The organism is Methylomarinum vadi (assembly GCF_000733935.1).
Classification (GTDB): Bacteria; Pseudomonadota; Gammaproteobacteria; order Methylococcales; family Methylomonadaceae; genus Methylomarinum; species Methylomarinum vadi.
The window spans coordinates 57,236-287,921 of sequence record NZ_JPON01000001.1 but is presented as its reverse complement, the minus strand read 5'-3'; the positions used below and the strand labels follow the sequence as shown (position 1 = coordinate 287,921).

The following is a 230,686-nucleotide window of genomic DNA, read 5'->3' as shown; positions in this document are numbered from 1 at the left end:
GAATGACACTAAATTTTAATGACTTCAACTCAACCCAAGTAGATTAGCCTTTTTTGCTGGCATGGCTTATTTTGCATTGATCTCGACCTGGAACATCCCGGCTCCGATCGAAAGCTGCTGGTTCTGTTTGCTTGATAAGGAAAGTTGGCCACAATGGTGGCCCTATGTCGATAAGGTGGAACAATTGTGCCAGGGCACGGCCGATGGAATCGGGAATGTTTGTCGCTACCATTGGCGCACCTGCCTGCCTTACCGGCTGACCGTCGATATCACGATCACAGAGCTAAATCCATTTCAGACTATTCGCTATACCGCAGACGGCGATCTGCGGGGAGATGGTGCCTGTCATCTGCACCAGCATGCTCAGTTTACCGCGCTGCAGTTCGATTGGAACGTACATACCATTAAACCGTGGATGAATGGAATTGCAGCCATTGCCGCTCCCATTTTCATCTGGAACCACCAACATGTCATGAAGATCGGCGAACAAAGTTTCATTCAGAGATTATATTCGAAGCCATAACATGAAATAATAGGCCGTTTTCTGTTTTCACAAAAAAACAATGGCGCAATACATTTATTCCATGAACAGGGTCGGAAAGATCGTTCCACCCAAAAAACACATCTTGAAAGATATTTCTCTGTCGTTTTTCCCTGGCGCCAAAATCGGCGTATTGGGACTGAATGGCGCGGGTAAATCGACTTTGTTACGCATCATGGCCGGCATCGATAAGGAGATTGAGGGCGAAGCGATACCGCAGAAAGGTATCAACATCGGCTATTTACCCCAAGAACCGCAACTTGACCCCAATAAAGACGTGCGCGGCAACCTCGAGGAAGCGGTGGCCGAGATCAAAGAGGCCCTCGCCAAATTGGATGCGGTCTATGCCGCTTATGCCGAGCCCGATGCCGATTTCGACCAACTGGCCGCGGAACAGGCGCGCCTGGAAGACATCATAAACGCCTGCGACGGCCATAATCTGGAGCGCACCCTGGAAATCGCCGCCGACGCCTTGCGTCTGCCCGACTGGGAAGCCGATGTCACCAAGTTGTCCGGCGGGGAAAGACGGCGCGTCGCTTTATGTCGCCTCTTATTGTCCAGACCCGACATGTTGCTGCTTGACGAGCCGACCAACCACCTGGATGCCGAATCGGTGGCCTGGCTGGAAAGATTTCTGCATGAATATCCCGGAACAGTGGTCGCGGTCACGCACGACCGTTATTTTCTCGATAATGTCGCCGGCTGGATTTTGGAACTAGACCGGGGAATGGGAATTCCGTGGGAAGGCAACTATTCTTCTTGGCTGGAACAAAAGGAAAAACGCCTCGAATTGGAAGAAAAACAAGAAGCGTCCCGAGTCAAGGCGATGAAGGCCGAGTTGGAATGGGTCCGTTCCAACCCCAAAGGGCGCCATGCCAAAAGTAAGGCGCGACTATCGCGTTTCGATGAATTATCGTCACAAGAATTCCAGAAGCGTAACGAAACCCAGGAAATTTACATCCCACCCGGCCCACGCTTAGGCGATGTTGTGATCGAGGCCGACGGTATAAGCAAGGGCTTTGGCGATCGATTATTGATCGAAGATTTAAGCTTTAAATTGCCTCCCGGCGGCATCGTCGGCATCATCGGTCCGAACGGCGCCGGTAAAACAACGCTATTCCGTATGATGGCGGGTATCGAACAACCGGATTCGGGGGCGATTACGCAAGGCCAAACCGTTCAATTGGCTTATGTCGATCAATTGCGCGACGACCTCGACGCGAACAAAACGGTCTGGGAGGAAATTTCCGACGGCCTCGACGTGATCACGGTCGGTAGATACGAAACCCCGTCTCGCGCGTATGTCGGCCGTTTCAATTTCAAGGGTTCCGACCAGCAAAAACGTATCGGCGACCTGTCCGGCGGCGAACGCAACCGGGTACATTTAGCGAAGCTATTACGTAGCGGCGGCAACGTGCTCCTGTTGGATGAACCGACCAACGACCTCGACGTAGAAACATTACGGGCTTTGGAAGAAGCCTTGTTGGCTTTCCCGGGGTGCGCCGTCGTGATCTCGCATGACCGTTGGTTTCTTGACCGTATCGCCACCCATATTCTCGCATTCGAGGGAGACAGCAAGGTGGTCTGGTTCGAAGGCAATTATGCCGATTATGAAGAAGATCGTCATCGCCGCCTAGGCACCGATGCCGATAACCCCCACCGAATCAAATACAAAAAAATAGGCTAAACCGCTTTTCAAGCTGTATTTACTAAAGACGACAGGGATGTCGTAACCTTCTTGACAAAAGTCATTATTTATCGGAACCTTGTCTATGACTGTTCAGGTAATAGTTCGATGAATCAAACTCCTTGTCTGCGAAACATGATGTGATTACGAAATACAAGCAAACCCCAGGGCATAGCTATGAACCGAAATCGCTTATGTTTTAATTGCCACTGGTTTAATAGCCTAAGACCCAATTCATGCCGGCATCAATATGGAGGTCTATTCGCGCTTCTGTTTTGGCTTTTGCAGATAAGCACTTTAAGTGCCGCCACTTTCAATGCCGAGGAGTTTGTTAATTTCGAAGATAGCCCCTTAGAGTCGGGGTTAAACAACGAATTGATGGAAAAAGAGGACGAGTCCTCTAATTCGTTCGGGCCCGACAAATCAGTTACCCTTTCCTCCTCCCAGTCTTTGGAAAAAGAAAAAAAAATCACGACCGTCGTTCGTACTAATACAGCGAGCTTTTCTCAAGCAATCCCACCACCTCTTCCGCAAACGACCGACATAATCAAGCTAGGTTATCAAAAACTAAGCCCCCTTATAGATTCGGATTCCCTGGACGACACCGTCTTCATTATTAAAGAGTACAATACCAAATTAAACGAATTCAATCAGTCCACTAATCAAAAACTGGCACCCGCTATCGAGGAAATATCCTTGCTGCAGGGATTGCTTCCCGCATCCGAACAAGCCAATTATTTCGCCAGCCCCCAATCAGCTGCTTTTATCGGCCAGGGCCACAATGAAACATTGAACAATCCAGCGCTAGCGGCCTTAAATGCCGATGTAGCCATAGAAAAACCGACCGGCTTCATAGGATTTCTTGTGGCGTTGCCCCATTATCTGCTCAATTATAAAAATATCCTCATCCTATTCAGTAGTTTTTTTCTGCTTTCGGCATTAATGAAAATTTTGCACTTCGTGCTCAATAGAATTTATTGACCGGCGCAGAGTGGATGAACCAATTGAACTTGTTCACGTGTCAGTCCTTCCCCCGGAGGAGAAAATTCCGCATACCCCGCCAATTCGGTAGCGGATAATTTACCGACGATCTTCGGCAAAACCGTTAACCGCAATCCCTGTTCAACCAAATAAATTATGTATGTTTGGCGCAGCGCGCTCTCCAACGAATCCACGCCTTCCAGGCCGGAATCGGTCAACACACAATAAAGCATGGCTCTTACGTCATCGATGAACAATTGCGTTTGCTGGCGCCAAATGGTCTCGGAATTTTGAGTCGGTATTAAAATATCCAGCACATGATGTCCGATGGGAATAACTCTGGGAGATTCACTATCGACCGAAATCTCCGCCTGATTGAAATCGATGCGATCGACACCCAAACCAATTATCTCATCGATCGCCAAACCGCTTAGCAACAACAAAATCAACAATTCACTATCACGCTCGGCATTTCTTAAGAGCTGTGTTATCTGATCATCCGATAATTTTTGATAGCGAGGCATGCGTGACAATATCCCTTGGCTTTGTTCTTCGATGACTTTTTCCTGCTGTCGATTTTCCAGGTGTTCAGGTCGGTTGACATTACCGAACCAAGCCTGCACTGGAAAAATAAACTGCTGATGCTCGGCGTTGTCTTTGTTCAAAAACTCAGTCAGCCACACCGAAAAAAAAGCAAATAGCAATGCCGCGGCCAACGAGACCAAGGCCCCCAAATCGTAATCAGGGCTCACCACTTGCCGATTGACACTGGCCCTTTCCACGACATCGACCTGGGGATATTTTTCGTATTGCTTACTTTCAATTTTGACCAACCGGTCTCTTGTCTCTCTCTGTATTTCCTCCAAGGCCGTTAAATCATCGATTAATTTCTGGTGTTTGGCGAACAAAGTCGTGAAATCGGCGGCTTTTTGTTTGTGTTCATCAAGCTGCTGTTTTATATCGCTGACAACCTGCTTAGCGGCATAATAATCCTGACTTGCCTGCGTCCAAACGATATTTTTTCCTTCCTGTTTCTTTCTTTGGATTTCCGCTTCGAGCTTTTTGATTTGTTCGGGAATATATTTTAGCGAGGGCTGCAGGGCGAGATATTCACGGGTGTAACGTTTGTCGAATTCGGCCAGCTTTTCCTTCAATTCCTGATAGCGCCGCTCTAGACTACTTAACGAACGCTGTTCCTGCTCGGGAACCACGGCCTGCCCGTTGGCAATCGCCAGATTCACGGCATCGAGCCTTGCCTTTGCCTTGACCACGGCTTCATTGGCATCATTCAAGGCACGATTGAGCCCTTGCAATTTGGCCAAGACTTCATTTTCTTCTCGCGTTGTCGAGCTGATATCGTGTTCCTTTCTGAACTGATCCAACTCCAGTTGCGCTTGCTCTACCTTACGATCCAATTCACTCAATTCATTCTCGACAATCGTCACGGTATTTTGCGTGGAACTCTCCACGCTAGCCTCGCGCGCCGCCAAGTAAACGTCTATCCAGGTGTTGATGACCAAGGGTAATAATTCCGGGTCAGGGCCCTGCGCCTGCATGGTCAATAAATTCGTCTGATCGACCGGCTTGACGGTTAACATGGCGCGTATATCGGAAACGGTCAAATTGGACAGTTGGGGAATTTTCCCATGTTCCTTCAAACGCTCCAGCGTTTCGGTTAGCAGTTCGAAGCTCAACAATTTCTGTCTTTGAATCGCGACATTCTGGAAATCGACATCACTACTGACCTGGTCTATTGCCGTCGCAGCCGACGTCAACAACGTCGCGGTACTTTGATAAACCGGAGGTCTGGCATAATTGATAATCAACCCGATAAGCAGAGTCAAAACAAACGTCGGCACGAAGATTTTCAATCGCGTTGTCGACCAAAAACCGGACGATTCTCGCTCCTCCGGTTCGGCTTGATATCGATCCTGCTGAGATAAATATTCAATCTGTGGCCGCTGCTGTTTCATAATTTCAATCTACGAGCGATTCGTGCGCTATAAGCTATGTGAAAACAAGCTATCATATTGCGTTATTACTATCCTGGCTATAATTACCCGTAAATCTAAAGAAATTTCCGCAGCATCAAAAACACTTGTTTGAAATAAGGCCGGGTGGAATTTCCGATTCAAATCTCAAACTTTTTTTATTGACAGCAATAGTATCAATGCGTTCACGCCTTTTGATCTTAGTATTCTTTTACTCGCTCGCCGCAACAACCTGCTATGCGACAACGCATCACTCGACTAATCTTGATGCCGATGCTAACAAACGCCCACGACTCTCACTGGATAAAACATCCGCCATTCTGCCAACGACAGTAGCGATACCAAGCGGCTGCTTTCAAATGGGCAGTCCCGAATACGAACCGCATCGAAATCAAAATGAAAGCCGCCATAGAGTTTGCGTCAAACGCTTTTACATGGCGACACATGAAGTTACTGTGGCGGAATTCATGGCCTTCGTCAAGGACACGAATTATTTTACCGATGCGGAAATTGATTATCGGGCCAGAGGCTGCTGGTCTTTCGATGACCGGCAAAAGCCCTTGTGGGGTTGGCGGTCATGGGCCGATTGGCGACAACCGGTCAAACGAAAACCCCAAAATAACGAGCCGGTAACCTGCGTCAGTTTTCATGACGTCAACCAATACATCGACTGGTTAAATCGCCGCAGCGGCCGGCATTACCGGCTCCCTACCGAGGCGGAATGGGAATATGCGGCCCGGGCAGGATCGACCCATGCGTATTATTGGGGCAATAATCCGGACCTGTCCTGCCGCTATGCCAATGCGGCCGACCTCGGCAGCTTTAACGGCATCCAATGGCCGGTAACCCACCGTTGCCATGACGATTTTTTCTTTGCCGCGCCGGTGAAAAATTACTTACCCAATCACTTCGGACTCTATGACATGTTGGGCAATGTGTGGGAATGGACCTGTTCGCGTTATCAGAAAGACTATCAAGGACAAGAGCAACACTGTGTTCCGCTTGAACATAGCACCGATGTCTTCATCGCCGTGAGAGGGGGAGGTTGGAACGCCGATCCGCCGCGTCTGCGCGCGTCGTATCGGAACTGGGAAAGGCCCTGGACGCGCTTGGCGACCTGGGGCTTTCGCTTAGTACTGGATAACGGATTTCAGCGCTAATCAGTCGAAGGGGTTTTCCAGTACGATCGTTTCGTTGCGATCGGGACCGGTGGACAATATGGAAACTTTGACGCCGACCAGTTCTTCCAAGCGGGCGATATAAGCTTTTGCATTGTCCGGCAAGGCATCGAAATCGGTAATGCCTTTGGTGCATTCGCCCCACCCCGGCATTTCCTCGATCACGGCTTCGCAAGCGGCATATTGATCGGCTCCCAACGGGGCGGTTTTCGTGGTGGTGCCGTTAATTCTATAGGCGGTACACACGCCGATTTTATCCAGGCCGTCCAGAACATCCAGCTTGGTCAGACAGATTCCACTCAGGCTGTTCATTTGCGCCGATTTACGCATCGATACCGCATCAAACCAACCCGTGCGTCTCTTGCGCCCGGTCGTAGCACCAAATTCATGCCCCTTATTGCCTAAATGTGCCCCGTATTCGTCATGTAACTCGGTCGGAAAAGGCCCGTTGCCCACCCGGGTCGAATACGCCTTGGTGATTCCCAGAACGTAATCGATATCGAGCGGGCCTACCCCGGTTCCGGTCGCGGCGCCGCCGGCCGTGGTATTGGAAGAGGTCACATAAGGATAAGTCCCATGGTCGATATCCAGCAAGGCCCCTTGCGCCCCTTCGAATAGGATATTCTGACCCTGACGCTGCTGCAATTGCAACTCTTCGGCCACATCGGCCAACATCGGTTTGACCTGCTCTCCCAATTTCAAGGCATCATCGAGCATAGATTGGAAATCGACCGGCTCGGCATGAAAATAATGGGTCAGCATGAAATTATGGTAATCAATCAATTCTTGCAGACGTTCGGTAAATTCAGCGGTATTCAACAAATCTCCCGCGCGCAGCCCTCGACGCGCCACTTTATCTTCATAGGCCGGGCCGATACCGCGACCGGTGGTGCCAATGGCCTTGCTACCGCGGGCTTTTTCCCGAGCCTGGTCGATCGCGATATGGACAGGCAGTATAAGAGCGCACGCCTCGCTGATTTTCAAACGATTCCTGACCGGAATGCCGGATTTTTCGAGTAATTCGATTTCTTCCAGCAACGCCTCGAGGGAGAGTACTACGCCATTCCCGATCAGACATTTCACTTCTTCCCGTAAAACACCCGAGGGAATCAGGTGTAATATAGTGGTCTTACCATTAATGACCAATGTATGGCCGGCGTTGTGCCCCCCCTGAAACCTGACAACCGCACCGGCTTGATCCGTCAACAGATCGACCAGCTTACCTTTTCCTTCGTCACCCCATTGAGTACCGATGACTACGACATTTTTTCCCATAATTATTCCAACTTTAGACCAAGGGCTTAACAACCCAACTTTGATTTTGCTTTTCCAACATAGCGGTACAACCCAAGTCTGAAGCTGAACCTGCTTGACCCGGCAATTGCTGAATCACGATCTTGCCCTGCGCGCGCAAATCCCTGATCTTCTCCGACAGATCTGCCTCTTCCATATAGGGCGCAAAAACAATCTCCCTCGTCGACGTTTCATTCGTTTCCATCGACAATGCCGCCAATGTTTTTAAATCGGCGCTAAAACCGGTCGCCGCACGAGCCCTGCCAAAAAACCGACCAATATTATCATATCGGCCGCCCCTGGCAATTTCTTTGCCCACCCCGGGAATGAAGGCGGCGAAGACAATACCGGTATGGTAGTGATATCCGCGCAACTCGGACAAATCGAAATGCACCGGTAATTCCGGGAATTGCACCGCCAATTGTTCGGCGATCTTCCGTAAATCCTGCAATGCTTGGCTAATGGCGACATCACTATTCTTGAACAGGTCGGCGGCCTTGTCGAACACTTCCCGCCCTCCATTCAATTTTGCCATCGCCATGAAAAGCTGCTTCACATCTCCATTTAAGTCATATTCGGCCAGCAACTCATTGAGCTCAGGAATGGCTTTGCGTTGCAGCACATCGAACAACGCCCCTTCCTGTTCCTTGTTCAAGCCGGCTTGCCTGGACAATCCCCGGAAGATACCGACATGGCCAAGGTCCAGATGGACATTCTGTATGCCGGACATAGCCAACATTTCCAGCATCAACCGAATGACCTCCAGATCGCTTTCCAGGCCCTGGTGACCGTATAGTTCCGCGCCGATCTGCATAGGGCTGCGTGATTTTTCCAAATTATCGCTCAAGGTATGCAAAATGGTGCCGGCATAGCACAGGCGGGTCGGCCAATCATGTTGCAACTGATGTACGGCGATTCTGGCCACCTGCGGCGTCATATCGGCCCGCACGCCCAACAGTTTGCCGCTGACTTGGTCGGTCAGCTTAAAGGTTTGCAATTCCAGGTCATGACCGGAACCGGTCAACAACGAATCCAAAAAATCCACCATCGGCGGAATGACCAGTTCGTACCCCCAACAGGTAAACACATCCAGCAGTTTTCTACGCAGCTGCTCTAAATATCTGGCATTTTCCGGTAATACTTCCTCGATTCCCTCGGGTAATAGCCAGGAGTCTTTTTTTTGCATTTTTGTATGTCTCTCTCGTGCAAAACGCCCCATAAAATGGAGCGTTTCGATCACTACGTCAAGAATGGCGGAGCCATTCCACAAGATTATTTTTGATTTTTGAAATATTTGAAGAAATCCGAATCCGGTTCAAGCACCAGCATGTCACTGGACTTTTTAAACGTCTGCTTGTAAGCATTCATGCTGCGATAAAAAGCAAAAAACTCGGCATCTTCTCCATAAGCCTTGGCGTAGATTTCGGCTGCCTTGGCATCGCCCTCACCACGCATGATTTCGGCATCCCGATAGGCATTACCCAGAATGATTTCGCGCTGCTTATCGGCATCCGCCCTTATACGTTCGGCCGCCTCGGCCCCTTGCGAACGGAACTCACGCGCCACTCTTTCCCTTTCCGCTTCCATCCGGCGAAAAACCGAGGAACTGACATCTTGCGGCAAATCAATGCGTTTAACCTGCACATCGATGATATCGATACCATAATTTTTTGCCACAGGCGAGACATTGGCGATCAGCGTTTCGCTGATTATTTGCCGGTCGGTCGATACCAATTGTTTGATCTCGCGCTTACCAAATTCACTACGGCTGGCGTCCTTGACGATTTGATCGAGACGAATATTCGCCTGATTAATATCGCCTGCCACCGACGTGTAAAAAGTTTTCACGTCGCCGATGCGCCATTTGACGAAAGTATCCACGATCACGTTTTTCTTTTCCGCGGTCAGGAAACGCTCGGGCTTGGAATCCATCGTCAAAATACGCGCATCAAATTTTTTGACGTTATTGATAAACGGAATCTTGGTATGCAGTCCGGGCTTGAAATCCGTTTCGACAATCTCACCCAAGCGAAACTTGATCGCACGTTCGGTTTCTTTCACGGTAAATAACGACATGGACAACAGAATGATCAGTAACCCCGCCGTCACTAAGATTTTATTAATCCCCATGTTAGCGCCCCCTCACATCACGACCTCGAGACGAGGTTCTCAGGTTATTGTTAACAATGCGCGTCTGTTGTGGCGTTAATGTAACCGGCGCTTGAGCTTCGGCCGCCTCGCTTGTTCCTGTCTGTTGCTTGGTCATTTTATCCAAAGGTAAATAAAACAAATTATTGCCGCCTTTCACATCGACCATGACAGTCGCCGTATTAGTAAGAACCTCTTCCATCGATTCTAAATAGAGACGTTCCCTAGTCACTTTGGGAGCTCTTTTGTATTCCTTCAGCAATTGACTAAAGCGGCTTGCCTCACCACTCGCCTGCGCAATCAGTCTTTCCTTGTAGGCCTCGGCTTCCTGGGTCAGTCTCGAAGCCGCACCGCGCGCTTTGGGAACCACATCATTGGAATAAGCTTCGGCTTCATTGATCAGCCTTTGCTTGTCTTCTCTTGCCTTGATCGCGTCTTCGAATGCACCCTGAACCTGTTCGGGTGGCTGGGCATCCTGCAGGTTAACGCTAGTGATTAGCACGCCTGCTTTATAAGAATCCATAACCGTCTGAATTTCTTGCTTAATCTGGGATACCACCTCGCTACGCCCTTCGGTCAAGACAAAGTCCATATTGTTGTTTCCCACAACGCCACGCTCGACGCTTTCCGTTACCTGTTTCAGGGTTGCAGCCGGATTCAACACATTGAAAGCATAATCCTTGGCATCTTTGACTTGATACTGAACGGCAAGACGCACATCGACAATGTTTTCATCCTTAGTCAACATCAAGGCTTCGCGGGGTACGGAACCCATCCCCTGACGCCCACCGGAACGATAGCCGACTTCGATGAATCGTTGCTGTTCAACGTTAATGATTTGAACTTGCTCGATTGGTACGGGAATGTGCCAGTTCAAACCTGCCTGGGTAGTATCGGTGTATGCGCCAAAACGGGTCACGACGCCACGAGTTCCCTCATCGACGATGTAAAATCCGCTCAACCCCCATAACACCAAGGCGCCGACGAGCAAAAAGCCAAAGCTCTTCAGCGAAGAGCCGCCACCGGATCCGCCTCCCGTTCCGCCACCAAATATACCGCCTAATTTTTCTTGTAAAGAACGAATCGCTTCATCAAGATCCGGCGGACCATTCTTGTCGTTACGACCGCTCCAGGGATCTTTATTATCGCCACCGGGCTCATTCCAGGACATATTAAATGCTCCAATTGGATTTTTTACTGAATTTCAAAATTTGCTCTCCTTATCGTTTCGATTTTATTACCCATCCTGGTAACAAAACGGGCAACTGCCCAAAAAGCTTATTTTATCGCAAATCAGTGCTCCACATTTCATTTCACCAAGAAATTTTCCATAAAATCAGTTAATTTCTTCGATTCGGACGTTTTTTAATAACCCTAAATGCTTTTTATCGATTTCCACAGCCAATTCCCAACCGCCGTGCTCGTTAGCTTTTTCGCTAAGAATACGGGCATATCCGAATAGTTTGGCTCTAATTGCCGCTTGTTCCGGCAATAGAAAGCATTTTCTTCTCACTCGACTGCTGGCAAAAATTTTACTCAGCGCCTGATCCAACAGCTCACTACCGGCCCCGGTATGCGCCGACATCCAAACTCTGACCGGCTTACCTTGTTCATCATAATCGACATGTGGCTCGACATTCTCAAGCAAATCGATTTTATTAAAGATTTGTAGCTGATGTATCTCACCCGCACCGATATCTTGCAATACTTGATTGACGTGAAAAATCGTTTCGTCACGGTCCTCGGCATTGGCATCGATCACATGCAGCAGCAGATCGGCTTCGCTTGCCTCTTGTAAGGTCGACTTAAAGGCCGCCACCAATTCATGCGGCAAATGACGAATAAAACCTACCGTATCGGCCAACACCAATTCCGCCCCATTGCCGACGGTGTAGTGGCGCAAGGTCGGATCCAGTGTTGCAAACAATTGATTAGCCGCATAAATATCCGCCTTCGTCAACGCATTGAACAGAGTCGACTTGCCGGCATTAGTGTAACCGACAAGCGATACCGACGGAACTTCCGCCTTTTTACGTTTACTGCGTCCCTGATGCCTTTGTTTTTCCACCCTTTCCAAACGGCGTTGTATCTGCTTAATGCGCATCCCCAATAATCGCCGGTCGGTTTCCAATTGGGTTTCACCCGGACCGCGCAGGCCAATACCGCCCTTTTGTCTTTCCAAGTGGGTCCAGCCTCTAACCAAACGGGTGGATAAATGTTTTAACTGGGCTAATTCAACCTGCAATTTCCCTTCGAAGGTTTTTGCGCGTTGGGCAAAAATATCCAAAATCAGCCCATTCCTGTCAACCACTCTGGTTCCCAGCGCATTTTCCAGATTTCTTTCCTGACTGGGCGTTAGCGGATGGTTCACCAGTACGATATCGGCGTCATGGGTTTCAATTTCCGCCTTTAGCTCATCCACTTTTCCAGAACCGATAAAAAACTTGGGATCGGGGCGATAACGGCGGCCGGTTAATATATGAACAGGTTCTGCGCCAGCGGATTTGGCAAGCTCTTGCAGTTCTAAGAGATCTTCCTGTCCTGCGTGTAAATTCAAATGAACGAGAATAGCCCGTTCACCGGCATCAGGACGCTCAAACAAGCAAAGACTCCTTGCGATAACTTTTATTAATCTTCAACGCTGTCGCTTTCCCTTCCCATCTTGAACGGTTTCCCCGGCACAATGGTTGATATAGCATGCTTATAAACCATCTGGTTGACAGTATTTTTCAACATAATGACATACTGATCGAACGAATCGATCCGTCCCTGCAATTTGATGCCGTTGACCAGGAATATAGAAACAGGCGTATGCTCTTTTCTAAGGGTATTTAAAAAATTATCCTGCAGATTTTGACTTTTTGACATCCAATTTCTCCTTATTATTTTCAGCCTGTGGATACATTAACAGAGTATAAATAAATTCGACAATTTTTCTAACTCAAAACTGATTGTTGGGACAATTCATTCTTTTTCAAGTTCACAACCACAATTTTTATACTCGGATCCATTGCAAGGCCTTGGCCAACAAGTCAGGATCACCGCTCACCAGTTTTTTAGCATCTTGCTCCCTACGCAACCAGGTAAATTGCCTTTTTGCCAACTGCCGGGTCGCCACTATCGCTTTTTCAGTCATCGCCGCAAAATCCAACTCGCCGCACAAATAGGACCAAACTTGCCGATACCCCACGGCGCGAACAGACGGCATCGACTCGTTCAAATCACCGCGCCGAAACAAGATTTCGACTTCTTCGACCAAGCCCTGCCGCAACATCGCGAGAAAACGCTCGGCGATCATTTCATGCAGAATTTTGCGATCTTCAGGCGCGATAATCAGCTTAATCGGACGATAAGGAATCGACCGCCCGGCCTGAGCAAAAAAACTGCTGATTGGTTTACCACTGATTGCAAAAACTTCAAGTGCGCGTTGAATTCTTTGCGGATCATTGGGATGAATCCGAGCCGCCGCTTCGGGATCGACCTGCCGCAAACGCCGGTGCATCGCTTCCTTGCCTATATTGGCCAGTTGCAAATCCAATTGTTTGCGAATTTCAGGATCCGCCGGCGGCAATTCGGCCAAACCATGCAATAACGCATTGAAATAAAGCATCGTACCCCCCGCCAACAGTGGAATTTTACCACGCCTGGTAATATCGACCATCAATTCCAGCGCGCTGGCGCGAAACTGGCCGGTAGAAAAGGTTTCGGCGGGATCGAGAATATCGATTAGGTGATGCACAATGCCGCCGCGCTCTGCCAGGCTCGGTTTGGCAGTACCGATATCCATACCCCGGTAAACCAAAGCAGAATCGACACTGATTATTTCCGCATTGAAGTGCTGTGCGAGCTGCACAGCCAAGGCCGTTTTGCCCGAAGCGGTCGGCCCCATTAAAAAAATGGCTGGAGGTAAATCGGGGCTATTCATATTATTGCCCGCGCATGAAAAATTTATCCAAATCGGCATGGCTTAATTCCACCCACGTCGGACGGCCATGATTGCATTGGCCAATGCGCTCGGTTTGCTCCATTTCCCGCAACAACGCATTCATCTCGTCGATCGTCAATTTTCTGCGCGCCCTGACTGAACCGTGGCAAGCCATGGTGGCGAGAATTTCGTTGGACTTTTCCAGCACCCTGCGGCTCATACCATTAGCAATGAGGTCGGCCAGAATATCGCGGATCAGTCCATCCATATCCGCTTTAGCCAAAATCGCCGGGGTTGAACGCAATATCAGAGTTTCGGGGCCGGAACGGCTTAATTCGAAACCGAGAGACAGAAAAAAATTGCCTTCTCGTTCGGCCAAATCGGCTTCCGCCATACTCACGGGTATTTTCAATGGCAGCAGCAATGGCTGGGCCGGCACATTCCCCTGATGATATTGCTTTTTTAATCGTTCGTAGGTCACCCGTTCATGAGCGGCATGGGCATCGACTAAAATGACGCCGTTACGCGTTTCGGACAGGATATATATATTATGGACATGGGCGACCGCAAACCCCAAGGGCGGAATCGGCCGCTCTTCGTTTTCAGCTACTGCCCGTTGTTCCTTCTCTTTAATTTCATCTTGCGGATACAACGAGGCATAGGCCTTGATTTCTTCCTCGACCGTCATTGGCAGAGAGGATTGCCGGGGTGCTGTTGGAGCGCTGCCGGCATAATGGAAAGATGGTTTCCGCTCCTCCTGCTCGAGTGCTTCGAATGCTGCTACCTTCGACACTGAGGCTTGAGACTGCGGTCGCTGCTCCGCTAAGGAACGATGCAAGGCGCTGAACAGAAAATCATGCACCAGGCGCCCCTCGCGGAAACGTACTTCGAGTTTAGCGGGATGAGCATTCACGTCGACCAGTTTTGGATCGAGGGTCAGATACAGTACGAAAACCGGGTGCCTGCCGTGATACATAACGTCCTGATAAGCCTGTTTGACGGCATGAGCAACCAACCTATCCTTGATCAAGCGTCCATTGACATAGAAAAATTGCATATCCTGTTGGCTGCGGGAAAAAGTTGGCCTGCCAACCCAGCCCGCCAATTGCAATCCTGAGGATGCGTAATCGATTCTGACGGCATTTTCAATAAATGCGGAACCGCATATTCCGGCAATACGTTTTTCTTTCTCCGCTTCGGTCACAGCCGGCTTACAGTTCAATATCTCGCGCTGATTATGGGTCAGAAGGAAACCGATATCGAAGCGGCTCAGCGCCATTTTTTTGATTAAATTTTCGATATGGGAAAATTCCGTTTTTTCACTTTTCAGAAATTTACGCCGTGCCGGCGTGTTGTAGAACAAATCGCGCACTTCAACGGTTGTGCCGTAAGGATGAGGATCGGGCTGCGGATCAAAATCCTTTTCCGTCCCGTCGGCTGCGACTTTCCAGGCGCATTCCGCCTGCTCGGTTCTGGAAATCAAATTCAAGCGGGCAACCGAGCTAATGCTGGGCAACGCTTCGCCGCGAAAGCCCATGCTGCCTACCTGCTCCAAATCCTTAAGACTGGCGATCTTACTGGTGGCATGGCGGGACAATGCCAACGGCAAATCATCCTTGAAAATACCGCACCCATCGTCACGAACGCGAATCAAACGACAGCCGCCCTGCTCGATATCGATGTGGATTTGCTTGGCGCCGGCATCAAAACAGTTCTCCACCAACTCCTTGACCACCGAAGCCGGTCTTTCGACCACTTCGCCCGCCGCGATCTGATTGATTAATTGAGTGGGTAAAGCGTGTATTCGCATGGAACAGCCCGACAAAAAGGCTGTATTTTACTGGACAGTCCGATATGTGAAAACAGGTATGGCGATTATATCGCTAAAACCTCGCCTATTCGGTAAACCAGGCTTGCCAGATCAGCCGCTATCCGCCGGTATCATCAAGACTTGACCGACCCGAATTGTATTGTCGGCCAGGGAATTAGCGGCCTTGATAGCCCGCATACTGACGCCATACTGTTGCGCGATTCCCGACAACGTATCGCCGCGGCTGATCACATGCCTCGCTTGTCTAGTCGAATTTAACGCCATCAATGTATCCGGCGGCGCATACTCTCTGAAGTATTCTAGAATTCCATGAAAAATGGCTCTGGCCATTTTGTATTGATGGGCGCCACTACGAAGTTTGCGCTCCTCATGAGGATTGGAAATAAATGCCGTTTCCACCAGGATGGAAGGAATATCGGGTGATTTAAGCACCATGAAGCCGGCTTTTTGCACCGTATTCTTGTGTAAAGCACCGATATGCTTGAAATTACCCAGCACCTTGGCGGCGACTTTGCGGCTAGCTTCCTTCGTTGCCGTTTGCGACAAATCCAGCAACACTGACGCTAACATTTCATCTTTATCATCCAGGCTAACGCCGCCGGCCAGTTCCAGATCGGCGGAGTTTTCGTGATATGCCAACCAACGTGCCGCCTCGCTGGAAGCCCCACGCCTGGACAGCGTGAACACCGAAGCACCTTTAACCCGCGAACTTTTAAAAGCATCGGCGTGAATCGAAACAAACAGATCGGCCCTCGCTTCGCGGGCGATATCCATGCGCTTACGCAATTTTAGGTAATAATCGCCTTTGCGCACCATCACGGCCTTCATGCCCGGCTGTTTATTGATCATCGCCGCCAGTTTTTGCGCTATCGCAAAAACGACCTTCTTCTCCTGCGTTCCCCTGGGGCCATGCGCACCGGGATCTTCCCCGCCATGACCTGCATCGACAGCCACGATGATGTCTCGACCTTTATTTTCAACCGTTTTAACGGCCGCGCTTTTTTGAGTCGTCGAACTTGCCTTGGCCGCGCCCTGCTTCGGAAATAAATCCACCACGAGACGATTGCCATACTGATGGCTCGGGCGTAACGTAAAACTTTTTGTTGCAACGTCTGTTTTTAAATCGAGAACGACCCTCAAATCCTTGCCATGCCGAACCGCGCTGCGCACCTTGGAAAAGAGCGGATGATTGCCGGGGGGTTGCCGAAACGGCCGGTTCAAGGAAGCATTATTGATGTCAATGACCAAGCGGGCAGGATTGTCCAGCGGAAAAATACTGTGCGAGGGCACCTTGGAAACATCGAATACCAAGCGCGTATGGTCTGGTGCCGTCCAAAAACGTAATGAATCGACCTTTATCTGCTCCGCACCGACAGTCACCGACATAGCCAGTAACAAAGACAGAACAAAAATTTTCCGAAATCGGGGCATAGCGCTATAACCAGAACAATATTTTTGTTTAAATTATAGCAGTATGTCTTTGTTTTTCCAGTTTAGAATTATCTTTTTTTGCAACCGTTCGGGCAACACCTTGATAATTATCTCCCTACCGGCATTTGTTGCCCGTAAATCCAGATCAATTTCTGCGCACGGCAAGAAACCCTCCCCCATTTCCGGCCATTCGATAAAACACAGGGCCTGTTGCGCCAGGTAATCCTGAATCCCGATCCACTCCAATTCTTCAGGATCCCGCAAACGGTACAAATCGAAATGAAAAATTTGCCTACTCCCCAGCCGGTATTCCTCAACTAAAGTATAGGTTGGGCTTTTAACCGCCCCTTGATGGCCGGCCGCACGCAACACACCCCGAACCAGCGTGGTCTTACCCGCCCCTAAATCGCCATGTAGAAAGATCAGACACTTTTCCGGCAATGCGTGCCAGAGTTCCGCGCCCATTAATTCCGTTTCCTCGGCCGTCTGCAAATAAAGTCTCATCAATTCAACAATGTTCTGATAAAGGGCAATAAATCGCTGGCCAACAAGCCACGCTCGCCGTCGATCGCCGCCAAGTCGGCCGCCTCGCCATGGATATGCACGGCCAAACGCGTTGCCGTAGATAAATCCAACTGCTGCCCGAGTAAACCGCCGATTATCCCGGAAAGCACATCCCCCATTCCTCCGGAGGCCATGCCCGGATTACCGGTAGTGGACACATAAATATCCTGTTCGTCCTTAACCAAGCTACCCGCTCCTTTCAGCAAGGCAACACCGCCATACCGCTGCTGTAATTGACTCACAGCGGTGAACCGATCGGACGCAACCTGCCCGGTGCTCGATTGCAACAAACGTGCAGCCTCGCCGGGATGGGGGGTAATGACCCAGTTGTCTTTATGTTGGGGAATCTTTGCCAATAGATTTAACGCATCGGCATCCACCACACAGCAATGCCCGGAATCACTGACTTTGGCAAACATGGACTGCCCCCATTGCTGCTGCCCCAAACCGGGACCAATGACGACGACATCGGCTCGCGCCAATAACGCATTCAGCTGATCGCCGCTCTCGACCCCGTGGCTCATGATTTCCGGGCGGCCACTATTGATGAACGAACTGTGGGCGGCGCGGGTCGCCACACTGACCAAGCCGGCGCCGCTTCTCAGAGCCGCTTCCGCGGCCAACCTAATGGCCCCGCTAAAACCATAATCCCCCCCGACCAACAAAACGCGACCGTTATGCCCTTTATGCGCGCAACGATGGCGGCGCGGCAGCTTTGTTTTAAGCAATAACCGTGCGCTGGGATTGAACATCGCGGAGACTTCGTCCGGTACGGCCAAATCGGCAAACACCACGTCACCGCAATATTCGGCTGCTTCTCCAGTAAAAAGCCCTTGCTTCAAACCGATAAACGTCACGGTGCAAAGCGCTTTTACCGCATCATTGACGACTTGCCCGCTATCGGCGTGCAATCCCGAGGGAATATCCACGGCAATAACTGGATGGTTTGAATCGTTGATCATCTCGATTGCTGCGGCAAACTCCCCCGCCACCGGCCGTGCCGGGTCCAGCCCTGTGCCTAACAACGCATCGACAATCACACAAGGCTCCGACAAAACCTTCGATTGAAATGGCATTATCCGGCCTCCCGCCTGACGGAATTCATGGCAAGCGGTCAAGGCGTCGCCTCGCAGACGCTCGGGATCCACCAGAGAAATCACGGAAACTCGATAACCGGCCGCCAAAGCCAACTTGGCGACCACATAACCATCTCCGCCATTATTGCCCCCTCCGCAAAAAACCAGCAGGCTATGAAGTGAAGGCCAACGCAATCGAATTTGTTCGAATACGGCGGAACCCGCCTTACTCATCAATTGAAACCCCGGGATGCCTAGTTCCTCGATGGCAATACGGTCCATCTCCCGAACCTGTAACGCGGTATAGAGTTTATCGGGAAAATTGGGCATAGATTGAACGGGTTGGGAAATTTACGACGCGAAAAAAGGAGTTAAATTTACCATGAATTGGCTGATTCATGGGCTCATTTAATAAAAAAAGGCAGACTCATGATGAATCTGCCTAAAGAATATCTTTCAAAGAGGAGTATGTCAGAATTGCCAGTTAAGGACTCAATGACACACGCAAATTGTAGTTAATCCGTATATTTGCATCTTGACCTATGTCAATTAATGACCACTTTCCGCGAACAACCCGCTATATCCTGCAATTCTTTCAGTAATACCGTTACTTTTTCCAGTTCTATGGCCGTATCGGATTTAACCATCACCAGCAGTTTCCGGTATCTATCGATCTCCACTTCATAAGCGGCAAACCAGTTTTTAAGTTTTTCGTTGATATTGCCATCGGAAAGCTGCAACACGGACAAAGATAAAGCACACGACACCCCATTGAACTCTTCCCGACTGGTGCGCCGTGCCAATGCTTGCCAAACCGTTTTTTCCGGCAGCTTATTGATTTGTTCCCGCAACCATAAAAGCTCCAGCGATTCCATCAAGGCGAAAAAGACCTGCGCGCACTCCTGCAATGAATGATTGCTGTTTTTGCTCAACCAAATAACATCCAAACACAAATACATCATATCCATCGTCGCGATATTAAGCGCCAATCCCGCTGGAACACCTTGTTGTATTAAGCGGTCGACGCTTTCGTCGATTCGCCTATTCGAGGATTCCGGAATCACTTCCACCAAGAAGCTCTTCAGTTGCGCGATACCATTCAAATATGACACGGCATCCTGTTCGTTCTTCAACAGATCATCGCTACTGAGAAACCAATGCATTGCTCTCTCCACCAGTTTCCGCAAATAGTCGTACAGCAACTCGACCACATCGCCGGCCAGATGAATATGCAAATGTTCGATTTCCGACCATAGTTGATCCACGGTAAAAATACGGCACACTCGCTTATACGTCGTAACGGTAGCGCTAATGGTGTAACCGGTTTCATCCATGACCCGAAATGGAAAAACGATTCCCATGCGGTTAACCAGCGCATTGACCAAACAATTGGCAACGATTTCATGGGCCAGATAATGTTTTTGAATTTGTTGAAGATATTTTTGCCGTAATATTTTCGGAAAATACCCCTCCAATTCCTGCTTGACCAAGACCGGATCCAATTGCGCCAATTCCGTTAACAACAGTTGTTTTAAAAATTGTTTGCTATAGGCCATTATCACACTGATTTCCGGCCGGTACAACCCTTTGCCCCGGCTTTGCCGCTCCTGCAATACATCGTTGACCGGAATCGCTTCGAGATTGCGGATCAAATGACCGTTATTTTCTAAAATCTCAATCAACCATTGCATGCTCTGCAAATCATTCGCCGAAGTCCGTTCAATCATACTGATTGCCCGATTCTGCATTGCATTATTGACTAAGACTAATTCGGCCACCGCATCGGTCATGCTTTCGAGTAATTGATTGCGTTGCTTGACCGTCAAATCTCCCTGGGCAACCAAACTATCGAGAAAAATCTTGATATTGACTTCATGATCGGAACAATCCACACCGGCGGAATTGTCGATCGAATCGGTATTGATGATACCGCCCTTGCGCGCGTATTCGATGCGTCCAGCCTGGGTAAAACCGAGATTACCGCCTTCGGCAACGGCCCGACAGCGTAACTCCTTGCCGTTGACCCTGACCGCGTCGTTGGCCCGGTCGCCGACAGAAAGATTACTCTCTCGTTCCGCCTTGACATAGGTGCCGATTCCACCATTCCATAACAAATCGACAGGCGCGCACAATAAACATTTTATTAATTCATTGGGCGCGATATGATCGTGTCTGATATTCAACGTTTCTTTGATCCGGGGACTCAATTGAATGGCTTTCAACTGCCGGGAAAACACACCGCCGCCCTTTGAAATCAATGTATTATCGTAATCAGACCAGGCCGAACCGGCTATCGCGAATAATCTTTTTCGTTCCTGATAACTGACTTCGGGGTCGGGGTCGGGGTCGAGAAAAATATGTTCATGATCGAACGAAGCGATTAATTTTATCTTGTTTGACAACAACATCCCATTGCCGAACACATCGCCCATCATGCCGCCAATGCCGACGACCGTGAACGGTTGTTTCAAATAATTGATTCCTAATCGATTGAAATGATGCTTGACCGACTCCCAAGCGCCGCGCGCGGTAATGCCCATCCTCTTGTGGTCGTAACCGTAGGAGCCGCCCGAGGCAAAGGCATCCCCCAGCCAAAAGCCATAAGCCAACGACAAGTCGTTGGCATAATCGGAAAATTTGGCCGTCCCTTTGTCCGCGGCGACCACCAGATAAGTATCGTCGCCATCATAACAATTGACTTTCTCGGGCTTGACCACCTGGCCTTTTTGCAGATTGTCGGTTAAATCAAGCAAACCCTTGATTAAAATTCGATAACACTGGACTACTTCTTGCTGACGTTCACCGGCAGTCAATAACTTGTTGAGATTTTTGACGATGAAACCGCCCTTGGCGCCGGTTGGAACGATTACGGCGTTTTTGGTCATTTGCGCCTTCATCAAGCCCAACACTTCGGTACGGAAATCTTCGCGCCGGTCCGACCAGCGCAGTCCGCCCCGGGCCACGGGACCACCTCGAAGATGAATACCCTCGATCCTCGGGGAATAAACGAAAATCTCGAAATAGGGTATCGGCTTAGGGATGTCGCTGATCGACTTGGAATCCAATTTAATGGCGAAATAGGGAACACCCCGCTCATCTTTCGGTTCCCGGAAATAATTCGTTCGTACCGCGGCCTGAATCAAATTAAGAAAACGGCGCAAAATACGGTCTTCGTCGAGCGAACTGACCTTGTCGATCGCCTGTTCTATCGCCGTAATCAAGTCGGAGTGGTTATTTTCGCCTGGCTGCAATGACGGGTCGAAACGTTGATCGAATAAATGCACCAGCAGCCTTACCACTTCCGGATTATTGGCCAATGTGGTTTCGACATAAGCTTGGCTGAAGGCAATGCCTATCTGGCGTAAATATAAATAAAAAGCACGGAAAATATTGACCTGGCGCCAATCGATACCAGCCTTGATAATCAGTTGGTTGAAACCGTCATTTTCGATGTTGCCAAACCAGCATTGCTCGAACGCTTCCTGAAAGCGTGGTTTCAGATTTTCCAAATTAAAACTGCCGGTTTCGTCTTCCATCAGCAAACCGAAATCATGCATCCATAATTCGTCGGCACATCCTTTGCGGCTGATCGCATAAGGCCTTTCGTCGCTGACCTTGACCCCCATATTTTCCAACATCGGCAGACTGCGCGACAACGAAGCCTGCCCCTTGCTGAACAATTTGAATCGCAGGGTTTTGTTTCTCGCCGCGGTCAAAGGACTATACAACAACGATTCCGCCGAGACGCCGTTTGCCAACAAATATTCGAATCGTTCGATATCCAGCACCGCCGTGCGACTCGAGTTATCTTCCCGATAAGCCGCGCTGAAACTGTCTTGATAATGGCTGAACAAGGCATTCGCTTTGGCTTCGCCATGATAATTCAACAATTCGCTGCGCAATTCGTCCTGCCATTCGGTCAAAGCCTCGATGATTTTCTGTTCGATATCCCTGACGTCGTAATCGATGCAACAGCCGATGTCGGTTCGAATGATGAAATGTATTCGGGCCAGGATGGATTCCGACAATTGCACGCTGAAATCCACATTCTGTGCGGAAAAGGTTTCCATTAGAATTTGCTGGATTTTCCGCCTCGACTCGGTGTGGTAGCGTTCGCGAGGCACAAACACCAACAACGATATGAAATGTCCATACACATCATGACGGGCAAATACCCGCACTCTTTGCCGTTCCTGCAACTGGATGACTGCGGAAACACATTGGAAAAGCGTTTCCTGGTCCGCCTGAAAGATTTCGTCCCTGGGTAATGATTGCAAAATAAAGGACAAAGACCGGGCCCGATGTGAGCTTTTGCGGAAGGCAAAACGCTCCGCCACATAACGAATCTTGTCCCTGACCAGCGGAATGTTTCTCAATTCGGTCAAATAGGCGCTGGAACTATACAAGCCCAGAAACCTTTTTTCCCCGTTCAATCTACCGTCGGCATCGTATTGTTTGATACCGATATAGTCCATGAATACCGGCCGATGGACAGTCGAGCGGGAAGTCGCCTTGGTCAGCAACAAAGGATCCGCGTTATCGATACCGGTAAAAGCATCGACCGTCATCAGCGTTTGCGCGGTTTCCGGTATTTTGGCGATACTGTCCCGCAATATGCCCAGGCCGCTATCGGCAATGGGTACAAACCCCATTTTATCTTGCTGCCGCACCAATTCGTATTCCCGATAACCGAGAAAAACAAAGTGGTCGTCATGCAGCCATTGTAAAAATGCGCAATAGTCAGCCTGAGGTTGGTTAACAACCTCGGCCCTGCCAAGTTCGGCGATCACCTGGCGCATTTTTTCCAGGCAGGCTTGCCAATCCTGCGTTGCCGCACGCACGTCGGTCAAGACATCCTGGAGACGCCGCTTAAGAAAATCCAACTGAGCCTGATCGGTTTGCCGGTCGATTTCCAAATGCAACAAACATTCTGGCGTTGCAGCTTGATCCGTCTCTGCGGCAAAATCAAGCAGTTCCGCTTGCTCGCCCCTGAACACGTTAAAAACCGGATGAATCACCAGATGGTTGGTCAACCCCTGTTGGTTGATTTCCATGCTGATGGACTGCAATAGAAACGGCATGTCCTCGATGACAATTTCGACAATGGTATGCCGCGATTGCCAACCGTTGGCTTCCAAAGTAGGGTTGTAAACCCTGACTTTTTGCGTGCCCGGTCGATATTGTAGCGCCAGATTCCAATGCGACATGACGGCCCCGTATAAATCCGCCACCGCAATATGCTCCAGGTCGTCGAAAGGCACCAACGCATAATAGTGTCGACTGAAGGCGATTAAGGTTTCCGCCAACTTTCCTTCCAGTTTCCCCCCGATATAGCGATATAAATGACTGAGAACCTTTTCGCTGACATTATTTTCCATGCAACTCACCCGTCTATTGTTTATCGACACTATAGCCGTGCCGACAAGGAATTGCCAGCCCGACACCCCGGCCCGTCATTTGACGGCCGATAAAATGACAAACTTTTTATTGGAAGCGACCAACTCGTAACGACCGAACAATTTTTTCAAACTCGTATGGTAGGCCAGATGCCGGTTACCGACGACCCGTAACTCACCCCCCGGGCGCAACACCCGCCAGGATTGTTTGAACATTTGCCAGGCGATATGATCGCCTATGGCGTGCTGTTGATGAAAAGGGGGATTGCAAACAATACAATCCGCCGATTGGGCTGCAACACCCTTAAGGCAATCGGTTGTGATAAACTCGGCTCGACGCTTGCCGGTGAATGCTCTGGTAAAGTTTTCCTCGGCTGACGCCACCGCCATGAACGATTCGTCAATAAAGCGCAACCGCGCCTGCGAATGCTTTCGCGCCAGCATTAATCCAACGACTCCGTTGCCGCAACCCAAATCGATGAAATCGCGGTATTGCGAATGATCCGGCAAATGTTGCAACAGAAAACGCGTGCCGATATCGAGACTTTCGCGGGAGAAAACATTGGCGTGGTTACAAATCATCAGATCGGTATTTTCCAATCGATAATAAACCGGATATGGATTTTGCGGGAGATCAACGTCCGCGGATGGCCTTACATGCAGCAACCTCGCCTTTTTTTTCGCCAAGGACGTCGTCACCGGTCCCAACAAACGCTCGAACAGCGCCCAGACCGATGAGGGTAAATTTTTAATCATGCCTGCCGCGATCAAAAGCGAGCGATCGTGCAACCAAGGGCGCAGCAGAATCAATTGATATTCCAGCAACGCCAAGGTCTTGGGGATTTTAACCAACAGATAATCGACAGGCTGTCGCGGTTGTTGCAGGCTGGTCAACAATGCTGCCTGATCGCTGCAGATATCATTAGCCTCTAAATTGATGCGGGTGGCCTGTTGCGACAGCCAGGAATCAGATATTGCCGTGGGCCGGTAGGCGTTCAACGCCACGGCCAAGGCACCGAAACTGTCATTTAACACCACAATTCGTGCATCTTCAGCCATGTTCAACGCATCCGATTCCTGTAACAAATATTCATCGGCCGCATCCCATGCCCGCAAATTATCCTTAGATAATAGTGGCAAGCGTTGCAGGGTGAATTCGCCCTGTGGAACCCGCAGCACAGTTTCCATTGAATCTCCTAATATCGATCAAGATGCCATTTTATCAAAATGGCCAACGATACAGGGATTGCTAAATTACGCTAAAATAAACCGTTTTTTAATTCCTATCAGAGATCATGCAGATTCAGTGGTACCCTGGTCACATGCACAAGGCCAACCAGGAAATCAAACAAACCCTGCCCCAGATCGATTTGATTATCGAAGTACTGGATGCGCGCATCCCCTTCAGTAGCCAAAATCCAATGTTGTCGACACTACGTGGCGATAAACCCTGCATTCGGGTACTGAATAAAAATGACCTCGCCGACCCCGAGCGAACCAAGGAATGGCAAGACTATTTGGAACGGGAACACGGCGTCAAAACGCTGGCCGTCACGACCCATCAGCCTGATAAGGTCAAACAGATTATCGAATTGTGCGGCAAAATGCTGCCCAGCAAAAGTGCCGCTCATAAAGTCATCCATACCATGATCGTGGGCATCCCCAATGTCGGAAAATCCACCATCATCAACATCCTGGTCGGCCGAGTAATTGCGAAAACCGGCAACGAACCGGCCGTCACCAAACGCCAACAGCGTATCAACCTGCCTGGCAATATCGTCTTGTCCGACACACCGGGCGTACTGTGGCCTAATGTCGAAAACAAACATAGCGGTTATCGCCTGGCCGCCACCGGAGCGATCAAGGATACCGCGATAAGCCATGACGATGTCGCGTTTTACACCGCCGAATATCTTTTGGAGAACTATTCCCGATTACTATTGGATCGTTTTCAACTGGAACGATTGCCGACTTCTGAAATCGAGTTAATGGAAATGATCGGCAAAAAACGCGGCTGTCTGCGCGCCGGCAAACAGGTCGATCTGGATAAAACGGCGAAAATCTTGCTGACGGAATTAAGGAGCGGTGCCTTGGGCCGCATCACACTGGAAACCCCGGCCATGATGGCAGCGGAGTTGATCGAACTGGCGGCGATACGCGAACGTAAAGCGGCAAAAAAAGCCGCGCGTAAGCGCAAGTGGAAAGAGAAAAATTGATTGATTGGAAAATGAACACAATTTCGCCACCATCAATAACATCGAATCAATAATTTTTGAATCCAACATTAACTATTACTCAAAAATAGCCTATAATCGATTTAACTTACGCCATTCATTAGTTGACAGAAAGGAGGGAAAAGTGACTTTGCTTGAGTATTTACTGAGTTACCTCGTCATCTGTATCTTGACCACCTTTTTGTTTACCCGCATCCTGGTCTTGACCAAGCCGTTGCCGGACCGAAGAAAATACGATCGACGCAAGCATCAGCGCCCGGGTCATATTGACAGAAGAGCATCCTATCGCCTAAGAGATCGCTTTGCCGTTCAACAAAGTTTGCTCAATCACAATCATTTCTCTCAATAATGCCGTGGCGTAGCTACCTGCCGACAAGCTGAATTCGACTTCCAATTCATCAGGGCTTGAGTAACGCCACTGCAGCTGTCCGGGAAAGGCGCGAAACGCCCTTCTATCAAGCTTTAAATCGAATTGACTCAATAACTCGGTTAATTCCGGAAACTGCCCGGTAATCTCTTTTTCGATCACACCTGCCCGGCCATGCTCTTTATGCTCCCCTTTTCCCCACAATATACCGGTCGGATTGATATCGCCGTCCTGCATCCGTTTACGCAATCCAAGGTCATCAATATCATCCACCCAAAACTGGCTTTGACTATGGCGCAATTGACAACAGTCCCCTTCCAGCAACCGGTTCCAATTATCTTGACGGACTCTTTCCGCCAATATCGAATTGAACAAATACGAGCGAATCGCCGATAAATAAAGACTACGCTGCTCCCGTTTAAGCCGTTTTCCATCGGCCAACGCCAACGCTTTGTTGACATTCTGGCCGTTACGGCCGAAGCGCTGTTCGGCAAAATAGTTCGGGAAGCCGTTCTTGCCGATCTGTTCCAACCGTCGTAGCGTTTCGACTCGGTCACCCCGCCAGTTTCTGATCCGAATTCGAAAATGATTGGCCGCGATAACGCCGCGTTTTAGTTTTCGGGCATGCCTGACGGTTTTTAGTATTTTTATCGTTGCGGTTTCGGCCTGGGACCAATCCGGTTCCTCCATGCCCGGCAACCAAAGGCTAAACCATTGCCGGGTACGCGCATGGCGGTCTTTCAAGCCGGCGAAACCGACATCCCGTTGCCTGATGCCGGCACAACGGGCCAATACACGGGCGGCGTATTCGGTGTTTTCGCCGACTTTCTCGACCCACAAGAAAACATGCTCGCCGCTCCCTTCCGGAATAAAAGGCAGGGTTTCCTTCACGATGAAGTCATCCGCAGAGGCTTTAATAATGCCGGTACCGACCGGCCCTCCCCACGCATAAGGCCATTCCGGAATAGAAATGTCGCGTCGTTCCTGCAAACGTTATTTCTCGATCAATACCACGGCCTGCACGGCAATGCCTTCCTTGCGGCCTTCGAAACCCAATTTTTCGGTCGTCGTTGCCTTGACGTTGATGCAATCGATATCGCTATGCAAATCGTCGGCGATGTTTCGGCACATCGCCGGAATATGCGGCGCCATTTTCGGGGCCTGGGCGATAATGGTGATGTCGGCATTGACCAGCCGATAACCTTTTTCCCGCACAATGCCGTAAACATGGCGCAACAGCACGCGGCTGTCCGCCCCCTTGAAGTCCGGATCGGTATCGGGAAAATGTTTGCCGATATCACCCAATGCCGCGGCGCCCAACAAGGCATCGCTCAACGCGTGCAAGACGACATCGCCGTCGGAATGGGCCTCCAGGCCTTTTTCATAATCAATTTTGACACCGCCAAGAATGACATCGCCGCTTTCCTTAAAGCGGTGTACATCGTAACCTTGTCCCACTCTGATCATTGTTGCTCCATATAGAATTGCGCCAGCGCCAAGTCTTCCGGACGCGTAATTTTAATGTTATCGGGCCGACCTTCGACGATTTTCGGCCGGTAGCCTTGCATCTCCAATGCACTCGATTCATCGGTTACCGCCGCATTGCCTTCCGCCTCCTGCAATGCATCACGCAACATGCCGTAACGAAACATTTGCGGCGTCAACGCGCGCCAAACATGGCTACGATCGATCGTTGCGCTGATAGTGCCGGCATCGACCCGTTTCAACGTATCATGGGACGACAACGCCAAAATTCCTCCGATGTCATCCTCTTGCAGGGTATCGATCAAATGATGAATATCGCCGCTCGTCAAGCAGGGCCGGGCGGCATCATGGACCAACACCCAATCCTCTTCCGCCGCCCGCTCTTGCAAAGCCTTCAGCGCGGACAATACCGAATCGGCACGTTCCTTGCCGCCCGGCGCGGTGATAACCTGGGGGTGACCGGAGATTTTCAATTCCGGCCAGTAGGGGTCTTCCCGGGAAATAGCAACGGCCACGGCCGTAAATGCCTCGGACTCTAGCAACCGGGAAAGCGTTTGTTCGATAACTGTGGTCCCGGCCAACGCTAAATATTGCTTGGGCCTGTCAGCCTGCATGCGTTTGCCGACGCCGGCAGCCGGTACGACAGCCCAGATATTGTTCGTTCGACTCATTCGATGACTTGAAAAAAAGTTTCGTTTTCCTTGACCATGCCCAACTCGTAACGGGCGCGCTCCTCGATCGCCTCATCGCCTTTGCGTAAGTCCAACACTTCGGCGTAAAGGGCATCGTTCCGCTCTTTTTTCTCCTGAGCGGTTTTCTTCAACCGGTCTAGGCGCTGCTGATAGTCCCGGATCTGAAAAATGCTGGCGTCCCCCCACCACAATCGATATTGCAGGTGAACGATCAGCAAAATAATAATGGCGATGAGAATTTTAATGCGCATGCCCTCATCATGAGTAGGTTGGGTTAGGCGAAAGCCGTAACCCAACAACATTAACAATGCTCGGGTGTCGCTATTTGACGCTCACCCGAGCGACCGGATCATAGCATTTTGAATGCACTACGACCCGCATAGACCGCTTTATCGCCCAATTCGTCTTCGATTTTCATCAGACGGTTGTACTTGGCGATACGGTCGGAACGGCTCAACGAACCGGTTTTGATTTGACCGGTGCCGGTGGCGACCACCAGATCGGCAATGGTGGTATCCTCGGTTTCGCCGGAACGGTGGGAAACGACGGCGCTATATCCCGCCGCTTTAGCGGTGCTGATGGCTTCCAGGGTTTCGCTCAACGTCCCGATTTGGTTCACTTTGATCAAAATCGAGTTGGCGATGCCTTTCTCGATGCCGTCTTTCAGGATTTTCGGATTGGTCACGAACAAATCGTCGCCAACCAACTGGATTTTACCGCCCAGTTTGTCGGTGTGGTTTTTCCAGCCGTCCCAGTCGTTTTCGTCCATGCCGTCTTCGATCGAGATGATTGGGTATTTTTCCACCCAGTCGACAAAGAAATCGGTCATTTCGCTAGAATCGAAGCTGCGGCCCTCGGAAGCCAATACGTATTTGCCGTCTTTGAAATATTCGGAGCTGGCCGCGTCCATGCCCAGGAAAATATCTTCGCCCGCTTTATAACCGGCTTTCTCGATCGCTTCCAGAATCACTTCGATCGCTTCTTCGTTGGAAGACAGGTTAGGCGCGAAACCACCTTCGTCGCCAACGGTTGTCGCCAGGCCGCGGGATTTCAAAACTTTTGCCAGATTATGAAACACTTCAGCGCCATAACGGATCGCTTCGCGGAAAGTCGGCGCGCCGACCGGCAGAATCATGAATTCCTGCAGGTCCACGCTGTTATCGGCATGAGAACCGCCGTTGATGATGTTCATCATCGGTACCGGCATGATGAATTCGCCGGAGGTGTTCAGGTAACGGTACAAAGGGACGCCGCCTTCTTTCGCCGCGGCATGAGCGGCCGCCATGGAAACGCCCAAGATCGCATTCGCGCCCAAACGGCCTTTGTTTTCGGTGCCGTCCAATTCGATCATTTTCTTGTCGATCGCCGCTTGGTCGGCCGCATCCATGCCGACGACCGCTGCGCGAATTTCAGTATTGACGAAATCGACCGCCTTCAACACGCCTTTGCCCAGATAACGGGATTTGTCGCCATCACGTAATTCGATGGCCTCGCGTTCACCCGTCGACGCACCGGACGGCACCATCGCACTGCCGATCACGCCGGAAGCCAGTTCGACTTCTGCCTCGATGGTTGGATTACCGCGCGAATCAAGAACTTCTCTTGCTTTTACGTTTACTATTTCAGCCATATTACCTTTCCTTTTATAAAGTTGTTTCAATCAGACTGCTTGTTTTCACAGCCCGGTCAATTGTTGCCAAAACTTCCAATAATTCTTTCATTCTATGCAGCGGCCAGGAATTCGGGCCGTCACTGAGCGCCTCTTCCGGTTTCGGGTGCGTTTCCATAAACAAACCGGAAATCCCGACAGCCATCGCCGCCCTGGCCAAAACCGGCACGTGCTCGCGTTGGCCGCCGGAACAACTGCCCTGCCCGCCCGGCAGCTGCACCGAATGCGTCGCATCGAATACCACTGGGCAGCCGGTATCGCGCATCACCGCCAGGGAGCGCATATCGGACACCAGATTGTTATAGCCGAACGAGACGCCTCGCTCGCATACCATGATTTGATCGTTACCGGCCGCCTTCGCCTTGTCCACGACATTCGCCATATCCCAGGGCGCCATGAATTGGCCTTTCTTGATGTTGACCGGTTTTCCTTGCGCCGCGACCGCCTGGATGAAATTGGTTTGGCGGCATAAAAAGGCCGGCGTCTGCATGACATCGACGACCGCAGCAACCTCGGCCAACGGCGTGTCTTCATGCACATCGGTCAAAACCGGCACTTGCAACTGCTGTTTCACCTTCTCCAGAATTTGCAGCCCTTTTTCCAATCCCAGGCCGCGAAAACTTTTCAGCGAGGAGCGGTTGGCCTTGTCGAAGGACGATTTATAGATAAAGGGGATGCCTAGCTCCGCCGTGATCTCTTTTAATGTGCCGGCGGTATCCAATGTCATTTGTTCGCTTTCGATGACGCAGGTACCGGCGATCAGGAAGAACGGCTGATCCAATCCGACTTCAAAATCACATAATTTCATTTTTTTGTCTTTCCTGTTGATGTTTTGCGGCTGCCTCGATGAAACCGGAAAATAACGGATGCCCCTTGCGTGGCGTCGAGGTGAACTCCGGATGGAACTGGCATGCGAGGAACCAGGGATGATCCGGAATTTCGACGACTTCCACCAAGCGGCCATCGATCGACTTGCCGGAGAAATTCATCCCGGCCTGCTCCAATTGTTGCAGGTATTGGTTGTTGAATTCATAGCGGTGGCGATGGCGCTCGGTAATCACATCCTTTTGATAGGTTTGATGCGCCAGGGAGCCGGATTTCAATCGGCATTTTTGCGCACCCAGCCTCATCGTCCCCCCCAAATCCGAATCTTCGCTGCGCGTTTCGACCTGGCCGTCGGCGTCTTTCCATTCGGTAATCAAGCCTATCACCGGATGCAAGCTGTCGGGCAAGAACTCGGTACTGTGCGCGCCTTCCAGGCCGACCACATTGCGGGCAAATTCGATCACGGCCGACTGCATGCCGAGACAGATGCCCAAATAAGGGATCTTGTTTTCTCGCGCATAACGGACCGTTGCAATCTTGCCTTCGACACCGCGTTCACCAAAACCGCCCGGCACCAGAATCGCATCGACGTCTTTCAATTCGGCGACACCGTGTTCTTCGATCATTTCCGAATCGACATACTTGATCTTGACTTGATGCCGGGTGCGGATGCCGGCATGGATCAACGCTTCATGCAACGACTTATAGGCATCGGAATGATCGACATATTTGCCGACGATGGCGACTTCCACTTGATCGGTGGGATGGGTCAAGCCGTCGACGACTTGCTCCCATTCCGACAGATCCGCCTTCGGCACGTCCAGACGCAGTTTTTCAACCACGATATCGTCCAAGCCCTGCTCGTTCAGCAAGAGGGGGATGCGGTAGATCGTATCGGCGTCGATCGCCGAAATGACCGCTCTTTCCGCGACATTGGTGAATAAGGCGATTTTGTGCCTTTCGCTGGGAGGAATCGGCTGTTCCGAGCGGCAAATTAGAATGTCCGGCTGGATGCCGATGGTTCGCAATTCCTTGACCGAGTGCTGGGTCGGTTTGGTTTTGATTTCGCCGGCCGACTTAATATATGGAACCAGCGTCAAGTGAATGAAAATGGCGCGGTCGCGCCCCAATTCAATCCCGATCTGGCGTATCGTTTCCAGAAAAGGCAGGGACTCGATATCGCCGACCGTGCCACCGACCTCGATGATCGCCACATCCATGCCTTCGGCACTATCATAGACCCGTCGTTTGATTTCATCGGTAATATGGGGAATGACCTGCACCGTGGCGCCCAGGTATTCGCCCTTGCGTTCCTTGCGCAATACCTCTTCGTAAACCTGCCCCGTCGTGAAATTGTTTTTCTTGGACATCGTGGTTTTCAAAAACCGCTCGTAATGCCCCAAATCTAGATCGGTTTCCGCGCCGTCGGCGGTAACGAATACCTCGCCATGCTGAAAAGGACTCATCGTGCCGGGATCGACGTTGATATAAGGATCCAATTTGGTAATGGTAACCTTTAAGCCGCGATCCTCCAGAATCGCCGCCAGTGAAGATGCCGCAATCCCTTTGCCCAATGATGAAACAACACCACCCGTAATAAAAATAAATTTTGTCATGAAAAATGATTTGTTCTCTATCGCCGGTGACAAGTTAAACAAAAATGTTGAATTTTATCAGTTTTAACCAAGCTTTTCCTTTTTTATTCATCCGGCTCCCACTCTATGCGATAACAAGGTTCCCCACCGGCACTATAAAACTGCCTCGCCAGGTAAAAACCCGCAACAGCGGCTAATTGCCCATTCAAATAAATTAATGGGACGACCGGTCTGAGCCACGGCGGCACCGACAATTCCTGAAACAATTTTTTCAAATCATGGCGACCTTGGCGCCCCGGTAATTCAAGCGTCTCGCCCCCTTGCCTGACCCTGACCGTCACCTCGGCATGGCGCCAGATTCCGACCGGTATCCCTGTTTCGGCGGCTATCAAGCGCAGCCGATAGCCATTGCTGCGCCGTATTATATTGCTATCCTGAGGCCAAGGCTGAGTCTTATCCTGCAACAATAAATTTCGACTAATGCAATACAAGCGCCCCCGAAATCGTTTAATCATCCGTCCTTGGCACTGTATTTCGGGGTCGGCATCGGCTCTGGCACCGATGACCTCGGACATGATGGACCGCAGTATCTTCTCGCCAGGCGGCTTCAAGCCATTCAATTGGAACCAATGCCGCAACACCAGGGCGCGCCGGCTCTTATCGAGCGATAATAACCGGTCAATAGCCAACGACCTGTCTTGTTGGCCGCAAACATCCGCCAATAAACTACCCGCCAGATCATCGAGCAACCCGGCAGCCTCAGCGCAATGCCTGGCGCTTCGGGAAACCGTTTTGGCAATCGCCGGCCAACGCTGTTTCAATAAGGGAATAATCGTGTTGCGCAGAAAATTACGGTCGTAATCGACCGCCTGATTGCTGGGATCTTCCACCCAAGCCAAACCATGGCTTTCGGCATAACCAACAATATTTCGCTTGTCCTCGCCCAGCAGCGGCCGCAGCAGAACTCCCTGGCCGAACGGCATGCATTCCGGCATCGCCGCCAGGCCGGCCACGCCGCTCCCCCTGAACAACTGCAGCAGAACCGTTTCCAGCTGATCTTCATTATGTTGAGCGACCAGCAATACATCATGTTGCAATACCAACTCGGCCAAAGCCGTGTAGCGGGCAATTCTGGCCGCCTCTTCCGGGCTTTGCCTTTTTTTTGGACGGGCATCGACCCGTAATTCACGGAATCCAACGCCCAGTGCTTCCGCAACTTGACGGCAATGCAGCGACCACGCATCCGCTTCGGCTTGCAGACCATGATGCACATAAACCGCAACCACCTTGTCCCGATAGGCCGATTTGCTCGCACACAGGTGCAACAGCACATGGGAATCCACGCCGCCACTGTAACCGACAAAAATTGTCTCGGCCTGCTCAGGTACCAGCCGGTCAAGCAGGTCAACGGATAAAGCGGTCATAGGCCGATACGACTTTGTTGCTGCAATAAAAAAGGCCGATCGGGTCGGCCTTTCGAAACGCACGCATTCCCGTTGCTATATTATTTGACGGGTTCCTCGTTAAAGGAGCCATAGCGCATGATGCGTTGGTAGCGTTTCTCCAATAATTTATCCATATCCTGGGCTTCCAACTTCAATTCATCCATATGACGGATCAGGGTTTCGCGTAAATTCAATGCAGTCTTGTTGAAATCACGATGCCCACCTCCCAGCGGCTCCCTAACCACTTCATCGAGGAAACCCTGCTCCCGCACCCGGTCGGAGGTAATCCCCATCGCCTCGGCCGCCAATTGCGATTTATCGGCGCTCTTCCACAAAATCGAGGCACAGCCTTCCGGCGAAATTACCGCATAGGTGCTGTATTCCATCATGATCAACCGGTCGCCGACGCCGATCGCCAATGCGCCGCCGGAGCCCCCCTCACCGATTACCGTACAAATAATTGGCGTTCTCAACTTCGACATTTCAAACAAATTGCGGGCAATCGCTTCGCTCTGTCCACGCTCCTCGGCACCGATTCCCGGATAGGCCCCCGGCGTATCGATCAGCGTAATAATCGGCAACTTGAAGCGTTCGGCCAGCTTCATGACCCGCAGCGCTTTACGATAGCCTTCCGGGCGGGGCATGCCAAAATTGCGATAAATTTTTTCCTTGGTGTCGCGGCCTTTTTGATGCCCGATAATAACGACCGGCTGACTATCCAGGCGTGCCAATCCGCAAACGATAGCGGGATCGTCGGCATAAGCCCTGTCGCCATGCAATTCATGAAAATCGGAAAACATCAATCTGATATAATCCAATGTATATGGCCTACCGGGATGCCTGGACAACTGCGAGATCTGCCAATCCGATAGATTAGTGAATATGCTTTCGGTCAGCATTTCGCATTTTTGCTCCAACTGTTTCAATGTGTCGGAGATATTAATATCATTATCGAACTCCACCTTGCGCAGTTCTTCAATCTTCGCTTCCAGTTCGGCAATCGGTTGTTCAAAATCGAGAAATTTTAAATCCATGGAATTGTGCTTCGGAATTAATAAAATGTGTGCAATTTTATAGAAAAAGCAGTTTTTTTTCTAACTATTTACATTATCGTAACAAATTGACCTATACCATGCAGGGATGATACAGCCGAAGTCACTTTTTCGCCGTAATACTCCTTGTTTAGCCAAGCCAATAGAAACCTTCACTGAACCCGATTCCTTAAATGAACGACTTGTTTTCCGATCCAGTCGATGAATTCGCTCCCCTTGCCTCACGCATGCGCCCTACTAGTATCGATGAATTCATCGGCCAGGATCATCTGCTAACTCCGGGAAAATCATTACGGGCAGCGATCGACAGCGGTAAGATACATTCCTTAATTTTCTGGGGCCCGCCCGGTGTCGGAAAAACCACGCTGGCCAAAATCATCGCGCGTACCTCCCATGCCCACCTGATCGAATTGTCCGCGGTCCTGGCCGGCGTCAAGGAAATTCGCGCCGCCGTCAACGACGCCCGAAACCTGAAAGCCTCTCGGGGTATCGATACGATTTTATTTATCGACGAGATTCACCGTTTTTCGAAGAGTCAGCAGGATTCTTTGTTGGGGCCCATCGAGGATGGTTCGATTAAGCTGTTCGGCGCCACCACCGAAAATCCCTCTTTCGAACTGAATAACGCGTTATTGTCGAGATTACGAGTTTACGTACTCAGAAGCCTGGAATTTATTGCCTTGAAAGGTTTGCTGACCAACGCGCTGAACGATCCCGAGAGGGGTCTGGGTAATAAAGCACTGGCCGTCAGCGACGAAATTCTGGAATTGATCGCCAAAGCCGCCGACGGCGATGCCCGCCGTTGCCTGAACATTCTGCAAATTTGCGCCGACCTGTGCGAAACCCGCAATGGCAAGGAGACGATCACCCTGGACGTTCTGGACGAAGTGTTGCAGGGCCAGCTGAATCGTTTCGACAAACGCGGCGATATGTTCTACGACCAGATTTCCGCACTACATAAATCGGTGCGCGGCACCAATCCCGATGGCGCATTATACTGGTTTTGCCGTATGATCGATGGCGGTTGCGATCCCTTATACATCGGCCGCCGCGTCGTTCGTATCGCTTCCGAGGATATCGGCAACGCCGACCCGCGCGGCCTACAGGTGGCGCTGGACGCCTGTCGCGCCTACGAACGGCTGGGCAGTCCCGAAGGCGAACTGGCCCTGGCCCAAGCCGTGGCTTATTTGGCCTGCGCACCTAAAAGCAATGCCGTTTATGTCGCCTACAAGGCGGCCATGGCCGAGGCCAAGGCGAGCGGCTCGCTGGACGTCCCCGTTCATTTGAAAAATGCGCCGACCAAATTGATGAAGGAATTAGGCCACGGCAAGGATTACCGTTACGCCCATAACGAAGAGGACGCCTATGCCGCCGGCGAAACGTATTTGCCAGACACTCTTAAAGACCACCGTTACTATTTTCCAGTGGAACGGGGGCTAGAAATCAAAATCAAGCAAAAATTAGAATCTTTACAGGCGAAAGATAAAGCCACGAAGCCTTCCGCCTAAAGGCTTCGTGGCAATAAACCATGATGCGATAATCGACACGGCAACGGCAACGGCAGACGATGCGCCATACCGAAAAACAGGGCCTATCTCAACACTGTTCACGCGTTGTCTTCCTCGACAGCATCGCGCAGCCGATCCAGAATATCGGGTATGGCACTGACAACTCGGTTCCAGCTTGGAATAAACGGGGTTTCGCTGGGGCGATCCATGAATGCATCGCCGGCCCGGATGACGTGCTGAGTAAACAGTTCGACGGTTTGTTCCTCCAGGTGGCGGTCGAGCTTCAAGCCGTTAATGCAGGCATCGCTGTAATACGCCTCCACCGCATCGAGCGCTTCACGGTAATAGGTCGCTTTCAACGTCCTGAAGGTTTCCTTGCTCAGGACCACCCCTTCCGTCGCCAGTTTGCGAAAAATCGCCTTAGCGATATCGATACTCATCTTGGATAAGCCGGTATTGATATCCTTGGGCGATAATTGCTGATGTTTATGGTCATAAGCATCGGCGATTTCCACTTGGCAAATATGCTTGCGCGATTGATTGCGGTACATCTCCGACAACACACCGATTTCCAGCCCCCAATCGCTGGGGATGCGGATTTCCTTGATCGTATCCATCCGGGTGGCGAATTCACCGGACAAGGCGTAGCGAAAACTATCCAGGTAGTCCAAATAATCACAGGGACCGATCACTTTCTTCAGCGACCTGAGCAGCGGGGTAACCAGCAGCCGGCACACCCGGCCATTGATTTTCTGATCGGCCACCCGATAGTAATACCCCTTGCAAAATTCGTAATGGAAAGCCGGATTGGCGACCGGGTAGAACAAACGCGCCAACAATTCGCGGTCATAGGTCAGAATATCGCAGTCATGCAAGGCTACCGCCTCGGAGCGTCCCGAAGCAATGGCGTATCCGTAGCAATACCAGACATTTCTGCCCTTACCCAATTCCTGCGGCGCGATGCCTTTTTCGATCAATTGCACATTCAGTTTTCGCAATCTCGGCCCATCGTTCCATAGAATTCTGTGATGTTGCGGCAGTTCGCTGAAAAATTCACGGGCATAGGCAAATTCGGACGCATCCGCATTATCCAGGCCGATGATGACTTCATTTAAATAAGAAACCTGGCTGATTTCCTTGATGATTCCGGAGAGAGCAGGTCCTTTCAGTTCGGAAAACAATGAAGGAAGCACCAGCGCCATCGGACGATGCTTGGAAAACCCCAACAACTCCTGCTCCATCTCAGCGAGACGGTTCTTATCCAGACGGTGTAACGTCGTGATCGAACCATTTTGAAAAAAATCACTCATTCATCTCTCCCAGTTTCAGCTTTTTAAACAATTGCTCTATTGCTTCCCGCCACCCCAATGGGGCCGGATGTCGCGACCTGACCAGTCTATCCGCTTTTTTGTTCACCGTCAGATAGCTTCCGTCAGTCCTTTGGATAACCGCGGCATAATCGGCTTGCTCCAGCATTGGCAGATCGTTTTGGCTGTCGCCCAGCGCAATAGTCATGATTTTTTGCGTTTGTTGTTGCTGGTACTTATTCAATAACCATGCCATTGCTTTTCCCTTGTCGTTTTGCCCCATGACATGCCAAAAGCGCCCGCCTTTGACCAATTGCAAACCTTGTTCTTTCAATAAATGCTCGAACAACAAACGTTTTTCTTCGCTGTCATACCATTTTAGCGGCTCGCTGGCCAGACGCTGTTTCGCTTGTCTGGCTTCTTTTTCCGTTAAACCGGTTTCCCGCATGACTTCATCGACGCTAAAGTCGGAAAATCCCCTGAAGGAAAAACCATAGCGATTGCGTATGGCATGGGTCAAACTCAGAATATCCGATATTGGCCGCCCTAGGATCACCCTGTTAATGGCGCCATCGCTCTCTGAATTAAGTTCGGCGGGAATAAAAACCGCAGCCCCGTTCTCGACCGCGAACGCACCATTATTGTGCAACCTTGCCTTGATCGCCTCGATTTCGGCTGAGGTCTTGCTGGAATTAATAATTAATGGGATCTGCAACGCGGTTATTTTTTCCAGCGCCGGTAACGCCTCCGCATAATTGTAATCCCGATGATCCAGCAACGTGCCGTCAAGATCGGTAAAAATCAGCCATTTTTTCATTGCGCTTTCATATCCTCTAATTCGATATTAAGAGCCTGGGTTGAAATCAATAACTCCCACATGGACACCATTAGCGACAGCACAATCAAACCGACACTACACAAGAAAACGTATTTGGCCAGTAATTGCATACCGACAAAAATTAAAGTCATGGTCAAAACGCTGCTGATAATCCGGTCACCGCCAGTAACTGCATCAAAATAATCAACCGAATTCGCAACCTAAGGCTTTCAACCTGCATTTTAGCCATACTGCTCCGGGTCTTATTGAACAACTCGTGTAACTCCCGAATTCTTTTGGCAATGGCTAAATAGCGATTGGCATAGGCCAAAAATAAAACCGAAATTGAAGGGAACAACAAGGCCGGCGTAGTGATAGTAATTTCCATTCGTTTAATCCCGAAACTAAATTATACCGTTCGCACTTCAAATTTCGGCACTTATCCAAGGCGGTACAGGGGAGTTTAGCAGAGGTTTCGACAGCAAGAATGCTGTCGCAAAGCCTCCATGGATCGATTTACGGCGTCCTTTGATAGACACCCCTGCGCCGAAATTACACAAACGATGAGTATAGAGCTATTAAACCCCACAATTGATTGACGCCTCGATTAACCGCCAACAAACGATCTTTTCCTTTAGCCAAGCAATATGTCTGCCGATTCGTTTTCCGCGTCATGCAAGTCCGACAAGGCAACTCTCACTCCCAATCGACCAATATGTCCACCATCAAGATTCTTTCACTATCCAGACTGAGCGAAAGTGTTCGACAAAGTTGACCGGTCTCAAAATCCTTGTACCGTTCCGAAGTCACCACCTGATCGGAATGGCCGCATTTTTCCAAAGCAAGAATTTGATAAAAATACGGCCGGCAAGACCAATTGAAACCAATGTGTTTGGGATCATTAGTCCATTTTCCGCCACTAAAGTTAAAATCCGGTGAAATTTGGTCGCCTTCGCTGTTACATAAATAAAACCGCAATACCCCATAGCGTTCGAAGTCCCAGGTTACCAAGGCATTCAAGTTGAAATCGTCCTGCAATACATCCTTCAGCTTATGCACCAATTCATGAACGGCGTTGTCCCGTTCAATTTTGCGCTGATCGGCGGGCAGTCGTCGTTTCAGGAATTTTTTTCTTAATGTAATGATGTGCTGTTCAAATTGACCGACTCGCTTAAACTCTTTTTCCGCGCCGGCAAACAAAAAACCTTGCATGAATTGTGCGCCACAATTCAGACCGAACATAAACTCATCATCGGTTTCCACACCGACGCAGACGATCTGTGTCCCCAAACGATTCCCGAAACGCGTCAACAATTGCACGACCTCTTTGGCGATTCCGCCTTTCGCCGCCTGTTTAAACAATCGCATATCGATTTTGATGACGTCGGGACTAATGGCCATGACTCTTTCCAACTGGGAGAAGCCGGCGCCAAAATCATCGACGGCAACCGTCAAGCCATTGCGCCGGTAAATAGTGACAACCTCCTTCAGTTTATCGATATCCGCATCGGCTTCTGAAATTTCAATAATGACTCGACTGCGTTCTATACGAAGTCGCTGCAACATTTCCAGGGTCGGTAATTTTTTGATATCCATGACATAATCGATCCAGGCCGCCGAGATATTCAAGGCCAAATAATATTGGGCTTGTTTGGCGGAAAATTGTTGTAATGCCAACCAACGTACTCGCCGATCAATTTCCAGTAATTGCTCCGTCGCCATCTCGCCCTTAGAAAACAACGTCCCGGCGGAAACGATATTTTGTTTATTATCGAGTTGTCGCGCCAAAGCTTCATAACCCACAATGCGTCCGTTGACGACGCTAATGATCGGTTGAAAACAAGGGAATAATTTTTGATTCGTATCCATCAATATAAATAACCCAAACAAAACTGAATGACATAAGCAAAATTCATTCCATAAATACTTAACCTTCGAACAGTTCAAATGGCGTTTCAATGAAACCAAGAAACAAGTTATTCACCATTTTTAATTAGTAGATACAACGCCATCAGGTTAAACTTTTATTCAACTTCTGACATCCGTACTCTGTACAAAAGTTATGGCACGTGAATTTTCATCGCTAAAACAACTTGATACGCCTGTTAAGGTGTTATTTACCGGATATCTGACGACAGTGGCGGTCGGTTATCTTTTCGCCCTGATTCAAATCCTATTCACCCACGGCATGGCCGACGGCAAGTTCGGTTTATCCATAGACGACATCGTTTACAGTTATTACGGCAATCGATCCGGCACCGTGTTGGAGACGAAATTAAATGGCTCGATGAAGGATAACGCTCCGGAACAGGAGCGCTTCATCATTATTCAATGGATCAGAGATGGAGCCGAGGAGTCCGAATACCGTTCATCCGGCGTGGCGGAGATTTTCACCAACCGCTGCATCATGTGTCATAACAAGAATGGCGGCGGCATTCCCGATTTCACCAAGTTCGAAGAGATAGCAGCCGTCACCGAGCAGGATGAAGGCGCGACCTTTTCGTCGTTAACCAGGGTCTCGCATATCCACTTATTCGGCATCAGCTTCATCTTTATGTTCGTCGGACTGATATTCAGCTTTTCCGAAACCAGTACGGTCAAATACAAATGCCTCGCCATCGGCATGCCTTATCTGTTTCTGCTCGTCGATATTCTTTCCTGGTGGCTCACCAAGTTACACCCGATGTTCGCTTGGTTGGTCATTTTCGCCGGCGCCGGCATGGCCATCGCCTTCGCCTTTATGTGGCTAGTGTCTGTCCTGGAAATGTGGGCGTTCGAAAAAGTGTTTCTCGATGCCAACGGCGTACGTTACCCGCCATGGAGCACATATGTCGAACCCTGGTTAGTCCGCATCGGCAGCGGGAAAGCACGCAGGCTATGGGATAAACTCCGCTATGTTGGTAAGAGTTTTGTCCAATTTTGCTGGCGGCAATGGCTACATCCGCTATTGACTCACGTTCTAAACAAACTGCAAACCTATAAATCAAACTGAAGCGGTCGGCCTGGAGTTTTATGGAACGTCTGTTTTATTAGCTTTTCAGACGACTCCAAGCTCACCCTTTCCTCTCGACCTATTTTTAGTCAAGCTCTCACAAAAAGCATCCATTCGCTGTGCTCGACCCGAGCCTTGTTTCCCTTCAATCCGGAAAATAACCGTTTAATCAGCACTACCAACTATAAGTATTTATCGATTTCATGCACCTTTAGCCCCCAAGCCATCAAGTTTTCGATTCGTTGATTGGCCATGTTCAACCTGTTGATCATGATTTCGAAAAGTTGCTTATAAAACAGATAACCTTGTATCGGATTGTCATCCAGATAAGCGCTCAAAGCCTCCCCGTCAATTTCCAGCACGACGGCATCGGTTGCCGCGGTGACTGTCGCCATGCGTAATTGAGAATGGTGCAGACAAATTTCACCAAAAATGGAACCGCCGCTTAAATCACAGACGCCTGGATGGATTTGCTTTTGCTTTTCCAATTGAACATCACCAATTACCCTCAAGGTGCCTTTTTCAATATAAAACAACGATTTTCCAATTTCGCCTTTCCTGACGATAAAGCTATTAACCTTGAATTCATGACGTTTCCAGGCCACTCCTTCAGGCAACTGTTTAGCGGCAAGGATCTGTTGTAATAGTTGTTTCAAGCTTATTTCCCAATCAGGAGGCAGAATTTATGTTTGCCAGTATAGACAGTAAACGCTCATTAAACGCGGGATTAGCCATCAGCGCATAGAATAAGAAAAGAGGAACGCAAAACAAAACTTTTCATCATTCTAACTCCTACAAATTTTCACATAACGAAGGATAATCATGGCGAAATCGCGACCTAATGGGGGCAAGCCAGGCTAACATGGCATTTCGGCAAAGGGCTGAAGGTAGGGAATCATTCTATCGAGAAATGTATATTCCTGGATCATCGGCTATTCCAGTCCATTTCGAGAATGATTGGCAGATAATGCGAGTTAAAGAACGATACCTTTGCCATTAAGAGAATTAACGCTCAACCGCTACCTGGCAAATAATTAAACATAACCAAAACGACTGGCCATTTCGTAATAAAACCGATAATCGTTGGAATAGCTCCGGCTCGTGCCCACTATAATGGCGAAGAAATACCGGAGCTTAAAAAATACTTCTAAATTATCTTAGACGAATCGGCCAACCTTTTTGCTTGGATCTTTTTCCCGTATCGGCTTCGGACAAAAAGCCATCCTTGTTTTTATCCAATGCATCGAATTGCTTATGTCTAAATTCTTCGATTTCATCGTTTTCGACCAGATTATCGTGGTCGGTATCCATCATCTTAACGATATCTTTGGCTTTTTTATCCATGGACATCAATGCGTTAGTGACAGTCACATCCTCATCATGGTCGCCCACGCCGAGCCGGTTCATTTCGTTGACCGTTTCCATCAACTCTTCGGTCAATTCATGCTCGATTTCGTCTTCCGTGATATAGCCATCGCGATTGACATCGTATGAACTGACATTGTCAGTGACCGTTTCCTCGTAATATTCCTTGAAATTAACCTTTTTATCGAAATCGTCGTCCATCTCCAGGACCATGTCCTTGACTTTATCCTCCTCATAGGATTCGGCCAACACCATCGGGGAAGCAATGATCATTAATCCGCTAATCAATGAACTCGTTAATATTTTCATAATACATTCCTTATTTTGTTTGCCAACTGAACGATATTTTGGGCCTGACTGCTGGAAATGTCATTGCGACGAGCTAAAGCCAGACAAATATCGTTTGCTATTATAACGAAAATGCCCAGCCATTTTCAGGTTAGAATTTCTTGACGCCCGCCGCCAACTCGTCGATTCTACTCACCAATGACAGATATTCGGCCGTTTTGTATTTGGCATAATTCAGATTCTTGAACAACCCCGTCAAGCGCACGAAATATTCCCTGGCCTGATTTTGATTCTCGAATTGATAATCGGCCGTGACCAGTTTATAGATGCGATTGAAATTTTCCTGCTGCCGTTTAATCGGTACGGCGACATCGACATCGTCAAAGGCATCCTGCTGCAAATAAACCATGTCGACGAAAAGTGCTTCCTGATAAGTGACATAATCGTCCAGCGTGATCCCTTCTTCGCCGGCCACTTGTATCATCTGATAGATATCGTCGCCGCGCTTGAGCAAATCCAGCATGGCCTGCACGCGCTCGGTCCAATCCGGCTCCAGTTCACGGCTATACCAGTCCCGCAACTGTTCGAGATAGCGCGACCACGATATCAACGGATCGACCGCCGGATAGAAACGTTTATAGGCGCGATCGGCGCTCAAACCTAAAAAGGTCTTGACGGTATTCAGGGTGGATTGGGTAACAGGCTCCTCGAAATTACCGCCTGCCGGCGAAACGGTGCCGATCATGGTTAGGCTGCCGCTGGAACCGTCCGCGGTAACGATCTGCCCCGCTCGTTCGTAAATGGCCTTGATGGAGGAATCCAGATAAGCCGGAAACGCCTCTTCGCCGGGAATCTCCTCGAGACGCCCCGATGTTTCCCGCATCGCCTGCGCCCAGCGCGAGGTCGAGTCGGCCAGCAACAATACGTTCAATCCCATTTGCCGGTAATATTCGCCCAACGTGATGCCGGTATAGACCGAGGCTTCCCGGGCGGCGACCGGCATCGACGAGGTATTGCAAATAATGATGGTCCTGTCCATCAACGAACCACCGCCCTTGGGGTCGGACAATTGCGGAAACTCGCTGATGGTCTCGACCACCTCGCCGGCGCGCTCGCCGCAAGCGACGACGATAACGATATCGACATCGGAATTGCGCGAAATCAGGGTCTGCAACACGGTTTTACCGGCACCGAACGGGCCGGGAATGCAACCGGTGCCACCCTGCGCGATCGGAAAGAACGTATCGATCAAACGTAGATGGGTAATCAAGGGCCGGTCCGGATATTGCCTTTCGACGATATTGCGGGGAAGCAGGTATTTAGGTACGGGGATTCGAACCGGCCAGTTCTGCTTCAGAAAGATATTACGCTGCTGGCCATTTTCCAGGCGAATCACCGCCACCGGCTCGTTGACCGTGACGTTGCCTTCCTGAATCCAGGTAACCTCGGCACTGCCTGGCACGTCGAATGGCACCATGATCTTATGGCTGAACCGCCGTTCGACCACGGTGCCGACGACGCTACTGGCGGTCACCAGATCACCGCTTTTGACCAGCGGCGTGAAAGCCCATTTGACATTGTTATCCAATGCCGGAAAATCGACCCCCCTGGGCAGAAAATAACCGAATTCGGTCGCCAGCAGGTCGAGCGGATTTTGTAAGCCGTCATAAACCTGTCCCAACAGACCGGGACCCAGCTCCACCGACAACATCTGCGCGCTCTGTTCCACTAAATCGCCGACGGCGACTCCGGAAGTGCTTTCGTAGACCTGGGCATCGGCCCGATCGCCATGTATCCTCAGCACTTCGGCCTTCAACCGTTCCCGATGCTGCACGCTGCTGCGCGAAGGCAGAATGTAAACCACTTCATTTTTCATCAACGGCTTATGACTGCCCGGCAATATTTGGATCGAAACGATATCATCCTGAACGGCAATGACTTTGGCACTTGCCTGATTTTCTTTGTTCATTGATCAAAACCTGTTAAGAACACCCTGTAAACGGTCGTCGAGAATCGTCGAAAACCGATCCACCGCCTGTCGCTCATGATAAAGATTCCAGCGATTGATCACGTCCCAGCGTAAAACATAAATGATGACCGCCTCGAAATCGAAATAATGGCCGTTGCCCTGCTGTTCATAATGCTGCCAAACCAGATTCAACAAGAACTTTTCCAGTGCCAGGCTGTCGCCGCCGTTGAGTAGGCACTCGACCTCCTCTAGCCACGGCAATTGCCGGCCGATGCCGAAGCCGCGTAGCTCCCAATTGTTACGGATAAACAGCGTCCAACGGCCGAAACCCAAGGCGGCTTTTTCCGGCGGCATTGCCATGCCCCGATGACGTTTCCGCATTGCCGCCACCAGGGTGCGCAATTCCAGCCGCCAGCAAATGACCTGCCGGAAAAAATCGTTATGAATACGCTCCAACTCGGCCAGGGTTTCGGCGATATAGTCCTCATCGCTAACCTCGGTCATTTTCGACCAATACAACAACGACTGAATTTTATTCAAGTCTTCGGCATCTTGCGGTTCCAACCAACGCAAGCGCTTTTCCAGCTGAATTTGCGAAATCGGCGTCTGCTTTGCGGCGAATAAATCGCGTTTATGCGGCGGCAGACTGGCCATCAACATAGCGTATTTGAATCGATCGTTTATCACTTGACGATGCCTTGCAACAAGGCCCTGAAACGCGGCTGAATATGTTCCAGCAATAGGGCGGCCACGGTTTTGTCGCTGAAATCGATCTGCATTTCCTCGTTTTCCAGGCGTATAAACAAGCCGCCGCTCAAATCGCCGCTGACTTCGAAACGCACCCCTTCCCGCAGCATGTCCGCGGCCAGCGAGGCGGTATAATGCGACAATGTCCCTTGCTGTAATTCCTCGGGATTTTTTTTCAGTTCGTCCACGCCCATGACGTCCTCGGGCAATTGGATGACGACGGATTGGCTGTTATCCATGCCGGTCTTTTCCCGCACCGTGCCGGCCAAGCTCAGAATCAGTTTATCGATAAAGGCCGGGTCCTGCATCCGTTGTCCCACCACTCGGGTCACTTCCTGGCTGAAGCTGTTCAATAGCGTATCGCGCAGCTTGATCAGGGCATCGCGGGCCGCTAATTGCAGGGCGTCCTTGCCGGTCGCCAAAATCGCATCGGCTTCCTGTCGGGCCTTTTCGGTCAGTTGCCGCGCCTCTTCCTCGGCTTCCTGAATGAGCCATTCGGCCCTTTTTTGCGCATCCAACACGATATTTTCGGCTTTTTTTTGTCCGGCCGAAACCCCTTCGTTCCTTAATCTGTCTATTAACGCTTCCACGCCAGAGGAAGCGACTGTTTGTGCTTTATTCGTCATACCGCCGCCTGTGGAATACCTGCACTAATCACTAACGCGAAGATAAAAGCAAATACGGCGAACCCTTCGACGATCGCCGCCGGGGCGATCGACAAACCGAAAATTTCCGGTTTTGCCTTCGCGGCATGAATGGCCGACGCGCAACATTGCCCCTGATAAACCGCGCTGAACAACAACGCCAGCCCCGCCAATACGCCGATCGCAAAAATGCCCGCCGCATTCTCGACATCTATCGGCCGGTTCAATGTGAACATGATCACGATACCGTAAATGACCTGCGAGGAAGGCATGGCCGAAACCCCGACGTAACGGCCGTATCCGCTTTCGGTATCGAGCATGGCGCCTATCGCCGCCTGCCCTGACACGGCGCAGCCGACGATACTGCCGACCGCTCCCAACGCCATCGGTGCGTATAAGCCGATCCACCCTAAAATAATCACCAAATCAGCCATGCTCAATCTCCCTTTCTTGAAAATGATTTAAACGGATAACCCTCATCGGAAACACTCCAATTATAGAATTCGATAAAATTAAGTCGTAAACCGTGCACAACGCCGCTCATCAGGCATAACACCAGATTCAGGCTATGTCCGAGCAGCAATATCAATAGACTGAATAACAAGCCGATCCCGGAAACCGAGTGATAAATCTGCATTGCCAACTGGTTGAACGTCAATGCCAACGACGCGCTGGCTAAACCCAAAGCGAACAAACGCATGTAACTGAGGACGTCGCCGAACATCTTGGTCACGCCGGTCAGGCTCATGATGCCGTCCAGCAAGCGCCATACTAAATCCAAGGGACGTTTGATCTTTTTATCGCTATTGAAAAACAACAGCAACACGGCGCCAAGTACCAGCATGACGGAAGCGCACAGCCGTAAGGTTGTATCCGCCAAGGAAATCGCCTGCCAATAGATAAAACCGCCGCTGACCACCAGCACCCAGCCCAGTGGTCCCAGCATCGTGAGACTGTGCCTTTTTTGATAGGCTCTGACTAGGTTCGCGAACGCGATATGAACCGTCCCGACGGCGATGGACAGACGCATCATGCTGTCGAAATCGTTTAAATCGAGCACCTTGAACATCGCCAGCACACCGTTCTCCGCTGGCGCCTGGCCGAAATAGCTGCCGGTCAGCATGCCCCAGACCAAGGAAAAAACAATCGTCACCGCCGCCAACATCCGTAACCTGCGTCCCTTATGGCTACGTCCCATCTTGCGCCATTTCAGAGCCAGCAATATAGCGAATACTGCAGCATAGCCGGCATCCGATAAAATCATAGCGAAGAACAAGGAAAAGGAAAAAAACACCACGACCGACGGATCCCAGTCATGATAGGCCGGCGTTTGATAAAAACCGATGACGTCCTCGCCGCCGGCCAGATTTTCCTGGTTCGCCAATAACGTGGGCGGCCTGTCTTCGGGTTCGGGATCGCAGATCTCAACGGCGATATGCTGGCTGTTGGCAAAACGCATGAAGCGCTCCTCGTCGTCCGCCGCAATCCAGGCCTGGACCACGAAAACGGGATCGCTGTCCAACGTGATCGTGTGCGCGACCTGCAAATCGGCTTGGTCTTGGTTCTTGACCAGACTCTTCGAAATCTGGGTGATCCAACGGGTCAACGATTCCCGCTCGGCCTGGATATCCTCCAATTGCAGCTCGGTATACTCCAATTGTTTTTTCAATTGCGATAACGGCACCTTGCCGGTATGGGTCCTGGGAACCGGCACGGCCGTGGACTCCGGCTCCCGTTCCGACAACACAACGACATAGCAATTGATGTTGTCGCGGTGCACGACCTGATAAACCAGCTCATTGTCCAGTTTGTTCATCAGTCGTTTCGGCACGATATAGAACCATAAGCGGATTTGTCCGAGTTCGGCCAACTCCGATAACTTAAAATCGCCCCACGGTTCGACTTCGGCGATCCGCTTGAGCAGAAAGTCGCGGCGATCGGCAAGCCGCCGGCATTCCGCTTGCACCATCTGGACCTGTTCGACGACTTCTTCCAACTTGAATTCTTCGGCACTCTGCACCTGATGCCGTTTATTGCGGCATTGCATCAGGTATTTCAACGCGGACACCGCCTTCTCGGTAATCTGATGCGAAGCCGCTTCCGTCGAAACCGGTAATTCGGTCAGCGGAATCAAATGGGCGTTCCCCAAACGCTGCAGCCGTTCAAGGACTTGCGACTTTTCCTCTAGTAAGCCGCAGAGGGTCATTTTTTTGAGCGTTACGATGGCCATGACGCTGCCTTGAGTCTTTTCTGTTTGGTGATCTTGGCGCGAACCACCGCCGCCCGTTCGGTGTCGGACAGAAAAATCCGGATCTTGCGAATATTACGCTCGGCGCGGGGAATCAAAATCTTATCGAACAGGTTGACCCGTTGGGTGACTTTCTTGACCGCCAATTCGAGCAATTCCAACCTCTTCTTTTCCACCTCATAGCGGATACGCAATTCCAGCATTGCTTTCAGTTTGCGCACGGCCATGTCGACCCAATGCGGTTTGCAAAAAAACGAATAGGGTTGCTCGCTCATCTCCACCGCGACGAGGCGAGGAACCTCGACACCGACCAGATTCTCCGTCTCGACCCGAACATTGTCGACCGTGACCAGCTGTTCCAGCTGAATGGAGAAATCAGCCAACATCGGCAGACTGTCGCTGACAAACTTCATGCCCGCCTCGATTTGTCGCTCGGTATCGCGCAGTTGTTTCATCGCCTTGGCTTTTTCGGCGATTAACTGCTGCCGCTTCAGATCCAGCGACGGCAAATACTGGCGAAAGCGTTTGAGCTGGGCACTTTGCTTATGCAGGGCCGCCTTACTGTATTGCAGTCTACTCATGGCGCGGAAAATATTTATCGATCAAGGCTTGTTTCATCAATAATTCGTTTTCGTCGAAACACTCGGCCAAGGTTTGCCAACTTACATCAAGCGCCTCTTCGAGACTAATCGAGACATTGATGTCCATGAAACGCTTGCGGAACAAACGGCCGAATTTAAGCAATTTCAGATCGAAGTCGGACAATTCGAACGCCATTGCTTGCTTTTGTTCGGCCTCGTTCGCACCCGAATAAAAACGAATCATCGTGTTCATGACCTGGGAGTGGTCTTCGCGCGTTACCTTGCCGATCACATGTTGTTTCAGCCGCGACAGGGAGCCGAACGGGTCGAGCATCTTATCGTGTAGATAAAACTGCCCTTCCGTGATGTAGCCGGTGTTGTCGGGCACAGGATGGGTTACGTCGTTGCCGGGCATCGTCGTCACCGACAGGATCGTGACCGAGCCGGCGCCGCTATAATCACACGCTTTTTCGTAACGCTTGGCCAATTGCGAATACAAATCCCCCATATAACCGCGGTTGGAAGGCACATGTTCCATCGATACGCCGACTTCCTTCATCGCATCGGCATATGCGGTCATATCGGTCATCAGCACCAGCACGCGTTTGCCCTCCTCGACGGCGAAACGTTCGGCTACCGTCAAGGCCATGTCCGGCACCAACAGTCTTTCCACGATCGGATCGGAGGCCAAATTGGCGAACATTACGGTACGAGCGAACACGCCGGCCTCTTCGAATTGGGAACGAAAGAAATGAAAATCGTCGAAGATCAATCCTAACCCGGCGAAGACGACGATATCGGCATCCGCCTGGATGCCGATACGGGCCAGAAAAGCATTATAAGGTTCGCCGGAAATGGAAAAAATCGGGATTTTCTGGCTTTCCACCAAACAATTGAACAGGTCGATCATCGGCACGTTGGTGCGAATCATTTTCGACGCCAACACCCGTTTCATCGGGTTGACCGAGGCGCTTTCGATCGACACCTTGGGATCCGGCTGCAATGACGAACCGCCATCCATGGGTTCACCGACACCGTTGAAAATACGGCCGAGAATATTGTTGGAATAGGTGACGCGCATCGAGTGGCCGAGAAATCTCACCGAGGCGTTGGTGGAAATGCCCTGGGCGCCGGAGAAAACCTGTAGCGCAATCTCGTTACCGCGGATTTGAATGACCTGAGCCAGGGATTGACTGCCGTTATCGTCGTCGATTTTCGCCAAGTCACCGAAACGTGGCGTTATTTCTTGTAACTCTCCCATGCCGGCAAGCTGTACCGTCATGATATTACCGACTATCGATTTGATATTGTGGTGTCTGACCAAGTTTTCTATCACAAACAATTCTCCATTTGATAACAGTCGGGTGAAAATTATTGACTCGATATGTCAGTAGTATGAGCAATCCATACGCTAATGAATTATCTTATTGAATCACTCATGATCGATAATCGTCGGATTGCATCTCCATCAACCTGGATACGGTGCGCTTAAATTCGAACGCGCCCTCACCTTCTTTGTAGATTTCGCGCGGATGCGCTTCGGCGCTGCAAATAAATTTCACTTTATATTCGTACAGGGCGTCAATAAAAATTTCAAAGCGTCTCGCTTCGTCACAGGAATCCGGCGCCAAACGAGGAATCCCTGCCATGATGACGACATCGAAGCGTTTTGCGATGCGCAAATAATCAGCCGCTCCAAGCGGTTGTTTACAAAGTTCATCGAATGTCGTCAGCATAATTTTACCGTGCACCGCGGTCAAGGCGATTTCCCTGCCGAATACCTCTATCCTTCCGGGTAACAATGCCGTTGCCCGACTATGGCGAAAAAATTTCTGCTGCACAAACTCTTCCGCCGCTTGATTCAGAGGGAAATGATAACGTTTGTCTTCGGCTTCCGAACGTATGAAACGATAGTCGACATTACCGGTTAATTCAACCACATGCGACCTGTCCAGCAGCAGATTGACAAAGGGTAGAAACTGCTCCTGCAGCAATCCGCCACGATAAAGGTCAGAAGGATGCCGGTTCGAGGTCATGACGACGATGACGCCTTGCTCGAATAAGGTGCGGAACAGTCGCTCCATGATCATGGCATCGGCGATGTCGGTGACATGAAATTCATCGAAACACAGCAGCATCGTCGAAGCACGGATCTTGCGGGCCAGCGCGGGAATTTGATCACCCCGGCGTTCCTGTTTCCAGTGATGAATAAAAGCATGAACTTCCTGCATGAAGTCGTGGAAGTGAACCCGCCGTTTTTGCTTGACCGGGCAGGTGGCAAAAAACAGGTCCATCAACATCGACTTGCCATGACCGACATCGCCGAAAATATATAAGTGTTTGCAGGAAATAACCGAAGTTTTTCGTATGAATCTGCTAGCAAACCCTCGTTGTTGGCATTTTTCCAACAAAACGACTTTGTCCAGAAGATTTTGTAGCAAGTGCAAGACCTTGACTTGCGCGGAATCGTAGCGAAAACGCTTTTCCGCAACCAACTGATTGTATCGATGAGTTAAATCCAGTTTTTTTTGCACCCATCCATTGGAGTTAGTTTGCAAGAAATTTTTATTGAACATTACTCAAGGTCGGCAAGCATGAATCTGTGAGAAGACTTCCAAAGTTGCAACAGCCATAACGGCATGAGATAAAACTTCATGATAAAAACCATCCCCCGTCCTTGGGGGTATTTGATTTACAGATCCTTTTGCGCTAATCGTTCGATCATCTTAGCCCAGCCTTAACATGACACCATCGTTATATAACAATACAAAGCTGAATTCGGCATAATTATTCCTTCCAATTCAGCAGCATAAATCAAAGGCACTACATATGTAAATGCTGGGTTATCAAGATGATCAAGCCTCTTCCGCCACCTGCTCGGCTTTCTTCTGATAACTGTCGATCTGATCGAAATTCAGATATCGGTAAGTGTCTTCCTTGGATTGATCGATAATGCCGGCATACTGTTTATATTCCTCGGCTGTCGGTATTTTGCCCAAAATGGAGCAAACCGCCGCCAGCTCGGCCGAAGCCAGATAAACATTAGCTCCCGTGCCGAGCCGGTTGGGGAAGTTACGCGTCGACGTCGAAACCACCGTGGCATTGTCAGCAACCCGGGCCTGATTGCCCATGCACAACGAACAACCCGGCATTTCCATGCGCGCGCCAGCCTTGCCGAAAGTACTGAAATAGCCTTCCTCAGTCAACTGGTTTTGGTCCATCTTTGTCGGCGGCGACATCCATAACCGGGTCGGCAACTCGCCTTGCTGTTGCTGCAGCAATTTGCCGGCGGCGCGGAAATGGCCGACATTGGTCATGCAGGAACCGATGAAGACTTCGTCGATAGGGGTGCCGGCAACATCGGACAAGGTTTTGACGTCGTCCGGATCGTTCGGGCAAGCCAACAACGGTTCCTTGATTTCGGACATATCGATCTCGATGACTTCGAAATAGTCGGCATCGGCATCGGGCTCCAGCAACACCGGATTCGCCAACCAATCTTCCATCGCCTTGATACGGCGTTGCAGCGTCCTGGCGTCGCCGTAACCTTCAGCAATCATCCATTTCAACAGGGTGATGTTGGAATTCAAATATTCGCGAATCGGGGCTTCATCGAGGCGTATCGTACAACCGGCTGCGGAACGTTCCGCCGAGGCGTCGGACAATTCGAACGCTTGTTCGACTTTCAGTTCGGGCAAGCCCTCGATTTCCAGAATGCGTCCGGAGAAAACATTCTTCTTGCCTTTCTTCTCCACCGTCAGCAATCCTTTTTGGATAGCGGCATAAGGAATGGCATTGACCAAATCGCGTAAGGTAACGCCGGGTTGCATTTCACCCTTGAAACGCACCAATACCGATTCAGGCATATCCAGCGGCATTACGCCGGTAGCGGCAGCAAAGGCCACCAGCCCGGAACCGGCCGGAAAGGATATGCCAATCGGGAAGCGAGTATGCGAATCCGCGCCGGTACCGACGGTGTCCGGCAACAGCATGCGATTGAGCCAGGAATGGATAATGCCGTCGCCAGGGCGCAGCGACACGCCGCCCCGGTTCATGATGAAATCCGGCAAGGTGTGCTGCATTTCGACATCGACAGGTTTCGGGTAGGCAGCGGTATGGCAGAACGACTGCATCACCAGGTCGGCGGAAAAACCCAGACAAGCCAAATCTTTCAGCTCGTCGCGCGTCATCGGTCCGGTGGTGTCCTGCGAGCCGACCGTGGTCATGTGCGGCTCGCAATAGGTTCCCGGACGCACCCCTTTGACGCCACACGCCTTGCCGACAATTTTTTGCGCCAGGGTAAAGCCCTTGCCGCTGTCGGCGGCCGGTTGCGGTCGGCGGAAGACGGTTGAAGCTTCCAGATTCAACGCCTTGCGGGCGCGATCGGTCAAACCGCGGCCTATGATCAATGGAATTCGCCCCCCGGCACGGACTTCGTCGAGAATGACATCGGTTTTCAGTGAAAACTCGCAAATCGTATCGCCGGTTTCATGGTTCCTGATAACTCCATCATAGGGATAAATATCGATGATGTCGCCCATCTCCATGCTGGTGACGTCGCACTCGATCGGCATGGCACCGGAATCTTCCATCGTGTTGAAAAAAATCGGCGCAATCTTGCCGCCGATGCAGACGCCACCGGCGCGCTTGTTGGGAATGTAAGGAATATCGTCGCCCATATGCCATAGGACGGAATTGGTGGCGGATTTACGCGACGAACCCGTACCGACCACATCGCCGACATAGGCGACCGGAAACCCCTTTTGTTTCAATTCCTGTATTTGCTGCTCGGCATTAGTAATGCCTTCGCGCGGCATTTTCAACATGGCCTTGGCGTGCAGCGGAATATCGGGCCTTGACCAGGCATCCGGTGCCGGCGACAAATCGTCGGTATTGGTTTCGCCGGTGACTTTGAAAACCGTGACGGTCAGCTTCTCCGGCACTTGCGGCTTGCTGGTAAACCATTCTGCCTCGGCCCAGGATTGGATGATCTGTTGGGCGAAAGCATTGCCGGCATCGGCTTTTTCCTTGACATCGTAGAAGGCATCGAACACCAACAAGGTATGCGACAAACCCTTAACCGCGATCGGCGCCAGGCTTGGATTGTCCAGTATCTCGATCAACGGAGCGATGTTATAACCGCCCAACATGGTGCCGAGCAATTCGGTCGCGCGTTCCGGGTTAAGAATAGGCGATTGCGCCTCGCCTTTGGCAATGGCGGCCAAAAAGCCGGCTTTCACATAAGCCGCTTCGTCGACACCGGCGGGAACCCTATTGGTCAGTAAATCGAGAATAAATTCTTCTTCACCGGCTGGCGGTTGCTTTATCAGTTCTACCAGCTCAGCCACCTGCTCGGCATTCAAAGGCTTGGGTACCACGCCTTCGGCCGCACGTTCCGCAACGTGTTTTCGATATTGTTCTAGCATTGTCAATCCTGTCGTGTAAAAAACCGCCGGCTTAAGCATTTTAGCCATGCCCGGTCAGGCATTACCGGCGCAAAATCATATAATTCTAACCAAATAAAGAAACTGAAAACTATTCGTTTGCAAGGTCCGGGAATTTACGGCGTAACGGCGCCATCATCTCCGGCAAATCCATCTATACTCTATAGAAGTTGAATAAACGATGCCATGAGCATGATTATGCAAAACACCTTCGAGCAATTGAAAAACGAATTCGATTTGAAAGACGCCGACTTTTATTTCCTGGACTTGATTCCTCTGATCGAGATGTTATGGGCGGACGGTATGAACCAGGAAGGCGAACTTAAACTGCTTTATAAATTCGTCATCGAACACATTGCCAACATAGATCAACTAAGCGAATCGGCCATCATTTCCGTCGCCGACGCCAATGACTTTCTCGATCGCTTCGCCCACCGCAAACCGGACCCACGCCTTATCCGGGAACTAAAAGCTTTATTCCTGAGCAAAAACTCCAGCAATCGGCAAACGATATTGAAATATTGCATGGATATCGCCGCCGCCTGCACCACTCATTATCCTTTTGGGCTACAAGAGAGGGTGATGCAGGAGGAGAAAAAACTCTTGGCCAAACTTTTCGAGGAATTCGGCGTTTCACCCGATCAGGAAATCGTCCTTCCCTGAACAGTCGAGCCTGTCCATCAATTGAACAGCTTCAGCGTTTATTCCATCGCGTCAATGATCGCCTGCGCCATCTCGACCGTGCCCGCCTTCGAAGCTGGATTCAAGTCCGGCGTCACATTTTGCCCTTCGTTAATAACCTTTTCGATCGCACTCTGCATACGCGTTGCCGCGGCATCCTCACCCAAATATTTCAGCATCATCACGCCGGCCATCATGACCGCTGTAGGGTTAGCCAGATTCTTGCCGGCGATATCGGGCGCGCTGCCGTGGACGGCTTCGAACAACGCCGCATCTTTACCGATGTTGGCGCCGGGAATGAGGCCCAATCCGCCCACCAGACCGGCCGTCAGATCGGACAAGATGTCGCCGAACATATTGGTGCACACCACCACGTCGAATTGCTGAGGATTCATGACCATATGCATGCAGGCCGCATCGATAATTTTTTCATCGAATTCGATGTCCGGATAGTTCTTTGCTATTTCACGGGCCACATCCAGAAACAAACCTTGGGAGTATTTCAATATATTGGCCTTGTGACAGACCGTCACCTTCGAGCGGCCATTGTCACGCGCATATTGGAAGGCATATTCAATCACCCGTTGCGACCCTTCGCGGGTAATCACGGCCAAACTTTCGGCGATGTCTTTTTTCGGCGTCAGATAATGCTCCAAGCCGGCATACAGTCCTTCGGTGTTTTCCCGGACTATGACGATATCGACATCCTCGAAGCGGGTCTTGACACCCGGCCAACTTTTTGCAGGACGGACATTGGCATACAACTCGTAACGTTGGCGCAGTTCGACATTAATGCTTCTGAAACCACTACCGACCTGGGTCGTTAAAGGGCCTTTGAAAGCGACACGTGTTTTGTCAAAGGATTCCATCGTTGCATCAGGCAAAGGCGTACCGTATTTTTCGAAAGCCCCCATACCAGCTTCCGCTTCGTGCCACTGAATTTGGGCGCCCGTCGCGTCGATTACTTTAACTGCCGCTTCCATAATGGAAGGTCCGATTCCATCACCTTTGATCAACGTGACGTTGTGCATTCAAGTCTCCTATTGCTTATTTAAATGCCAGTCATGATACCAGTTTCAACCCTTTTCAGTAACGCTAATTCCTAAATAAAGCATTTCACAGGGGTTGGCAATAGCGAAACAGTGGCAACCGATATTTTGCTATGATTTAATCAACCCGATCACCGCTATTCCAGACCCTGGCTAGTGACATAACCCCCTTCATTGACAGGAAAACATTATGGCAACGATAACTCCTCCCACCAACGGCAGTCCCATCACGATGACCCATGGTCAACTGCAAGTGCCTGATTTCCCAATCATTCCATTTATCGAAGGCGACGGCACCGGTCCCGACATTTGGCGAGCCACCGTCCTCGTGCTCGATGCTGCGGTCAAAGCCGCTTATCAAGAGCGCAAACAAATCCAATGGCTGGAAATCTATGCCGGCGAAAAAGCTAATAACTTGTTCAATACTTGGTTACCGGACGAGACCGTGGAGGCTTGTCGCCAGTACAAAGTATCGATCAAAGGGCCTTTGACCACGCCAATCGGCGGCGGCATCCGTTCGTTGAATGTCGCGCTTCGGCAAATGCTGGACCTTTATGTATGTTTGCGACCGGTACGCTGGTTCAAAGGCGTTCCTTCCCCGGTCAAAAATCCGGCTGCTGTCGATATGGTCATATTTCGGGAAAACACCGAAGACATCTATGCCGGCGTTGAATTCGAGCAAGGCGCCGAGGAAACGGCTCGTTTACTTAATTTATTGCAAGAAAATTTTCCTGAGCGCTACAAAAAAATACGTTTTCCCGATACTTCCGGCATTGGCATCAAACCGGTGTCACGGGAAGGCACCGAGCGCCTGGTCAGATCGGCCATCGAATATGCGCTGGCCAATCAACGCAAAAGCGTGACGATTGTGCATAAAGGCAACATCATGAAATTCACCGAGGGCGCGTTTCGCAATTGGGCCTATGCCTTGGCGGAACGGGAATTCCCCGAACAGACTTATACCTGGGATCAATGGGAGCGGACCAAGGCGACATCCGGCGAACAGGCGGCCAATCAGGAACAAGCAAATGCGATGGCGGCGGGACGCATCTTGATCAAGGACGCGATAGCCGACATTACCCTGCAACAGGTTCTAACCCGTCCCAACGAATTCGATGTCATCGCGACCATGAACTTGAACGGGGATTATTTGTCCGACGCCTTGGCCGCCCAGGTCGGCGGTATCGGCATCGCGCCGGGCGGCAATATCAATTATCAAACCGGCGCGGCGGTATTCGAGGCCACACACGGCACGGCGCCGAAATACGCCAACCTGGACAAGGTCAATCCGGGGTCGTTGATTCTGTCCGGCGAAATGATGCTGCGTTACCTCGGTTGGACCGAAGCGGCCGACAAAATTATCGCCGCCATGGATGCCGCCATCGGCAGCAGACAGGTTACCTACGACTTCGCCCGGCTGATGGATAACGCCAAGGAAGTCAAATGCAGCGAGTTTGCGGACGTGTTGATTGGGTATATGTAAGAATTGTTTGAAATCATCGTCGGTAGGAGCGCTTATTTACCCAGTCCGCGCCGGGGCGGCGCTCCTACACTTTTTCAATCAAGACATCTGATTTTTTGCACCAGGAGCGCAAGCCCTTCCGCTTTAGGCACCGCATTCCCCAACAAATAATGCAAGAGTTCGCTGTCTTCCAGCGACAATAACCGCAAAAACGCAGACCGCTCAGCGCCATCTGCCTTGGAATAACAGCGCTCCAAATAACGCAGCAACAGGATATCAAGCTCCAAAGTTCCCCGCCGGCAGCGCCATTTCAGTGTCTTCAGCTCCTCCATTGGCTAACCATTGCGACACGGCGGCTTTTCTCCCATCGCCTGACGTCTAACCTTCCTGCCTTTGGATCAACATTTTCTTAATCTCGGCGATGGCCTTGGCCGGATTCAGACCCTTCGGACAAGTATCGGTACAATTCATAATGGTATGGCAACGATACAATTTGAAAGGGTCTTCCAATTCGTCGAGACGGGAGCCGGTATTTTCGTCGCGACTGTCGGCCAGCCAACGGTAGGCTTGCAATAACACGGCCGGTCCCAGATAACGCTCGCTGTTCCACCAATAACTCGGGCAACTGGTCGAACAACAGGCGCATAGAATGCATTCATACAGACCATCCAATTTGGCCCGCTCTTCCCGGCTTTGCAGGCGCTCGCGGTCGGCCGGCGGCGGGGTTTGGGTTTCGATCCACGGTTTGATCGAGGCATATTGGGCGAAGAAATTGGTCATGTCGGCGACCAAATCCTTGACCACCGCCATATGAGGTAGCGGAAAAATCTTCACGGTGCCGGAGTAATCGCTTATCGCCTTGGTACAGGCCAGCGTGTTTCGACCGTTGATATTCATCGCGCAGGAACCGCAAACCCCTTCTCGGCAAGAACGGCGAAGCGACAAGGTGCTGTCGATCTCGTTCTTGATTTTCAAGATCGCATCCAGCACCATCGGTCCGCAGCTGTCCATGTCGATTTCATAGACATCGATGCGGGGATTCTCGCCGGAATCGGGATTCCAGCGGTAAATTTCAAACCGCCTGACATGTGTTGCGCCTGCCGGCGCCTCGAAAGTTTTTCCTTTCTTCAACCGGGAGTTTTTCGGCAAGGCAAATTCGACCATCAGTAAACCCTCTCTTTCGGCGGAATGACATCCACTTCATCGGTTAATGTGTACATATGCACCGGACGATAATCGATTCTTACTTGGCCGTTTTCTCGCCAGGTCAAGGTATGCTTCAGCCAATTTTCGTCATCGCGGTAGGGAAAGTCCTCCCGGGCATGGCCGCCACGGCTTTCGGTGCGATTATGGGCGGCATTGAGGGTCACCGAGGCCTGACCGAGCAAATTGTCCAGCTCCAGCGTTTCCACTAGATCGGTGTTCCAGATCAAGGATTTGTCGCTGACTTTGACCTCCGCAAAACTCTCGGCTACCTGATTCATTTCTTCGACGCCCTTGGCCAGGGTTTCGCCGGTACGGAACACAGCCGCCTTGCTTTGCATGACTTTTTGCATATCCAACCGTATGTCGGCCGTAGGCCGGCTGCCGTTGCCATGCCGGATCTTGTCGAAGCGTTCCAGCGCTTGCTCACAGGCATCCTCCGGCAATGGTTTATGCGCCATGCCGGGCTTGACCAATTCGGCGCAGCGAATCGCCGCGGAGCGCCCGAACACGACCAAATCGAGCAAAGAATTGGATCCCAGCCGGTTAGCGCCATGCACCGAGACGCAAGCCGCCTCGCCGATGGCCATCAGGCCGGGGACCACTGCATCGGGGTCGCCGTTTTTCGGACAAACGACTTCCGCCTTATAATTGGTCGGGATACCGCCCATGTTGTAATGCACGGTCGGCAAAATCGGAATCGGTTCCTTGGTGACATCCACGCCGGCGAAAATACGTGATGTTTCCGCGATGCCCGGCAGTCTTTCGTAGATGATGGCCGGATCGAGATGTTCGATATGTAGATAGGCGTGGTCTTTCAATGGTCCGACGCCCCTGCCCTCGTTGATTTCGATAGTGATGGCCCGGCTGACGACATCCCTGGACGCCAAGTCTTTCGCGGTCGGCGCGTAGCGTTCCATGAAGCGTTCACCCTCGGAATTGGTCAGGTAACCGCCTTCGCCGCGAACGCCCTCGGTAATCAAACAACCGGCCCCGTAGATACCGGTCGGATGAAATTGAACGAACTCCATGTCCTGCAGCGGCAAACCGGCCCGCAACACCATGGCGTTACCGTCGCCGGTGACGGTATGGGCCGACGTGCAGGAAAAATAACTGCGGCCATAGCCGCCGGTCGCCAATACCGTTTGGTGACCGCGGAAAAGATGCAGGGAACCGTCATCCAGGCACCAGGCCAACACGCCGAGGCATTCGCCGCCGTCCATGATCAAATCCAAGGCGATGTATTCGATGAAAAATTCGGCGTTATGCTTCAAGGCTTGCTGGTATAAGGTATGCAGTATGGCGTGACCGGTCACGTCCGCCGCGGCACAGGTTCTTTGCGCCAGACCCTTGCCGTAATGCGTTGACATACCGCCGAAAGCACGCTGATAAATTTTTCCCTCCGGCGTCCGCGAAAAAGGCACGCCATAGTGCTCCAATTCGATGATCGCCGGTATCGCCTCGCGACACATATATTCGATCGCGTCCTGATCGCCCAACCAATCCGAACCTTTTACTGTATCGTACATATGAAACCGCCAATCGTCTTCGCCCATGTTGCCCAATGCGGCGCTAATTCCTCCCTGGGCCGCCACGGTATGGCTGCGGGTCGGAAAAACCTTGGTGATACAGGCGGTCTTCAGACCTTTTTCGACCATGCCGAAGGTCGCCCGCAGCCCGGCCCCACCGGCTCCCACCACCACGACATCATGCTTGTGTTCGATGATTTTATACGCTGAAGACATAAGCTACCCTGCTGAAATGGTGCGAAAAACGGCAATCAATGCAAACAAGCCGACGAACATGAAAACAAGCTTGCACAACCACACCGAAACGATCTTCAACCATTCGGTCGAGACATAATCCTCTATGACTACCTGAACGCCCAATGCGGCATGATAAAAAACCGCCACTAACCAAGCCACGATACCAGCGGTATTCAACGGTATCGAAAGCCAAGCGACGGTATCATGATAGGATGCGGCAAACATCAGGCTCATTAACTTCAATTGCCAAAAGCTTAATGGAACCAAGGCAACGGCCGTAACCCGCTGCAGCCACCAATGACTGCTGCCAGCTTTAGCCGAGCCAAGGCCTTGAGCCTTCGCCAACGGGGTTTTATAGTGCATGATCGTTCCTGTCAGAAAATGAAAAAAATCGCGGCGGTCAGGGCGATAGACGCCAGTAATTCCAGCACGGCATAGCCGTTCATCGTATCCCGCTCGAAACTTGAGCCGCAATCCCATATTAGATGGCGTATGCCGTGGCATAAATGGAAAAACAAAGCGTAGACGAAGCCCCAGAAAACCACTTGGATCAACGGCCTGTCGATTAGGGTCTGCAAGGATCGATAAGCGGGCTCGCCGCTCGAGAGCATCGACAGCATATAGGAAAACAAGAGTAGCCCAAGGGACAATAGAACACCGGTCATACGGTGGGTAATCGAAATCAAACCGGTCAATGGCAAGCGGTAGACTTGCAGGTGGGGAGACAAAGGCCTGTTTTTATTCATTGTCTGTAATTCCCTTAATGTTAAGGTCAATCCACAACACGGATGAATGCTTATCGCTATTCGACAGGAATACCCAATGGACCGACCGGTAAAAATAATCAGTTTTTCATAAAACAAAAACCGCGAAACGCTAGCGTTTTTTTAAAAATCGATGCAGCGACCGTTTTTCTCCCAGTCGCCATAACGAGTCGGCTCAAGCCCCGGAGCACCGCCTATTTCCGGAATCTTAGCCGGAGAGACAATGTTTTTCCCGGCCTTATCGTCCTGGTCGACGATAGCGTCGGTATCGTCTGCTTGTACAGCATTGTCGTTATTATCGTTCATGCAGTAGTTGACTTAGCAACGATTCAGATAGCCTTAGCGCCCGCATTAGCGATTTTGCCATCCGCCACCGAGTTGACACCGCTGACACCGATAGCGCCCACTACCTGACCGTTGTGTAACAAAGGCACTCCCCCTTCAACAGGTAACATTTGCGGCATCGATAAATAACCTTGCTTGCCGTCACTGACCATTTGCTCAAGCGCCCGGGTTGGCGTACGAAACAAAACCGCCGTTTTTGCCTTGCTGATGGCCACTTCGATACTGCCCAATTGGGCATTTTCTCTTTGCAAATAAAGCAAATGACCTCCATGGTCGACAATCGCTATCACCACATCCCAATTATTGAAGCGCGCTTCCGTCTCTGCCGCATTCGCAACTCGTTTGGCATCGTTCAATGTCATTCGGTAAATTGTTTCCAATTCTTTCCTCCACCTGCTCGACATGCCTAATCATGTCTTGTTTATTATTTCATTGTTGTATGAGACAAGGTTCAGTGCTCGATATACAGAAAAAGCTCTATTCGTATACTGCGGAAAGCGAAGCAACGAAAACCGGTCACCTGTTTAATTTAACGCTCGTCTATCGATAGGAATTCCCGTTTGTCAGGGCCTGAATATAATTGTCTCGGTCTACCGATCGGGATATTGGGTTCGTCCATCATTTCCAACCAATGCGATACCCAGCCGGCGGTCCGGGCTATGGCAAACATCACGGTAAACATTTCAACAGGAATATTCAAAGCCTTGTAGATAATACCCGAATAAAAATCCACATTCGGATACAACTTTCTTTCGATAAAATATTCGTCTTGCAGGGCGTATTCTTCCAAGGCCAAGGCCAGATCAAACAAGGGATCGGCATTTTTACCGCTATTCAATAGATCATGGCAAGTTTGCCGGATGATTCTAGCCCTGGGATCATGATTTTTATAGACTCTATGTCCGAATCCCAGCAGTCGAAACGGATCTTTTTTGTCCTTGGCCTTCGCGATAAATTCGGGAATACGGTCAACCGTACCGATCGTTGCCAACATATTCAGCACGGCCTCGTTAGCGCCGCCATGGGCCGGCCCCCATAAAGCGGCGATACCGGCCGCAATACAGGCATAAGGATTGGCACCGGTGCTGGCAGCCAGACGAACGGTCGAGGTACTGGCGCCTTGCTCGTGGTCGGCATGGAGAATTAGCGACAAATTGAGCGCCTTGACCGCCTCGGGATCGATATAGTGGTTCGGATCGATATAATTAGGCGATGACCGCGAAAACATCATATTCAGGAAGTTTTCGCAATAGTTCAAATCAAGCCGCGGAAATACGAACGGCTTACCGACCGAATGGCGATAGGATGCGGCGGCGATAGTCGGCATTTTACCGATTAGCCGCATGGCGCAAATCCGGCGATGTTCCGGATCTTTCATATTGAGTTCACTGTGATAAAAAGCCGACAGCGAACCGACCACGCCAACCAACATCGCCATCGGATGGGCATCGTAGTGGAAGCCCTCGAAAAACACTCGCAGCGATTCATCCAAAATGGAACGCTTACCGATTTCTTGAACAAAGATATCCAATTCGGATCTGTTCGGCAATTCGCCGTACATCAAAAGATAGGCAACCTCCATGAAATCGCAGTTTTCCGCCAATTGTTCGATTGGATAACCGCGATACAGCAGAACGCCAGCTTCGCCATCGATAAAAGTGATGTTGCTTCTACAACTGGCCGTTACCATAAACCCCGGATCATAAGAAAAGCAATCAAGATCCTTGTAGAGTGAACGAATATCGACCGTTTCCTTACCCAAGGTCCCCTTAAGCAAAGGGTATTCTACCTCGCGGCCTGTCCTGTTATGCCGTATCGATAGGGTATCTTTGGACATACAACGCAATTCTCCAGTGTTGATGCAGATGAAGCTAAGGATTCACCACGATTTCGGCTGCAATGCCGCTTGAACCATGAGTATAGCTTGCAGACGTCACCGAATTATTACAACTCCCATAGTAATAGTCAAAACTACTTTCCGTGAACAATCAATTTACTTGCTTCACTTTGTAACAGTGCAATCACAATAAGGGTGCTATCACCAATGAGACAATCGCCATCAATTTAACGACAATATTCATTGAGGGTCCGGAAGTATCTTTGAAAGGATCCCCTACGGTATCGCCACAAACCGCTGCTTTATGCGCATCACTGCCTTTGCCGCCGTGAGCCCCCCCTTCGATCAGTTTTTTTGCGTTATCCCAGGCGCCACCGGCATTCGCCATAAAAAGCGCCATCAGCACCCCTGTCACCAACGAACCGGCCAGCAAGCCTCCCAGCGCCTGCTTACCCAGAATCAAACCGATAAAAACCGGGACCGTCACGGTGACCATACCCGGCAGAATCATTTCGCGCAACGAGGCCTTGGTCGATATTTCGATACAACGGGCCGAATCGGGCTCGGCCTCTCCCGCCATCAACTCCGGAATTTCCCGAAACTGACGCCGCACTTCATCGACCATGTCCTGAGCGGCCTTGCCAACCGAGGTCATTGTCAACGAACTAACCAGAAAAGGGATCGCCCCCCCCACAAACATGCCTACTACGACCAAGGGGCTCAATAAATCGATGTTATCCATTTGCGAGGCGCTGGCATAAGCGGAAAACAACGCCAACGCCGTTAAAGCGGCCGAACCGATGGCAAAACCCTTGCCGACCGCCGCCGTGGTGTTGCCTATGGCATCCAATGTATCGGTAATTCGCCGGGTTTCCGCTCCCAGCCCGGACATTTCGCTGATCCCGCCCGCATTATCGGCAATCGGGCCATAGGCATCGACCGACATGGTGACTCCGGTGGTGGCCAACAATCCCACGGCGGCAATGCCGATACCGTATAAACCAGCGGAATGATACGCCAGCACGATGGCGATGCAAATTGCGGCGATCGGCAAGACAGTGGATCGCATCCCTACCCCCAAACCGGCAATGATGTTAGTGGCCGGGCCAAAATTAGAGGCGGCGGCGATATGTGCTATGGGTTTTTTCGCGGTGTAATAATCGGTTACCCGACCGATAAAAATACCGGCCAGCGTGCCGCCGACCACTGCATAGAATGGCCCGTCGGCAGATGTTGGCTGTTGCTCGAGCACGAACTGTATGCCGCATTGATGAATCAATAGATAGGCAGCGGACAAGAACAACAACGCCGCCAACCAAATAACCGTCTCCAAGGCATAGGCCGGTCTAAGGTTTTTCAACAGGATCATCGCCAGAACGGCAATCACGGAGGCCGCCAACCCCAACACAATCAAAGCAATGGGTAAGAGCAAAGCCTGAGGTTGCATGACGGCGATATCGACATAGTTGGTCGAGTTAGCCGCTATCGCCACCGTGGCGATCACCGATCCGACATAGGATTCAAAAATATCCGCTCCCATGCCGGCGATGTCACCGACATTGTCACCCACATTATCGGCGATCGTGGCCGGGTTTCTCGGATCGTCCTCAGGAATGCCGGCTTCTACCTTGCCGACCAAGTCAGCGCCCACATCGGCCGCCTTGGTATAAATGCCCCCGCCAATACGGGCAAACAACGCGATCGACGAGGCGCCCATCGCAAAACCGCTTAATGTCTTATAGTTGGCCATGTCGGACGGATCGATCAACGTAAACACCAAGGCCACACCGACAAGGCCCAGCGATGCGACTGCCAAACCCATCACCGAACCGCCGCCGAACGCGATCAATAACGCGGCGCCAACCCCCTTTTGCTTCGCGGCGGCCGAGGTGCGCACGTTGGCTTTAGTGGCCGCTTTCATACCCCAAAAACCGGCGAAAAGAGAACAAGTGGCCCCGGCCAGGAAAGCGTAAGCAGTTGCGTGGCTGATTTGGTAATACACTAAAATGGCGACCGAGACGACAAAAATGAGCAGAATTTTAGCTTCCGACTTCAGAAACACCATGGCACCGTCATGAATCAGGATTGCAATCGCGCGCATCTTGTCCGAACCGGCATCGCAAGTACAAATCAAACGATAGATAAGGAAAGCAATAATAAGTCCGGCAAGCCCCGCATAAGGGGCAATGATCTTGAATATTTCAATTTCCATCCGAACTCCCCGGTATTTTTCTAAATAGCATTGTGGTTATTAGTTGCTGTGAAACGGTTCCAGCTTGAAAGGTAAATAGCCCGCTTTTCATTATAGACCGGCGGTAAATAAGAGTTAGGGAAGCTCTGAATAAATCAACTAACTCCGTCCTGGATTTCTCAGCACCCGGTTAAGGAAAATGAGATTTCCCATAACCTTACAAAATACTGACTAAACAACCACCCGCTCAAGCGGGTGGGTTCCAATAACGGACTGAAAGTCCGGATACGCGTCGACTAAACGACGCGTCTTAGTCGGGCTCCATCTTGAAATTATCGTTTGGATTAGGTTCAAAGTGATGCTCCAAATATTGCTTTATCATCTCATCAGTCATTTGCCCCACTGTGGCGCAAAAATAACCGCGGGCCCAAAAATGTCGACCCCAATATCGCTTTTTCAAGTGCGGGAACTCTTCGAACAGATAGCTCGAAGTTCGTCCCTTGATTCGCCTCATGATTTCGCTTGGGGCCATAGTCGGCGGCGCACTCACCAAAATGTGCACATGATCTTTGCTCACGACACCTTTGATAATCCGTATCTCAAAGGCTTCGCATGTCTGCCGCACCAAGTCTCTCACTCGTTCGGCTATTTCATCCTTCAGCACTTTATAACGATACTTCGTAACCCAAACAAAATGATACTCAATTTGGTAAACCGTATGGCTGCCGTATCTATAGTCCATCGCCACCTCCTTGGGCAAATTATCGCAGCTAAAGCTGACCGGCTAAAGCCGGTGGTTTAAACCTTATGATGGATAATTAATCTGCATTTCCTTAGTCTTTACCTGTAAAGAACAGTCATTCGCAATTTGAACATACAAGAGAACGTAGGGTGTGTTCAGCGAGAATATCGAAGGCAGGGTAGATTTGCGCCATGCAAAATCTGCATTTCTCCCTTCCTCGGCGGCCAAATGTCGTCGTCAAGCTCCCTCCATGAATGGGTTCTTCGCGTTCTTTGCCAGACAAACACCCTACCCTAAACGCCGCAAAAACACTCAAACTGTGAATAGTTGCTTGGAACAATAGCTTAGCCGTCTAGTTTACCAATCCATTCGTGAAAAAGTATCTGACGCCGTTGCGGCATGGTTTCGGCTGAGGCAATTTCTGCTGGCAAAACCACATCACGAATATATAGAATTGGATGATTAATCGCCATCTCCAGTATTTCTCCGTTTCTCAGAATATTTACCCGATAATCAGTTATATCGCGATCGACAAAGAGATCCCTGACTAATCGACTGTTAATATTATTCTGTTGATTAAGCCGTAAGATGATATCGCCTTTTTTTAGCGGACCCCGAGGATCATCCTGGCGAACGAGGACGGCATCAAATGCTTCGATTCGATTGGTTGCCATGATGCGGTGGAGAGCGGCGTAGACGAATTCGTCGCTTACAAAACCGCCAACCTGTATACCTAGACGTTGATATTGCTTGTAGTTCTCTAAGGAAAGCTGATTTTGTCCGCTCTGTTCATAAAAGAAGCCAAGAAGTGTAAACAACTAAACAACCACCCGCTCAAGCGGGTGGGTTCCAATAACGGACTGAAAGTCCGGATACGCGTCGACTAAACGACGCGTCTTAGTCGGGCTCCATCTTGAAATTATCGTTTGGATTAGGTTCAAAGTGATGCTCCAAATATTGCTTTATCATCTCATCAGTCATTTGCCCCACTGTGGCGCAAAAATAACCGCGGGCCCAAAAATGTCGACCCCAATATCGCTTTTTCAAGTGCGGGAACTCTTCGAACAGATAGCTCGAAGTTCGTCCCTTGATTCGCCTCATGATTTCGCTTGGGGCCATAGTCGGCGGCGCACTCACCAAAATGTGCACATGATCTTTGCTCACGACACCTTTGATAATCCGTATCTCAAAGGCTTCGCATGTCTGCCGCACCAAGTCTCTCACTCGTTCGGCTATTTCATCCTTCAGCACTTTATAACGATACTTCGTAACCCAAACAAAATGATACTCAATTTGGTAAACCGTATGGCTGCCGTATCTATAGTCCATCGCCACCTCCTTGGGCAAATTATCGCAGCTAAAGCTGACCGGCTAAAGCCGGTGGTTTAAACCTTATGATGGATAATTAAATTTAGCCTGGATGGATATATCTGGACCGCAACACGGTCCGGGTTGGCAACTTATGGCACGCTCGTACAGAAACTTGGTAAATTCAGTCAATTCATTTACCGAGAATGTGCTTAATAGCAATGAAACTGGTTGCTTTATCCCTGACTGATCAAATTCTTGTCCCCCAGATATGAGCCTTACCATGGCAGAGAGAAGATCAATTGCGACCTCTGGAAAAAGGTGTTTCTGCTCCGGCGCCATTGCCAAGCGAATGCTTTCGATAAAGGCCGCCGGCGAATCAATTTGATGCAAAATCTTGAACTGCATCGCGTATAACCATAGTTGCAAACTTTTGTTCGGTGTTCGAACTCGACTGAAATTGTTCAGCGCCAAAGCTAATTTTTCCTCAGAAGGTAGGGGTCTTTGTGCTTCCCAGGCACTGCTCATTACTAGAGCAAAAACATTATCTGGATCGGCTCGAAGAGCTACCATGAACAAATTATTAATGTCCTCGTTTGCTTTTTTACCTTCGGTCAATAGATTCAACCAGGCAATATGAGCCATGATATCCGCTTTACGGCTTTTTTCGGAGCTCGCCGCGGCTACGGCCAGCAGTTCATTGGCGTGAAAATCGGCAAAGTAGGTTTGTAGTCTTTTTTTATAAACCCCTGAGTGATACCAACAATAATTAGGATATCCTTTATTGTCCAACCCAATACGAAGTTTTGAAACTTCTTGGACACCCCATGAAGTAAAATAGTACTGACTGATTTCATGTAATAGAAAATCAACCTGCAATTGCTGCACCGAATCGGAATAAGGATCTAATTCTACAGCTTTTTTCAACAGTAATTGGGCGTTGCCGTAGTCACCGAAACGAAATTCATTTTCCGCCGCGGCGGTATAGCTCTCGACCGTCCGTTTTTTGGCGTTTATATCCGAGACAACCGAATTCAATTGAATGGCCGCACTTGCCAATGAAATAACCGTGGCGATACCGCCCACCCATTTTAAAAAACCGACGACTTTACTCCAGAGGGAAGGCTTCTGGAGGGTGCCACAATGACTGCAAATCTTGGCGTTGGCGGGAATCGGCCGAAGGCAGGCGATACAACGATAAAGCTTGTGTTTTTGCATCAACCCACCTCAGTGTGAACGGTCAGAAAAATACTTTCCTTCTGACGAGGGAAACCACGTTACAACACTATTTTTTCCGCAACTCGTTATGCAACATGATATAGAGCTTACTGGTGATAATCTCGTTCTTGCTCAGGCGGTCGAGGGTCTCCAATTCCTTTGCCGCCAATGTCTTTTCGCCGGAAATCGCATTGAAATTGGTCAGCAATTCATAGTTGTTTTCCAGCATTTGATCAAGATTATTTTTGGTGTTCTCAGCTAGCGCCTTGTATAGTCCAATGGTTTTATTCAAAGCTTCCTTATCGTCGAACACCTCGACCAAACTGGTATCGTTCAGCCCTTCCAGGCGGGAAATCACCATCTCCAGCAGTTTGAATTGGGTGCGGTAATAAATATACAACTCTTGCGGCTGCAGATTCGGCGAAGGCATGAACAAGAGTCTTCGGATCGCGTTGATGAAGCGTTCGATACTGTCAACCGGGAATTTTTCTTGCAACGTAGTCAACTGTGATCGTCCCCTTTCGACACGCTCCATCTGAATATCCAGCAGATTAAGGATTTTTTTGTAAACCTTCTCGTTGATCTCGCCGCGGCGGTAGATCTCCTTCAACTCGGCCTTCTCCAGACCCAGAACGAAGACGCGTAAAAGGTTTTCGGTCAACTCGCGGTCGTCACCTATTTTCTTCTGATATTCCTGCTTAACCGCTTCATGTTTTTGCTGATAATATTTTTTCAGATCTCGGTATTGTTCTTCGCTGATTTTCTGATCCTCGAGCAACTTATCGAGCGTATTCTGAGCCTCTTCAAAAATCAGTGCCTTGCTTTTGTAATAGCTGACTTCTTCATAATTGGTCAACGCATCGATACCAAGTTTGTTCATCACTTTGCCGATGCTGGTCGCCTTGACCAACAACGTGAAATAAATCGAACCGATCGTAATCGCGGTAACGAAATCCTTGATCGAAAATGGGAAGTGCCAATTGGACAATGACAAGTCATCCGGAATCAGCAAGACCATGATGACGGCCAAGGAACCGCGCAGGCTGCCCCACGACAATAAGTGCATCCAAGATAATGGGATCGGCTCTTCTTTTTTGGTCAGATTTAAAAAGCCCAATACCGGATATATCGCCAGCGCCCTACCCAGCATGACCACGATGATGGACAGGATGATCGGCATGATCGCGACATGCAAGTCGATGGACTGCTCAACGAACAGCAATCCCATCAAAATGAATACCAGCGAGTTGGTGATAAAGCCGAAATAGCCCCAGAAACGCTCCATGTAACCCTCGACGGCCAACGACATCTTAAAGCGTCCGAAATTACCGATGATCATGGAAGCGACCATGGTCGCGATAATCGACGAAAGGTGAATCTGCTGCCCGGCAACCACCAAATGCTCGGAAATCACTTCGGTCAAGATAAAAGTGAAATGGGCCACCAATAAAGTCATCGTGATTTCCAGATGCTCGTGCCCCTTGACCCATTCGATCAATTTGGCGAACAAGAAACCCATTATCATGCCAAAGATAATGCCGCCGAATACCATGATCACGAAATTCAGCAAGCCGCCGACGATCGAACTTGTGCCGGAATAGCCGTGCAGCAAAATTTCCAGAAACACCAGAAACATGGCGAACGCCGTTCCGTCATTGAACAAACTCTCCCCTTCGAAGATCAGCGTCAACCGTCGCGGCGCGCCATATTCCTTAAACAAGGCCAGTACCGCCACCGGGTCGGTCGCGGAAATGATGGCGCCGAACAACAGCATGACGATTATCGGCACATCGAAACCCAAGGCCTGAAATAAGAAATGGCCGAAAATACCGATAAAAAAAGTCGAAACCAGCAATCCGACGATCGCCAACAAACTGATCGCCCGGATGTTACTCAGCATATTGCTGATCTTGATATTATAGGCCGACTCGAAAATCAGAATGGGCAGGAAGACAAAGAACAATAGTTCGGGCGTCAATTCAAAACTATTGATGAAAGAGAAAAACTCGATTTGCGAAATCGGTACCAATAACGAACCGGCGATCACCAATAGCACGGTGTAAGGAATGCGGATTTTTTGCGCCAGGATATAGACGACAAGAGAGATCAGCAAAAGGCTGAACAACGACAAAAAAACTTCAAGATTCATTAATTCGAAAGTCCTTTAACCATACAAATCACATGCGATTTGCAATAAATAACGGTATTTTACTTGTCTCGTTACGCAACAAGCGACCGAAGCGTATTCTACCCCTTCCTTAAAACCAAATGAAATATGTCCGTTAATTGGTTTGAAGAAACTTAGTGCCATTGGTGCGAAAAGCAGAATGCAAACTGCATCAATTAAGTGAATTACTCTCATCTTGACACACTAGATGCGGCAGTATCTTTCAAGCTATTTGTTGAGTAATTCCAGGGTCTTAAGCGGTAACAATTCCTTAGTTTCGTTTTCCGTAGCCGCACGTATGTCATCGTTGATGCTGGTCATGAATTGAATTAATTGCAATTCCTTGTTGATTTTTTCCTGCAGGTCATCGCTTTCCCACATTTGATTCAATAAATGCTTAGCATGATGATGAATCATGAATGTCATCGCTTCGGGTAAATGGCTGTACTTATTGGCAATAGTTATCTTCAACTGATCCAGCGACTGCAGATATTCGCGATAATCCCTGATATCCTGCCTGCTTTTAATCTTAAGCATGTCCAATTCAGTCTTATGTTTGGTCTTTAATACGGCCAACTCATGCTCGAGCAGCAATTGCTGTTTTTTCAGCTTTGCTTGTAGCTCCTGCTCGGACAATGCTCGCGCCGTTTTCAACCGCGCTTTTTCATCATGAGTCTGTAACTGCCAATGCAAATACTGTTCTTTGGCCTTCAGCAAGCAATCCATCAGTTCATGGCTCCAGCGTTTTAATGTCGACATAAACGGGGCTCAACGGAAAGACATGATTTCCAAATGGAGTTCGAGCAGGCCTTTTACATTTTCCGCACGGAAGTTTTGGTGTACTGATTTTTTCAATGATCGATAGGTGTCGGCGGGAATTCTATCTCGTCTGGAAGCGAGGTTTGCCGTTATCGAGTCCGACAAGGAGCGAATATGTTTTTTATTGTTGTTGCGGAATAGGGCAATACGCCTATGAGCTGTACGATAATCAATTTGCTGCTTTTCAAGGCGGTGCCGCTGTTCCAGATTCCTTAACCTGAGTTGATTAAAAAGAACTTTTCTTTTGTTACTTTCGGTTAGTGAAAAATATTGCCGTAAGCCGTTGAAGATCGCTCTCAAGCCACAAAACGTCAAGGCCAAAAAAATCGAGACATAGATAATAAGCAGACAAACGGTCCCGCCAAGAAAAAACCAATCCGCCATAGCGGTCCAGGCATATTTTTCACAGGCATAGCCGGATATAAAGCTAGTGAAAGTGGCTAAAATCGAAAATGCAAACAAATGGAACAACATGAAACAGACCGGATTTCTGTAAGCAATTTATTACAAAGTTTTGCAAACACAAGCGCTAGATTCAATAAAATCTTGCCGCAGGAAAAGCAATTTCAATCATGCAGTTCTTAATGGCGACGATCATGCTCTGATACGACTGCGCACCTCCTTGTGCGATTAAGGCGCGAGTAACGAGCGAAAAAAGAACTATTCACCTCCCTCTTCCGCTCCTTCTTCTTCATCTTCCCCCGCTCTGACGTCGAATTCAATTTTCCAACGCTTATCATCCTTTTGCGAGACAGCGTGCAACTCCAGCGTTCCGACCTCGGTAACCGCGGCGGACAAATGTACCGGAACGATTTCACCTGCCCGGCGGCCTTCTTCCGGCAAGGTGATTTCGATTTCATCGAGTTCTTCCAGCTCGTCCTCGTTCCAGTAGTCCAAACGGGTACCGACTCTATCCTCGCGCCGCGTATTGGAGGCGAAGAAGCGAAAACGGACGGGTTCACCGACGATTAAACCGAATTCATCATCCGGCAACTCTTCCTCGGTGCCCTCCTCCATGCCGAACGGCGCGATACACAAAGCCTCGATTTCCGGCGGCATGCCGGGTACGGCGGGCATTGCGCTTTCCACGCCGACATAGTAAGACGCGGCCGTGCCGCCCTTGATTCTAACGCCCTTGCCTTTCCGGACGAATCCGTAATAAGCCGCCCCGCGAGCCACCGCAAGATCGAGATCGGAACCTTCCAGCAAGCGGGCTTCCGGTACCTGCTCGGCTTGCAGCCAAGAATTCAGCACTTTCATCAGGCGTTCGGTCAGGACGCCGGCTTTCAACACACCGCCGTTGAACAACACGGCGGTCGGATGCAGAAAACTGGCGTGTTCCGGCAATTGAATATCCTTCAACTCGTCCGTCGCGCTCAGTTGCTTCGCCAAAAAAGCCGCTAAATGACGAGTGATGCCGGCATCCTGGGCGTAAGGCAGACCGGCCGAACGCAAACCGGAACGCGGCCTTGAAACCGGTCGTTCCGCCGCAGAAACCTCGGGCAGAAAGCCTTCCACCAAAACCTGATTAACTTCTTCTCGGGTCAATTCGGTACGCAAGGTGCCGCCAATCAATGAAGAACCACGGCTAGCCACCACCAAAGGAATATTGTCGATATCAGGATCGTTGAACAGTTTTTCCTTGGCATCCCGACATGCATGGGTCAATGCCTGAACCTGCCAAGGCTCTAGCCGTTTACCGCTGTCTTTTTCCAGCTTCGCCTTGACGGTATAAGCCAACGCCAAATCCATGTTGTCGCCGCCCAACAAGATGTGGTCGCCGACCGCAATCCGGGTCAGTTCCAGATTACCGTCCCGATCGGTCACCGCAATCAATGACAAGTCGGTGGTGCCGCCGCCGACATCGATTACTAAAATGATATCGCCGACACTGACATGATTGCGCCAATCACCTTCGCTGTTTTCGATCCAGCTGTATAAAGCCGATTGCGGCTCCTCCAGCAAAATCGCCTGTCCCAGGCCTACCGCTCGCGCGGCCTCCACGGTTAATTCGCGTGCCGCCGGATCGAATGAAGCCGGCACGGTGATCGTGACGTCCTGCTGTTCCAGCGGCGCGTCGGGATACTTGTAATGCCAGGCATCGCGCATGTGTTGCAAATAAGCCTTGGTGGCTAGATACGGCGAGACCCGTTCGATCTCGTCCGGAGCATCGGCCGGCAAAATCGCCTCTTTGCAATCGACGCCGGCATGACACAACCAACTCTTGGCGCTAGCAACGAGGCGTATCGGCGTTTTACTGCCCAGATTACGGGCAATATCGCCTACCAGACGATCGGGCTTGGCTGTCCAAGGCAGGGCGGTCGACCCTTCCGCGATTTCGGCCTCATGCGGCAAATATAAGAATGATGGTAGCTGCAGCTTGTCTTCGACCTCGCCCGGCAGCGTTAACTGCGGAATCGGCATCACTTCCTGCACTATCTCGTCGCCGCTTTCCTTCAGGTCCACATACGAAACAACGCAATGGGTCGTTCCCAGGTCGATCCCGACCGAGTAGCGCGGACCATGCCAGTCATCCGGCTGCACCATTTCATCTTGTTGGGTCATTGCATCCGAATCGGAAGTAGCGGGAGGCGCGTCATCGGCAAAAGATTGTTCAAGGTTTTGTTCTTCATTTGCTTGCGCTTCGTCAAATTCGCCTGCTTGCTGACCGGAATTGACCGTTTCGGGATCCATCTGCTCCTGTTCATTTTTATCCCTGTTGATATGTCCGAACAAGCTTTTCATAACTCGACCTCCGCCGCGGCGATAATCTTGGCATCATGGCCCTCGGTCAATTTAGGCAGATGCATGTCACTTACGCGCCAGCCTTTGTGCACCAACGTTCCGGTAAATGGGGCCTGGCCGACGATATTCCCGGTCAAACGCACGCGGGAGGCATCGAAGCCTTTATCCAGGGTAACTTTGCTGCCTTCCTGTTCCTGACGTACGGCTTCCAAGGTAAAGTGTTCATTGATGACTTTGCTGCAACCTTCATGCACGACCCTGGCGGCGGCGCCAATATCGGCATCGCTGTAAGCGGTAACATTTTCCTTAATAAAGTCGATAAAGCGCGCTTCTTTTTGCAACATGCTCAACAATTGCAGCGCCGCATCCGGCGTGGCTTCCTTCAAAATCACCGGCTCAGGTGCCGGGGCTTCGACAACCTTTTCGACTTCGACAATTTTTTCAACGACTTTTACTTCGGGTTCCGGCGGAGGAAGTTGTTGCTCAACGGCTTTTTTACCGCCACGGGCCAAACTGATGACCATGGTCAATAACACAACGATCAGAATCAAGGCCAGAACCAGCACGGTTCCGGCCAGGCAAACATGCCATAAATCAAAAGTGGTCGGTTGTAATGACAAATCTATACTGTAAGTTTTATTCATAATGGCTTGGTAAGGGTTAGGTCATTCCGCGCACACCTAGAGCACAACCGCCTGCTCAGGCTTGCCGCGTCTGAGAGAAAATACAAGGAAACTGGCCGGAAATGTTACCTCCACATCCAGCTCGAGTAACGAGTTATTTTTGCCCGGCCGCAACCCGCGCTGCTTCGGCAAACATTAACTGTTTCAAGACTCGTCGGGTGGTATCGATACGCATTTTTTTCATATGGCGGTCGGCAATGATTTCGGGAACACCGGCATCGAGATATACTTGGCGCATGCCGGATAAAACGGCCTCGCAACGTTTGATAATTGCTCCGGTGGCGTTGCGGCTATCGATCTTGGCATAACCTTCTTTCTGCATCTCCTCGATCACGCATTGTTTATAGTTGTATTGCGCATGCTGAATATGCTTGATGGTTTCTTCACTCAGCGTGGTGTTATGCCATTCATTTTTGGCATCGTCGGCAAAAGCGGAAGTGGCGCCGACCAATAATGCGAAAAATAAAAACTTTTTCATGTTGTTCTCCATTGATGATGGAATGCGATGGAATTCTGTTGCCGCCATTCTACTTGATGTAGGAAAAAATGCACATTAACTGATTAATAAGACTGATTTATCAATTTTCAAGCTTTCTCTTGAGAAAAATGGGATTCCTAAGCATGAACAAAAGCACGGGGAAACTCGGGCAAGACGATCACGGCAAAGTGTGATTATGCAAGCCCTTAACAGACCTCTTTGCCCTTAGCGGAGATAAAATTCTCCGAAACTGAATTGATTAAGCGTATTTATGGATAAATAGTGTTTTTCTGAAAACCCATCCCATTGACAACCCGCGTGCCAACATGAAAACCATCATCGCCAGCCAAAGACCCTGGTTTCCCCACACCTGCCCCCAATACCAAGCCGGCAAATAACAAACGAATAACGAAAACAGCATGGTATTGCGCATCTGCCGCGTCAGCATCGCACCGATAAAAATGCCGTCGAACAAATAACAAACAAAGGCAACAAGAGGCATCGCAATAACCCAAGGCAAATACAGATAGGCGATTTGCCTGACTCGCTGCAAACCGGTCAATAAATCGATTATCTCGTATCCGAACAACAGATAACACACAGAAAAGCCACACGCCACGGTGAACGACCAGAGCGCGGCTGTCCTGATGCTGCCCGATAACAAATCCCGGTTTTTTTCGCCGATCGCTCTGCCAATCAAAGCTTCCGCCGCATGGGCGAAACCATCCAAGGCGTAGGCCATAAAGGTCTGAAAATTCAGCAACACAGCGTTGGCCGCCAGTATCGTTTCCCCCAGGCGAGCGCCTTGCGCGGTAAAAAATGCGAAAGCAAAAATCAGGCACCAAGTGCGGATGAAAATATTGCCGTTGATCGCCAACATGGCTCTGAGTTTCGCGAAATCGACCACGCCCTCCGCCCGGCCCGTGACGTAACGTAAGCGCCGAATGAGCAGCAACAACCCGACCAACAATCCGAGATATTCGGCAATCACCGATGCCAACGCCACCCCCACCACTTCCATTTTCAAGTAATAAACCAGACCGATATCCAGGCCGATATTACTCAGATTGGTGACCAATACTACCATTAGCGGCGCCTTGACATTCTGCATTCCCAGGAACCATCCGGCCAGTACATAAAGGCACAAAGTCGCCGGCGCGCTCCAGATGCGAATGTCGAAATAGCCTACGGCCAAACTTTCGACCGCTGCACTGCCTTGCAGCAAGTCGAAACTTAAGCTTGCCAACGGTCGATTCAGTATCAAGATAATCAAGGCGATAAGCTGTGATAGTAAAATCGCCCGCATTAAGATACTCCTGATTTCAGGCCCGTTTTTTTCGCCAAACGCTTGCGCGGTCAACCCGGTCGTACCCATGCGTAAAAAACCGAAGCCCCAATAAATAAAGCTGAAAATTAGCCCGCCCAATGCCACCGCACCTAAAAATCGTGGCGAATCCAGGTGCCCCATCACCGCCGTATCGACCAAACCCAATAAAGGCGTGGAGATATTGGAAATAATCATCGGCAGCGCCAAAGACAAAACCTGGCGGTGGCTAAGGGTTTTATTTTTCAAGACAATTTCGTTCAATTCAGGGAAAATAGATCAGTTTAAAGCAATTTTTCTTTCCATGTACAAATACGAAGGTCAACTTGTACACCAAAGCCATGACGATGAAGGGGTTATCGAAATTATCGACCATGATGGCGTCAGGGCGCTGCACTTCGGCTCGGAAGCGCGCCAAAGCACCATGTTGCTGGACGACCCGAACCAACTGCATTCGCTCTATGCCCGCGCCATGATGGCGCTGCTGCTATTCCACGATAATCCCAAGGACATTCTGATGATCGGCCTTGGCGGCGGCACCGTAACCAAGTTTCTGCTGCATCAATTCGCCGAGTGCAACATTAAGGTAATCGAATACCGCCGCGGCGTACTGAAAATCGCGCGCAGTCATTTCGGCCTGCCCTTGGACCCGCGCTTGAAAGTCAAGATCGGCTGCGGCGCCGAATACGTCAATCAACAGAGCAAAATAAAATCGGCGCAACACGACCTGATCATGATCGACGCTTTCGACCACTCGGGCATGGCGCCCGAAGTCGGCAACGAGATTTTTTTCGACCATTGTCGAACATTGTTAAGCGATACCGGTCTATTGGTGATAAATCTATGGGGTACCGACAAAAACCTCTTCCAAACCGTGGCCTGGAATATGGGCCGCGTGTTCGACTGGCGGATCCTGTTTTTGCCGGTACGAAGACGCGGCAACATCATCGGCTTCGCCTTCGGCGAGAATAAGCCGAAACCCAGCATGAAAGAATTGCAACTGAAAGCGAAGCAATTGGAGCAGCAATACCAATTGGAATTTCCGGTCTTCGTGCAGGACTTCAAGCGTAACAACAATAAAGTATTGAATCGAGTTTTCAGACAGTGAAGCAAGCGGCAAGCAATCTATTCGGCTATAAAAAATATTGGGCGCAACGCTTCGGCACCGCTCCGCAATTACCCATGAGCATGGAAGAAATGGAACAATTGGGTTGGGATGCCTGCGACATCATTTTGGTTACAGGCGACGCCTATGTCGACCATCCCAGCTTCGGCATGGCGGTAATCGGCCGCGTGCTGGAAGCGCAGGGTTTCCGTGTTGGCATAATCTCCCAGCCGGACTGGCACAGCGCCGAGGATTTCAAAAAATTAGGCCGTCCCAACCTATTTTTCGGCGTCACCGGCGGCAATATGGATTCGATGGTCAACCGCTATACCTCCGACCGCAAGATCCGCTCCAACGATGCCTACACGCCTGATGGCGCCGCCGGCAAGCGCCCGGACCGGGCGGTCAACGTCTACTCGCACCGCTGCCGCGAAGCCTTTAAAAACGTGCCGATCATTATCGGCGGCATCGAAGCCAGCCTGCGCCGCATCGCCCATTACGATTATTGGTCCGATAAGGTACGAAAATCGATCTTGCTGGATTCCAAGGCCGATCTGTTGGTCTACGGCAACGCCGAACGCCAGATCGTCGAAATCGCCCACCGCCTGGCCCAAGGCGAAACGATCGGCGACCTAAAAGGCATCCGCGGCACCGTGCATTTCGTCAAGCAAATTCCGGCCGGCTGGATCGAGAAAGATTCCAGTCACATCGATCAACCCGGCAAAGTCGATGCACCGCAAAATCCGTATCAGGAGCAACCGGCCTGCGCCGATAAACCGGCAATGAAGCCGGGCCAGGAAAACGTGATCCATTTTCATCGCGTGATACCCAATAAAAAACGCGCGCAAACCGTCATTCGCTTGCCCGACTACGACATGATCAAGGACGATCCGATTTTGTATGCCCACGCTTCCCGAGTCATGCATGGCGAAACCAACCCCGGCAATGCCAGGCCATTAGTGCAGAAACACGGCGCGCGGCAAATCTGGGTTAACCCACCGGCCGTACCACTTACCACGCAGGAAATGGACGGCGTGTTCGATCTGCCCTATTCGCGGCTGCCGCACACATCTTACGGCAACACCAATATTCCGGCCTTCGAAATGATCCAGCATTCGGTCAACATCATGCGCGGCTGTTTCGGCGGCTGTACCTTTTGCTCGATCACCGAACACGAGGGCCGCATCATCCAGAGCCGGTCGGAAGATTCGATCATCCGCGAAATCGAAGCGATCCGCGACACCTCGCCCGCCTTCACCGGCCATATCTCCGACCTGGGCGGCCCCACCGCGAACATGTACCGGCTGGCCTGCAAAGACCCTAAAATCGAGGCATCATGCCGCAAACTATCGTGCGTCTATCCCGGCATTTGCCCCAACCTGAATACCGACCACAGCCATCTGATCAGGCTGTACCGGCGCGCCCGAAAGCTGCCGGGCATCAAGAAAATCTTCATCGCCTCCGGCCTGCGTTACGATTTGGCGGTGGAATCGCCGGAATACGTTAAGGAATTGGTCACCCACCATGTCGGCGGCTATCTGAAGATTGCTCCGGAACACACCGAACAAGGGCCTTTGTCGAAAATGATGAAACCCGGCATGGGCACTTACGACCGATTCAAGAAGCTGTTCGACAAATATTCCAAGGAAGCCGGCAAGGAACAATATCTGATCCCCTATTTCATTGCCGCCCACCCTGGTACCAAAGACGAAGACATGTTGAATCTGGCGCTGTGGCTAAAACGCAACGGTTTCCGTGCCGACCAGGTTCAAGCCTTCCTGCCCTCGCCCATGTCCATCGCGACGGCCATGTACCATTCCGGCAAGGACACCCTGCACAAGGTCAGCCGCACTGCTACCGACATCTCGATACCGAAAGGCATCAAGCAACGCCGCCTGCACAAAGCTTTCCTGCGCTATCATGATCCCAAGAACTGGCCCATGCTACGCGACGCTCTGAAAAGGATGGGCCGCGCCGACTTGATCGGCAACGGCAAGCAACATTTGATTCCTTCCTATCAACCGAAAGGAACGGCCCCAACAACAAAACAAAAAAACGCTAAAGGTCAAAAATTTAAGACCAAGTTCACTGATTTCGACAGTTCGCGCGGCAAAGCCACAAAACGAAGGCAAACAAAAAAATGAAAAAAACAGTTGCCACTACGATAAAAGCCTTTATAATACGCAGCTTCTTCAGCTGGTGTAGCTCAGTTGGTAGAGCAGCTGATTTGTAATCAGCCGGTCGCGGGTTCGAGTCCCATCACCAGCTCCATATTATAAAGGCCTGTAGCGGTTTCGTTACGGGCCTTTTTTATTGTCCAAATAAAATGCAGACAGTAGAAAATTAGTATTACCAACTAAACAACCACCCGCTCAAGCGGGTGGGTTCCAATAACGGACTGAAAGTCCGGATACGCGTCGACTAAACGACGCGTCTTAGTCGGGCTCCATCTTGAAATTATCGTTTGGATTAGGTTCAAAGTGATGCTCCAAATATTGCTTTATCATCTCATCAGTCATTTGCCCCACTGTGGCGCAAAAATAACCGCGGGCCCAAAAATGTCGACCCCAATATCGCTTTTTCAAGTGCGGGAACTCTTCGAACAGATAGCTCGAAGTTCGTCCCTTGATTCGCCTCATGATTTCGCTTGGGGCCATAGTCGGCGGCGCACTCACCAAAATGTGCACATGATCTTTGCTCACGACACCTTTGATAATCCGTATCTCAAAGGCTTCGCATGTCTGCCGCACCAAGTCTCTCACTCGTTCGGCTATTTCATCCTTCAGCACTTTATAACGATACTTCGTAACCCAAACAAAATGATACTCAATTTGGTAAACCGTATGGCTGCCGTATCTATAGTCCATCGCCACCTCCTTGGGCAAATTATCGCAGCTAAAGCTGACCGGCTAAAGCCGGTGGTTTAAACCTTATGATGGATAATTAACTAGTTCCACAAGTTATCCGCATTATTTGTCTTTGATCTTTTTGCAATCAGCCATGAAAACAAAAATTTCCTTCTCTACTTAAGAGTAATCGCTTTGAATTATTCAATTGCCAAGTAATGAGGAGACACTGTAAAAATTATTGATGCCAATGCTGAACGACTGATTCATCAAACCATAACGTGAGCGAACCTCGATTGATCAGCGCTTGGGTGTAGGCCGACCTGTTTTAAGCTTCTGCCGTTACTTTCCTTTCTTCTCCATGTCCTCGAATATGGAGGCTATGCCGATATGTACAACAAAGCCCTTTTTTATTATCCCGCTCAAAAATTTGCAAGCCGAGTTGTTTTTCCAATTCGTTGAGAGCGCTACTCAGTGCCGATTAGCTGACATTACATTTTTCGGAAGCTTTTTTGAAATGTAAGGTATCTTCAACGGTGATGGCATAGGTAAGCTGCTTGAGAGAAATCACCCAGGTTCGACTCATTTATTGAACACATTCGAACACAATACTGCGATGTTGTGCTTATTCCATTTTCGGTAATGTTTACTGTTAAAGCTCAGGAAACTCGATTATTCAGCGGTTACTGATTCCAGCTTCCCGTTGTTTAATAAAAAAAGCAAAAGCAATCATAAGCAAACCGCGAAATATAATTTCGATGCTTAAGCTAAAGGAATAAAACCAGCTTTCATACGTCGGCCATTGAATCCATATCATCAAGCCGAGGGTCATTGATGTAAGACAACCAACCAGAGTCAAAGACATGTGAGGTATTTGCAATTTAATTGCAAATATGGCTCTTAACATACTGCGAACCAATAAATAGAGTACGATCATTAAACTCAGCCTTTCCAGGGTGTCGGAAACACCGAAAAGCAGCAAAAATCCGAAGACCAAATCTAAAATGCCTGCGTTCATTCGTTGCATAAAATCGCAAACTTCTTTTGCAAACAGCGCATCCATACAATCAAAAAAACCTAGCATCAATATAATGATGGCGCATACCGGCAACCATGAAAAACCGGCGGAAGACAACATAACTACATTTGAATTCAGCACGCTTTCAATGGCGAATGCTATTCCGGCAATTAAAATCACACTACCTAGCATTATCCAAACCCGCCAAGGCCATTTAAGTCGACTGCAGTTTGCCAGTTTGTTTATTAGTTTCATTGCTTCAATTTTAATTGAGTAGAAAGAATCAAGCCCAAGCTATTAGTATGGAAACAGGTTAATATCAATACCGCGGTTTATTAGATGTTTTTACCATGAGATACAAACCTGAAACAGTTCTTCAGAAATACCGAAATGTTCGTCAAGACCATTTGATGTAGTGATACTGATTATTTAAAAATCGAAGTCAGCCGCTAATTTCCATTTTTTATAAACCCTGGTATCAACCTAAATCGACATGAAATGGGTGTGGCACGAAACATCATCATGAGCGATTGTAAGTTTTAGTTGAATACATTTCCATTAAACGCCTATTCGGCCGTCAAAATATACTGAAAGGGCAGCATTTTTGTATCTAATTTGAAACGGGTGAAGCCTGCGGCCGCCAATTCGTCTTGCGCCTGCTCAGGCGGAATCCGCATCGACAGCGGCGGGCCGTCGGGCGTCTCGATCAGCTTGAAATCAACGATCACCAGCTTGCCGCCGGGTTTGATGCCGGCGAGCACTTGTTTGAAATAGTCTTCGCGGTTTTCGATATGGTGATAAACGTCGACCAGTAAAACCAGATCGGCTTCTGCTTTGCCCAGTTGCGGAGAATCGTAAGGAATCAGTCGAGTGATGAGTTTTTCGTCACCGAGTTTGCGTTCAGTCTTACGCCGATCAACATAATCCAGAAAGCGCCGGTCTACATCTGCGGCGATTACGTGGGCGCCGGCCTCGGCCAAGCGGAAACTGAAATAGCCGGTGCCGCTACCGATTTCGACGATGGTTTTTCCGTTAAGCTCGCCTAGTGAATTGATCACGGCTTCGGGCTTTTGCCACTGATCGCGACCGGGCGCCTCAAAACGGGCTACCAACTGCTCGAAACCCATGCTGTTCATATGCGCGTTCGCCTGGCCGTGATGATGTTCCGCCTGCCTGTCCAATGCAAAAACGCTCTGCGCCAGCAGAGACAATGCCATCAACGCTTGAAACTTAATCCTGGATTTCATTGAATATTCTCTCTTAATGGAAGATTATAATCTTGTCGTAATGTTTGACCGGGCTCGCCTGAATCGCTGTAGTTTTAAATACAGAGCCCTGGATATCATGTGGTTCTAAATTGGGATTTGCTAGCCTTACCGCGCTCGGCGTCCTTTTTCTTTCCCCAGGAATGTTCGCTCATCCAATGTCTGGCGATCTCTTCTCGCCGGCATATCCATACCGAATCATGTCCTTGAATATAATCTAGGAAACGCGCTAATGCCATCGCACGAGCAGGATGCCCGCTAATCCTAGCGTGAAGACCGACGCTCATCATCTTGGGTTGTTGCCCGCCTTCCTGCCACAGCAAATCAAAAGCATCCTTCAGCAAACGAAAAAAATCCTCTCCGGATGAAAAACCGTTCGGTAACAAATAGCGTACATCGTTGTTGACCAACGTGTACGGGATGACCAAATGAGGCGATGATCCGGCAATCCAATACGGTAGGTCATCATTGTAGGCGTCGGATGAATAGAGAAATCCACCCTTTTCTTGCAATAGCCGGCGGGTGTTTGGACTGACCCGGCCCGTGTACCAACCGACGGGGCGTTTGCCGCATATCCGTTCGATCAGCTCAATGGTGAACCGGATGTGGCAACGTTCTTCGTCCTCAGAAACGTTGTGATAGTCAATCCAGCGATAACCGTGTCCGGCGACCTCATGGCCGGCAGCAGTCAGGGCTCGGCCGATTTCGGGGTTAAGCTCCAGGGCCCTGCCGACAACAAAGGCGGTAAGAGGAAGATTGCGGGCGCGGAACAACTCCAGAATGCGCCACACGCCCGCCCTTGAACCGTATTCATACATCCCTTCGACGCTAAGATCTCTTTCCCCGGTGCGAGGGGGACGGCCTGGCAGTTCATGTAGATAGCTTTCCGAACGCGTATCACCATTAAGAATACAAGACTCGCCGCCCTCTTCGATGTTGAGCACGAACTGTACTGCTAACCGGGCTTCACCCGGCCATCGCGTATGAGGGGGTCTGCGGCCATAACCCACCAGATCCCGTTTAGGTATCATCCCAACTCGAAGGTCGTTACGCCGAAGATTCGCTCGTGAGCCAGAACCGGCGGGGCTCCCAGATACATGCGCGCGCAGCCGAATACTTCGGTCATGCCATGATTCGTCACCAACGCCATCGCGGCGGGATTGTTCTCTGGCGCATCCAAAAACAACGGGCCGCCGTCCGCGAACCCGGACAGGGGCATATAAAGTGCTTCCGCCACTTTAGCATCATCCGCGAACAGAGGACCGATCTTGCACCCTTCCCTGCAGCGTCTCACGACGCCATAGCCTTTCAGTTTTCCATCGTTCAAATAACCCAACGCGAGCGCATCGGACTGTGATAGCCACGCTTTCAGAAAATTCGAACGATTGGCAGGAAAACAAGTACGGTCGTAGTCCATAAGTTGATCGAAAGATACGTCGGCCAGCGGGGAAATGTGCTTGTACTGATCCTGAGACTCTTCGGGGCGTTTAGTGATGTCGGTGCGAAAACGCATGTTGCGGTGGGAAAAGACGAAACCGCCTTTTGCATAATAATTCTGCATCTCAAAAACACCGTCCAAACCTATGCTCGCGCCTGATTTGAGGCGGTTAAGAAGACGATTGCGGCGGGCGTGCCAGAGAATATCACCGTATCCCTGTCCCCGAAATTCGGGCCGTACGATAAAGAACCCCATAAAACCATACTCTCCGTTGTAGGACGTGATGGCTCCGCCGCCTATCATCTCACCCTCAAGGTCCGCCGCGATAAATGCTTCCGGGTCTGTGGCCCAAAACAATTCGGCATCGTGAAGACCGGGGTTCCAACCCTCCAGCGCAGCCCACTCAACCAGTTCGTCGACTTCCGATCGAGTCATATTCCGTATTTCAAGCTGTTCTGTCATGGCTTCGCTCCCCTTATTTCATCTGCCGAATTAGCATTTTATCGGCCCATTTTATTTTTATCATCTACACTGCCGACCCATATTTTTCATTGATGATCCGATGTGTGATCGTGACTTTTTAATGGCTACGCGAAATCGAGCTATCAAAAAAGATTATCCAAGTCGGCTATTCTTATACCCTACCCCCATTGTATAGAGCAATTTCTTTCTAAAAACCTTGTTGTCGTTGCGTGACGTGGAGAAATTTAACGATTATAGGATTTGCACAAACATCTGTATGAATGTCAGGTTTCTCCCAGTCTGCCGCCATACAGAGATTTAGTTGGAAGGTCATAAAGGATCGGTTTTGTACCTTCAATCCTGACAGAATACGTTCGGCCACAAGCGGACTGCCACATTGTAGGCGTCAGTGGCAGCAGTTGATTTGTTATCAATTGGTTAGCTAAAGTTATGAATGCTTGATTGCAAGATCTATCCCTATGTACTTCTAACGATTCCAATCGGTTGTAGCAGCTCCGTTAATGACCGAGGCAACCATACGCCGTTCCAGTTGCTGATATCCCAGATTTAAGAACACATCTTGCTCATCCTGGCCGGTTTTAATTAGCAGGGCAGCCGGCGCAGGTCCAAACAATAGTCCGAAACTGCTGATTCGGGAGGTTTTTTTGGCTGATCAAATTCCTTAATAGAAACCGTTCTAGTGCTAAAACGTTCGCCGGTACGCTGCTCGGCTTCTTCTATATCCTTGGGTAAACCGGGATAGGCCAAACCTTTAGGATGCCATTCGCTATAAGTGATTTCCAGCGCTTCATCCAAACCAAGATGCGCCAGTACCAAGGTTATGGCATTGCGTGGGGCAATTCCCGGATGCAAACCAATATACGGTTGAAAACTCCGGTAACGCAAGCCGGTCAACTTTATCGGCCCCTGCCGATCCTGTTCCTGGTGTAACGGAACACGGTAACCATTCAGCCACAACTCCCAGTCCCCGAGCTGCGAGGCATCGACAGTTTCCAGCCCCAGAGTGACTTGCAAACGGGTGGTGCTGGCATCCACTAGACGCGACCCCCCGCCTTCCTGAGAAGCCACGTCGCCCACTAAAGGCCAAAATTCCAGGGCCTGCTGCAACTCGATGTAACAACTGTGAAACGCGGCTTTGCCGATAAAGCGCACGGGTTCTTTCAGCAGCATGTCTTTGAGCGACTCATGCAAAGGCAGCCCAGCCTCCAGCAAGTCATTGAAAATTGATTGCAAATCCTTCTGCAGATAAAAAGGTAAGGCATATTGGTCATGTAAGCTGACCCCGTAATCGACAAGTTGGGCCGCTTTATCCTCCAAGCTCAACATCGCCACAATACTGCGTAGCAATACGGCGATCGCGGTTGCACATTCCGGACTACGCGACATGCGAAACGCCCGGAATTCCACTAATCCAAGACATCCGCGCCCTGGCATATAAGGGTTCCAAAGTTTTTCAATATTCAATTCACTGCGGTGCGGATTACCGGATGGATCCACCATAAACGGACTCAAGCTGCGCCAGATAAATTCCGGCGAAGGCTCATCCTGGAGTTCCAATTGTTCTAGTGCAACCGCTAACTCACGAAATATCTCGCCCACCCCCTCATCCGTGCGTGGCGACTGACTTGAACTGCCAATAGAAGGGGGCGCAAACCAATATGAAAGAGCCGGATGGGCATTGCAATAACGTACCAAACGAGGCAACAGATGAGGATAGCGGAAAAACGGGCTACTCGATGGCTGCGGCCCGCCCAGGGTAAACTGCCCGCCGCCCCCGGAATCGGAAACCACGCCATTGTAGTGTAAGCGATACGGATTCAGGCCTACCGCTTGCGCTGCGCTAAACGACACTTCACAATAGTCATAAAAATTTTCTGCATTATCCGCCGGCGCCTGATTGATTTCGATGACCGCCGGATCCGGAGTAATGGTAGTCCACGCTATGTCTTTATCCACCGGCGGCGGAAAGCCCTGCAACACCAAAGTCTCGACCGAAGTTTGTTCGGCAGCCCGGGCAATGCATTGCAGCAATTGAACAAAAACCGGGACATCCGGCACCTCTGGCAGCTCAACCACGACGCTGGTCCCCGTATAATGCGCGCTGTCGGCAGTTAGCCTATCCAGGCAGATCAAATAGTCGCCGTTTGCCGACAACGGATCCGTCAAACCGGTTGGCGAGATTTTCCGTTTATGTACCGAAGAGCGAGTCAGCTGAGGCTTGCTAACAACGTCGGCGATCGCAGGACCGCCGTCGCAGCGAAACAAAATACGGTATTTGAGGCCCTCTTCCACGACAAAAACGGTGGACTGCCATGAAGTTTGGTTAAGCGCATGATTCAGCGCCTGCCAAAAAGCCGCCACGTCAATGGATTTTTCTAGTATGGCGGCCGTTGACTTGGTAACGAGACAAGGATCCGGCGGACCATCCCAGCAAAACTGTTTATTTTTCGCTTGGTAATAGCCGATATTCCAGCGCGGCAAATCCTCGCCGGCGTATTGTCTGCCCAACGTGTGTAAAATAACGCCCCCGGGACTGCGTTTGAGAACTTCGTCCAACAGTGCGTAAGCATATTGTAATTTTTCCGGTCCCAGGGCTTCCGATAACCATTCTGGGGTTTCGGCAAAGCGTCGGGTAAAAGTGGGTTCCATGCCGATCCAGACATCCACATCTAAAGCACGAATCAAATCGTCCTGGCGATTAACGATGTGTGTAAATTCGGTTCGGTCCATGGCTGATAGTTAACTCCGATTTTTTATGGAGTGTAAAGGGAAGCTGTCGACGACCTATTATCATACTTTTTTTACCGGCAAGCCTAGCAAATAAACATATCTTCGTTATTCTAAAGACGATGAAATTTATGAATCCGGTTTTTGTCTGACATGGCGGGTAATGGTAATTCTTCAGCAATTGACTTGAGTTTGTTATGCGGCGCTTACAAATCACTCATTCCACTCTTTACCAATATACCGAGCCGGTTCGTTTTCTTACCCATAAACTGCACGTCAGGCCCCGTGAAGGCCACGACATTCGGATCGAATCTTCGAAATTGCGTATTTCCCCTAATTACAAAATTCGCTGGGAGCGGGATATTTACAGCAATTCGATTGCCCTTGTCGATTTTCTGGAAGCAAGCCGGACTTTAGAGATCACAAGTGGCGTAGTGGTGCAACATTATGAACAACAACCGCTGGAATTTGCTGTGGATGAATCGGCACTGCTTTATCCGTTTCATTATAACCCTCGGGAACAAATCGATCTGATCCCTTACCAACTGGCCGCTTTCCCCAGAGATTATCCAATTTTGCAAAAGTGGCTGGAAGACGTTTGCCAACCTGGCGCATTAATAAAAATCCCAATTTTGCTCGATTCATTAAATAAAGCCATTGCCGTGAATTTTAAATACCAAATGCGCGAGGAGCCTGGCGTGCAATCGCCCCAGCAAACCATCGAATTAGGATCCGGCTCCTGCCGTGACCTTGCCACTTTGTTTATCGAAGCCTGCCGAGTATTCGGCTTCGCCAGCCGCTTCGTCAGCGGCTATTTATTGCAGCCCTTTACAAATGCGGATCAGCATTCATCTACCCACGCCTGGTCGGAAGTGTATTTGCCGGGATCAGGCTGGCGGGGATTTGACTCCACCAGCGGATTATTGGTAGGAGGCGATCATATTGCAGTGGCTCATCACCGCCATCCCGAAGCCATTCCGCCGGTATCGGGCACGTTTATCGGCCCTTCCAAGCCGCCCCCCGTTATGAGCGTTAATGTCGATGTCAAAATACTGTAATCTGGCGCCAGAGCGTTTGCTAATACCGAGACATCCCAACTATGTTCTATTACGTTTTCTTCATGAGCGTTACGCATTAGCTCCCAACGTTTAATCCATTTCAAATGAGATATATATCCATAAAAGCTACTGTTGATAGTCATTAAGCCCCGCCAAATTAAATAAATATTCCGATAGAAAAAGATCTGAAAAAAATAGAGAGGCCTTGCAATTGCGCGCAAAAGACATATGTTTTGTGATAATAAATTCGTAAAATTTTCTTCGTATGTGACAGAGATGGAACGTTTTCACTCGCTGGGCAACTAACATACCAAACCACAATATCAACTTGTCCCTTAAAAGGTTTCGTTTTTAAGTCGCTGCACTTTTTGGTTCAAGTTATATTTTTCATGAGTCACTCTAAAACTGATGGGACAAGTACCATGATCGAGCCAATCCCGAACGATTCTCCCAAAATCCTAGGTTTCAAGTTGACCGGTAAACTGCACGATGACGACTACCAAACCTTCATTCCAGTTGTTGAAAAGGCTCTCACGGAGGCCGAAGGCAAAGTGTCTCTCCTGGCGAAATTCGAAGATTTTCACGGATGGGATCTGAATGCCGCCTGGGACGATTTAAAGTTTGGCGTCCGACATTATTCCGATTTTGACCGCATCGCGCTGGTCGGTGACAAACAATGGGAGGAATGGATGGCCCGTTTCTGCAAACCATTTACTCGGGCAACCGTAAAGTACTTCGATATGTCTGACGAGAAGGCCGCTTGGGCTTGGTTACAAGAAGGCTTTTAATCTCGTACGATAGCGACCACAGGGTGGATGCGGACTGCTGATTTTACTTTATGACAATCGCGGCGCTCGATGTGCCGCCGGTATTCGAATCCACGCACTTGCGGTTTGCTGGGTCTCATCGGCCGCTCCGCCGCGATACTTTTTGCTACGTTACCTTAAAGAACCTCTACACGGTCGTAGTTAGCCCTGAAAAAAAATACCTTTTGTCTGTCGAATATTTCGGATTTTTTTCAAGGTACGAGGGGGAGAAGTTGCGGCGTCAATGTGTTGAAATTCTCAACAATCTAGCGTTAGAATTCCTGATGATTCTCCGAGGAGAAAAGGAAATGAAAGATCCGTCCAAGATCGGTCTGCAGTCACGCCGCGATTTTCCACGCACGCTGTCAAGTGCTCTGCCAAGATGCTCAAGCAACTCCCTAAAGCCAGCGTTTCAGGATGCTCGAATGGCTCTAGCGACCAGCCCCGCTAAGGTTACTCTCCGCATCGGTATCGTCGATGTCTCTTGCAAACGCACCATCAGCTTCCCGGTTTACAACGGCAATTTTTCGGGACGGCTTATTCGCCTGCGTGAAGGAGTATGCGAAGAAGACGAGTCGCCGGCTAACACCTATAATGAAATTCGGGAGCCCACTTGATTGTGCGCGTCGCTAAATGGCTACTGATGGGCATGGCCGTGTTGGGCATCGCACTGGGAATTTACCGGTATTGGCGCCACTCTACACTCTATCCGAGTACCGAAGACGCCTATGTAGGCGCCCATGTGGTCCATGTCGCTCCCCAGGTATCGGGCGAAGTCGTGAAAGTCCACATCCGCAATCAACAAACAGTCCGGAAGAGTCAGCTTCTAGTCGAGCTTGACCCTAGACCATTTCAATGGGCGGTAAACGAAGCGGAGGCCAGCCTGACTGAGATGATTCAACAAGTGGAGCGGGATGAAAGCGCGGTCACGGCAGCCCAAGCCGAGGTCAAGAATGCCCAGGTTCAATTTACCAACGCGCGGCTTAAGGCCGAGCGGCAACGGCAGCTCTTAAAGAATCGCTTTACCAGCCAGGAGCAGGCGGACGATGCCGAAGCCGACTTACGCAGCGCCCAAGCAGAGCTCCACCTAGCCGAGGCGCAGCAAAAAGAAGCCATCAAGACGTTGGGCACACCGGGCCAGAACAACCCCCGCATTCTGGCAGCCAGGGCTTCCCTGGACCATGCTCGCTGGAATTTGGAGCACGCTCGTATCATTGCCCCCTGCGAAGGAATCATTACGAGGCTGACTCTTCGTCCAGGGGATGCGGCCCAAGCTGGCATTTCCAACTTCGTACTGGTCTGCACTGAGACGTTCTGGGTGGATGCCAATTATAAAGAAACCGATTTGAAACGGATCCAACCCGGTCAACCGGCCGACATCAAAGTGGACATGTATCCGGGGCTCATTTTAAAAGCAGTGGTCCAAAGCATAGACCCCGCGACCGGAGCCGCATTCTCGCTGCTACCCCCAGAAAATGCCACTGGCAACTGGGTCAAGGTGACCCAACGGGTGCCGGTACGCGTCCGGGTACTGAAGCCAGATCCCCGCTATCCCTTGCGGGTGGGAACCAGCGCACAGGTGACCGTCGACACCCGGAATTTTAAGCAGGGCCATTACGAATTTGCGACCATTCCTTCCTCCAAGGAGACGCCAGGCAATGGCGGAAAATAAATCCGGCGATGGTTTCCAGAGGCTGTTGATCACCGTGGCGGTGATGTCGGCCACCGTGATGCAGGTGCTGGACACCACCATCGTCAATGTGGCGCTACCCCATATGCAAGGCAGCCTCAGCACCAATCCCGATCAAATATCCTGGGTTCTCACCAGCTACTTGGTTTCATCCGGCATTTTCATGCCCTTGAGCGGCTATTTCACGGACCATTTCGGCCAAAAGCGCTATTTGTTATTCAGCATCGCGGGATTTGTGGCTTCATCCGCCTTTTGCGGCCTTTCCACCAACCTGACCGAAATCGTCTCTTTCCGCTTGTTGGAGGGCGTCGTAAAACCCCAATTTCTTTGATTTACCACTGGAAACCGGCCGTATTTTCCACGGTCGGCGAAGTTGGCAAGTCAGTAGTGTAACTCAGCCAAATGTCGACCATTCGGTCAAACGAGCTCATAAACCGGCTAAGCCAATGATATAAAGCACGAAAAAGAGCTGCCACTAAGGCGCGGCTCAGATTGTAAGCCATGGCGTGCAAGGCGAACTCTACTTTGACACCCGCCAAACCTTTACGGCGAAAGCGATTCAAACCTTGGCGACCGCGTAGCTGACTGAAGACGGGCTCCACCATGGCCTGCCGCTGTCGATAGCGTTGCCGAGGTTCGGGCTGGTCCATTTTCAGGCGCAGGGCTTCTTTTTGTGTATCGCTGTCATAGCGTTTGAGGGTGCGACCACTCTCGCTACGCGTGCATTGGGATTTCAGCGGGCAGTCTGAACAGGCATCGCAGGCGTAGACGGTATAAGCGCGGCCACTTTTACCGCCTTTGCAGGTGTGACGGCGAGTCAAGCGTTGTTGCCCCGGACAGCGATAGGTGTCGTCGTCGGCCTGATAAATAAAGCGGCTTTTGGGGATTTGTTTGTTGGATTGTTTGTTCCAATCGTCTCCTTCACTTTGGCCTTCCGGACAAAGCAATTCGATGTTGTGTTGCTCAGCAGTATCCAAGACGCCATTGCTGAAATAGCCAGCATCGAACAGAGCTGTTTCGACGCCTCCCATGGCTTGGGCGCGATCCAGTAAGCCCGGCACCACCTCGGTTTCGCTGGAAGGATGAACGTCGCAAGCCACGATCACTCGATTGTCGTTCGCCAATACCGACGGTTTATAACTGCTGCGAAAGTCTTTGGAGTTCTTTTGCGGCTGTAATACCGCCTCCGGCTCGTTGCTTTGTACTTGGGTCTTGGCCGGATCTTTGCCTTTGGCGGCTTGTTTTTGCTGGCGAGACTTTAGCTCGGCTTGGGCTTGTTCCAGACCGTTCAAACGCTTAGTCGCAGCCGCATCGTTTGGGTTGGCTTGCGCGGCTTCCTTCGCTTGCGCCAAGGCTTGGTTGAGCGCTTCTTCCTTCATCAATCGAAACCGGGAGGACATGGCTTCGATCACGGTACCGTCGCCCGCCAACGTCGTCGTGCCTGAGCCTGTGACTTTCAAAGTACGACGCGCCAGTTGATCGAAAAATTCGGTCGTCAATGATTCGGCATGCTGATGGACGAAACGGCCAATGACTGAGTGATCCGGCATGATACCGCCACTTAGCCACCAACACCCCACATCGGCTCGAGCTAAACGCTCCAAGTCGCGCAGGCTGCTGATGCCTTGTAACAGGCCGTAGAGAATAATCCCCACCATCGCACGTGGCGCATACGGCGGACGCCCGCCGGGCCGATAACGGGCTTCGAACTCGGCGAAGGATAGCGATTGCAGGAAGGGGCGCAATTTCAACGGGATGGTTAAGCCGGCGTGCTCCAGATGTTCGCCGAGCGGTTTACCGTTGATCGATAAGCCGCGCGGGTCGGGCGCTTCAAAATGGGCCATCGGTTCGCTCGAGATCGATTGAGCGATCAACTCAGGTAACGGTTCAACCTCGCATTCATCGAATAGCGAATATTGCTTGGCGCTATACAATGTCCTGACGGGTCTAATGTTTACTTCGGCTGCCATTGATCTATTTCTAATAGGTTTGGATAGGGTTATTTTACCGTATGTAGCTGGTTGGGGGGCTTTTACGACAGCCTCTGTTGCAAGGAGTGTTCGGCGCCGCTTTGGTGCCTTTATCTCAATCCATCATGGTTCAGACCTATCCCATCGAGGAGCGAGGGAGAGCCATGGCCATTTGGGGGGTGGGCGTCATGGTTGGCCCCATTTTAGGTCCCACTTTAGGCGGTTATCTGACTGAGCATTGGAGCTGGCGCTGGACCTTTTATATCAACGTGCCGGTAGGGATTTTCTCATTCTTACTGACCAGTTTGCAGGTGCCGGACACGGAAAGGAGGGAGCGGCTGATGGATTGGACCGGTTTTCTGTTTATCGCCCTGTTCATCGGCTGCCTCCAGGTGGTTTTGGATCGCGGCAACGAAGACGACTGGTTCAGCTCGGATTTCATCAAGTTGATGTCCTTCACTGCATCGGCCAGCCTGATTGCTTTTATCAACCATTGTTTGCGAAGCCAAAGTCGCGAGTTGTTCAGTCCAAAGCTCTTTACCGACCGCAACTTCGTCACCGCTTTGATCCTGATTGCAGCATTCGGTTTGGGACTGTTCGGCATGTTATTTCTACAACCATTGATGCTGGAGTCGCTGCTGCGTTACCCGGTGTTGTCCGCCGGCCTGGTGATGGCTCCGCGGGGTATCGCCAGCATGTTCAGTATGCTCTTGGTGGGACGCCTACTCAAACATTTGGATGCGCGCTTGATCATTCTGTTCGGCATTCTCCTATCCGCTTCCGGCACTTATATCACTACTTACTATAACCTCAGTATCAGTTCTTCTTGGGTGATCGGCCCCATCGTCTTACAAGGTCTCGGATTGGGTTTGATTTTCGTCCCCTTATCCACCGTAGCCTTCTCCACTCTACCGCCTCGCTATTCAGCGGAAGCCGCGGGCCTATACAGTCTATTGCGCACGGTGGGCTCCTCCATCGGCATATCCATCGTCTCAACTGTATTCACCCGCCATAGCCAAATCGCCTGGAATCAGATCGGCGGCCATATCAACCGGTCAAACCCAGCCCTCTACGACTACCTCGGCCATCTCCAGTTGAGGCTGGAGGATCCCGCCGCCGCTGCCGTGCTAAGTCGCGAATTGGCGCAGCAAGCCCAAATGGTGGCCTTTCTGGATTGCTTCACACTAATAACATGGAGTTTTGTGATCATGGTTCCTTTGCTGTTTGTGATGCGCCCCGTACATCTTCGGGACGAGTCCGAATCAAGTTAAATTCCTGTCGAACATGCCAATAAGTTGGAGCGGGCTTGATCTGAAGAAATGTTCAGGATCGATGGTGGCATGCGCTTGAACACGTCTATTGATGCTTCCTGGCCGGATAGGAAGTATTTGCTCGGATAGATTCGGCCGCTTGCACTATTTATAGATCGTTCGCCTTATGCGCCTGAGCCAGCGATCGTTTCAAGGCAAAGGGCGTTAATAAAATAGTCGCAATCACCGTCATGACAATGGACGAATACAGGGTATCGGGTATAAGCCCCAGACTTTTGGTGACGCTGGCGATGATTAGTGCCACTTCGCCGCGAGGCACCAGGGCCAATCCCAGTAACAGGCGATCCATGTTGCGCTCCGCCGCATAGCCAGCCATCACCTTGCCGGCCACGGCAACGATGATCAGGACCAGGGCCGCCCCGATTACCTTAGGGGAGAGAAAGTGCAACAAATTCACCTGCATCCCCACGAGAACGAAGAAGATGGGGGCGAAAATGGCTTCGAGCGGCGTAATCAACGATGCGATGCTGAGATTGCCTTCGCTCTGCTCCTCTACGGATTGACCGCTCAGGATCAGCCCGGCCGCAAATGCGCCAACGATGACGGAAAGTTGGATCATGTTGGCCAGCCAGCTCATGAAAAAAGCGGCAGCAAGCGGTACCAGCAACTTGGCATGATATTGATTGGTTTGGTAGAGCGGCGGCATGGGCCGGTCGGCCAAGCGTCGAGCCAAATACGCAACGGCGGCAAAGAAGATGGTTGAGGAAAGGATAATCCCGGTGACTTCATGGATTTGCGTCTTGCCGGTCACGGCCGAGGTCACCGCCACGGCGACAATGATCAACGCCAGCACACTATCGATCAGGGAGGAGCTCAGCACGAGTTTCGCCTCCGGCGCCCGGCGCGGGTCCATTTCTTCGAGTACTCCGGCACTGATGCGAAGGCTAGAGGCTGTCAATGTGCTGGCCAGCAAGACATGGGCGCTCCAAGGCGAATCATCCAGCAACAGGACGCTGGCAACCAGACCCAACAAAAAGGACCCGATGAAACCCGTTATCGCTATGGCTAGCGATTGCGGCCCGACCTGCAGCATTTCTTCGATACTGGATTGGAGACCCAGTTTGAATAACAGCAATATGACGCCAAGATTGGAAAATACCCATAAAGCGACACCCATCAGCACGAATTCCGGTGCTTTAGGGCCGGTCAGCACGGCAACCAGTTTGCCGCCGACCTCCTGGGCGGCCAGTTGGTCCGGCGAAAACACCCGCGCAGCCGCTTCCTCGATGGACGCCCCTGAAGACCAGACCTCCCGGAATAGGTCGCCGGCATCGCCAAGATGCATGATCAGAAAGAACAAAGGCGACCAGTCGAACCAATAGAGAAGATTGCCAAGAGCGATCCCGACAACAAGCTCCCCCAATACCGACGGCAGGGCGAAGCGTTTTGCCAGGAGATGAGCAACGAGGGCCGCAATCACGATCACTGCCAGCTCAAGGGATATGAACGCGAAAGGGTCAATTGTTGTGATATGGATGGCTTCGGCGGCGATAACGGCCGGCACGTGAAGCACTAATACCAGGCCAAACATCACCCTGAGTAACAAGGATCCCGTGCATGTACGGATAGCTGACATAGCCTCCTCCTCTGTTAACAAGTTTGTTGTGCTGCGGATTTGTAATCCGTTTTACTGTTTCCGTTGATAACGGCAGGCCGTTTCCACCCATTCCATTCAGGTCCCTGGTAGGACGTTGGCGGTGCGATTGTACCTACCTGTTGCAGTCAAACCTGACAACAAGACTGACGCATTGAACCTTGTGCACGAATGGTCTGGGACAATACAAACACCGCAATGCTCTTCTGAGCCGCAATCAGCAGCTCTACCAACCGAGTTACACCAACGAATAGGCGGGTAATTTTACAAGGAATTCAGTAAAAATCCTAATAAATTACAGAGGACAAAAATCTGCTTTTCGTATACTCATGTTTTCGCAAGCAACTGATAGTAAAAGATTTATTTTTTTAATATCAAGCTGAATAGTTACCCATTGCCTTACTGCTTTGTTATCTGGGTGTTATGCTTCAAACCAGTTCGCTAGTTCCAGCCCTTGGAAGTCTAAAAAGTCTTGAATATTACGCGTCACTAAGGTCAGCTGATTGACCGCTGCAATGGCGGAAATTTCGCCATCGGCGTAGGCGGGTATATTATCCTTCGATTTCATAATACCCCTCTGGGCATCCCGTTTTACACAAGTCACTAAAAACGGCAACAGCCCTGCAATTTTACTTATCCGATATTTTTATCCTGAATACCGTTTTTATTTGTTGTCTAAAATTATGATTGAATATTTAGTAGGTTAATTAGATGTTAATTAACGCTTTTTTGTAGATTTGCCCGGCTTTGATAAATCCAGAAAGACGGCAAAATAGAGACTATTCATTGCTACATTGAATAGTTTCTTCTACGGTCACACTGAGTTTCTGATAAATTCCAAGGCATACGATAGACAGAGAGGAGAAAAAAATTAACAGAGCCGGGTAAATCAATAGGGCGATATTCTCGTTTCCCGCCTTAAAGATGTAAACCAAGCCTTCCATGCCGGCAGCGATGGAGATGATGACGAATATCTTAGTAATGGTTTTTCGGGCTTCCGACGGCGAACGGAGTTCTTTATTGCGGGTGACCTCTTCCTCGATCAGATATTTGGCGACATCCAGCACGGCGATTGAAATGATAATGGCTCCCACAGATTCCAGCATTTGCGTGATCAACAGGGAGAATTTCTTCAATGCCATGATAGTGTCGTAAATGGACCAGGCCATGATGGAAAAGGATAAAACGATTAAGCTGACGGCGGCAATCAAATACATCAATGAGGCGAATGATTCGAAAAATTTCATAATGGCTACCAATGAGTTGCTTTGCAGAGTGGCTAATTGCTTATTCCGTTGCTTGACAAAAAAACAATATTAAATTGTCATTAAAAGACGGAACAGTAAAATTGATCGAAATAAAATCCATATAAGCGCTTAGAAATAAGTCCTTTTGAAAAAATGCTCATCCAAGAGCACTAGATTCCGGCATTCCATGCCCGAATGACTGTGGATATTTACCACTGAATGGTTTAGCTGGCGCTTAAATTACTTTGGAATTATCAATTTATCGCAGCTTGCCAGCTGTCAGAAAACAGCAAGTATTCGGACAACCTGTGGTTAAAAATATATGGCAGCAATATCAGTTCGAGACTTCAACTATCTAATCGAATAACTCCGTTCTTTTCAAGCGATTTGACAAATTTAATGGAGACTGAGGATGAACCAATTTTTACAATCCTGGGCGGAATCATCTTTGACCAGTATCGGTTTGTTTTGGATGGCTCTCTGGGCGTTTGCGCTTGGTTATCTTATCTCAAGCTTGATTCAGGTAGTGGTCACTCACGAGCGTATGCAGGAAACAATGGGAGAAACCGGGATAAAGAGTGTAGTCATTGGTACTTTTTTTGGTTTCATTTCCAGCTCCTGCAGTTTTGCCGCCTTATCGACGACCCGCGCCCTTTTCCAAAGAGGGGCCGGGCTGGTTCCTTCTTTGGCTTTCATGTTGGCTTCGACCAACCTAGTAATAGAACTAGGCATCGTCATTGCGATTTTTCTCGGTTGGCAATTTGTAGTGGGGGAATATGTCGGCGGTCTTCTGCTTATCGGGTTCGCTTGGTTGTTCGTGGTGCTGACCAGACCGATCAAGATGGTTAAAGCCGCTCGTGAACATTTGGGCGCTAACCTCGATCACGGAACCGTCGCTTCTTCCAGCTGGACGGAGAAGCTTGCTTCACGTAAGGGCTGGCAACAAATCGGTATGAAGTACGTTATGGAATGGCGAATGGTTTGGAAGGATGTATTGATCGGTTTCACCGTCGCTGGCATTATTTCGGCATTCGTGCCGAATGCATTTTTTCAAACATTATTTATCGGTTCTGGCGGTAGGTATGCTCAAGATCCCGGTTTTATCGAGGTGTTTGCTCAGACATTAATTGGTCCTATCGCTGCATTTTGTACCTTTATAGGATCGATGGGCAACATTCCATTGGCGGCTATTTTATTCGATCACGGCGTCAGTTTGGCCGGGGTGATGGCTTTCATCTTTTCGGACCTGGTTGTATTTCCGATACTACGCATCAATGCACGCTATTACGGCTGGAGGATGGCATGGTACCTCATGGCCCTGCTGCTGACCTGTCTGGTTGCTGCCTCGCTGGTGCTGCACTATGGCTTCGCCGCTTTCGATCTTTTGCCGGATACGCGAAGCGCCGAAACAATTAATGAGCGTGCGTTGTTCAAGTTGAATTACGGGTTTGTCCTGAATTTAATCTTTCTCGCCATGAGCGGGATTCTCGGTTTGCTGTGGCGGCAAGGACGTGCCGAGAAGCAACATTCCCACGACCATGACGGCAATGAAACTTCAACGGGCGACAGGGTTCTGAAGGGGATTACGGTCATTGCGATCCTGTGGTTAATAGGTGGCGTGGTCATTAAGGTTTTTTCTGTCGGTTCAAGCTAATTCAACGCATTTACTGGATCGGAGCCCGACAATAACAATGCCTTTTTTATCGGCCTGACAAAACCCATCGCCGACTGAGACCGATTTGAGGCGCGCAACCATGCATTACCGAAAAAATGATTCAATCCGTTGAAGGATTGCGCATTGACACGAATTCCTCGGCAGTCGTCGGATGAATGCCGATAGTTGAGTCGAACACCGCCTTTGTCGCTCCCGCCCGGATCGCGATCGCCATACCTTGAATGATCTCGCCGGCATCGGCGCCCACCATATGTATCCCCAACACTTTACCGCTGCAACGCTCAACGACCATTTTCATCAGCGTCTTTTCGTCGAGTCCCGATAAAGAGTGTTTCATTGACGTAAATTCGGATTTATAAATATCGATATTCGGATAGCGATCTTTTGCCTCGTTTTCGGTCAACCCCACGGTTCCGATATTCGGTTGACTGAATACAACGGTAGGAATATTGTCGTAATCAACCGGCGCGGACTGGCCGGAGTATAAGAGGCTGACCAGCGCCATGGCTTCGGCTGTGGCAACCGGTGTTAAATTGAAACGGTCGGTGACGTCACCGAGGGCGTAGACAGAAGGAATGTTGGTTTGATATCGATCGTCTATTTTGACGGCTCCTTTGTCATCCAGCGCCACACCCAGCGTATCCAGTCCCAAATCCGCCGTGTTAGGTCGCCTGCCCGTTGCATACAATACCAGATCGGCGGCGATGGACTGGTCTTGTCCGGTATGTGCAAGCAAACCGTGATCGGTTTTTTCAATTCCGATGATTTGGGTGTTGAAACGTATATCAATGCCTTTTTTGCGCATTTCCTGAACCACAAACGTCCTGACGTCGTGATCGAATCCACGTAACAGTAACTCCCCGCGATAAGCCAAAGTAGTTTTGACCCCGAGACCCTGCATGATACCGGCAAACTCCAAAGCGATATATCCCCCGCCGACAATTAATAGGCGCTTCGGTAACCGGGCTAACGAAAACATCTCATTGGAAGTGACGATCCATTCTTTTCCCGGAATGTCGGGGATCCAGGGCCAGCCGCCAGTCGCGATCAAAATGCGTTCGCAATTGTACGTTCGCTCGCCGACTTGGACGGAATGCGCATCTATCAAACGGGCCCGGCCGGAAATTAATTGGACTCCGGAATTTTTCAGCAAATCCCGGTAAACATCTTGCAGGCGATTGATTTCACGGTTTTTATGCGCTATAAATCGCTGCCAATCGAATTGCGGATCGGCAATCGACCAACCATAGCCTCGGGCAGCGGTAAAATCATCGCGGAAACTCGAGGCATAGACGAACAATTTTTTAGGCACGCAACCGACATTGACGCAAGTACCGCCCAAATATCGATTTTCGGCAATCGCCACGCGGACCCCTCGCTCGCCGGCCATGCGCGCGGCGCGCACGCCGCCGGAACCGGCGCCAATGACGAATAATTGATAATCATAGCCAGGCATTGGGCTTCTCTTTATTTTTTAATAAAATGGGCCGGGTTGTCACACAGGCTCCGGTCACACAGGAATTAACGTTGCTTCAAGTATTCAAGCATGGTGACGGCGTCACTCACTTCGAAGGGATCTTCGGGGTGGTTGTCGGCCTTGCCCGGCTCGCTGAATAGCTTGACGATCTCGCCGTCTTCGACCAGCATCGCATAGCGCCAGGAGCGGTAGCCAAAACCGAAGTTCTCTTTTTTGACCAGCATACCCATACCACGAGTAAAGTCGCCGTTGCCATCCGGTAACAGTTTGACCCGTTCGATACCGAGATGTTTGCCCCATTGAAACATCGTGAAGGCGTCATTGACGCTCAGGCAATATATCTCATCGATGTCTCGCTCTATTAATTCAGCGTATTTGGCTTCGTAACCCGGTAAATGCGCGTTGGAACATGTTGGAGTAAAGGCACCGGGCAAGCCGAACATGACGATAGTTTTGCCTTTGAAAATATCGTTGCTGTCAACATCCTGCCAACGAAACGGATTGTCGCCGCCGATGCTCTCATCGCGGACCCGGCTCTTGAATACGACATTTGGTACGGTATTAGTCATAGTGACTCTCCAGTCAAAAGGCCATCATAGCCCACGGCCGGCATTTCGCCGCGTGGCGTGAAGCTGAAGACCTGATATAAAAAGTGATACAGGTGAATATTGATTGAAAGAATGCGATCGGACCCGGCATGAGAGCCAAGCACCATTTTTAACGGCAGTTAGGAAACTGACACATCAATTACATTAAGAAATATCAATACAAAGGCTCGGTAATATTGCTATCGGCTGGAGCTTCTGTCCGACGTTCCAGCCGATGGCCACCCGATTTGAAACTTGTTAATTAATGCGGCTTATTTTTCACCGGAATCGAATTCCGTTTTAGCTTTGCTCCAGGCGTCATTGAGTTTCTGGTAGGCCTTGGAAAAGCCTTCTTTCATATGATCCCAGGCGCTCGCCGAGCTATTTTTCAAACTACCGAAACTTTCCGCCAATTCAATACGTTGTTGACGCAATGCCCGCATAGTGGAACGTGCTTTTTTTCGCGCGGTTTCATCCATTTCATCCCATTTATTGTCGATACGGGTTTCGAGTCGATCCATCCGATGGTCGAGCTGAATCATTGCTGCGGTCGTTTTTTTGATCGCTTCCTCTCGCTTGTCGTTGCCATATTGTTTCAATGTGCTCAACAACTCTTTGGTTTGCTGATTAACATCTTTAATAGTGGTTTCATCGTTGCTCGATTTTGCATGACCGACTTGAATGAAATTCATCAAGGAGGCCAAAAAAATGGCGGTGAAATAATGTTTTTTCATGTTGTTCCCTCGATTCTGCTCATGTTCAAACGTCAGTAAAATTGATATTCAGTGCCGGCATGCCGGAGGCAGCTAGAATTTATCCGCAGCAGATTTCAATGCATTGTCGAGCGAATTCCAGGCCGATTCGGCGCCCGTTTTTATATCTTCCCAAGCTTCTTCACTGGCATTTTCTACTTCTCCGAGTTTGCTGACGAGTTGGTCGCGTTGGGCTTTAATCACCTCGATTTCTTTCTGATGTTCGATACGCACATCGGCTTCGGCTTCCTTCGCTTTGGCTTCCAGTCTATCGATGTCGGCGTTCCATTGATCGAGCTGGGCTTTGATCTTGGCTACGTATTGATCACGATTACTCATTGTGATTCTCCTGTTCTAGATTATATATGGATCAGCTAAAAGGACTGACGACTTGAGAACGATACAAGACTCATGAGCCGTTGGGGTTTCGTTCTCATATACGGTTGTCGATTAAACAGCTCGCAAATGTTTGCGAACCGTCCATTGCTTTAATCAAGGTTTTCAGTTTGATACATAAGTTTCCTCCTATTGGCATTGTCGAAGTGTAGGTCTCAGTTTACACGCGCTCTGTTAGTTCAATATTGCGGCTATGTAAGTGCCGGGTAAGAATTTTGTTACCATTGTGTAATAATTATGCTAATGTCCGTGCAACGATTACAGTTGCTCGAACCCAAATGAACAGCAAAGCCACCATTTTGCTCGTCGATGATGATGAAAAAACCCAGGCAGCGGTGATTGATTATCTGCAGGCGGAAGGATATGCCATTATTCTCGTACGTTATGGGCAGAAGGTCCTTTCCGAATTTGAAAGGGTTTGTCCCGATCTGATTCTTCTCGATGTGGTTTTCCAGGATGAAGACGGGGTTGCGCTAATCAATCAAATCAGGTCCCGTACGGCGTCTCCGATCCTCGTTATCAGCGAAAAGAAGGATCTCATGGACAAGGTTGTAGGGCTGGAAATGGGGGCCGATGATTATATAGAAAAGCCCTTCGAAATGCGCGAGTTGTTGGCCCGGATCAAGGCGAATTTACGTTTGGTCAGAGCGGTCGAGAAACAGGCGCAAAAGGAGTCCGCCCCAAAAAAGGCTTCCATCCTGCATTTCGGGCATTGGTATCTGGATTTGGAGCGTCATGAATTGCTGAATGAAGAGAGACAACCGATCGATCTGACTCCGGGGGAAATTGAAATGCTTAAAGCCTTCGTCATGTCCCCGGGGAAGGCGCTCAGCCGCGATCATCTGTTCGACCTGACGCGCGATCGGGGTTATGAAGGGTTCGATCGTGCGGTGGATGTGCAAATTTCACGGATTCGCAAAAAAATCGGCGATGACAATCGCGATCGACCCTACATCAAAACCATTCGTGGTGTCGGTTATATGTTGGATGCCGACATAACCGTCATTGAATGAATTGGAGATCGCTGAAAGTAGGAAGATATCTTAGAAAAATAAGCAATCCACACTTGTCGACGCCTATTCAACCGTATGAAACGTAAGCGGACCCGCCCGTCAGGTGCGTCCCGTATCCAGTCGCGTAGTTATCCATTCGGATCGGCGGATAACACGATATCCAGATTCTCGATAGTTGTTTGACTGATCGAACTCAGGGCTGCAGACTCGATTAAAAAGTTCTGTAAACCGTGCTCGGCTCGTTGTTCGAGATTGTAATACGAGGATAATGTAGGTTGCGGGTCGGCATCGACAAGCAGTACGCGATAGCCGAAATCCATTAGAATGCCACCAAGAAAGGATAATTCATGCCTTTTTCGGGGAACAACGTCACTATAAATTACTAGAATTTTTACTGAATTCCTTGTAGAATTACCGGTCTATTCGCTGGTGTAGCTCAGTTGGTAGAGCAGCTGATTTGTAATCAGCCGGTCGCGGGTTCGAGTCCCATCACCAGCTCCATATATCTAAAGGCCTGTAGCGGTTTCGTTACGGGCCTTTTTTATTGCCTTGCGTTTTTTAGTCAATGACTATGCACAATGACGGTGCGATTCGGAATTTGTTGTACTTTAAGGACTGCCTGCTAGCAACATCGCTCCGACAAACAACCGTAAGTCATTGATTTTCAGTTGAAACACCCATTCTGTATAAATTGTAATCAATTTGACACAATTACAGAAAAATCACGCATTTGAATGTCTTAATAACGACTTACTCACAGAGTTATACACAGGTTTTGTGCATATCTTTTTATAAACCGTATAGTCATCCACTACCCAACAAATCTAAAGTTGGATTGAATTGCGGAAGCACAGGCTCCCCCTTTGCAATACCTCTCGACAACTACAGAAAGTATCATCTGAAAACCAGATCAATACGTTCAATTACCAATTTCTACCATGACAACGTCCACATGGAACAACGTCCCAATGGTCGAAAACTGGACCACCATCGATAAAGAACATTCGGACTATTACTTTCAATTGCACGAAATCATCGGCCGAATAGATTATTCATTTTTCTTTTTCACTGCTTAATCGGTTGAGGATATCCGGCACGAACCTTTCGGAGAAACCGGCAATGAATCCCCAGACTATCGCCTTGGCATTTGCCGTCGGGCCATTGGGCGCCCAGTTGCTGACAAAGCCATGAAAATCCGCACAGGACTGATTCAAAGCGCAATGAAACTCGGGAAATAAATCTCCTTTCAACAGACCGGCCGCGAATACCGGATAAAGGATAACCGCGCCAATCATACCTACCAAGGCAGGCACCAAGGAATAAGCCGCGACATAAAAATTCATGCGTTGAAATAACTGGACATATTGGCGTCTCGGAAAGATATCCTGAAAACTGTATAGCCGCCGAAGACTGCTCACGAAGCCTCCGCCTGCGCCGGCAACAATAACGGCCACCAATATGGTGACACCTCCACGCCCGGTCTTATCAAAGTAAAGCACCAAGGCGAGAAAACCGACCCCGATGATCAAAGTCGAGATAAAAAGCCACATGACCAGAAGACGGTGGGCATCAAGGGCTTCCTGGTCGAGTTTTAAGGACCCTGAACGGGTGTCTTGATTATGCTGATTCTGCATTGTATACCTCGACGTTGAATCGAATTATTTACCGCCGACAAGGCGACATTGCTATTTGGAATCAACAGCGCCCCGGCCGGGTCAGTAAGTCACTCTGAACGAACGTTCAAAGATTCCGCATTTGAGACAGTCGGCTAGGAAAAACTGTCACCGGTAATACTGTCATACCAGTCCAAAGCATAACGGGATTCCAAATACAATGATTGCGGATCGGTATGCTCCGAGACTCCCCCTGCGCCTTCTACCGGCGCAATTTCCCCGGCTGATTTCAGCTTATAGACCATCGCAACGGAAATGCCATGCCTAGGCGTGATCAAACTGTAACACGTATTGATCCAGGCCGGTTTCAATGGTTCTTGTTGATTCAACAAGTTCACCACTGCCAGGGCGCAGACCTTGGCTTCCGAATTGGCGGCGAAGGCCGATTTAGGAACCGGTTGCTGAATCGCCGCATCGCCGATGACGTGGATAGCGGGTCGCAAAACCGATTCGCAACTGATTGGTTCCACCGGGCACCAGCCGCTGTCATCGGTCAAGCCGGCCTGGTGAGCGATCGCCCCGGCTTTTTGCGGCGGAATGATATTCAGCACGTCGGCTTTGATGTGATCGCCAAAATCGGTCTGTAATGTCTTGCGTTTCGCGGCCAAGGAGACAACGGGATTATCGGCGATGGACTGCCATTCGATCAGACTCTGGTTTGTCCCGTAGCCATAATGCAGTTGCCAGCCTTGTTCGAATAAAGCTTGTTTGGAAAACCCGCGTTTATGATCGACGATCAAAATTTTGGCTTGCGGTTTGTGCTGCTGGCAATAATACGCCAGCATGCTGGCTCTTTCATAAGGGCCCGGCGGACAACGAAACGGATTGGCTGGCGCGGAAATAACGATTGTGCCGTTTGCCGGCATCGCCCTCACCTGGTTGAATAAGGTCAATGTTTGCGGTCCTGCTTGCCAGGCATGTGGAATATAGGTAGAGACGTCCGCATCGTAACCTTCTATCTCCTCCCAACGGAAATTGATACCCGGCGCCATGATCAGGCGATCGTAATGCAAACAGTCGCCTCGACTAATTTCAACCCTCCGGCGCTCGGCGTCTACGACCGTGACTCGATCATGTATGACGTCAATGCCGTAATGCGTTGCTAATTGTTGATAACTGAACGTCAAAGAAGCCATGCCGCGCAAGCCGCCCAACACCCAGTTACTAGCCGGACAGGTGATGTAATGTTTTTTCGGCTCGATCAATGTCACCTTGATCGAATCATCCAATTGGCGGATATATTTTGCGGCAGTTGCCCCGCCGAAACCGCCCCCGATAACGACGACATGAGCCTTAGCCTGTTGCTTGACACCAGCCTTGCGACAACCGCCCAAACCAGAAGCGAGCAAGACCCCGCCGGTTTTGATGAACTCTCTTCTGGAAATCATGATTATTACCTTTCCGCTGCAAGATATTCGGCGACGGCTTGTATTTCCTGGTCGCTAAAACCTCTAGCCAGCCGACCCATGACGGTAGACTTTCGCCGTCCGGATTTAAAATCCAATAATCTCCCCCTTATTTGTTCAGCAGACAAGGCATGCAGATTGGGAATGGCCATGCCGATACCCGAATGGCAATTGCGGCAGCTTAACGCAATCAATTGAGGGGCAACCTCAGCCGAAGCCATGGAGGAAATACCTATCAATAAAATTGATGCCAATAACAGTTTCATCGAAATTACCGAGAGTGCATTATCGATTGACTAAAGGCAGCCCCTAATAATTCAAAATTTGGCAATTTTGATATGTATAAGCTATTGAAAATATAGGATGGCCAAATTCGCATAACGTTATTTTTAGAGACCGCCTAAAGTTTTGCTTCGCCAGCCTTCCTTTGCCGAAAAGTCTCGTAAAGCATGACGCCGGCGGCTACCGAAACATTGAGACTTTCCACTTGTCCGGCCATCGGAATTTTAAGCAAAAAATCACACTGTTTCTCGGTGAGCTGGCGCATGCCGCCCCCTTCGGTTCCCATCACGATCGCCAGCGGCATGTTCAGGTCGGCTTCGTATAACGATTGCGTCGCCGCCCCGCTCGTTCCCACGACCCAGATGCCTTGCTCTTTTAACCAGCGCAGCGTTCTGGCCAGATTGGTGACTTGATAAACCGGCACCGTTTCCGCCGCGCCGCTGGCGACTTTGCACACAGTAGGCGTGATGCCCGCCGCGTTATCTTTGGTAACGATGATACCGTGTATCCCGACCGCATCGGCGGTGCGCAGACAAGCTCCCAAATTATGCGGGTCCTGTACTTGATCGAGCACCAGAAACAAAGGCATGTCGTTTAAATCAACGACCGCTTGCTTAAGCTGATCTTCGCTGCGCACCGAGGGCATTTCGATTTCGACGACAATCCCTTGATGATTCTTGCCGTCCGCCAGGCGATCCAGTTTCCTGCGCTCGTTTTTTTCGACCGCGATCCCCAAATCGGCCAGCTCATTAATCAAGTGCTGCAATCGCCTATCCTGACGCTGGGCATCGATCCAGCCGCGCTGAATCTTCTTGGCGGAATAGTCGAGCGCCGCCTGTACGGCATGAATGCCGTAGATTTTGGTTAAACTCATGAACGCTTTTTGCTTTTCTTTTTGGTTTTGGTGGATTTTTTAGCGCCGGATTTCTTCTTGAAGACGTTTGATTTGGCGGATTGCGTCAATTCGAAGTCTATTTTCTTTTCGTCCAGATCAACACGCACCACTTTGACACTAACCTGATCTCCCAAACGATAGCGTATGCCGGTACGCTCGCCGTACAAGTGATGGCTGGTCGCGTCGAAATGAAAATAATCCTGCGGCAACGTCGAAATATGCACCAAGCCTTCGATGTAAATATCCTGCAATTCCACAAACAAGCCGAAGCCGGTCACGGCGGAAATCAATCCCGCGAATTCCTCGCCGACCTTGTCCATCATATATTCGCACTTCAGCCAAGTGACCACGTCGCGCGTTGCTTCGTCGGCGCGGCGCTCGTTCGCGGAACAATGTTCGCCCAGCACGACCATGTCGGGAAAACCGTAATGAAACGATTCCGGGGTTTTGCCTTGCAAACAATGGCGTATCGCCCGATGCACCAACAAATCGGGATAACGCCGGATCGGCGAGGTGAAATGGGCGTAAGCGTCGAGAGCCAGGCCGAAATGCCCCTTGGTTTCCGGGCTATAAACGGCTTGCGACATCGAGCGTAACAGTACGGTCTGGATCAAATGAGCATCCGGACGGTCATGCACTCTCTCCAATAGTTGCATGTAATCCAACGGCGTCGGCTTAGCGCCTCCATCTAAATGCAAGCCCAACTCGCCGAGGAAGGTACGCAAACTCAATAACTTTTCCGTACCCGGCCCTTCGTGGATACGTAAAAGGCGCGGCATTTTCCTGCGATTCAAAAAACGCGCCGCGCACGTATTGGCGGCAATCATGCACTCTTCGATCAGTTTATGCGCGTCGTTTCTTTCTCTCGGCACAATCTTATCTATTTTGCGCTCTTGGCCGAAGATGATTTGGGTTTCCTGGGTATCGAAATCCATGGCGCCGCGCAGTTCCCTTTGTTGCCTCATGGCTTGATATAAAGCGTATAGCTCCTGGAGATGAGGCAGTAATTGCTTATATTTCTTCGCCAGCCTTTGATCGCCGTCAACCAACATCTTGGCGACATCGGTGTAAGTCAGGCGGGCATGGGAGCGTATCACCGCCTCGAAAAAGCGGGAGCGAATGATGTTGCCTTCGCCATTCAAATACATCTCGCACACCATGCTCAGTCGATCCACTTCGGGATTCAACGAACATAACCCGTTGGATAAAATTTCCGGCAGCATCGGAATAACGCGTTCGGGGAAATATACCGACGTGCTGCGTTTTTTCGCCTCCGCATCCAAGGCCGTATTCACTTTGACATAATGCGAAACGTCGGCGATCGCCACTAGCAACTTCCAGCCTTTCGGCGTCTTCTGGCAATACACGGCGTCGTCGAAATCGCGCGCGTCCTCGCCGTCGATCGTCACTAACGGCAGATGCCGAATATCGGTGCGATCCTGTTTGGCCTTTTCCGGCACCTGGTCGGTCAAGGGGGCGATCTCGTCCAATAACTCCTGAGGCCATTCATGCGGCAGTTCATAGGAACGAATGGCCACCTCGATTTCCATGCCAGGGGCCATATGTTTGCCGAGTACTTCGATAATTTTTCCGATCGGTTGGCTATGCTGCGTCGGTTGCTCGATAATCTCGGCGACGACAATCTGGCCTTTTTTCGCCCCGTTGACTTCCTCTTTCGGAACCAAGATTTCTTGACAAATCTTGTTGTTGTCGGGAACGACGAAGGCGACGCCCTGCTCCTTGAACAAACGTCCCACCACCTGATGGGTATTGCGCTCCAGCACATCGACCAGCGCCCCTTCCCTACGTCCCCGCCTGTCGATGCCTGAAACGCGCCCCACAATCCGGTCGTTCGGCATCAACGACCGCATTTCCCTGGGCGACAGGAACAAGTCATCCGAACCGTCATCGGGCTGTAAAAACCCGAAACCATCTGGATGCCCCAGCACCCGACCGGCAATCAAATCCTGGTTATTGACGACACAGTATTTCTGCCGACGATTGAACACCAGCTGTCCGTCGCGCTCCATTGCCCGCAAACGCCTCCGTAGCGCTTCCAATCGTTCATCCGTATGCAGGCCAAATTTATCCGCGATCTGCTTGCGGCGCAGCGGCTTTCCTTCTTGTTTCAGCAATTGTAGGATCAATTCCCGACTCGGAATCGGGTTTTCGTATTTTTCCGCTTCGCGTTGCGCGAAGGGGTCATCGTAAGTATTTAAATCAGTTCCCTGATCGTTTTTATAAGTCATTTATATTTTTACTGTTTCTATATTTTTGTAATCGTGTTGAGTATAACCCAGAAATCTGATATTGATGCCATCCGGACATAAGATAATCCAGTTTGTAGGCCCTAACAATACGACTCATTTAGCGAAAAGCCAAAAGGCGACTCGGCGAGCAGTGACAGTTCAAGCAGACCGTCATAAAACCATATTTTCATCAATAACTTAGCCAGAGCCAAAGTAAATAAGACTAGAAAAACTACAAAAAGTTTTGACAGTCCTTATCAAGAGCCTTAAAATGCTCATCTTCACACGGCTTGTATCGACAAGCAGCCTTAGCCGAGGTGGTGAAATTGGTAGACACGCTAGCTTCAGGTGCTAGTGGGGGCAACCCCGTGGAGGTTCAAGTCCTCTCCTCGGCACCATATTCTGACATTTCTACTTACAATTCAGTAAGTTAGAAAATCTAAAAATCTTTTTGACTCACGGGTGTGTGACACAGGTGCGTGACAGTGAGTCAAAGTAATCCATCCTACATCTATAAAAATCGACTTGGAATTTACTATTTCCAGTATCGTATTCCCAAGCAAATAAGGCTCAACAACCCTATACTAAAAAGGGTGTTTAGAAAGTCCCTTAGAACAAGAGAAAAAGGAGAAGCATTACGCTTATCCCGCAAATGGTGGTTAATGATGGATGACATAGCAAATCGGTATTTCAACGATGCTGAGGCATACGGAAAAGCAATGGAATTGCTAATGCGCTATGAACAGATTTCCAAACTGGATTGGAGTGAAGCGGAAAAGGTGTTGATGGAAATGGATGACTATGACGAACACCTGCTTTCAAAAGCCATTGAAATGAGGCTGGAAGAAAATAACATCCGTAGCAGCATTGCCGCTGAAAATGCCAGATACATACAAATCATCCAAACGCTACAAGGAAACGGGCAACAGCAACCCTACCCTATTCCACCTGAACCCACCTTTACCGAGGAAGAAAACCCCTACCTTGATGATATAATTGATAGGTGGCTTACAGTGAAAGCCGAAACCGCTAAACCATCCTCACTACAAGAATATGAAAACAAGGGGAAGATGTTTTCCCGCATCCTTACCGAATACAACGATGGTAAGAACCCCCGTATTGCTGAAATCAGCGGGACAATGATACGGAACTACAAGGATGTTTTAGCCCAACTGCCACCCAATCCAAACAAAGGCAGCAAAGTAGGTAAAAGCATCAAGGAATTGGTTGCACTGGTTAAAGCAGAGAAATTGAAACCTATCAGCCAATCCTCTGTATATAACACCTGTAAAATGGTTTCGGAGTTGTTCAAGTGGGCAGAGGATGAACAATACCCCGTAAAAGAGGGAACCAGAAAATTACTTGCCAACATAAAGAAGCCGAAGAAGCGTGATAGAAAGCAACGCATTCCTTTTACCCCTGAAAACCTACAATCCCTATTCCAATCTGAACAGTATCAGCAAGGCACTTTCAAGAGAGCAAGTGACTATTGGGTTCCCCTGCTTGGGCTATTTACAGGCGCAAGATTGGCTGAACTGGTTCAGTTGTACGTCAGTGACATATACAAGATGAACGATGTTTGGGTAATTGACATAAATGATAATGACGATAAGGAACTGAAAAGTGAGGAAGGCTCCCCACGCATAATACCCATACACCCTTACCTTATTGAATTGGGCTTTATCAAATATGTAAAGCACCAAGAAAAGAACAGAGTAGTAAAACTATTTCCATGTGAAAACCGCAATACCAGAGGCAAGTTTGGCGCATTCTCTAACAGGTTCCAGAACTATCGTAAGAAGGTTGATGTTGTTCCAGCCAATGATAAAACAATGCTGGATTTCCACTCATTCAGGCACTTAGTTAGAACATCACTGAAAGATAAATCCATAGCAGAGGATTTGATTGATGACATTATTGGGCATTCATCAAGCAACCGTTCTATTGGAAATAGCATCTACACCCATACCCAATTGATAAAACAGAAGCATAACGCAATCAGCAAATTGCGCTATGACATAGACTTATCAAAATTGGAGAACTGGAAGAACTGCCTATTTATCAGGCAACCATTCAGGGAGAAAGCAACAGCAAATCTACGGAAGCAATAAAAAGAAACCCACAACACCAGCAGATAACAAAGATAGAATTTCGGTGTTGTGGGTTCCAGATTTACCAGCACTGGATGCGGAAATATCCAGCACCAGCAAAACTCTTTACAGAAAAATACTCTTTACCCGTTCCCAATCACGCTGAACATCACTTTTTTTAGAAGTGCGATTAGATTTAGCCTCACTGACTAATTGTTCTATTTCTTGTTCAGCGGATATATCCTCTATGATACTTTCAATGTATCGCTTGCTACGTTCATTTTTGGTTTTACAAATTGACTGAACTTTCTTGATTACATCATCACCGGATTGCTTGATAAGCATATCCACAACATTCCGTTCAGCAGGTTCCAGATTGTCAAAAACATACCGTTCCTGTTCGCTGGTAAAGTTCATACTATGCATTTCAACGAAATTGGCTAAACGCTGAAGTTCTCCAGCAGTCAGTTTCATATACCATTCAGCAGAACCGGGAATTGCTTTCAATCGCTTTTCAACCTCAGCGAACAAAGCAGGGTTATTCTGTTTCAACTCTGATACGATTTTTATAGTCATTTTCTTTTCCACCACCTTTTATTTTTATTCTGTTCCTGTATATCACCAGCCAACCGCTGAATGATTCGCTTGCACTTCTGATTAAGCATTCTCACTTTCTGCTTTAACTCTGGATTACCAACATCTTTTGAGATTGAAAGCATCAACTGATATTCAGCAGGAGTGAACCTATCAATCATGCTTTCATAGTAATCATCAGGGGTAATCCCAACTGATTGAAGAAACAGAATGTAATCTTTGTATTCGGAATAGGTGTACCTTGAAACCAAAGCACCAGAATAGATTCTCTGGTTCAACTGTTTCAGTACATCATTCCTGATTTCTGGATTCAGCGATTCAATAGCAGAAATCATTCAGCCAACAACCCTTGTTCAATACGCTTGATGATTCTCAACATCAAATCACGAATTTTTGCGTTACCTGCATAGGAACCAAGCAATTGACGTTTCAACCATTTGCGGGATTCTTCGAGCCGATGTTCAGCAGTTGTTGAATCGTCGCGGAAGTTCTTAACCTCATTTATAAACAGTTCTACCGTTTCATCAATGCGGCTTGACTGATTGCGGTAATGCTCATTAACAGCATCCAAGATGCCTTTCATATCATCCATATTGATATTCACCACTACAGTTGTGCTAAAGCATCATCAATCAATGCAACATCACCAGCAGAAAGCAAAGGAATAGTTTGCTTGGCATTGGTAAGAACCTGAATCAATCTCCCATTAAGTTGTGTACCATCGTAGGAAGTCATAGCCGCAATCAAAGCAGCACCATCAGCAGGGTTTGTACCAAGAATGGATTTCAGTTCATTGGTAGCATCAGCAACACCACCAGCAGTTAAAGTAGTCATATGTTTATCCTCTTTGTTGATTAGAAATAGGCATACAACTATTTAGTCATTCTGATTCGCTGTGATTCAGAAACAGGGATTGAATCTCTGGTTTTTAGGATTCCAGCCAGTACACCAGCCAAACAAACCCCACAGACTCACCAGAACCACCTGAAACAGCGATTTCCTCACCAGATAGGCAAGGGTGAATCTCTGGTGCTGAAAGCCGCATATAGAGGTTCAATTCCTCACTGGTACAATAGATTGCCAAAAACAGAAGGTTATTGATTTTGAGGCTAAAACCAGCCTGTAAAATCAACAACTTGCAGAGGGTGAAATCAGGATATTGAAAAAGTGTATTAACTGGTGCTTTGGTATGGGTAAAACCTGAATTATTGACAATAGAATGCCATATTTTTGATTTCCCTTTACAAATCAAATAGATAAAAACGCTTGACATTCAGAGTAAAAAAGTGCTTGACAAGTGCCTATCTGGTGTGTATAATCAGGCATGTAGCCGCTTCAGGGAATATTATAAGTATTAATAAGATAATATGGATTTTGATTAGAAGGTTCCTACGGAACAAACCAGCCAAAGGCTGGTTTTCTCTAATCCCGTTTTCCTCACCTGCTTCTTGAAAAGGCTAAAATCAGCCAGATTTTGCTATTTGGTTTCCTCAGCACTAGAAGAATTGTATTACACCCAAAACAGGGGGTTGCTTTGTTTCAGCACCAGATAGAACCTGTAACCAATACCGTTCAGTAATGTTCTGGCAAAAGAAAAGGCTGATAAGGTGAATCAATCCTTACCAGCCTTTATAGTTTCAACATCCGTGTTATGACTGTCCGAAACAGAAAGCCAATACGTTAAAAAATATACATTAATTTTTAGGAGAACCGAAGCGAAGAACACAAACGGTTCATTACTATTTAGCATCAAACATTCTTCATAATTTGCCCAAGTTCATCAGGGTTGGTATCCACATATTCCATAGTGGTGCTGATACTCTCATGCCCCGCAATCACCTTAACCTTGTTCAGCGATATACCTTGATTCACCAGTTTGGTAATCAGTGTTCTTCTACCTGAATGGCTCGAACAGTCCTCAAATCCCCTACCAGCCTTATCAAACAGGTTCTTCAACAGTTTCACCATTGTATTTGCAGTGAAGAACGAGCCTTTCTGGGAACGGAACAGGGGTGAACCTGCATTGAACAAGGAACCGTCATTCTCTTTGCGGTAATCAACCCACTCTTGAAGAACCTTTCTCACCTTGGGATTGCTCAGAGGAACCATCCTGTGCTTTTCGCCTTTGGTGTAAGCCTGTAACAGTTGAAGTTCATCCTTGATGGTTCCATCTGTTTCCAGCACATCATTCAGTACCAGAGAAGCGATTTCCTTGCTTCTCAACCCGCACTTGAACGATAGGAACAGAATGGCTTTGTTCCTCAGTCCGTGATTACCGTTTTCAACATGCTTTATCAGTTGGTTGAACTTTGTATCAGTCAATGTTGCTGCTTTCTTGCTCATTTTTATTCCCTCAAAACATCATTATTCAGTAGATATTGAAGATTTTATGACATTTTAGAGAGAAAGCAAGGCTAAAACACGCTGGAAACCCCTTGAAATAGGGAAATGTCACATTTTCTACCTTTTATGACATTCAAGGGGTTCATTACCAAACTTCATTTTTATAAATACAAATGAGTAGTAATAAACCAACCCCTAACCAGAGGATTTAGACAGTGATTGAAGGCAAATACCGTGAATTGAAGGTTCTTAGAAGTTTCAGGATGTTCCCAAGTCATTTACGGGCATTGAAACAGATAGCCGCTGATAGGAACGTACCATTACAGAGAGTGCTTGAAGAAGCAATTGATACTTACCTGCATAGGCAGCACCAGAAAGCCGCTTAACAGCCATTAAAAAGCCTCTACACCCTTGCGGAAAGGTGTAGAGGCAACAAGGAATCCCAATGAAAAACATAAAAACATTGGAGTGAATAGCAAGGGTGCAAGTCGGTTGATTGGCAACACCCTTTTTACTATCTGGTAGTATTTATACACGGTTAAATATGGATGATTGATAATACCGAATGATTATCTATCTGCCATTGAAAAATACAATGAACTTTTTTCATTTTTTACCCCGCTACTTGTATAAATAGTTATAACTGAAGTAAAAACACAATCGCTTCTTTCAGTTGAAGCATTGATACGGTTAGCACCTGTAGATTCTGCCAAGTTTAACTTGTTGCCGATGGTAACAGGATACCGCTCCTACATTATGAAGTTGCCAAAGTAAGATAGGGGCAACGAAACACTATTGAAGTGTTGCTATAAATTTCTTACAGGATGGATTAACCAAAATCCGTGTTCCTTGAAAGTCGGTTGGATGGCTACAAGGAATTCCCGTTGTGCTTAATTGCGTAATCAGTGGGTAAAAGGAGATAGGACAACCCCCCTTACCAGTTGAAAGGCTGGTTCCACTATTCAACTATGTTCTATGGCTCCGTCCATCAGGAATGTATCTTTTTGACTTGCTAATCTCTATGGGGTTGGTACGTCTAAAAGATGCTGAACATATTTGCTCTGGTAGGGTAAATATGTTCTCTCACCATCCATCAGGATTAAACAAAGATTATTAAATCTTGCTTACGCAAGTTCGGCTGTTCCAGCCTCACAATTCAATCTTGTTTAATCTGGTTCTTGAAGATTGTTAATCAACAATAACCATCTACATAGCAACCCGTAGGAAAGCGTGTAAGCGTAGCGCACACGCTTTGAACCCATAACCATTAGTCAAACTGGTTCTACAGCCCCCTAAATAATACCAACAACGAGGAATAAACCTATGCTTTCACATTCATTTTTCAGAACCATCAATAAACTACTACCAAGCAACATCAAGGATGAAAATGTTGAAGTGCTTGAAATCCCAAAGAACAAGGCAGCATCCAAGCAAAATGAAATCCGTGATTTCGTAAAGCGAAATCAGAAAACCGTATTGATTGGCGTGAAATAAGGATTACCAGTTGAACAACCCACAGGATTACTTGACACCATCAGGCAAGTTGAAACGGTTTCAACGTAGCAATTACCAGATTGAATATGACGCCCGTTTCAACATTGCTTGTAATAGTGAAACCAAAACTCGTTTCAAGGCTTGCTGTTCATATCTTGATATGACTGAACAGGATACTTTGGATTTAATTTTGAAGGACTATATTCAGCGGGTTGTTGAATTCGCTGGTGAAAACTGTAATCCAGAATTGGACTTGGCTTTTATGGATGCGGGTAAGATGGTTCAGGAACCGCAACAGCAACCATCACCACTTTCCTGAATAGGTGGGCAAGGCACAGTGCCATAGGAACAGAATACGCAACAATCACCTTTCTTTGGTTTCACCTACATTGAAAGAATGATTAGCCGCACCAAAGTTGTAATGAAGGGTGCTTTTCACATTCAGGTGTTTAGTTGTGGATATGGTATTAGAAAAATCCCTTGCCATAACGAATACAGGATTAGAACCAGCAAGTTCCTTTGCGAAAGGAATAGTATCTTTCAGGTTCTTATTTACATCCCGTAATTGAATAGGTTTCTTTGGATTAGGCAGTTTGTCATCCAGCAGAGATAAATCACCATGCCATAAAGCAGAATACAATCTGCCTTGTGTGGTACGGATAAATTGCGGGATTACTCGTTCCTTGTGATTTACCAACTCAAAGAAAACCTCACTATCCCAATTCTTATTGAACACAGAACCAGAGATTTCCCTTGAACCAGTAGAACCCCTTGCGGGTTCCCTTACCTGTATGTGGTAGTGGATATGCTTTTTAGCATCCCCCCAATCGCCACCATACGCTTTCTGCGTATCGTAGAGAGTATCCCCCTCCTCAAACTGGCAAGCAGCAAGAGCATCAGCAAACGCTTTGGGCATTGCCCAAGAGAAACCGTTGAAGAAATCCATTCTTATGTCCGTTGTTTTTAGAGGGTTATAGATTACCAGAAAACGAAGTGTCCCATCTGTTTCCAGCACACCAGCATACAGGAACATCTATTGAGAACCGTTCTCAACAATCACGCTTGAAGTGTGTCACACAGGTGTGTGACACTAACGAAATCGGAGAGAAATAACCCGTTGAAACAATTAGATACAGAACATTGGTGCCAAGTCCTCTCCTCGGCACCATAAATCCAATTTTCTAGAAATCAATCGCTTAGACAAGCCTAATTAACTGCGTATTAAAGCGTTAATTGTCGCTAATCTTACCCTTCTTTCCTAAACTTTAATTCGCAATTGCCCTACTACTTTAGTTCTCTACGGGCTGCTAAAAGCTGCAAATGGAGTCATGAACAACTCCCCCGATTTTGCGAATATCTAGTTCAGAGCTCACCCGCTCGATGCGTCTCTAAACCCTGGTCGCCATTTCTCACTTTTAGATGTCACGAATATCGCTTAAGTATTGTTTCCAAGCCTTAGAACCAACAACAGAATCTAAAAACGGCGGTACCAATCAACGTTCCCAAGGCATAACCGAACACGCCCACCAGCACTCCTGGCATGACCAAGTCCTTCCAACCCTTGGCCACCGCCAGGGCCGGCGCCGTTGTCGCGCCCAACACCGCGGCATTGGAAGCGGTAATCAGCTCCGGTAGCGAGAATCCGAATAACGCCCCTAAACCGAAGGTTATCAAAGCATGAACGAACAACAGTATCAGCACCAACAAAACCAGTAAAGGGGCGATCTCGACCATCGCCATAACATCGGCGCCGGCGGCGATCGCCGCGAAAAAAACGAACGCCAACGGAATCGCCAGTTCGTATCCGCCATGCAGTTTTGCCATCTGCCGAGGAAACAGTGTCGCCGGCAACAGTGTTAACACGGTAATCAAGGCATAGCGCCAATCAGGCGCATGCAGCCACTCCGCCAAAGCGTCCGCTGTAGCCACGATCAATAACGCCAGCGCCAACGAAGCGGCCAAGGCTTCCGGACTACTCGAATGTTCCGGCCCATGCTCTCTTTCCGAATTATCGTGGTCTCTGGGCTGAAACCGGTTTGCCAGCCAGCGCCATCCCGGCAGCATGGCCAACAGGACCAAATACAAGGCGCTGAATAGATTGTCCGTCGCCGTCGCGGCGGCAAAGAACGAAGCGTCCTCGCGCAGGCCGGTAATCTCACCGAGCGCGGCATAGTTCACCGAACCGCCGATATAAGTCGACGAGAACAGTCCGGCAATCGCCGGTTCGCGCAAGGAAGGATCGATCGTCGCGCCGTTGGCCAGATTGGTCAGATCCAACAAAGTTATGGCGACGATCACGCCGCCGACCGTGCCGACGCAGGCTAGCAAAAAAGCCATAGTCGTCCTTGTGATTTCGAAAAAGATACGGCGCAGATCGGCCTTGAACAGAAACAAAGGTATCAAGACCGGAACGAAGTAAGAAAAAACGAAATCGTAGGCCGGCGCTTGATGAGGAAGCAAACCGGCATTTGCCGCGACAATCGCGCTGAGAATCACGACGACCGTGCCGGTCAGCTGAGCGCCCAGGCGCGTTCGCTCAGCCAGGAAGCCCAGGGCGGCGATCGAGAAAAGAACCGCCATGATCGCGATGTGATTGTCTGCTGCGATGAATGTAATCGACATGCTCCGGATTCTAAGCCCCTAAGATAAAAAGCTTAATGATTAGAAAACATGAACTGAACCGATAAAGCCTATCGATACCTTACATTATCATGGCTAGGCTTTTGCCAATTCACGGGGTATGGAATGCAAATCAATGCCCTTTTTCCGCTTTCATCCCGGCAAATTCCATTAGCATCTTCAACTCATCGGCGGTGAGTTCGTAGAAAGAATGCGGTTTGATTCGTTCCGGAAGCATGGCCGGCCCATAGCGGACACGCTTCAAACGGCTGACCTTGACGCTTTGCGATTCCCATAGCCTTCTAACCAGACGGTTGCGCCCTTCCTTGACCACAACATGAAACCATTTATTGGCGCCCTCGCCAGCATAAAACCGGATGTCGTCGAAATGCGCCTCGCCATCTTCCAACTCGACACCGGTTTTAAGGCGCTCGAGCATGTCGTCGCTGACTTCGCCAAGAATGCGCACGGCGTATTCCCGTTCGATTTCGGTGGAAGGGTGCATCAACAAATTGGCCAATTCGCCGTTATTGGTCACCAACAACAACCCGGAGGTGTTGATATCGAGACGCCCGACGGCGATCCAGCGCCCGACCGTCAATCGCGGCAATTGGGTGAAGACCACGGGGCGGCCCTCGGGATCGCGGCGGGAAACCACTTCCCCGACAGGTTTATGGTAAACCAGGACCCGAGTGGGCTGTTCGGTATATTTTTCCCATTTGACGACCCTCCCGTTCAACAGCAGATGATCACCTTCCCTCAAACGATAGCCATGAGTGACCTTTTCACCATTGACGGTAAACCGGCCTTCTTCGATCCAGCGTTCGATTTCGCGCCTCGAGCCCATGCCGCCGCGCGCCAACACCTTTTGGATGCGTTCGCCCGCATCAATTCTGCCTTTGTTAGTGGATGGTGTTGTTCTCGGGCGGGCTGATGTCGGCTTCTGCCTTGGAGAACGCTTCATCTGAGGTTGTTTCTGATTCTTTGTTTTCGGCTTCGGCCGTTGCTTCTTGTTTCTCACGTTCGGTTGGTTCTGTTGCTGCAAGGGGTTCGCCGTCCTGTTCGGAATCCCTGATTTCTTCCATGGTCGGCAGTTCATCTAATGACGATAAATTAAAATAATCCAGAAATTGTTTAGTGGTGCCGTACAAGGCCGGCCGGCCCGGAACTTCCTTGTGGGCAATGACGCGAATCCATTCCCTATCCAGTAAAGTTCTAACGATCTGAGAACTCACGCTGACACCGCGTATGTCCTCGATTTCGCCACGCGTAACCGGCTGCCGGTAGGCAATGATGGAAAGGGTTTCCAATAGCGCGCGTGAGTATTTCGGCGGTTTTTCCTCGAATAATCTGGAAATCCAGGGCGCCATCCCTTCCTTGACCTGAAAACGGTAACCGCTGGCCAGTTTTTTCAACCCCACCGGCCTATCGCTGTAATCTTCCATGATCGAATCGATCGCCGCCTGAATGTCCTTAAGGTCCGGTTGTTCCAATTCAGGAAAAACGTGTTGTATTTGCGTGACCGTCATGGTCCTATTGGCTGCAAATAAAATCGCTTCGACAATGCGCTTGGTGTTCACATCAAACTCTATCGGATTATTTTCGTGTTGCTCGTGCGGTTCCGGTTCGCTTTCCTGGATAGTGGCCGGTTCGGAGGACGGCTGACTGTTTTGTTGAACTACTGGCAGCGGTGTTTTTTTCTTTGGTTTCGGTTTGGGTTTCGGCCGGACGACGGCACTAACCTCAGGCTTGGGCTCTGCGTTGGATTCGGATGTCCTCGCAGGGACCGGATTGGAGGATATCGATGAGTCCTTCCTTGCTGAGTTCGAGGATGGCAAGAAACGAGACAACCACCCCGCTTTTTCCTTCGTGCCGGCTAAATAACGCTGAGAAAGGGAGGCTATCTGGCCGGTTAAGTTTTTCCAAAATGGCTGCCATTCGTTCACGGACTGATAAAGGCTCCTTGGTGATTTGATGGTGGCTGAGTTGTTCTGCTCTCTTGAGCACGTCTTGAAATGCCAGCAGCATTTCTTTTAATTGTACATCCGGTAAGACTTGCCGCACACTGATCGTCGATACATCGACGGCCGCATCAAACACATCCCGTTCGTTTCTGGGCAATTGATCGATTTGTTCCGCTACCTTTTTGATCGCTTCGTATTCCTGCAATTTACGGATCAAATAGGCGCGCGGATCGTCCTCCTCGTCTTCTTCCTCCGCCTGCCTGGGCAGCAACATTCTGGATTTTATTTCCGCCAATAATGCCGCCATGACCAAGTATTCCGCCGCCAACTCCAAACGCAAGGCGTCCATCATCTCGATATAGCGAATATATTGCTGCGTAATTTGGGCAATCGGAATATTGAGGATATCCATATTCTGTTTCCGAATCAAATATAGCAACAAATCCAGCGGCCCTTCGAAGGCATCCAGAAACACTTCCAGGGCATCGGGTGGAATGTAGAGATCCTCCGGCATGTCCTGATAGGGCATGCCCAAAACCTTGGCGAAAGGTTGCGGCTGTTCCGGCGTTTCCAGTTGTTGTTCAGTCAAGGCTACAGGCTTTTATTGCAAACTAAAGGCCAGCCAGGGCAAAAAATATCTGCTGGGCATAATACATCGGATAGGCAAGAATCATCCCCAAGCCCCCCGTCATTAGCAAAATCAACAGAATGAAAAAACCGTAACGTTCCAAACGGTTGTATTGCCAGGCCATCCTGTGGGAAAGAAATGCCGTGATAATGCGACTACCATCCAACGGCGGTATCGGTAGCAAGTTAATCAAGGCCAGTACCAGATTGATGGAAATACCGGCAATTCCCATGTAAATAAACGGAAGCGAGATAAATTCAACGTTTAACAACACCCCACACCTGGCCAGCAATGCCCATCCTATCGCCATAATCAGATTGGCCATCGGCCCAGCCAGCGCCACGAAAGCCATATCCTTGCGGGGGTTCTTGAAATAGCGGGGATCGACCGGCACCGGCTTGGCCCAGCCGAAAATGAACCCGGTGAACGTCAACAACAACAATCCCGGAATGACGATGGTGCCGAGCCAATCGATATGTTTAAGCGGATTCAGCGTCAACCTGCCTTGATAATAGGCCGTCTTGTCGCCAAATTGTTTCGCCACCCAACCGTGCGCGACCTCGTGCACGGTAATGGCGAAAATGACCGGTAAAATCCATACGACGATACGCTGGATCAAAGTAAGTTCATTCATCATAAGCTGATTTCCGGTGATGGTTAATCCAGCATTGGCGCCTGGCCGATACCCTGCCTGACGATTTCGAGCTGATTATTATCGCAGGCGATGATAGTCGTATCCTGGCTTTCGATAATGCCGGCATCGATGATCAAATCCACTTCCTTTTCCAAACGATCTCGAATTTCATAGGGATCGGTCATCGCGTCAGTCTTGCCCGGTAAGGACATGGTCGCGGTGATCAACGGCTCCCCCAATTCCTCTAATAACAACAAGGCGGTTTTATTATCGGGAACGCGAATACCGATGGTTTTCTTTCTCGGGTGCTGCAGGCGTCGCGGCACTTCTTTCGTTGCATCGAGAATAAACGTAAACGGCCCGGGCGTCAGGGTTTTGATCAAGCGGAATGCGTCGTTGCCAATCTTGGTGAAGTTGGAGACTTGGACTAAATCCTTGCAGGCCAACGTGAAATTATGTTTATCATCCAAACGACGAATACGCTTGATTCTATCCAACGCTTGCTTGTCGCCGATATGACAGGCAATGGCGTAGGAAGAGTCGGTTGGATAGACGATTACCCCACCTTGACGAATAATCTCAACCGTCTGATTGATTAATCGCAATTGCGGATTATCCGGATGTATTGCAAAAAACTGCGCCATGGTCGTCATTCAGAATTTAAAGCGTTTATTGTAACCTATCTTTCCGATTCTTTTTTCGCAACTTTATCGCGCAAATAAACCGGCATGGCCTGTTCCACCGCCACGGCTTCGCCATTAACATAGCCGTCGGCGCCCAGTTGAACGATCGCCGCCGCCCTGGGCAGCTTTTCCGCCTCCGTCGTTAGCAACAAAGAGCCCAAACGATTGGCCAGCTCCGCGCGATACACAGCCCATCCGGAACCGACGCCGGCGCCGGCGATTTCCGGGAAAGTCACCTTTACCGCGGGCGTCACCGCCTCCTGGCCCAGCAAACGGGCAAAACCTTGCTGGTCTTTCTGATAGACGCCCCAGAATATCTCTCCCATGCGCGCATCCATCGCGGTAAAAGAAATATTGATGGGATTATCGTTAAAAAAATCCTGGGCGATGGCCGCCAGCGTCGAGACCGGAACGACGGGCAAATCGGCGCCGAAGGCGATACCCTGAACGATGCCGGTGGCGATTCTGACGCCGGTAAAGGACCCCGGCCCGCAGCTGAACGCCAATGCATTTAATTGTTGCGGCAATAATTGCGCTTCGCTCATCAATTCGTCGATCATCGGCAAAATCAATTTGGTATGTTCGCGCGGCGCCAGAGCGAATTTTTCCCGTATTTCACCGTCGACATACAAAGCCGCCGAACAGGCCTCGGTCGACGTTTCCACTGCTAATAATTTCAAGCTTGCACCTTTGTTTGAAAAAATTGCCGCACCTCGGCAATATCCCGCGTCCGGCGCATGGCCGGCACGCTATCCAGAAACATTTGCCCATAAGCGCGTTTCAACAAACGGGGGTCGCACACCATCAACACGCCCCTGTCGTCGAAATCACGGATCAGACGACCGACTCCCTGACGCAGCGCGATCACGGCCGCCGGCAATTGAAACTCGAAAAAAGGGTTTCGCCCCTGCTGTTCCATCGCGTTCAATCGCGCCTTCAATACCGGGTCGCCGGGGGAAGCGAACGGCAGCTTGTCGATGATGACGCAGGACAGGCTGTCGCCGCGCACGTCGACCCCTTCCCAGAAGCTGGAAGTCGCTAACAAGACGGCGTTTCCCTTTTGTTTAAACTCTTCTAACAAAGCGGATTTGGAACCCTTCCCCTGCACCAGTAGCGGATATTCCAACCTGTCCTCCAATAATTCGGCCGCACGCTTCAAGGCGCGATGACTGGTAAAGAGAAAAAACGCCCGGCCTCGACTGGCCTGCAACACCGGCACCGCAAATTCGATGATCTTGTCGGTAAAATCGGGTTCGGCGGGTTTAGGTAAGCCCCGCGGATGATAAAACAACGATTGATTCGGATAATCGAACGGGCTCTCCCAAGACCTGGTGTCGGCCTCGTACAAACCGAGGTTTTTGCTGAAATGGACAAAGTTATTGGCGACGCTCAGCGTGGCGGACGTGAAGATCCAGGTCGCTTGATGATGCTGCATGAACGATTTGAATTCTTTGGCGATATCCAACGGGGTCCGGCTCAGCGTAAAGGTCTTGCTGTGCGTTTCATACCACTTGATCCATTCGCCATGCCTATCGTTAATGATGCTGTCCAGCTGTGCTTCGTAAGCTTCCGCCCGCTCGAAGCAGGACTCCAACCCCTTACTGCGCACCGAGGCGATTTCTAACTGATCGGTCAAGCGTTGCAGCTGTTCATGCAATGTATTCAATGCCCCGGAGATTTTCGGATTGTCTTCGATCTCCTTCCATTCGCCGCGGCGCAGTTCGAGTCCGAAAGCCAAACGCAAATCCTTGACATCGAATTGCAGATCCTCGCAGGCTTGGCGTAGCTCCGGCATATCCTTGGCATCGCTGAGATATTCGTTCAGGGTATCGGTGGCTAGATCGTTCAGTTGCTTGGCGCTCAAGGTTACGCCGAGAAAATTGGAGGCGATTTCGGCCAATTGATGGGCCTCGTCGATAATCACCACCTCGACAGTCGGCAATAACTCGCCGAAACCGGTTTCCCGTATCGACCAATCGGCACACAGTAAATGATGATTGACGACGATGACATCCGATTCCTGCGCTCTTTTACGCGCCTTAACCAGAAAACAATCGGCATAATCGGGGCAATCCTGGCCCAGGCAATTATCCACCGTCGAGGTCGCATTAAACCATACCGGGTCCCCCTCCTTGACGTCACTGATTTCGGAAATATCGCCGACTTTGGTGCGTTTCGCCCAGGCATCGATTTTGGCCAACGCCTGCGCATCCTCCTTGTTGTGGCCAAATGAAGAATTGAGCGACACATCCAGACGGTAACTACACAAATAATTGGCCCGGCCTTTCAGTAAGGCGGCTTTGAACGGCGTGGTTTTCAACGCCTTGCGGATCAACGGCAAATCCTTGTTGAACAATTGATCCTGAAGATTCTTGGTGCCGGTCGAAATAATGACTTTTTTGCCGGACAGAATCGCGGGTATCAAATAGGCAAAGGTTTTACCCGTACCCGTGCCCGCCTCGGCGATTAAATTCCGTTCTTCGGCGATCGCCCGCCGGATGGCTTCGGCCATGTCTATCTGGGCCGCTCGCGGCCTGTATCCGGAAATGACGGCAGCTAACGCGCCATCATCGCCGAATATTGTGTCGAGTTCAGTCACTGCATGCGGTAAACATCAAAATCGGAGTAGCCTACCACGACAGATTTTTTGGTCAAGGATTGCCGAAGCTTTGCGCTTTAATTTGCGCCTCCTTGGCGCCTTGATAATTTTGCTGCCGCCTGCGCGCTTCGCAGATCAACAACCAGCTTTTTCTTTTCAATGCGCCATCGCCGGCCGCGAGTAGCGCCGCTTTTTTCGCCAAATCTTCGGCGAGTCGCGGTTTTTCTTGCTTAAGTCGCAATGCGGCCAATTTATAGGTCAAGGTTGGATTCCTCGGATCGATGCGCAATGCGCGTTCCAACACCGCAACCGCGGAATCCAAATCGCCGGCCCGCTGGTTGCGGTCAGATTCGCTCATCAGCGCAATCACGGCAGGCGACTGAGGGCGAGGCGGAACGGAAACGTTTTCTTTGGGAAGCGGCTCTAGTTCCTGAGTTCCAAGATCCTGCGACGTTGCCGAAGGGGAAGAACCGGGTTGCGATAAGCTTGTATCAGGATAAGTACGCGCCAATTCGTCTTCATAAGGATTGGTGACTTGCCCGCCATAAACCGGTGCAGGCGGCTGATAACCATAAAATTCACTGCAGCCCACCTGCAGAATGAGAAATGGCATAGCTGTGACGAGTTTGTATATTTTCATTCGAATAAAAACTAAACAACCACCCGCTCAAGCGGGTGGGTTCCAATAACGGACTGAAAGTCCGGATACGCGTCGACTAAACGACGCGTCTTAGTCGGGCTCCATCTTGAAATTATCGTTTGGATTAGGTTCAAAGTGATGCTCCAAATATTGCTTTATCATCTCATCAGTCATTTGCCCCACTGTGGCGCAAAAATAACCGCGGGCCCAAAAATGTCGACCCCAATATCGCTTTTTCAAGTGCGGGAACTCTTCGAACAGATAGCTCGAAGTTCGTCCCTTGATTCGCCTCATGATTTCGCTTGGGGCCATAGTCGGCGGCGCACTCACCAAAATGTGCACATGATCTTTGCTCACGACACCTTTGATAATCCGTATCTCAAAGGCTTCGCATGTCTGCCGCACCAAGTCTCTCACTCGTTCGGCTATTTCATCCTTCAGCACTTTATAACGATACTTCGTAACCCAAACAAAATGATACTCAATTTGGTAAACCGTATGGCTGCCGTATCTATAGTCCATCGCCACCTCCTTGGGCAAATTATCGCAGCTAAAGCTGACCGGCTAAAGCCGGTGGTTTAAACCTTATGATGGATACTAAACAACCACCCGCTCAAGCGGGTGGGTTCCAATAACGGACTGAAAGTCCGGATACGCGTCGACTAAACGACGCGTCTTAGTCGGGCTCCATCTTGAAATTATCGTTTGGATTAGGTTCAAAGTGATGCTCCAAATATTGCTTTATCATCTCATCAGTCATTTGCCCCACTGTGGCGCAAAAATAACCGCGGGCTCAAAAATGTCGACCCCAATATCGCTTTTTCAAGTGCGGGAACTCTTCGAACAGATAGCTCGAAGTTCGTCCCTTGATTCGCCTCATGATTTCGCTTGGGGCCATAGTCGGCGGCGCACTCACCAAAATGTGCACATGATCTTTGCTCACGACACCTTTGATAATCCGTATCTCAAAGGCTTCGCATGTCTGCCGCACCAAGTCTCTCACTCGTTCGGCTATTTCATCCTTCAGCACTTTATAACGATACTTCGTAACCCAAACAAAATGATACTCAATTTGGTAAACCGTATGGCTGCCGTATCTATAGTCCATCGCCACCTCCTTGGGCAAATTATCGCAGCTAAAGCTGACCGGCTAAAGCCGGTGGTTTAAACCTTATGATGGATAATTAAGGGAATGCAACCGCCTTCCTCTATACACAAGCAACAAATCTATAAAGCCTTTCCTAGTCTTGCCGCATGGCGCTCCCGATTTTCCATTCTTTTCTGTTCGCTTTTACGCAACAAGACATAAATCGCCGCGCTACCGCCATGATGTTTTAAGGCGGTGTGGAATACCTGGACTGTTTTCAATTCAGGCAACCATTGCGCTAAATAGCTTTTCAATAAGATCCCGCTGCCGCCGTGACCGAAAAAAATCAAGACACTGCGAATATTCATTTCTTCGCAATCATCGACAAACTGCATCAGTTCGCCACGCGCCTGTTGTGGAGTTTTGCGATTTAGATTCAACGTAGCTTCCTGGGGATATTTGCCGGTGCGTAAATTCTTGCTCACACCGATCTGAATGCCGTCACGTTTAAAACTCAACCAGTCATCCGCGGACAGTTTTTTTCTAAGCACCAACGACAAAGGATATCTTTCCTCCCGCCCCTCGATTTCAGCTTTTTCCCGCCTGTATTGCAAACCCGGCTCATCGCTCAAAGGCTGTTTCAATAATACCCTATCAGCCGTGACCATTGGCTTAACATCCGCCATTTCTTTGGCAAACAAATCCGCTTCATGATTCGACATTGAGGTTTTCATGGCACTCACGCTGACAGCTAACAAAGAAAATATTAAACAAGACAGCAAATAACCCTGGCAAGTTTCCAAGCTTAATCAGTTATTTTTTATCCGGTTTTAGCAAAGAGAGAGCGATTTCACATTTCCCGTAAAACGATTGGCAATTTGTACCAAAGTACAATAGCTTTTTCCATGAACCAACGTTAATTTGGAACCGAAACTTTATTAAAGTGACCGGAGATATAACATGAACGAAGCGAACCACAATGACATCGATTATGAGCACATGGACGATCTTCCGCTAGCGGATCACATTGAATGGAGCGAATACCCCGAAGAAGAAATTATGACTTACGATTTCGATTTTGATTCAGATGATTTTCTTACCGCTTAAAGCAACGGCATTTGCACCGTAATAGTTGCCTGCAACCTAACCACCGCCACGCGGAACCATCAATTAACGAAGCAAATTTACTGTGCAATGCCAATCAAGTCACCAAGGCAGCGACGTTCCGTCGTATTTCAAAAAACTGCCGGTTGCGGACAACGAAAAACCATCGATTTGCTGAATCATGCCGGCAACGCTGGTTTCGGCATCGATTAAAGCGTTAGCCCCTCCCATGTCGGTTTTCACCCAGCCAGGGTGAAAGATCAAGACGCCAATCCCCGAACTTCCCAAATCCACTGCCAAGGATTTCATCGCCGCATTCAAGGCTGCCTTACTGGAACGGTACAGAATACTACCGCCGCTCGAATTATCGGCGATACTACCCATCTGGCTACTGACGGCGGCGATTAATGGCTTGTTAGCACGCTGCAGATGAGAAGTAAATGCTTCCGCAACCTTCACCACCCCCAGCACGTTGGTTTCCAGGGTGTTGCGCCAGGCCTCATAATTCAAATTTCCGAAGCCATGACGACTGGAATCGCCATAAACTCCGGTATTGGCGATCAAAACATCAATCGGCACATCAGACAATTGATTTGCCAACTGATCTATATCGGTATGATGGGTGACATCCATTTTATGAACATGAACCCGTGAATTTTGCTCGGCGAGTTTGTTCAATTGCCGCGCCTGCTCGGGGTGCCGGCAACAAGCCAGCACGGTCCACCCCGCTTGGGCATATTGTCTGCAAAACTCCAAACCCAACCCGCGATTTGCGCCGGTAATTAACACTGTACTCATCTTTCCTCCCTTATCTCAACGAACATAGCCATAGTATCTATTATAACTGCGGGTGATTAAATTAGGCTTTAGTCCGGAAAAGGGGCGTGCCGAAGGAGCCGTTAGATTGAGCCTGGTTTAGTAAAAAGCATCCTTTATCCATAAGCCCTTCATTCCGGCAGGGAATGCCGGTATCCAGGCGACAGGGATGTTTTGAGAGCATCCTCCCTAGCATTAAATTCCCTACTTCCGGCGGGCATGACAACATTTGTGTAAAAAAGATAAGAAAGAGGATGAATTACGTTACCTCCTGCATAGCCGAGAGTTTATTGAGTTACGCCATCAAAGGCCTCTTTTTTTGCGGCCAAACCACATATCCGGCTTAAATGCTCGAAATATTCATCCTGCTCTCTTGATGCCGGATATAATCTCGCTTATAACGATTTCATCCAATTCAACTGTCGGAACAAAATAGGCTCGTAGACCGCATGAAGCTTAGCGGAATGCGGGACCTGGGAACCACGCAATTCCCGGATTCCGCTACGCTGCATCCAGGCTACCAACTATCGCGGAAAACCTATAAGAGTCTTCCCGGCATAGCCGGGGGATTTACCCAATGATTAAATACTCAATTAACGTGATTATTCCTTTGGTTTAGCAGAATCGAATTATAGATATTCTGGAAAACCAAATAACAAACCGGACCTAAAGCCGCATAGTGACTAACGTATTCCAAAGCCACCCAGGCCATGAAAAGGGTGTTTTTTTGTCCTAAAGCCTGGCTCGCTTCGACAGCGTACCGTTTTCCGCCTAAGTAGCGCCCCAATAAAAAATTGAAACCGCACATCACCAACGAGACCAAGGCAATCTCGCCAAATAATCTAAATGAAGTGGCATGGCCGAACAAATAAGCCGATGCCTTTGAAGTCGCCAAGTATAAAACGGCCATCCAAATCAAAAAAGGAAGTTGATTCATCAATACCAGTTTATTGGCGAGCTCTCTGAAATAAAATTTAACCAATTGCGCCAAAACCAGCGGCAGGAAAACCACCATGAATGTTGAAAACAACATACCGGCAAAGACGATATTCACTTCGCCGGGATTAATAATGCTCAATACAAACGGCAACAACAGCGCAACGAACAGGTTGGTAACAACAACCGCCAAAACCACATATTCCACATTTTTCCTTAATAAGCGAATAACGACCGGCGCCGCGGTAGCCGTAGGGGTAAATGCCAACAAAAAAGCGATGGTCGACAATTGATGATCCCAGTTCACTAACATCCAATAAACAGTCAAGCTCAATAAGGCCATTGCAGCAAATTGCGCTAACACATGCCAATAGACTTTCCCGTCCTTTGGCGGGGAAATCGTCAGAAACGGAAAAAAAAGCATCGCCATCAATAGATATTTAATCAAATAGGAAAATTCATGTCCCTGATTAAAAATAAGACCGATCAAAATGACCATAAATATTATCAGTGATTTTGCATTCATAATTTAACCACTAGATTAGTAGGAAATATGTCACGAGATAAGTTATAAAAAACAATTAAAAATTGCACCAAATTGGCTCACAAACACAAAAAATAATATCGATTTAATATTATTTAACCCATTAAGATTACGCATCTTTTACGATCTAACCAGCAAACAATAAAAAATTATAAAATTCTATAATTACATAGAATAACACTCGGTTATATATGCACTTATTTGGTGCATCAATAAAACAAACAAATAACCCTTTTAAACTTTAAATAAATTATATTTTTTTAAATAGTTATAATAAAATATGTACTTTATAACTTTGGAGATTTGTCATGAATGCAAGCCAACCTCAAGCCAACAGCCATGGCTCTTCCGATGTTGCGTTAATCGGAAATTGCGGCTATCGAATTCAAAATAATCGTGTCATTATCGATATAGCTCAAATTGCCAATCAACGGGATATGGACAATCTGAGTGGCACCTTATCCATCGAACTGTGGGCATTAAAACAACCTTATGCGGGATTAGGTTTTAACGGAATCGCTGTGGCAGGCACAACGATCGGAGAAATCGCCGGCCAACATTTTCTAGCCAACTGCCGTTATGACCTTGTTTATCAAGAACCGCCGGAAGGAACCTGGTTTCTGACTCTGATGCTGCGTGAATGGACCGGCACCGGTTATGCAACCCGGGATTTTGTCAACTTCGCGCTGCCTTATGTCGTCGTGGCAAAACCAGCCATAACTCGTAGTGAAACCGATAACGTCATTAATGTGCGCTTTGCCGAAAAGAAACCATTGCCTGTTTCCGAGGAAAAAGCGCAATCACAGCCTGTTGAAAGCAAAGCAGACAAGACAAACCCGAAAAAATCGGAAAGCGCCAATACGGCCTTATCGTTGAATACGGCCTCATACCAGGATATTGCTGCAATCAAGGGTGTTTCGAAAAAATTGGCGGAACATATTATCCGGAAAAGGCCTTTCGAAAGTTTCGATGAGTTGAAAAAAATAAAAGGCATCGGCCCCAAATTGTTGCAAAAGATCAGCCACCTTTTCACGTTGTAAGATTTCGGAAGTTCCTTATTTGATGGTTGCCAAATCCAAAACGGTGACTATCCCGGCACAAGGAAGTGTCGGTAAAGGAACAGAATCTTTAGGAAAGTTCTCGGATGAAGTATTCATCAATATGTAGCCGCTAGTTTGAAGTTATACGGGCGTCTGCTGATGCTTTCTCTCCGTTCTCCTTTAAAAGGGAACGGTTTTAAGACGTTATGTTCTCAACTCGCGGCAAGACCGAGTTGTCTCATCATAGCCGGCAAAACATGTCATTGAATGGGAGAGGAAAAATTTCTTACGTTCCAAATGGTCATAGAATGATACGGCATTGATGCCAATATCACTTTGACTTAGTTTTCCATAACGGTTGCTATGCGACATCATTCTTCGGCTGTCGGCTTGGCCCAAAGCATGTTATCGACAAAATCCGTTTATCCGATCAATTATTTCATTAGGCACGGGCCGACAGTGCCTAATCACAACACTTAATTCAAGTGGTATTGTTATGCAACAGCTTACCTCAAAAGGTCAACAGATCGTAAACGATCTGTCTCAACGCTATGGTTTCAGCCCAGATGCAGTCACGCATATGCTAATTGCGGTACTCAACGGCAACGGAACCATGGCTCAATTCAATCATCCCGAGTTTGCCGGCTCCGGTCAATGGATGCAAGGCGGCATGCTAATGCTTGGCGACATGTTCAATTATTCCCTGAAGAATCGAATCGACACTCTATGTTCGGAAATTTCGGGTATTCTCGCCAACCAGCCCGGCCTACTGCGTAGCGGCAGTTTTCAATCGCAAAGCCAAAGCGGTGGCGGTCAACAATCCCAAGTGGCGGGAGCCCCCATGGGCGAATCGAGTCTTTTTGTCCCCGATCCTAAAAGTCACTGGTGGCCGAAGGATCTGGGCATTCCGAGTGCCACAGGCAGTCAAAACCATGTCCGTTACGCCTATTTCGCCAATTCGCACCGACTTGCGGTCGAGACCAATGAACAAGTTTGGCTCTATGACACCCTCGACCATCAAATAGGCGGCTTTTCTCAGCAACAAGGGGCTGGGGGATCGATCTTGTTTACCAGCCAATACGGTACGGTGAATCTAGCCGACCTACCTGTTCTTTCCATCGATGGCAAACCGACAAAACAACCACGATCTGCAACCGCAGCTAAATCAATAAATACACCTTCGGAAGCAAGCTCGGCAACCGCTTCTGAGGAAGATATCTTTTCTTCTCTGGAACGTCTGGGAGATCTGCACGCCAAGGGAATTCTGACCGACGAAGAATTCGCCCAAAAGAAGGGAGAGTTATTGCAACGTCTCTGATGACAAGACGCTGGCTGCTGTGCTTTGCGGGGTCACTCGTTCCAGGAATAATGCTTATACGTTAATTTGGCCAAGGATGGCCAAATTAACTGTTTTCAACGTTATGATTCCGCTGTGTATTGGAGAAGAAAAAAACAATCTCAACCTGAAGACCAGATGAGAAATGGTTTAATTTAGGCTTGGTTCACGCACTCGCCGATTTTTAATTTTTTCAAAGATATATTTTCTTGCGTTTCAAGCACGCGCAATTGATAGAGCCCATAAAAAAGCAACATCAAACAAATAAGAACCGCCGCAATAACTGGCTTGTCCTCTCCACTTTCCTCCCAACCCTCTTGTTTCGCTTTTGCAATATCTTGAGGGTGATACATCCCTTTTCGACAAAACAGGATCGTAGCAAAAAACATTCCGGAAACGGCAAGAAAAATATGCAAGGTATATTTAAATGCCGTTAAATCACAAACACCATCAATTGCCGTAGCGCTGATGCCTAAAATTGAGGCACAAGACATCATGGCCAACGCAAACACATTGATCGGCGTTCTGGATTTGGTAACGGTTTGCCAGGCGGCATCAAGGCGATGATGCTGAACATCGTTTTCGGCAATCGGGTTCCCGCAGTTAATACAGGACACCGCCTTATCGGAAATTTCATGGTTACATTCAGGACATTTAATTAAACTCGTTGTACCTCCAACAATTCGTCCGAATAACGACTAGAGCAGGCAGGTCCAGGAATGGTAACCGAGTAGCCCATGGGAAGACCCTTCATGACCACTCGAATTGGCAAATAGCTACCTGGCAAAGTAGATTATCCTTTCCGTACCATCCAGCGGAAATCCTGTCTGGTTTCGTCGTATTCAATTAGGATGCCGAATTATATAGGTGTACATCCCGTTGAGGGTACGGAATGGAAATACCGGCCTCATCAAAACGCTGCTTGACTGTGCGCGTCACATCCCAATAAACGGTAAAATAGTCCGCGGTCTTCACCCAAGGACGAACGACGAAATTGACCGAGGAGTCGGCCAATTCATGAACCTTTATCACCGGCTCGGGGTCGTCAAGGATCAAAGGATGGTTTCGTAAAATATCGGCCAATACCTCTTCGGTTTTGTCGATGTCATCGTTGTAACCGATCCCGAATACCATATCAACACGGCGCGTATCGCTGCCAGTGATATTGGTGATGGTACTACCCCAGATAGAATTATTTGGAATGACGACAACCTGATTATCGGGCAGTTTCAGCGTAGTCGACACTAAGGTCATGGAATTGACTGTTCCGGTAATTCCCGCGAGATTGACCACATTGCCCAAATCGTAAGGTCGATAAATCAAAATCATGAGCCCAGAGGCAAAATTGCTCAATGTTCCCTGCAAAGCAAAGCCGATGATGAAGCCGGCGGCCCCCAATGCCGCAACCAATGGCCCGATATTGATTTCCAACATCGACAAGGCAACAATGGCGCCAATAATCTTGGTCAAATTCTGCACCGTATGAACAAAAAACTGCTTTAACAATTCCGACATATTGCGCATGCCGCTGACCGCTCGGCCTGTGATACTGGCAAAAATTCCAGCCAGAATCCAGAACACAATCAAGGTCACAATAGCTAAACCGATATTGATGCCCCAGCGTACACCTCCCTCAGGTGATTTCAACCATCCCGTCAGCGCGGAGACGATCGCACTGGTATCCTTATGAGACACTTGCGGCCCCGAGACAGCCTTCACGTATGTTCTATAAGCGCTGATATCTCCGCCTTTTTTTTCCAGTTCCGTTAGCACCAAATTAAGCTTGTCGACCAGTTTGATTCTTTTTTCATTCTGCTCATTGATGTTTTCCAGTAATTGATCCTTGGCTTCTCCGCCTTCGAGCTGCGAAGCCTCGACTTTCAATTCACTGGTCTTCAACAAGTGCTCTTGCAACAGTTTCATCCAGTAATCGGCAACCTGGATCAAATCGTCCTTGGGCAAGGGAACCAACCGAATTTTCAGTTCCTCTTTGCCGATACTATTCTGCGTGGCCGGATTGGTTCTAACATCAACCTTCGCGATGCACGTGAATGCAACACCAAAAAACAACAAGACAACCAATATCCCGGATTTGACAACTCTCCCGTTTAAGCTAGATCGAACCATAATTCCACCGCCTTTTAAAGATTGTTAAGATTCATTCATTCGTAATCATGCAACTTCGAATGTTGATATCGTGAACGTACGCGCACTCGACGACTAATCAATACAATACAGTCATCCTCCTAATTCGGCCAACAATTATTCACAAACCACCTATCTGAGAGCTTGGTTATTAATAATTTCCCTTTATGGCTACGATGGGCATTCCAAGAAGTGATTTTTTACCGAATCCTGAATGGCGCCTGATCCCAGGTCCGACCATCGAGTTCCCGGCCGGATTGATGCATACCCACCGCCCACATCGTCCGCGTTTGCTCGGCGTCATCGACGAAATGATATTGTTTCTTGCGACCGGGTTTTTCCGGCGGATAGGGCGACCAATGACCCCACTTGCGAAAATGAAACGCCACGTTTTTCTCCAAGCATTGGTCTCTGAGGGAACGAAACCAGTCGGGATGGCTGGGCCTGGCCTTGGGACCGCTTTCCCCGCCCGTAACGACCCAGTCTATCGTCGTTCCTAGCCAGTCGGTCAAATCCAACGGCCCCAACAGCGGCTCACATGATAAAAAGCGCACGGCAGCCGGAATTTTGGCGAGCGAGGGCAAGCGCAACTCCGCGCATTGCTGGTTTTCCACGGTGATGCCCAACCAGACATTCTTAGGCCATGTCCGCCACGGCGTCAACTTGTTGATTTTATCGTGGCGTTTGGTCAACAACAACCAATTCAGATTTGGCGTGGCGGCAATCAATTCGGCCAGACGCAATCGCCAGGGGTCCAGTTCGCGACGGTCTTCGAACACATCGGCCATGGACGCACAAAACACTCGTTGGCGTATGCCCAATACCGCCGCCTCCCTATCCCATTTGAGCGGTTGTCGCCAATGCTGATCGGTGAAAAAACGCCTGTCCGCATCGGCGCCCCAGACCTTAGAACCGACCCGTTTCGCCCAGGTTTCCGCTTAACAGTTTTTACAGGCCTGAGAAACCTTTTCACAACCCCACCAGGGATTGAACGTGTGATCGATCCATTCCAGTTTGGTATCTTTAGCCATGCCGCATCGAAATCATTACCAATAAATTATTTGACCGATAAAAGGAAGTGTATGCTGGGTACTGAAAAAACGCATCATCTCGACGCTGTCGGCAAACCCGTCGGCGAGCGCTAATTCGTGACGCTGCCGATCGGTTAAGAGTTCGTCTTCGATGAAAATTCGCTGAGGCTCGATACGAATGGCCTTTACTTGTTTGCAGGTGAATTGACCGATTCGGCGGCAATTAGCGGTCCGCATCCGGGTAAACAAATACAACGTATCGCCCGCCTTGAACGGACGTTTACGCAGCTTGCGTATCGTCTGCCGTTTCAGTCCTTGTTCAATCGCACTGACAAATTGAGGCTTGAAATTCAGGCTAGGCATATCACAAAATCAATAACAAGCCTGTTTTGTTAAAAAATGCAATGATTGCGAACATCAATTGTTAGTCCGCTCCTCCATTCTTTTCAAGAACATAATTGTCGCATCCATTTGCGTAGGACTTTCCTGGGTAAAATCGATAAAGGTTTGAATCATTTTATTCATTACGATCTGAGGCTCTTCGGCACTATTATCAATGATAATATCGTTCAGCCTTTCTATTCCGAATTGTTCCCTATTGCAATTAATCGCCCCGCAAATTCCTTCAGATACGATGCAAAGCATATCTCCGACGCCCAGCGATATATGTTGCAAGGTCAACTCGGGCATTTCTTTTTTGACGGATAACGCAAACGGATAGTTTTGTAACACAGAGACCGTCCTATTTTGCGCAGAATAATGCAATACTTTAATTAAGCCCAGGCTAATCGTTGATAAAGTGGCCTCTTCATTATCAATAACGCCAAGCCATGCATGCACGGGTCCCGGTAACGACAAATCCGATTGTAGATAATCGTTCATGTAAATGACGGTATCCAACAAATTCACACCGAGTTTCGCATAAGAACTGAATATAGCCCGTAAATGGGTGTTTTTAATCGCGCCGTCAACCCCTTTATCGGGGGTATCCAGTAATAAGTAGGCGGTTCCCTCGGGATGGTGACCCAATAACTCCTTGGCGTGTGAATAGGTGGAACGCCAATAGTCGACGGAATCATACGTCTCGCCGCAGCTTTCTTGACTGGCCGTACTCCAAACCAGAAATTTAAATCCGGGAGGATTGCGCATTTTCGACGGCAAAGTCTGCTGCCTAATAGCCTTCGAGATACGAACGTCCTCCTTAAGAGGCTGTCGTAAAAGCCCCCCAACCAGCTACATACGGTAAAATAACCCTATCCAAACCTATTAGAAATAGATCAATGGCAGCCGAAGTAAACATTAGACCCGTCAGGACATTGTATAGCGCCAAGCAATATTCGCTATTCGATGAATGCGAGGTTGAACCGTTACCTGAGTTGATCGCTCAATCGATCTCGAGCGAACCGATGGCCCATTTTGAAGCGCCCGACCCGCGCGGCTTATCGATCAACGGTAAACCGCTCGGCGAACATCTGGAGCACGCCGGCTTAACCATCCCGTTGAAATTGCGCCCCTTCCTGCAATCGCTATCCTTCGCCGAGTTCGAAGCCCGTTATCGGCCCGGCGGGCGTCCGCCGTATGCGCCACGTGCGATGGTGGGGATTATTCTCTACGGCCTGTTACAAGGCATCAGCAGCCTGCGCGACTTGGAGCGTTTAGCTCGAGCCGATGTGGGGTGTTGGTGGCTAAGTGGCGGTATCATGCCGGATCACTCAGTCATTGGCCGTTTCGTCCATCAGCATGCCGAATCATTGACGACCGAATTTTTCGATCAACTGGCGCGTCGTACTTTGAAAGTCACAGGCTCAGGCACGACGACGTTGGCGGGCGACGGTACCGTGATCGAAGCCATGTCCTCCCGGTTTCGATTGATGAAGGAAGAAGCGCTCAACCAAGCCTTGGCGCAAGCGAAGGAAGCCGCGCAAGCCAACCCAAACGATGCGGCTGCGACTAAGCGTTTGAACGGTCTGGAACAAGCCCAAGCCGAGCTAAAGTCTCGCCAGCAAAAACAAGCCGCCAAAGGCAAAGATCCGGCCAAGACCCAAGTACAAAGCAACGAGCCGGAGGCGGTATTACAGCCGCAAAAGAACTCCAAAGACTTTCGCAGCAGTTATAAACCGTCGGTATTGGCGAACGACAATCGAGTGATCGTGGCTTGCGACGTTCATCCTTCCAGCGAAACCGAGGTGGTGCCGGGCTTACTGGATCGCGCCCAAGCCATGGGAGGCGTCGAAACAGCTCTGTTCGATGCTGGCTATTTCAGCAATGGCGTCTTGGATACTGCTGAGCAACACAACATCGAATTGCTTTGTCCGGAAGGCCAAAGTGAAGGAGACGATTGGAACAAACAATCCAACAAACAAATCCCCAAAAGCCGCTTTATTTATCAGGCCGACGACGACACCTATCGCTGTCCGGGGCAACAACGCTTGACTCGCCGTCACACCTGCAAAGGCGGTAAAAGTGGCCGCGCTTATACCGTCTACGCCTGCGATGCCTGTTCAGACTGCCCGCTGAAATCCCAATGCACGCGTAGCGAGAGTGGTCGCACCCTCAAACGCTATGACAGCGATACACAAAAAGAAGCCCTGCGCCTGAAAATGGACCAGCCCGAACCTCGGCAACGCTATCGACAGCGGCAGGCCATGGTGGAGCCCGTCTTCAGTCAGCTACGCGGTCGCCAAGGTTTGAATCGCTTTCGCCGTAAAGGTTTGGCGGGTGTCAAAGTAGAGTTCGCCTTGCACGCCATGGCTTACAATCTGAGCCGCGCCTTAGTGGCAGCTCTTTTTCGTGCTTTATATCATTGGCTTAGCCGGTTTATGAGCTCGTTTGACCGAATGGTCGACATTTGGCTGAGTTACACTACTGACTTGCCAACTTCGCCGACCGTGGAAAATACGGCCGGTTTCCAGTGGTAAATCAAAGAAATTGGGGTTTTACGACGCCCTCCTTAATGGAGAAATAACTATTCAAAGCCGAACACATGCGGTCCAGAGTTCTGGAAAGCTGCCTGATCTCTTCGATATTGCTCTCGACTTTTTGAGCCTCATGAAAATTCATGCGCTCAATTCTGAGGCAACGCTCTATGACCCAGGCAACTGCATTAGAAAATTTTCCCGAAACCAGAAAAACCGCCCCGATACTAAACAACCACCCGCTCAAGCGGGTGGGTTCCAATAACGGACTGAAAGTCCGGATACGCGTCGACTAAACGACGCGTCTTAGTCGGGCTCCATCTTGAAATTATCGTTTGGATTAGGTTCAAAGTGATGCTCCAAATATTGCTTTATCATCTCATCAGTCATTTGCCCCACTGTGGCGCAAAAATAACCGCGGGCTCAAAAATGTCGACCCCAATATCGCTTTTTCAAGTGCGGGAACTCTTCGAACAGATAGCTCGAAGTTCGTCCCTTGATTCGCCTCATGATTTCGCTTGGGGCCATAGTCGGCGGCGCACTCACCAAAATGTGCACATGATCTTTGCTCACGACACCTTTGATAATCCGTATCTCAAAGGCTTCGCATGTCTGCCGCACCAAGTCTCTCACTCGTTCGGCTATTTCATCCTTCAGCACTTTATAACGATACTTCGTAACCCAAACAAAATGATACTCAATTTGGTAAACCGTATGGCTGCCGTATCTATAGTCCATCGCCACCTCCTTGGGCAAATTATCGCAGCTAAAGCTGACCGGCTAAAGCCGGTGGTTTAAACCTTATGATGGATAATTAAGATTAAAAGCAGGCTGAAGAAAAATAATGAATACCAAAGGCGATTATAGAGGCGACTAAATATTTCCGACTCGTTGACGCGAATGGCGAAACTCCAACCGGGCGTTTTGATCGGGGCATAAAAGTACCAAAAATCGGACTGTTCGCTCACTTGGGTCAAGTCGGCATTTCCCACTTCACCGGATAACATCGATTCGACCAGATCGTAATAGACTTTTTTGTGATCTTTGCTTAACTCCTGTTCCGATATTGGCCGATCCATAGCCAATTCATAACCGTTTTCGATCACCTTGAAAATTGAATTGCCGATATATTTGTCTTGCGGAAACAGTACGATATTTCCTCGAGAGCTCAACACCATCAATTGATGTTTCTTTACACCTGGGATATCGATATTTTCATTGACCTTGTGCAGTGGTATGTCGATTCCCGCCACGCCAAGTAATTGACCGTCGCGATAGAATGGGACGGCAAAACTACTCATCATGATATTTCCGACTTTGGCGAAATACGGCTCCGTCCATACGCCTTTTCCTTCGGCGACGGGTTTGCTCCAAAAATCGTATTCCCCGCTGGTATAGTCATAGGTAGCGAAATCTTTTTCCACGATTCCTCTCTGGGGATCGCGAAAAATATACGGCCCTACAAATTGTCGATTTTTATCGAATTGATAAGGCGCATAGGCGACCCAGGCTCCATAAATAATCGGATTGTCTTCAACGTGCCGCCTCAACAACTTGTAAATCTCAGGTTCTCGAAGCCTGTCATCAATCTGAAGGATATTAGCTGTTGATTTTGCAATACTGGAAATCGGATAAAGAATGCCATTAAAAATATTGGCATAGGAATAAGCCAAATCCCTCATATGACTTTCAATCCGCTTACGTGCATCCAGGTGAGTTTGATAAATATTTTCAACCGCAAAAATAAGAAAAATAAGCGATATCGGAATAAGGGTATAGATCAATATTGCCCTGCGAACTGATAATTTCATCATTAATTCCTAAGCGATTGAATTCAGCTATAAAACATGATAAAAGCCAGAGTGTACAGATGATTAGCACTCGATTGAACTTTATTATTCAATTCTACAAGGCTTTCCACTAAATGCTAATTTGACCGGCATTTATTTCTCCCGTTCTTTATCGTAAATTTCCAATCATGACTAAAGCTTTAGAAATCACCAGCGAGTTCGATTACGAACGCTCACTCAGAAACGAAAACAGCAGTTCAAATCCGATCATCGTTATTCCCGGAATTTTAGGCTCCAAGCTGGTGGACAAAGACTATTCTCATTCGGTCTGGGGCGATTTTGGAAAAAACTTTGCTCATCCAAATGCGGAAGAAAATTTGCGCAAAGTCGCCCTCCCCATGCAATTACATAAAAAGCTGCACCAATTGAAGAGTACTACGCAATCTGATGGCAGCATGAGATTTGTGACAGGCAGTATTGCAGGCTTGCAGATTCAAATTAATGCCTATGCCGGTTTGATGGAAGCAATGGGTATTGGCAGCGGCCAGATGGGAGGAACGCTTAATAAATTAGAAGACTACATCGAGGACAGTCGCTTCGAGGCCAACGCGTTTGAATTTGCTTATGACTGGCGCCGAAGTATCGATGAAAACGCCATCGAATTGGGCAAATTTATTCAACAAGTGACACGATTTATTCGTATGTATCGCGGCGATCATAACCCGGTTAAATTCGACATTGTGGCGCATTCGATGGGCGGTTTGATCGCCCGCTATTTTTTGCGCTATGGCGAGCAATTATTGCCAGACGACGGTTCGTTACCTTTATCGAACTGGGCTGGTAGCGCTCAAATCGAACGCGTTGTCATCATCGGTACGCCAAATGGAGGTTCGTTATTCGCTCTTGAGAGACTGGTTGTCGGCCTGCCAAGCAATCCTGTGACTCCCGGCTACGACCCCGTCATTTTGGGCACTATGCCGGCTGTTTATCAGTTGTTACCCAGGCTCAGGCACAAAACTTTCAGCCGAAGCGATACGAATGAATGTTTGGCAAACTTTTTATCGGTCGATTTCTGGCAAGAGATGAATTGGGGATTGGCTGATAAATCTAAAGACAATCTGCTAACTAAGCTACTGCCTGGATTAGAGACACCACAAAAAAGACGCGAAACCGCTTTGGATCATCTGGAAAAATGTCTAAAAGCAACCCGCATTGTTCAAATGGCGCTCGACACGCCGTCACAAACTCCCGAACACCTGAAAATGTTTTTATTTGTGGGTGATAGCGTGGCTACCCCCCTGCTCGCCACCGCCAAAAAAGGCGATCAAAAGTTAACGATTGTGAAAAAAGGCGCCGGCGATGGTACCGTCCCAAGGGCCAGTGTCTTATTGGATGAGCGGGTCGGATCGTCCGAGCAGAGCGGAAAGGTGAAATCGCCTTTAAAATGGGAAAACGTCATTTTTTTATCGAACAACCATCTGGGGCTCACCAAAGATCCAATCTGTATTAAGAACATTCTTTATATCCTGTTGGAAAGAGGATAATTCGTCACGACAAGAGAAAGTCTGATTTAGTTCAGATAACAATGTACCTTCAGGTTTCATTCAATTACTTTGACATTCGAAGCTCTATCCACAATGGTCAGTTATTTTTACTTTTAAAGGATAATTCTACGTTTTTAAACTAAGTATTTATCCCTATTAAAAAATATGAAGTTGTTCACAATCCCTGTGGATAAGTCTGTGAATAACTTCTGAATGACACGCTGCAACCCTCGTAATTGTTAAATTTCGGTTAAATTGTATAAATTTTACACAATCGTGAAAATAAATTTATAATCAGTGACTTAGATAATTTTTTATTTATCCAGCTGAATATCGCTTGCGTTACTAAACAACCACCCGCTCAAGCGGGTGGGTTCCAATAACGGACTGAAAGTCCGGATACGCGTCGACTAAACGACGCGTCTTAGTCGGGCTCCATCTTGAAATTATCGTTTGGATTAGGTTCAAAGTGATGCTCCAAATATTGCTTTATCATCTCATCAGTCATTTGCCCCACTGTGGCGCAAAAATAACCGCGGGCTCAAAAATGTCGACCCCAATATCGCTTTTTCAAGTGCGGGAACTCTTCGAACAGATAGCTCGAAGTTCGTCCCTTGATTCGCCTCATGATTTCGCTTGGGGCCATAGTCGGCGGCGCACTCACCAAAATGTGCACATGATCTTTGCTCACGACACCTTTGATAATCCGTATCTCAAAGGCTTCGCATGTCTGCCGCACCAAGTCTCTCACTCGTTCGGCTATTTCATCCTTCAGCACTTTATAACGATACTTCGTAACCCAAACAAAATGATACTCAATTTGGTAAACCGTATGGCTGCCGTATCTATAGTCCATCGCCACCTCCTTGGGCAAATTATCGCAGCTAAAGCTGACCGGCTAAAGCCGGTGGTTTAAACCTTATGATGGATAATTAAGGGTGATTCTTTTGACCTTGAAAGTGAATAAGGGGACTGTGGATAAAAATGTGAGATAAATCTCATTTTACCATTGTGACCTTGAAAAATATGCAGCTTATGCTTGTCACTCGTTTAGTACGTTGAAGCTTCCGCTGTGCAGCGTTCATGGTAATAAAATCAAAAAAAGCGGCGCATAAAACAACTCTGGAGACAGATAAGAGGCGCTTAGTAAAATTGTTGGACGAAGCCGCTAACGCGGAGAAAAGCGGCAGTAGCCGGTAATTTATAAAATGTAATCTCACGCCCTCTTTTAAGAGGGATTATTCCATGACGAATCATGAGGTTACGCGACAATGACAACATCATTCGAATCCCATTTCAAGCAAAACTATCAAAGCCATCTGAAACACCTCAAACTTAAAGGGTTGCAGCCCAAGACGATCGAGGCCTATGCCCGTGCGATTCGACGTATCGGCCAGTATTTCAACGAAGACATCAATGCGTTGACCGAACAGCAACTGACCGATTATTTCACCGATTTGCTGGAGTCGCATTCTTGGAGTGCGGTCAAGTTGGACCTGTACGGTCTCAAGTTTTATTACACCCATGTACTGCGCAAGCCTTGGGTCGCGCCGCAGTTGGTCAAGCCGCCGAAGGCGCAACGTTTGCCGGATATCGTCACTGTCGACGAGGCGCGGTGTATCTTCCAGTCCACGCGTATTCTCAGTTACCGGGTGTTCTTTTTCACGCTCTACAGTCTAGGTTTGCGCCTCGGCGAGGGATTGCGTCTTGAGGTTGGGGATATCGATGCCGGTCGCCAACGCGTGCATATCCGAGATGCCAAGGGCAATAAGGATAGACTGGTGCCGTTGCCGGCTGCCACCCTGGATTTGCTACGCCGCTTCTGGCAAGTTCACCGGCATCCGGTCATGTTGTTTCCCAATCGCCATGGCGGTTTGAAGGGCGCGCAGCGCGCGCAGAGCCCTTTGGATCGCGGTGGCGTGCAAAAGGCTCTGCGCCAAGTCGCGCAAGACTGCGGTTTAAAAAAAAGATTACCCCGCACTGTCTGCGGCATAGCTATGCCACACATTTGATTGAAGCGGGCGTCGATCTACTGGAAGTGCAGAAAATCCTCGGTCACCACAGTATCCTCACCACTGCCCGCTATACTCACCTGACCGACGGCACGAATCAAAATACCGGCCAGTTGATTAATGCCTTAATGAATGGCTTCGACATCGACTGGGGGGCGGTCAAATGATCTTGCTTTCCGCCATCATCCAAACCTTCGAAGCCGAGTTTCTGGTCGCTTACCAGGGTCGCTTGTCACCCAGTCAGCGTCAGGCGCTGGCCGCGATGAAACACTGCCGCACGTCGCAAGGCCCTGTGATGTTGGCGCAATGCGATGATTGCGATCGGCAACGCTTGGTGCCGCATTCCTGCGGCCATCGCAGCTGCCCGCATTGCCAGTCGCACGAATCGCAACAATGGCTGGAAAGGCAGTTGCAGAAGCAGGTGCCGGCCGAATATTTTTTGCTGACGTTTACTTTGCCCAAAGAACTCAGGCCGTTGGCCTGGCAACAGCAACGTACGTTGTATGATCTGCTGATCCGCTGTAGTTGGGATACCGTCAACACCTTCACCCGCAACGATCAACAGCTTCAGGGCAATGCCGGTGCTATTGCTGTGTTGCATACCCATTCCCGCCGATTGGATTACCATCCGCATGTACACTTGGTGATGCCGGCGGCCGCCATCGATCCTGATAAACGACTGTGGCGCACCAAACAGGGTAAAAAGGGCCGGAAAGGCTATTTGTTCAATCACAAGGCAGTGGCCAAAGTGTTTCGGGCCAAATTGCTTGAAGCGATCTCGCAGGCCGGTTTGACATTGCCTGACTACTATCCGCAACAATGGGTCGTTGACGTCAAGTCGGTCGGACGCGGCGATAAAGCCTTGGTTTATCTGGGACGTTATCTCTATAAGGGCGTTATCCAGGAAAAGGACATTATTGCCTGCCGAGATGGCCAAGTAACCTTCCGTTACCAGGACAGCAAAACCAAAAAGTGGCAGACTCGAACACTACCCGGCGTGAAGTTTCTGTGGCTGATGCTCCGCCATGTTCTGCCCAAAGGCTTTAGGCGGACTCGCAACTTCGGCTTTTTGCACCCCAACAGCAAACGGCTGATTCGTCTGCTGCAAGTCTTGCTCGGCGTCAATCCCAATCGTGCTATCGCTTGGCTCAGGCCCCGCCCGAAACTCCAATGCCCATGTTGTGGTGGAACCCTGCAGATTATCAAAACGCGCATTCTCGGTTCTTCGGCTGTCATGGCATTGAATTCGACCAAAGCGTAGAGGCAAAACCGGTTATGTAAGCGGCATTTCTCACTGACCCAAACCGATCATCGGGCATTTTAGCACCGAGGCTTTCGTTCGGTCTGAATTCAGGGCAAAATGCCGCTAAAATCCGAAATTCCGGGTGTGATGATCAGCATCACGCCCATTTCAGCCCGTTTATCGACGTCAACGCTTGAAATGGGCCAACACATCCCCCAATCCTTCGAAAAGCTATTTTCTTATATAACGCTCCCTCCGAATACCGGGCTTGTCCAACAAACGGTTCAGATTGTGGCTCGCTCCGCGATTACAATCTAACCTTATTCGTTAGGGCATAACCATTCTAGTTTTTTTACATTCTAAAAATGTGTACTGACAAACATACGAGGAGATTTAAAAGTGGTAAAGCTTTTATAAGCTACTTTAATTTGAGGTATTAACAATTATCTTGATAGGTAAAATCATAACAACTATTCTTCCCAAACAAATTCAGTATCACCTGTTTCAGCATCCCGTCTGCGAGTAACGCTTCCAACATATCTTCCTTCAGGTGCATCAACATTTCCCTCACCCACTACATCTCCAATGCTACGAATTAACGCTTGATTTTGACCTACAAAACAAGCATGAAATTGCACCCTTCCTCGTAAAGCCCGAGTTAATCCAGTATCACTTTCCGTATAAACCGACCGACGTTCATTCCGATAAGGCACGATCCTACCTCCTTCTACTTCTGCTCGAAATATAAAACCATCGGGACTACCATGGCCTAGAAATACAACCCTACAGATTTGATGTCCTTGCGCCGTCAACCTTTCAAGCGTGCGTTGAGCCTCTCCAGCACTATGAGGCATGTAAACATGAGTTGTATCATACCTGTCATATGCTTGAAATTCATGAAATTCATCGTAAGTACGAAATTCAGGATAAGGATGGGGTCTGGTATCACCTGTTGTAACAAAGACGACAGTACAATTAGGCGTGGTAAACGATGGTGTTGGAGTGGCCTGCTCCTTTGAGGACGATCCTTTTTGCGCCCCAAGCGGCCCAGGTGGAGGTGTTGCTGCACGCGACAGAGTTCCATCTGGTATTGTACTATGAGTTGTTAATCCTTCTGGACCAGGAGTTCTGTTTCTATTCATAGAAGTTAATACATTTTTTAATCATTAAGAATAAAGACAGCGCATGTTTAAAGCTTTTTCTTTTTCTGGCCAGCATTCACTATAGCGAACTCATTGCTGTCTGGGGGGGGTGTTGAGGTTTGACTCTAACAACTTTCACCTCACCATGTCTACTTATAATCCAGAGAATAGTTTAAATTGCTCAACCTTGATTTAGGGGACTCATGTCTGTGCCAAACATAGAGTTTGAGCTACTCGAAACAATAGGTTTTGCGCTCAGTAACCCCATTTTTTATAGACAAAACCTTTGTTGACTTGGCGACACAGGGGGACTTTTTCAACGAGCAACATCATCTTGATACATTAAATTGTAATATAAATGGGGCGTGTAATCGTTCAACTTAGCCAACTTCCAGCGGGTAGCTGACTTGAACGCCAGGTAGTCATTTGACAACTGACAACAGGCTATAATACCATCGGCCCAAATATAGACCCATTGATCCTTATCCAATCGGGTATCGCACCAATCCGCCCATTGCCGTTTCAGCCTGTCGACAGTGCTGGCTGACAGCCCTTTCGCTTCCGAGCCTACCAGAACTTCCTGTTGATGCTTTGATCAACAAGGATGGCAAATCAATTTGGGCAGAAAAAAATTTATCCCAAACCTTATCTGACAGACACCTCGAAAAAACGGGTAACTGTCAGATCAAGTCTGAGTCAGTACAGTTACGCGAATCATCAAAACAAAACCCGCTTTTGTTGTCTATTGTTGGGGAAGATTATTATGAAGTGTCCCATCAGTGCCCCATTAGTAGAAATATTTTAAGGGGCAAAGATCTAACTTATTGATTTCATTAGTGGGCCGTCGGGGACTCGAACCCCGGACCTATGGATTAAGAGTCCACAGCTCTACCAACTGAGCTAACGGCCCATGTAAAAGTGGCAAAAAGCGCAAGTCTGTAAATTTTACCATGCCGTCGGAAAAACTACTAATGGATCAAACCATGATTTGGCTTTAAAAATTGAGCGATCACTTCATCGCGCTTTAAGGCATCAATTTCCCGTGAAAATTCCATCCTCATACCGTACCAATTTCACGGACAAGCAATTAGTGATAGCCTTGTCAGTCCGTCGAAAAGATATGTTGCAAGCTTATAAAACATTTAATCTTAAGACTCACTTACAAAATTCATAACTATAAAAAACTGTGAGGAGCATTACCTATGTGGCAAGAAGAAAATCAACGTCTAATCATCGATAAACTTTCCGAAATGCTCAAGGCAACCGACACCACTTATGCTGAGAAATTAACAGCCATGATTGATTCGGCTAAACGAATCTTTATATCGGGAGCCGGTCGTTCAAAACTAGTCGGTAATTTTCTCGGTATGCGTTTAATGCACTGTGGCTATGATGTCGCCATTGTTGGAGAAATTGTCACCCCCAGCATTAAAAAAGACGATTTATTAATCGTAATCTCCGGATCAGGAGAAACGGAACAATTAATTGCATTTACCAAAAGAGCAAAGGAAATTGGTGCCAAGGTTGTGCTCATCTCTTCGCGATCTAAATCAACCATTGGAGACCTAGCCGAAGTTGTCTTCGAAATTGGAAAACATGAGCTCTACCAAAAGGTAAAAGGCATGCCAATGGGCACCGTTTTTGAGCTCTCAACGCTATGTTTCCTTGAAGCCTTGATCTCTCACATTGTTTGGGAGAAAGGTATTCCGGAAGAAAAAATGCGTGAAAGGCACGCTAATTTAGAATAGCTGGTATTAATGCGGTAGATTGGACTGAGCGATAGCGAAGCCTAACGAATAAGGTTAGATTGTAATCGCGGAGCGAGCCACAATCTGAACCGTTTGTTGGACAAGCCCGGTATTCGGAGGGAGCGTTATATAAGAAAATAGCTTTTCGAAGGATTGGGGGATGTGTTGGCCCATTTCAAGCGTTGACGTCGATAAACGGGCTGAAATGGGCGTGATGCTGATCATCACACCCGGAATTTCGGATTTTAGCGGCATTTTGCCCTGAATTCAGACCGAACGAAAGCCTCGGTGCTAAAATGCCCGATGATCGGTTTGGGTCAGTGAGAAATGCCGCTTACATAACCGGTTTTGCCTCTACGCTTTGGTCGAATTCAATGCCATGACAGCCGAAGAACCGAGAATGCGCGTTTTGATAATCTGCAGGGTTCCACCACAACATGGGCATTGGAGTTTCGGGCGGGGCCTGAGCCAAGCGATAGCACGATTGGGATTGACGCCGAGCAAGACTTGCAGCAGACGAATCAGCCGTTTGCTGTTGGGGTGCAAAAAGCCGAAGTTGCGAGTCCGCCTAAAGCCTTTGGGCAGAACATGGCGGAGCATCAGCCACAGAAACTTCACGCCGGGTAGTGTTCGAGTCTGCCACTTTTTGGTTTTGCTGTCCTGGTAACGGAAGGTTACTTGGCCATCTCGGCAGGCAATAATGTCCTTTTCCTGGATAACGCCCTTATAGAGATAACGTCCCAGATAAACCAAGGCTTTATCGCCGCGTCCGACCGACTTGACGTCAACGACCCATTGTTGCGGATAGTAGTCAGGCAATGTCAAACCGGCCTGCGAGATCGCTTCAAGCAATTTGGCCCGAAACACTTTGGCCACTGCCTTGTGATTGAACAAATAGCCTTTCCGGCCCTTTTTACCCTGTTTGGTGCGCCACAGTCGTTTATCAGGATCGATGGCGGCCGCCGGCATCACCAAGTGTACATGCGGATGGTAATCCAATCGGCGGGAATGGGTATGCAACACAGCAATAGCACCGGCATTGCCCTGAAGCTGTTGATCGTTGCGGGTGAAGGTGTTGACGGTATCCCAACTACAGCGGATCAGCAGATCATACAACGTACGTTGCTGTTGCCAGGCCAACGGCCTGAGTTCTTTGGGCAAAGTAAACGTCAGCAAAAAATATTCGGCCGGCACCTGCTTCTGCAACTGCCTTTCCAGCCATTGTTGCGATTCGTGCGACTGGCAATGCGGGCAGCTGCGATGGCCGCAGGAATGCGGCACCAAGCGTTGCCGATCGCAATCATCGCATTGCGCCAACATCACAGGGCCTTGCGACGTGCGGCAGTGTTTCATCGCGGCCAGCGCCTGACGCTGACTGGGTGACAAGCGACCCTGGTAAGCGACCAGAAACTCGGCTTCGAAGGTTTGGATGATGGCGGAAAGCAAGATCATTTGACCGCCCCCCAGTCGATGTCGAAGCCATTCATTAAGGCATTAATCAACTGGCCGGTATTTTGATTCGTGCCGTCGGTCAGGTGAGTATAGCGGGCAGTGGTGAGGATACTGTGGTGACCGAGGATTTTCTGCACTTCCAGTAGATCGACGCCCGCTTCAATCAAATGTGTGGCATAGCTATGCCGCAGACAGTGCGGGGTAATCTTTTTTTTAAACCGCAGTCTTGCGCGACTTGGCGCAGAGCCTTTTGCACGCCACCGCGATCCAAAGGGCTCTGCGCGCGCTGCGCGCCCTTCAAACCGCCATGGCGATTGGGAAACAACATGACCGGATGCCGGTGAACTTGCCAGAAGCGGCGTAGCAAATCCAGGGTGGCAGCCGGCAACGGCACCAGTCTATCCTTATTGCCCTTGGCATCTCGGATATGCACGCGTTGGCGACCGGCATCGATATCCCCAACCTCAAGACGCAATCCCTCGCCGAGGCGCAAACCTAGACTGTAGAGCGTGAAAAAGAACACCCGGTAACTGAGAATACGCGTGGACTGGAAGATACACCGCGCCTCGTCGACAGTGACGATATCCGGCAAACGTTGCGCCTTCGGCGGCTTGACCAACTGCGGCGCGACCCAAGGCTTGCGCAGTACATGGGTGTAATAAAACTTGAGACCGTACAGGTCCAACTTGACCGCACTCCAAGAATGCGACTCCAGCAAATCGGTGAAATAATCGGTCAGTTGCTGTTCGGTCAACGCATTGATGTCTTCGTTGAAATACTGGCCGATACGTCGAATCGCACGGGCATAGGCCTCGATCGTCTTGGGCTGCAACCCTTTAAGTTTGAGGTGTTTCAGATGGCTTTGATAGTTTTGCTTGAAATGGGATTCGAATGATGTTGTCATTGTCGCGTAACCTCATGATTCGTCATGGAATAATCCCTCTTAAAAGAGGGCGTGAGATTACATTTTATAAATTACCGGCTACTGCCGCTTTTCTCCGCGTTAGCGGCTTCGTCCAACATTCAAAAAAAACTTGAAATTGTTGGGCTTCATTTCATGAAGCTAACCCTACGGCCCACGATCCTTCGTGGAAGAATGCAAGAACAAAAATATAGGCTGAAGGATTGCGCAGCATCTGATGGATTAATCAGCATCATTCTGAGGCAAGTAAGGTATAAAGCCATTTAAAATCACCGCGCAAGACAACTTTGGCATGAATAGAAATGCGTTTCTTCATGCCGATTCGGACAGCCTCTCTACCGCTCATCAAATATACTCACCAATCGAGTCTGATAATCCTCTAGACAGCCTCCTCTCGGCCCCTTTGTTTTTCAATCACACTAAATGACAGCGACGGCGATTTCGCCGTTAGTCAATAGATGACGGCAAACTCCAGCAACCAGTTCGAACTAAAATGTACATCCTGTCAAGTTGTTTCGACGGCATCGTTAAACGATTGTCGGGAACGTAGTTTATTAACTTCAACAAAACTTTATATGGCAGAAATCGAGGGATTTTTGTCATTGTATAAAAATCGGGCCTGCATGATGATGATTCAACGCAAAACCTGACGGTTCGCCCGCAACGTGGTTTTAAACAGTGCTCATTTTCCACAACCACTTCAGCGACCGGTTGCGAATTTGAATCGCGCCTTTTCAGGTGGCGCGTTTGAACGAATCGATCCTGCCTTAGATTCCAAGAAACCAATGCACGGTTGAATCGGCTTTCTATGAAGATTTACCCCTTTTAGGAGGTAGACATGAAAATCCTACTCATATCAAACGCATTTTCCGGACTCACCCAACGCTATTACGCCGAATTGAATGATGCCGGTTATGACGTTTCCGTCGAACTGCACCTGGGCAACGACGCTCATTTGTGCGAGGGCGTACGACTTTACCTGCCAGATTTAATTGTATGTCCGTTCTTAACTCGCCGGCTTCCGGCCGATATTTATCTGAACTACAAGTGTTTAATCGTTCACCCTGGCATAAAGGGCGAACGTGGCCCATCGTCGCTGGATTGGGCCATACAACGTGGCGAACGCGAATGGGGGGTCACCTTGTTCGAAGCCACCGAGGAAATCGATGCCGGGCCGATTTGGTCCAGCAGAACATTTCCTGTCCGTGAAGCCACAAAAAATAGCCTGTTTAATCGAGAAGTAACCCAAGCCGCCGTCGAGTGTTTATGGGATGCATTGACTAATTTCGGCACACCAAATTTTCGGCCTAAAACTTTGGAAGCCGATAATCCTGACATCAGAGGACAATTACGCCCGCCGATGAGACAAACGGATCGAAAAATAGACTGGCAAAAGCAAACAACCGACGACATCTTTAAACGCATTGCCGCTGCGGACGGCAACCCCGGTGTATTGGACGAGATATTCGGTCAGTTGTTTTATCTGTTCAATGCCCATAAAGAGCATCGGTTAACCGGCATTCCCGGCGAAATAATCGCTAAGACCGAGCAATCGATATGTCGCGCCACCATGGACGGAGCAATTTGGATCGGTCATTTGAAACCCAAGTTGTCGGATAGCAAGGGTATTAAACTGCCTGCGACACAAGCCTTGAGTACGGTATGGCCGGCCCCGCAAAAGGATCGGCAATCCGCGCTGTACGACGCGGTCAAAACCTTAGAAATCGATTACCGTCGGCCCGGCCGGCAATTACCTTGCCAGGAAGTGTGGTACGAACGTATCGGCGAAGCCGCTTTTATTTATTTTCCGTTTCATAACGGCGGAATGAGTACCTCGCAATGCCGGCTGTTACTGTCCGTGTATCAACATGTGGCCGCGTTGGATATTAAAGCCATCGTCCTGAAGGGCAGCGACGAGTTTTGGTCCAACGGCATTCACCTAAGCCAAATCGAAGCCGCCGAAAACCCCACAGAGGAGTCTTGGCGAAACATTAATGCTCTTGACGACCTGATTTGTCAGATCGTCAATACCCCAGATAAGTTGACCATTGCCGCCGTAGCGGGCAACGCCAGTGCGGGCGGCACCATATTGGCGATCGCGGCCGATTTGGTTGTGGCTAGAGACGGCGTGATTTTCAACCCCCATTATAAGAATATGGGCGACTTGTACGGTTCGGAATATTGGACCTACTTACTCCCCAAACGCGTCGGTCAGGACGTCGCCACGCAGCTGACCGAGCAGCGTTTACCGATCAGCGCCAAACAGGCCTTGCGGATCGGTTTGGTAGACAAAGTTCTCGCCGACCAGCATCCGGTGTTTGCCGCCCAAGTCAGACATCTCGTCGAGACTTACCTGAACCGCCCGACCGAATTGCAAACTTTGCTATCGAAAAAAGGTAAGACCCGTAGCATCGACGAAAGCACCAAACCTCTGGCCTCCTATCGGAAGTACGAACTGACCCAAATATACGGCAATTTTTATAACGACGATAATTACCATCATGCCAGACAAGATTTCGTCTTCAAAACGGCGCCTCCGGGCACCCCCAGTCATTTAGCCAAGCATCGGCAAGACAACATCCAGAAATCGGCTCAGCCGGGCAGTATGGTCCATTTCATGTGGCAAGACAGCTACGCATTCGACGATGAAAAAATCGATCGGGAGCACAAGGACTTTTTTGAGCTGGCAGAAAAATTGATCCACATCACACATAAACCGGAGTTGCTGGGTGCGATCGACGAATTGATGCAACATGTAAGAGTCCACTTCGCCGACGAAGAGGCCATCATGCAAAAAGTCGGTTTTCGCGATTTTGAAAATCATGTCAGGGAACATCGCATGATGCTCGAGCAATTGCTGATGTTGACCCACAAGATAGAGCTGGATGCCTGTCATCGCGAAGAGTTACAAGACTTTCTGGACAAATGGACCAACCATATTTTGCATTCGGACATGGCTTTCAACCGACATTGGAAGGAGATGTACAAATATTGTATTTAAACCTGGTTCCGGGGCGGGCGTCATGGTGATACAAAAACATTAACCGGGAACCGAACGCTATTTTTTCCAAATCGCTCGCCTACCTGCCCTTTTGTCATTGGCAAGAGCGTCGCTGTCGGCGTTTATTGAATAGCGACCCGGGACTCTCCCACCCTAGGAGGCTCACAGTTTCCTTGCAAAGGTCCGTTAAACACGGCGAGGTAATCTTCAGTACCAAAAAATTGGTTGCAAGAATTCGATAATTACTTGGTGATGACACCATTTAACGTGTGGGCTTTATCCACAAGACTTAACTCCCTCTGTTCGCAACCACTAATGGTGTTTTTATCATATTTAACTTTTATAAGTATACAAACTTCATTAACTAGACTAGAATCCATACTCATTCACGGAAACGAAGTGAAAGACAAAAGGATTGGCGCAATCTCCCATTATCTGATTGCCGTCAGCCCCCTAGTCGAAACCAAAGACCTAGGGCAAATAGCAAGCGAAATTGGGGGTACCTAACAGGTGACGATGACCTTGCTTATTGACTAAATGGATTCATAGTAGGCCTGCGCGACGAATCACCTGCTTATTTTTTATCTATTGAGGGGGAATTGTCATGAAGATTAATTACAACTGCTTTAGTGAGTTTACCGGCGTCGCCGTTTGTTCAGTACTCGCGTTATGGACGTCGCTTTGTTTAGCGACACCACCGGAAGTCGACCATGTGGCTAAAAACCCTACCGAGGTTCCTGCTCCGATAAACAGAAAAAGCCCTACTCACTTAACTTTCGATTTACATCCCAAAGAAGTATTGACGGATATCGACGGGTCCGGTGCCTATGCCTGGGTATGGACTTTTAATGGTACAGTGCCTGGACCCATGTTGAGAGTCATGGAAGGCGATTCTGTGACCATTAATATCATTAATGATGCAAATAACGTCGAACCTCACAATATCGATCTGCATGCCGCTCTTGCTCCTGGTGGTGGAGCGGTTTTTACAGAAGCCGAACCCGGCGAAACTAAATCCTTTACCTTTGTTGCGACTCGGCAAGGAACTTACATTTACCATTGTGCAGCGGAGGGACAGGCATGGGAACACATAGCCTATGGTATGTTCGGCTTAATCGTGGTGGAACCGCGTGGAGGCTTACCACCGGTCGATAAGGAGTTTTATATTGGTCAATCCGAATGGTATTTAAATCATGTCCCGAATGATAAAACCAATGCTCATGGGCTTCCGACAAATACATTGATGTTAGATGAACAACAAGCACTGACCGAGAGGCCTAATTTTTTCTCATTTAATGGGCATAAAAACGCATTGACCAATGCCAACATCCACGGTGATGCTATGCATGCGCAGATAGGAGATACAGTACGATTCTTTTTCGTTAATGGCGGGCCCAATATCGGTTCTAATTGGCATATTATCGGTACAATTTTTGACAAAACCTATCAAGGCCATTTCTCAAATCCGTTAGTAAACCAAGAAACCGAATATGTGGCCCCTGGCTCTGCCGCAATGTTCGAACTGGAGGCGAAAGAGCCAGGCACATATTTGTTGTTGGATCATGCTATTTTCCGCGCTTCCAATGGGGCATTGGGATACTTACAGTTTGACTAGTAAGCTGGAATTAGCCATTGTAAATCCAGTGGAACGCACTTAGTCGTTCCACTGAATATTCCAACAGGTCTAGGAAACATATCGACATCTGATAGCATTTGCCACAAACTGTTCAGCAATCTCTTAACGATTTGAATTTACTTTTTTGCATTTGGAAGGACTCTAGTCCGCCCCGTAACAATGCGAAAAGTCAGTTCGATAAAAAAGGCCGCTCCTATCATTACGAGTAGAAACCATAGCTGACTGGGTGAATTATTGCCAATCTGCCAGATCAAACTCCCTAATGCAGCAAGGCAAAGTCCGGCACCGATTAGCGATAGAAAATAATTGCTGTGCGTGTTTTTTGCCAGCGCTACATTGGCACAATTGACCGCTGCAAAAATCAAGAGAAACCCTGCACTGCCCATCATCGACATACTTGAAAGGTCGACAAGATTGGCGATTAGCAAGGTCAATCCGGATGTGATTAACAATCCCTCAATAGGTTCTCCCCAAACCTTTTTTTCCAATACAACAGGAAGTTCGCCGTCTTTTGCAATGACATAACTCAATCGGGCGGCGCCGTAGATCGTTGCGTTGATGGCCGAAGCCGTTGAGAGCATGGCAGCGACGGCAATCAAGATGAATCCCGCGTGACCCAAGGACGAACGGGCCGCCTCAGCCAGTGCGTAGTCCTTGGCAATGACAATCTTGTCGACAGGCAGAGTTCCAACGGCAACCAAAGCAACAAGGACATAGAGCACTATCACGAAAATAACACTTGAATAGAAAGCGCGGGGTAATGTTTTTGGCGCGTCGCGCACATCCTGTGCAGTGTTGGCAATCAACTCGAATCCCTCATAGGCAAGAAATATAATCATCCCGCCGGCAATCAGATTTAGGGGCGATGACCAATCCGACGGCGCAAGCCTCGCACTGTCGACGTTCCAGATACCGACTCCGATGAAAAGGGCAAGAATCACCAATTTGAGAAGCACTATCCAATCTTCGACCTCGCCAATCAATTTAGCGTTTAAAAGGTTTAGGCCGGTAATGATGATAACGCTACCTGTAATTAGAATGTGTTTCCAAAACGGCTGCGACTCCGCAGGGAAGAATGACGCGCCATAGCTTCCGAAGGCATAGGCATACAGCGAAAGCATGACAATGTAACTTATCCAGAGCAAAATGTTTGCGCTCCCTGTCAGCAGTCCCGAGCCAAACGCCCGATCCAGAAATGCGACAGTTCCTCCCTGACTCGGATATGTAACGGAGAGTTTTACGTAGGAATAGGAGGTAACGAGAGCAACGATACCCGCAATCATAAAGGCTACCGGTGCTCCTCCATTGGCTAATTCCACCGACAGGCCAAGAACGGCAAAGATCCCGCCACCAACCATACCGCCGACGCCTATTGCCGTGACCTCCCAGTAGCCGAGATTTTCTTTTCCGGACTTGTTCATGTCAGTTCAGTTATTGTTATTTTCTCGCTTCACAACACAGGCCCATTGCTTGCGTTTCTGATAAGCCATTCGCGAGATAAAAGCTTACATTACCAGTCCCATTGATAATTTCCAAACAGCTTCTTACTCATAGCGACAAGCGGACGTCCCGCTTCGTTCGACTCAGTGAGAGAATATAATCACTGCCGGCAGCGCCAGTTCCGGGCACTGCCCTCACCTTCAACCTGCAACGCAGAATATTTGGTGAAGCGGAAGGTATCGCCTGTTAAACCCGCCGCGGGGCAACCTGGACATCCATCGCTAGGAGGTTCACGGAATTGTAGGTCCGATTAGCGCAGCGTAATCGGGCGCATGTCATTCATCTCCTCCAACCGAGGAATCTACATCCCCGCACCAATCCTGGGGATAAATACTTTTCGAAACATAACGATGAAAAGTCGAATACGGCCAATCCGCCACACGCTTTACATAGCCATGTTTCAACGGGTTCGCATGTACGTAATCCACATGCCTTTCATAATCGACATCGTCGCGAATAAAATGCTCCCAATAATGCCGCTGCCATATACCCCGCTCTCCGGCTGATTTGCGGACATCAGACCGACGTTCTGTTTTAGGTAACGCCCGTGAAAAACCGCTTTTAATCAAGCGCCAACGTATGCTGAAATCGGCATCGCCAGGCGGCAAAGTCCAAACACAATGTAAATGTTCCGGTAACACGACCCAGGCATTGATTTGAAAAGGGTAGCGTGCACGCACCCTTTTCACCGTCTCGCGCAACAAACCAATTTCCCTAATCAGCAAATCATTGTTATGCCTTTGCAACAGATTCACTGTGAAGAACCAGGTGCCCCCAGGAATGAATGCACGTCGATAATTGGACATATCATTATCTCATGTTGAGAAGCAAAGATATTACCGCTCGGATAGATTAGCGTCCACCATGATGGGGAGAGCAATTTTGACATGCGCCCGATTACGCTGTGCTAATCGGACCTACGAGGTCTGGACTTGTTCATGTCAGTTCAGTTGTTGTTATTTTCTCACTTCACAACACAGGCCCATTGCTTGCGTCTCTGATAAGCCATTCGCGAGATAAAAGCTTACATTACCAGTCCCATTGATAATTTCCAAACAGCTTCTTACTCATAGCGACGAGAGGACGTCTCACTTCGTTCGACTCAGCGAGAGAATATAATCAATGCCGGCAGCGCCAGTTCCGGGCACTACCCTTCCCTTCAGCCTGCGACGTAGAATATTTGGTAAGGCGGTAGGTATCGTCTGTTAAACCCGCCGGGACAACCTGGACTTCCCACGTTAGGAGGTTCTCGGACGTGTAGGTCCGATTAGCGCAGCGTAATCGGGCGCATGTCATTCATCTCCTCCAACCGAGGAATCTACATCCCCGCACCAATCCTGGGGATAAATACCTTTCGACACATAACGATGAAAAGTCGAATACGGCCAATCCGCCACACGCTTTACATAGCCATGTTTTAACGGGTTCGCATGTACGTAATCCACATGCCTTTCATAATCGACATCGTCGCGAATAAAATGCTCCCAATAATGCCGCTGCCATATACCCCGCTCTCCAGCCATTTTGCGGACATCAGACCGACGTTCTGTTTTAGGTAACGCCCGTGAAAAACCGCTTTTAATCAAGCGCCAACGTATGCTGAAATCGGCATCGCCAGGCGGCAAAGTCCAAACACAATGTAAATGTTCCGGTAACAGGACCCAGGCGTCGATTTGAAAAGGGTAGCGTGCACGCACCCTTTTCACCGTCTCGCGCAACAAACCAATTTCCCTAATCAGCAAATCATTGTTATGCCTTTGCAACAGATTCACTGTGAAGAACCAGGTGCCCCCAGGAATGAATGCACGTCGATAATTGGACATATCATTATCTTATGTTGAGAAGCAAAGATATTACCGCTCGGATAGATTAGCGTCCACCATGATGGGGAGAGCAATTTTGACATGCGTCCGATTACGCTGTGCTAATCGGACCTACGAGGTCTGACTCACAGTTAACCAGCCCACAAAAGTATTTGCTAGGCCCCCTTTACGAACAACCAAGCTAATTGGCTTGAATGACTCACCATCGTCCAGAGAAAGTCTTACCTCAAGGTTTTGATCGGAGAAGGACTTAAGCTCCTCGATCAATTGGCTTATAGTTTTACCGCTAGTAACCCAATTAGGATTTTTATTAACCGCCATAATTTTTTGCCTTCATATAGAGCTCAAATGGTTGACGAATTTTGCACATAACGTCGCAAATCACCAGCAAATTGTAGCAATGTGAGGCTTGTGCTATTCATAGCACAAATGAACGTTGCGGAAATTTGTCCGTGTGTATTTGCCTTGTTAGGACTTGGCATATATAGAAGCATGAATTTTTATTTGCTCTTGCAGATTGTCTCTTGCCTCAATGTGAGCATCACTAGCAGCTATATACTCTGGTTTGTCATATACCTGTGCTCCAAGAGGTTTATTTTTATCTGGATCAAACAATGATGAAGAAACAAGACATAAATTTGAATACGACTCAATGTACCGTTCGAGTGATTGTTGAAGTAGAGGAAAATAAACCAAAGACAGAAGAAGTGCGTTATTCGAGGATGCCTGTAGGGTTAAGACGTGAATTTCTTCGTCTTTCACCACTTTCATTAAAGCATGGGGCAACTTTATCGACTCAAGAAAATGAGCGCCAAGTTCCTCATACTTTGTGCGCAAAAGTACTTCGTGCTTGTTCTTTCTATCCAAGAAAGATTGAAACATGGCTACGCCTTGCGCTAGAGCGACGCCACCAAGCGCGAAAAGAGCGGGTGTGATTGACGATGATTGCCCCATTTAATCCCCCTTGAGTCCTAACTATTATTGTCAGGTAAATTCGCCCTGATAATACGATATTACCGGTGTTTTCGGGCAAATTCGCCAACATATTCCAATATCAGGTCAATTTGCCCTGATAAGCCGATATTAGCCTGAAAACATGTCAAATCTACCTAAAAATATCAATTACTCCTACCCGCACTTACTCTCCCCACAATTCAAACAAGTCATGCAACCGTCCATCAGCACCATGGCCTTGGTGCTGCATTTGGGGCAGAGCACGGCCTGTTCCGGGAATTCGCTGTCGCTGCCGTTTTTTGTGCCGTGCTTGGCTTCGAATTCCTTGCGTTTTTCGGCCAGGAATTCCTTCTGGTGGTCGGACAGTTGTTCCGTTTCGATCATGCCGATGTGCTTCATGTGCGATTCGATGGCGTGGCCGATTTCGGCGACCAGCGACGGCATGAACACGCCGCCTTTCTTGAAATAGCCGCCTTTCGGATCGAAGACCGCTTTCAGCTCTTCGACCAGAAAGCAAACGTCGCCGCCCTTGCGGAATACCGCCGAGATAACCCGCGTCAAGGCCAACACCCACTGGAAGTGCTCCATGTTCTTGGAGTTGATGAACACTTCGTAAGGGCGGCGTTCCTCGTGTTCGGTGCCGGCATTCAGGATCATGTCGTTGATGGTGATATACAACGCATGCTCGGATTGCGGCGTCTTGATCTTATAGGTCGATCCCAACAGCACTTCCGGCCGCTCGACCTTCTCGTGCATGCTCTCCAGCGAATCCTGTTGTTCTTCGCCGGCAGCGGCCTCTTTCTTTTCGTCGGTCAATACTTTGTAGCCGACGATCTTTTTCGTGATTTTATGTACCATGATTCATCTCGCATTCTTCCGGCGAGCGGCCTCTTGGCCTACCCGCCCTTTCGTTGATCTTAGAACTTGCCGTAATAACCTTCTTTCAAGGCGTCGAACAGATTGGCGGCGGTGTGGATTTCGCCATCGTATTCGACTTCCTCGTTGCCTTTCAATTCCACGACATGGCCGTCTTCCAGCGTGAATTGGTAGGTGGTTTTCTCGAGATCGGTTTCCTTGACCAACACGCCCTGGAACACTTCCGGGTTGAAACGGAAGGTCGTGCAGCCTTTCAGGCCTTTTTCGTAGGCGTATTCGTAAATCGACTTGAAATCCTCGTACGGATAATCGGTCGGCACGTTGGCGGTTTTCGAGATCGACGAATCGATCCATTTCTGCGCCGCCGCCTGAATGTCGACATGCTGTTTCGGCGTAATGCTGTCGGCGACGATGAAATAATCCGGCAGTTGCTGTTCCGGGTCGTCGCTGTAAGGCATCGCCTTCGGATTGACCAATTCCCGGTAGGCCAACAGTTCGAAGGAAAAGACATCGACTTTTTCCTTGCTTTTCTTGCCTTCGCGGATCACATTGCGGGAATAATGATGGGCGAAGCTGGGCTCGATGCCGTTGCTGGCGTTATTGGCCAGCGACAGCGAAATCGTGCCGGTCGGCGCGATCGAGCTGTGATGAGTGAAGCGGCTGCCGGTTTCCGCCAAGGCGTCGACCAACGCCGGTTCCACTTGCGCCAATTGCTGCATGTAGCGGCTGTATTTGGCATGCAGCACCTTGCCCGGCACCTGGTCGCCGATCTTGTAGCCGTCTTTGACCATTTCCGGACGCTTGTGCAGCATTTCGCCGGTCACGGTAAAAATCTGCTCCAGCAGCGGCGCCGGACCTTTTTCCTTGGCCAAGGACAGACCTTCCTTCCAGCCTTCCACCGCCAACTCCCTGGTAACTTCCTCCGTGAAGGCCAGCGATTCGTCATCGCCGTATTTCATACCGAGCATGGTCAGGGTCGAGCCGAGCCCCAGATAACCCATGCCGTGACGGCGTTTGCCCAAAATTTCATCCTGCTGTTTTTGCAGCGGCAGGCCGTTGATTTCGACCACATTGTCGAGCATGCGGGTAAAAATTCGGATGGCCTTGCGGTAGGTTTCCCAATCGAATCGCGCATCCTTGGTGAACGGTTTTTCCACGAAACGGGTCAGGTTGATCGACCCCAACAGGCAGCTGCCATAAGGCGGCAACGGTTGTTCGCCGCATTGCCCTGTCACCAAGCCATTGAAAATTACCGTATTATGATCTGCTTGGGTGGTGTCATAAACGGGTTCCTGCCCGACATAAACGATTTCCGCCACCTCGGAAGTAAAGGGTTGATGTTTCTTCAATATCTTGTTGGAAACCCAGTTCTGATATTTTTGCTGCTTATCATCTCCTAAGAAGCCAACTTCCTCCATAAAGCGTTCACGCGATTGACCATCGATAATTAACTCGTGGTCCGCTTTACATTCAAACAGCCGTTTTCCGCCTTTCCCATCCGGCAACATACGTTGTCCTGCTTCGCGTCGCTTGTGAATTCGACAGAATACACCGAAATTTGCCAGCAACATCTGGACATCTTTTAATAAACTTAAATGGGAAGAGGCCAACCGGACTGAGCACGATTGGCTTTTTGCTGAAATATTGACTGTACCGTCGGCTTGAAACAAGGCGGACAGATAACCTTTGACACAGTCTTCGTTACCCTGCCAAATTACTTCCGGCACCCGTAACTTGCTTTCTTTATTAAAGCCGTAAAATTCCAAAATCCGTGCTAGCAAAACTGAACGAATCATCACTAAATTCCGTTCCGGAATCGCTACCGCCGACACTCTATATCGACGCGCGGACTTATTGATTAGCTCGCTATTAGTTGCAATCAAGTGGTTGATATAATTAACCAACCTCGGAGCAAAGGCCTGATCGTCATTCCATAAATTAACGATTGCCGCCTGCTGTTCCTTCCCTCGATTGGTAAAATGGCCATCACCTGTGATCAAGCCTAACAACGTTCCGAAGTCCTTATCGCCTTGTTGGCCAAATTGCCCTTTCCCGGATTGAACTAATAACCGATCTCCGATCTTCAAATCCTTAAGTTTTATTTTGCCGCGTTCCGAATAAAAATCATGCCATTCCGTTGCCTTGATTTCGTAACCGTCCTTAGTGGTAACGCGATACACTCGGGCGTCCCGGGCTGTCATAAACGCCGGGACGGCCGAACGAACGACCGTGCCTTTCCCAACTTGGCCAAGAGCCCGCTTGTCCACGGTCACTTCTAAGGCCGAACCGCTTGAATACAAATCACCGATTTTTACCAAACCCCGCTGGGTATGCAACCGTGTATCCGCCGTCACGCACGGATTAGTGGCCCTGATATTCTCGCAGAACCAATTGTTGTTCATTTCGTTGACCTTGTCGATCAGGATGAAACCGGGCTCGGCGTAATCGTAGGTCGAGGACATGATGATGTCCCACAGACGTTGCGCAGGAATCGTTTTGGTAACGCGGCAAGCCACTTCGCCGTCTTCGTTGACGATATAACCGTCCTTGTTGGGCAAGTCGCGCCAGACAATTTTTTCCTTGTCGCCCAGGTCCAGTTTGTCGGCCTCGGCTTCCTTCGCGGTCACCGGAAACGACAGCGGCCAATCGTCGCCTTTTTTGACCGCCTCGACGAATTCGCTGGTGATCAGCAGCGACAGGTTGAACTGACGCAGACGGCCGTCTTCGCGCTTGGCGCGGATGAATTCGACCACATCGGGATGGGCGATGTCGAAAGTGGCCATTTGCGCGCCGCGGCGGCCGCCGGCCGACGAGACCGTGAAGCACATCTTGTCGTAGATATCCATGAACGACAATGGACCGGAAGTATAGGCGCCGGCGCCGGACACATAGGCGTTTTTCGGCCGCAGAGTGGAAAATTCATAACCGATACCGCAGCCTGCTTTCAATGTCAGCCCGGCTTCGTGCACTTTGCGCAGGATATCGTCCATCGAATCCTCGATGATGCCGGACACGGTGCAGTTGATCGTGGAAGTGGCCGGCTTATGCGCTTGCGCGCCGGCATTGGACACGATACGGCCGGCGGGAATGACGCCCTGGCGCAACGCCCACAGAAATTCCTTGTAATACTGCTCTTGTTTGGCCTTACCCACTTCGACGCTGGCCAAGGCCTTGGCGACGCGTTTATAGGTATCGTCGATGGTAGCATCGACCGGTTGGCCATCCTTGGTTTTCAAGCGGTATTTGGTATCCCAGATGTCCATCGAAGCGCTCTGGAAAGGAATTTCTGTCACGTTATTGCTAACAACATGAAGCTGTGCCGTCATGGGTGATTTCCTGTCGGTTGAATGGGTTATAAAGGGTTTATTAGGCAAGCAACTGCACATGTTTGCACGTCTAATGCAAACATGAACATGTAGTGCTTTTTGGGAACAATAATACTAGATATTGTGTATTTTTGAATTTTTTCTTGAAAATTAGACGATAAAAAAACCACCCCTTCGGGTGGTTTTTCTTAACTTCTAAAGACTTAGCGAAAATGGTTAGAAGGGAATATCGTCGTCGAAATCATCATAGGCTGCCGGCGGCGGATTATTGCCGGACGGTTGTTGCTGAGCCGGAGCCGATTGGGGGGCGGACGGCGCATACCCGCCTTGTTGGGAACTGTCGCCGAAGTTGGCGGTGCCGCCGCTGCGGCTGCCGAGCATCTGCATGTCTTCGGCCACGATTTCGGTGGAGTAGCGGTCCTGGCCATTCTGGTCCTGCCATTTGCGCGTTTGCAGCCGGCCTTCCACATAAACCTGGCTGCCCTTGCGCAGATACTCGCCGGCAATCTCGGCCAGGCGGTTGAAGAAAACCACCCGATGCCATTCCGTTTGTTCCTTGCGTTCACCCGACTGGCGGTCCTTCCAGCGCCGCGTGGTCGCCAAACTGATGTTGGTAACCGCGCCGCCGCTGGGCATATACCTGACTTCCGGGTCGGCGCCCAGATTACCGATTAACATGACTTTATTAAGCATTTTTGACTCCGTATTTTAAATTTGGCTCCATTGTACCAATAAACGTTGCAACTCTTCTTTGTTCAGAATGGAATTGTCGACTTTTAAATAAGCCGCGTTTTCCTCGAAATGCAACCTGACTTCTTCCACGCCGCGAACGGCTATTAATTGCCGGGTGAACTCGTCGGCCCGATCGCCGCCGATGGCATCCAGCGACAATAACATGTTGGCCAGGTAGCGCGGCGGTTTCATGAATAAAGCCACCAACGCCCAACTGCCCGCCAATGCGGCGGCGAACAAAAACACCGCCGTCGCACCGTATTCGCCATACAACCAGCCGCCGCAGGCGCCGCCAAGAAAGGCGCCGAAAAATTGCGAACTGGAATAAGCGCCCATCGCCGTCCCCTTCATGTCGGCCGGCGCCGTTTTCGAGATCAACGACGGCAAGGTGGCCTCCAATAAATTGAAACCGCAGAAAAACAGCCACAGAAAGCCGATCAAACCGATCAGATCTTCATGCAGCCACATCAGGCCGAGATCGGCGACGACCAGAGCCATGATCGCGCCGATGAAGACTTTTTTCATCTGGCGTTTTTTCTCGGCCAGGATGATAAACGGGATCATTACCGCCATCGAGGTCACCAATATCGGCAAATAAACCAGCCAATGCCTGCCCGGCAACAACCCTGCATCGCGCATCAATAATGGAACCACGACGAAACTGGCGGTCAGGATCAAATGCAGCACGAATATGCCGTAATCCAGGCGCAGCAAATCGAGATTGCTGATGACTCTACCGAATTGCGACGGAATCAGCTCGGCATCGCGGTGAGTGATGATTTTTTTCGGATTGGGCACGACGAACATCACGACGAAAATCGCCAGCACCGATAAACCCGCGGTCAGCCAAAAAATGCTGGGCACGCCGAAATAATGGGCCAAGACCGGCCCCAGCGTCAGCGCCACTCCGAAGGAGATGCCGATACTGGCGCCGATCATGGCCATGGCCTTGGTGCGATGGACTTCCTGGGTCAGATCGGCGACCAAGGCCATGATGGCCGCCGCGATCGCGCCGCTCCCCTGCAAGGCGCGGCCGATCAATATGCCGTAGATGGATGTCGACACGGCCGCGACCATGCTGCCGGCGGCGAACAAGATCAAGCCGACGACGATGATTTTCTTGCGGCCGAAGCGGTCGGACAACAAACCGAAGGGAATTTGCAACACGGCCTGCGATAGCCCGTAAATACTGATCGACAAACCGATCAGCAACGGCGTCGCACCCTCCATTTGCTCGGCGAACAACGACAACACCGGCAAAATCATGAACAGGCCCAGCATGCGCAAGGCATAAATGCTGGCGAGCGACAAGGTTGCCCGTTTTTCCATCGGCGTCATTGGACTCGTTATATCCTGTAACTGACTCAAATCTGACCTCTTCGTATGGCTGGGTAAGGGTTCGTTATTATAACAATCTTTGTTTTAATCCGTCCGCGCGGAATTGTTCGTTTCGCGCCGAAACGATTTCACCAAGTTCCTGAATTGAAAAATAAAACTCAGCAACACCGGAATGAAAACCAACGTAATCAGCGTGGAAAACAGAATACCGAACAGCACGATGATGCCGATGCCGCGGTACAATTCGGTGCCCTCGCCGGGCAAGAACACCAACGGCGACAAGCCCAGTATGGTCGTTACGCTGGACATGATGATCGGCCGCAAACGCAACTTGACGCTGTCGATGATCGCCGCCAACGGCTGCATGCCCAGCTCGTAGTGATTGTTACGGGCCTGTTCGACCAGCAGGATCGGATTGTTGACCACCGTGCCGATCAGAATCAGGAAGCCCAGCATCGTCAACATATCGAACGGCTGCCGCACCGCCTCCACGCCGAAATTTTCCAGCAAGCCGCCCCCCCAATTGAACAGCCACAGGCCGGCGATACCCCCGCTGATGCCAAGCGGAACGGTGGTCATGATGATCAACGGATAACCCCAGTGCCTGAAAATGGCGACCATCAGCAAATAGGAAATCAGCACGGCGACGATGAAATTATCGGCCAAGGCGTCGCGGGTCGCCTGCAGCAAATCGCTGGCGCCGCTGATGCGCAGCGACACGCCGGCCGGTATCTGCCCACTCGATTGCATGCGCTCGATCAAGTCCCGTTTGACCGTTTCCACCGCCTGTTCCAAAGGGATCTCGCGCGGCGGAATGATCGACAACGTCACGGTGCGTTCGCCGTCGACCCGGCGGATCGTTTCGGTATTGACGCTTTCCTTGATGCGCGCGACGCTGCCCAGCGTCACTAAATTGCCGGACGGCGAATACAACGCCAAATCGTTCAGGTCTTCCGGCGTTTTGACCGCGCCTTTCGCGCTGTACAAAAACATATCGATCTTGTCGTCGCCGAGGAAAAACTCGTCGATATAAGCACCGTCGCTGAAAGCCCAGATCAAATAACCCAATTCCTCGGCGGTAAAACCGAGTTCCGCGGCACGCTCCCAGTCCGGCTCTATTTCCAGCAACGGCTGCCCCATCGTCAGGCTGGCCGGTTGCGGGCGAACCTGCGGCTGGTCGAAGATCTGCTTGGCGCCCATGAAGGCCTTGAAACCGGTGGCGAACAACGGCGCCAGCTCGGGGCCGCTGATGTCCAGGTTGATGCTGCGGGTGCCGCCCAGGTTGCTGGCAAAAATGGAGCCTCGCGAGGAAAACGACACCATGCCGGGGATCTGCGTGTATCTCTCCGACAAGACCTTGATCAGATCATCGATCTGGTTGCGGTCTTTGGTTTCGATGATGAACAGAATCGACTGCGGCCGGGCATAGGTGACGATGAACTGCAGCGCCGGCACCGGCGTTTCCCCGCGCGCGAATTGTTCCGGCCGGTCGTCAAGATACGGCAGCAAAAAATCGTGCATCGGTTCGACCACGCTCATGACCTCGTCGAGGTTATAGCCGGGCGGCGCGAACATGAAGGAAAAGGTCTTGGCCTCTTCGCCTTCCGGCAGATATTCCGCCTTCGGCATCAAGGCGAAGATAATCACGGTCGTGAGCGACAAGATCAGTCCTATCGCCACCAAGCGGCGGGTGAGACTGTGCAAAATCCAGTCGATGAAAGCGATGATGGAAGCGGCGACCCGTTGCCCGGCGCTGTGGCCGGACCTAACACCCGGCGAGGTCAAATAGCGGCTGCAGGCCGACGGAATCACCGTGATCGCCACCAGCATCGAGACGATGATCGAGGCGGCGATGGCGATGGCGATGTCGGAATACAGTTGCCCCGCTTCTTGGGTAATATAGACGATCGGAATAAAAACGAACACCGTCGTCAGGGTCGACGCCAGCACCGCCGGCCAGACTTCGCGCACGCCTTCCAGGGCCGCTTGCTCCCGCCCCTTGCCCAGATGCAAATGGCGATAGATGTTTTCCAATACGACGATGCTGTTATCGAGGGTCATGCCGATGGCGAAGGCGACCCCGGCCAAGGAAATGACGTTAATGGTACGCCCCATCAGCAGCAAGCCGATGAAGGCGGCGATGGTACAGACCGGAATTCCGCTGGCACCCAGCAACGTCGCGGAAAACGAGCGTAAAAACAAATACAGCACGGCCGAAGCCAGCAACGCACCCAATAATAAATTCTGCTGCACCACGGCGACGGCGCGACGAACGTATTGCACGTCTTCGCTGGTCAGCTCCATCTGCAGTCCTTGGTTTCGCAGCAGGGTCTGGTTCAGCTCCTCCACCTCGGCCATCACGCCGTCCATGATCTCGATGACGTTGGCGCCGATTTCGCGGCGGATGCCGACCGTGATATTGGGCCGGCCGTTGGCGAATGACTTGACCCGAGTCTCGAATCGGTCCAGTTCGACATGGCCGATATCGTGCAAATGCACCGAAGTATCGTTACGGCGGGCGATGACCATGTTTTCGATGTCTTCCAGCGACTGAAACCGCCCTGTCGTCCTCAGCAAATAGCGGCGTTTGCCGCTGTCCAGGTCGCCGCCCGAGACGTCGCGGTTGCGTTGCCTGACGGCCTGCTTGAATTCCTCGACGGTGATATGGCGCTCCGCCAGTTTGGCCGGGTCCAGATAGATTTGAATCTGCCGTTCGCTGCCGCCCCAGGTGTCGGCCTGCGACACGCCGGGTATTCGTTCCAACCGCGGCGTGACCTGATCCTTGACGAAATCGTGCATGATTTCCATGTCGATCCCCAACGGATTGCCCGGCAACGGCTGGATGCGGAAATACATGAAAGCGTTGCTGGAGATGGAGGTGGTCAGGATGCGCGGTTCGTCGACGTTCTCCGGATAGGACGGCACCTGCGACAACGCATTGTTGACCCGGATCAGCACTTCATTGATGTCGGCGCCGTGGCCGAACTCCATCTCGATCTCGGCGGCGCCGGTCGAGGCGGTGGAAATAATCCGTTCCAACCCCGGAATCGAACGCAGGTATTCCTCCTGCTCGATGATGATTTCCTTCTCCACGTCCTGCGGCGTGGCGCCGGGCCAGTCTGTTTTAATACTGATCGCCCTGACATCGAGATCGGGAATCATTTGGATCGGCACGCGGAAAATGGCCAGGCCGCCGAAAAGACAGATGATCAGGATGGCGACGGTGACGATGACGCCGTTCTTGATGACGAATTGAAACATACGGCTTGCTTATCGGGGAATGATCCGGACCAATTGCTGGGGTTTTAAAATCTCGTTGCCGCGCACCACGACCCGGTCGCCTTCGGCAACCTGGCCGTCAACGATTTCGATCTGGTTATCGACGACCTGCCCGGTCGTGACCTCGACGCGTTGCGCGCGCAAACCGTCGTCCCGCTGCTTGACCAGCCAAACACTATCGCTGTTATCGGGCTGCTTGACGATCGCATCCCGCGGCAACAACAAAACCGCTTGTTTTCGCTGATTTTCCGGTTGTAACTTGACCCTGACCGACATGCCCGGAGTCAAGGGCAAAGACTCGTTTTCAATGTCGATATGAAGGGGAAAATTATGCGATGTGGGGTTGGCGACCGGGATGACGCGAGTCACCTTCGCCGACAACGACTCTTCCGGCAAAGGGTCGGGGATGATTTCGACGACCGTATCTGAATTAAGCTGCGGGAAATAGCGTTGCGGCACATCGACCTCGACGCGCAGATTGCGGTCATCGACCAAAGTCAGAACCCGGGTATCCACCTTGACCCATTGCCCGACCTCGACCAGTTTTTCACTGATCACGCCGGCGAAAGGCGCCTTGATGACATGACGCTCCAACAAGGCCTGGTAGCGTTGCTTTTCCACTTGCAAGCGCTTGACGACCGCGGCATTGATACGGACTTTGGATTCGGAAGCTTCGTACGACGTATTGGCGATGAATTTCTCCCCGACCAACCTGGAAAACTCGGCCCGTTGGCGCTTGCTTTCCTGCAACTGGGCTTTAGCTTCCTCCAAGGCCGCGGCCGAACGCAACAGATCCAAACGCGTCAATTCATCGTCCAAGCGGATCAGGACATCGCCTTGCTTAACGTGATCGCCCTCTTCCACGGTGACCTCGACCACCATCGCATCGACTTGCGAAGACAAACGCGACAGCCTTTGCGTAGTGATTTCTCCAGGCAAGGAAAATCGCTGCAGCAGGGCTTTTTCCCTGACCGTGGCGACGCGAACCGGCACCGCTTTTTCGGCCGCGCTTAATAAAAAAGGGTAAAAAAGCGGCAAAATCAATAAAACCTTAGTAATGAAACGAAAACTGTGCAAAAAACATCCTCGACAAAGCAAACAAGACATCGTTTTATTTTACCTTAGCCACTAACGGCACCGGCAAAATAAATTAGTTGGACAGTAGCTATACTTATCGGACTTCAAATTTCGGCAATGATCCGAGGCGGCCTTATACTGCAATCAAGCATCCGGCTGGACGTTAAAGTCTGATCGATCGTATAGTATAGGGTTGTTTAATTTGTCGGACCTTGTTCAATGGATACCATCAGCATTCGGGGCGCAAGAACGCATAACCTGAAAAACATCGACCTGGACCTGCCCCGCGATTCGCTCATCGTCATCACCGGCCTGTCGGGTTCGGGAAAGTCGTCGCTGGCATTCGATACCATTTATGCTGAAGGGCAAAGACGCTACGTCGAATCGCTGTCCGCCTATGCCCGGCAATTCCTGTCGATGATGGAAAAACCGGATGTCGATCATATCGAGGGCCTGTCGCCGGCCATTTCCATCGAACAAAAATCGACCTCGCACAATCCCCGCTCGACGGTCGGCACGATCACCGAGATCTACGATTATTTGCGTTTGCTCTATGCCCGCGCCGGCATTCCCCGTTGCCCGGAACACGGCATTTCCCTGGAAGCGCAAACCATCAGCCAAATGGTGGACCAGGTGTTGGCGCAGCCGGAAGGCGAGCGCTGGATGCTGCTGGCGCCGGTGGTCAATGAGCGTAAGGGCGAACATCTGCAATTGCTGGACGATTTAAAGGCGCAAGGCTTTATTCGGGCCCGGATCGACGGGGAAATCTACGATTTGGACGAACCGCCGGCGCTGGACCTGAAAAAGAAACATACCATCGAAGTCATCGTCGACCGCTTCAAAATCCGCGAGGACCTCACGCTGCGTCTGGCCGAATCGTTCGAGACCGCGCTGCGCATCGCCGACGGCATCGCCATCGCCGCCTCGATGGACGACGATCGGGAAATCGTGTTTTCCGAACGCTATGCCTGCGCGCAATGCGGCTACAGCCTGACCGAGCTGGAACCGCGTATCTTTTCCTTCAACAACCCCAAAGGCGCCTGCCCCGGTTGCGACGGCCTCGGCGTGCGCCAGCATTTCGATCCCCAGCTGATCATCCACAATCCCGAAATCAGCCTGGCCGGCGGCGCCATCCGTGGCTGGGACCGGCGCAACGCCTATTACTACCAGATCATTTGCGCGCTGGCCGATCATTACGACTTCGACCCCGAAGCGCCGTTCGCGGACATTCCGGAAAAAATCCAAAACATCATTCTCTACGGCAGCGGCAACGAGGAGATCGGCTTCCGCTTCTTCGGCGGTTCGGGCAAAGCGACCACTCGCCGCCATCCGTTCGAAGGCATCATCGCCAACATGGATCGGCGTTACCATGAAACCGATTCGCAAATGGTCCGCGACGAATTGGCCAAATACTTGTCGCAAAAGCCTTGTTCGCAATGCAACGGCGCCCGTCTGAACAAGGCGGCGCGCCATGTTTTCATCGCCGACCAACCCCTGCATCAATTGACCGCTCTGCCGATCAGACAGGCTTCGGAATTCTTCAAACAATTGCAGATTCCTGGCCATCGCGGCGAAGTGGCGGCCAAGATCAACAAGGAAATTCAGGAACGCCTGGAATTTCTGATCAATGTCGGTCTCGATTATCTGACCCTGGATCGCAGCGCCGACACGCTTTCCGGCGGCGAGGCGCAGCGCATCCGCCTGGCCAGCCAGATCGGCGCCGGCCTGGTCGGCGTCATGTATGTCCTGGACGAGCCCTCGATCGGCCTGCACCAGCGCGACAACCAGCGCCTGCTGAACACCCTGTTCCGTTTGCGAGATCTAGGTAATACCGTCATCGTCGTCGAACATGACGAGGACGCCATCCGTTCCGCCGACCACATCGTCGATATCGGTCCCGGCGCCGGCGTGCACGGCGGCCAGATCATCGCCCAAGGCACGCCCGAACAAATCATGCGGACCCCTGCCTCGTTGACCGGCCAATATCTATCCGGCATCAACGAAATCAACGTGCCTCAAACATTGACGGCCCCTGATCCGGACAAACAAATCACCATCCGCAATGCCCACGGCAATAACCTGAAAAATGTCGACATCTCCTTTCCGGTGGGCCTGATGACCTGCGTGACCGGCGTGTCCGGCTCCGGTAAATCGACGCTGATCAACGATACCCTTTATTGCCATGCCGCGCGCCTGATCAACAAAGCGGGCTGTATTCCCGCGCCATGCGATGCAATCGACGGCCTGGAGCATTTCGACAAGGTCGTCGACATCAACCAAAGCCCGATCGGCCGCACCCCGCGGTCCAACCCCGCCACGTATACCGGCATCTTCACGCCGATTCGGGAATTGTTTTCGGCCACGCCGGAATCCCGTTCGCGCGGCTACACGCCGGGACGCTTCAGTTTCAATGTCAAGGGCGGCCGCTGCGAGGCCTGCAAGGGCGACGGCGTGATCAAGGTGGAAATGCACTTTTTACCGGATATTTTCGTGCCTTGCGACGTTTGCAACGGCAAGCGTTACAACCGGGAAACGCTGGAGATCCGCTACAAGGGCAAAACCATCAATGAAGTGCTGGACATGACGGTGGAGGACGCCGCCCAGTTTTTCAGCGCCGTGCCGGTGCTGGCGAGGAAGCTGCAAACGCTGATCGACGTCGGCCTAAGTTATATCACGCTGGGGCAAAACGCGATCACGCTATCGGGGGGCGAGGCACAACGGGTAAAACTGGCCAAGGAACTATCCAAACGCGATACCGGCAAGACTTTATACATTCTGGACGAACCGACCACCGGCCTGCATTTCCATGACATCAAACAGCTGTTGACGGTGCTGCATACGCTAAGGGACCACGGTAACACGGTCATCATCATCGAGCACAATCTGGACGTGATCAAAACCGCCGATTGGATCGTCGACATGGGGCCCGAGGGCGGTATCGGCGGCGGCACGCTGGTCGCCGAAGGCACGCCTAAACAAATTACCGAACATCCTGCGTCGCATACCGGCGTTTATCTGAAACGCTTTTTTACCTAACATACGCCGGAGTTGCCGAAGCTTACCATGGAATTCGGGACCGATGCGGTTCGTGCCTCACCATCCTACGACCCTGTCAGATGGGTAGACGCAGGACGGATAAGCGCAGCGCCATCCTTCAAAACGTAAATATTAAAATTTCAGGTGCATGGCGCTTCGCTTATGCACCCTACCGACAAACTAATCTTCGTTTATAATAAACGCCAAGTAACATCCCAGCGACAAGCTCCTCATAGGCATTCTCCATGTTAGAAATCGTCCAGCTCCCGGTTCTCAACGACAACTACATCTATATACTGCACGAACCCATCGGGAACCAGACAGCAGTCGTCGACCCATCCCTTGCCGGCCCAGTGCTTGACGCATTGAATGATAAAGGCTGGCGGCTGAATTACATTTTTAACACACATCACCACCACGACCATATCGGCGGCAATCTAGAATTGAAACAGCAAACCGGCTGCCGAATCATCGCTTCAGCTTTCGATAAGCACCGCATTCCAGGCATCGATAGAACCGTCGAACATGGGGATAAAATCAATTTGGGCGAAGAAACATTCGAGATATTCGCCACTCCCGGCCATACCAACGGCCATATCGTCTATTACTGCGAGAGCAGCAAGGCCTTGTTTTGCGGCGATACGCTATTCTCGCTGGGCTGCGGCCGCCTGTTCGAAGGTACCGCCGAGCAGATGTGGAACTCATTGCAATTGATCAAGGCCCTCCCCGAATCGACCCGTATTTACTGCGCCCACGAATACACCAAGGCCAACGGCAACTTTGCCCTGACCATCGAAGCCGACAACCCGGCCCTGCAACGCCGGCTGGAAGAAGTAGCCACCTTAGTCGCCCGCAACCAACCGACCGTTCCCTCAACCCTCTCCCAGGAACTCTCGACCAACCCGTTTCTAAGGGAACAGTGTGTGGCCGTGCAGGAAACGCTGGGCATGCTGGACCAAGAACCGGTCGATGTGTTCGCCCGCATTAGACAATTGAAGGACCGATTTTGACAGATGAAGATATTCATAGTCTTTAAGGTACGCGGAACAAAGCAAACCCCGCTTTGATTCACCCCGTTGGGGGTTCACCCGTAGATTCGGAGCTACGCCATTTCCGGATTCCGCTGAGCTGCATCCGGGCTACATCGTTACCCATCCAACTGACAAAATTTGTCAGTTGCTGGCAAAATTAAGCAAGTCATCCAGCAATATCTTTTTATTTTTTCCGTTCCAGCAACCCAGCCGATTTTTCATCGAACACAAAATAAAACTATAACCTTTTGTTTTTCCGCCAAAACAAAAACCCAGCCAACGAATTTTCGTCTAATAAATATAAGTTGGCACGTCTTCTGCTGTAATCCTATCGAACTTACTTCATCCACAAACAAAAGGTAAATACCATGAAAAAAACACAACAGGGTTTCACCCTCATCGAATTGATGATCGTCGTCGCGATCATCGGTATCCTGGCATCCATCGCGATCCCGGCTTATCAGGATTATATGACGAGAGCAAAATGGTCCAAAGCCGTTAGCGGTGTTTCCGCCCTTAAACTGGCAATCGGAGAATGTCTAAACGATCATGGGGCCGCTCAGGGTTCATGCGATACTATAGGAGAGCTCAATTCCTATGGGATTACCAGCGTGCCTTCAGGTTCTGCAGTCGAAAGCGCCACTGTATCAATTACTGGAGGCGGGGATGCTTCGATTTCGATCGCAGATGGCGGTACAAATAACCTAGGCGGTTGTACTATTAAATTAACGCCAGAACCAGGTTCAGGAACAGGTGTCATTACCTGGATACCGAATACTGGTTCTGCAGGCTGTGTAAAATTCGTGAAAGGCGCAATACAATCTTAATAATTTGTTTAACCTAAATTGATAAAAGCCCCGGTTTACGGGGCTTTTTTATGGTCAAAAAATGAAGGATTTTAACACTCCGTCAAATGCAAATAACATTCAAATTATCGCGCTAATATCCGGTATACTCGCCTTTCTAGCTTTTACGGTCACTTCAACCCAACCGCTGTTTGATTTCGATACCAAACGAATCGTTGAAGTCATCAGTCTCTCAATAATCCTTCTTTGCAGCACACTAAAAAAAACCTACAATTCTCGACAATCCCGTAAAATACGCTACGCCTTAACTACCCTGTTAATTCTCGGGATCGGTTCCTGCCTTCTGGCTAATTCACCAAAACATGCGTTTATCGAAGCGATTACTTTTTTCTGTTTGATAATCGCACCCTATCAAATCGCACCCGCATGGCAATATCAAAAATTCAACTTATATTCCGCCTTAACCTTATTCGCCATTATATTGATAACCGAAACTTTGTTTCTCTCGCGTTATTTTGCCTATGTTTTCTCCTCCGCCAATTTTTGCGTCCATGACTTCTTCCCGGCTTTCGCTAATGTGCGGTTTTTTAATCAATTTCAGATATGGACCCTGCCTTTTGTTTCGTTAGCGTTACTCGACAACAAATTACTTCCACACCAGGCAAGATATTCGCATCTTACGTGGACTTTAGCGACCGTATGGTGGTGCCTGTTTTTTACCAGCGATAGCCGTGGCGCTGTTATTGCCGCAGTATCGGGTTTTATCTTCACCATTGCGGTGTTTAAACGACAGGAAAAAAACTTGCTCCTTGTCACAACAAAGCTTGCATTATCCGGTTTCATATTATCCAAATTATTATTTTCCTTGCTTCCAGCCCTGTTGAATCACAACTCCGGTACTCTGCTGAAATCGCTAGCAATAAGATCGGCTACGCATGACCGGATATTACTGTGGCAGAAAGCGTATCAGCTCATCATAGAAAATCCGTTTTTTGGCGTCGGCCCCATGCATTATGCTTGGATCGGTTATTCAACGTTAGAAGATTCTATTAAAAACAATCATCCCCATAATAGTGTTTTGCAATGGGGCGCTGAATGGGGAATTCCATCCTTGTTAATTGTATTATGGATTTTACTCGTTGCATTGAGAACTTGGCTTGCCAAATACAACGCCAAGACACTTGCTAACTCGCCTGAACATCAAGCAAACGTCATCATCGCAGTGACAATATCGGTCGTTTCCGCTTTCATATATTCTATAGTCAGTGGCGTCATTGTCATGCCAACCAGTCAATTAACTGGAGTTATCACAATCAGCATGATGATTTACCTATACAATTCGTCACCCATGAAAACCGACACAAATAAACATTATATTTATCTAGTGGTTTTAATTGCCCCGACCTATTGTTATTTATTAGCTCCCGATATCAAAGCGAAACTTACCGAAAAAAAAGATACCATTGAAGTACGTCAAGAAATCCCCCGATTTTGGTCGAATGGCAACATATTTCATCGATGACATTTTTCGTTCTGTTCCAGAAGCGCTTCGTTTTCCGGATAAATAACCAGTGCCCGCTTGACGATGTCACATCGTTCTTTGTTCTGTCCCAAAAACCCATAGGCTTTTGCCATATTTTCGAGTATTTTCTTATCCGGTATCACCTGTATATACTGCTCAGCCCACTTCAAAAAAAATTTGACATTATAGACATCCTTATTTTTCAAACTAACAAACATCAATGATTGCATTGCCAAACGTTCCGCGTCTTTCTGAAAGAAAATATTACTTGAGGCGGTTTGCAAGGGAAAGCCGCTTTCTTTGGAAAATTGCTTATGAATGTAACTATACAAATCTCTTCTTGCCATTTCACAGTTATAAAAAAAATACATAACCGGTAAATAAACAACAATTAATAGAGACACAAAAACTTTGGCGGATGTAATATTTAAACTGATCAGCCTAACATCGCCGGCTTTTCTGAGCAATAAATAAAGCAAAAATAACCACAGAAACCAGTGCAGTGAAGACATATAGAAAGGAAATTCTACCTGGGTATGAAAACTAATGGGTAAAAGTAATGCTAAGTAGCCTACACCATTCTTCCAACCGCATTTTATCGCCGATTCAAGTATTTTGTAACAAAACAATAATATTCCAATAACTCCTAACAGCCCCGTCTCGATGAACCACATAATCAATTCGTTATGAGGATGCGTCAATTCGGGAACGCGTTGCACACCGGGATGTGAGCCGTAAAATTCCGGAGCATACTGATTCCATACACTGATAAAGCTTCCCAGGCCATGGCCCCATAGGGGTTCCGCCTTAATGATATTAATCGAGACAGTGTAAATCACCATTCGCAAATCCGCATAGTTCCCTTGAACCATCTCATGACCTTTATGAACTACAGTCCCCAAACCACTCCTGCCAAGAAACATCGCTAGTAACAGTAGTATTGATGAAGCAATTACGGTGTTTTTATTTATAAGATACTCCTTCCTGTAAGCTGTAAAAAGCATTCCTATGCCGAATACCAATGAAATGATACCCATCCGACTTCCTGAATTAGATAACATATAGGCGCTTATAAAAACACTAAGCATTAAAAACATCTTGTAAATGACGTTTCTCTTAGCCAGATTCTCGCGAGAAAACAAAAAGAAGTTCACCAGTATTCCGGTCGACAAATAACTTGCTTGAACATTGATTTGCTGAAATACGCCAGTCGGTTTTTCTAGCGCTTTTCGAACGAATGAAATATCCATATTTTGCAAAAACCCTAAACCAGAATGTATTATTACCGATAAACTAATAACAAATAGAATATTATCAATATCGCTTTCATCTAGCCCGAACTGAAATAAGGACAATAAAAAAAATATCCCACAAAAAATAAAAACTTGTTTAGACATCCACTCATTAGGATCCATGTAACCCGAAAACAAGCTAGATACAATCAACAGTATTGGAAAGGCGAATATTAAATAGATCCTTGAAGGTAAAATTATCTTATTTTCAATTGTAATTCTCAAAAAGGAATAAAATATCATCGTAATCGCCACCGCCCATACGGTAATATTAAAAGGCAAACTAAAGCCTGTTCGCCCCAAATTAGGCTGATAATAAAAAGGCGCTACCAAAAACAGTAGTACCATTAAACCATAAACGACCGGCTTTTTTACCAATTCCATTATCTATCCTTTAATTATTTACAAAATATTGTGATTTCTAGTGCGTAGCCCACATAAAGCGTAGCGTAAAGCGGGGAATCGGAGATTAGCCATCCCCGGAGTTTGCTGCGCTGCCTTTAGGCTACAAAACTTAATTTATCTTCAAACGATAATCGCCAATTCAAGTGCCCTGCGCACGGTCGCGCGGCGCACGCCTGTGCGATCGCCGCTGAAACGGTTAACTTCGACCCTGCACTCTCCTTCTTTTAGCGACCTTCCGATAAACACCGTGCCAACCGGCTTCTGCACAGTCCCTCCGCCCGGGCCGGCGATGCCAGTGACGGCGATGGCGATATCCGCATCACTGTGCTGCAGAGCCCCTTCTGCCATTTCCAAGGCCGTTTGTTCACTGACGGCGCCGAAATTTTTCAATGTCTCCGCGTTAACGCCTAACATATCCATTTTGGCCTGATTGCTATAGGTGATAAACCCTCTATCAAACCATGCTGAACTGCCTGGCACTTCGGTGATTGCTTGACAAATACCCCCGCCGGTACAAGATTCGGCTACAGCTATTTTCCAGCTTCTGCTCTTCAAATACCTTCCCAACTCATTTGCCAATAAGAATATTTTCGGTTCCATGATGTGTGCTTATATCAGTTTAGATAAAATATGCAGTATGACAACAAATCAAACATCGACCAAGCATACTCCGATGATGCACAGGCGTTTCTTCTTTGTTTAACAAGGAATTTTTAAGATCAACAGAACAAAAGCTACACTACTGGTTACAGTTTTTCAGCTCCATGCTTCGTAGTGTGTTTTTATGTTGTAACTAGGCTACCTTCCGGGCTTTGACTTCCAAGTGTATGCCCTCCTGCTCCTGCAGATATTGAATCACCGCAAACAGGTTGCTCGCCTGGGGATTACCTTTCGGCCCGAACATACGCATGAGACTCTTGCTCGACTTCTCGAAAACCTGGGAAAGTTCCTCAAACCCGATCGTCGCATTGATGTAGTCGCGCAGCACTGCCTTGCCGGTATCGACATCACCAGCAAGCAGGCACTCGACCCCTTCCTGCAGCAGGGCCTTGCGAAACGCAGGATCCCGCTGGGCACGTGCCTGTATGGTGTCCTTAAAATCTTTCGTCAAAGCCATCATGTCACCTCTTGCCGTTTCCGTCGCTTATAGTCGCGCCAGTTAGCTTTCGCTGTAGTGATATCGGCGTCCTGCCGCTTCTTGGTACCGCCCGCGAGTAATATCACCAACCGGTCCCCGTCCTTGCCAAAATAGATTCGATAACCGGGACCATAATCAATCCTGAACTCATAGACGCCGGCACCCACACCTTTCACATTAGAGAAGTTGCCCTGTTCCATCCGATGGACGGCTGTCGTCACCTTGACCGCAGCGGCCACATTCAGACGATCGAACCATTTGGCATAAGGACTTTTTCCCTCAGCATCCAGGTACTCTCTAACCTCGATCATATGACCCATATAGTAGCATATATGTTACCTTTAGCAATACCCAAATAACGGTGCATTCGGGACAGGCCAGTACGGATTCAAGCACGAGTCTTCATGGTCATCAGGCAATGACATTGAAGCCCCACCCCACCAGAGTGAATGCGATCGCGAGCACCCCGGCGAATAGCGCCAGCGCCTGCCACTTGATTACCTTGCGCAGTATCAGCATCTCCGGCAGTGACAGGGCCGCCACACTCATCATCAGGGCCAGCGTAGTCCCCACGGCCACCCCCTTGGTCAACATCGCCTCGGCGACCGGGATCACGCCAGTAGCGTTCGAATACAGCGGAATACCCATCAACACTGCCGCCGGCACCGTATACCAGGCATCGCCTCCCAAATGATCGCTGACCCACTGCTCCGGCACGAAGCCGTGGAACAGTGCGCCAACGCCGATGCCGAGCAGTACCCATGTCCAGATGCGGCCGACGATCTCTTTGACCTCCGCCATGGCATAACGGTGGCGGCCGGCAAACGACCGGTCGGGCTCCGGTAAGTCGGCCTGGCCCATCTGGATCTTCCAGACGTACTCCTCCACCCAGCGTTCGGGCTTGAAGGACTGCATGACGATGCCGCCGAACCAGGCCACCAGCAGCCCCGCACCGACGTACAATGCCGCCAGCTTCCAGCCCAGGATCCCGACCAGGATTACCGCAGCCACTTCGTTGATCATCGGGCTGGCGATCAGAAACGAAAAGGTCACACCCAACGGAATGCCAGCCTCGACGAAACCGATGAACAGCGGCACCGACGAGCAGGAGCAGAACGGCGTCACGGCGCCGAGCGTGACCGCGAATCCACGCGCCTGCCAGTCTGGCCGGCCGCGCACAAACTCCCTCACTCTCTCGGGTGACAACAATGCGCGCAGCAATCCCATCACATAGATCACGATCACCAGCAGTACGAATATCTTGGCGACGTCCATGACGAAGAAATGCAGCGCTGCGCCCAGATGGCTTTCTGGCGACAAAGCCAGCCACTGATAAACAACCAGACTGGCCAGATGATCAAACACGGTTTTGTTCACCGGCAACAGGCTGAACCGAGGGCAGCGCAAAGGAAAGCATGGCGGCAGCCAACACAAAACCCGATGACAGCCACAGACAGCCCTCCAGTCCATGCGTCTGGTAGACCAATCCGGACAAGACCGTGCCTGCCAGGCGGCCACCCGCGTTGGCCATGTAGTAAAAACCGACGTTCATCGACACCTTGTCATAATCGGAATAGGCCAGGATCAGGTAGGAGTGCACCGCCGAATTGATAGCAAAGACAATGCCGAACAGAATCAATCCAGCAACCAGCACGGTTTCGACTGGCCAACCCTGCTGCATGGTAATGACGATACCGGCTGGAAATACCGCCAGCACGAAGGCCCACAGCCTTGCGGTACCGCCACCCGGCCCCTGCCCGTGATGACTGCGCCGGACCAGTTTTGGCGCTGACGCCTGCACAAACCCGTAACCGATGACCCAGGCTGCCATAAAAGTACCCACGCCAGTCGCTGACCAGCCGGCTACTTCTACCAGAAATACTGGCAAGGCCACGACAAACCAGACATCGCGTGAACCAAACAGGAAGAAGCGCGCCGCCGACAGCCAATTGATCGCAGGCACTTTGGAAAACACCTGAGTAAACTTCGGCTTGGATTTCATCTTGCCGACACCCGAAGGCAGCATGACTGCCGTCACGATCAGCACCACAAACAGCATGCCGGCCAATGCAATCAACGCACCACGAAAGCCGATCCATTCAAGCAACGCGGCACCAACGAAAAAACCACCGCCCTTGAGCGCATTTTTGGAACCGGTCAGGACGGCTACCCATTTGAAAAGCTTTGACTCACCACCGTCACCGGCAATGAGTTTTACCGACGCCTTGGCCGACATCTTGTTCAGATCCTTGGCAATACCTGAAAAGGCCTGTGCCGCCATCACGTAAGCCACAGACAACCAGGCATCCGGTACGGTAAGCATCATCAGCGCCACCACCTGCATCGCCATGCCGATGTTCATCGTCAGGTTCAACCCGATACGCGCACCCAGCCATCCGCCCACCAGGTTGGTGACGATGCCGAAAAACTCGTAGAACAAGAACAGCATCGCCACTTCGAAGGGCGAATAACCGAGCAGGTGGAAGTACAGCACCACCAGCATGCGGATGGCGCCATCGGTGATGGTGAAGGCCCAGTAGCCAGCGGTAACGGTAAGGTAATTGCGGGTGCCAGTGTCCATCAGCAGCACCGGCCCAGACGGCAGACCTCGCCGCGAATCAGGTAGGCGGGTGGCACCTCGAACGACTCGCCACCCAATTCCAAGGTCCGGCAAGACTCCTTGCGCCCAGTCAGATCGCTACAGGAGGTGCAGGCACTGCTGCCGACCTGGATAGCCGGAGTGCTGGCCTCCAGCGGTTGCCCATTGATCAGTACCTGGTTCGACTCCTGGATAGACTCCGGCCCGAGCGGGGTTTCCGTCAGCGTCACTTGAACTCCGCGAGGTACGCATTCCCGGTTCAGATTGGCAACCAACCCGCGCAACAGGGCACCAGTGTCACCGCAACGTTCACAGGTCTCACCTTTTACCTGCAGGTGGCGCCATTCGATATCGATCGTCTTCACTGGCTTACAGACTCCGCGCGATCATGATCGCGATATCCATCATCCGGTTCACGTAGCCCCATTCGTTGTCGTACCAGGCATAGACTTTGACCTGGGTGTCATCGATCACCATGGTGGACAGTGCATCCACGATAGAGGAGCGTGGATCATCGAGGTAATCCACCGATACGAGCGGACGCTCTTCGTAACCGAGGATCCCAGCCAGCTCACCCTCTGCCGCCTCTTTGAAATAGCCGTTGACCTCTTCTGCCGTCACGGGCCGAGCGGCTTCGAACACGAAGTCGGTGAGAGATGCATTGAGCAGCGGAATACGCACCGCATGACCGTTCAGCTTGCCGGTGAGTTCCGGGAAAATCTTGGTGATAGCCTTGGCCGAGCCGGTCGTCGTCGGGATCAAAGACTGGCCGCAGGCGCGGGCGCGGCGCAGGTCCTTATGCCCCTTGTCGACGATGGTCTGGGTGTTGGTGATGTCATGGATGGTAGTCATGCAGCCATGCACGATACCGATCTTCTCGTGTACCACCTTGACCACGGGTGCAAGACAGTTGGTCGTACACGAGGCAGCCGTTACCAGATGGTGTTCTGCCGGATCGTAGAGATGGTCATTGATACCGTAGACGATATTCAGCGCACCTTCGGTGGGCGCGGCAACAATGACCTTCTTAACGCCCTGATCGAAGTAGGTTTTCAGCGACTCCGGTTTCTTATGATGCTTCCCGGTGGCTTCGATGACGATATCGCAGCCAGACCAGTCCGTTTCGCCGATGGTGGCATTGCGAGTGTAGGCGATATGTTGCCCCCCAATAAGCATCGTTTCACCTTCAGCACTGCACTCCTCTGGCCAGGTTCCGTGCACCGAATCGAACTTGAGCAGATGTGCTGAGCCGGCTGCATCCGTAGCGATCTCATTCACCTGGGTAACGACAATGCCCTCTCCCCCCCCAGCCGGCGCGTAATCCCAAACGGCCCATGCGGCCAAACCCATTGATACCGATCTTTACCGTCATTGAATTGTCTCCTCTTATGTTTTTATGTCGTAATGTGCTGCGAGGTATTCGGTGTGTGCCGGGAGCTTCAGTGAATTGGGACGCAGACCTTTCACCATGTCGGTTGCCTGCACCTCGTCCATCCCCAGTTCGCGCATAATCATCGCCGCTATGAAGCCGGTGCGACCCGAACCGCCCCGGCAGTGAATCGCCACACATTTGCCTTGTTCGATCAGTGCCAGTACGTCGGGTTTGTCCGCCTGCCAGGATTGCTCGAAGGCCTCAGCGGGGGCCGCATCATCTTCGACGGGAAAGTGAAACCAGGTCATGCCGTTTTGCCGAACGACATCCGGCAAGGAAGAAGCATCAAACTTGTCTAGTTCTTCATCCGTCATCATGGTAACGATGGCATCCGCACCGGCCTGATGAAGTTGGCTGACCGATGTAGCCAGGTCCACGCCTTTGGTACCCGGGCACGGGGTGAAAATCAGTTGCCCCTGTGTGGGCAAGACCAGAATGTCATAGGGGTGAGTACTCACGATGCCGAACCTCTGTTTCAATCCTGGGTAATCCAACTGCGCACCAGATCAGGACCGGGAAGTCCGCCCGCATGCACGACTTTTCCATCCACGACGACGCCGGGCGTGGACATCACCCCGTAGCCCATGATCTGCGCCATGTCGGTGACCTTTTCCAGCTCGATCTCGACCCCGGCCTGCTCGGCGGCAATGCTGATGAGTTTGGCGGTTGTCTCGCAATTCTTGCAGCCTGAACCCAACACCTTGATATTTTTCATCTCTGTTACCTCTTAAAAATCGTTCAATCACAGCAGCCGGAGCCGGAGCTGCAACAGGAATTTTTGCCTTCCAACTGCACAGGCGGACACGGTACGGTGCCATAGGAGCAGAACACGCAGCAGTCGCCTTGCAACGGCTTGAGTACCTCCCCGCAACCCTTGCATTCGTAGTACCACTGGCAGGCGTCGGTCGGCATGGTCTCTTCAGCGACATGACCGCACCTGGGGCAGGTGATGGTGGACTGCAGGATTACACTCATGGCGCTTACCTCGCCGCCTCCAGTTGCATATAGGTCTGATGCACATTGCGCTTGTGCCAGCCATCAAAGAACTGGAGATGCGCGAATGCCGGGGCATCGCCCATCTGTTCCACGGTATCGCCGAGATCCTGCCAATCTTCCAACGCCTTACTCACGCCCGTGATTAGCCAATCGAGGTAGTCACCGGTCTCGGCTTTTGCCTTCGCCATGTCAGCAGGATGACCATGGCCGGGCACTACATGCGCAGCGGCCAACTTCTCGATCTCGTGAAACGACTGCTGCCACTTCGCAACCAGCGTGGTGGGATGAATACCCAGCAGGCGCTCGAGGAACACGAAGTCCCCGGTGAACACCGTGCGCGCCTGCGGCAACCACAGCACCGCGTCGCCGACAAAATGACCATCCCCTGGCCACAGCAATTCGAAGGTCACGCCACCAAACTCGAAGGTCTGTCTGTCGGTCTCCACGATGTCTGTCGCGTAGGTCGGAACAACGGTCTTGGCTTCGTCTCCGACCTGGGCGGTCAAGCGGCCGATGTGTGCCTCAGCCTGTTGGCGCTGGCTGTCCACTGTGCGGACCAGTGCTTTGATCGGAATGCCCTTGCCCGCAAAGTAGCTGTTGCCCATCCAGTGGTGATCCTGCACCCCGATATTCACCAGCAGGCGGATCGGTTTGTCAGTGGCACTGGCCACCGCTTCCTCCACCAGCTTCGCGCCAGCCGGGGTTGCGCCAGAACCTACCAGCACCACGCCCTCATCGGTCACCACGAACCCCAAGGTGTTGTTGAGGCCATGGTTTTCCGGTGTGCGCGGGCCGATCTCACCGACGATGGCATACACGTTGTCCGCCACCGGCTCGACCTTGAGCTCAAAGGCTCAGCCACTGATCGAATAAAGCCCCAGCAACAGGCTTGCGAGCCAGCGCTTCATAGTTCGAAATCTCCGGCAAACGGCTTGTCACCGGTGACGGTCGGTAGATCCAGCCAGTTGCCCCACTGCGACCAGCCACCGTTGTACAGGCGCACATCCTGGTAACCCAGGTGTGTCAGTTGCTGGTAGGCAAGGCTCATACGAAAACCATCATCGCAGTACACGTAGACGGTCTTGTCTTTGGGGACGGACTTGTACATGTCGGCAAGGGCTTCATCCGAGCGCCAGGTCTGCGACTGCCCATCGGTGCCATCCATGCTGATGATGTTGATCCCGGAATATGGCCTTCCGCTACACCGTGATGGCTGCCCCCGGCATAACGATCCGTGGGGCGCGCATCGATCAGGACGATATCGGATGTCTTGCCTTCGGCGACGTAGTCGTAAACTTCCGGAAACTCGACAAACATCGACCGATCAGCCGGGGCGAGTTCAATAGTGCTCGGCTCCCGTGCTCCGGTCGGCTCCTGGGTGATCTCTTCAAAGGCCGACCAGGCAATTGTGCCGCCATTGAGCACCTTTACCTGTTCCATCGGGAAGCCGTACAGCTTGAGTAACACCCACAGTCGCGCACTGGTGACTGTGCGCGTATCGTCATAGATCACCAGGGTCGAATCCATGGTCACACCCCAGTTGCGCAAGGTCTGCTGAAACTGCTCGCGGGACGGAAAGCGCGTCACGGTCAGCGACTGGTTGTCTGCGAGGTCCTTAAAACGCTTGACCTGAATGGCACCCGGAATATGCCCAACGCTGTGATAACGGTGTGGGTGATAACGCACTTCCAGAACGTCCAGGTTGTCGTCGTCGATGTGTTCCGCGAGCCAGTCGGCATCAACCAGGTAATCTGGGTTGGCCCAGGCGAACGGTGAAACAGACAGGCCAATGGCCATCAGCAAAGACAGGAGTGTTGATTTCATAGTTACTTTTCTCAGTTTGACGTGCCGGCCTCGTACCAACCCTTTGTTTTGTTGACGATCTTCACCACCGACAGCATGACCGGCACTTCAACGAGCACACCCACCACGGTCGCGAGCGCCGCACCCGAATCAAAACCGAACAGCACGATGGCCGCGGCAACGGCGAGTTCAAAGAAGTTGCTCGCCCCGATCAGGGCCGAGGGTGCCGCCACGCAATGGGCGACCCCGAAATGTCGGTTCAGCAGGTATGCCAGACCGGAGTTGAAATAGACCTGGATAAGGATCGGCACCGCGAGCATGACGATCACCAGTGGCTGACTCAAAATCTGCTCGCCCTGAAAACCGAATAGCAGCACCAGCGTTGCCAGCAAGGCGACGAGTGAGACCGGATGCAATTGATCGAGCCGCACCTGCAACGCCGCCTCGCCGCCTGATTGCAGCAGGTGTCGGCGCCACCACTGCGCGAAGACCACCGGTAGTACGATGTAGAGCACGACCGACAGGAAGAGCGTATCCCAGGGCACCGTGATCGCCGACAGACCGAGCAGCAGTCCGACGATGGGCGCAAACGCAAACACCATGATGGTGTCGTTCAAGGCCACCTGGGTCAGAGTGAAGTTGGCGTCACCATCGGACAGGCGACTCCAGACGAATACCATCGCCGTGCAAGGCGCGGCTGCCAGCAATATCAGTCCGGCGATGTAGGCGTCGAGCTGATCCGCCGGCAGGTAGGGCGCAAAGATGCCTCGAATGAACAGCCAGCCCAGCAGCGCCATGGAGAACGGCTTGACCGCCCAGTTGATGAAGAGCGTCACGCCGATGCCCCGCCAGTGCTCCTTCACCTGGTGCAAGGCCCCGAAGTCGACCTTCAGCAACATCGGGATGATCATCAGCCAGATGAGCACGGCCACCGGCAGGTTCACCTGCGCCACTTCCATCTGACCGATAGCCTGGAACGGCACCGGAAACCAGTGCCCCAGCGCGATGCCCACGATGATGCACAGCCCGACCCAAACCGTCAGGTAACGCTCGAACAGGCTCATCGAACTGCCGGCCGCACGCTTGGCGGTGACTTCACATTGGGCACTCATCGCTCGTTTCCTTTCCCGCCCGAATCCGTCATCGCGATACGGCCGATTTCCGCCAGCTTCTCCTTGAGTTGCGGTTCGTTGAGCGATTCGATCGGGAGTTCGACGAAAATGGCGATGCGGTTTCGAAGCTCTTGGTATGCCTTCGCAAACGCCGCTTCTTTCATGCGCTCATCGCCATCCGCCGCAGCCGGGTCCTCAACGCCCCAATGTGCCGTCATCGGATGGCCCGGCCAGACCGGACAGACTTCCGCTGCGGCCTGGTCACAGACGGTGAATACGAAATCCATCTGCGGGGCATCAGCACCCTCGAATTCCGCCATGTCCTTGCTGCGCAGCCCATCGGTCGATAAACCGTTGCGCTGTAACTCGCGGATCGTCAGCGGGTGGACTTCGCCTTTTGGATGACTGCCTGCACTGTAGCCACGGAATCTCCCCTGCCCCAGGTGATTGACCAGGCACTCCGCAAGCAGGCTGCGGGCAGAGTTGCCGGTGCAAAGAAACAGCACATTAAACGGTCGATCTGCCATGGTCAGTTCCCTCCATGACCATGCAATCGAAAGCTAGCGAATGGCGCAAAACGGCGATTCATCATCAAGCACACCGGGGGGCGCCGGGACGATTCGGCATGCTTTCCAAAGCGGCCAGATCTTCCGTAAACGGGGCCACCCCCTTCACGCCATCAGCCGTTTCCCGCAACACATTGGCCACCCAGTCTGGAAGCCCGGAATTGATCCGGTAATGGATCCACAGACCCTCTCGGCGATCACTCACCAGCTCCACCTCACGCAAGTGCGCAAGATGACGGGAAATGGTCGGCTGAGCTGCGCCGATGGCGTGGGTCAGCTCGCAGACGCAGAGTTCATCGTGCTCAAGAAGAAGCAGGAGGCAGCGCAGGCGTATTTCATGCGCGATGGCGGGGTATAGCGTCAATGGGGATATATTCATGTGGCCGAATATATCCTGAACCATATATTACGTCAATCAAATATAGTCAAGGACAATCGAATTCGTGCGTGATCGCGAATTGTGCTGGACACTCGTCTGCGTCGAAGCCAGGGCCTCGGCGACAGTCAAATGAAAGCGATCTCCGTGGAGATAAAACAGATCTACCCGGCCGGCAATGGATTAATTATAGATTCATGTCACTCTCACTCACTGAAGAGGAGATCGGCTTCCCCAGCTATGTTTCCCGCATCCTGCGGCTGACATTGTCGGTCCCAGTCATTCAGGAGGTGGTCATCAACAGCACCCGTCCGCCCACCATGACGCCAGCCGCCTTCATGGATCCATCTCCCGAGCATGGGGACTTCAGCGAAAGCAGTTTGGGATCTGCTTCATTCAACCCTCTTGAAAAAGAGATACCTGAATCAGTGACTTCAATTATTGGTTGGGAACTAAACAACCACCCGCTCAAGCGGGTGGGTTCCAATAACGGACTGAAAGTCCGGATACGCGTCGACTAAACGACGCGTCTTAGTCGGGCTCCATCTTGAAATTATCGTTTGGATTAGGTTCAAAGTGATGCTCCAAATATTGCTTTATCATCTCATCAGTCATTTGCCCCACTGTGGCGCAAAAATAACCGCGGGCTCAAAAATGTCGACCCCAATATCGCTTTTTCAAGTGCGGGAACTCTTCGAACAGATAGCTCGAAGTTCGTCCCTTGATTCGCCTCATGATTTCGCTTGGGGCCATAGTCGGCGGCGCACTCACCAAAATGTGCACATGATCTTTGCTCACGACACCTTTGATAATCCGTATCTCAAAGGCTTCGCATGTCTGCCGCACCAAGTCTCTCACTCGTTCGGCTATTTCATCCTTCAGCACTTTATAACGATACTTCGTAACCCAAACAAAATGATACTCAATTTGGTAAACCGTATGGCTGCCGTATCTATAGTCCATCGCCACCTCCTTGGGCAAATTATCGCAGCTAAAGCTGACCGGCTAAAGCCGGTGGTTTAAACCTTATGATGGATAATTAATTCTTGAGTTTTCCAAAATTCGGAGATTTTATAACGCTATCAATAAAGTCGAGTTTAACTGAGGATTATTGAAACTTTTTTTCGTAGGTTTTGAGAAAATAATAGGGGTATGGCGTTTTTTGGGCAAAGAGAGATTAAACGCGGTGTTGCCACGCTGATGGTTTGAAGCTGAAAACGTTGAAGGGTTAACCGGCGGCGAGTTTTGTGTAGGTCGATTCAAACGCGATAAAGCCGGGGCAAGCGTTGGAAAAGCGCAGTTTTAACCGGCGACCGGTACGGATCAAACGGGCGGCCAGATACATGAGTTCTTGAATGACGGTTCTGATGCGGCGTCGTTTGGCCGGATGCCGAATGGGGCTTTGTTGCCCCAGTAAGCCGATCAGGCCGATCCAGCGCAAGATATTGTAGCTGTAGGCGCTCAGGGTCATGATGACATCGTTGGTGGCGAATTTGCCCGAAGGCAAGCGTTCGATGTCCAGATCCGTTTTAAACTCGCTGTGAAATTGCTCGGCGGTGGCATGATCACGATACAGTTGAACGATCAATGTGTCGTCATATTCGGTAGAAGCTAGGCTTGTCCACCAGCCTTCCATCTCGATCTCAGGGAACAGCAGGAGTTGTCCCTTAGCCGTTGTTGTTCGTTCGGTGATTTGCATGACGCGACGACAGGAATAGGTTTGGCCGTTTCGGGTGTGTTCCTCCGTGACACTAAATAAGGCCACCCGTTTGCCTTCACGTGGTGTGTCCCATTGTCCGTGTTGCTCGGCGTAGGCTAGCCAAGCATCGGCATTCTGTTTACGGGGATTCCATTTGATGATGAACTCGGCTTGCTCGTCTTCCTGTAAGACAATTCGGTTGTCGAGAGCGTCATGCCCGCTATCCAGGCGAACAAGTAACGGCAAGGGTGTCAGACGCTTGGCTGCAGTCAGTCCGCGCTCCAAGGAATAGAGGAATTCGTATTGGCAATGTTGCTTGCCTTCGCGCAGTTCGTTGCCAAGACACCAGCCTTCTTGGCCCAAATAAAGCGCGATGGGGGCATAGCCGTCGAATCCTTTATAGGTCCGGGAGACGCCTTCCTTGCGCGTTTTTTCGTTGTTCATCGGATAAACATCGATATCCAGCGCCACATGACCAGTGGCTAACGGCGTTACCGGGACTTGCGCGTGGGCCAGAAAATCGATGTTGCTCTGATAAACGAGCGGCAATAGTGCCTCGGCGTGTTCGTCCAACCGTTGTCTAAGGCGAGCGCTGGAGGGGACTTGTTGAATCGACAGCGCGGTTTTGAAATAGTCGTCGTCGCGGTAATTCTCAATCGCTTCGAAATCGCTCTTGCCCAGGCAAAGCGACCCGATCATGCTTTTGATAATATCGGCATGAGCGATACCGTGGCGCAATGGAATACCCTTATCCAGCACTTGATTGAGTTGGCCATACTGATTCAAACATAAGCCCACTAAGGCTAATCCGGAATGGCTGGTATAAAATTCAGTTTCTGACTGCTCCAGGATAAATCGTTTCATGATTCACTGAGTGGGTGAATGAAGAAATAACGACATTATCCCAGATTAAGCTTGTTAAATCATTAGGATAGAAGAGATTATCACTTCTTAAGTCACGGATTCAGGAGATAATCAAACCCCACAAGTAATCCGATTTCCTCCAGGAGAAACTCTATAGAGCGTATCTAGAACCATAAAAACGCATGCTAGTGACTGATTTTATTTATCTTTCATCATTTTAGATTTTCCCCAAGCAACATAAGAGGTCAGATGACTTATGAATAGAATTCAATTTGCCATCATCGATATTGGAAACTGTTCCAAGACCCTGATGCCGTTGATCCCCCACTAGCAGCCTTCAGTTGAGAAGGGACGTGCGGGTTTTACGTATCCTGCTCGGTACGCTTGCAAACCAGGTAGTCGTCACTCTGGCTGGTATCGCCTTGGCGATGAACCTGGAAACCATGCGGCGCGCCTGAATCTGACGCCATGAATAGCTTCACCTGTGCCTGGCAAAAGATCATCGAGGTCATCGGCGGCTCTGAGGTACCGGAAGATCACCGGCATGCGGAAAATACCGTTGAATGGCTGGTACGGTTGAGACCCAACGCCAACCTGGCTCTGCTTCTCGCAGCCCTTGGCCACGACATCGACCGGGCCACTCCGGACCGCATTCGCCGCGAGTCGTTCGATGACTATGATGCGTTCAAGAACGCCCATGCAGAAAGAAGCGCGGCTTTGCTCGCGGAGATATTTTCGGAGTGCGGCGTCGAAGAAGCGATCGCTTCGGAGGCCTGTAGGCTGGTGCGCCTGCACGAGGTTGGCGGCACCCCGGACGCGGACCTGCTGTGTGATGCTGACAGCCTCTCCTATTTCGACGTCATCCTGCCCCTCTATTACCAGCGGGAAGGATACGAAGAGTCGTTACGTCGCTGCGTGTGGGGACTGCGGCGTATTACACCCGGCTCGCAACAATACCTCACTAAAATGCGTCAAAGCGCCGAATTGCAGAAGCTCGTAACACATGCCCTGCGGATTGTGGAACAAGAAGTCGAGTGTGATACGGAACCGGCCAGTACCAAAACGCATGAACTTTCCGATCCATATTCTGTCTTTAGAGCTGAAAAAATAACCCAAGGATTTTAATGTAATAGAACTGACCAACCATGTACCTGCGAAGAACAAGAAATTTCCACTGGACATATAGCCGCCCACCCCCCATCGCTCCCTGCTTATAAACAAAGATCCTGCCACTCTTGCCTGGCCGGATTGGAATGCATCGCCGCCACAGCACGATGCTGACTCATTAGTTCTCTAAACCGTTATCAAAGGAGGAATCTCCATGATTCAGGTCGAAAACCTGACGCGCCGTTATGGCGATTTCACCGCCGTGGACAATGTGAGCTTTTCCATCGGTCGCGGTGAAATCGTTGGCCTTCTCGGTCACAACGGTGCTGGCAAAACCACCATCATGAAAATGTTGACCGGCTTTCTCGAACCTACCGCCGGGACCATCGACATCGACGGTCTGCGCATCGGCCGGGATACTACCGCCATCCAGTCAAGGATCGGCTACCTGCCGGAGAACTGTCCGGTCTGGCCGGAGATGACGGTCATCGATTATCTGGACTATCAGGCCAATCTGCACGGCCTGCCCGAGGAGCAACGCACGGCTGCTATTGCCAGGGCGATACGCCGCACGGCGTTGAAGGAGAAGGCCACTTCCACTATTCAGACCCTGTCACGAGGCTACCGCCAGCGGGTCGGCGTAGCCCAGGCCATTCTCCACGAACCCGACATCGTCATCCTCGACGAGCCCACCAACGGGCTTGACCCCACGCAGATCCGTCAGATGCGCGACCTGATCCGCGAACTGGCCCAGACCGCCACTGTCATGGTCTCCACCCACATCCTGCAGGAGGTCCAGGCGGTGTGCGAACGGGTGTTGATCCTGCGCGCCGGCCGCCTGGTAGTGGACTCCCGGCTCGATGAGTTGCAGCGCGACGGTGCTCTGTTGGTGGCCGTGGAAGGCGACGCGGAAAAGGCCCTGAACGCCGTCGATGGGGTGGAACAGGTGTCAGAGCTGGACACAGAGGCCGGACAGCGGCGCTACCGGGTAAAAGCGCAACCGGGCAGCGCGCCTCGGGTGGCCCAGGCCATCATGAATGCAGGTCTCGCACTGTATGAGATCACCACCGAGCGTCACGACCTCGAAACGGTATTCGCCCAGGTCAACGAGGAGGTGGGCCATGGCTAATTATTTTTCCACTACGCTTCGTATCGCCCGCAAGGAATTTCGGGGCTTCTTCGCCACACCCGCGGCCTATCTCTTTTTGGGCGGTTTCCTGGCGGTGACCCTCTTTGTCTTCTTCTGGGTGGAGACCTTTTTCGCCCGCAACATCGCCGATGTGCGCCCTCTATTTCAGTGGCTGCCGCTGCTGTTGATCTTCCTGGTGGCGGCGCTGACCATGCGCGCCTGGTCGGAGGAGCGCAGGGCCGGCACGCTGGAGAGCCTACTCACCGCACCGGTGAGTCCGCTGCAGTTGATACTCGGAAAATTTACCGCAGCCCTGGGGCTGGTGGCCCTGGCATTGGCGCTGACCCTGCCGCTGCCGGTGACGGTTTCCCTGCTGGGGCCGCTGGACTGGGGCCCAGTGATCGGCGGCTATGTCGCTACCCTGTTCCTGGCGGCGGCCTATGTGGCCATCGGCCTCTACATGAGTGGCCGCACCGACAATCCCATCGTCGCCCTGATACTCACCGCCGTGGTCTGCGGGCTGTTCTATCTGATCGGCTCTAGCACCCTGACCACGCTGTTCGGCCATGAGATCGGTAACCTGCTCGCTCTGCTTGGCACCGGAACCCGCTTCGAGTCCATCACCCGCGGCGTGCTCGATCTGCGCGACCTCTACTACTACCTCTCCATCGTCGGGGTGTTCCTGACGCTGAATCTCTTCTCTCTCGAACGGCTACGTTGGGCGGGCAACCCCATTAGCAAGCGGCACCGCCTGTGGGGCTGGGCCGCGGGACTGGCAGCGGCCAATTTCATCGCCGCCAACCTCTGGCTCAATCCCATCGGCTGGGCGCGCGCGGATATCACTGCGGAGAAACAGTACTCACTATCCGAAGCCACCGAGAACCAGCTCGCGGCGCTGCACGAGCCACTGCTGATCCGCGGTTACTTCTCGGCCAAGACCCACCCCCTGCTGGCGCCGCTGGTGCCCAGGATCAAGGATCTGCTCGAAGAGTACGCGGTCGCTGGCGGTGACCGCATTCGAGTCAATTTTGTCGATCCCACCCGTGACCGCGAGGCGGAAGAAGAAGCGGCATCGCGTTATGGCATCAAGCCGGTCCCCTTCCAGACCGCCGACCGTTACCAGGCGGCCGTGGTCAGCTCCTATTTTGATCTAGTCATCGCCTATGGTGACCAGTACGAAACCCTGGGCTACCGGGATCTCATCGAAGTGAAGGCGCGCGGTGAGCGGGATCTGGACGTCGTGCTGAAGAACCCGGAATACGCCATTACCCGTGCAATCCGCAAGGTGGCAAGCAGTTACCGGGCCGGCGGCAACCCCTTCGAGGCGTTGCAACATCCGGTGGTGTTCAAAGGTTATATGTCACCCGATGAGAAGTTGCCGGAAACCCTGCGCGAGTTGCGCGGTGATCTGAAAGGACTACTTGACGATCTGAAGAAACAGGCGGGAGACAAACTGATCGTTGAGTTTGCCGACCCTGACGCAGACGGCGGTAATCTAGCCGCCGAACTCAAACAAAAATACGGTTTCGGGCCACAGATCGCCAGCCTGTTCGACCCTAAACCCTTCTGGTTCTACATGGTGCTGGAGGGCGATGGCGAGGCCTTGCAGGTGCCGCTGCCGGAGACCTTGGATAAGCCATCCCTGGAACGTTCCCTGAACGCCGCCCTGCAACGGTTGACACCCGGAGCGCTCAAGACCGTCGCCCTGGTCAAACCCCAGGCCTTCGGCCCGGGCGGTCAACGCTATGGCGACCTGGAGGAGGTGCTGGGCGAGAACGTGCGCATCAAGGAAAACGACCTGAAAAGCGGCCAGGCGCCCGAGGATGCTGACCTGCTGCTGGTGATGGCGCCGAAAGAGCTGGATGAGAAGCAGCGCTTCGCCATCGACCAGTTCCTGATGCAGGGTGGCAGCGTGGTGATGGCCACTTCGCCCTTCGACGTACAGGTAAGCGGCACGCTGAATGCCAGCAAACAGGCCTCCGGTCTGGATGAGTGGCTGGCGTATCACGGTGTCACCATTGACGAAACCATGGTGCTCGACCCACAAAACGCGGCACTGCCAGTGCCGACCGAGCGCTACATCGGCGGCCTGGCCCTGCGGGAGATTCGCATGCTGCCCTATCCCCACTTTCCGGATCTGCGTGGTGACGGCTTGAATCCGGACAACCCCATCACCGCCTCTTTGGGTCAGCTCACCCTGAACTGGGCCTCGCCGATCCAGGTAGACGCGGATAAAAACCAGGGACGCAAGGTCATCGAACTGCTGCACAGCTCCGAAAACAGCTGGACGTCGGACAGTCTGGACCTGGTGCCCAACTACCGCGCCCATCCGGATACGGGCTTCAGCGTCAGCGGTGAACGCAAGCCGCAACTGCTGGCCGTCGCCATCGAAGGTCGCTTCGATTCCTTCTACCAGGGCAAAGAATCACCCCTGGCCAAGGCGGAGGAAAAAGATGATGAAGCCACCGACGAGGGGGATAAGGATGGTTCAGATCAAACGGAGGAAAAAGAAGCCGAGCAACGCATCACCGGCGTGATCGAGCGCTCGCCGGAATCCGCGCGGCTGATCCTCGTGGCGAGCAACACCTTCGCCTCCGACGCCGCCATCGACCTCGCCTCACAGGGCCTCAATACCCTGTACACCAAGCCGTTGGCCTTCATGCAAAACGCCATCGACTGGTCGCTGGAAGACCGTGGGTTGCTGGTGCTGCGTGGTCGCACGCAACTGGCCCGCACCCTCGACCCTATGCCCGATGGCGAGCAACGGGTCTGGGAGTGGATCAACTACGGCCTGGCCCTGGTCGGACTCCTGGCCGTATGGGGCTGGCGCCGTCGGGTCGCGGCTTCTGACGCCCGAGGCTACAACGCAGTATTAGCGGAGGTTTGACATGAACAAGAGAGTCAAGATACTGGCCGTTCTGCTCACCGCCCAGCTGCTGCTGGCGGTAGGAATCGGCTTAAGCGACCGGGGTGTTACCGCTGTGAGCGAGCCCGTCGCACTGGTCAGCTTTGATGCGGAAAAGATCGACCGCATCACCCTGGAAGGGCCGGATAATGCCAAGGTAACCCTGGCAAAGAACGGCAGCGACTGGGTGTTGCCGGACTTGGGTGAATTCCCGGCCAACAGCAACAAGGTGAAACAGCTTTTCGAGCGACTCAAAGCTCTGCGTTCCGGCACGCCGATAGCCACTAGTGGTGGCGCACGGGAGCGTTTCAAAGTGAGTGACGAGAAGTTCGAACGCCGCATCACACTGTCAGAGGACGATGACACAGTCGCCCGGCTCTTCCTGGGCAGCTCGCCAGGCATGCGGCTCATTCACGCCCGCAATGAAGCCAGTGACGCCATCCATGCAGTCAAGATGGCCGTATACGATGTGCCGGTCAAAGCGTCGGATTGGGAAGACAAGTCCGTTCTGACTTTACCGAAAACGCAGATCACTGCCATCAATGTCAATGGCCTGCACCTCCAGCGTAGTAGCCTGGTAGCAGACAGCGACAAGGCGACCGAAGACTCGAGCCAATTGCCGACATGGCAAGCCGATGAACTGGGGGAAGGCCAGCAGCTGAAGGCCAGCGCGGCAGATAAACTGGCCGGCCTGCTGGCGGATCTTCAATTCGAAAAGGTGCTGGGGCGTGAAGCGAAGGACGAATACGGTCTGGCAGAACCCGTGCTGGAGCTGTCTCTGTCCAGGGATGGCGAGACACGGAGCTACCGCGTGGGTAAAGCCAAGGACAAGGAGGAGTACACGCTCAAGGTCTCCACTCGACCGGAATATTTCCGGCTCGCCAGTTACAAGGCCAAGCCATTGCTCGAATCCGCCAGCTTGGAGAAACTGACCGAAGCCGTACCCGACGCCGCCAGCGAGGCGGAATCGGCTGGCGACATCGAGGAAGATATGCCGGCACCCGATGACAAAGGCGAAGGGGTGACCTCAGAGTAAATCTTGGTGTTCCGACTTTGGCGGGAACCGGCTGACTTCAACACAAGAGTCAGCCGGTTGTTTTTGACGAACTGAGTTTTGAAGTTGATCAGACATAGGAGCACGTGACGCCTTCAATCGACTGATTGAGGATTTATCCCGCGTCGGTTGCATGCGGACCGACCGGCAGCGTCTACCGCACTGAGAACCAGGTACAACTCCATGAAGATCCTTAATGGAAAGCCAATTTCACCGGGTTACGCACAAGGACAGGCTGTTATTCTAGGAATCGGCGATAAAAAAATCGCATCTGACCGGATTGAAGCGGGAGCAATAGACGACGAGATAGCGCGCTTTCACGCCGCGCTCGAGTCAAGCCGTCGCGAACTCGAGCAACTGCAGGCCCGTGTTGCTTCAGAACTTGGCGAATCATCGGCCGAGATCTTCTCGGCCCACCTGCTGTTTCTCGATGATCTGCAGTTCATCGAACAAATTGAAAACCTTGTCAGAACCGAACATAACAACCTGGAATTCGCTATCCAGCAAGCCACTGATGATATCGCTCGCCGTCTGAACGAAGCTGACGACCCCTACCTGCGGGAGCGGTCTGCCGATATGATCGACCTGCAGCGCAGATTACTCCGCCAGCTATCACAAGCGGAAAAGATATCTCTGAGCCGGCTGTCATCCGATTCGATACTCGTCACCCGAGAGGTCTTGCCCTCCGATCTGCTTGAGTTCGAACCAGAGAACCTTGCCGGCATCATCACAGAAATTGGCGGGGAAACCGGGCACGCCGCGATTCTTGCACGTGCACTTGGGGTGCCGGCGGTGAGCGGAATAACCCAGGCGACTCAACTGATCACGCCGGAAGCGATTCTGTTAGTCAACGGACAGACAGGCGAGGTTATTCTGGAGCCTGAACCATCCCAGTTGGCGACTTCCAGCACGGCAAAGACACACTATGACGCGACTACGAAAGAAGCTACCGACGCAGAATCACGCGAGTGCATTACACTCGATGGCGTTGGTGTGCGGTTATTAGCGAACGTGGGCCGCCCTTTCGAAGTCAAGCAGGTCCTTGAGCACAGCCTTGACGGTGTTGGGCTTTTCCGTACCGAGTACCTTTTTCTCGGAAAACAAGCCGCCCCTTCCATTGAAGAGCAGTACGACTGCTTTTGCCATATCGCGCGAAGCCTGGGGGGCAAGCCGCTCGTGGTTCGAACGGCGGACTTCGGCGGCGACAAGTGGCCAAGGTTTCTCGAGCCAAGATTCGAGGCCAACCCCAACCTTGGCGTCCGGGGGCTGCGCTTTTCCTTGCTGGCCTCTCAAGACCTGTTTCGTGCGCAGATGCTCGCGGCCATTCTCGCATCCCGCGAACATGACGTACGGATCATGTTTCCGATGGTGATAGGCCACACGGATCTACAAGAGGCGATATCTGTAGTGAAAGAGATTGCCTGCAGCGAAGGAATCCGTGAGATACCGCCGATCGGTGCACTCATCGAAACGCCTTCGGCCGTCTTTGCGATAGAAGAGATTCTTCAATTGTCAGATTTCATAAGCATCGGGACCAATGACTTGACACAGTTCGTTCTGGCGGTTGATCGTAATGCACTCGCCCTGATTGACGACTACACGGTATTACACCCATCAGTGCTACGCGCAGTGAGCCGGGTCATTGATGCGGCGGTTGCCGCAGGTAAGCCGGTCACTGTCTGTGGTGAAGCCGCGGCCGATGCCGGTGTGGCAGGACTCCTTGTAGGATTAGGCGTCCGAAGGTTGAGCATGAGCCCGGCTAATGCCGCCCGCGTAAGATTGGCACTCACGGCATCTAACCTAACGACCCTCGAAGCATTGGCTCATGCAGCGTTGCGCAGCGAGTCTGCGACAGCTGTATCTCGCTTGGTCACCGAATCGCTTTGCAATACCCTTCCACAACTGGGGTCGGGTGCGATTACCGTCTAGCCTAGGGAAATCCTATATTGACCCTCCGCTTCCGAGTCTTTGGGTTTACTGGGGATTCGTGAGTAACTGCCGTGTTTGAGGTTTTTCTAGCGGTATCTCCCCTGCTGTTACCAGCTCAGGGCCACATAGCGCCGCATACACCGCTCTTGCGCTCCATCAACAGCACATACTTGTCGGCGGCGGCCTGTTTCACGGCACGTTGAAAGTCAGCGACACTGCCGACATCGGTCACCAGCTCGCGCCGGTACTCGACGATCACATCGCCTCGTCGCATCCCGGCCTTTTCAGCCGGCGAGTCCTCGCTGACCCGGGCCACAATGCGGCCCGATCAGACGGGTCAATTTTTCTTTAGCAACATCTAGTAAAGACACAATTCCGGAAAATTCTGCAAACCTATTAGAGGCTGGTCATTCAACGAAGCGGTCGTGCTTGATGCGCCTCGTTCAAGAGGCTCAGAAACTCGTTCTCCGTCAAAGTGGCGATGCCAAGGGCCTTCGCGTTTTCCGCTTTGGCTCCCGGCCGGCTTCCTACGATGACGTAATCGATATTCTTCGACACGCTGTCCGTCACCCGGGCTCCAAGTTCGACAAGGACTTCCTTTGCCGCATCGCGCGACAACGAGGCCAGGGTCCCAGTGAAGACAAACGTCCTGCCCACCAGGGGCAGGCCCGTCTTCCCGCGCAAGCCCTTTGGCCAACGCACGCCGGCTGCTTCCAGCTCCTTGATGACGTCCCGATTTCGCTGTTGGTGAAAGAACGTGTAAATCTCGGTGGCGACATCCGGCCCGATGCCTTCGACCTGTTGTAGCGTCTCCGGCCGTGCCTCGATAACTTGGCTAAGGTCTCCATAAAACACTGCCAATGCGCGCGCCTTGATCTCGCCAACCTGCGGGATTCCCAGTGCATAGAGCAGACGCGGTAGCGTGGTCTGCCTGCTGTTATCGATCTGATTAAGCAGATTCCGGGCCGAGCGCTCCGCCATGTGTTCGAGGCGGACGATATCCTCTTGTTTCAGCCGATACAGGTCCGCGACGGTGTGCACCCTGTCGCAGGCGACGAGCTGCTGGATCAGCTTTTCCCCCAAACCCTTGATGTCCATTGCCCTGCGCGACGCGAAATGAGCGAGTGCACCAGCGCGCTGTGCCGGACAGAACAGTCCGCCCATACAGCGATGTGCCGCCTGGCCTTCTTCGCGCAACACGTCCGAGCCACAAGCCGGGCATTTCACCGGCATCCGCCAAGGTTGCGTTGCCGGCGGCCGCTTTTCCCTGACGACCGCCACCACCTGAGGGATGACATCGCCGGCGCGGCGCACGATCACAGAGTCGCCGACCCGAATGTCCTTATGCGTGACCTCATCCTGGTTGTGCAGGCTTGCATGCGTCACGGTAACACCACCAAGCTGTACGGGGCTGAGCACGGCCACCGGCGTCAGCACACCGGTACGACCCACCGAGACTTCAATCGCCTCGATGACCGTGATCTCCTCCTTCGCCTGAAACTTGTGCGCAATTGCCCACCGCGGCGCACGCGCTGTTGCCCCCAGCCTCGCGCGCGCTGCCAGATCGTCGACCTTGTACACGACCCCGTCGATCTCAAACGGCAAGTCCGCGCGAATGGCAGCGAGCTCATCGAAATAGGCAAGGCAACCGTCACACCCCTGAACACGCTTCAACAACGACGTTACGCCGAATCCCCATTCGCGAAGTCTTTCGGCGACCTTGGAATAGCTCGATGGTATGCCACCACCTTCGACCGATCCCAAACCCCAGGGGTAAAAACTGAGCGGGCGCGACGCGGTGATGCGTGGATCCAGCTGGCGCAGGCTACCTGCCGCGGCGTTACGCGGATTGGCGAACTGCGCCTTTCCCAGCCTCGCCTGCTCCGCGTTTAATGTTTCGAAATCGCTTTTTCCTATGACGATCTCGCCGCGGACCTCCAAAAACCTGGGCCAACCTCTGCCGCGCAACCTGAGCGGCACACTGCGGATCGTGCGCACGTTGGCCGTGACCGTCTCACCGCTGCGACCGTCACCCCGCGTTCCGGCGCCAGTGAGAACGCCAGCCTCGTACACGAGATCGACAGATACGCCGTCGAACTTGGGTTCCGCCGTGTAGTACACATCCTTGCTCGCCCCGAGCCCCCCCTTTACCCGGCGGTCCCATTCACGGACCTCGTTCTCATCGACGGCATTGTCCAGGGACAACATCGGTTCACCGTGGGAAAATTCAGCGAATCGATCCGAGGGTGCTGCACCGACGCGCAGGGTCGGCGAGTCAGGTGTTATCAGTTCGGGATGGGCGGCCTCCAGCTGCAGTAATTCGCGCAACAGTTTGTCGTACTTGGCATCGGAAATGATCGGCGCATCGAGGACGTAGTATCGGTAATTGTGGTCCTCGATCTCGGCCCGGAGCCGCTTCAATCGCTCTTCGATTTCTTTCATAATGTGCAGTTTATCAAGGCCGCTCTCGATTAGGCGGCACCCAGGGCCAGCCGGTGATGAGCTGTTTGATTTGAGATACTAAACAACCACCCGCTCAAGCGGGTGGGTTCCAATAACGGACTGAAAGTCCGGATACGCGTCGACTAAACGACGCGTCTTAGTCGGGCTCCATCTTGAAATTATCGTTTGGATTAGGTTCAAAGTGATGCTCCAAATATTGCTTTATCATCTCATCAGTCATTTGCCCCACTGTGGCGCAAAAATAACCGCGGGCTCAAAAATGTCGACCCCAATATCGCTTTTTCAAGTGCGGGAACTCTTCGAACAGATAGCTCGAAGTTCGTCCCTTGATTCGCCTCATGATTTCGCTTGGGGCCATAGTCGGCGGCGCACTCACCAAAATGTGCACATGATCTTTGCTCACGACACCTTTGATAATCCGTATCTCAAAGGCTTCGCATGTCTGCCGCACCAAGTCTCTCACTTGTTCGGCTATTTCATCCTTCAGCACTTTATAACGATACTTCGTAACCCAAACAAAATGATACTCAATTTGGTAAACCGTATGGCTGCCGTATCTATAGTCCATCGCCACCTCCTTGGGCAAATTATCGCAGCTAAAGCTGACCGGCTAAAGCCGGTGGTTTAAACCTTATGATGGATAATTAAAAATATGACCGATTCGAAAGAAAATCAGGCCTCACCCGCAGACAGGCTGGTCCATGCCTACGACCGGATGCTTCAGCGTGCGGAGCACACTCTTGATGCGACTGAGGCGCGTTCCGAGCATTCCCTGACAAGCGCCCTGCAGGCAGCGCGCGAAAAGGCGGTCGCGTTAGGGGAGCTGACCCAAGAAGAAGCTACCAAGATACACGAGTTCATCACCCGTGACCTCCACGATGTGGGACGCCATCTGGCTGAAGAGGAACGTGAACTGGCGGACTGGCTGCGCCTCAGCCTGCTGCTGATAGAGAAAACTCTCCTCCACCGTTTCCGCACGCTGGCGGAAGCGGCGAAACTCGAACTCCGTCACCTGGATAAAGCCAGGCAACGCGTAACAGAATGGCATACCGGAGAAATCACCACCATCGGCACGCTACGCTGTCGCGCCTGTGGCGAACGGGTGCATTTTGAACGCACCGGGCGTATACCGCCCTGCCCGAAATGTCACGCCACCGTGTATGAACGAGTCAAGGGCAAGTAAGCCAAGGGTGCCTCAGCAAAAGACTACAACGGATCCGGGTAGTGAGGCAGTGAGACTTTCAGACCTGCTCAACACGGTTCACGAGTGGGTTCAAGAGACAGGCGGAAAACGATTGGTCTGCACCCGCTGCGGCTACCGCCGTTTGCCGGGCGACAAGGTTGGCCAGACCTGCAATGGTCTCGATCGGGAAAAGCTCCTGCATCAGAACTGGAGTGAATCCGAGAAGGAAACCATCAGACGTTGGTTTGGTGCCAAATCCGTTTGACTCCCTGTTTGGCAGGCCCCGAATATTTCCCTTCTACTCAATGACACGCGGCACCAGGTACAAGCCATCTTCGACAAGGGGCGCGACGGATTGCAGCAGCTCTCTTTGGTTGGTTTCCGTCACCACATCGGGGCGCAATCGCTGCGCCATATCCAAAGGGTGCGCCATGGGCACCACCCCTTTCGTGTCTATGGTATCCATCTGTTGAACCAGATCGAGAATGCTGGAAAGCTCTTTGGCGTAGGCATCCAGCTCAGTCTCGTCGACGGCCAACCGCGCAAGATGCGCCACCTTGAGTACATCATCGGTTGTCAAAACCATACGCCATGACCTCCCACTCGATCACCTTGAATTGACCAACACCGCGTTTCGGCCGGCTCGATCAGGTCCCTCCTTGTAGAACGACATCGACATCCAGTTCGCGTCCGGCACGCCAGATACGCAGGGTAACTTGATCCCCGATACGATGATCATCGAGCCGCCCCAGCAGCGCGGTGACAGAGTCCACCGGCTGACCTGCCACGGCGATGATGATATCGCCGGGAATGACATCACCGTCACGATCGATCTTGGTCCCACGCAAACCAGCCACATCGGCTGCCGAACCCGGTTCGACCTTGAGCAAGAGGACGCCTTCAATACCGAGTTGCTTCGTGAGTGCCCGATTGATACCCGCATCAACGCTCACACCGAGACTGGGGCGTATGTATTTACCGCGCGCAATCAGCTGCGGCACCACCCGGTTCACGGTATCCACTGGGACCGCGAATCCTATCCCCGCGTAGGCGCCGGACGGGCTGTAGATCGCGGTGTTGATGCCTATCAAACGGCCGGCACTGTCCAACAGCGGTCCCCCGGAGTTACCCGGGTTGATCGCCGCATCGGTCTGGATCAGGTGCTCTATGGTGGCGCCGTTGTCTTCGGCCAGCGACCGGTCCAGCGCCGAAACCAGACCGCTGGTCAGCGTGTAATCGAGACCGAACGGGTTGCCGATGGCAAACACTTTCTGCCCCACCTTTAGGTCGCCACTCGTTCCCACGGGTACCGGCGGCGGCCGGTCGAAGGCCACGTTGATGCGCAACACGGCCAAGTCGTGGGCAGGGCTGGTGCCAACGAGCACAGCACTATAGCGGCGCCCGTCGTTGAGCCGCACGGTCGCCTCGGAAGCCCCCTCTATCACATGGTTGTTCGTCACCACATGACCCAGGTCGTCCCAAATGAACCCCGAACCCGTTCCCCTCGGCACGCTGAAGACATTCCGCGTCCAGAGATCGCGTACCCGCTGGCGGGTGCTGATGAACACCACCGAGGGGCTGGACTGCTCGAAGATCTTAATAGTCGACCGCTCGTCGGCCGCCAGTTCGCCGCGCGCCGTGACGGCTCGTGGTTCTGACGTCATGCCGATCAGATAGCGTTCAATCCAGGGCAGGAACTGCCAGAGAACCAGGATCAGTACGATGGTCCAGGTCAGCCAACGCAGACGTCGCAGGACCGGGTCAGGTTGATAGTGCGTTTGCATAGATAAGATAACGCTTCGTTATAAACATAATGTCATCTCGCCCAGTTATCGAGACAGTCAGATTTTATCGGCACCGTGACATGGTGACCGATTCTATTTGGGGGCGTTTCCCACATCACAGCCCGCAGCTATCCGGGTCACGTCATCACCACTCAATGTCTCCTTGTCCTCGAGTTCGGCTGTCAGCTTATCCAACGCCAGTCGGCAACGGGTGAGGATCTCCCGGGCACGGTTCCTGCCCTCTTCCACCAGTGCCTTGACCTCCGCATCAATGGCCTGCGCGGTGGCCTCACTGAAATTGCGCTCCTCGACCGTCTGCGCACTGTTCAGGTACTGCAACTGCTGCTGGCGGCCGTAGACCACCGGCCCGAGGCTGTCGCTCATGCCCAGACGCGCGACCATGGTACGGGCGATCTCCGTTGCCCGCTCCAGGTCGTTGGAGGCCCCCGAGGAGATACTGCCGAGCACCTGCTCCTCGGCGACCCGGCCACCCAGCAGGATGGCGATCTGGTCCTTCATCTCTTCGGTAGTGGAGAGATACTTCTCTTCCACGGGCAGTTGCAGGGTGAAGCCCAGGGCACCGATGGCGCGCGGAATGATGGTGACACGATGCACCGGCGCGCCGGTCGGTACATTGACGGCAATCAGCGCGTGCCCCGACTCGTGGACGGCAACACGGTGCTTTTCCTCCGGGCTCAAGGCCCGCTGCCTGGCCTCCGGGCCGGCGATCACCCGGTCGATCGCCGCCTCGAAGTCACTCATCGTCACCTGCTCGCGGTCGCTGCGCAGGGCGTGGATGGCGGCCTCGTTACAGATGTTCTCCAGATCGGCGCCGACGAAGCCGGGCGTGCGTTTCGCCACCACCGCCAGGTCCACATCCGGCGCCAGTTTCATCTTGTTCGCATAGAGCTGCAGGATGCCCTGCCTGGCCACGAAATCCGGTTTGTCCACCAGGACCCGGCGATCGAAACGCCCCGCGCGCAACAGCGCCTGATCGAGGATCTCCGGCCGGTTGGTCGCCGCCATCACCACCACGCCGGTGGAGGAGTCGAAACCGTCCATCTCGGTGAGCAGCTGATTGAGGGTCTGCTCGCGCTCGTCATGACCACCCATGACAGGCCCGCCACTGCGGGAACGGCCGATGGCGTCGATCTCGTCGATAAAGATGATGCAGGGTGCCTTCTGGCGCGCCTGGTCGAACATCTCGCGCACCCGCGCCGCGCCCACACCGACGAACATCTCGATGAATTCCGAACCGCTGATATTGAAAAACGGCACCTGAGCCTCGCCGGCCACCGCGCGGGCGAACAGGGTCTTGCCGGTCCCGGGCGGCCCCACAAGCAGGACACCCTTGGGACTGCGTGCGCCCAAAGCCTTGATCCGCGCCGGGTCCTTGAGAAATTCGACGGTCTCGCGCAGCTCCTGTTTCACGTCTTCATAGCCCGCGACATCGTCGAACGTGACCTTGGGCCGTTGGTCGGGATGAACTCGCACCCGGTTACCGATGTTGAGAATACCCTTGCCCATAGTGCCCATGCGCCGGGCCATCCACCCCCAGAGCAGAAACAACACGCCGAACGGCAGCACCCAGTTGAACAGGAAGTTGCTCAGCCAGTTGTTTTCGTAACGCACGGTGTAACGGACGCCCTGACTGGCGAGCTTGTCGGCCAGCTCCTGGTTCCACAGCGGGATCGTGATGAACTGCTGTGGTCGCCCCGTTTGCGGATCGTTCGTCTTCAACAATCCCATGATGGCCTTGTCGGTAACCACGGCCTCGGCCACCTCTTGTTTCTCCACGTGTTCGAGGAAGGCGCTGTACGGGATCTCGAGCCGCTTGGTATCCTGCAGCTGCTGCCAGAAGTGAAACGACGCGAAGATAAAAACCAGGTAGAGAATCAGGTTGAACTGCGGGTTCTGCCAGACGGGTTGTTTGCTGGTCTTGTTGACCTCGATGTCCGGCCCGTCCTTGTTGCTGTAGTCGCTCTTGTTCATCGCTCACTCCCGTGTCGTTTCGATGGAATGGATTACCTTCGATCCAAAGCATGGAGCGCGCGCGACAACGGCGCCATTCATGACGACGACAACCTCACCCTCCGGCAGCGGTTGCCAGGGCTCATCCGTCAGCGGCACGCTGGCAAGCAGTACCGCTTCCTGGCGCACCGAGGTCAATGTCACACCCGAGGTAGCCAAATCGGCCGGTGGCTCCTCGCCACTACGCTCGAGCAAGTGCAGACCCGGTGGCCCTTCGTGCCCATCGGCCTGAATGCGCCGGTGCGCATGGGCAAACAAGGCATCGCCGTCGGCATAGAGGAAGTTGGCGGGGCCAAACTCGCGCAACTCTCCAGCGAATGCCGCCACAACCTCCAGACGCTCGGGCAATGGTGGCAGGCATCCACCGGCTGCCGTCCAGAGATCATCCAGACGATCGAGCAGGCTGCAGAAGACCAGTTCCGAATCGGTGTCGCCGACCGGCCGAAAACGGCCCGGCAGAAAATCGCGTCGCCGCTCGATACCGCCCAGCTCACCGTTGTGCGCAAACACATGCGTATAACCACCCAGTTCGCGGACGAAGGGCTGTGTATTACGCAGCGCCGGCTCACCCCTCGTCGCCCGGCGAATATGCGAGACCACCAGCTGGCTGGGAGGCGCATGCCGCTCTATGTAGCGCACCAGATCGCTCTGGGCCGCCGCCCGGGGTTCGCGCAGCAGGAACACATCCGCCCCTTCATAGAAGGCCACGCCCCAGCCGTCGCGGTGCGGCCCCTCGATCCCTCCCCGGCGGGCGAGCCGCTCCAGGGTGAATCCCACGGTCGTCGGGATGCGGCTGGACAGGGCGAAAAGCTCACACATGGATCGACACCTGTGCTTTGCCCGTTGGGGATGACAAGACCATTCAACCTGCCCCCTCTATCCAGGGATATTCCCGTTGACCCAACGGATGATGTCTGCGGCACCCATCGCCCCGGGCTGACGTGCGATCTCTCGCCCACCATGGAACATCGCCAGGGTCGGGATACTGCGGATCCCGTACTGTGCCCCCAGCATCTGTTCCGCCTCGGTGTTGACCTTGGCCAGGCGGACCCTGGGTTCGAGCTGGGCGGCGGCCTGCTCAAAGGCCGGCGCCATCATCTTGCACGGGCCGCACCAGGGCGCCCAGAAATCCACGACCACGGGGATGTCATTGCGGCTGACATGCTTCTGAAAGTTCGTGCCGCCGAGCTCGATCGGGTGCGAATCGAACAGCTGCCTGTGACATTTTCCGCATTTGGGTTGTTCATTTAACCGTGCGGCGGGAATGCGGTTAACCGCATCACAGTACGGGCAAACGATGTGTAGGCTTTCACTCATAGCTAAATCTCCCTAATACCAAAGCCCATTCATGTGCCAGTGGGGCACCCGGCGCACTCGGGCCCCCAACAAGGCATCGATGTCTGGCACTGTTTTTCTGCGCGTCCATGCCTGGTCGGCGCCTTTTAACTCCGGTTTCAGCGTCATCAGGCGCGTGATGCGCGCTTCGGTCTCCGGATGGGTACGCAATAACGAGGGTTCGGGGACCCTGCGTCCCGGCAGGAAGATGCGTTCCAGCCAGCCGCCCTGTAGCTTTTCGATCTTGGCCAGGGCCCGCGCCAGGCCTTCCGGATTCCCGGTCAGCCTGGCCGCATTGAGGTCGGCGTCGTATTCACGGGTACGCGACAAGGCCAGTTGCGCCAGGGCGCTCAGGTTCGGCGCGAAGATCAGCAGCAGGATCGCCCACCAGCTGATCGTGACCTGCGAGAACAGGATCAGCGGCAGGTTCAGCAGCAATAGGAACTGCCCGAGCAGCGATAAAAAGCTGGTCGCCCGACTGAACAGATCCGCGAGCCCCATCACCCACAGGTCGTTGCTGCGGATGTGGCTGACCTCATGGGCCAACACCCCGATCAGTTCGTCCAACTCCAACTGCCGCAAAAGGCCGTCGGTGACCGCAATCGCCGATTGTTCCCGGGTCCCAACAGCAAAGGCATTGAGCATCCGACTCGGTACGTAGAAGAGCTCGGGGCGCGATGCAAGACCGGCCCGCGCAGTCAACTCAGACATGGCGCGCCACAGCACCGGCGCCTCAGCGTGATCCAGTGGCCTCGCCCCGTACATTCGCATGATCAGCCAGGGCGAAAATGCCGGGTTGGCCAGGACGGCGACCACGCCTACCGATATGAGCACGAACAGGCGGTCCCGCCCCCACAACAGCCATCCCAGCAGGGCAAGAAACCCCGCCATCACGGCCAGCAGAAGCAGCGACTGCAGTCGATTGCGCCAGGCGTGTTGCAGCCAGGCATCGGTATCGATGGGGTATGCCGCGGTCATTTCCCACCTATCCTTCCAAACGGCGCAGACGCGCGCGCAGCCGCTCCAGCTCTTCCAGCAGATCGATCGCCAATGCCGCCCCGGCCACGTTCACGCCCAGATCCTGCTCCAGGCGTTGTGCGCAGCGCACCCGCCGCACGCTGATGCCTTGAAATCGCCAACGCGCGGGATCGCGTCCGACCGGCTCGATGACGCCTTGCTCTACCAGTTCGAAGACGCGTTCCGCAGGCAGCTGGCAGGCGCGACACAGGTCGGCCAGACTCAACTCGATCTCCTCCTCGAAGATCTCGCCCGACAGTAGTTTTAACAGATCCCCTTTCGCCATGACTCAAACCCCCAGGTGTGCGCGCGGATTGAACTCGGTGGCCTTCTCGAATGCCCGGTAGGCCTGCTTCGCCGCATCGTTGTCCGCCTTCGGCAACGCGATCTGTAGCACCACATAGAGGTCGCCGGGTTCCTTGGCGGGAATGCCGCGTCCTTTCAGGCGCAGCTTACGGCCGCCCGTGGAGTTGGCGGGAACCTTCAGGTCGACCGGCCCGGTCGGCGTCGGCGCCTTCACCGTTGCGCCGAGCGCTGCCTCCCAGGGCGCCACAGGAAGGGTCACGTAAACATCCTTGCCCTCGACCTGATAGAAAGCATGCGGTCGAAATTCAACTTCCAGATAGAGGTCACCGGCCTCGCCCTTGCCGATGCCGGCGCCGCCCTGCTTGGCCAAACGGATGTGCTGCCCCTGGCGCACCCCTTTGGGAATGCGGACGTTGAGCGAGCGCTCCTTCAGCTGCGGACGCCCGTCCGGCCCCAGTTCCGTGTGCTTCAAGGTCAGCGTGCGGGTGGCACCCTGATAGGCGTCCTCCAGGTCGATCAGGACCTTCGCATAGGTATCTTCGCCGCGGGCATGGAACTCGCGACGGGCCTGGCGGGTATAGCCGCCACCCAGTCCTCCGCGGCCGAACAGGCTTTCGAAAAAATCGCTGAACTGCTCCGCATCCGCACCGGTGAAACCACCGCCGTGGAACTCGAAACCCTGATCCCAGTCCGGTGGTGGCCGGAAATCCTGCCCGGCCTTCCAGTTGGCGCCGAGCTGATCGTAAGCAGCACGCTTTTCCGGATCCTTGAGTACCTCGTAGGCCTCACCAACCTCCTTGAATCGGGCCTCGGCATCCGCTTCCTTGCTGACGTCCGGATGATACTTACGCGCCAGCTTGCGATAAGCACGCTTGATCTCGTCCTGGCTGGCGTCGCGCTTGACGCCCATGATCTTGTAGTAGTCCTTGAATTCCATCGCTAACCACTATTCACTTGTTATTTATACCCATACTGTTTCACCAAGCTGCCAAGAACAAAACCTGGCCGCTCTCAATCGGCCTACCGGGCTCAATCGACCAGCTCCGCGGTGACCGCACTCGTAAACGTCAACTCGCCGCCCTCGACGTCGACCTCGACAGTCTCCCCGGGCTGAAACCTTCCCGCCAGGATCTCCTGGGCCAGTGGATTCTCCAGCTGCTGCTGGATCGCCCGCTTCAGCGGCCGCGCGCCGTAGACCGGATCGAACCCGGCCTCGCCCAGTTTGTCCAGTGCTGCCTCGCTGATCTCCAGTCCCAGCTCCCGATCCTGCAGGCGCCTGCGCAGATGCTCGATCTGGATCGTAGCGATCGCGCGGATCTGCTCTTTGACCAGTGGATGGAATACCACGATCTCGTCCAGCCGGTTGATGAACTCGGGACGGAAGGCGGTCGTCACGACCTCCATCACCGCCGCTTTCATCTCCTGGTAACGCTCCTCGCCAGCCTTTTGCTGGATGATGTCCGAGCCCAGGTTGGAGGTCATAACAATCACGGTATTGCGGAAATCCACGGTACGGCCCTGCCCGTCGGTGAGCCGGCCGTCATCGAGGACCTGCAACAGCACATTGAAGACGTCCGGATGGGCCTTCTCCACCTCGTCGAGCAGGATTACCGCATACGGCCGGCGACGCACGGCTTCGGTGAGGTAACCGCCCTCCTCGTAGCCCACATAACCGGGCGGCGCACCGATCAACCGGGCCACGGAATGCTTCTCCATGAACTCCGACATGTCGATGCGCACCATGGCCTCTTCCGTGTCGAACAGGAACTCGGCCAGGGCCTTGCACAGTTCGGTCTTGCCCACACCGGTGGGGCCGAGGAAGAGGAAAGACCCATTGGGCCGGTTCGGGTCGGCCAGGCCGGCACGCGAACGGCGGATGGCATCCGCGACCGCCTTGATCGCCTCGTCCTGACCGATCACACGGCGGTGGATATTGTCTTCCATCTGGAGTAGTTTTTCACGCTCGCCTTCGAGCATCTTGGACACCGGGATGCCGGTCCAGCGGGAGATGACCTCGGCGATCTCTTCATCGGTCACCTTGTTGTGCAGCAGCTTCATCTCCTGCATCTCGGCCTGGGCCGCCATATCCAACTGCCGCTCCAACTCCGGGATACGTCCGTACTGCAGCTCCGACATGCGCGCCAGATCGCCTGCGCGGCGCGCTTCCTCAAATTCGAGGCGGGTACGATCGAGCTCTTCCTTGACATGCGTGGTGCCCTGCAGGGCCGCCTTTTCCGCCTTCCAGACCTCTTCCAGGTCGGCGAACTCCCGCTCCAGTACGGTGATCTGTTGTTCCAGGTCGCTCAAACGCTTGCGCGAGGCCTCATCGCTCTCTTTCTTCAACGCCTCGCGTTCTATCTTCAGCTGGATCAGGCGCCGATCGAGTTTATCCATTTCCTCCGGCATGGAATCGATTTCCATGCGCAGGCGCGAGGCCGCCTCGTCGATCAGATCGATGGCCTTGTCGGGTAACTGGCGATCGGTGATGTAGCGGTGCGACAGCGTTGCCGCCGCGACAATGGCCGGGTCGGTTATTTCCACGCCATGATGCAATTCGTACTTCTCCTTCAGCCCGCGCAGAATCGCGATGGTGTCCTCGACACTGGGCTCGTCCACCAGCACCTTCTGGAAACGGCGCTCCAGCGCGGCATCCTTCTCGATGTTCTGGCGATATTCATCCAGCGTGGTGGCGCCGACGCAGTGCAGCTCGCCCCGGGCCAACGCGGGCTTGAGCATGTTTCCCGCGTCCATCGCGCCTTCGGCCTTGCCGGCGCCGACCATGGTGTGGATCTCGTCGATGAACAGGATGATGTTGCCTTGCTGCTTCGCGATGTCGTTCAGCACGGCCTTGAGCCGCTCCTCGAACTCGCCCCGGTACTTGGCGCCGGCAATCAGCGCCGCCATGTCAAGCGACAGCAGCCGTTTGTGCTTCAGGCCTTCCGGTACTTCACCGTTGACGATGCGCTGGGCCAGTCCTTCGACGATGGCCGTCTTGCCGACACCCGCCTCACCAATCAGCACCGGGTTGTTCTTGGTACGCCGTTGCAGCACCTGCACGACCCGACGGATCTCGTCGTCACGACCAATCACCGGATCGAGCTTGCCCTGCTCGGCGCGCTCGGTCAGATCGATGGTGTATTTTTCCAGGGCCTGGCGCTGCTCTTCCGCATTGGGGTCATCGATATTCTGACCACCGCGCACCTGATCGATGGCCCGCTCCAGGGTTTCCCTGCTGGCACCGGCCTGGCGCAGCAACTCGCCGACCTTACCTTTGTCTTCCACCGCCGCCAGCACGAACAGCTCACTGGAGATGTACTGATCCTTGCGCTGTTGCGCCAGCTTGTCGGTGACGTTGAGGAGCCGGCCCAGGTCGTTGGAAATATGCACATCGCCCGCCACTCCTTCCACCTGCGGCAGGTGATCCAATGCCTTTCCCAAGCTCGATCGCAGTTGGTTGACATTCACGCCCGCCTGCGCGAGCAGGGGTCGAATCGTGCCGCCTTCCTGGTTCAGCAGGGCCAGCAGCAGATGTGCCGGTTCGATAAATTGATGATCACGACCCACGGCCAGGCTCTGCGCATCGGCCAGGGCCATCTGAAACTTACTTGTCAGTTTGTCCATTCTCATGTCTGTTCTCCGCTTTTTCAGTTATCACCCCGCGCGCCATGGATCGTCATGGGATGCTCCGGTAAAAATCCCGCGCATCTTCAAACAGTGCCAGGCGCGACTGCTGGTGGAGATAGAGCATGTGGCCACCGTGGTAAACCTTCAACCGGATATTGGCCTGTAGGGCGGGATCCAGGTCCAGCTGTTCGATCGCGATCACCGATGCGAAATAAGGCGTCGCGAGGTCGAACACGCCGTGGGTAACCATCACTTGCAAGTCGGGGTTGACACTCATGGCGCGCTTCAGGTCTGCCACCGCTTCCACGAACCCTTGCCGCCCCTGTATGCCGGACCGCCAGTTCCACGACTCGAACACCTCTTCGTTCAACAGCAGATAAGGCAGGTCTGTGCGGAACGCCAGGTCGTCTCGAACATAGCTGTTGAATGCCGCAGTCACCGGGACATTGAGGCGCTCGAGATACGGGTCTCCGCCGCTCAACATCGGCTGCCTCGGATCGGGGTCGACCAGGGAGATGGACCCATCATAAAGGCTCACCAGCCGAGACTGCTCCTGCAACAGGGCCTTGGCGTAACGAGAGGGCGATACCGCCCGCGCGACCGAGGCGAATGCCTTGCCGGTCTGACGCAGGCTCTCGACACCGCCGTCCAGCGCGTGCGCCGCCGAGGCGAACACCATCAGCAGGATCAACGATAGACGAGCAACGGGATGAGTCTTCATTGCAGTGCCTCCTTACGTTTTCAATGCACGTCTACGGTGATGGTCCGCCGGCGGCGCGAGACCGCCTTGGGCAGCTCGATCCGCAGTACGCCGCTCTTGTAGTTGGCCCGGGCCTTGGACGAGTCCACCTCGTCGGGCAGCGGTATCGCCCGTTCGAAGCGACCGTAGGCACACTCGGTGACGTGATAACGACCCTCGGTCCGCTCACGTTCAATCTGCTTCTCGCCGCGCACGACCAGATAGTTATCCAGCACCTCCAGATCGAAATCCGACTTCTCCAGACCGGGGGCCTCGAGACGCACCACGATCTGGTCGTCGTCGTCGAAGACCTCCGCCGCCAGCACGCCCCAACCGGCGCTGCGCACGGCGATCTCCTGACCGGCGCCCTTTTCGTCTTCCCGGGCCTTCTTGCCCGGGGTGAACCGCGTGATGGCACCCGCAGCACGGCGGTACAGCCGCTGCCAACCATCGACCAGCGTGTCCCAGGCCTCGTTCAGGCCTTCGCGTAATTGATGTAGCGTGGACATTGTCGACCTCCTAGAAATTAACCTTGTTTGACGCTGTTGCCTGGCGCCGGGGCCGGCGAAGCACCCGCCCCTGGCGCCATTACCCATGTTTTCAGATCAGGTCCGACAACTGCTGCTTGATCTTGTCGAACCAGCCCTTGCCGCCCTTGCCGCCGGCAGTCTTCTGTTCAATCGCATCGATCTGTTCATACATCGGTTTGAATGCCTTCTTGTTGCCATAACCCAACAGCTCGGCCATCTTGAGCTGGTTCCGGGCCGCGGCGAGTTGGCTGGCCAGGGTCTCGTTGTCCTTAACCGTGCGATCCTCGTTCTCCGCCAGCGCCTCGGCTTTTTTGAGCAGGTTCTCGGCCCTCAGGACAGGCAGCGGAATTACCTCATCCGTGGTCACCACGAGCGTGTTCAGCGCGGCCTGCAATGCCGCCTTCGCCTCGTCGACCTTGCCCGCGTCGATCAACGGCGCGACGGCCTTGATCGCGCTCGGGTAGGAAGCCAGGGGAATGCTGGTGGTGCGGAATTGAATCTCGCTCGCCAGGTTGGCCACCAGTGGACGGGCCTTCTGGACTTCACCGTCTTCTAGATAATCCTCTGCTTCCTTGATGACTGCCTTGATGGTATCCAGGTCCGCCAACAGGTCATAGGTGATGACCTCGACGTCCACCGGCGCCAACGCCAGTTTCGGATCACGCGCCAGGATCAACTCCAGCTTGCCGGTCACCCTTTCCAATGCAGCCAAGGCCTCGTCGGTCTTCTTCTCATCGAGCAGCTTCAAGGCATTCCTGGTCTCGGCTACCGCGGCGATGGCGTCGGCGGTGATCTTCTTGCGCTTTTCCGCCGCCTGCTCCGTTGTCTTCGCATCCACCTGCGGCTGAACCGACTCGGTTGCCTCGGACTGTGCCTGGGCTTCGGCCGGAAGTGCCGTTTTTTCAGCGAAGCTCGGCGCCGAAGCGATCAAGCCCAGGCCCAACAGGGCGGCGGTCAGGGTCTTCAGTTTCAAGGTCTGCATCGTCTGTCTCCTTTCGGGTTTACTCGTTTCCGGCCACGCATTCATCCCAGACATTGGGATCGAGCAGATAGCCTTCCTTGTCTGCGTTCAACACTATGCCAACGATTTCAAGTGTTAAGCGTTTTCGATTGCCTCACCCCTCATAGCGAGATTCGTGCCAATTGGTGAAGACGGCTAAATACAAAGGGTTAGGATGAGATTCTCTAGTATAGAGAGCGAGACATGCGGCCAGGTTGGCCGATGGCGGCCGAGCCATGACCGGCCAGAGTGGCCGGGGGCTCCGTCAGTGATACGTCGGGCCAGGATCAGCCAGTCAAGAAATCCCTTTCAAGAGCATCGGGGGTGTGCACCGCATGGCGTGTGGAACCCGTCGGAAGAACGTCGAGCCTCCGGATCAGCCGGCAGACAGAAAATCCCTGATACCGACCAACACCATATTGACCGCCACCAGATTGAGCAGCAAGCCCATTAGCTTCTCGGTTGCCCGTAGTCCGCGCCGCCCCAGGCGTGTACTGAGTTGCCGACCGAGCAGGAACACACTGGCGGTGACCACCATCACTAGGCACAAGGAGACCATGAGGGTTACGAAGGCGGTTTGCTGTTGTGTGCGCAGGATCATCACCGCGGTGATCGCCGACGGTCCAGCCAGCGATGGCACCGCGATGGGTACCAGAAAGGGATCATCGCGGTAGTTGTCGTCGAAGATCTCCGAGGCGGAACGAAAGATCATCTTCAGCGAGATCAAAAACAGGATAACCCCGCCGGCTACCGCGATGGCCGCCTGCTCAATGTTCAAGTAACCCAAAAGTCGCTCACCGGCCAGCGCAAACAGGGCGAGAATCAAAAAGGCCAGCGCCGTCTCGCGCAGAATAATGCGACGATACCGGGCCATCGGCACATTATCGATGACCGACAGGACAAAAGGCAGGTTGCCAAAGGGGTCGATCACCAAAAACAGCAGCAACGCGCTTTCGATCATGCACCCACCCGCCGAAATTCGCTAGGGGCCGACAGCGACCAGGGCAGTCCATCGGCTGCCCTGGTCGCCTCTGCCCGGATCACTTGTCCTTCGGCACATCCTCGAACTCCGCATCGACGACATCCTCATCACCCGCATGGGCGCCTGAACCACCAGCTGACGCTCCCGCGCCGCTTTGCTGCCCCTGTCCGGCCCCTTGCTGAGAATAGAGCCTTTCGGCCATCTTGGCCGACGCTTCACTCAGCGCCTTGCTCCTGTCCTCGATCGCGGCCTTGTCATCGCCCTTGATGGCCTCCTCCAGCGCCTTGATCGCCGACTCAATCGCTTCCTTCTCGGCCGTCTCCAACTTGTCACCCAGTTCCCGCATGGATTTGCGCGTCGCATGGATCAGCGTGTCGCCCTGGTTGCGGGCCTGGACCAGGTCGTGGAACCGCCGGTCTTCCTCGGCGTGCGCCTCCGCATCCTTGATCATGCGCTGAACCTCGCTCTCGTCGAGACCGCTGGAGGCCTTGATGACGATGGACTGCTCCTTGCCGGTCGCCTTGTCCTTGGCAGAGACGTTGAGGATGCCGTTGGCGTCGATATCGAAGGTCACTTCGATCTGCGGGGTGCCGCGCGGTGCCGGCGGGATACCCTCGAGATTGAACTGGCCGAGCGACTTGTTGTCCGCCGCCTTCTCGCGCTCGCCCTGCAGCACATGCACGGTTACCGCGGACTGGTTGTCGTCGGCCGTCGAGAATACCTCGGTCGCCTTGGTCGGGATGGTGGTGTTCTTCTCGATCAGCTTGGTCATCACGCCGCCAAGCGTCTCGATCCCTAACGATAACGGCGTCACGTCCAGCAACAGCACGTCCTTAACATCGCCGCTGAGCACGGCGCCCTGGATGGCCGCGCCGATGGCAACCGCCTCGTCCGGGTTGACGTCCTTGCGTGGCTCCTTGCCGAAGAACTCTCGAACCTTCTCCTGCACCTTGGGCATGCGCGTCTGGCCGCCGACCAGGATCACCTCGTCGATCTCGGAGGGCTTCAGTCCTGCATCCTTCAGTGCGATCTTGCATGGCTCGATGGTGCGTTCGATCAAATCCTCAACCAGTGATTCGAACTTCGAGCGCGTGATCTTCACGTTCAGGTGCTTAGGGCCAGCCGAATCCGCGGTAATGTAAGGCAGATTAACGTCTGTCTGCTGGGCGGAAGACAGTTCGATCTTGGCCTTTTCAGCCGCTTCTTTCAGCCGCTGCATGGCCAGTGGATCGCCGCGCAGATCGATGCCCTGAGACTTTTTGAAATCGTCGGCCAGAAAGTCGATCAGCCGCTTGTCGAAATCCTCGCCTCCCAGAAAGGTGTCGCCGTTGGTCGAATGAACCTCGAACTGGTGTTCGCCGTCCACTTCGGTGATCTCAATGATGGAGATATCAAAGGTGCCACCGCCCAGGTCGTACACGGCCAGCTTCTGGTCGCCGCGTTTTTTGTCCATGCCGTAGGCCAGCGCCGCCGCGGTCGGCTCATTGATGATGCGCTTGACCTCGAGTCCGGCGATGCGCCCGGCATCCTTGGTGGCCTGGCGCTGCGAGTCGTTGAAATAGGCGGGCACGGTGATGACCGCCTCGGTGACCTTTTCGCCAAGATAGTCTTCCGCGGTCTGCTTCATCTTGGCGAGCACCTTGGCGGAAATCTCCGGTGGCGCCATTTTCTTGCCATTGACCTCGACCCAGGCGTCGCCATTGTCCGCCTTGACGATCTTGTACGGCACCATCCCCACGTCCTTTTGCACCACCGGGTCGTCGAAACGACGGCCGATCAGGCGTTTGATGGCGTACAGTGTGTTCTGCGGGTTGGTGACCGCCTGGCGCTTGGCCGATTGGCCCACCAGCAGCTCGCCCTCGGGCGTGAAGGCCACGATGGACGGTGTGGTGCGCCCGCCTTCGCTGTTTTCGATCACCTTGGGCTGGTCGCCCTCCATCACCGCCACACAGGAATTGGTGGTGCCCAGATCGATACCGATCGTCTTAGCCATGATTATTCTCCTCTGATTGAATATTAAATTCGTAACTCGCCGCGCCTCTCATGCTGTGACACCAACGAAATTGAGCACTGCATTTCATGCTTCGGGCTCTCCGCCTTAAGGGGATTTTGCAACCGTGACCCGCGCCGGCCGGTGCACGCGCCCATGCAGCAGGTATCCTTTCTGATGAACCTGCGCCACCGAGTTGGGCGGCAGCTCGGCAACCGGCGCCACGCTGATGGCTTCATGCCGCTCCGGATCGAAGGGCTCACCGTGCGAATCGATGACCTCGACACCAAACTCATTGAGCACCGATTCAAGCTCTTTTAGTGTCAGCGCCATGCCTCTTTGTAGCGCGTCGATGCTGGGCGCAGTCTGCGCCGCGTCCAGGCCGAGTTCCAGACTGTCCTTCACCGGCAATAAGGCCTCGAGCAGGCGCGCCACTGCATACTTATGCGCTTTTTCCAGCTCGCGGGCCGCCCGTTTGTGCTGAATGTCGAGTTCAGCACGGGCTCGCAGCAGGGCCTCCTGACGCCGCGCCGATTCCTGTTGACAGTCCGCCAGCGCCTGGCGACATTCCTCCAGCGCCGCTTCACCGCTCCGCGCCGCAGCTTCCGGCAGCGGCTGCGCTGATTCCTGATCCGACATCAGCGTTCCTCCCGTTTATTCGGTGTCGTTACTGCGGTCAGCGATTGTTTCTCACCCAGCCATTCGGCGCGATCACGCTCGCGCATCAGCCATTGCGCGACGGCGAGCACCAGCACGGCGAATCCCAGGGCAAAGATCTGCATCGCCTCGTAGATTTGCAAATCCAGAATGATGAACTTGCGAGCCAAGGCCAGCTGTGCGATCAGGATGACCGTCTGAACCTGGATGATGTGTGCATCGCGCTCCAGCACTTTAATAATCGAGTGCTTGAACTCCATGGCGATGAGCAGCGTCATGATCATGCCGAAGATCAGCTGAAATGTCTTATGATCGAACGGATCGAAGACGCCGAGCACCAGCAATGAGAACACCTCACTGATCAGTCGCCACAGGGCGATCACAATGATCACCGCGATCACGGCGCTCAACACCAGCGCGACCCCATGCTCGAAACGCTCGTAAAAGCTCATCACCCCCCAATACCGTCGGGTGTCCGACTCGGGCCTGCGGTTTCGGTCTTCAATTTTTTGACTCATGACCAACCTCTTACCATCAGACAGCGACAACGACTGCGCTGCGTTTCATCACCCACCCTCGGTGAGCCTGGAAATCGCACGCTCAAGCGCCTCATCGCGGCCCTTCAGCACCAACACATCCCCAGCGCGCAGGCGCGTATCGAGCAACCGTCCCGGCACCCTGATCGCTCCGCGCCGTACATCCACCAATTCGACACCCAGCTCCTCCAGCCCCAACTCGTGCGCGGTGCGTCCAGTGGCATGGTGGCCATCAGAAAGCAACACCGAACGCTTATGTTCAGGATAGTCCAGAGCCTGCACACTAGCGCCTTCGCCTTCCGATGCATGATAGAAGGCCCGCAGCGGTGCATAGTCCTGGGCACGAATCTCGTTGAGCCTGGCCTCGACCCGGGAGGGTGCGACATCCAGCATGATCAGCAGCTGTCCAGCAAACGCGAGGCTGCTTTCCAGTCCCTCGGGAAACACCATCGCACCGGCTTCGGCGAGCGCCTCGTCATGCCGGCCCTGAGTACTGAGCGCCAGGATCGGCAGATCCAGCCCCATGTTTCGGACCAGGCCGACAATACGCACGGCCACAGTCGCGTCTTCCAGGGTAAGCGCCAGCGCCAAAGCCCGCTCGATGCCCGCGGCGCGCAGTACGCCAGGATGCGCCGGGTTGCCATACATCGCGGGCACGCCGGCCGCCGCTACTTGACGGATGCGTTCCGGGTCAAGATCCAGCGCCAGCGCGGGCACCCCTTCGTCGGTCAGAACCCGCAACAGGTTCTGGCCCAGACGTCCGAAGCCGCAGATGATCACGTGCTGAACGAAGTCCTGGCTTGCCTCGGCGATGTAGGCCTCGGCCTGCAAGGGTTCGATGCCTTTGTCGCGGGCAAACCACCCAGCCCCCAGCCGGTCGTTTGCGCGCAGCATCATAGGCGCTGCCAGCATGCTCAGGATGATGCCCGCCAATAGGGACTGTGCAACAAGCGGTTCGATCACGCCCAGTCCCAGCGCGGTCGCCACCACCAGTAGGCCGAACTCCCCGCCCTGGGCCAGGGAGATAGCCGCACGACCAGCGTCGACAGGGGTATGGCCCATGGCACGTACCAGTGGGAGCAATATCAAAGGTTTGGCGATCACCAATGCAAGCAGCACCAAGGCCACCTGGCCCGGTTGACCCAGCAGGATTGCCGGATCCACCTGCATGCCGATGGTGGCGAAAAACAAGCCCAGCATCAGATCCCGGAACGGGCGGATGTCGGCCTCGATCTGGTGGCGGAACAGGGTCTCGCCGAGCAGCATCCCCGCCATGAACGCCCCTAGGGTCGGCGACAGCCCAGCCAAGCTGGAGACGCCCGCCGCCGCGACAGCCATCAGCAGGGCCGTCAACATGAACAGCTCCAAGGACCGGGTCGATGCCACCCAGCGCAGCACCGGCGGCAACACCCGGCGACCGACCAGCACCAGGCCGACAAACACCAGCGCGGCCTTGCCGATAGCAAGGGTCAGCGCCCCGCCCAGTCGCGCCGTATCCCCGGCCAGGATCGGGATGACCACCAGCACCGGCACCGCGGCGATGTCCTGAAACAGCAGGATCCCGGTCGCTACCCGGCCGTGGGGCGCAGGCAGTTCCATCTGCTCGCCGAGCTGCTTCAGCACGATCGCGGTCGACGACATCGCCAGCGCGACACCGATCAGGAAGGACTGGCTTGCCGTCAGACCCAGCGCCATGCCGGCTATCCCGAACAGCAACGCCGTCACAACGACTTGGGCGCCGCCCAGGCCCAGCACGAGCCGCTTCGCCCACAACAACCTGGGCAACGAGAACTCAAGCCCGATGGTGAACATCAGCAGCACCACGCCCAGTTCCGCGAGAAGGCGCGTGGTCGGCCCGTCCGGCAGCCATCCCGCACCTGACGGGCCGACCAGCACGCCGGTGATCAGATAGCCGATGATCGGCGACAGGCCGAAACGCAGGCACAGGGCGACCAGCGCCGTCCCTACGGCCAGCACGATAACCAGTTGCAACGCGACAGCGTGTTCCATACCGCCACCTGATATCAACCATGCAACCATGTCCCGACAGGCCGGGACGCCAGGCCGACCGGCAATCAACAAGCCCGTCGCCGTGTCAGGAAACGTCGATGAAGGAGCGTGCCCCGGTGAATCCCGGCTTGCCAAACGATTGGGCCGGTTTTACCGGGGCAATGGCGCGATGCTGGTCAGCTTAAACTGACCTCGATTTTGCGCGGCTGCATCTCGGCCCGCTTGGGCAGATGCAGCGTCAGCTCGCCGTTGTTCATTTTGGCGCTGATGTTGTCGGCATCCAGCTCTTTGCTCAGCGTAAAACTGCGGCGGAAACGGGTGGCATTGACATCGGCATACAAAGCCTCCATGCCTTCCGGCATGTCGATCGCTGCCTGGCCTTCGATGATCAGGGTGTCGCCATCGACATGTACTTCGAGCCGCTCACGGGAAACGCCGGGCAGATCCGCCTTGACGGTAATGCCGGTGGCTTCCTCATAGATGTCTGCGGCAGGTAGCAGTACTATCTCGCGTTCCGCCTGGCGCTGAACCTGGCCCGATTCGGTCGTCTTCATGGATTTGGTGTCGGTCATTTTGGATCTCCTCTCATTCAAAAACCTGGGTTACGGACTCAAGCAGAAGCGTCATTTGATCTCGATCTTGCGCGGCTGCAGCTCCTCCTTACGCTGGACGACGATGTGCAGCACGCCATTTCTGTACATGGCGTTGACCTTGTCGGGATCGATGTCGTCCGGCAAGGTGATGACGCGTTTAAAACTGCCGGTGAAGCGTTCGCGACGGTACGCCTGCGCACCCTCGGGCAGCTCAACCTTGCGTTCACCCGACACCGTCAGCAGGTTCTGTTGTAGCGAGATGTCCAGGCTCTTCGGATCCGTGCCGGCGGCAAACACATAGACATCCACCTGCTTCGGCGAAGCGCCGATGTTGATGGCCGGATAGGTTCCCGCCGTTACCGAACGGATGCCGCGCGGACTGCCCGGATCACCGAACATCGCGTCGATCTCGCGGCGCATGCGCTCAAACTGGTCGAAAAAATCACGATCAAAACCGGTCAAATAACCGAACATGACATACCTCCTTTCAGGATTGTTAACCCGGGCCGTATCACAGCCCCTACTGTTCGCGCCTGAATATTATGCAACCAACGTACCAAGCTGTATCTGACTGTTTATTAGCGGTTTTACTCGGTGGGCAGGGTACAACGTCGCGGTCAGAGTGGCCGGCCTGGAAACCCACAAGCGGCCAATGTGGCCGGGTGCCCGGGTGCTCGGGATACGGCGACGCGGGGCGCCTGAAAGTATCGCCCTCTCAGGAACATCGGTGGCAAGAAGACAGTCGAGCGCTGGTAGCGGGCCGGGGCAAGCCGCAAACAGTGCAGCGCAACAGCATCCTCACAGGAGCGGCGCCAGGAGATGGACGATTGCATCCTTGAGACGGCTCAGCGGCGCGGCATGTAGGAGCTCACTTGGGGCGACCGGTCGGGAACGCGCGCGAAGCCGCTCGAACAAGCCGGCCAGGCCCCCGGCTAATACAGGATCTGTGACGAATGTGTTCAGCTCGAAGTTCAGCCGAAAACTGCGCGTGTCCAGGTTGGCGCTGCCGATCAGCACGTCTTCATCGTCCAGCAGAACCGCCTTGGCGTGCAACATGCCGGCGAACTCGAATACCTTGATACCCGCCTCCAACAATTCGAAATAGAACACGCGGGACGCGCCCTGTACCAAGGGCACATCACTTTCACGCGGAACAAAAAGTCGTACATCGACGCCTCGATACACGGCGGTACGCAGAGCCAACAGCAGCGCACCGTCCGGCACGAAATAGGGGGTCGAGATCCACAGACGTTTCCGGCACTGGGTGATGGCGAGGAACAGCATTTCCCGGGTCGCGTTGAATGCCTGGTCCGGACCGCTGGCAACGATTTCGCATAAAGCGCCCCCTCCTCCAGTGACAACCGTCCCGGGGTCGCAAAAATAGTCGGGTGCCGCCAGTTCTTCTTTCGCCGCGAAAAACCAATCGTCAACGAAGACTTCCTGTAATTGGTTGACGCCCGCACCTTCGATGAAGACACCGATGTCCTGCCAGTCAAGGTACTCGTCACCGACGTTGACGCCGCCGGTGTAGGCACGCACCCCATCTGCTATGAGCAGTTTTCGATGGTTGCGGAAATTCAGCGTTGGGGTACTGGAAAACAGCTTGAATGGCAGGAATGCGACAGCTTTACCGCCCGCGGCTGTCAAGGGTTCGAAAAAGTACCGAGGGAGGCGCCACGAACCCACTGCGTCGTAGAGCACCCGGACTTCCACCCCGGATCGAGCTTTTGCCACCAGACGATTGAGCAGGTCTCGGCCGGTCTGATCGTCCCGCCACAGATAAAACAGCAGGTGCAGATGGTGGCGGGCGTCTTCCACCAGGCCTCGCCAGGCATGATGCACCGCTGGCGTGTCTTGCAGTAACGACACCCGATTCCCCTGCGATGGCGGGAATACCGCATCGTTTAATGCTGGTGGTAGCGTGACCGCACGGCTCACGGGGCCCGGCGCAGGAGCCAAAGGTTTCGCTGGCACCGACAGACGTTGCTGCGCCACCAGCAGCGATGCGGTGCTTTCCTGCGACGCACGGCGTCGCTGGCGTTTCTTGCGGCGCAGATGAACGCGCCCGAACAACCACCACGCACCGACAGCCAATCCTGGCAGCGCAAACAGAGCGAGCAGCCAGCTCAGTGCCGCAATGGGCCTACCGGCCCGCTGCAACAGGACGCTGGGCACCGTGAACAGGGCGGCCAGCCAGGACAACAACCAGATGATCTCAGTCGCAGACAGCGAGGCCGGCATGTCGATGCCAGTTTATCTCACGACTCGTTGAGCTTGCGACGCAGCGTCCGCTCGCCGATCCCGAGCAGCTTGGCCGCCTTGGTGCGGTTGTAATCGGCCTCTTTGAGGGCGGCATCAATCAGCAACCATTCGGCATCGGCCAGGGTCGTCCCCTTCGGGATCAACACCCCCTCGCCCACGCCCGCGACGCCCGCCGCCCTGGCCGGCAACATCGGCGTCAGCAGATTAGCGCCAACCTCGCGCACGCCCTCGGGCAGGCGCACCGCCAGGCGTGCCATCAGGTTGCGCAGTTCGCGCACATTGCCCGGCCAGCGGTGGTTGGTCAGCAGGGACAGCGCCTCGGGAGTCAAAGCCGGGGCTGCGCCCGACTTGGCCATGTCGGCCAGGCTCTTGGCAAGGAAGTGTCGGGCGAGCAACTCAATATCACCGGCGCGCTCCCGCAACGGTGGCAGCTCGATGATCAGCACATTGAGCCGAAACAGCAGATCCTGGCGGAACAGGCCCGACTCGACACGGTCCTCCAGGGGACGGTGGGTAGCCGCCACCACGCGGACATCGACCGGCATACCGCGCTCACTGCCCACGCGGTGCACCATGCCCTCTTCCAGCACGCGCAGCAGGCTGACCTGGGCGGCCGGCGGCATCTCGCCGATCTCGTCGAGAAACAGGGTGCCACCATGGGCCTGCTCGAAGCGACCACGATGTAGGCGCGTTGCGCCGGTGAAGGCGCCCTTCTCGTGACCGAACAACTCGGCCTCGAGCATGGTTTCCGGAATGGCGCCGCAGTTGACGGCGACGAAAGGCCCCTGGGCGCGGGGCCCAAGGCCGTGCAATGCCCGCGCGACCAGTTCCTTGCCCGTTCCGGTTTCCCCCTGGACGAGCACCGGTTCGCTGCTTTCCGCGAACCGGGGCAGATCACTCAGCGCCTCGATCATCACGGGATCTCGTACAGTGAGATACGGAGCCAGTCGTTTGGCGAGGTCATGATTCGATCGGTGAACTGCAAGGTCATCGATCAGATGCCGCGCAAGGGCAATTGGATCGACCGGCTTCTCGAAATAGTGTCGTGCGCCCTGGCGCAGCGCCTCGACGGCATTGTCGATGCTGCCGTGCCCCGTGATCATGTACAAAGCGCCGTCGGGATTGCTACCCAGGTACTCGGGAAGCAGTTCGAGCCCGGCGCCATCCTTGAGCTGCAGGTCCGCGAGCACCGCGTCCGGTGACTGGGTTTCCAGAGACAGTCGCGCCTCGCGCAGGCTGCCGACACCGGTAATCTCGGCGCCCAATCCGCCCAGCACCCGTGTCAGGCTGCGCACAATGCCCGGATCGTCGTCCAGCACCAGCAGCGAGATGCCGCTCAGGCTGGGGAGCGTCTGTTCAGTCGATTCCACCAATGGGGAGTCTCCTTGCGTTGCAATGGCAGGGTGAGCACGATTCTCGCGCCGCCGTCCGGGCGATTCTCGGCGTGAACGCGCCCTTGATGATGGGCAACTATGCGCTGCACGATGGCCAGCCCCAGACCGTTACCGTTTTTGCGGGTGGTATAAAAGGCATCGAACAGGCGCGGCATCTGCTCCTTGGAAATCCCCCTGCCCCGGTCCTCTACGGCGATTTCCAGGTCGCCCTGTTTGGCCCGCGCGGCAATGCGGATACTTCCCTGGGTCTGGCCACTTTGTGTGGCGTTGAGAATCAGGTTGAGCAGGGCATCGCGCAGTGCGCTCTTCTGCCATACCGGCCGGGGGAGGTCGGGCGAGATGTCGGTTTCCACGCTCAGCCCCTGCTTAGACAACGCCGGTTCGGCCAGGCGCACAGCATCACCGACAAGTTCGGCGACATCGACCGGCACAATCGCCTCGTCGCGCTGCCGGGTCAGATCGAGAAAAGCGCTCAGTTTGTCGTTCAGGTTGACGATGCCCTGGTCCAGTTCCCTGACGATTTGTGGCGTTTCCCCCGGCGAAACCAGCAAGGCCTGGACATTGGCGCGCAGGGCCGCGAGCGGGTTGCGCAAGTCATGAACCAGTTGCGCCGCGGTCTCGGTCAGCGAGGCGCGTTGATAAATTCCCTGAAAATGGCTCTCCAGCCTGCGGGTTGTGCGCATGGCGATCGCCGTTATCCCTAAGGCGACGAGAATGCTAAACGCGCCCGCTGCCCCGAAGAAAAGGATCGATTGTTTGATGGTGCGCATGCTCTCGTCCACCCTGGCCAGCAGCCGGGCGCGATCGAAAGCGAAATCCAGCTGGATCGGGGAGCTGGTCGGCTCGGCCAAATCGAATCTAATCAGAAACAACGCGCCATCTTCATCATGCAGTCGGATAGTCGCATCACGGTAGTCGCTCGCGCGCCGGGCATCCGGGGGCAATGGCGATACTGAATGTGAAGAGACTGCACCCAACCCATTGCGCAACATCTGGTAACCGGACTGCCTTCCCCTTAACGACATGTTACGCAGCGCCGACAGGTTGGCGAAGAGTTTATCGACCTCGGCGACCAGCCAAGCTTCGTTGTCACGCATGGCACTGAGCGCATCGCCCGAACGCAGCCGCTGCGCCAACGGTTCGAGCTCGGCCATCATATCGTCAATCAACAACTGGGACTCAGCTGCACGAACCTGGTGCCAGAGCCAGGCCGAGCCACCGCCGATCACGACGAAATAGAGAACAAGCAGAGCTGCATAAGGGAGAACAAGCAGACGGGTGCTAGCAAAGTTCGACCGGATCATCGACTTTGCTCTCCCTGATCGTTGCGTTCTGGTCGAAGCAATGTCTTCATGGCCACTCCTCTCTCGCAATTTGATCAGGCGCCTTTTGATCCATCGTATCTGACCAATCACGACGCAGCGCCATCAGGCCTTGCTGATAAGAGGAAACGTCACCATAGTCGAAAAAGCGTTCCGCCCGATGATGCACATCGAGTGTGCGCCGTGCGTGCTTGATCGGACACCAGAATTGTTCGGTCCGTGCCGTGATTTCCCGCGCATAAGCGATCAATCCGTTGCCATACCCACAGTACACGCAGTTGAGCTTTTCGATGACGTTCAGATACGCCAGATTATGGCGGTCGATCACGATGTAGTCCGACCTGCGTACCAAAGGGATTCTGTAGATGCGGAAGCAAACCTGCTGATAGAAGGTGATGGTCAGGTCCAGGAGAGCCAGGGGAACGATCATGCCGTAGATCACGGGAGCCGACAGTACGTAGGCCAGTGGCGCGTCGCGCAGATAGCGCCACAAACCAATGCGTTGACTACGCTGGAGTCGTCGAACACTTCTCTCGAAAACCACCTTGCCACGGCGGATGGTGTACTGAAATTCGCCACGCTTCTCCACGAGCAAGCGCTCGAGCTCATCTTCTAGTTCTTGCTGTACTCGACGCAGGCGCTCGAGGATATCTTCGATCTTTGTTTTGTTACCCATTCGCCTCAAAACCATCCAAAGTTGTCGGACGTGCCTTTATTTAAACAATCCACATGGGGTTTGCCTCTTTAGCAACAGTTACCTTCGTTTCGCGCATTGCCAGTTGATGGCCATCGAGGCCGTGCTTTCAATGCATGAGGCTGGGTTAATCATTCCCCGTCCCTTGGCCGCGATGACTTGCGCCTCGAACCCAATGATCCACCTCGTCGAGTTTGAATTTCCACAGCCGCCCGACCTTGTTGGCCGGCATGCCCTGGTGTTCAATCCACTTGTAGATCGTGTCCCGTTTGACGCCGAGATAGGTTGCAATCTCGTCGACAGACAGCCAACGGTCGTTGGTCATTCGTTTGTCCTCTGGCTTCAATCGATTTCCGGAAAGCGATTTCGGCAGGTCCGCCTTTCAAGGAAACTTCTCAGCGCATTGTCCAATAGAATAGAATAAAACCGTTTATAGACTAATATATTCAATCCATTTATGCTAGAAAAAGAGCATTTCCACCGCATTGCAAGTACCCCTATATGCTAGTAAGCGAGGATCATCTCTAATGGCTCTTTGTGAATCGAATGCTGTGTCGTGGAATTCAGAGCAGTGTTGTGGCCACACTGACGGGCGGTCGTGAATTGAAATGATTAGACTTTTTCTTTCATACTCACATCAAGATGAAGATCTGTGGAAAGAGCTGGAAAAACACCTCGCAGCTCTTCGACGGGATGGTGTGATTGATATCTGGCAAGACCGCCGGATCGGTCCAGGTGACGAATTCGACCGAGAGATCAGCAATCAACTGGAGGCAGCGGACATCGTGCTGCTGCTCGTGAGTTCAGATTTCCTGCATTCTGACTACTGCTACGATATTGAAATGAAACGGGCGCTGGAACGTCATGCTGAAGGCTCAGCCAGAGTCATCCCTGTCATCCTCCGCCCGTGTGACTGGCAGAAGACCCCACTCGGAAAACTCAACGCTACCCCTACAGACGGTAAACCAGTGATCGAGCATGCGAGCCTGGATCGGGGATTCCTTGAAGTCGCGCGCGCAGTCCGGACAGCTACGGAACATCTCCAGCCAGCAGCTTTAGCGGCAGGAAAACACGATGTAACATCTGTTGTAGGCGACCACCCTGACCGATCCAGCAACTTAGGTATCAAGAAGCAATTTTCAGACAGAGATCGACACCGGTTTCTGGATGAAGGCTTCGAGTATATTGCTGGGTATTTCGAGAATTCTCTCAAAGAGTTGGAAGCGAGGAATCCCGGAGTGGAGACCAGCTTCAAGCGCATCGATGCCAACCATTTTGAAGCGGTTGCCTATATGAACGGCGAAGAACGGAGTCGATGTGGAATTTGGCAGGGCAACGGATCCTCCATGATGGACGGCCTCCTGTTCTCATACAGTGGCATAGGGCATGGCAACAGTTACAATGAATCCATGTCGGTAAACGATAACGGTTACACCCTGTTCCTTGCGCCGATGGGAATGGCCCATTTCAGAAAAGACGGGGACAAAGAACTGACACATAGTGGAGCTGCGGAGTATTACTGGAGCCTGTTTATTGAGCGGTTTAGATAGCGCGAAATTGTAATCAGGCAGTCTATGCAGATAAGCAAGATGAAAAAGTTTTTCAAACATCTGGTTAAGGCCCTACTCGCAGCCATTCGTTTCGCAATGGTATTTCTTTCAGAAGCAGTAAGGCTTCTTGCCAGCAGTGCTCAAACAAAACCAGCAGACGACGAG

208 protein-coding genes, 4 tRNA genes and 10 pseudogenes (1 of these 222 only partly in view) are annotated in these 230,686 nt (G+C 51.5%); 50 read left to right on the top strand and 172 right to left on the bottom strand.

The genetic code is table 11. The features are described 5' to 3' along the window. Positions 1–61: 61 nt before the first annotated feature. From EP25_RS0101500 to EP25_RS0101490, 3 genes are all read left to right on the top strand, one after another. Positions 62–523 (top strand): SRPBCC family protein, encoded by a 462-nt coding sequence (locus EP25_RS0101500; protein ID WP_031432275.1) that lies wholly within the window; start codon positions 62–64, stop codon positions 521–523. Between the two features lie 40 nt (positions 524–563). Further along, a complete protein-coding gene (gene ettA / locus EP25_RS0101495) occupies positions 564–2,228 on the top strand; it encodes an energy-dependent translational throttle protein EttA (RefSeq protein WP_031432274.1) in 1,665 nt (554 codons plus the stop codon). Between the two features lie 177 nt (positions 2,229–2,405). Beyond that, complete coding sequence (locus tag EP25_RS0101490; protein WP_152555573.1) at positions 2,406–3,209, top strand: hypothetical protein; 804 nt, start codon at positions 2,406–2,408, stop codon at positions 3,207–3,209. Here the strand turns inward: EP25_RS0101490 and EP25_RS0101485 are convergent. Further along, complete coding sequence (locus tag EP25_RS0101485) at positions 3,203–5,182, bottom strand: GumC family protein (RefSeq protein ID WP_036300108.1); 1,980 nt, start codon at positions 5,180–5,182, stop codon at positions 3,203–3,205. The two genes, EP25_RS0101490 and EP25_RS0101485, sit on opposite strands and share 7 nt — an antisense overlap. Before the next feature lie 197 nt (positions 5,183–5,379). Here EP25_RS0101485 and EP25_RS0101480 point away from each other — a divergent pair, with 197 nt between their 5' ends. Further along, complete coding sequence (locus EP25_RS0101480) at positions 5,380–6,360, top strand: formylglycine-generating enzyme family protein (RefSeq protein WP_084190913.1); 981 nt, start codon at positions 5,380–5,382, stop codon at positions 6,358–6,360. On the opposite strand, the gene EP25_RS0101475 is transcribed toward EP25_RS0101480, so the two are convergent. From EP25_RS0101475 to EP25_RS0101410, 13 genes are all read right to left on the bottom strand, one after another. Continuing rightward, the gene (locus tag EP25_RS0101475) at positions 6,361–7,653 is read right to left on the bottom strand and encodes an adenylosuccinate synthase (RefSeq protein WP_031432270.1); all 1,293 of its coding nucleotides are present in this window, start codon (positions 7,651–7,653) and stop codon (positions 6,361–6,363) included. Positions 7,654–7,666: 13 nt separating this feature from the next. Beyond that, on the bottom strand, positions 7,667–8,857 hold the full coding sequence (locus tag EP25_RS0101470) for an ATP phosphoribosyltransferase regulatory subunit (protein ID WP_031432269.1): 1,191 nt from the start codon (positions 8,855–8,857) through the stop codon (positions 7,667–7,669). Between the two features lie 86 nt (positions 8,858–8,943). Next, the gene (gene hflC, locus EP25_RS0101465) at positions 8,944–9,801 is read right to left on the bottom strand and encodes a protease modulator HflC (protein ID WP_031432268.1); all 858 of its coding nucleotides are present in this window, start codon (positions 9,799–9,801) and stop codon (positions 8,944–8,946) included. A gap of 1 nt (position 9,802) precedes the next feature. Next, on the bottom strand, positions 9,803–10,990 hold the full coding sequence (gene hflK, locus EP25_RS0101460) for an FtsH protease activity modulator HflK (RefSeq protein ID WP_031432267.1): 1,188 nt from the start codon (positions 10,988–10,990) through the stop codon (positions 9,803–9,805). Positions 10,991–11,155: 165 nt separating this feature from the next. Continuing rightward, a complete protein-coding gene (hflX, locus tag EP25_RS0101450; RefSeq protein WP_031432266.1) occupies positions 11,156–12,421 on the bottom strand; it encodes a ribosome rescue GTPase HflX in 1,266 nt (421 codons plus the stop codon). Positions 12,422–12,447: 26 nt separating this feature from the next. Next, positions 12,448–12,687, bottom strand: coding sequence for an RNA chaperone Hfq (gene hfq / locus EP25_RS0101445; RefSeq protein ID WP_031432265.1), 240 nt, complete (start codon positions 12,685–12,687; stop codon positions 12,448–12,450). A gap of 127 nt (positions 12,688–12,814) precedes the next feature. Continuing rightward, positions 12,815–13,744 carry a tRNA (adenosine(37)-N6)-dimethylallyltransferase MiaA gene (miaA, locus tag EP25_RS0101440; protein ID WP_031432264.1) on the bottom strand — a complete coding sequence of 310 codons (930 nt, stop codon included), beginning with the start codon at positions 13,742–13,744 and terminating at the stop codon, positions 12,815–12,817. Position 13,745: 1 nt separating this feature from the next. Continuing rightward, positions 13,746–15,554: a DNA mismatch repair endonuclease MutL gene (mutL, locus tag EP25_RS0101435; RefSeq protein ID WP_031432263.1), complete on the bottom strand. Its 1,809-nt coding sequence runs from the start codon at positions 15,552–15,554 to the stop codon at positions 13,746–13,748. A gap of 111 nt (positions 15,555–15,665) precedes the next feature. Beyond that, positions 15,666–17,006 carry an N-acetylmuramoyl-L-alanine amidase gene (locus tag EP25_RS0101430; RefSeq protein ID WP_031432262.1) on the bottom strand — a complete coding sequence of 447 codons (1,341 nt, stop codon included), beginning with the start codon at positions 17,004–17,006 and terminating at the stop codon, positions 15,666–15,668. A gap of 33 nt (positions 17,007–17,039) precedes the next feature. Further along, positions 17,040–17,510, bottom strand: coding sequence for a tRNA (adenosine(37)-N6)-threonylcarbamoyltransferase complex ATPase subunit type 1 TsaE (gene tsaE, locus EP25_RS0101425; protein WP_031432261.1), 471 nt, complete (start codon positions 17,508–17,510; stop codon positions 17,040–17,042). After that, positions 17,510–18,976, bottom strand: coding sequence for a bifunctional ADP-dependent NAD(P)H-hydrate dehydratase/NAD(P)H-hydrate epimerase (locus EP25_RS0101420; RefSeq protein WP_031432260.1), 1,467 nt, complete (start codon positions 18,974–18,976; stop codon positions 17,510–17,512). Before EP25_RS0101420 ends, tsaE begins: the two co-directional genes overlap by 1 nt. A 215-nt stretch (positions 18,977–19,191) precedes the next feature. Further along, on the bottom strand, positions 19,192–24,024 hold the full coding sequence (locus EP25_RS0101415) for an NAD-glutamate dehydrogenase (RefSeq protein ID WP_031432259.1): 4,833 nt from the start codon (positions 24,022–24,024) through the stop codon (positions 19,192–19,194). Positions 24,025–24,099: 75 nt separating this feature from the next. Further along, on the bottom strand, positions 24,100–25,230 hold the full coding sequence (locus EP25_RS0101410) for a methyltransferase (protein ID WP_031432258.1): 1,131 nt from the start codon (positions 25,228–25,230) through the stop codon (positions 24,100–24,102). Positions 25,231–25,337: 107 nt separating this feature from the next. Here EP25_RS0101410 and ylqF point away from each other — a divergent pair, with 107 nt between their 5' ends. Next, positions 25,338–26,258, top strand: coding sequence for a ribosome biogenesis GTPase YlqF (ylqF, locus tag EP25_RS0101405; RefSeq protein WP_031432257.1), 921 nt, complete (start codon positions 25,338–25,340; stop codon positions 26,256–26,258). A gap of 307 nt (positions 26,259–26,565) precedes the next feature. Here ylqF and truD read toward each other — a convergent pair whose 3' ends face one another. The 9 genes from truD to accA all read right to left on the bottom strand — a co-directional run bounded on the left by truD (position 26,566) and on the right by accA (position 35,388). Continuing rightward, positions 26,566–27,633: a tRNA pseudouridine(13) synthase TruD gene (truD, locus tag EP25_RS0101400; RefSeq protein WP_051906318.1), complete on the bottom strand. Its 1,068-nt coding sequence runs from the start codon at positions 27,631–27,633 to the stop codon at positions 26,566–26,568. A 3-nt stretch (positions 27,634–27,636) separates the two neighbouring features. Next, positions 27,637–28,110: a 2-C-methyl-D-erythritol 2,4-cyclodiphosphate synthase gene (ispF, locus tag EP25_RS0101395; protein WP_031432255.1), complete on the bottom strand. Its 474-nt coding sequence runs from the start codon at positions 28,108–28,110 to the stop codon at positions 27,637–27,639. Next, positions 28,107–28,799, bottom strand: coding sequence for a 2-C-methyl-D-erythritol 4-phosphate cytidylyltransferase (ispD, locus tag EP25_RS0101390; protein ID WP_031432254.1), 693 nt, complete (start codon positions 28,797–28,799; stop codon positions 28,107–28,109). Before ispD ends, ispF begins: the two co-directional genes overlap by 4 nt. Next, positions 28,796–29,065: a cell division protein FtsB gene (gene ftsB / locus EP25_RS0101385; protein WP_031432253.1), complete on the bottom strand. Its 270-nt coding sequence runs from the start codon at positions 29,063–29,065 to the stop codon at positions 28,796–28,798. Before ftsB ends, ispD begins: the two co-directional genes overlap by 4 nt. 104 nt (positions 29,066–29,169) lie before the next feature. Further along, positions 29,170–30,450 carry a phosphopyruvate hydratase gene (eno, locus tag EP25_RS0101380; RefSeq protein WP_031432252.1) on the bottom strand — a complete coding sequence of 427 codons (1,281 nt, stop codon included), beginning with the start codon at positions 30,448–30,450 and terminating at the stop codon, positions 29,170–29,172. 13 nt (positions 30,451–30,463) lie between these two features. Beyond that, positions 30,464–31,297: a 3-deoxy-8-phosphooctulonate synthase gene (gene kdsA, locus EP25_RS0101375; protein WP_031432251.1), complete on the bottom strand. Its 834-nt coding sequence runs from the start codon at positions 31,295–31,297 to the stop codon at positions 30,464–30,466. Continuing rightward, positions 31,284–32,930, bottom strand: a complete 1,647-nt coding sequence (locus EP25_RS0101370) for a CTP synthase (protein WP_031432250.1) — start codon at positions 32,928–32,930, stop codon at positions 31,284–31,286. Before EP25_RS0101370 ends, kdsA begins: the two co-directional genes overlap by 14 nt. Before the next feature lie 83 nt (positions 32,931–33,013). Further along, complete coding sequence (gene tilS, locus EP25_RS0101365) at positions 33,014–34,333, bottom strand: tRNA lysidine(34) synthetase TilS (RefSeq protein ID WP_031432249.1); 1,320 nt, start codon at positions 34,331–34,333, stop codon at positions 33,014–33,016. Between the two features lie 80 nt (positions 34,334–34,413). Next, positions 34,414–35,388: an acetyl-CoA carboxylase carboxyl transferase subunit alpha gene (gene accA, locus EP25_RS0101355; protein ID WP_031432248.1), complete on the bottom strand. Its 975-nt coding sequence runs from the start codon at positions 35,386–35,388 to the stop codon at positions 34,414–34,416. Positions 35,389–35,579: 191 nt separating this feature from the next. On the opposite strand from accA, the gene EP25_RS0101350 reads away from it, so the two are divergent. Next, a complete protein-coding gene (locus EP25_RS0101350) occupies positions 35,580–36,914 on the top strand; it encodes a replication-associated recombination protein A (RefSeq protein WP_031432247.1) in 1,335 nt (444 codons plus the stop codon). A gap of 98 nt (positions 36,915–37,012) precedes the next feature. On the opposite strand, the gene EP25_RS0101345 is transcribed toward EP25_RS0101350, so the two are convergent. The 4 genes and pseudogenes from EP25_RS0101345 to EP25_RS0101330 all read right to left on the bottom strand — a co-directional run bounded on the left by EP25_RS0101345 (position 37,013) and on the right by EP25_RS0101330 (position 40,907). Continuing rightward, positions 37,013–38,224, bottom strand: a complete 1,212-nt coding sequence (locus tag EP25_RS0101345; RefSeq protein ID WP_031432246.1) for a glycosyltransferase family protein — start codon at positions 38,222–38,224, stop codon at positions 37,013–37,015. Next, on the bottom strand, positions 38,217–39,038 hold the full coding sequence (locus EP25_RS0101340; protein WP_036300096.1) for an HAD-IIB family hydrolase: 822 nt from the start codon (positions 39,036–39,038) through the stop codon (positions 38,217–38,219). Before EP25_RS0101340 ends, EP25_RS0101345 begins: the two co-directional genes overlap by 8 nt. Further along, positions 39,035–39,426, bottom strand: a pseudogene (locus tag EP25_RS24115) (DUF2721 domain-containing protein). The gene EP25_RS0101340 and the pseudogene EP25_RS24115 overlap by 4 nt, the downstream one beginning before the upstream one ends. Before the next feature lie 308 nt (positions 39,427–39,734). Next, positions 39,735–40,907, bottom strand: coding sequence for an EAL domain-containing protein (locus EP25_RS0101330; RefSeq protein WP_031432244.1), 1,173 nt, complete (start codon positions 40,905–40,907; stop codon positions 39,735–39,737). Between the two features lie 193 nt (positions 40,908–41,100). Here EP25_RS0101330 and EP25_RS0101325 point away from each other — a divergent pair, with 193 nt between their 5' ends. Further along, positions 41,101–42,030: a hypothetical protein gene (locus EP25_RS0101325; protein WP_051906317.1), complete on the top strand. Its 930-nt coding sequence runs from the start codon at positions 41,101–41,103 to the stop codon at positions 42,028–42,030. A gap of 182 nt (positions 42,031–42,212) precedes the next feature. Here the strand turns inward: EP25_RS0101325 and EP25_RS0101320 are convergent, their stop codons facing one another. The 11 genes from EP25_RS0101320 to acnB form a co-directional block, all read right to left on the bottom strand. Beyond that, positions 42,213–42,686 carry a Crp/Fnr family transcriptional regulator gene (locus EP25_RS0101320; protein ID WP_031432242.1) on the bottom strand — a complete coding sequence of 158 codons (474 nt, stop codon included), beginning with the start codon at positions 42,684–42,686 and terminating at the stop codon, positions 42,213–42,215. A gap of 496 nt (positions 42,687–43,182) precedes the next feature. Further along, the gene (locus EP25_RS0101315; RefSeq protein ID WP_152555572.1) at positions 43,183–43,704 is read right to left on the bottom strand and encodes an EF-hand domain-containing protein; all 522 of its coding nucleotides are present in this window, start codon (positions 43,702–43,704) and stop codon (positions 43,183–43,185) included. A gap of 130 nt (positions 43,705–43,834) precedes the next feature. Next, the gene (locus EP25_RS0101310) at positions 43,835–45,652 is read right to left on the bottom strand and encodes a V-type ATP synthase subunit A (RefSeq protein ID WP_031432240.1); all 1,818 of its coding nucleotides are present in this window, start codon (positions 45,650–45,652) and stop codon (positions 43,835–43,837) included. 3 nt (positions 45,653–45,655) lie between these two features. Beyond that, entirely contained in the window at positions 45,656–46,339 is a 684-nt protein-coding gene (locus EP25_RS0101305; RefSeq protein ID WP_051906316.1) for a DUF2764 family protein, read from the bottom strand. Beyond that, complete coding sequence (locus EP25_RS0101300) at positions 46,336–47,025, bottom strand: ATP synthase subunit A (RefSeq protein ID WP_031432238.1); 690 nt, start codon at positions 47,023–47,025, stop codon at positions 46,336–46,338. The genes EP25_RS0101305 and EP25_RS0101300 overlap by 4 nt, the downstream gene beginning before the upstream one ends. Then, complete coding sequence (locus EP25_RS0101295; protein WP_031432237.1) at positions 47,022–47,477, bottom strand: ATP synthase subunit C; 456 nt, start codon at positions 47,475–47,477, stop codon at positions 47,022–47,024. Before EP25_RS0101295 ends, EP25_RS0101300 begins: the two co-directional genes overlap by 4 nt. 2 nt (positions 47,478–47,479) lie before the next feature. After that, entirely contained in the window at positions 47,480–49,273 is a 1,794-nt protein-coding gene (locus EP25_RS0101290) for a V-type ATP synthase subunit I (protein WP_031432236.1), read from the bottom strand. Further along, positions 49,261–49,872 carry a V-type ATP synthase subunit D gene (locus EP25_RS0101285; protein ID WP_031432235.1) on the bottom strand — a complete coding sequence of 204 codons (612 nt, stop codon included), beginning with the start codon at positions 49,870–49,872 and terminating at the stop codon, positions 49,261–49,263. Before EP25_RS0101285 ends, EP25_RS0101290 begins: the two co-directional genes overlap by 13 nt. Further along, positions 49,865–51,208 carry a V-type ATP synthase subunit B gene (locus EP25_RS0101280; protein ID WP_031432234.1) on the bottom strand — a complete coding sequence of 448 codons (1,344 nt, stop codon included), beginning with the start codon at positions 51,206–51,208 and terminating at the stop codon, positions 49,865–49,867. Before EP25_RS0101280 ends, EP25_RS0101285 begins: the two co-directional genes overlap by 8 nt. A 100-nt stretch (positions 51,209–51,308) precedes the next feature. After that, positions 51,309–52,406, bottom strand: coding sequence for a cell division protein ZapE (gene zapE, locus EP25_RS0101275; RefSeq protein ID WP_235185798.1), 1,098 nt, complete (start codon positions 52,404–52,406; stop codon positions 51,309–51,311). Positions 52,407–52,727: 321 nt separating this feature from the next. Beyond that, positions 52,728–55,298 carry a bifunctional aconitate hydratase 2/2-methylisocitrate dehydratase gene (acnB, locus tag EP25_RS0101265; protein ID WP_031432232.1) on the bottom strand — a complete coding sequence of 857 codons (2,571 nt, stop codon included), beginning with the start codon at positions 55,296–55,298 and terminating at the stop codon, positions 52,728–52,730. A 204-nt stretch (positions 55,299–55,502) separates the two neighbouring features. On the opposite strand from acnB, the gene EP25_RS0101260 reads away from it, so the two are divergent. Then, positions 55,503–55,979, top strand: coding sequence for a hypothetical protein (locus EP25_RS0101260; protein WP_051906315.1), 477 nt, complete (start codon positions 55,503–55,505; stop codon positions 55,977–55,979). Positions 55,980–56,017: 38 nt separating this feature from the next. Here the strand turns inward: EP25_RS0101260 and EP25_RS0101255 are convergent, their stop codons facing one another. After that, positions 56,018–57,028, bottom strand: a complete 1,011-nt coding sequence (locus tag EP25_RS0101255; RefSeq protein WP_031432230.1) for an isocitrate/isopropylmalate dehydrogenase family protein — start codon at positions 57,026–57,028, stop codon at positions 56,018–56,020. Positions 57,029–57,236: 208 nt separating this feature from the next. Here EP25_RS0101255 and icd point away from each other — a divergent pair, with 208 nt between their 5' ends. Next, positions 57,237–58,529 (top strand): NADP-dependent isocitrate dehydrogenase, encoded by a 1,293-nt coding sequence (icd, locus tag EP25_RS0101250; protein ID WP_031432229.1) that lies wholly within the window; start codon positions 57,237–57,239, stop codon positions 58,527–58,529. A gap of 74 nt (positions 58,530–58,603) precedes the next feature. On the opposite strand, the gene EP25_RS0101245 is transcribed toward icd, so the two are convergent. From EP25_RS0101245 to EP25_RS0101150, 20 genes are all read right to left on the bottom strand, one after another. After that, complete coding sequence (locus EP25_RS0101245) at positions 58,604–58,840, bottom strand: FAD assembly factor SdhE (RefSeq protein WP_031432228.1); 237 nt, start codon at positions 58,838–58,840, stop codon at positions 58,604–58,606. A gap of 46 nt (positions 58,841–58,886) precedes the next feature. Further along, positions 58,887–59,672, bottom strand: coding sequence for a succinate dehydrogenase iron-sulfur subunit (locus EP25_RS0101240; RefSeq protein ID WP_031432227.1), 786 nt, complete (start codon positions 59,670–59,672; stop codon positions 58,887–58,889). Then, complete coding sequence (sdhA, locus tag EP25_RS0101235; protein ID WP_031432226.1) at positions 59,672–61,456, bottom strand: succinate dehydrogenase flavoprotein subunit; 1,785 nt, start codon at positions 61,454–61,456, stop codon at positions 59,672–59,674. Before sdhA ends, EP25_RS0101240 begins: the two co-directional genes overlap by 1 nt. A 3-nt stretch (positions 61,457–61,459) precedes the next feature. Then, entirely contained in the window at positions 61,460–61,840 is a 381-nt protein-coding gene (gene sdhD, locus EP25_RS0101230) for a succinate dehydrogenase, hydrophobic membrane anchor protein (protein ID WP_031432225.1), read from the bottom strand. An 11-nt stretch (positions 61,841–61,851) separates the two neighbouring features. After that, complete coding sequence (gene sdhC, locus EP25_RS0101225) at positions 61,852–62,223, bottom strand: succinate dehydrogenase, cytochrome b556 subunit (protein WP_031432224.1); 372 nt, start codon at positions 62,221–62,223, stop codon at positions 61,852–61,854. Positions 62,224–62,364: 141 nt separating this feature from the next. Next, complete coding sequence (locus tag EP25_RS23720; RefSeq protein WP_036300089.1) at positions 62,365–62,547, bottom strand: DUF1674 domain-containing protein; 183 nt, start codon at positions 62,545–62,547, stop codon at positions 62,365–62,367. Between the two features lie 23 nt (positions 62,548–62,570). Next, positions 62,571–62,966, bottom strand: a complete 396-nt coding sequence (locus EP25_RS0101215; protein WP_200875002.1) for a GlcG/HbpS family heme-binding protein — start codon at positions 62,964–62,966, stop codon at positions 62,571–62,573. Between the two features lie 149 nt (positions 62,967–63,115). Then, positions 63,116–64,423, bottom strand: a complete 1,308-nt coding sequence (locus tag EP25_RS0101210; protein WP_031432222.1) for a citrate synthase — start codon at positions 64,421–64,423, stop codon at positions 63,116–63,118. A gap of 184 nt (positions 64,424–64,607) precedes the next feature. Then, complete coding sequence (locus EP25_RS0101205; RefSeq protein WP_031432221.1) at positions 64,608–66,635, bottom strand: sodium-translocating pyrophosphatase; 2,028 nt, start codon at positions 66,633–66,635, stop codon at positions 64,608–64,610. A 289-nt stretch (positions 66,636–66,924) separates the two neighbouring features. Next, a complete protein-coding gene (gene tnpA / locus EP25_RS0101200; RefSeq protein ID WP_031432165.1) occupies positions 66,925–67,356 on the bottom strand; it encodes an IS200/IS605 family transposase in 432 nt (143 codons plus the stop codon). 344 nt (positions 67,357–67,700) lie between these two features. Next, positions 67,701–68,174 (bottom strand): hypothetical protein, encoded by a 474-nt coding sequence (locus tag EP25_RS0101195; protein ID WP_031432220.1) that lies wholly within the window; start codon positions 68,172–68,174, stop codon positions 67,701–67,703. A gap of 79 nt (positions 68,175–68,253) precedes the next feature. Continuing rightward, complete coding sequence (tnpA, locus tag EP25_RS0101190) at positions 68,254–68,685, bottom strand: IS200/IS605 family transposase (protein WP_031432165.1); 432 nt, start codon at positions 68,683–68,685, stop codon at positions 68,254–68,256. Between the two features lie 63 nt (positions 68,686–68,748). Further along, positions 68,749–69,882, bottom strand: a complete 1,134-nt coding sequence (locus EP25_RS0101185; RefSeq protein WP_031432219.1) for a zinc ribbon domain-containing protein — start codon at positions 69,880–69,882, stop codon at positions 68,749–68,751. Positions 69,883–69,949: 67 nt separating this feature from the next. Beyond that, on the bottom strand, positions 69,950–72,031 hold the full coding sequence (locus tag EP25_RS0101180) for a cation:proton antiporter (protein WP_031432218.1): 2,082 nt from the start codon (positions 72,029–72,031) through the stop codon (positions 69,950–69,952). 246 nt (positions 72,032–72,277) lie between these two features. After that, positions 72,278–72,808 (bottom strand): hypothetical protein, encoded by a 531-nt coding sequence (locus tag EP25_RS0101175; RefSeq protein WP_031432217.1) that lies wholly within the window; start codon positions 72,806–72,808, stop codon positions 72,278–72,280. 9 nt (positions 72,809–72,817) lie between these two features. Continuing rightward, entirely contained in the window at positions 72,818–73,252 is a 435-nt protein-coding gene (locus EP25_RS0101170) for a hypothetical protein (RefSeq protein WP_152555571.1), read from the bottom strand. A 276-nt stretch (positions 73,253–73,528) separates the two neighbouring features. After that, the gene (locus EP25_RS0101165) at positions 73,529–75,415 is read right to left on the bottom strand and encodes an Hsp70 family protein (protein WP_031432215.1); all 1,887 of its coding nucleotides are present in this window, start codon (positions 75,413–75,415) and stop codon (positions 73,529–73,531) included. Between the two features lie 194 nt (positions 75,416–75,609). Further along, the gene (locus EP25_RS0101160) at positions 75,610–76,257 is read right to left on the bottom strand and encodes a DUF2760 domain-containing protein (protein ID WP_031432214.1); all 648 of its coding nucleotides are present in this window, start codon (positions 76,255–76,257) and stop codon (positions 75,610–75,612) included. Between the two features lie 133 nt (positions 76,258–76,390). Further along, entirely contained in the window at positions 76,391–76,774 is a 384-nt protein-coding gene (locus EP25_RS0101155) for a hypothetical protein (RefSeq protein WP_031432213.1), read from the bottom strand. Positions 76,775–77,033: 259 nt separating this feature from the next. Beyond that, a complete protein-coding gene (locus EP25_RS0101150; protein WP_200875001.1) occupies positions 77,034–78,347 on the bottom strand; it encodes an MATE family efflux transporter in 1,314 nt (437 codons plus the stop codon). Between the two features lie 55 nt (positions 78,348–78,402). Between EP25_RS0101150 and EP25_RS0101145 the strand changes: the two genes are divergently transcribed. The 3 genes from EP25_RS0101145 (at position 78,403) to EP25_RS0101135 (ending at position 81,474) form a co-directional block, all read left to right on the top strand. Next, on the top strand, positions 78,403–79,206 hold the full coding sequence (locus EP25_RS0101145) for a spermine/spermidine synthase domain-containing protein (protein WP_031432211.1): 804 nt from the start codon (positions 78,403–78,405) through the stop codon (positions 79,204–79,206). After that, positions 79,203–81,347: a YgiQ family radical SAM protein gene (locus EP25_RS0101140; protein WP_031432210.1), complete on the top strand. Its 2,145-nt coding sequence runs from the start codon at positions 79,203–79,205 to the stop codon at positions 81,345–81,347. Before EP25_RS0101145 ends, EP25_RS0101140 begins: the two co-directional genes overlap by 4 nt. Before the next feature lie 51 nt (positions 81,348–81,398). Next, a tRNA-Thr gene (locus EP25_RS0101135) sits at positions 81,399–81,474 on the top strand. Positions 81,475–81,638: 164 nt separating this feature from the next. Here the strand turns inward: EP25_RS0101135 and tnpA (EP25_RS0101130) are convergent. The 6 genes from tnpA (EP25_RS0101130) to EP25_RS0101100 form a co-directional block, all read right to left on the bottom strand. Continuing rightward, positions 81,639–82,070 carry an IS200/IS605 family transposase gene (tnpA, locus tag EP25_RS0101130; protein WP_031432165.1) on the bottom strand — a complete coding sequence of 144 codons (432 nt, stop codon included), beginning with the start codon at positions 82,068–82,070 and terminating at the stop codon, positions 81,639–81,641. 655 nt (positions 82,071–82,725) lie between these two features. Beyond that, positions 82,726–83,259, bottom strand: coding sequence for a hypothetical protein (locus EP25_RS0101120; protein WP_031432209.1), 534 nt, complete (start codon positions 83,257–83,259; stop codon positions 82,726–82,728). Positions 83,260–83,633: 374 nt separating this feature from the next. Next, entirely contained in the window at positions 83,634–84,314 is a 681-nt protein-coding gene (locus EP25_RS0101115; RefSeq protein ID WP_051906313.1) for a class I SAM-dependent methyltransferase, read from the bottom strand. Positions 84,315–84,409: 95 nt separating this feature from the next. Further along, positions 84,410–85,363, bottom strand: a complete 954-nt coding sequence (puuE, locus tag EP25_RS0101110) for an allantoinase PuuE (RefSeq protein WP_051906312.1) — start codon at positions 85,361–85,363, stop codon at positions 84,410–84,412. Then, positions 85,360–86,232: a GNAT family N-acetyltransferase gene (locus tag EP25_RS0101105; protein WP_031432206.1), complete on the bottom strand. Its 873-nt coding sequence runs from the start codon at positions 86,230–86,232 to the stop codon at positions 85,360–85,362. The genes puuE and EP25_RS0101105 overlap by 4 nt, the downstream gene beginning before the upstream one ends. Before the next feature lie 603 nt (positions 86,233–86,835). Then, positions 86,836–88,983: a transglutaminase family protein gene (locus EP25_RS0101100; RefSeq protein WP_031432205.1), complete on the bottom strand. Its 2,148-nt coding sequence runs from the start codon at positions 88,981–88,983 to the stop codon at positions 86,836–86,838. Between the two features lie 194 nt (positions 88,984–89,177). Between EP25_RS0101100 and EP25_RS0101095 the strand changes: the two genes are divergently transcribed. Then, positions 89,178–90,038, top strand: a complete 861-nt coding sequence (locus EP25_RS0101095; RefSeq protein ID WP_031432204.1) for a transglutaminase family protein — start codon at positions 89,178–89,180, stop codon at positions 90,036–90,038. On the opposite strand, the gene EP25_RS24110 is transcribed toward EP25_RS0101095, so the two are convergent. After that, entirely contained in the window at positions 89,936–90,181 is a 246-nt protein-coding gene (locus tag EP25_RS24110) for a YfbR-like 5'-deoxynucleotidase (protein WP_160172679.1), read from the bottom strand. The genes EP25_RS0101095 and EP25_RS24110 overlap by 103 nt on opposite strands. A gap of 279 nt (positions 90,182–90,460) precedes the next feature. Between EP25_RS24110 and EP25_RS0101090 the strand changes: the two genes are divergently transcribed. From EP25_RS0101090 to EP25_RS0101075, 4 genes are read left to right on the top strand one after another with little or no spacing between them, the layout of a single operon-like run. Continuing rightward, the gene (locus EP25_RS0101090; protein ID WP_031432203.1) at positions 90,461–90,826 is read left to right on the top strand and encodes a SpoIIAA family protein; all 366 of its coding nucleotides are present in this window, start codon (positions 90,461–90,463) and stop codon (positions 90,824–90,826) included. A gap of 50 nt (positions 90,827–90,876) precedes the next feature. After that, entirely contained in the window at positions 90,877–91,461 is a 585-nt protein-coding gene (locus EP25_RS0101085) for a cupredoxin domain-containing protein (RefSeq protein WP_031432202.1), read from the top strand. A 2-nt stretch (positions 91,462–91,463) separates the two neighbouring features. Continuing rightward, complete coding sequence (locus EP25_RS0101080) at positions 91,464–92,516, top strand: HlyD family secretion protein (protein WP_152555569.1); 1,053 nt, start codon at positions 91,464–91,466, stop codon at positions 92,514–92,516. Continuing rightward, on the top strand, positions 92,503–92,865 hold the full coding sequence (locus EP25_RS0101075) for an MFS transporter (protein WP_031432200.1): 363 nt from the start codon (positions 92,503–92,505) through the stop codon (positions 92,863–92,865). Before EP25_RS0101080 ends, EP25_RS0101075 begins: the two co-directional genes overlap by 14 nt. A 1-nt stretch (position 92,866) precedes the next feature. On the opposite strand, the gene EP25_RS0101070 is transcribed toward EP25_RS0101075, so the two are convergent. Continuing rightward, the gene (locus EP25_RS0101070) at positions 92,867–94,504 is read right to left on the bottom strand and encodes an IS1182 family transposase (protein WP_051906307.1); all 1,638 of its coding nucleotides are present in this window, start codon (positions 94,502–94,504) and stop codon (positions 92,867–92,869) included. A gap of 86 nt (positions 94,505–94,590) precedes the next feature. Between EP25_RS0101070 and EP25_RS0101065 the strand changes: the two genes are divergently transcribed. Beyond that, entirely contained in the window at positions 94,591–95,775 is a 1,185-nt protein-coding gene (locus EP25_RS0101065; RefSeq protein ID WP_051906310.1) for a DHA2 family efflux MFS transporter permease subunit, read from the top strand. A gap of 148 nt (positions 95,776–95,923) precedes the next feature. Here EP25_RS0101065 and EP25_RS0101060 read toward each other — a convergent pair whose 3' ends face one another. The 3 genes from EP25_RS0101060 to EP25_RS0101050 form a co-directional block, all read right to left on the bottom strand. After that, positions 95,924–97,411, bottom strand: a complete 1,488-nt coding sequence (locus EP25_RS0101060; protein WP_084190911.1) for a cation:proton antiporter — start codon at positions 97,409–97,411, stop codon at positions 95,924–95,926. A gap of 439 nt (positions 97,412–97,850) precedes the next feature. Beyond that, the gene (locus tag EP25_RS23370; protein WP_160172677.1) at positions 97,851–97,997 is read right to left on the bottom strand and encodes a PIN domain-containing protein; all 147 of its coding nucleotides are present in this window, start codon (positions 97,995–97,997) and stop codon (positions 97,851–97,853) included. A gap of 211 nt (positions 97,998–98,208) precedes the next feature. Next, positions 98,209–98,676, bottom strand: coding sequence for a hypothetical protein (locus EP25_RS0101050; RefSeq protein ID WP_031432196.1), 468 nt, complete (start codon positions 98,674–98,676; stop codon positions 98,209–98,211). Positions 98,677–99,088: 412 nt separating this feature from the next. Here EP25_RS0101050 and EP25_RS0101045 point away from each other — a divergent pair, with 412 nt between their 5' ends. Further along, on the top strand, positions 99,089–100,330 hold the full coding sequence (locus EP25_RS0101045; RefSeq protein WP_031432195.1) for a permease: 1,242 nt from the start codon (positions 99,089–99,091) through the stop codon (positions 100,328–100,330). Between the two features lie 121 nt (positions 100,331–100,451). Here the strand turns inward: EP25_RS0101045 and gor are convergent, their stop codons facing one another. The 4 genes from gor to EP25_RS0101025 all read right to left on the bottom strand — a co-directional run bounded on the left by gor (position 100,452) and on the right by EP25_RS0101025 (position 103,506). Further along, positions 100,452–101,807, bottom strand: coding sequence for a glutathione-disulfide reductase (gene gor / locus EP25_RS0101040; RefSeq protein WP_031432194.1), 1,356 nt, complete (start codon positions 101,805–101,807; stop codon positions 100,452–100,454). A gap of 65 nt (positions 101,808–101,872) precedes the next feature. Then, positions 101,873–102,397, bottom strand: a complete 525-nt coding sequence (locus tag EP25_RS0101035) for a peroxiredoxin (RefSeq protein ID WP_031432193.1) — start codon at positions 102,395–102,397, stop codon at positions 101,873–101,875. 290 nt (positions 102,398–102,687) lie between these two features. Next, positions 102,688–103,149, bottom strand: coding sequence for a sll1863 family stress response protein (locus EP25_RS0101030; RefSeq protein WP_036300079.1), 462 nt, complete (start codon positions 103,147–103,149; stop codon positions 102,688–102,690). Positions 103,150–103,221: 72 nt separating this feature from the next. Further along, positions 103,222–103,506 carry a sll1863 family stress response protein gene (locus EP25_RS0101025; protein WP_031432191.1) on the bottom strand — a complete coding sequence of 95 codons (285 nt, stop codon included), beginning with the start codon at positions 103,504–103,506 and terminating at the stop codon, positions 103,222–103,224. Positions 103,507–103,841: 335 nt separating this feature from the next. On the opposite strand from EP25_RS0101025, the gene EP25_RS0101020 reads away from it, so the two are divergent. After that, on the top strand, positions 103,842–104,576 hold the full coding sequence (locus EP25_RS0101020; RefSeq protein WP_031432190.1) for a winged helix-turn-helix domain-containing protein: 735 nt from the start codon (positions 103,842–103,844) through the stop codon (positions 104,574–104,576). Positions 104,577–104,704: 128 nt separating this feature from the next. Here the strand turns inward: EP25_RS0101020 and EP25_RS0101015 are convergent, their stop codons facing one another. Then, positions 104,705–104,902: a ParA family protein gene (locus EP25_RS0101015; protein WP_268745431.1), complete on the bottom strand. Its 198-nt coding sequence runs from the start codon at positions 104,900–104,902 to the stop codon at positions 104,705–104,707. A gap of 99 nt (positions 104,903–105,001) precedes the next feature. On the opposite strand from EP25_RS0101015, the gene EP25_RS0101010 reads away from it, so the two are divergent. Next, positions 105,002–105,077 (top strand) — tRNA-Thr (locus EP25_RS0101010). A 551-nt stretch (positions 105,078–105,628) separates the two neighbouring features. On the opposite strand, the gene EP25_RS0100995 is transcribed toward EP25_RS0101010, so the two are convergent. The 5 genes from EP25_RS0100995 to rnr form a co-directional block, all read right to left on the bottom strand. Next, the gene (locus tag EP25_RS0100995; RefSeq protein WP_031432188.1) at positions 105,629–106,210 is read right to left on the bottom strand and encodes a hypothetical protein; all 582 of its coding nucleotides are present in this window, start codon (positions 106,208–106,210) and stop codon (positions 105,629–105,631) included. 134 nt (positions 106,211–106,344) lie between these two features. Further along, entirely contained in the window at positions 106,345–107,637 is a 1,293-nt protein-coding gene (locus EP25_RS0100990) for an NAD(P)/FAD-dependent oxidoreductase (protein WP_036300076.1), read from the bottom strand. Positions 107,638–107,642: 5 nt separating this feature from the next. Then, positions 107,643–107,921, bottom strand: a complete 279-nt coding sequence (locus tag EP25_RS0100985; RefSeq protein ID WP_031432186.1) for a c-type cytochrome — start codon at positions 107,919–107,921, stop codon at positions 107,643–107,645. A 134-nt stretch (positions 107,922–108,055) separates the two neighbouring features. Then, positions 108,056–108,811 carry a 23S rRNA (guanosine(2251)-2'-O)-methyltransferase RlmB gene (rlmB, locus tag EP25_RS0100980; protein WP_031432185.1) on the bottom strand — a complete coding sequence of 252 codons (756 nt, stop codon included), beginning with the start codon at positions 108,809–108,811 and terminating at the stop codon, positions 108,056–108,058. Beyond that, positions 108,808–111,081, bottom strand: a complete 2,274-nt coding sequence (gene rnr, locus EP25_RS0100975) for a ribonuclease R (RefSeq protein WP_031432184.1) — start codon at positions 111,079–111,081, stop codon at positions 108,808–108,810. Before rnr ends, rlmB begins: the two co-directional genes overlap by 4 nt. A gap of 311 nt (positions 111,082–111,392) precedes the next feature. Here rnr and EP25_RS0100970 point away from each other — a divergent pair. Further along, positions 111,393–111,479, top strand: a tRNA-Leu gene (locus EP25_RS0100970). Positions 111,480–111,566: 87 nt separating this feature from the next. Next, positions 111,567–113,192 (top strand): site-specific integrase, encoded by a 1,626-nt coding sequence (locus EP25_RS0100965; protein ID WP_152555568.1) that lies wholly within the window; start codon positions 111,567–111,569, stop codon positions 113,190–113,192. A gap of 105 nt (positions 113,193–113,297) precedes the next feature. On the opposite strand, the gene EP25_RS0100960 is transcribed toward EP25_RS0100965, so the two are convergent. The 7 genes from EP25_RS0100960 to EP25_RS23365 all read right to left on the bottom strand — a co-directional run bounded on the left by EP25_RS0100960 (position 113,298) and on the right by EP25_RS23365 (position 116,821). Further along, the gene (locus EP25_RS0100960) at positions 113,298–113,747 is read right to left on the bottom strand and encodes a hypothetical protein (RefSeq protein ID WP_031432182.1); all 450 of its coding nucleotides are present in this window, start codon (positions 113,745–113,747) and stop codon (positions 113,298–113,300) included. After that, entirely contained in the window at positions 113,744–114,100 is a 357-nt protein-coding gene (locus EP25_RS0100955; protein WP_031432181.1) for a hypothetical protein, read from the bottom strand. Before EP25_RS0100955 ends, EP25_RS0100960 begins: the two co-directional genes overlap by 4 nt. Continuing rightward, positions 114,097–114,357, bottom strand: coding sequence for a hypothetical protein (locus tag EP25_RS0100950; RefSeq protein WP_152555567.1), 261 nt, complete (start codon positions 114,355–114,357; stop codon positions 114,097–114,099). The genes EP25_RS0100955 and EP25_RS0100950 overlap by 4 nt, the downstream gene beginning before the upstream one ends. A 14-nt stretch (positions 114,358–114,371) precedes the next feature. After that, positions 114,372–114,599, bottom strand: a complete 228-nt coding sequence (locus tag EP25_RS0100945) for a hypothetical protein (protein ID WP_031432179.1) — start codon at positions 114,597–114,599, stop codon at positions 114,372–114,374. Positions 114,600–114,693: 94 nt separating this feature from the next. Further along, positions 114,694–115,038 (bottom strand): hypothetical protein, encoded by a 345-nt coding sequence (locus EP25_RS0100940; protein ID WP_031432178.1) that lies wholly within the window; start codon positions 115,036–115,038, stop codon positions 114,694–114,696. Between the two features lie 476 nt (positions 115,039–115,514). After that, positions 115,515–116,108, bottom strand: coding sequence for a tyrosine-type recombinase/integrase (locus EP25_RS0100935; RefSeq protein ID WP_031432177.1), 594 nt, complete (start codon positions 116,106–116,108; stop codon positions 115,515–115,517). 569 nt (positions 116,109–116,677) lie between these two features. Then, a complete protein-coding gene (locus EP25_RS23365) occupies positions 116,678–116,821 on the bottom strand; it encodes a hypothetical protein (RefSeq protein WP_160172676.1) in 144 nt (47 codons plus the stop codon). A 610-nt stretch (positions 116,822–117,431) separates the two neighbouring features. Between EP25_RS23365 and EP25_RS23360 the strand changes: the two genes are divergently transcribed. Together EP25_RS23360 and EP25_RS23355 are read left to right on the top strand one after the other, a co-directional pair. Next, entirely contained in the window at positions 117,432–117,602 is a 171-nt protein-coding gene (locus EP25_RS23360) for a hypothetical protein (protein ID WP_160172675.1), read from the top strand. Between the two features lie 10 nt (positions 117,603–117,612). Further along, on the top strand, positions 117,613–117,921 hold the full coding sequence (locus EP25_RS23355; RefSeq protein WP_031432176.1) for a hypothetical protein: 309 nt from the start codon (positions 117,613–117,615) through the stop codon (positions 117,919–117,921). Here EP25_RS23355 and EP25_RS24105 read toward each other — a convergent pair. From EP25_RS24105 to smrA, 14 genes and pseudogenes are all read right to left on the bottom strand, one after another. Next, positions 117,885–117,986, bottom strand: a complete 102-nt coding sequence (locus EP25_RS24105; RefSeq protein ID WP_327036906.1) for a GDCCVxC domain-containing (seleno)protein — start codon at positions 117,984–117,986, stop codon at positions 117,885–117,887. The genes EP25_RS23355 and EP25_RS24105 overlap by 37 nt on opposite strands. Next, positions 117,967–118,548: a hypothetical protein gene (locus tag EP25_RS0100920; RefSeq protein WP_152555566.1), complete on the bottom strand. Its 582-nt coding sequence runs from the start codon at positions 118,546–118,548 to the stop codon at positions 117,967–117,969. Before EP25_RS0100920 ends, EP25_RS24105 begins: the two co-directional genes overlap by 20 nt. A 509-nt stretch (positions 118,549–119,057) precedes the next feature. Next, positions 119,058–120,182 (bottom strand): DUF819 family protein, encoded by a 1,125-nt coding sequence (locus EP25_RS0100915; RefSeq protein WP_235185797.1) that lies wholly within the window; start codon positions 120,180–120,182, stop codon positions 119,058–119,060. 172 nt (positions 120,183–120,354) lie between these two features. Further along, on the bottom strand, positions 120,355–121,185 hold the full coding sequence (locus tag EP25_RS0100910; protein ID WP_084190910.1) for a pseudouridine synthase: 831 nt from the start codon (positions 121,183–121,185) through the stop codon (positions 120,355–120,357). Then, positions 121,124–121,801, bottom strand: coding sequence for an SMC-Scp complex subunit ScpB (scpB, locus tag EP25_RS0100905; RefSeq protein WP_031432172.1), 678 nt, complete (start codon positions 121,799–121,801; stop codon positions 121,124–121,126). Before scpB ends, EP25_RS0100910 begins: the two co-directional genes overlap by 62 nt. Positions 121,802–121,964: 163 nt before the next feature. Next, complete coding sequence (locus tag EP25_RS0100900) at positions 121,965–122,714, bottom strand: segregation and condensation protein A (protein WP_051906972.1); 750 nt, start codon at positions 122,712–122,714, stop codon at positions 121,965–121,967. Between the two features lie 82 nt (positions 122,715–122,796). Further along, the gene (locus EP25_RS0100895; RefSeq protein ID WP_031432170.1) at positions 122,797–123,450 is read right to left on the bottom strand and encodes a site-2 protease family protein; all 654 of its coding nucleotides are present in this window, start codon (positions 123,448–123,450) and stop codon (positions 122,797–122,799) included. A 20-nt stretch (positions 123,451–123,470) separates the two neighbouring features. Then, positions 123,471–124,091, bottom strand: a complete 621-nt coding sequence (locus EP25_RS0100890; RefSeq protein WP_031432169.1) for an L-threonylcarbamoyladenylate synthase — start codon at positions 124,089–124,091, stop codon at positions 123,471–123,473. A 35-nt stretch (positions 124,092–124,126) separates the two neighbouring features. Further along, a complete protein-coding gene (gene tsaB / locus EP25_RS0100885; RefSeq protein WP_031432168.1) occupies positions 124,127–124,810 on the bottom strand; it encodes a tRNA (adenosine(37)-N6)-threonylcarbamoyltransferase complex dimerization subunit type 1 TsaB in 684 nt (227 codons plus the stop codon). Then, on the bottom strand, positions 124,807–126,729 hold the full coding sequence (locus EP25_RS0100880) for an ATP-dependent DNA helicase (protein ID WP_031432167.1): 1,923 nt from the start codon (positions 126,727–126,729) through the stop codon (positions 124,807–124,809). The genes tsaB and EP25_RS0100880 overlap by 4 nt, the downstream gene beginning before the upstream one ends. Positions 126,730–126,781: 52 nt before the next feature. Next, the gene (locus tag EP25_RS23180; protein WP_235185796.1) at positions 126,782–127,342 is read right to left on the bottom strand and encodes a tetratricopeptide repeat protein; all 561 of its coding nucleotides are present in this window, start codon (positions 127,340–127,342) and stop codon (positions 126,782–126,784) included. A 117-nt stretch (positions 127,343–127,459) separates the two neighbouring features. After that, positions 127,460–127,891, bottom strand: a complete 432-nt coding sequence (tnpA, locus tag EP25_RS0100870) for an IS200/IS605 family transposase (protein WP_031432165.1) — start codon at positions 127,889–127,891, stop codon at positions 127,460–127,462. Positions 127,892–128,045: 154 nt separating this feature from the next. After that, positions 128,046–128,477 (bottom strand): annotated as a pseudogene (gene tnpA / locus EP25_RS21600) (IS200/IS605 family transposase). Between the two features lie 119 nt (positions 128,478–128,596). After that, positions 128,597–129,178: a DNA endonuclease SmrA gene (smrA, locus tag EP25_RS0100860; protein WP_031432164.1), complete on the bottom strand. Its 582-nt coding sequence runs from the start codon at positions 129,176–129,178 to the stop codon at positions 128,597–128,599. Positions 129,179–129,416: 238 nt separating this feature from the next. Here smrA and EP25_RS23350 point away from each other — a divergent pair, with 238 nt between their 5' ends. After that, a complete protein-coding gene (locus EP25_RS23350) occupies positions 129,417–129,563 on the top strand; it encodes a hypothetical protein (protein WP_160172674.1) in 147 nt (48 codons plus the stop codon). 99 nt (positions 129,564–129,662) lie between these two features. Here the strand turns inward: EP25_RS23350 and EP25_RS0100850 are convergent, their stop codons facing one another. Together EP25_RS0100850 and EP25_RS0100845 are read right to left on the bottom strand one after the other, a co-directional pair. Beyond that, a complete protein-coding gene (locus EP25_RS0100850) occupies positions 129,663–130,358 on the bottom strand; it encodes an SDR family oxidoreductase (RefSeq protein WP_031432163.1) in 696 nt (231 codons plus the stop codon). A gap of 607 nt (positions 130,359–130,965) precedes the next feature. Then, on the bottom strand, positions 130,966–131,838 hold the full coding sequence (locus tag EP25_RS0100845) for a bile acid:sodium symporter family protein (protein WP_152555564.1): 873 nt from the start codon (positions 131,836–131,838) through the stop codon (positions 130,966–130,968). 326 nt (positions 131,839–132,164) lie between these two features. Between EP25_RS0100845 and EP25_RS21595 the strand changes: the two genes are divergently transcribed. Both EP25_RS21595 and EP25_RS0100835 read left to right on the top strand, forming a co-directional pair. Further along, on the top strand, positions 132,165–132,896 hold the full coding sequence (locus tag EP25_RS21595) for a ComEA family DNA-binding protein (RefSeq protein ID WP_036300070.1): 732 nt from the start codon (positions 132,165–132,167) through the stop codon (positions 132,894–132,896). A 496-nt stretch (positions 132,897–133,392) separates the two neighbouring features. Next, entirely contained in the window at positions 133,393–134,214 is an 822-nt protein-coding gene (locus tag EP25_RS0100835; protein WP_031432161.1) for an SHOCT domain-containing protein, read from the top strand. A gap of 173 nt (positions 134,215–134,387) precedes the next feature. On the opposite strand, the gene EP25_RS0100830 is transcribed toward EP25_RS0100835, so the two are convergent. The 5 genes and pseudogenes from EP25_RS0100830 to EP25_RS0100810 form a co-directional block, all read right to left on the bottom strand. After that, the gene (locus EP25_RS0100830; protein ID WP_268745430.1) at positions 134,388–134,891 is read right to left on the bottom strand and encodes a zinc ribbon domain-containing protein; all 504 of its coding nucleotides are present in this window, start codon (positions 134,889–134,891) and stop codon (positions 134,388–134,390) included. A 187-nt stretch (positions 134,892–135,078) separates the two neighbouring features. Next, on the bottom strand, positions 135,079–136,359 hold the full coding sequence (locus tag EP25_RS21590) for a mechanosensitive ion channel family protein (RefSeq protein WP_084190909.1): 1,281 nt from the start codon (positions 136,357–136,359) through the stop codon (positions 135,079–135,081). Between the two features lie 218 nt (positions 136,360–136,577). Next, positions 136,578–137,408: pseudogene (locus EP25_RS21585) on the bottom strand (DUF5131 family protein). Between the two features lie 15 nt (positions 137,409–137,423). Next, positions 137,424–137,771 carry an ASCH domain-containing protein gene (locus EP25_RS0100815; protein WP_031432158.1) on the bottom strand — a complete coding sequence of 116 codons (348 nt, stop codon included), beginning with the start codon at positions 137,769–137,771 and terminating at the stop codon, positions 137,424–137,426. Positions 137,772–137,825: 54 nt separating this feature from the next. Further along, the gene (locus EP25_RS0100810) at positions 137,826–138,557 is read right to left on the bottom strand and encodes a SpoIIE family protein phosphatase (RefSeq protein ID WP_031432157.1); all 732 of its coding nucleotides are present in this window, start codon (positions 138,555–138,557) and stop codon (positions 137,826–137,828) included. Positions 138,558–138,688: 131 nt separating this feature from the next. Between EP25_RS0100810 and EP25_RS0100805 the strand changes: the two genes are divergently transcribed. Continuing rightward, positions 138,689–140,326 carry an IS1182 family transposase gene (locus tag EP25_RS0100805; RefSeq protein ID WP_051906307.1) on the top strand — a complete coding sequence of 546 codons (1,638 nt, stop codon included), beginning with the start codon at positions 138,689–138,691 and terminating at the stop codon, positions 140,324–140,326. Between the two features lie 167 nt (positions 140,327–140,493). Continuing rightward, complete coding sequence (locus tag EP25_RS24005; protein ID WP_268745407.1) at positions 140,494–140,619, top strand: hypothetical protein; 126 nt, start codon at positions 140,494–140,496, stop codon at positions 140,617–140,619. A gap of 10 nt (positions 140,620–140,629) precedes the next feature. On the opposite strand, the pseudogene tnpA (EP25_RS21580) reads toward EP25_RS24005, so the two are convergent. Further along, positions 140,630–141,061 (bottom strand): annotated as a pseudogene (gene tnpA / locus EP25_RS21580) (IS200/IS605 family transposase). 56 nt (positions 141,062–141,117) lie between these two features. After that, positions 141,118–142,137 carry a PDC sensor domain-containing protein gene (locus EP25_RS0100790; protein ID WP_084190908.1) on the bottom strand — a complete coding sequence of 340 codons (1,020 nt, stop codon included), beginning with the start codon at positions 142,135–142,137 and terminating at the stop codon, positions 141,118–141,120. Between the two features lie 164 nt (positions 142,138–142,301). Between EP25_RS0100790 and EP25_RS0100785 the strand changes: the two genes are divergently transcribed. After that, positions 142,302–143,657: a lipase family alpha/beta hydrolase gene (locus EP25_RS0100785; RefSeq protein ID WP_031432153.1), complete on the top strand. Its 1,356-nt coding sequence runs from the start codon at positions 142,302–142,304 to the stop codon at positions 143,655–143,657. A gap of 424 nt (positions 143,658–144,081) precedes the next feature. Here the strand turns inward: EP25_RS0100785 and tnpA (EP25_RS21575) are convergent. Next, positions 144,082–144,513, bottom strand: a pseudogene (gene tnpA / locus EP25_RS21575) (IS200/IS605 family transposase). Between the two features lie 415 nt (positions 144,514–144,928). On the opposite strand from tnpA (EP25_RS21575), the pseudogene EP25_RS0100770 reads away from it, so the two are divergent. Continuing rightward, a pseudogene (locus tag EP25_RS0100770) lies at positions 144,929–145,836 on the top strand (tyrosine-type recombinase/integrase). Then, positions 145,833–146,930 carry an IS91 family transposase gene (locus EP25_RS0100760; RefSeq protein ID WP_036300033.1) on the top strand — a complete coding sequence of 366 codons (1,098 nt, stop codon included), beginning with the start codon at positions 145,833–145,835 and terminating at the stop codon, positions 146,928–146,930. Before EP25_RS0100770 ends, EP25_RS0100760 begins: the two are co-directional and overlap by 4 nt. Positions 146,931–147,382: 452 nt before the next feature. Here the strand turns inward: EP25_RS0100760 and EP25_RS23175 are convergent, their stop codons facing one another. The 3 genes and pseudogenes from EP25_RS23175 to EP25_RS0100740 all read right to left on the bottom strand — a co-directional run bounded on the left by EP25_RS23175 (position 147,383) and on the right by EP25_RS0100740 (position 148,964). Then, on the bottom strand, positions 147,383–148,054 hold the full coding sequence (locus tag EP25_RS23175; RefSeq protein ID WP_152555562.1) for a hypothetical protein: 672 nt from the start codon (positions 148,052–148,054) through the stop codon (positions 147,383–147,385). A 448-nt stretch (positions 148,055–148,502) separates the two neighbouring features. Next, positions 148,503–148,634: pseudogene (locus EP25_RS24300) on the bottom strand (IS256 family transposase); the annotation flags it as partial. Positions 148,635–148,891: 257 nt separating this feature from the next. Further along, a tRNA-Lys gene (locus tag EP25_RS0100740) sits at positions 148,892–148,964 on the bottom strand. Positions 148,965–149,256: 292 nt separating this feature from the next. Here EP25_RS0100740 and hxlB point away from each other — a divergent pair. Further along, positions 149,257–149,802 (top strand): 6-phospho-3-hexuloisomerase, encoded by a 546-nt coding sequence (hxlB, locus tag EP25_RS0100730; protein ID WP_031432151.1) that lies wholly within the window; start codon positions 149,257–149,259, stop codon positions 149,800–149,802. Between the two features lie 354 nt (positions 149,803–150,156). Here the strand turns inward: hxlB and EP25_RS0100720 are convergent, their stop codons facing one another. Continuing rightward, positions 150,157–151,254, bottom strand: a complete 1,098-nt coding sequence (locus EP25_RS0100720) for an IS91 family transposase (RefSeq protein WP_036300033.1) — start codon at positions 151,252–151,254, stop codon at positions 150,157–150,159. Further along, positions 151,251–152,158, bottom strand: a pseudogene (locus tag EP25_RS0100710) (tyrosine-type recombinase/integrase). The gene EP25_RS0100720 and the pseudogene EP25_RS0100710 overlap by 4 nt, the downstream one beginning before the upstream one ends. An 856-nt stretch (positions 152,159–153,014) precedes the next feature. Here EP25_RS0100710 and EP25_RS0100705 point away from each other — a divergent pair. Continuing rightward, on the top strand, positions 153,015–155,177 hold the full coding sequence (locus EP25_RS0100705) for an enoyl-CoA hydratase-related protein (protein ID WP_051906306.1): 2,163 nt from the start codon (positions 153,015–153,017) through the stop codon (positions 155,175–155,177). Between the two features lie 604 nt (positions 155,178–155,781). Then, positions 155,782–156,792, top strand: a complete 1,011-nt coding sequence (locus tag EP25_RS0100695) for a multicopper oxidase domain-containing protein (protein ID WP_051906305.1) — start codon at positions 155,782–155,784, stop codon at positions 156,790–156,792. A 137-nt stretch (positions 156,793–156,929) separates the two neighbouring features. On the opposite strand, the gene EP25_RS0100690 is transcribed toward EP25_RS0100695, so the two are convergent. The 10 genes from EP25_RS0100690 to EP25_RS0100640 form a co-directional block, all read right to left on the bottom strand. After that, positions 156,930–158,234, bottom strand: a complete 1,305-nt coding sequence (locus tag EP25_RS0100690) for an APC family permease (protein ID WP_031432147.1) — start codon at positions 158,232–158,234, stop codon at positions 156,930–156,932. 354 nt (positions 158,235–158,588) lie between these two features. Beyond that, positions 158,589–159,119: an REP-associated tyrosine transposase gene (locus EP25_RS0100685; RefSeq protein ID WP_031432146.1), complete on the bottom strand. Its 531-nt coding sequence runs from the start codon at positions 159,117–159,119 to the stop codon at positions 158,589–158,591. A 486-nt stretch (positions 159,120–159,605) separates the two neighbouring features. Then, positions 159,606–160,136, bottom strand: a complete 531-nt coding sequence (locus EP25_RS0100680; RefSeq protein ID WP_031432145.1) for an REP-associated tyrosine transposase — start codon at positions 160,134–160,136, stop codon at positions 159,606–159,608. 468 nt (positions 160,137–160,604) lie between these two features. Then, positions 160,605–161,090, bottom strand: a complete 486-nt coding sequence (locus tag EP25_RS0100670) for a hypothetical protein (RefSeq protein WP_031432144.1) — start codon at positions 161,088–161,090, stop codon at positions 160,605–160,607. 174 nt (positions 161,091–161,264) lie between these two features. Beyond that, positions 161,265–161,948, bottom strand: a complete 684-nt coding sequence (locus EP25_RS0100665; RefSeq protein WP_031432143.1) for a TSCPD domain-containing protein — start codon at positions 161,946–161,948, stop codon at positions 161,265–161,267. A gap of 59 nt (positions 161,949–162,007) precedes the next feature. Continuing rightward, positions 162,008–165,292 carry an LAGLIDADG family homing endonuclease gene (locus EP25_RS0100660; protein ID WP_031432142.1) on the bottom strand — a complete coding sequence of 1,095 codons (3,285 nt, stop codon included), beginning with the start codon at positions 165,290–165,292 and terminating at the stop codon, positions 162,008–162,010. A 216-nt stretch (positions 165,293–165,508) separates the two neighbouring features. Beyond that, entirely contained in the window at positions 165,509–165,985 is a 477-nt protein-coding gene (ssb, locus tag EP25_RS0100655; RefSeq protein ID WP_031432141.1) for a single-stranded DNA-binding protein, read from the bottom strand. Between the two features lie 15 nt (positions 165,986–166,000). Continuing rightward, the gene (locus EP25_RS0100650; RefSeq protein ID WP_031432140.1) at positions 166,001–167,362 is read right to left on the bottom strand and encodes an MFS transporter; all 1,362 of its coding nucleotides are present in this window, start codon (positions 167,360–167,362) and stop codon (positions 166,001–166,003) included. A gap of 84 nt (positions 167,363–167,446) precedes the next feature. Continuing rightward, positions 167,447–170,623: an efflux RND transporter permease subunit gene (locus EP25_RS0100645; RefSeq protein WP_051906304.1), complete on the bottom strand. Its 3,177-nt coding sequence runs from the start codon at positions 170,621–170,623 to the stop codon at positions 167,447–167,449. Between the two features lie 9 nt (positions 170,624–170,632). After that, entirely contained in the window at positions 170,633–171,718 is a 1,086-nt protein-coding gene (locus EP25_RS0100640; RefSeq protein WP_031432138.1) for an efflux RND transporter periplasmic adaptor subunit, read from the bottom strand. A 219-nt stretch (positions 171,719–171,937) separates the two neighbouring features. Between EP25_RS0100640 and uvrA the strand changes: the two genes are divergently transcribed. From uvrA to EP25_RS0100615, 4 genes are all read left to right on the top strand, one after another. Further along, complete coding sequence (gene uvrA, locus EP25_RS0100635) at positions 171,938–174,754, top strand: excinuclease ABC subunit UvrA (RefSeq protein WP_031432137.1); 2,817 nt, start codon at positions 171,938–171,940, stop codon at positions 174,752–174,754. Positions 174,755–174,999: 245 nt separating this feature from the next. Next, a complete protein-coding gene (gene gloB, locus EP25_RS0100630) occupies positions 175,000–175,764 on the top strand; it encodes a hydroxyacylglutathione hydrolase (RefSeq protein ID WP_031432136.1) in 765 nt (254 codons plus the stop codon). 389 nt (positions 175,765–176,153) lie between these two features. Then, positions 176,154–176,612 carry a pilin gene (locus EP25_RS0100620; protein WP_031432135.1) on the top strand — a complete coding sequence of 153 codons (459 nt, stop codon included), beginning with the start codon at positions 176,154–176,156 and terminating at the stop codon, positions 176,610–176,612. Between the two features lie 61 nt (positions 176,613–176,673). Beyond that, a complete protein-coding gene (locus EP25_RS0100615) occupies positions 176,674–178,113 on the top strand; it encodes an O-antigen ligase family protein (RefSeq protein ID WP_031432134.1) in 1,440 nt (479 codons plus the stop codon). On the opposite strand, the gene EP25_RS0100610 is transcribed toward EP25_RS0100615, so the two are convergent. The 17 genes from EP25_RS0100610 to EP25_RS24205 all read right to left on the bottom strand — a co-directional run bounded on the left by EP25_RS0100610 (position 178,104) and on the right by EP25_RS24205 (position 189,835). Further along, complete coding sequence (locus EP25_RS0100610; RefSeq protein WP_031432133.1) at positions 178,104–179,789, bottom strand: PglL family O-oligosaccharyltransferase; 1,686 nt, start codon at positions 179,787–179,789, stop codon at positions 178,104–178,106. The genes EP25_RS0100615 and EP25_RS0100610 overlap by 10 nt on opposite strands. A 141-nt stretch (positions 179,790–179,930) precedes the next feature. After that, positions 179,931–180,410: a CinA family protein gene (locus EP25_RS0100605; protein ID WP_031432132.1), complete on the bottom strand. Its 480-nt coding sequence runs from the start codon at positions 180,408–180,410 to the stop codon at positions 179,931–179,933. 193 nt (positions 180,411–180,603) lie between these two features. Beyond that, positions 180,604–180,927 carry a helix-turn-helix domain-containing transcriptional regulator gene (locus EP25_RS0100600; protein ID WP_031432131.1) on the bottom strand — a complete coding sequence of 108 codons (324 nt, stop codon included), beginning with the start codon at positions 180,925–180,927 and terminating at the stop codon, positions 180,604–180,606. Next, positions 180,927–181,268 (bottom strand): type II toxin-antitoxin system RelE/ParE family toxin, encoded by a 342-nt coding sequence (locus tag EP25_RS0100595; RefSeq protein WP_235185795.1) that lies wholly within the window; start codon positions 181,266–181,268, stop codon positions 180,927–180,929. The genes EP25_RS0100600 and EP25_RS0100595 overlap by 1 nt, the downstream gene beginning before the upstream one ends. A 91-nt stretch (positions 181,269–181,359) precedes the next feature. Beyond that, positions 181,360–182,313, bottom strand: a complete 954-nt coding sequence (locus EP25_RS0100590) for a permease (RefSeq protein ID WP_031432129.1) — start codon at positions 182,311–182,313, stop codon at positions 181,360–181,362. Then, positions 182,306–183,529 carry an organoarsenical effux MFS transporter ArsJ gene (arsJ, locus tag EP25_RS0100585; RefSeq protein WP_031432128.1) on the bottom strand — a complete coding sequence of 408 codons (1,224 nt, stop codon included), beginning with the start codon at positions 183,527–183,529 and terminating at the stop codon, positions 182,306–182,308. The genes EP25_RS0100590 and arsJ overlap by 8 nt, the downstream gene beginning before the upstream one ends. Continuing rightward, complete coding sequence (locus EP25_RS0100580) at positions 183,529–183,912, bottom strand: DUF2703 domain-containing protein (protein ID WP_036300058.1); 384 nt, start codon at positions 183,910–183,912, stop codon at positions 183,529–183,531. The genes arsJ and EP25_RS0100580 overlap by 1 nt, the downstream gene beginning before the upstream one ends. 4 nt (positions 183,913–183,916) lie before the next feature. Further along, positions 183,917–184,897, bottom strand: coding sequence for an ArsJ-associated glyceraldehyde-3-phosphate dehydrogenase (locus EP25_RS21565; protein WP_200874997.1), 981 nt, complete (start codon positions 184,895–184,897; stop codon positions 183,917–183,919). A gap of 36 nt (positions 184,898–184,933) precedes the next feature. Next, positions 184,934–185,437: a phosphatase domain-containing putative toxin gene (locus tag EP25_RS0100570; RefSeq protein WP_031432126.1), complete on the bottom strand. Its 504-nt coding sequence runs from the start codon at positions 185,435–185,437 to the stop codon at positions 184,934–184,936. Positions 185,438–185,454: 17 nt separating this feature from the next. Further along, positions 185,455–185,694, bottom strand: coding sequence for a thioredoxin family protein (locus EP25_RS0100565; RefSeq protein WP_031432125.1), 240 nt, complete (start codon positions 185,692–185,694; stop codon positions 185,455–185,457). A gap of 23 nt (positions 185,695–185,717) precedes the next feature. Further along, entirely contained in the window at positions 185,718–185,954 is a 237-nt protein-coding gene (locus tag EP25_RS23700) for a GDCCVxC domain-containing (seleno)protein (protein ID WP_084190906.1), read from the bottom strand. A gap of 5 nt (positions 185,955–185,959) precedes the next feature. Next, positions 185,960–186,805, bottom strand: a complete 846-nt coding sequence (locus EP25_RS0100560; RefSeq protein ID WP_051906303.1) for an MBL fold metallo-hydrolase — start codon at positions 186,803–186,805, stop codon at positions 185,960–185,962. A gap of 74 nt (positions 186,806–186,879) precedes the next feature. Then, on the bottom strand, positions 186,880–187,083 hold the full coding sequence (locus EP25_RS23550) for a rhodanese-like domain-containing protein (protein ID WP_235185794.1): 204 nt from the start codon (positions 187,081–187,083) through the stop codon (positions 186,880–186,882). Continuing rightward, positions 187,020–187,799: a sulfurtransferase gene (locus tag EP25_RS21560; RefSeq protein ID WP_200874996.1), complete on the bottom strand. Its 780-nt coding sequence runs from the start codon at positions 187,797–187,799 to the stop codon at positions 187,020–187,022. The genes EP25_RS23550 and EP25_RS21560 overlap by 64 nt, the downstream gene beginning before the upstream one ends. Before the next feature lie 11 nt (positions 187,800–187,810). Then, positions 187,811–188,890 carry an ACR3 family arsenite efflux transporter gene (gene arsB, locus EP25_RS0100550; RefSeq protein ID WP_031432123.1) on the bottom strand — a complete coding sequence of 360 codons (1,080 nt, stop codon included), beginning with the start codon at positions 188,888–188,890 and terminating at the stop codon, positions 187,811–187,813. Then, positions 188,887–189,417, bottom strand: coding sequence for an arsenate reductase ArsC (locus EP25_RS0100545; RefSeq protein ID WP_031432122.1), 531 nt, complete (start codon positions 189,415–189,417; stop codon positions 188,887–188,889). The genes arsB and EP25_RS0100545 overlap by 4 nt, the downstream gene beginning before the upstream one ends. Before the next feature lie 64 nt (positions 189,418–189,481). Then, positions 189,482–189,835, bottom strand: a complete 354-nt coding sequence (locus tag EP25_RS24205) for a metalloregulator ArsR/SmtB family transcription factor (protein ID WP_407661367.1) — start codon at positions 189,833–189,835, stop codon at positions 189,482–189,484. 194 nt (positions 189,836–190,029) lie between these two features. On the opposite strand from EP25_RS24205, the gene EP25_RS0100535 reads away from it, so the two are divergent. Then, positions 190,030–190,353 carry a hypothetical protein gene (locus EP25_RS0100535; protein ID WP_031432120.1) on the top strand — a complete coding sequence of 108 codons (324 nt, stop codon included), beginning with the start codon at positions 190,030–190,032 and terminating at the stop codon, positions 190,351–190,353. A gap of 10 nt (positions 190,354–190,363) precedes the next feature. On the opposite strand, the pseudogene tnpA (EP25_RS21555) reads toward EP25_RS0100535, so the two are convergent. Together tnpA (EP25_RS21555) and EP25_RS0100525 are read right to left on the bottom strand one after the other, a co-directional pair. Beyond that, positions 190,364–190,795: pseudogene (tnpA, locus tag EP25_RS21555) on the bottom strand (IS200/IS605 family transposase). A 265-nt stretch (positions 190,796–191,060) separates the two neighbouring features. Then, the gene (locus tag EP25_RS0100525) at positions 191,061–192,395 is read right to left on the bottom strand and encodes an IS1380 family transposase (RefSeq protein WP_031432119.1); all 1,335 of its coding nucleotides are present in this window, start codon (positions 192,393–192,395) and stop codon (positions 191,061–191,063) included. A 468-nt stretch (positions 192,396–192,863) separates the two neighbouring features. Here EP25_RS0100525 and EP25_RS0100515 point away from each other — a divergent pair, with 468 nt between their 5' ends. The 5 genes from EP25_RS0100515 to ptsP all read left to right on the top strand — a co-directional run bounded on the left by EP25_RS0100515 (position 192,864) and on the right by ptsP (position 200,519). After that, positions 192,864–193,520 carry a DUF4202 family protein gene (locus EP25_RS0100515; protein ID WP_031432118.1) on the top strand — a complete coding sequence of 219 codons (657 nt, stop codon included), beginning with the start codon at positions 192,864–192,866 and terminating at the stop codon, positions 193,518–193,520. Between the two features lie 196 nt (positions 193,521–193,716). Continuing rightward, positions 193,717–194,631, top strand: coding sequence for an ABC transporter ATP-binding protein (locus tag EP25_RS0100510; RefSeq protein ID WP_031432117.1), 915 nt, complete (start codon positions 193,717–193,719; stop codon positions 194,629–194,631). Then, the gene (locus tag EP25_RS0100505; protein ID WP_031432116.1) at positions 194,624–197,518 is read left to right on the top strand and encodes a Gldg family protein; all 2,895 of its coding nucleotides are present in this window, start codon (positions 194,624–194,626) and stop codon (positions 197,516–197,518) included. The genes EP25_RS0100510 and EP25_RS0100505 overlap by 8 nt, the downstream gene beginning before the upstream one ends. Before the next feature lies 1 nt (position 197,519). Next, on the top strand, positions 197,520–198,572 hold the full coding sequence (locus tag EP25_RS0100500) for a DUF4340 domain-containing protein (protein ID WP_031432115.1): 1,053 nt from the start codon (positions 197,520–197,522) through the stop codon (positions 198,570–198,572). 201 nt (positions 198,573–198,773) lie between these two features. Beyond that, positions 198,774–200,519 (top strand): phosphoenolpyruvate--protein phosphotransferase, encoded by a 1,746-nt coding sequence (ptsP, locus tag EP25_RS0100495; protein WP_152555561.1) that lies wholly within the window; start codon positions 198,774–198,776, stop codon positions 200,517–200,519. A gap of 115 nt (positions 200,520–200,634) precedes the next feature. Here ptsP and EP25_RS0100490 read toward each other — a convergent pair whose 3' ends face one another. From EP25_RS0100490 to tnpA (EP25_RS0100475), 3 genes and pseudogenes are all read right to left on the bottom strand, one after another. Next, complete coding sequence (locus EP25_RS0100490; protein WP_031432113.1) at positions 200,635–200,835, bottom strand: PDZ domain-containing protein; 201 nt, start codon at positions 200,833–200,835, stop codon at positions 200,635–200,637. 95 nt (positions 200,836–200,930) lie between these two features. After that, the gene (gene ligA, locus EP25_RS0100485) at positions 200,931–202,961 is read right to left on the bottom strand and encodes an NAD-dependent DNA ligase LigA (RefSeq protein WP_031432112.1); all 2,031 of its coding nucleotides are present in this window, start codon (positions 202,959–202,961) and stop codon (positions 200,931–200,933) included. A gap of 157 nt (positions 202,962–203,118) precedes the next feature. Continuing rightward, positions 203,119–203,550: pseudogene (gene tnpA, locus EP25_RS0100475) on the bottom strand (IS200/IS605 family transposase). An 84-nt stretch (positions 203,551–203,634) separates the two neighbouring features. Between tnpA (EP25_RS0100475) and EP25_RS0100470 the strand changes: the two are divergent. Then, on the top strand, positions 203,635–204,165 hold the full coding sequence (locus tag EP25_RS0100470; protein ID WP_031432110.1) for a zinc ribbon-containing protein: 531 nt from the start codon (positions 203,635–203,637) through the stop codon (positions 204,163–204,165). Positions 204,166–204,463: 298 nt separating this feature from the next. On the opposite strand, the gene gatC is transcribed toward EP25_RS0100470, so the two are convergent. The 17 genes from gatC to EP25_RS0100385 form a co-directional block, all read right to left on the bottom strand. Beyond that, positions 204,464–204,751, bottom strand: coding sequence for an Asp-tRNA(Asn)/Glu-tRNA(Gln) amidotransferase subunit GatC (gene gatC, locus EP25_RS0100465; RefSeq protein WP_031432109.1), 288 nt, complete (start codon positions 204,749–204,751; stop codon positions 204,464–204,466). A gap of 61 nt (positions 204,752–204,812) precedes the next feature. Then, positions 204,813–205,949, bottom strand: a complete 1,137-nt coding sequence (locus EP25_RS0100460; protein ID WP_031432108.1) for a S1C family serine protease — start codon at positions 205,947–205,949, stop codon at positions 204,813–204,815. Positions 205,950–206,042: 93 nt separating this feature from the next. After that, entirely contained in the window at positions 206,043–207,941 is a 1,899-nt protein-coding gene (gene ftsH / locus EP25_RS0100455; protein ID WP_036300054.1) for an ATP-dependent zinc metalloprotease FtsH, read from the bottom strand. A gap of 3 nt (positions 207,942–207,944) precedes the next feature. Next, positions 207,945–208,799 (bottom strand): class II glutamine amidotransferase, encoded by an 855-nt coding sequence (locus EP25_RS0100450; protein ID WP_036300053.1) that lies wholly within the window; start codon positions 208,797–208,799, stop codon positions 207,945–207,947. A 57-nt stretch (positions 208,800–208,856) separates the two neighbouring features. Then, entirely contained in the window at positions 208,857–209,297 is a 441-nt protein-coding gene (gene trxC, locus EP25_RS0100445; protein WP_031432105.1) for a thioredoxin TrxC, read from the bottom strand. 12 nt (positions 209,298–209,309) lie between these two features. Beyond that, a complete protein-coding gene (locus EP25_RS0100440; RefSeq protein ID WP_152555559.1) occupies positions 209,310–210,293 on the bottom strand; it encodes a zinc metalloprotease HtpX in 984 nt (327 codons plus the stop codon). 7 nt (positions 210,294–210,300) lie between these two features. Beyond that, complete coding sequence (locus tag EP25_RS0100435) at positions 210,301–210,618, bottom strand: chaperone modulator CbpM (protein ID WP_031432103.1); 318 nt, start codon at positions 210,616–210,618, stop codon at positions 210,301–210,303. A 3-nt stretch (positions 210,619–210,621) separates the two neighbouring features. Further along, a complete protein-coding gene (locus EP25_RS0100430) occupies positions 210,622–211,575 on the bottom strand; it encodes a DnaJ C-terminal domain-containing protein (protein ID WP_031432102.1) in 954 nt (317 codons plus the stop codon). A 92-nt stretch (positions 211,576–211,667) separates the two neighbouring features. Continuing rightward, positions 211,668–214,265 (bottom strand): ATP-dependent chaperone ClpB, encoded by a 2,598-nt coding sequence (clpB, locus tag EP25_RS0100425; RefSeq protein ID WP_031432101.1) that lies wholly within the window; start codon positions 214,263–214,265, stop codon positions 211,668–211,670. 46 nt (positions 214,266–214,311) lie between these two features. After that, on the bottom strand, positions 214,312–214,983 hold the full coding sequence (locus EP25_RS0100420) for a hypothetical protein (protein ID WP_152555558.1): 672 nt from the start codon (positions 214,981–214,983) through the stop codon (positions 214,312–214,314). Positions 214,984–215,003: 20 nt separating this feature from the next. Then, positions 215,004–215,510, bottom strand: a complete 507-nt coding sequence (locus tag EP25_RS0100415; protein WP_031432099.1) for an Hsp20/alpha crystallin family protein — start codon at positions 215,508–215,510, stop codon at positions 215,004–215,006. Positions 215,511–215,601: 91 nt separating this feature from the next. Next, positions 215,602–216,513: a YfdX family protein gene (locus EP25_RS0100410; RefSeq protein ID WP_051906971.1), complete on the bottom strand. Its 912-nt coding sequence runs from the start codon at positions 216,511–216,513 to the stop codon at positions 215,602–215,604. A gap of 394 nt (positions 216,514–216,907) precedes the next feature. Next, positions 216,908–217,492 carry a MarC family protein gene (locus tag EP25_RS0100405; protein ID WP_031432097.1) on the bottom strand — a complete coding sequence of 195 codons (585 nt, stop codon included), beginning with the start codon at positions 217,490–217,492 and terminating at the stop codon, positions 216,908–216,910. Between the two features lie 79 nt (positions 217,493–217,571). After that, a complete protein-coding gene (dnaK, locus tag EP25_RS0100400; RefSeq protein WP_031432096.1) occupies positions 217,572–219,506 on the bottom strand; it encodes a molecular chaperone DnaK in 1,935 nt (644 codons plus the stop codon). A 105-nt stretch (positions 219,507–219,611) separates the two neighbouring features. After that, a complete protein-coding gene (gene grpE, locus EP25_RS0100395) occupies positions 219,612–220,142 on the bottom strand; it encodes a nucleotide exchange factor GrpE (protein ID WP_031432095.1) in 531 nt (176 codons plus the stop codon). After that, positions 220,142–220,678, bottom strand: coding sequence for a phosphate-starvation-inducible PsiE family protein (locus tag EP25_RS0100390; RefSeq protein ID WP_084190905.1), 537 nt, complete (start codon positions 220,676–220,678; stop codon positions 220,142–220,144). Before EP25_RS0100390 ends, grpE begins: the two co-directional genes overlap by 1 nt. Positions 220,679–220,726: 48 nt before the next feature. Further along, the gene (locus EP25_RS0100385; protein WP_031432093.1) at positions 220,727–222,706 is read right to left on the bottom strand and encodes a cation:proton antiporter domain-containing protein; all 1,980 of its coding nucleotides are present in this window, start codon (positions 222,704–222,706) and stop codon (positions 220,727–220,729) included. A 28-nt stretch (positions 222,707–222,734) separates the two neighbouring features. On the opposite strand from EP25_RS0100385, the gene EP25_RS23345 reads away from it, so the two are divergent. Next, positions 222,735–222,896, top strand: a complete 162-nt coding sequence (locus tag EP25_RS23345) for a hypothetical protein (protein ID WP_160172672.1) — start codon at positions 222,735–222,737, stop codon at positions 222,894–222,896. Here EP25_RS23345 and EP25_RS0100380 read toward each other — a convergent pair. The 7 genes from EP25_RS0100380 to EP25_RS0100340 form a co-directional block, all read right to left on the bottom strand. Then, positions 222,883–223,278: an Hsp20/alpha crystallin family protein gene (locus EP25_RS0100380; RefSeq protein WP_031432092.1), complete on the bottom strand. Its 396-nt coding sequence runs from the start codon at positions 223,276–223,278 to the stop codon at positions 222,883–222,885. The two genes, EP25_RS23345 and EP25_RS0100380, sit on opposite strands and share 14 nt — an antisense overlap. A gap of 51 nt (positions 223,279–223,329) precedes the next feature. Then, entirely contained in the window at positions 223,330–223,773 is a 444-nt protein-coding gene (locus EP25_RS0100375) for an Hsp20/alpha crystallin family protein (protein ID WP_031432091.1), read from the bottom strand. 324 nt (positions 223,774–224,097) lie between these two features. Then, positions 224,098–225,540 carry a cardiolipin synthase gene (cls, locus tag EP25_RS0100370; protein ID WP_051906300.1) on the bottom strand — a complete coding sequence of 481 codons (1,443 nt, stop codon included), beginning with the start codon at positions 225,538–225,540 and terminating at the stop codon, positions 224,098–224,100. A 17-nt stretch (positions 225,541–225,557) separates the two neighbouring features. Beyond that, positions 225,558–226,931, bottom strand: a complete 1,374-nt coding sequence (locus tag EP25_RS0100365; protein WP_235185973.1) for a sigma-54-dependent transcriptional regulator — start codon at positions 226,929–226,931, stop codon at positions 225,558–225,560. Beyond that, positions 226,898–228,259, bottom strand: coding sequence for a sensor histidine kinase (locus EP25_RS23160; RefSeq protein ID WP_152555556.1), 1,362 nt, complete (start codon positions 228,257–228,259; stop codon positions 226,898–226,900). Before EP25_RS23160 ends, EP25_RS0100365 begins: the two co-directional genes overlap by 34 nt. A gap of 46 nt (positions 228,260–228,305) precedes the next feature. Continuing rightward, entirely contained in the window at positions 228,306–228,953 is a 648-nt protein-coding gene (locus EP25_RS0100345; protein WP_036300887.1) for a hypothetical protein, read from the bottom strand. A gap of 145 nt (positions 228,954–229,098) precedes the next feature. After that, positions 229,099–229,296 (bottom strand): helix-turn-helix domain-containing protein, encoded by a 198-nt coding sequence (locus tag EP25_RS0100340; RefSeq protein ID WP_031432084.1) that lies wholly within the window; start codon positions 229,294–229,296, stop codon positions 229,099–229,101. A gap of 283 nt (positions 229,297–229,579) precedes the next feature. On the opposite strand from EP25_RS0100340, the gene EP25_RS0100335 reads away from it, so the two are divergent. Both EP25_RS0100335 and EP25_RS0100330 read left to right on the top strand, forming a co-directional pair. After that, positions 229,580–230,521: a toll/interleukin-1 receptor domain-containing protein gene (locus tag EP25_RS0100335; protein ID WP_031432083.1), complete on the top strand. Its 942-nt coding sequence runs from the start codon at positions 229,580–229,582 to the stop codon at positions 230,519–230,521. 39 nt (positions 230,522–230,560) lie between these two features. Continuing rightward, on the top strand, positions 230,561–230,686 hold the 5' portion of the coding sequence (locus EP25_RS0100330) for a hypothetical protein (RefSeq protein ID WP_152555555.1). 93 nt of this gene lie beyond the right edge of the window; only the first 126 of its 219 coding nucleotides appear in the window; it begins with the start codon at positions 230,561–230,563; its stop codon lies off the right edge, out of view.

Excerpts from the sequence above, each read along its gene's own strand:
- EP25_RS0101500 (WP_031432275.1), top strand. The coding sequence starts at position 62 with ATGGCTTATTTTGCATTGATCTCGACCTGGAACATCCCGGCTCCGATC.
- ettA (WP_031432274.1), top strand. The coding sequence starts at position 564 with ATGGCGCAATACATTTATTCCATGAACAGGGTCGGAAAGATCGTTCCA.
- EP25_RS0101490 (WP_152555573.1), top strand. The coding sequence starts at position 2,406 with ATGAACCGAAATCGCTTATGTTTTAATTGCCACTGGTTTAATAGCCTA.
- EP25_RS0101485 (WP_036300108.1), bottom strand. The coding sequence starts at position 5,182 with ATGAAACAGCAGCGGCCACAGATTGAATATTTATCTCAGCAGGATCGA.
- EP25_RS0101480 (WP_084190913.1), top strand. The coding sequence starts at position 5,380 with ATGCGTTCACGCCTTTTGATCTTAGTATTCTTTTACTCGCTCGCCGCA.
- EP25_RS0101475 (WP_031432270.1), bottom strand. The coding sequence starts at position 7,653 with ATGGGAAAAAATGTCGTAGTCATCGGTACTCAATGGGGTGACGAAGGA.
- EP25_RS0101470 (WP_031432269.1), bottom strand. The coding sequence starts at position 8,857 with ATGCAAAAAAAAGACTCCTGGCTATTACCCGAGGGAATCGAGGAAGTA.
- hflC (WP_031432268.1), bottom strand. The coding sequence starts at position 9,801 with ATGGGGATTAATAAAATCTTAGTGACGGCGGGGTTACTGATCATTCTG.
- hflK (WP_031432267.1), bottom strand. The coding sequence starts at position 10,990 with ATGTCCTGGAATGAGCCCGGTGGCGATAATAAAGATCCCTGGAGCGGT.
- hfq (WP_031432265.1), bottom strand. The coding sequence starts at position 12,687 with ATGTCAAAAAGTCAAAATCTGCAGGATAATTTTTTAAATACCCTTAGA.
- miaA (WP_031432264.1), bottom strand. The coding sequence starts at position 13,744 with ATGAATAGCCCCGATTTACCTCCAGCCATTTTTTTAATGGGGCCGACC.
- mutL (WP_031432263.1), bottom strand. The coding sequence starts at position 15,554 with ATGCGAATACACGCTTTACCCACTCAATTAATCAATCAGATCGCGGCG.
- EP25_RS0101430 (WP_031432262.1), bottom strand. The coding sequence starts at position 17,006 with ATGCCCCGATTTCGGAAAATTTTTGTTCTGTCTTTGTTACTGGCTATG.
- tsaE (WP_031432261.1), bottom strand. The coding sequence starts at position 17,510 with ATGAGACTTTATTTGCAGACGGCCGAGGAAACGGAATTAATGGGCGCG.
- EP25_RS0101420 (WP_031432260.1), bottom strand. The coding sequence starts at position 18,976 with ATGCCCAATTTTCCCGATAAACTCTATACCGCGTTACAGGTTCGGGAG.
- EP25_RS0101415 (WP_031432259.1), bottom strand. The coding sequence starts at position 24,024 with ATGGAAAATAATGTCAGCGAAAAGGTTCTCAGTCATTTATATCGCTAT.
- EP25_RS0101410 (WP_031432258.1), bottom strand. The coding sequence starts at position 25,230 with ATGGAAACTGTGCTGCGGGTTCCACAGGGCGAATTCACCCTGCAACGC.
- ylqF (WP_031432257.1), top strand. The coding sequence starts at position 25,338 with ATGCAGATTCAGTGGTACCCTGGTCACATGCACAAGGCCAACCAGGAA.
- ispF (WP_031432255.1), bottom strand. The coding sequence starts at position 28,110 with ATGATCAGAGTGGGACAAGGTTACGATGTACACCGCTTTAAGGAAAGC.
- ispD (WP_031432254.1), bottom strand. The coding sequence starts at position 28,799 with ATGAGTCGAACGAACAATATCTGGGCTGTCGTACCGGCTGCCGGCGTC.
- eno (WP_031432252.1), bottom strand. The coding sequence starts at position 30,450 with ATGGCTGAAATAGTAAACGTAAAAGCAAGAGAAGTTCTTGATTCGCGC.
- kdsA (WP_031432251.1), bottom strand. The coding sequence starts at position 31,297 with ATGAAATTATGTGATTTTGAAGTCGGATTGGATCAGCCGTTCTTCCTG.
- EP25_RS0101370 (WP_031432250.1), bottom strand. The coding sequence starts at position 32,930 with ATGACAAAATTTATTTTTATTACGGGTGGTGTTGTTTCATCATTGGGC.
- tilS (WP_031432249.1), bottom strand. The coding sequence starts at position 34,333 with ATGACCGCTTTATCCGTTGACCTGCTTGACCGGCTGGTACCTGAGCAG.
- accA (WP_031432248.1), bottom strand. The coding sequence starts at position 35,388 with ATGGATTTAAAATTTCTCGATTTTGAACAACCGATTGCCGAACTGGAA.
- EP25_RS0101350 (WP_031432247.1), top strand. The coding sequence starts at position 35,580 with ATGAACGACTTGTTTTCCGATCCAGTCGATGAATTCGCTCCCCTTGCC.
- EP25_RS0101345 (WP_031432246.1), bottom strand. The coding sequence starts at position 38,224 with ATGAGTGATTTTTTTCAAAATGGTTCGATCACGACGTTACACCGTCTG.
- EP25_RS0101340 (WP_036300096.1), bottom strand. The coding sequence starts at position 39,038 with ATGAAAAAATGGCTGATTTTTACCGATCTTGACGGCACGTTGCTGGAT.
- EP25_RS0101330 (WP_031432244.1), bottom strand. The coding sequence starts at position 40,907 with ATGGATACGAATCAAAAATTATTCCCTTGTTTTCAACCGATCATTAGC.
- EP25_RS0101325 (WP_051906317.1), top strand. The coding sequence starts at position 41,101 with ATGGCACGTGAATTTTCATCGCTAAAACAACTTGATACGCCTGTTAAG.
- EP25_RS0101315 (WP_152555572.1), bottom strand. The coding sequence starts at position 43,704 with ATGAAAATATTAACGAGTTCATTGATTAGCGGATTAATGATCATTGCT.
- EP25_RS0101310 (WP_031432240.1), bottom strand. The coding sequence starts at position 45,652 with ATGAACAAAGAAAATCAGGCAAGTGCCAAAGTCATTGCCGTTCAGGAT.
- EP25_RS0101300 (WP_031432238.1), bottom strand. The coding sequence starts at position 47,025 with ATGACGAATAAAGCACAAACAGTCGCTTCCTCTGGCGTGGAAGCGTTA.
- EP25_RS0101295 (WP_031432237.1), bottom strand. The coding sequence starts at position 47,477 with ATGGCTGATTTGGTGATTATTTTAGGGTGGATCGGCTTATACGCACCG.
- EP25_RS0101290 (WP_031432236.1), bottom strand. The coding sequence starts at position 49,273 with ATGGCCATCGTAACGCTCAAAAAAATGACCCTCTGCGGCTTACTAGAG.
- EP25_RS0101285 (WP_031432235.1), bottom strand. The coding sequence starts at position 49,872 with ATGAGTAGACTGCAATACAGTAAGGCGGCCCTGCATAAGCAAAGTGCC.
- acnB (WP_031432232.1), bottom strand. The coding sequence starts at position 55,298 with ATGCTAGAACAATATCGAAAACACGTTGCGGAACGTGCGGCCGAAGGC.
- EP25_RS0101260 (WP_051906315.1), top strand. The coding sequence starts at position 55,503 with ATGAGCATGATTATGCAAAACACCTTCGAGCAATTGAAAAACGAATTC.
- EP25_RS0101255 (WP_031432230.1), bottom strand. The coding sequence starts at position 57,028 with ATGCACAACGTCACGTTGATCAAAGGTGATGGAATCGGACCTTCCATT.
- icd (WP_031432229.1), top strand. The coding sequence starts at position 57,237 with ATGGCAACGATAACTCCTCCCACCAACGGCAGTCCCATCACGATGACC.
- EP25_RS0101245 (WP_031432228.1), bottom strand. The coding sequence starts at position 58,840 with ATGGAGGAGCTGAAGACACTGAAATGGCGCTGCCGGCGGGGAACTTTG.
- EP25_RS0101240 (WP_031432227.1), bottom strand. The coding sequence starts at position 59,672 with ATGGTCGAATTTGCCTTGCCGAAAAACTCCCGGTTGAAGAAAGGAAAA.
- sdhA (WP_031432226.1), bottom strand. The coding sequence starts at position 61,456 with ATGTCTTCAGCGTATAAAATCATCGAACACAAGCATGATGTCGTGGTG.
- sdhD (WP_031432225.1), bottom strand. The coding sequence starts at position 61,840 with ATGCACTATAAAACCCCGTTGGCGAAGGCTCAAGGCCTTGGCTCGGCT.
- sdhC (WP_031432224.1), bottom strand. The coding sequence starts at position 62,223 with ATGAATAAAAACAGGCCTTTGTCTCCCCACCTGCAAGTCTACCGCTTG.
- EP25_RS23720 (WP_036300089.1), bottom strand. The coding sequence starts at position 62,547 with ATGAACGATAATAACGACAATGCTGTACAAGCAGACGATACCGACGCT.
- EP25_RS0101210 (WP_031432222.1), bottom strand. The coding sequence starts at position 64,423 with ATGTCCAAAGATACCCTATCGATACGGCATAACAGGACAGGCCGCGAG.
- EP25_RS0101205 (WP_031432221.1), bottom strand. The coding sequence starts at position 66,635 with ATGGAAATTGAAATATTCAAGATCATTGCCCCTTATGCGGGGCTTGCC.
- tnpA (WP_031432165.1), bottom strand. The coding sequence starts at position 67,356 with ATGGACTATAGATACGGCAGCCATACGGTTTACCAAATTGAGTATCAT.
- tnpA (WP_031432165.1), bottom strand. The coding sequence starts at position 68,685 with ATGGACTATAGATACGGCAGCCATACGGTTTACCAAATTGAGTATCAT.
- EP25_RS0101185 (WP_031432219.1), bottom strand. The coding sequence starts at position 69,882 with ATGCAAAAACACAAGCTTTATCGTTGTATCGCCTGCCTTCGGCCGATT.
- EP25_RS0101180 (WP_031432218.1), bottom strand. The coding sequence starts at position 72,031 with ATGAATCTTGAAGTTTTTTTGTCGTTGTTCAGCCTTTTGCTGATCTCT.
- EP25_RS0101175 (WP_031432217.1), bottom strand. The coding sequence starts at position 72,808 with ATGTCGACATTAAAACGCTGGAGCCATGAACTGATGGATTGCTTGCTG.
- EP25_RS0101170 (WP_152555571.1), bottom strand. The coding sequence starts at position 73,252 with ATGGCGGATTGGTTTTTTCTTGGCGGGACCGTTTGTCTGCTTATTATC.
- EP25_RS0101165 (WP_031432215.1), bottom strand. The coding sequence starts at position 75,415 with ATGGTGCAGCCGGATGACTGGCATGGTCCGCGCTACTCGGTCGGGATC.
- EP25_RS0101160 (WP_031432214.1), bottom strand. The coding sequence starts at position 76,257 with ATGAATAAAACTTACAGTATAGATTTGTCATTACAACCGACCACTTTT.
- EP25_RS0101155 (WP_031432213.1), bottom strand. The coding sequence starts at position 76,774 with ATGAAAAAGTTTTTATTTTTCGCATTATTGGTCGGCGCCACTTCCGCT.
- EP25_RS0101145 (WP_031432211.1), top strand. The coding sequence starts at position 78,403 with ATGTACAAATACGAAGGTCAACTTGTACACCAAAGCCATGACGATGAA.
- tnpA (WP_031432165.1), bottom strand. The coding sequence starts at position 82,070 with ATGGACTATAGATACGGCAGCCATACGGTTTACCAAATTGAGTATCAT.
- EP25_RS0101120 (WP_031432209.1), bottom strand. The coding sequence starts at position 83,259 with ATGCTAGGTAGTGTGATTTTAATTGCCGGAATAGCATTCGCCATTGAA.
- EP25_RS0101115 (WP_051906313.1), bottom strand. The coding sequence starts at position 84,314 with ATGAAATCCAGGATTAAGTTTCAAGCGTTGATGGCATTGTCTCTGCTG.
- puuE (WP_051906312.1), bottom strand. The coding sequence starts at position 85,363 with ATGATACCTAAACGGGATCTGGTGGGTTATGGCCGCAGACCCCCTCAT.
- EP25_RS0101105 (WP_031432206.1), bottom strand. The coding sequence starts at position 86,232 with ATGACAGAACAGCTTGAAATACGGAATATGACTCGATCGGAAGTCGAC.
- EP25_RS0101100 (WP_031432205.1), bottom strand. The coding sequence starts at position 88,983 with ATGGACCGAACCGAATTTACACACATCGTTAATCGCCAGGACGATTTG.
- EP25_RS0101095 (WP_031432204.1), top strand. The coding sequence starts at position 89,178 with ATGCGGCGCTTACAAATCACTCATTCCACTCTTTACCAATATACCGAG.
- EP25_RS24110 (WP_160172679.1), bottom strand. The coding sequence starts at position 90,181 with ATGACTATCAACAGTAGCTTTTATGGATATATATCTCATTTGAAATGG.
- EP25_RS0101090 (WP_031432203.1), top strand. The coding sequence starts at position 90,461 with ATGATCGAGCCAATCCCGAACGATTCTCCCAAAATCCTAGGTTTCAAG.
- EP25_RS0101085 (WP_031432202.1), top strand. The coding sequence starts at position 90,877 with ATGACAATCGCGGCGCTCGATGTGCCGCCGGTATTCGAATCCACGCAC.
- EP25_RS0101075 (WP_031432200.1), top strand. The coding sequence starts at position 92,503 with ATGGCGGAAAATAAATCCGGCGATGGTTTCCAGAGGCTGTTGATCACC.
- EP25_RS0101070 (WP_051906307.1), bottom strand. The coding sequence starts at position 94,504 with ATGGCAGCCGAAGTAAACATTAGACCCGTCAGGACATTGTATAGCGCC.
- EP25_RS0101060 (WP_084190911.1), bottom strand. The coding sequence starts at position 97,411 with ATGTCAGCTATCCGTACATGCACGGGATCCTTGTTACTCAGGGTGATG.
- EP25_RS23370 (WP_160172677.1), bottom strand. The coding sequence starts at position 97,997 with ATGAAATCGAAGGATAATATACCCGCCTACGCCGATGGCGAAATTTCC.
- EP25_RS0101050 (WP_031432196.1), bottom strand. The coding sequence starts at position 98,676 with ATGAAATTTTTCGAATCATTCGCCTCATTGATGTATTTGATTGCCGCC.
- EP25_RS0101045 (WP_031432195.1), top strand. The coding sequence starts at position 99,089 with ATGAACCAATTTTTACAATCCTGGGCGGAATCATCTTTGACCAGTATC.
- gor (WP_031432194.1), bottom strand. The coding sequence starts at position 101,807 with ATGCCTGGCTATGATTATCAATTATTCGTCATTGGCGCCGGTTCCGGC.
- EP25_RS0101035 (WP_031432193.1), bottom strand. The coding sequence starts at position 102,397 with ATGACTAATACCGTACCAAATGTCGTATTCAAGAGCCGGGTCCGCGAT.
- EP25_RS0101030 (WP_036300079.1), bottom strand. The coding sequence starts at position 103,149 with ATGAAAAAACATTATTTCACCGCCATTTTTTTGGCCTCCTTGATGAAT.
- EP25_RS0101025 (WP_031432191.1), bottom strand. The coding sequence starts at position 103,506 with ATGAGTAATCGTGATCAATACGTAGCCAAGATCAAAGCCCAGCTCGAT.
- EP25_RS0101020 (WP_031432190.1), top strand. The coding sequence starts at position 103,842 with ATGAACAGCAAAGCCACCATTTTGCTCGTCGATGATGATGAAAAAACC.
- EP25_RS0100995 (WP_031432188.1), bottom strand. The coding sequence starts at position 106,210 with ATGCAGAATCAGCATAATCAAGACACCCGTTCAGGGTCCTTAAAACTC.
- EP25_RS0100990 (WP_036300076.1), bottom strand. The coding sequence starts at position 107,637 with ATGATTTCCAGAAGAGAGTTCATCAAAACCGGCGGGGTCTTGCTCGCT.
- EP25_RS0100985 (WP_031432186.1), bottom strand. The coding sequence starts at position 107,921 with ATGAAACTGTTATTGGCATCAATTTTATTGATAGGTATTTCCTCCATG.
- rlmB (WP_031432185.1), bottom strand. The coding sequence starts at position 108,811 with ATGAGTTTAACCAAAATCTACGGCATTCATGCCGTACAGGCGGCGCTC.
- rnr (WP_031432184.1), bottom strand. The coding sequence starts at position 111,081 with ATGACTTATAAAAACGATCAGGGAACTGATTTAAATACTTACGATGAC.
- EP25_RS0100960 (WP_031432182.1), bottom strand. The coding sequence starts at position 113,747 with ATGACTATAAAAATCGTATCAGAGTTGAAACAGAATAACCCTGCTTTG.
- EP25_RS0100955 (WP_031432181.1), bottom strand. The coding sequence starts at position 114,100 with ATGATTTCTGCTATTGAATCGCTGAATCCAGAAATCAGGAATGATGTA.
- EP25_RS0100950 (WP_152555567.1), bottom strand. The coding sequence starts at position 114,357 with ATGGATGATATGAAAGGCATCTTGGATGCTGTTAATGAGCATTACCGC.
- EP25_RS0100945 (WP_031432179.1), bottom strand. The coding sequence starts at position 114,599 with ATGACTACTTTAACTGCTGGTGGTGTTGCTGATGCTACCAATGAACTG.
- EP25_RS0100940 (WP_031432178.1), bottom strand. The coding sequence starts at position 115,038 with ATGTCAAGCGTTTTTATCTATTTGATTTGTAAAGGGAAATCAAAAATA.
- EP25_RS0100935 (WP_031432177.1), bottom strand. The coding sequence starts at position 116,108 with ATGAGCAAGAAAGCAGCAACATTGACTGATACAAAGTTCAACCAACTG.
- EP25_RS23360 (WP_160172675.1), top strand. The coding sequence starts at position 117,432 with ATGCTTTCACATTCATTTTTCAGAACCATCAATAAACTACTACCAAGC.
- EP25_RS0100920 (WP_152555566.1), bottom strand. The coding sequence starts at position 118,548 with ATGGATTTCTTCAACGGTTTCTCTTGGGCAATGCCCAAAGCGTTTGCT.
- EP25_RS0100915 (WP_235185797.1), bottom strand. The coding sequence starts at position 120,182 with ATGGCGGTTCTTTTCTCGATCGCCGCCCTGGGCTTCCTGGCTGAGCGA.
- EP25_RS0100910 (WP_084190910.1), bottom strand. The coding sequence starts at position 121,185 with ATGAAGCGTTCTCCAAGGCAGAAGCCGACATCAGCCCGCCCGAGAACA.
- EP25_RS0100900 (WP_051906972.1), bottom strand. The coding sequence starts at position 122,714 with ATGCCCTATCAGGACATGCCGGAGGATCTCTACATTCCACCCGATGCC.
- EP25_RS0100895 (WP_031432170.1), bottom strand. The coding sequence starts at position 123,450 with ATGATGAATGAACTTACTTTGATCCAGCGTATCGTCGTATGGATTTTA.
- EP25_RS0100890 (WP_031432169.1), bottom strand. The coding sequence starts at position 124,091 with ATGGCGCAGTTTTTTGCAATACATCCGGATAATCCGCAATTGCGATTA.
- EP25_RS23180 (WP_235185796.1), bottom strand. The coding sequence starts at position 127,342 with ATGCCATTTCTCATTCTGCAGGTGGGCTGCAGTGAATTTTATGGTTAT.
- tnpA (WP_031432165.1), bottom strand. The coding sequence starts at position 127,891 with ATGGACTATAGATACGGCAGCCATACGGTTTACCAAATTGAGTATCAT.
- smrA (WP_031432164.1), bottom strand. The coding sequence starts at position 129,178 with ATGTCGAATCATGAAGCGGATTTGTTTGCCAAAGAAATGGCGGATGTT.
- EP25_RS23350 (WP_160172674.1), top strand. The coding sequence starts at position 129,417 with ATGAACGAAGCGAACCACAATGACATCGATTATGAGCACATGGACGAT.
- EP25_RS0100850 (WP_031432163.1), bottom strand. The coding sequence starts at position 130,358 with ATGAGTACAGTGTTAATTACCGGCGCAAATCGCGGGTTGGGTTTGGAG.
- EP25_RS0100845 (WP_152555564.1), bottom strand. The coding sequence starts at position 131,838 with ATGAATGCAAAATCACTGATAATATTTATGGTCATTTTGATCGGTCTT.
- EP25_RS21595 (WP_036300070.1), top strand. The coding sequence starts at position 132,165 with ATGAATGCAAGCCAACCTCAAGCCAACAGCCATGGCTCTTCCGATGTT.
- EP25_RS0100835 (WP_031432161.1), top strand. The coding sequence starts at position 133,393 with ATGCAACAGCTTACCTCAAAAGGTCAACAGATCGTAAACGATCTGTCT.
- EP25_RS21590 (WP_084190909.1), bottom strand. The coding sequence starts at position 136,359 with ATGGTTCGATCTAGCTTAAACGGGAGAGTTGTCAAATCCGGGATATTG.
- EP25_RS0100815 (WP_031432158.1), bottom strand. The coding sequence starts at position 137,771 with ATGCCTAGCCTGAATTTCAAGCCTCAATTTGTCAGTGCGATTGAACAA.
- EP25_RS0100810 (WP_031432157.1), bottom strand. The coding sequence starts at position 138,557 with ATGCGCAATCCTCCCGGATTTAAATTTCTGGTTTGGAGTACGGCCAGT.
- EP25_RS0100805 (WP_051906307.1), top strand. The coding sequence starts at position 138,689 with ATGGCAGCCGAAGTAAACATTAGACCCGTCAGGACATTGTATAGCGCC.
- EP25_RS24005 (WP_268745407.1), top strand. The coding sequence starts at position 140,494 with ATGACCCAGGCAACTGCATTAGAAAATTTTCCCGAAACCAGAAAAACC.
- EP25_RS0100790 (WP_084190908.1), bottom strand. The coding sequence starts at position 142,137 with ATGATGAAATTATCAGTTCGCAGGGCAATATTGATCTATACCCTTATT.
- EP25_RS0100785 (WP_031432153.1), top strand. The coding sequence starts at position 142,302 with ATGACTAAAGCTTTAGAAATCACCAGCGAGTTCGATTACGAACGCTCA.
- EP25_RS0100760 (WP_036300033.1), top strand. The coding sequence starts at position 145,833 with ATGATCTTGCTTTCCGCCATCATCCAAACCTTCGAAGCCGAGTTTCTG.
- EP25_RS23175 (WP_152555562.1), bottom strand. The coding sequence starts at position 148,054 with ATGAATAGAAACAGAACTCCTGGTCCAGAAGGATTAACAACTCATAGT.
- hxlB (WP_031432151.1), top strand. The coding sequence starts at position 149,257 with ATGTGGCAAGAAGAAAATCAACGTCTAATCATCGATAAACTTTCCGAA.
- EP25_RS0100720 (WP_036300033.1), bottom strand. The coding sequence starts at position 151,254 with ATGATCTTGCTTTCCGCCATCATCCAAACCTTCGAAGCCGAGTTTCTG.
- EP25_RS0100705 (WP_051906306.1), top strand. The coding sequence starts at position 153,015 with ATGAAAATCCTACTCATATCAAACGCATTTTCCGGACTCACCCAACGC.
- EP25_RS0100695 (WP_051906305.1), top strand. The coding sequence starts at position 155,782 with ATGAAGATTAATTACAACTGCTTTAGTGAGTTTACCGGCGTCGCCGTT.
- EP25_RS0100690 (WP_031432147.1), bottom strand. The coding sequence starts at position 158,234 with ATGAACAAGTCCGGAAAAGAAAATCTCGGCTACTGGGAGGTCACGGCA.
- EP25_RS0100685 (WP_031432146.1), bottom strand. The coding sequence starts at position 159,119 with ATGTCCAATTATCGACGTGCATTCATTCCTGGGGGCACCTGGTTCTTC.
- EP25_RS0100680 (WP_031432145.1), bottom strand. The coding sequence starts at position 160,136 with ATGTCCAATTATCGACGTGCATTCATTCCTGGGGGCACCTGGTTCTTC.
- EP25_RS0100670 (WP_031432144.1), bottom strand. The coding sequence starts at position 161,090 with ATGGGGCAATCATCGTCAATCACACCCGCTCTTTTCGCGCTTGGTGGC.
- EP25_RS0100665 (WP_031432143.1), bottom strand. The coding sequence starts at position 161,948 with ATGGTACATAAAATCACGAAAAAGATCGTCGGCTACAAAGTATTGACC.
- EP25_RS0100660 (WP_031432142.1), bottom strand. The coding sequence starts at position 165,292 with ATGACGGCACAGCTTCATGTTGTTAGCAATAACGTGACAGAAATTCCT.
- ssb (WP_031432141.1), bottom strand. The coding sequence starts at position 165,985 with ATGCTTAATAAAGTCATGTTAATCGGTAATCTGGGCGCCGACCCGGAA.
- EP25_RS0100650 (WP_031432140.1), bottom strand. The coding sequence starts at position 167,362 with ATGACGCCGATGGAAAAACGGGCAACCTTGTCGCTCGCCAGCATTTAT.
- EP25_RS0100645 (WP_051906304.1), bottom strand. The coding sequence starts at position 170,623 with ATGTTTCAATTCGTCATCAAGAACGGCGTCATCGTCACCGTCGCCATC.
- uvrA (WP_031432137.1), top strand. The coding sequence starts at position 171,938 with ATGGATACCATCAGCATTCGGGGCGCAAGAACGCATAACCTGAAAAAC.
- gloB (WP_031432136.1), top strand. The coding sequence starts at position 175,000 with ATGTTAGAAATCGTCCAGCTCCCGGTTCTCAACGACAACTACATCTAT.
- EP25_RS0100620 (WP_031432135.1), top strand. The coding sequence starts at position 176,154 with ATGAAAAAAACACAACAGGGTTTCACCCTCATCGAATTGATGATCGTC.
- EP25_RS0100615 (WP_031432134.1), top strand. The coding sequence starts at position 176,674 with ATGAAGGATTTTAACACTCCGTCAAATGCAAATAACATTCAAATTATC.
- EP25_RS0100610 (WP_031432133.1), bottom strand. The coding sequence starts at position 179,789 with ATGGAATTGGTAAAAAAGCCGGTCGTTTATGGTTTAATGGTACTACTG.
- EP25_RS0100605 (WP_031432132.1), bottom strand. The coding sequence starts at position 180,410 with ATGGAACCGAAAATATTCTTATTGGCAAATGAGTTGGGAAGGTATTTG.
- EP25_RS0100600 (WP_031432131.1), bottom strand. The coding sequence starts at position 180,927 with ATGGCTTTGACGAAAGATTTTAAGGACACCATACAGGCACGTGCCCAG.
- EP25_RS0100595 (WP_235185795.1), bottom strand. The coding sequence starts at position 181,268 with ATGGGTCATATGATCGAGGTTAGAGAGTACCTGGATGCTGAGGGAAAA.
- arsJ (WP_031432128.1), bottom strand. The coding sequence starts at position 183,529 with ATGGACACTGGCACCCGCAATTACCTTACCGTTACCGCTGGCTACTGG.
- EP25_RS21565 (WP_200874997.1), bottom strand. The coding sequence starts at position 184,897 with ATGGGTTTGGCCGCATGGGCCGTTTGGGATTACGCGCCGGCTGGGGGG.
- EP25_RS0100565 (WP_031432125.1), bottom strand. The coding sequence starts at position 185,694 with ATGAAAAATATCAAGGTGTTGGGTTCAGGCTGCAAGAATTGCGAGACA.
- EP25_RS23700 (WP_084190906.1), bottom strand. The coding sequence starts at position 185,954 with ATGAGTGTAATCCTGCAGTCCACCATCACCTGCCCCAGGTGCGGTCAT.
- EP25_RS23550 (WP_235185794.1), bottom strand. The coding sequence starts at position 187,083 with ATGTACAAGTCCGTCCCCAAAGACAAGACCGTCTACGTGTACTGCGAT.
- EP25_RS21560 (WP_200874996.1), bottom strand. The coding sequence starts at position 187,799 with ATGAAATCAACACTCCTGTCTTTGCTGATGGCCATTGGCCTGTCTGTT.
- arsB (WP_031432123.1), bottom strand. The coding sequence starts at position 188,890 with ATGAGTGCCCAATGTGAAGTCACCGCCAAGCGTGCGGCCGGCAGTTCG.
- EP25_RS0100545 (WP_031432122.1), bottom strand. The coding sequence starts at position 189,417 with ATGGCAGATCGACCGTTTAATGTGCTGTTTCTTTGCACCGGCAACTCT.
- EP25_RS24205 (WP_407661367.1), bottom strand. The coding sequence starts at position 189,835 with ATGAATATATCCCCATTGACGCTATACCCCGCCATCGCGCATGAAATA.
- EP25_RS0100535 (WP_031432120.1), top strand. The coding sequence starts at position 190,030 with ATGTCACTCTCACTCACTGAAGAGGAGATCGGCTTCCCCAGCTATGTT.
- EP25_RS0100525 (WP_031432119.1), bottom strand. The coding sequence starts at position 192,395 with ATGAAACGATTTATCCTGGAGCAGTCAGAAACTGAATTTTATACCAGC.
- EP25_RS0100515 (WP_031432118.1), top strand. The coding sequence starts at position 192,864 with ATGAATAGCTTCACCTGTGCCTGGCAAAAGATCATCGAGGTCATCGGC.
- EP25_RS0100510 (WP_031432117.1), top strand. The coding sequence starts at position 193,717 with ATGATTCAGGTCGAAAACCTGACGCGCCGTTATGGCGATTTCACCGCC.
- EP25_RS0100505 (WP_031432116.1), top strand. The coding sequence starts at position 194,624 with ATGGCTAATTATTTTTCCACTACGCTTCGTATCGCCCGCAAGGAATTT.
- EP25_RS0100500 (WP_031432115.1), top strand. The coding sequence starts at position 197,520 with ATGAACAAGAGAGTCAAGATACTGGCCGTTCTGCTCACCGCCCAGCTG.
- ptsP (WP_152555561.1), top strand. The coding sequence starts at position 198,774 with ATGAAGATCCTTAATGGAAAGCCAATTTCACCGGGTTACGCACAAGGA.
- ligA (WP_031432112.1), bottom strand. The coding sequence starts at position 202,961 with ATGAAAGAAATCGAAGAGCGATTGAAGCGGCTCCGGGCCGAGATCGAG.
- EP25_RS0100470 (WP_031432110.1), top strand. The coding sequence starts at position 203,635 with ATGACCGATTCGAAAGAAAATCAGGCCTCACCCGCAGACAGGCTGGTC.
- gatC (WP_031432109.1), bottom strand. The coding sequence starts at position 204,751 with ATGGTTTTGACAACCGATGATGTACTCAAGGTGGCGCATCTTGCGCGG.
- EP25_RS0100460 (WP_031432108.1), bottom strand. The coding sequence starts at position 205,949 with ATGCAAACGCACTATCAACCTGACCCGGTCCTGCGACGTCTGCGTTGG.
- ftsH (WP_036300054.1), bottom strand. The coding sequence starts at position 207,941 with ATGAACAAGAGCGACTACAGCAACAAGGACGGGCCGGACATCGAGGTC.
- EP25_RS0100450 (WP_036300053.1), bottom strand. The coding sequence starts at position 208,799 with ATGTGTGAGCTTTTCGCCCTGTCCAGCCGCATCCCGACGACCGTGGGA.
- trxC (WP_031432105.1), bottom strand. The coding sequence starts at position 209,297 with ATGAGTGAAAGCCTACACATCGTTTGCCCGTACTGTGATGCGGTTAAC.
- EP25_RS0100440 (WP_152555559.1), bottom strand. The coding sequence starts at position 210,293 with ATGACCGCGGCATACCCCATCGATACCGATGCCTGGCTGCAACACGCC.
- EP25_RS0100435 (WP_031432103.1), bottom strand. The coding sequence starts at position 210,618 with ATGGCGAAAGGGGATCTGTTAAAACTACTGTCGGGCGAGATCTTCGAG.
- EP25_RS0100430 (WP_031432102.1), bottom strand. The coding sequence starts at position 211,575 with ATGGAATTCAAGGACTACTACAAGATCATGGGCGTCAAGCGCGACGCC.
- clpB (WP_031432101.1), bottom strand. The coding sequence starts at position 214,265 with ATGAGAATGGACAAACTGACAAGTAAGTTTCAGATGGCCCTGGCCGAT.
- EP25_RS0100420 (WP_152555558.1), bottom strand. The coding sequence starts at position 214,983 with ATGAAGACTCATCCCGTTGCTCGTCTATCGTTGATCCTGCTGATGGTG.
- EP25_RS0100415 (WP_031432099.1), bottom strand. The coding sequence starts at position 215,510 with ATGTCCACGCTACATCAATTACGCGAAGGCCTGAACGAGGCCTGGGAC.
- EP25_RS0100410 (WP_051906971.1), bottom strand. The coding sequence starts at position 216,513 with ATGCAGACCTTGAAACTGAAGACCCTGACCGCCGCCCTGTTGGGCCTG.
- EP25_RS0100405 (WP_031432097.1), bottom strand. The coding sequence starts at position 217,492 with ATGATCGAAAGCGCGTTGCTGCTGTTTTTGGTGATCGACCCCTTTGGC.
- dnaK (WP_031432096.1), bottom strand. The coding sequence starts at position 219,506 with ATGGCTAAGACGATCGGTATCGATCTGGGCACCACCAATTCCTGTGTG.
- grpE (WP_031432095.1), bottom strand. The coding sequence starts at position 220,142 with ATGTCGGATCAGGAATCAGCGCAGCCGCTGCCGGAAGCTGCGGCGCGG.
- EP25_RS0100390 (WP_084190905.1), bottom strand. The coding sequence starts at position 220,678 with ATGAGTCAAAAAATTGAAGACCGAAACCGCAGGCCCGAGTCGGACACC.
- EP25_RS0100385 (WP_031432093.1), bottom strand. The coding sequence starts at position 222,706 with ATGGAACACGCTGTCGCGTTGCAACTGGTTATCGTGCTGGCCGTAGGG.
- EP25_RS23345 (WP_160172672.1), top strand. The coding sequence starts at position 222,735 with ATGTCCCGACAGGCCGGGACGCCAGGCCGACCGGCAATCAACAAGCCC.
- EP25_RS0100380 (WP_031432092.1), bottom strand. The coding sequence starts at position 223,278 with ATGACCGACACCAAATCCATGAAGACGACCGAATCGGGCCAGGTTCAG.
- EP25_RS0100375 (WP_031432091.1), bottom strand. The coding sequence starts at position 223,773 with ATGTTCGGTTATTTGACCGGTTTTGATCGTGATTTTTTCGACCAGTTT.
- cls (WP_051906300.1), bottom strand. The coding sequence starts at position 225,540 with ATGCCGGCCTCGCTGTCTGCGACTGAGATCATCTGGTTGTTGTCCTGG.
- EP25_RS23160 (WP_152555556.1), bottom strand. The coding sequence starts at position 228,259 with ATGATCCGGTCGAACTTTGCTAGCACCCGTCTGCTTGTTCTCCCTTAT.
- EP25_RS0100345 (WP_036300887.1), bottom strand. The coding sequence starts at position 228,953 with ATGGGTAACAAAACAAAGATCGAAGATATCCTCGAGCGCCTGCGTCGA.
- EP25_RS0100340 (WP_031432084.1), bottom strand. The coding sequence starts at position 229,296 with ATGACCAACGACCGTTGGCTGTCTGTCGACGAGATTGCAACCTATCTC.
- EP25_RS0100335 (WP_031432083.1), top strand. The coding sequence starts at position 229,580 with ATGATTAGACTTTTTCTTTCATACTCACATCAAGATGAAGATCTGTGG.